Annotated in this window: 193 protein-coding genes, 2 tRNA genes, 1 pseudogene and 1 riboswitch (2 of these 197 running past the window's edge); of the genes and pseudogenes, 89 read left to right on the forward strand and 107 right to left on the reverse strand. The window is 70.9% G+C overall.

Features of this window, described 5'->3' with window-relative positions; translation table 11 throughout:
- A protein-coding gene (locus tag ACIBH1_RS14325; protein WP_397314148.1) for a PIG-L deacetylase family protein crosses the window boundary here: on the forward strand, positions 1-200 show its final stretch. The gene continues 652 nt to the left of window position 1, outside the view; 200 of the gene's 852 nt are visible here — the last part of the coding sequence; its start codon lies beyond the left edge, outside the window; its stop codon occupies positions 198-200.
- A 12-nt stretch (positions 201-212) separates the two neighbouring features.
- Here ACIBH1_RS14325 and ACIBH1_RS14330 read toward each other — a convergent pair whose 3' ends face one another.
- From ACIBH1_RS14330 to ACIBH1_RS14365, 8 genes are read right to left on the reverse strand one after another with little or no spacing between them, the layout of a single operon-like run.
- The gene (locus ACIBH1_RS14330) at positions 213-2,246 is read right to left on the reverse strand and encodes an ATP-binding protein (protein WP_397314149.1); all 2,034 of its coding nucleotides are present in this window, start codon (positions 2,244-2,246) and stop codon (positions 213-215) included.
- 45 nt (positions 2,247-2,291) lie between these two features.
- On the reverse strand, positions 2,292-2,579 hold the full coding sequence (locus ACIBH1_RS14335; protein ID WP_397314150.1) for a DUF2218 domain-containing protein: 288 nt from the start codon (positions 2,577-2,579) through the stop codon (positions 2,292-2,294).
- The gene (locus ACIBH1_RS14340; protein ID WP_397314151.1) at positions 2,573-6,322 is read right to left on the reverse strand and encodes an AMP-binding protein; all 3,750 of its coding nucleotides are present in this window, start codon (positions 6,320-6,322) and stop codon (positions 2,573-2,575) included. Before ACIBH1_RS14340 ends, ACIBH1_RS14335 begins: the two co-directional genes overlap by 7 nt.
- A complete protein-coding gene (locus tag ACIBH1_RS14345; protein ID WP_397314152.1) occupies positions 6,315-6,497 on the reverse strand; it encodes a phosphopantetheine-binding protein in 183 nt (60 codons plus the stop codon). Before ACIBH1_RS14345 ends, ACIBH1_RS14340 begins: the two co-directional genes overlap by 8 nt.
- Positions 6,494-7,108 carry an isochorismatase family protein gene (locus ACIBH1_RS14350; protein ID WP_397314153.1) on the reverse strand — a complete coding sequence of 205 codons (615 nt, stop codon included), beginning with the start codon at positions 7,106-7,108 and terminating at the stop codon, positions 6,494-6,496. Before ACIBH1_RS14350 ends, ACIBH1_RS14345 begins: the two co-directional genes overlap by 4 nt.
- A gap of 2 nt (positions 7,109-7,110) precedes the next feature.
- On the reverse strand, positions 7,111-8,643 hold the full coding sequence (locus ACIBH1_RS14355; RefSeq protein ID WP_397314154.1) for a (2,3-dihydroxybenzoyl)adenylate synthase: 1,533 nt from the start codon (positions 8,641-8,643) through the stop codon (positions 7,111-7,113).
- The gene (locus ACIBH1_RS14360) at positions 8,636-9,793 is read right to left on the reverse strand and encodes an isochorismate synthase (protein WP_397314155.1); all 1,158 of its coding nucleotides are present in this window, start codon (positions 9,791-9,793) and stop codon (positions 8,636-8,638) included. The genes ACIBH1_RS14355 and ACIBH1_RS14360 overlap by 8 nt, the downstream gene beginning before the upstream one ends.
- A gap of 16 nt (positions 9,794-9,809) precedes the next feature.
- The gene (locus ACIBH1_RS14365) at positions 9,810-10,502 is read right to left on the reverse strand and encodes an SDR family oxidoreductase (protein ID WP_397314156.1); all 693 of its coding nucleotides are present in this window, start codon (positions 10,500-10,502) and stop codon (positions 9,810-9,812) included.
- Between the two features lie 98 nt (positions 10,503-10,600).
- Between ACIBH1_RS14365 and ACIBH1_RS14370 the strand changes: the two genes are divergently transcribed.
- Both ACIBH1_RS14370 and ACIBH1_RS14375 read left to right on the forward strand, forming a co-directional pair.
- On the forward strand, positions 10,601-11,557 hold the full coding sequence (locus ACIBH1_RS14370; RefSeq protein ID WP_397314157.1) for a FecCD family ABC transporter permease: 957 nt from the start codon (positions 10,601-10,603) through the stop codon (positions 11,555-11,557).
- Positions 11,554-12,579 carry a FecCD family ABC transporter permease gene (locus tag ACIBH1_RS14375; RefSeq protein ID WP_397314158.1) on the forward strand — a complete coding sequence of 342 codons (1,026 nt, stop codon included), beginning with the start codon at positions 11,554-11,556 and terminating at the stop codon, positions 12,577-12,579. The genes ACIBH1_RS14370 and ACIBH1_RS14375 overlap by 4 nt, the downstream gene beginning before the upstream one ends.
- Here the strand turns inward: ACIBH1_RS14375 and fepB are convergent.
- Complete coding sequence (gene fepB / locus ACIBH1_RS14380; RefSeq protein ID WP_397314159.1) at positions 12,533-13,495, reverse strand: Fe2+-enterobactin ABC transporter substrate-binding protein; 963 nt, start codon at positions 13,493-13,495, stop codon at positions 12,533-12,535. The genes ACIBH1_RS14375 and fepB overlap by 47 nt on opposite strands.
- Positions 13,496-13,584: 89 nt before the next feature.
- On the opposite strand from fepB, the gene ACIBH1_RS14385 reads away from it, so the two are divergent.
- Positions 13,585-14,622: a YbhN family protein gene (locus tag ACIBH1_RS14385; protein WP_397314160.1), complete on the forward strand. Its 1,038-nt coding sequence runs from the start codon at positions 13,585-13,587 to the stop codon at positions 14,620-14,622.
- Between the two features lie 81 nt (positions 14,623-14,703).
- Entirely contained in the window at positions 14,704-18,042 is a 3,339-nt protein-coding gene (locus ACIBH1_RS14390) for a BTAD domain-containing putative transcriptional regulator (protein WP_397314161.1), read from the forward strand.
- Here the strand turns inward: ACIBH1_RS14390 and ACIBH1_RS14395 are convergent.
- Together ACIBH1_RS14395 and ACIBH1_RS14400 are read right to left on the reverse strand one after the other, a co-directional pair.
- Positions 18,039-18,989: a CU044_5270 family protein gene (locus ACIBH1_RS14395; RefSeq protein ID WP_397314162.1), complete on the reverse strand. Its 951-nt coding sequence runs from the start codon at positions 18,987-18,989 to the stop codon at positions 18,039-18,041. The genes ACIBH1_RS14390 and ACIBH1_RS14395 overlap by 4 nt on opposite strands.
- On the reverse strand, positions 18,982-19,569 hold the full coding sequence (locus ACIBH1_RS14400; protein WP_397314163.1) for an RNA polymerase sigma factor: 588 nt from the start codon (positions 19,567-19,569) through the stop codon (positions 18,982-18,984). The genes ACIBH1_RS14395 and ACIBH1_RS14400 overlap by 8 nt, the downstream gene beginning before the upstream one ends.
- Positions 19,570-19,653: 84 nt before the next feature.
- Between ACIBH1_RS14400 and ACIBH1_RS14405 the strand changes: the two genes are divergently transcribed.
- A complete protein-coding gene (locus tag ACIBH1_RS14405) occupies positions 19,654-20,157 on the forward strand; it encodes a GNAT family N-acetyltransferase (protein ID WP_397314164.1) in 504 nt (167 codons plus the stop codon).
- Between the two features lie 201 nt (positions 20,158-20,358).
- Positions 20,359-22,494 carry an RNA polymerase recycling motor ATPase HelR gene (helR, locus tag ACIBH1_RS14410; protein ID WP_397314165.1) on the forward strand — a complete coding sequence of 712 codons (2,136 nt, stop codon included), beginning with the start codon at positions 20,359-20,361 and terminating at the stop codon, positions 22,492-22,494.
- A gap of 21 nt (positions 22,495-22,515) precedes the next feature.
- Here the strand turns inward: helR and ACIBH1_RS14415 are convergent, their stop codons facing one another.
- Positions 22,516-23,028: a hypothetical protein gene (locus ACIBH1_RS14415; protein WP_397314166.1), complete on the reverse strand. Its 513-nt coding sequence runs from the start codon at positions 23,026-23,028 to the stop codon at positions 22,516-22,518.
- A gap of 166 nt (positions 23,029-23,194) precedes the next feature.
- Between ACIBH1_RS14415 and ACIBH1_RS14420 the strand changes: the two genes are divergently transcribed.
- Entirely contained in the window at positions 23,195-23,701 is a 507-nt protein-coding gene (locus ACIBH1_RS14420) for a DedA family protein (protein ID WP_397314168.1), read from the forward strand.
- A gap of 22 nt (positions 23,702-23,723) precedes the next feature.
- On the opposite strand, the gene ACIBH1_RS14425 is transcribed toward ACIBH1_RS14420, so the two are convergent.
- Complete coding sequence (locus ACIBH1_RS14425) at positions 23,724-23,915, reverse strand: YegP family protein (protein WP_397314169.1); 192 nt, start codon at positions 23,913-23,915, stop codon at positions 23,724-23,726.
- Positions 23,916-24,000: 85 nt separating this feature from the next.
- Here ACIBH1_RS14425 and ACIBH1_RS14430 point away from each other — a divergent pair, with 85 nt between their 5' ends.
- Entirely contained in the window at positions 24,001-24,819 is an 819-nt protein-coding gene (locus ACIBH1_RS14430) for a D-alanyl-D-alanine carboxypeptidase family protein (protein ID WP_397314170.1), read from the forward strand.
- Between the two features lie 87 nt (positions 24,820-24,906).
- On the opposite strand, the gene ACIBH1_RS14435 is transcribed toward ACIBH1_RS14430, so the two are convergent.
- Complete coding sequence (locus ACIBH1_RS14435; protein WP_397314171.1) at positions 24,907-25,716, reverse strand: TrmH family RNA methyltransferase; 810 nt, start codon at positions 25,714-25,716, stop codon at positions 24,907-24,909.
- Positions 25,709-26,467, reverse strand: a complete 759-nt coding sequence (locus ACIBH1_RS14440; protein ID WP_397314173.1) for a DUF4184 family protein — start codon at positions 26,465-26,467, stop codon at positions 25,709-25,711. Before ACIBH1_RS14440 ends, ACIBH1_RS14435 begins: the two co-directional genes overlap by 8 nt.
- Before the next feature lie 69 nt (positions 26,468-26,536).
- Here ACIBH1_RS14440 and ACIBH1_RS14445 point away from each other — a divergent pair, with 69 nt between their 5' ends.
- The 10 genes from ACIBH1_RS14445 (at position 26,537) to ACIBH1_RS14490 (ending at position 40,025) form a co-directional block, all read left to right on the forward strand.
- A complete protein-coding gene (locus ACIBH1_RS14445) occupies positions 26,537-27,157 on the forward strand; it encodes a cation transporter (RefSeq protein WP_397314174.1) in 621 nt (206 codons plus the stop codon).
- Positions 27,158-27,376: 219 nt separating this feature from the next.
- Positions 27,377-29,062 (forward strand): ABC transporter substrate-binding protein, encoded by a 1,686-nt coding sequence (locus ACIBH1_RS14450; protein WP_397314175.1) that lies wholly within the window; start codon positions 27,377-27,379, stop codon positions 29,060-29,062.
- Positions 29,063-29,147: 85 nt separating this feature from the next.
- Positions 29,148-31,229 carry a sigma factor-like helix-turn-helix DNA-binding protein gene (locus ACIBH1_RS14455; protein ID WP_397314176.1) on the forward strand — a complete coding sequence of 694 codons (2,082 nt, stop codon included), beginning with the start codon at positions 29,148-29,150 and terminating at the stop codon, positions 31,227-31,229.
- A 307-nt stretch (positions 31,230-31,536) separates the two neighbouring features.
- On the forward strand, positions 31,537-31,950 hold the full coding sequence (locus tag ACIBH1_RS14460) for a hypothetical protein (protein ID WP_397314177.1): 414 nt from the start codon (positions 31,537-31,539) through the stop codon (positions 31,948-31,950).
- 8 nt (positions 31,951-31,958) lie between these two features.
- On the forward strand, positions 31,959-33,059 hold the full coding sequence (locus ACIBH1_RS14465) for a GNAT family N-acetyltransferase (protein ID WP_397314178.1): 1,101 nt from the start codon (positions 31,959-31,961) through the stop codon (positions 33,057-33,059).
- 131 nt (positions 33,060-33,190) lie between these two features.
- Positions 33,191-34,024: a glycosyltransferase family 2 protein gene (locus tag ACIBH1_RS14470; protein ID WP_397314179.1), complete on the forward strand. Its 834-nt coding sequence runs from the start codon at positions 33,191-33,193 to the stop codon at positions 34,022-34,024.
- Between the two features lie 16 nt (positions 34,025-34,040).
- Positions 34,041-34,973 (forward strand): glycosyltransferase family 2 protein, encoded by a 933-nt coding sequence (locus tag ACIBH1_RS14475; RefSeq protein WP_397314180.1) that lies wholly within the window; start codon positions 34,041-34,043, stop codon positions 34,971-34,973.
- Complete coding sequence (locus ACIBH1_RS14480) at positions 34,970-35,764, forward strand: polysaccharide deacetylase family protein (RefSeq protein WP_397314181.1); 795 nt, start codon at positions 34,970-34,972, stop codon at positions 35,762-35,764. Before ACIBH1_RS14475 ends, ACIBH1_RS14480 begins: the two co-directional genes overlap by 4 nt.
- A gap of 10 nt (positions 35,765-35,774) precedes the next feature.
- Positions 35,775-37,061, forward strand: a complete 1,287-nt coding sequence (locus ACIBH1_RS14485) for a lipopolysaccharide biosynthesis protein (RefSeq protein ID WP_397314182.1) — start codon at positions 35,775-35,777, stop codon at positions 37,059-37,061.
- 45 nt (positions 37,062-37,106) lie between these two features.
- Complete coding sequence (locus ACIBH1_RS14490) at positions 37,107-40,025, forward strand: hypothetical protein (RefSeq protein WP_397314183.1); 2,919 nt, start codon at positions 37,107-37,109, stop codon at positions 40,023-40,025.
- 7 nt (positions 40,026-40,032) lie between these two features.
- Here ACIBH1_RS14490 and ACIBH1_RS14495 read toward each other — a convergent pair whose 3' ends face one another.
- Positions 40,033-40,491, reverse strand: a complete 459-nt coding sequence (locus tag ACIBH1_RS14495) for a pyridoxamine 5'-phosphate oxidase family protein (RefSeq protein WP_397314185.1) — start codon at positions 40,489-40,491, stop codon at positions 40,033-40,035.
- 93 nt (positions 40,492-40,584) lie between these two features.
- Here ACIBH1_RS14495 and ACIBH1_RS14500 point away from each other — a divergent pair, with 93 nt between their 5' ends.
- Positions 40,585-41,643, forward strand: a complete 1,059-nt coding sequence (locus ACIBH1_RS14500) for an NAD(P)-dependent alcohol dehydrogenase (RefSeq protein WP_397314186.1) — start codon at positions 40,585-40,587, stop codon at positions 41,641-41,643.
- Here the strand turns inward: ACIBH1_RS14500 and ACIBH1_RS14505 are convergent.
- The 4 genes from ACIBH1_RS14505 to ACIBH1_RS14520 form a co-directional block, all read right to left on the reverse strand.
- A complete protein-coding gene (locus ACIBH1_RS14505; protein WP_397314187.1) occupies positions 41,621-42,388 on the reverse strand; it encodes a pentapeptide repeat-containing protein in 768 nt (255 codons plus the stop codon). The genes ACIBH1_RS14500 and ACIBH1_RS14505 overlap by 23 nt on opposite strands.
- 142 nt (positions 42,389-42,530) lie before the next feature.
- A complete protein-coding gene (locus ACIBH1_RS14510) occupies positions 42,531-43,904 on the reverse strand; it encodes a xylan 1,4-beta-xylosidase (protein WP_397314188.1) in 1,374 nt (457 codons plus the stop codon).
- 66 nt (positions 43,905-43,970) lie between these two features.
- A complete protein-coding gene (locus tag ACIBH1_RS14515; protein WP_397314189.1) occupies positions 43,971-44,723 on the reverse strand; it encodes an SDR family oxidoreductase in 753 nt (250 codons plus the stop codon).
- A 1-nt stretch (position 44,724) separates the two neighbouring features.
- Positions 44,725-45,744, reverse strand: a complete 1,020-nt coding sequence (locus tag ACIBH1_RS14520; RefSeq protein ID WP_397314190.1) for a phosphotransferase family protein — start codon at positions 45,742-45,744, stop codon at positions 44,725-44,727.
- Positions 45,745-45,828: 84 nt separating this feature from the next.
- On the opposite strand from ACIBH1_RS14520, the gene ACIBH1_RS14525 reads away from it, so the two are divergent.
- Positions 45,829-46,896, forward strand: coding sequence for a GNAT family N-acetyltransferase (locus tag ACIBH1_RS14525; RefSeq protein ID WP_397314191.1), 1,068 nt, complete (start codon positions 45,829-45,831; stop codon positions 46,894-46,896).
- Positions 46,893-48,056, forward strand: a complete 1,164-nt coding sequence (locus ACIBH1_RS14530; RefSeq protein ID WP_397314192.1) for a DegT/DnrJ/EryC1/StrS family aminotransferase — start codon at positions 46,893-46,895, stop codon at positions 48,054-48,056. Before ACIBH1_RS14525 ends, ACIBH1_RS14530 begins: the two co-directional genes overlap by 4 nt.
- On the opposite strand, the gene ACIBH1_RS14535 is transcribed toward ACIBH1_RS14530, so the two are convergent.
- Entirely contained in the window at positions 47,983-49,422 is a 1,440-nt protein-coding gene (locus ACIBH1_RS14535) for a PLP-dependent aminotransferase family protein (protein ID WP_397314193.1), read from the reverse strand. The two genes, ACIBH1_RS14530 and ACIBH1_RS14535, sit on opposite strands and share 74 nt — an antisense overlap.
- Positions 49,423-49,490: 68 nt before the next feature.
- Between ACIBH1_RS14535 and ACIBH1_RS14540 the strand changes: the two genes are divergently transcribed.
- From ACIBH1_RS14540 to ACIBH1_RS14580, 9 genes are all read left to right on the forward strand, one after another.
- Entirely contained in the window at positions 49,491-50,129 is a 639-nt protein-coding gene (locus ACIBH1_RS14540; protein ID WP_397314194.1) for a pyridoxamine 5'-phosphate oxidase family protein, read from the forward strand.
- A 60-nt stretch (positions 50,130-50,189) separates the two neighbouring features.
- A complete protein-coding gene (locus ACIBH1_RS14545; protein ID WP_397314195.1) occupies positions 50,190-52,448 on the forward strand; it encodes a serine/threonine-protein kinase in 2,259 nt (752 codons plus the stop codon).
- 137 nt (positions 52,449-52,585) lie between these two features.
- On the forward strand, positions 52,586-53,143 hold the full coding sequence (locus ACIBH1_RS14550; RefSeq protein WP_397314196.1) for a hypothetical protein: 558 nt from the start codon (positions 52,586-52,588) through the stop codon (positions 53,141-53,143).
- 111 nt (positions 53,144-53,254) lie between these two features.
- Positions 53,255-54,949, forward strand: coding sequence for a protein kinase (locus ACIBH1_RS14555; RefSeq protein ID WP_397314198.1), 1,695 nt, complete (start codon positions 53,255-53,257; stop codon positions 54,947-54,949).
- A 19-nt stretch (positions 54,950-54,968) separates the two neighbouring features.
- Positions 54,969-56,291, forward strand: a complete 1,323-nt coding sequence (locus ACIBH1_RS14560) for a hypothetical protein (RefSeq protein WP_397314199.1) — start codon at positions 54,969-54,971, stop codon at positions 56,289-56,291.
- A gap of 59 nt (positions 56,292-56,350) precedes the next feature.
- Positions 56,351-57,457: an APA family fibronectin-binding glycoprotein gene (locus tag ACIBH1_RS14565; protein WP_397314201.1), complete on the forward strand. Its 1,107-nt coding sequence runs from the start codon at positions 56,351-56,353 to the stop codon at positions 57,455-57,457.
- A 62-nt stretch (positions 57,458-57,519) separates the two neighbouring features.
- Entirely contained in the window at positions 57,520-58,137 is a 618-nt protein-coding gene (gene orn / locus ACIBH1_RS14570) for an oligoribonuclease (RefSeq protein WP_397314202.1), read from the forward strand.
- A 67-nt stretch (positions 58,138-58,204) separates the two neighbouring features.
- A tRNA-His gene (locus tag ACIBH1_RS14575) sits at positions 58,205-58,277 on the forward strand.
- Between the two features lie 161 nt (positions 58,278-58,438).
- Complete coding sequence (locus tag ACIBH1_RS14580; protein WP_181612437.1) at positions 58,439-58,669, forward strand: LuxR C-terminal-related transcriptional regulator; 231 nt, start codon at positions 58,439-58,441, stop codon at positions 58,667-58,669.
- On the opposite strand, the gene lat (ACIBH1_RS14585) is transcribed toward ACIBH1_RS14580, so the two are convergent.
- From lat (ACIBH1_RS14585) to ACIBH1_RS14595, 3 genes are read right to left on the reverse strand one after another with little or no spacing between them, the layout of a single operon-like run.
- Positions 58,666-59,928: an L-lysine 6-transaminase gene (gene lat, locus ACIBH1_RS14585; protein WP_397314203.1), complete on the reverse strand. Its 1,263-nt coding sequence runs from the start codon at positions 59,926-59,928 to the stop codon at positions 58,666-58,668. The two genes, ACIBH1_RS14580 and lat (ACIBH1_RS14585), sit on opposite strands and share 4 nt — an antisense overlap.
- Before the next feature lie 60 nt (positions 59,929-59,988).
- Positions 59,989-60,516, reverse strand: coding sequence for an HdeD family acid-resistance protein (locus ACIBH1_RS14590; RefSeq protein WP_397314204.1), 528 nt, complete (start codon positions 60,514-60,516; stop codon positions 59,989-59,991).
- 35 nt (positions 60,517-60,551) lie between these two features.
- The gene (locus tag ACIBH1_RS14595) at positions 60,552-62,096 is read right to left on the reverse strand and encodes a penicillin-binding transpeptidase domain-containing protein (RefSeq protein WP_397314205.1); all 1,545 of its coding nucleotides are present in this window, start codon (positions 62,094-62,096) and stop codon (positions 60,552-60,554) included.
- A gap of 35 nt (positions 62,097-62,131) precedes the next feature.
- Here ACIBH1_RS14595 and ACIBH1_RS14600 point away from each other — a divergent pair, with 35 nt between their 5' ends.
- The gene (locus ACIBH1_RS14600) at positions 62,132-62,953 is read left to right on the forward strand and encodes a spermidine synthase (RefSeq protein ID WP_397314669.1); all 822 of its coding nucleotides are present in this window, start codon (positions 62,132-62,134) and stop codon (positions 62,951-62,953) included.
- An 8-nt stretch (positions 62,954-62,961) separates the two neighbouring features.
- Here ACIBH1_RS14600 and ACIBH1_RS14605 read toward each other — a convergent pair whose 3' ends face one another.
- From ACIBH1_RS14605 to ACIBH1_RS14660, 12 genes are all read right to left on the reverse strand, one after another.
- Entirely contained in the window at positions 62,962-63,402 is a 441-nt protein-coding gene (locus ACIBH1_RS14605) for a hypothetical protein (RefSeq protein ID WP_397314206.1), read from the reverse strand.
- Between the two features lie 39 nt (positions 63,403-63,441).
- Entirely contained in the window at positions 63,442-64,320 is an 879-nt protein-coding gene (locus ACIBH1_RS14610; protein WP_397314207.1) for a hypothetical protein, read from the reverse strand.
- A gap of 62 nt (positions 64,321-64,382) precedes the next feature.
- Positions 64,383-65,636 carry a proprotein convertase P-domain-containing protein gene (locus ACIBH1_RS14615; protein ID WP_397314208.1) on the reverse strand — a complete coding sequence of 418 codons (1,254 nt, stop codon included), beginning with the start codon at positions 65,634-65,636 and terminating at the stop codon, positions 64,383-64,385.
- 136 nt (positions 65,637-65,772) lie between these two features.
- Complete coding sequence (locus ACIBH1_RS14620; protein WP_397314209.1) at positions 65,773-67,260, reverse strand: amylo-alpha-1,6-glucosidase; 1,488 nt, start codon at positions 67,258-67,260, stop codon at positions 65,773-65,775.
- Positions 67,260-68,081 carry a carbohydrate ABC transporter permease gene (locus ACIBH1_RS14625; RefSeq protein WP_397314210.1) on the reverse strand — a complete coding sequence of 274 codons (822 nt, stop codon included), beginning with the start codon at positions 68,079-68,081 and terminating at the stop codon, positions 67,260-67,262. The genes ACIBH1_RS14620 and ACIBH1_RS14625 overlap by 1 nt, the downstream gene beginning before the upstream one ends.
- Positions 68,071-69,000, reverse strand: a complete 930-nt coding sequence (locus tag ACIBH1_RS14630; RefSeq protein ID WP_397314211.1) for a carbohydrate ABC transporter permease — start codon at positions 68,998-69,000, stop codon at positions 68,071-68,073. The genes ACIBH1_RS14625 and ACIBH1_RS14630 overlap by 11 nt, the downstream gene beginning before the upstream one ends.
- Before the next feature lie 2 nt (positions 69,001-69,002).
- Positions 69,003-70,277: an ABC transporter substrate-binding protein gene (locus ACIBH1_RS14635; protein ID WP_397314212.1), complete on the reverse strand. Its 1,275-nt coding sequence runs from the start codon at positions 70,275-70,277 to the stop codon at positions 69,003-69,005.
- A gap of 15 nt (positions 70,278-70,292) precedes the next feature.
- Complete coding sequence (locus ACIBH1_RS14640) at positions 70,293-71,024, reverse strand: SDR family NAD(P)-dependent oxidoreductase (RefSeq protein ID WP_397314213.1); 732 nt, start codon at positions 71,022-71,024, stop codon at positions 70,293-70,295.
- Entirely contained in the window at positions 71,021-72,100 is a 1,080-nt protein-coding gene (locus ACIBH1_RS14645; protein WP_397314214.1) for an ATP-NAD kinase family protein, read from the reverse strand. The genes ACIBH1_RS14640 and ACIBH1_RS14645 overlap by 4 nt, the downstream gene beginning before the upstream one ends.
- Positions 72,097-73,638: an aminomethyl-transferring glycine dehydrogenase subunit GcvPB gene (gcvPB, locus tag ACIBH1_RS14650; RefSeq protein ID WP_397314215.1), complete on the reverse strand. Its 1,542-nt coding sequence runs from the start codon at positions 73,636-73,638 to the stop codon at positions 72,097-72,099. The genes ACIBH1_RS14645 and gcvPB overlap by 4 nt, the downstream gene beginning before the upstream one ends.
- Positions 73,635-74,945 carry an aminomethyl-transferring glycine dehydrogenase subunit GcvPA gene (gene gcvPA / locus ACIBH1_RS14655; RefSeq protein ID WP_397314217.1) on the reverse strand — a complete coding sequence of 437 codons (1,311 nt, stop codon included), beginning with the start codon at positions 74,943-74,945 and terminating at the stop codon, positions 73,635-73,637. The genes gcvPB and gcvPA overlap by 4 nt, the downstream gene beginning before the upstream one ends.
- Positions 74,942-76,873: a beta-galactosidase gene (locus ACIBH1_RS14660; RefSeq protein WP_397314218.1), complete on the reverse strand. Its 1,932-nt coding sequence runs from the start codon at positions 76,871-76,873 to the stop codon at positions 74,942-74,944. The genes gcvPA and ACIBH1_RS14660 overlap by 4 nt, the downstream gene beginning before the upstream one ends.
- A gap of 82 nt (positions 76,874-76,955) precedes the next feature.
- Here ACIBH1_RS14660 and ACIBH1_RS14665 point away from each other — a divergent pair, with 82 nt between their 5' ends.
- Both ACIBH1_RS14665 and ACIBH1_RS14670 read left to right on the forward strand, forming a co-directional pair.
- Positions 76,956-77,597: a GntR family transcriptional regulator gene (locus tag ACIBH1_RS14665; RefSeq protein WP_397314219.1), complete on the forward strand. Its 642-nt coding sequence runs from the start codon at positions 76,956-76,958 to the stop codon at positions 77,595-77,597.
- 45 nt (positions 77,598-77,642) lie between these two features.
- The gene (locus tag ACIBH1_RS14670) at positions 77,643-78,605 is read left to right on the forward strand and encodes a pirin family protein (RefSeq protein WP_397314220.1); all 963 of its coding nucleotides are present in this window, start codon (positions 77,643-77,645) and stop codon (positions 78,603-78,605) included.
- Between the two features lie 25 nt (positions 78,606-78,630).
- Here ACIBH1_RS14670 and ACIBH1_RS14675 read toward each other — a convergent pair whose 3' ends face one another.
- Positions 78,631-79,389, reverse strand: a complete 759-nt coding sequence (locus ACIBH1_RS14675) for a TetR/AcrR family transcriptional regulator (RefSeq protein ID WP_397314221.1) — start codon at positions 79,387-79,389, stop codon at positions 78,631-78,633.
- 69 nt (positions 79,390-79,458) lie between these two features.
- Here ACIBH1_RS14675 and ACIBH1_RS14680 point away from each other — a divergent pair, with 69 nt between their 5' ends.
- Complete coding sequence (locus tag ACIBH1_RS14680) at positions 79,459-80,388, forward strand: ATP-binding cassette domain-containing protein (RefSeq protein WP_397314222.1); 930 nt, start codon at positions 79,459-79,461, stop codon at positions 80,386-80,388.
- Complete coding sequence (locus ACIBH1_RS14685) at positions 80,385-81,176, forward strand: ABC transporter permease (protein WP_397314224.1); 792 nt, start codon at positions 80,385-80,387, stop codon at positions 81,174-81,176. The genes ACIBH1_RS14680 and ACIBH1_RS14685 overlap by 4 nt, the downstream gene beginning before the upstream one ends.
- Here the strand turns inward: ACIBH1_RS14685 and ACIBH1_RS14690 are convergent.
- The 9 genes from ACIBH1_RS14690 to ACIBH1_RS14730 form a co-directional block, all read right to left on the reverse strand.
- A complete protein-coding gene (locus ACIBH1_RS14690) occupies positions 81,165-81,485 on the reverse strand; it encodes a nuclear transport factor 2 family protein (RefSeq protein WP_397314225.1) in 321 nt (106 codons plus the stop codon). The genes ACIBH1_RS14685 and ACIBH1_RS14690 overlap by 12 nt on opposite strands.
- The gene (locus tag ACIBH1_RS14695; RefSeq protein WP_397314226.1) at positions 81,482-82,408 is read right to left on the reverse strand and encodes a low temperature requirement protein A; all 927 of its coding nucleotides are present in this window, start codon (positions 82,406-82,408) and stop codon (positions 81,482-81,484) included. The genes ACIBH1_RS14690 and ACIBH1_RS14695 overlap by 4 nt, the downstream gene beginning before the upstream one ends.
- 29 nt (positions 82,409-82,437) lie before the next feature.
- Positions 82,438-82,950 (reverse strand): hypothetical protein, encoded by a 513-nt coding sequence (locus tag ACIBH1_RS14700; RefSeq protein WP_397314227.1) that lies wholly within the window; start codon positions 82,948-82,950, stop codon positions 82,438-82,440.
- 17 nt (positions 82,951-82,967) lie between these two features.
- Entirely contained in the window at positions 82,968-83,210 is a 243-nt protein-coding gene (locus ACIBH1_RS14705) for a 4a-hydroxytetrahydrobiopterin dehydratase (RefSeq protein WP_397314229.1), read from the reverse strand.
- Positions 83,211-83,215: 5 nt separating this feature from the next.
- The gene (locus ACIBH1_RS14710; RefSeq protein WP_397314230.1) at positions 83,216-84,049 is read right to left on the reverse strand and encodes a carbohydrate ABC transporter permease; all 834 of its coding nucleotides are present in this window, start codon (positions 84,047-84,049) and stop codon (positions 83,216-83,218) included.
- Between the two features lies 1 nt (position 84,050).
- Complete coding sequence (locus ACIBH1_RS14715) at positions 84,051-84,965, reverse strand: carbohydrate ABC transporter permease (protein WP_181612460.1); 915 nt, start codon at positions 84,963-84,965, stop codon at positions 84,051-84,053.
- 6 nt (positions 84,966-84,971) lie between these two features.
- The gene (ngcE, locus tag ACIBH1_RS14720) at positions 84,972-86,423 is read right to left on the reverse strand and encodes an N-acetylglucosamine/diacetylchitobiose ABC transporter substrate-binding protein (RefSeq protein WP_397314232.1); all 1,452 of its coding nucleotides are present in this window, start codon (positions 86,421-86,423) and stop codon (positions 84,972-84,974) included.
- Between the two features lie 188 nt (positions 86,424-86,611).
- The gene (locus ACIBH1_RS14725; RefSeq protein WP_397314233.1) at positions 86,612-87,826 is read right to left on the reverse strand and encodes an aminotransferase class III-fold pyridoxal phosphate-dependent enzyme; all 1,215 of its coding nucleotides are present in this window, start codon (positions 87,824-87,826) and stop codon (positions 86,612-86,614) included.
- Positions 87,823-88,698, reverse strand: a complete 876-nt coding sequence (locus tag ACIBH1_RS14730; protein ID WP_397314234.1) for a carbohydrate kinase family protein — start codon at positions 88,696-88,698, stop codon at positions 87,823-87,825. Before ACIBH1_RS14730 ends, ACIBH1_RS14725 begins: the two co-directional genes overlap by 4 nt.
- A 49-nt stretch (positions 88,699-88,747) precedes the next feature.
- On the opposite strand from ACIBH1_RS14730, the gene ACIBH1_RS14735 reads away from it, so the two are divergent.
- Genes ACIBH1_RS14735 through ACIBH1_RS14745 form a run of 3 tightly spaced genes read left to right on the forward strand, consistent with a single transcriptional unit; the run spans position 88,748 to position 90,905 of the window.
- On the forward strand, positions 88,748-89,338 hold the full coding sequence (locus ACIBH1_RS14735; protein ID WP_397314235.1) for a TetR/AcrR family transcriptional regulator: 591 nt from the start codon (positions 88,748-88,750) through the stop codon (positions 89,336-89,338).
- Entirely contained in the window at positions 89,335-89,964 is a 630-nt protein-coding gene (locus ACIBH1_RS14740; protein ID WP_397314236.1) for a class II aldolase/adducin family protein, read from the forward strand. The genes ACIBH1_RS14735 and ACIBH1_RS14740 overlap by 4 nt, the downstream gene beginning before the upstream one ends.
- A gap of 26 nt (positions 89,965-89,990) precedes the next feature.
- Positions 89,991-90,905 (forward strand): aminoglycoside phosphotransferase family protein, encoded by a 915-nt coding sequence (locus tag ACIBH1_RS14745; RefSeq protein ID WP_397314237.1) that lies wholly within the window; start codon positions 89,991-89,993, stop codon positions 90,903-90,905.
- Positions 90,906-91,376: 471 nt separating this feature from the next.
- On the opposite strand, the gene ACIBH1_RS14750 is transcribed toward ACIBH1_RS14745, so the two are convergent.
- Entirely contained in the window at positions 91,377-92,945 is a 1,569-nt protein-coding gene (locus ACIBH1_RS14750) for a DUF885 domain-containing protein (RefSeq protein WP_397314238.1), read from the reverse strand.
- A 22-nt stretch (positions 92,946-92,967) separates the two neighbouring features.
- Between ACIBH1_RS14750 and ACIBH1_RS14755 the strand changes: the two genes are divergently transcribed.
- The 5 genes from ACIBH1_RS14755 to ACIBH1_RS14775 all read left to right on the forward strand — a co-directional run bounded on the left by ACIBH1_RS14755 (position 92,968) and on the right by ACIBH1_RS14775 (position 96,187).
- Positions 92,968-94,164, forward strand: coding sequence for a DUF4032 domain-containing protein (locus ACIBH1_RS14755; RefSeq protein ID WP_397314239.1), 1,197 nt, complete (start codon positions 92,968-92,970; stop codon positions 94,162-94,164).
- 111 nt (positions 94,165-94,275) lie between these two features.
- On the forward strand, positions 94,276-94,647 hold the full coding sequence (locus ACIBH1_RS14760; RefSeq protein ID WP_397314240.1) for a roadblock/LC7 domain-containing protein: 372 nt from the start codon (positions 94,276-94,278) through the stop codon (positions 94,645-94,647).
- A gap of 3 nt (positions 94,648-94,650) precedes the next feature.
- Positions 94,651-95,406 (forward strand): hypothetical protein, encoded by a 756-nt coding sequence (locus tag ACIBH1_RS14765; protein ID WP_397314241.1) that lies wholly within the window; start codon positions 94,651-94,653, stop codon positions 95,404-95,406.
- Positions 95,407-95,435: 29 nt separating this feature from the next.
- On the forward strand, positions 95,436-95,816 hold the full coding sequence (locus ACIBH1_RS14770) for a roadblock/LC7 domain-containing protein (protein WP_181612471.1): 381 nt from the start codon (positions 95,436-95,438) through the stop codon (positions 95,814-95,816).
- Complete coding sequence (locus tag ACIBH1_RS14775) at positions 95,816-96,187, forward strand: hypothetical protein (protein WP_397314242.1); 372 nt, start codon at positions 95,816-95,818, stop codon at positions 96,185-96,187. Before ACIBH1_RS14770 ends, ACIBH1_RS14775 begins: the two co-directional genes overlap by 1 nt.
- A gap of 1 nt (position 96,188) precedes the next feature.
- Here ACIBH1_RS14775 and ACIBH1_RS14780 read toward each other — a convergent pair whose 3' ends face one another.
- Complete coding sequence (locus ACIBH1_RS14780) at positions 96,189-97,043, reverse strand: alpha/beta fold hydrolase (RefSeq protein ID WP_397314670.1); 855 nt, start codon at positions 97,041-97,043, stop codon at positions 96,189-96,191.
- 98 nt (positions 97,044-97,141) lie between these two features.
- Positions 97,142-97,996, reverse strand: a complete 855-nt coding sequence (locus ACIBH1_RS14785; RefSeq protein ID WP_397314243.1) for a hypothetical protein — start codon at positions 97,994-97,996, stop codon at positions 97,142-97,144.
- Positions 97,997-98,157: 161 nt separating this feature from the next.
- Positions 98,158-98,294: riboswitch (cyclic di-AMP (ydaO/yuaA leader) on the reverse strand.
- A gap of 141 nt (positions 98,295-98,435) precedes the next feature.
- Between ACIBH1_RS14785 and ACIBH1_RS14790 the strand changes: the two genes are divergently transcribed.
- A complete protein-coding gene (locus ACIBH1_RS14790) occupies positions 98,436-99,380 on the forward strand; it encodes an NADP-dependent oxidoreductase (protein WP_397314244.1) in 945 nt (314 codons plus the stop codon).
- A gap of 5 nt (positions 99,381-99,385) precedes the next feature.
- On the opposite strand, the gene sigJ is transcribed toward ACIBH1_RS14790, so the two are convergent.
- From sigJ to ACIBH1_RS14840, 10 genes are all read right to left on the reverse strand, one after another.
- Positions 99,386-100,318, reverse strand: coding sequence for an RNA polymerase sigma factor SigJ (sigJ, locus tag ACIBH1_RS14795; protein ID WP_397314245.1), 933 nt, complete (start codon positions 100,316-100,318; stop codon positions 99,386-99,388).
- Entirely contained in the window at positions 100,311-100,694 is a 384-nt protein-coding gene (locus tag ACIBH1_RS14800; RefSeq protein ID WP_397314246.1) for a hypothetical protein, read from the reverse strand. Before ACIBH1_RS14800 ends, sigJ begins: the two co-directional genes overlap by 8 nt.
- Positions 100,695-100,784: 90 nt before the next feature.
- Positions 100,785-102,581, reverse strand: a complete 1,797-nt coding sequence (locus ACIBH1_RS14805; protein ID WP_397314247.1) for an FtsX-like permease family protein — start codon at positions 102,579-102,581, stop codon at positions 100,785-100,787.
- Between the two features lie 4 nt (positions 102,582-102,585).
- Complete coding sequence (locus ACIBH1_RS14810; protein WP_397314671.1) at positions 102,586-103,314, reverse strand: ABC transporter ATP-binding protein; 729 nt, start codon at positions 103,312-103,314, stop codon at positions 102,586-102,588.
- Positions 103,315-103,325: 11 nt separating this feature from the next.
- Positions 103,326-103,862, reverse strand: a complete 537-nt coding sequence (locus tag ACIBH1_RS14815) for a PadR family transcriptional regulator (RefSeq protein ID WP_397314248.1) — start codon at positions 103,860-103,862, stop codon at positions 103,326-103,328.
- A 125-nt stretch (positions 103,863-103,987) separates the two neighbouring features.
- Positions 103,988-104,137 (reverse strand): DUF5302 domain-containing protein, encoded by a 150-nt coding sequence (locus ACIBH1_RS14820; protein ID WP_246379164.1) that lies wholly within the window; start codon positions 104,135-104,137, stop codon positions 103,988-103,990.
- 126 nt (positions 104,138-104,263) lie between these two features.
- Entirely contained in the window at positions 104,264-104,962 is a 699-nt protein-coding gene (locus ACIBH1_RS14825; RefSeq protein ID WP_397314249.1) for a class I SAM-dependent methyltransferase, read from the reverse strand.
- A complete protein-coding gene (locus ACIBH1_RS14830; RefSeq protein ID WP_397314673.1) occupies positions 104,955-105,902 on the reverse strand; it encodes an NUDIX domain-containing protein in 948 nt (315 codons plus the stop codon). The genes ACIBH1_RS14825 and ACIBH1_RS14830 overlap by 8 nt, the downstream gene beginning before the upstream one ends.
- Position 105,903: 1 nt before the next feature.
- Positions 105,904-107,049: a lactate 2-monooxygenase gene (locus tag ACIBH1_RS14835; protein ID WP_397314250.1), complete on the reverse strand. Its 1,146-nt coding sequence runs from the start codon at positions 107,047-107,049 to the stop codon at positions 105,904-105,906.
- Positions 107,046-107,366 (reverse strand): nucleotide pyrophosphohydrolase, encoded by a 321-nt coding sequence (locus tag ACIBH1_RS14840; protein WP_397314674.1) that lies wholly within the window; start codon positions 107,364-107,366, stop codon positions 107,046-107,048. The genes ACIBH1_RS14835 and ACIBH1_RS14840 overlap by 4 nt, the downstream gene beginning before the upstream one ends.
- Before the next feature lie 92 nt (positions 107,367-107,458).
- Here ACIBH1_RS14840 and ACIBH1_RS14845 point away from each other — a divergent pair, with 92 nt between their 5' ends.
- Both ACIBH1_RS14845 and ACIBH1_RS14850 read left to right on the forward strand, forming a co-directional pair.
- On the forward strand, positions 107,459-108,829 hold the full coding sequence (locus ACIBH1_RS14845; protein ID WP_397314252.1) for an MFS transporter: 1,371 nt from the start codon (positions 107,459-107,461) through the stop codon (positions 108,827-108,829).
- On the forward strand, positions 108,829-109,422 hold the full coding sequence (locus ACIBH1_RS14850; protein ID WP_397314253.1) for a TetR/AcrR family transcriptional regulator: 594 nt from the start codon (positions 108,829-108,831) through the stop codon (positions 109,420-109,422). Before ACIBH1_RS14845 ends, ACIBH1_RS14850 begins: the two co-directional genes overlap by 1 nt.
- Here ACIBH1_RS14850 and ACIBH1_RS14855 read toward each other — a convergent pair.
- A complete protein-coding gene (locus tag ACIBH1_RS14855; protein WP_397314254.1) occupies positions 109,413-111,221 on the reverse strand; it encodes an ABC transporter ATP-binding protein in 1,809 nt (602 codons plus the stop codon). The genes ACIBH1_RS14850 and ACIBH1_RS14855 overlap by 10 nt on opposite strands.
- A gap of 99 nt (positions 111,222-111,320) precedes the next feature.
- Between ACIBH1_RS14855 and ACIBH1_RS14860 the strand changes: the two genes are divergently transcribed.
- The 7 genes from ACIBH1_RS14860 to ACIBH1_RS14890 are packed head-to-tail and all read left to right on the forward strand — an operon-like array spanning position 111,321 to position 117,295.
- Positions 111,321-112,559 (forward strand): rod shape-determining protein, encoded by a 1,239-nt coding sequence (locus tag ACIBH1_RS14860; RefSeq protein ID WP_397314255.1) that lies wholly within the window; start codon positions 111,321-111,323, stop codon positions 112,557-112,559.
- Positions 112,556-113,278, forward strand: a complete 723-nt coding sequence (mreC, locus tag ACIBH1_RS14865; RefSeq protein ID WP_397314256.1) for a rod shape-determining protein MreC — start codon at positions 112,556-112,558, stop codon at positions 113,276-113,278. Before ACIBH1_RS14860 ends, mreC begins: the two co-directional genes overlap by 4 nt.
- Positions 113,275-113,745 (forward strand): hypothetical protein, encoded by a 471-nt coding sequence (locus ACIBH1_RS14870; protein ID WP_397314258.1) that lies wholly within the window; start codon positions 113,275-113,277, stop codon positions 113,743-113,745. Before mreC ends, ACIBH1_RS14870 begins: the two co-directional genes overlap by 4 nt.
- 10 nt (positions 113,746-113,755) lie before the next feature.
- Positions 113,756-115,555 (forward strand): penicillin-binding transpeptidase domain-containing protein, encoded by a 1,800-nt coding sequence (locus ACIBH1_RS14875; RefSeq protein WP_397314260.1) that lies wholly within the window; start codon positions 113,756-113,758, stop codon positions 115,553-115,555.
- Entirely contained in the window at positions 115,552-116,643 is a 1,092-nt protein-coding gene (gene rodA / locus ACIBH1_RS14880) for a rod shape-determining protein RodA (protein ID WP_397314261.1), read from the forward strand. The genes ACIBH1_RS14875 and rodA overlap by 4 nt, the downstream gene beginning before the upstream one ends.
- Positions 116,622-116,945, forward strand: a complete 324-nt coding sequence (locus ACIBH1_RS14885) for a fluoride efflux transporter FluC (protein WP_397314262.1) — start codon at positions 116,622-116,624, stop codon at positions 116,943-116,945. The genes rodA and ACIBH1_RS14885 overlap by 22 nt, the downstream gene beginning before the upstream one ends.
- Positions 116,942-117,295 (forward strand): fluoride efflux transporter FluC, encoded by a 354-nt coding sequence (locus ACIBH1_RS14890; RefSeq protein ID WP_397314263.1) that lies wholly within the window; start codon positions 116,942-116,944, stop codon positions 117,293-117,295. Before ACIBH1_RS14885 ends, ACIBH1_RS14890 begins: the two co-directional genes overlap by 4 nt.
- Here ACIBH1_RS14890 and ACIBH1_RS14895 read toward each other — a convergent pair.
- The 6 genes from ACIBH1_RS14895 to ACIBH1_RS14920 form a co-directional block, all read right to left on the reverse strand.
- Positions 117,277-118,617 carry a sulfatase-like hydrolase/transferase gene (locus ACIBH1_RS14895; RefSeq protein ID WP_397314264.1) on the reverse strand — a complete coding sequence of 447 codons (1,341 nt, stop codon included), beginning with the start codon at positions 118,615-118,617 and terminating at the stop codon, positions 117,277-117,279. The genes ACIBH1_RS14890 and ACIBH1_RS14895 overlap by 19 nt on opposite strands.
- A gap of 8 nt (positions 118,618-118,625) precedes the next feature.
- Positions 118,626-119,432 carry a carbohydrate ABC transporter permease gene (locus tag ACIBH1_RS14900; protein ID WP_397314265.1) on the reverse strand — a complete coding sequence of 269 codons (807 nt, stop codon included), beginning with the start codon at positions 119,430-119,432 and terminating at the stop codon, positions 118,626-118,628.
- Positions 119,432-120,289, reverse strand: coding sequence for a carbohydrate ABC transporter permease (locus ACIBH1_RS14905; RefSeq protein ID WP_397314266.1), 858 nt, complete (start codon positions 120,287-120,289; stop codon positions 119,432-119,434). Before ACIBH1_RS14905 ends, ACIBH1_RS14900 begins: the two co-directional genes overlap by 1 nt.
- 10 nt (positions 120,290-120,299) lie before the next feature.
- Positions 120,300-121,556 carry an ABC transporter substrate-binding protein gene (locus ACIBH1_RS14910; RefSeq protein WP_397314267.1) on the reverse strand — a complete coding sequence of 419 codons (1,257 nt, stop codon included), beginning with the start codon at positions 121,554-121,556 and terminating at the stop codon, positions 120,300-120,302.
- 208 nt (positions 121,557-121,764) lie between these two features.
- Positions 121,765-122,745 (reverse strand): LacI family DNA-binding transcriptional regulator, encoded by a 981-nt coding sequence (locus ACIBH1_RS14915; protein ID WP_397314268.1) that lies wholly within the window; start codon positions 122,743-122,745, stop codon positions 121,765-121,767.
- Positions 122,746-123,041: 296 nt separating this feature from the next.
- A complete protein-coding gene (locus ACIBH1_RS14920) occupies positions 123,042-126,497 on the reverse strand; it encodes a BTAD domain-containing putative transcriptional regulator (protein WP_397314270.1) in 3,456 nt (1,151 codons plus the stop codon).
- A gap of 95 nt (positions 126,498-126,592) precedes the next feature.
- On the opposite strand from ACIBH1_RS14920, the gene ACIBH1_RS14925 reads away from it, so the two are divergent.
- Together ACIBH1_RS14925 and ACIBH1_RS14930 are read left to right on the forward strand one after the other, a co-directional pair.
- Entirely contained in the window at positions 126,593-127,501 is a 909-nt protein-coding gene (locus ACIBH1_RS14925) for a M23 family metallopeptidase (protein WP_397314271.1), read from the forward strand.
- 11 nt (positions 127,502-127,512) lie between these two features.
- Positions 127,513-128,553 (forward strand): hypothetical protein, encoded by a 1,041-nt coding sequence (locus ACIBH1_RS14930; protein WP_397314272.1) that lies wholly within the window; start codon positions 127,513-127,515, stop codon positions 128,551-128,553.
- Here ACIBH1_RS14930 and ACIBH1_RS14935 read toward each other — a convergent pair.
- The gene (locus ACIBH1_RS14935) at positions 128,489-129,031 is read right to left on the reverse strand and encodes an RNA 2'-phosphotransferase (protein ID WP_397314273.1); all 543 of its coding nucleotides are present in this window, start codon (positions 129,029-129,031) and stop codon (positions 128,489-128,491) included. The two genes, ACIBH1_RS14930 and ACIBH1_RS14935, sit on opposite strands and share 65 nt — an antisense overlap.
- 167 nt (positions 129,032-129,198) lie before the next feature.
- On the opposite strand from ACIBH1_RS14935, the gene ACIBH1_RS14940 reads away from it, so the two are divergent.
- Entirely contained in the window at positions 129,199-129,663 is a 465-nt protein-coding gene (locus ACIBH1_RS14940) for a winged helix-turn-helix transcriptional regulator (protein ID WP_397314274.1), read from the forward strand.
- A gap of 106 nt (positions 129,664-129,769) precedes the next feature.
- On the opposite strand, the gene ACIBH1_RS14945 is transcribed toward ACIBH1_RS14940, so the two are convergent.
- Positions 129,770-131,230 (reverse strand): hypothetical protein, encoded by a 1,461-nt coding sequence (locus ACIBH1_RS14945; protein ID WP_397314275.1) that lies wholly within the window; start codon positions 131,228-131,230, stop codon positions 129,770-129,772.
- A gap of 105 nt (positions 131,231-131,335) precedes the next feature.
- Here ACIBH1_RS14945 and ACIBH1_RS14950 point away from each other — a divergent pair, with 105 nt between their 5' ends.
- Complete coding sequence (locus ACIBH1_RS14950; protein ID WP_397314276.1) at positions 131,336-133,201, forward strand: primary-amine oxidase; 1,866 nt, start codon at positions 131,336-131,338, stop codon at positions 133,199-133,201.
- A 7-nt stretch (positions 133,202-133,208) separates the two neighbouring features.
- Here the strand turns inward: ACIBH1_RS14950 and ACIBH1_RS14955 are convergent, their stop codons facing one another.
- The 5 genes from ACIBH1_RS14955 to ACIBH1_RS14975 form a co-directional block, all read right to left on the reverse strand.
- Positions 133,209-133,601 carry a hypothetical protein gene (locus tag ACIBH1_RS14955; protein WP_397314277.1) on the reverse strand — a complete coding sequence of 131 codons (393 nt, stop codon included), beginning with the start codon at positions 133,599-133,601 and terminating at the stop codon, positions 133,209-133,211.
- 94 nt (positions 133,602-133,695) lie between these two features.
- Complete coding sequence (locus tag ACIBH1_RS14960; protein WP_397314278.1) at positions 133,696-134,634, reverse strand: hypothetical protein; 939 nt, start codon at positions 134,632-134,634, stop codon at positions 133,696-133,698.
- Complete coding sequence (locus tag ACIBH1_RS14965; RefSeq protein WP_397314279.1) at positions 134,631-137,849, reverse strand: AAA family ATPase; 3,219 nt, start codon at positions 137,847-137,849, stop codon at positions 134,631-134,633. The genes ACIBH1_RS14960 and ACIBH1_RS14965 overlap by 4 nt, the downstream gene beginning before the upstream one ends.
- Entirely contained in the window at positions 137,846-138,976 is a 1,131-nt protein-coding gene (locus tag ACIBH1_RS14970) for an exonuclease SbcCD subunit D (RefSeq protein WP_397314280.1), read from the reverse strand. Before ACIBH1_RS14970 ends, ACIBH1_RS14965 begins: the two co-directional genes overlap by 4 nt.
- A 17-nt stretch (positions 138,977-138,993) precedes the next feature.
- A complete protein-coding gene (locus ACIBH1_RS14975; RefSeq protein ID WP_397314282.1) occupies positions 138,994-140,739 on the reverse strand; it encodes an ATP-binding protein in 1,746 nt (581 codons plus the stop codon).
- Between the two features lie 158 nt (positions 140,740-140,897).
- On the opposite strand from ACIBH1_RS14975, the gene ACIBH1_RS14980 reads away from it, so the two are divergent.
- The 5 genes from ACIBH1_RS14980 to ACIBH1_RS15000 all read left to right on the forward strand — a co-directional run bounded on the left by ACIBH1_RS14980 (position 140,898) and on the right by ACIBH1_RS15000 (position 147,912).
- Positions 140,898-142,970, forward strand: coding sequence for a prolyl oligopeptidase family serine peptidase (locus ACIBH1_RS14980; protein ID WP_397314283.1), 2,073 nt, complete (start codon positions 140,898-140,900; stop codon positions 142,968-142,970).
- Positions 142,971-143,030: 60 nt separating this feature from the next.
- A complete protein-coding gene (locus ACIBH1_RS14985; protein WP_397314284.1) occupies positions 143,031-144,113 on the forward strand; it encodes a hypothetical protein in 1,083 nt (360 codons plus the stop codon).
- Positions 144,114-144,174: 61 nt separating this feature from the next.
- Positions 144,175-144,903, forward strand: a complete 729-nt coding sequence (locus ACIBH1_RS14990) for a peptidylprolyl isomerase (RefSeq protein ID WP_397314285.1) — start codon at positions 144,175-144,177, stop codon at positions 144,901-144,903.
- 136 nt (positions 144,904-145,039) lie between these two features.
- Positions 145,040-146,218 carry a cytochrome P450 gene (locus tag ACIBH1_RS14995; protein WP_397314286.1) on the forward strand — a complete coding sequence of 393 codons (1,179 nt, stop codon included), beginning with the start codon at positions 145,040-145,042 and terminating at the stop codon, positions 146,216-146,218.
- The gene (locus ACIBH1_RS15000) at positions 146,215-147,912 is read left to right on the forward strand and encodes an IlvD/Edd family dehydratase (RefSeq protein ID WP_397314287.1); all 1,698 of its coding nucleotides are present in this window, start codon (positions 146,215-146,217) and stop codon (positions 147,910-147,912) included. Before ACIBH1_RS14995 ends, ACIBH1_RS15000 begins: the two co-directional genes overlap by 4 nt.
- Here ACIBH1_RS15000 and ACIBH1_RS15005 read toward each other — a convergent pair.
- On the reverse strand, positions 147,909-148,871 hold the full coding sequence (locus tag ACIBH1_RS15005) for a nucleoside hydrolase (RefSeq protein ID WP_397314288.1): 963 nt from the start codon (positions 148,869-148,871) through the stop codon (positions 147,909-147,911). The two genes, ACIBH1_RS15000 and ACIBH1_RS15005, sit on opposite strands and share 4 nt — an antisense overlap.
- Before the next feature lie 47 nt (positions 148,872-148,918).
- Here ACIBH1_RS15005 and ACIBH1_RS15010 point away from each other — a divergent pair, with 47 nt between their 5' ends.
- The 4 genes and pseudogenes from ACIBH1_RS15010 to ACIBH1_RS15025 all read left to right on the forward strand — a co-directional run bounded on the left by ACIBH1_RS15010 (position 148,919) and on the right by ACIBH1_RS15025 (position 151,228).
- A complete protein-coding gene (locus ACIBH1_RS15010) occupies positions 148,919-149,824 on the forward strand; it encodes a ribokinase (protein WP_397314289.1) in 906 nt (301 codons plus the stop codon).
- A complete protein-coding gene (deoC, locus tag ACIBH1_RS15015; protein WP_397314290.1) occupies positions 149,821-150,480 on the forward strand; it encodes a deoxyribose-phosphate aldolase in 660 nt (219 codons plus the stop codon). The genes ACIBH1_RS15010 and deoC overlap by 4 nt, the downstream gene beginning before the upstream one ends.
- 58 nt (positions 150,481-150,538) lie before the next feature.
- Positions 150,539-150,706: pseudogene (locus ACIBH1_RS15020) on the forward strand (GntR family transcriptional regulator); the annotation flags it as partial.
- Positions 150,707-150,727: 21 nt separating this feature from the next.
- Positions 150,728-151,228, forward strand: coding sequence for a GntR family transcriptional regulator (locus ACIBH1_RS15025; RefSeq protein ID WP_397314291.1), 501 nt, complete (start codon positions 150,728-150,730; stop codon positions 151,226-151,228).
- Here ACIBH1_RS15025 and ACIBH1_RS15030 read toward each other — a convergent pair.
- Genes ACIBH1_RS15030 through ACIBH1_RS15050 form a run of 5 tightly spaced genes read right to left on the reverse strand, consistent with a single transcriptional unit; the run spans position 151,206 to position 157,933 of the window.
- Positions 151,206-153,116 (reverse strand): Ig domain-containing protein, encoded by a 1,911-nt coding sequence (locus ACIBH1_RS15030; protein ID WP_397314292.1) that lies wholly within the window; start codon positions 153,114-153,116, stop codon positions 151,206-151,208. The two genes, ACIBH1_RS15025 and ACIBH1_RS15030, sit on opposite strands and share 23 nt — an antisense overlap.
- A gap of 6 nt (positions 153,117-153,122) precedes the next feature.
- Entirely contained in the window at positions 153,123-153,941 is an 819-nt protein-coding gene (locus tag ACIBH1_RS15035; RefSeq protein WP_397314293.1) for a carbohydrate ABC transporter permease, read from the reverse strand.
- Positions 153,938-154,822 (reverse strand): carbohydrate ABC transporter permease, encoded by an 885-nt coding sequence (locus ACIBH1_RS15040; protein WP_397314294.1) that lies wholly within the window; start codon positions 154,820-154,822, stop codon positions 153,938-153,940. The genes ACIBH1_RS15035 and ACIBH1_RS15040 overlap by 4 nt, the downstream gene beginning before the upstream one ends.
- Positions 154,823-156,175 (reverse strand): ABC transporter substrate-binding protein, encoded by a 1,353-nt coding sequence (locus tag ACIBH1_RS15045; RefSeq protein WP_397314295.1) that lies wholly within the window; start codon positions 156,173-156,175, stop codon positions 154,823-154,825. It abuts the gene before it with no gap.
- Between the two features lie 12 nt (positions 156,176-156,187).
- Complete coding sequence (locus ACIBH1_RS15050) at positions 156,188-157,933, reverse strand: glycoside hydrolase family 127 protein (protein WP_397314296.1); 1,746 nt, start codon at positions 157,931-157,933, stop codon at positions 156,188-156,190.
- Positions 157,934-158,075: 142 nt separating this feature from the next.
- Between ACIBH1_RS15050 and ACIBH1_RS15055 the strand changes: the two genes are divergently transcribed.
- Positions 158,076-159,068 carry a LacI family DNA-binding transcriptional regulator gene (locus ACIBH1_RS15055; RefSeq protein ID WP_397314297.1) on the forward strand — a complete coding sequence of 331 codons (993 nt, stop codon included), beginning with the start codon at positions 158,076-158,078 and terminating at the stop codon, positions 159,066-159,068.
- Here the strand turns inward: ACIBH1_RS15055 and ACIBH1_RS15060 are convergent.
- Both ACIBH1_RS15060 and ACIBH1_RS15065 read right to left on the reverse strand, forming a co-directional pair.
- The gene (locus ACIBH1_RS15060) at positions 159,056-162,280 is read right to left on the reverse strand and encodes a discoidin domain-containing protein (RefSeq protein WP_397314298.1); all 3,225 of its coding nucleotides are present in this window, start codon (positions 162,278-162,280) and stop codon (positions 159,056-159,058) included. The genes ACIBH1_RS15055 and ACIBH1_RS15060 overlap by 13 nt on opposite strands.
- Positions 162,277-163,656: a glycoside hydrolase family 43 protein gene (locus ACIBH1_RS15065; protein ID WP_397314300.1), complete on the reverse strand. Its 1,380-nt coding sequence runs from the start codon at positions 163,654-163,656 to the stop codon at positions 162,277-162,279. The genes ACIBH1_RS15060 and ACIBH1_RS15065 overlap by 4 nt, the downstream gene beginning before the upstream one ends.
- 221 nt (positions 163,657-163,877) lie before the next feature.
- Here ACIBH1_RS15065 and ACIBH1_RS15070 point away from each other — a divergent pair, with 221 nt between their 5' ends.
- The gene (locus tag ACIBH1_RS15070; protein WP_397314301.1) at positions 163,878-165,890 is read left to right on the forward strand and encodes a cellulose binding domain-containing protein; all 2,013 of its coding nucleotides are present in this window, start codon (positions 163,878-163,880) and stop codon (positions 165,888-165,890) included.
- Here ACIBH1_RS15070 and ACIBH1_RS15075 read toward each other — a convergent pair.
- Genes ACIBH1_RS15075 through ACIBH1_RS15090 form a run of 4 tightly spaced genes read right to left on the reverse strand, consistent with a single transcriptional unit; the run spans position 165,771 to position 170,396 of the window.
- The gene (locus ACIBH1_RS15075; RefSeq protein WP_397314302.1) at positions 165,771-167,126 is read right to left on the reverse strand and encodes an MFS transporter; all 1,356 of its coding nucleotides are present in this window, start codon (positions 167,124-167,126) and stop codon (positions 165,771-165,773) included. The two genes, ACIBH1_RS15070 and ACIBH1_RS15075, sit on opposite strands and share 120 nt — an antisense overlap.
- Positions 167,123-167,977, reverse strand: a complete 855-nt coding sequence (locus tag ACIBH1_RS15080) for a polysaccharide deacetylase family protein (protein WP_397314303.1) — start codon at positions 167,975-167,977, stop codon at positions 167,123-167,125. The genes ACIBH1_RS15075 and ACIBH1_RS15080 overlap by 4 nt, the downstream gene beginning before the upstream one ends.
- A 10-nt stretch (positions 167,978-167,987) precedes the next feature.
- A complete protein-coding gene (locus tag ACIBH1_RS15085; RefSeq protein WP_397314304.1) occupies positions 167,988-169,088 on the reverse strand; it encodes an ROK family protein in 1,101 nt (366 codons plus the stop codon).
- Between the two features lie 51 nt (positions 169,089-169,139).
- On the reverse strand, positions 169,140-170,396 hold the full coding sequence (locus ACIBH1_RS15090; protein WP_397314305.1) for an MFS transporter: 1,257 nt from the start codon (positions 170,394-170,396) through the stop codon (positions 169,140-169,142).
- 87 nt (positions 170,397-170,483) lie between these two features.
- Here ACIBH1_RS15090 and ACIBH1_RS15095 point away from each other — a divergent pair, with 87 nt between their 5' ends.
- Positions 170,484-171,362: a LysR family transcriptional regulator gene (locus ACIBH1_RS15095; protein ID WP_397314306.1), complete on the forward strand. Its 879-nt coding sequence runs from the start codon at positions 170,484-170,486 to the stop codon at positions 171,360-171,362.
- 4 nt (positions 171,363-171,366) lie between these two features.
- Here ACIBH1_RS15095 and ACIBH1_RS15100 read toward each other — a convergent pair whose 3' ends face one another.
- The 4 genes from ACIBH1_RS15100 to ACIBH1_RS15115 form a co-directional block, all read right to left on the reverse strand.
- Positions 171,367-173,346 (reverse strand): hypothetical protein, encoded by a 1,980-nt coding sequence (locus tag ACIBH1_RS15100; protein ID WP_397314307.1) that lies wholly within the window; start codon positions 173,344-173,346, stop codon positions 171,367-171,369.
- The gene (locus ACIBH1_RS15105; protein ID WP_397314308.1) at positions 173,343-174,503 is read right to left on the reverse strand and encodes a 5'-methylthioadenosine/S-adenosylhomocysteine nucleosidase; all 1,161 of its coding nucleotides are present in this window, start codon (positions 174,501-174,503) and stop codon (positions 173,343-173,345) included. Before ACIBH1_RS15105 ends, ACIBH1_RS15100 begins: the two co-directional genes overlap by 4 nt.
- Positions 174,504-174,523: 20 nt before the next feature.
- The gene (locus tag ACIBH1_RS15110; protein ID WP_397314309.1) at positions 174,524-175,231 is read right to left on the reverse strand and encodes an NUDIX domain-containing protein; all 708 of its coding nucleotides are present in this window, start codon (positions 175,229-175,231) and stop codon (positions 174,524-174,526) included.
- A 71-nt stretch (positions 175,232-175,302) separates the two neighbouring features.
- On the reverse strand, positions 175,303-175,614 hold the full coding sequence (locus tag ACIBH1_RS15115) for a hypothetical protein (protein ID WP_397314310.1): 312 nt from the start codon (positions 175,612-175,614) through the stop codon (positions 175,303-175,305).
- A gap of 42 nt (positions 175,615-175,656) precedes the next feature.
- On the opposite strand from ACIBH1_RS15115, the gene ACIBH1_RS15120 reads away from it, so the two are divergent.
- Entirely contained in the window at positions 175,657-176,040 is a 384-nt protein-coding gene (locus ACIBH1_RS15120; protein WP_397314311.1) for an acyl carrier protein, read from the forward strand.
- Here ACIBH1_RS15120 and ACIBH1_RS15125 read toward each other — a convergent pair.
- Positions 176,030-177,526 carry a M28 family peptidase gene (locus ACIBH1_RS15125; protein WP_397314312.1) on the reverse strand — a complete coding sequence of 499 codons (1,497 nt, stop codon included), beginning with the start codon at positions 177,524-177,526 and terminating at the stop codon, positions 176,030-176,032. The two genes, ACIBH1_RS15120 and ACIBH1_RS15125, sit on opposite strands and share 11 nt — an antisense overlap.
- Positions 177,527-177,713: 187 nt before the next feature.
- Between ACIBH1_RS15125 and ACIBH1_RS15130 the strand changes: the two genes are divergently transcribed.
- Together ACIBH1_RS15130 and ACIBH1_RS15135 are read left to right on the forward strand one after the other, a co-directional pair.
- Positions 177,714-178,715, forward strand: coding sequence for an ATP-binding cassette domain-containing protein (locus ACIBH1_RS15130; RefSeq protein ID WP_397314313.1), 1,002 nt, complete (start codon positions 177,714-177,716; stop codon positions 178,713-178,715).
- Entirely contained in the window at positions 178,712-179,542 is an 831-nt protein-coding gene (locus tag ACIBH1_RS15135; protein ID WP_397314314.1) for an ABC transporter permease, read from the forward strand. The genes ACIBH1_RS15130 and ACIBH1_RS15135 overlap by 4 nt, the downstream gene beginning before the upstream one ends.
- On the opposite strand, the gene ACIBH1_RS15140 is transcribed toward ACIBH1_RS15135, so the two are convergent.
- Entirely contained in the window at positions 179,521-182,685 is a 3,165-nt protein-coding gene (locus tag ACIBH1_RS15140) for an ATP-binding protein (protein WP_397314315.1), read from the reverse strand. The genes ACIBH1_RS15135 and ACIBH1_RS15140 overlap by 22 nt on opposite strands.
- Before the next feature lie 119 nt (positions 182,686-182,804).
- Here ACIBH1_RS15140 and ACIBH1_RS15145 point away from each other — a divergent pair, with 119 nt between their 5' ends.
- Complete coding sequence (locus ACIBH1_RS15145; protein WP_397314316.1) at positions 182,805-185,108, forward strand: polysaccharide lyase 8 family protein; 2,304 nt, start codon at positions 182,805-182,807, stop codon at positions 185,106-185,108.
- Here the strand turns inward: ACIBH1_RS15145 and ACIBH1_RS15150 are convergent.
- The gene (locus ACIBH1_RS15150) at positions 185,081-185,314 is read right to left on the reverse strand and encodes a hypothetical protein (RefSeq protein WP_397314317.1); all 234 of its coding nucleotides are present in this window, start codon (positions 185,312-185,314) and stop codon (positions 185,081-185,083) included. The genes ACIBH1_RS15145 and ACIBH1_RS15150 overlap by 28 nt on opposite strands.
- A 48-nt stretch (positions 185,315-185,362) precedes the next feature.
- Here ACIBH1_RS15150 and ACIBH1_RS15155 point away from each other — a divergent pair, with 48 nt between their 5' ends.
- The 3 genes from ACIBH1_RS15155 to ACIBH1_RS15165 are packed head-to-tail and all read left to right on the forward strand — an operon-like array spanning position 185,363 to position 187,777.
- Positions 185,363-185,530 (forward strand): hypothetical protein, encoded by a 168-nt coding sequence (locus tag ACIBH1_RS15155; protein WP_397314318.1) that lies wholly within the window; start codon positions 185,363-185,365, stop codon positions 185,528-185,530.
- A 35-nt stretch (positions 185,531-185,565) separates the two neighbouring features.
- Positions 185,566-187,311, forward strand: a complete 1,746-nt coding sequence (locus ACIBH1_RS15160; RefSeq protein ID WP_397314319.1) for an alpha/beta hydrolase — start codon at positions 185,566-185,568, stop codon at positions 187,309-187,311.
- Between the two features lie 4 nt (positions 187,312-187,315).
- The gene (locus ACIBH1_RS15165; RefSeq protein WP_397314320.1) at positions 187,316-187,777 is read left to right on the forward strand and encodes a hypothetical protein; all 462 of its coding nucleotides are present in this window, start codon (positions 187,316-187,318) and stop codon (positions 187,775-187,777) included.
- Here the strand turns inward: ACIBH1_RS15165 and rnhA are convergent.
- Positions 187,774-188,226, reverse strand: a complete 453-nt coding sequence (rnhA, locus tag ACIBH1_RS15170) for a ribonuclease HI (RefSeq protein WP_397314675.1) — start codon at positions 188,224-188,226, stop codon at positions 187,774-187,776. The genes ACIBH1_RS15165 and rnhA overlap by 4 nt on opposite strands.
- An 82-nt stretch (positions 188,227-188,308) precedes the next feature.
- Between rnhA and ACIBH1_RS15175 the strand changes: the two genes are divergently transcribed.
- Positions 188,309-190,519 (forward strand): hypothetical protein, encoded by a 2,211-nt coding sequence (locus ACIBH1_RS15175; protein WP_397314321.1) that lies wholly within the window; start codon positions 188,309-188,311, stop codon positions 190,517-190,519.
- Positions 190,520-190,530: 11 nt separating this feature from the next.
- Positions 190,531-190,872 (forward strand): hypothetical protein, encoded by a 342-nt coding sequence (locus ACIBH1_RS15180; RefSeq protein ID WP_397314322.1) that lies wholly within the window; start codon positions 190,531-190,533, stop codon positions 190,870-190,872.
- On the opposite strand, the gene ACIBH1_RS15185 is transcribed toward ACIBH1_RS15180, so the two are convergent.
- Positions 190,856-191,806: a GlxA family transcriptional regulator gene (locus ACIBH1_RS15185; RefSeq protein WP_397314323.1), complete on the reverse strand. Its 951-nt coding sequence runs from the start codon at positions 191,804-191,806 to the stop codon at positions 190,856-190,858. The two genes, ACIBH1_RS15180 and ACIBH1_RS15185, sit on opposite strands and share 17 nt — an antisense overlap.
- A gap of 91 nt (positions 191,807-191,897) precedes the next feature.
- Between ACIBH1_RS15185 and ACIBH1_RS15190 the strand changes: the two genes are divergently transcribed.
- Complete coding sequence (locus ACIBH1_RS15190) at positions 191,898-192,533, forward strand: DJ-1/PfpI family protein (RefSeq protein ID WP_397314324.1); 636 nt, start codon at positions 191,898-191,900, stop codon at positions 192,531-192,533.
- Between the two features lie 24 nt (positions 192,534-192,557).
- Complete coding sequence (locus ACIBH1_RS15195) at positions 192,558-192,929, forward strand: hypothetical protein (RefSeq protein WP_397314325.1); 372 nt, start codon at positions 192,558-192,560, stop codon at positions 192,927-192,929.
- A 15-nt stretch (positions 192,930-192,944) separates the two neighbouring features.
- Here ACIBH1_RS15195 and ACIBH1_RS15200 read toward each other — a convergent pair whose 3' ends face one another.
- Positions 192,945-194,012: a PP2C family protein-serine/threonine phosphatase gene (locus tag ACIBH1_RS15200; RefSeq protein ID WP_397314326.1), complete on the reverse strand. Its 1,068-nt coding sequence runs from the start codon at positions 194,010-194,012 to the stop codon at positions 192,945-192,947.
- Between the two features lie 140 nt (positions 194,013-194,152).
- On the opposite strand from ACIBH1_RS15200, the gene ACIBH1_RS15205 reads away from it, so the two are divergent.
- Positions 194,153-196,207 (forward strand): ATP-binding protein, encoded by a 2,055-nt coding sequence (locus ACIBH1_RS15205; RefSeq protein ID WP_397314327.1) that lies wholly within the window; start codon positions 194,153-194,155, stop codon positions 196,205-196,207.
- A gap of 337 nt (positions 196,208-196,544) precedes the next feature.
- Here the strand turns inward: ACIBH1_RS15205 and ACIBH1_RS15210 are convergent, their stop codons facing one another.
- The 4 genes from ACIBH1_RS15210 to ACIBH1_RS15225 form a co-directional block, all read right to left on the reverse strand.
- The gene (locus ACIBH1_RS15210) at positions 196,545-196,778 is read right to left on the reverse strand and encodes a lipoyl domain-containing protein (RefSeq protein WP_397314328.1); all 234 of its coding nucleotides are present in this window, start codon (positions 196,776-196,778) and stop codon (positions 196,545-196,547) included.
- Positions 196,771-196,938: a hypothetical protein gene (locus ACIBH1_RS15215; RefSeq protein ID WP_397314329.1), complete on the reverse strand. Its 168-nt coding sequence runs from the start codon at positions 196,936-196,938 to the stop codon at positions 196,771-196,773. Before ACIBH1_RS15215 ends, ACIBH1_RS15210 begins: the two co-directional genes overlap by 8 nt.
- 1,322 nt (positions 196,939-198,260) lie before the next feature.
- Positions 198,261-199,175, reverse strand: coding sequence for a sporulation-delaying protein SdpB family protein (locus ACIBH1_RS15220; protein ID WP_397314330.1), 915 nt, complete (start codon positions 199,173-199,175; stop codon positions 198,261-198,263).
- Entirely contained in the window at positions 199,172-199,720 is a 549-nt protein-coding gene (locus ACIBH1_RS15225; protein ID WP_397314332.1) for a hypothetical protein, read from the reverse strand. Before ACIBH1_RS15225 ends, ACIBH1_RS15220 begins: the two co-directional genes overlap by 4 nt.
- Before the next feature lie 396 nt (positions 199,721-200,116).
- Here ACIBH1_RS15225 and ACIBH1_RS15230 point away from each other — a divergent pair, with 396 nt between their 5' ends.
- Positions 200,117-203,161 (forward strand): BTAD domain-containing putative transcriptional regulator, encoded by a 3,045-nt coding sequence (locus ACIBH1_RS15230; protein ID WP_397314333.1) that lies wholly within the window; start codon positions 200,117-200,119, stop codon positions 203,159-203,161.
- Positions 203,162-204,008: 847 nt separating this feature from the next.
- Positions 204,009-205,835, forward strand: coding sequence for a BTAD domain-containing putative transcriptional regulator (locus tag ACIBH1_RS15235; RefSeq protein WP_397314334.1), 1,827 nt, complete (start codon positions 204,009-204,011; stop codon positions 205,833-205,835).
- 207 nt (positions 205,836-206,042) lie between these two features.
- On the opposite strand, the gene ACIBH1_RS15240 is transcribed toward ACIBH1_RS15235, so the two are convergent.
- On the reverse strand, positions 206,043-207,482 hold the full coding sequence (locus tag ACIBH1_RS15240; protein ID WP_397314335.1) for an amino acid adenylation domain-containing protein: 1,440 nt from the start codon (positions 207,480-207,482) through the stop codon (positions 206,043-206,045).
- Between the two features lie 200 nt (positions 207,483-207,682).
- On the opposite strand from ACIBH1_RS15240, the gene ACIBH1_RS15245 reads away from it, so the two are divergent.
- Positions 207,683-209,056: an FAD-binding oxidoreductase gene (locus ACIBH1_RS15245; RefSeq protein WP_397314336.1), complete on the forward strand. Its 1,374-nt coding sequence runs from the start codon at positions 207,683-207,685 to the stop codon at positions 209,054-209,056.
- Positions 209,057-209,316: 260 nt separating this feature from the next.
- Here the strand turns inward: ACIBH1_RS15245 and ACIBH1_RS15250 are convergent, their stop codons facing one another.
- The 5 genes from ACIBH1_RS15250 to ACIBH1_RS15270 are packed head-to-tail and all read right to left on the reverse strand — an operon-like array spanning position 209,317 to position 221,511.
- Positions 209,317-210,789: a condensation domain-containing protein gene (locus tag ACIBH1_RS15250; RefSeq protein ID WP_397314337.1), complete on the reverse strand. Its 1,473-nt coding sequence runs from the start codon at positions 210,787-210,789 to the stop codon at positions 209,317-209,319.
- Positions 210,786-210,983 (reverse strand): MbtH family protein, encoded by a 198-nt coding sequence (locus ACIBH1_RS15255; RefSeq protein ID WP_397314338.1) that lies wholly within the window; start codon positions 210,981-210,983, stop codon positions 210,786-210,788. The genes ACIBH1_RS15250 and ACIBH1_RS15255 overlap by 4 nt, the downstream gene beginning before the upstream one ends.
- Entirely contained in the window at positions 210,980-215,080 is a 4,101-nt protein-coding gene (locus ACIBH1_RS15260; RefSeq protein WP_397314339.1) for an amino acid adenylation domain-containing protein, read from the reverse strand. The genes ACIBH1_RS15255 and ACIBH1_RS15260 overlap by 4 nt, the downstream gene beginning before the upstream one ends.
- Complete coding sequence (locus ACIBH1_RS15265) at positions 215,064-218,375, reverse strand: amino acid adenylation domain-containing protein (protein ID WP_397314341.1); 3,312 nt, start codon at positions 218,373-218,375, stop codon at positions 215,064-215,066. The genes ACIBH1_RS15260 and ACIBH1_RS15265 overlap by 17 nt, the downstream gene beginning before the upstream one ends.
- Positions 218,359-221,511: an amino acid adenylation domain-containing protein gene (locus ACIBH1_RS15270; RefSeq protein ID WP_397314343.1), complete on the reverse strand. Its 3,153-nt coding sequence runs from the start codon at positions 221,509-221,511 to the stop codon at positions 218,359-218,361. Before ACIBH1_RS15270 ends, ACIBH1_RS15265 begins: the two co-directional genes overlap by 17 nt.
- Positions 221,512-221,735: 224 nt before the next feature.
- Between ACIBH1_RS15270 and ACIBH1_RS15275 the strand changes: the two genes are divergently transcribed.
- From ACIBH1_RS15275 to lat (ACIBH1_RS15290), 4 genes are all read left to right on the forward strand, one after another.
- A complete protein-coding gene (locus ACIBH1_RS15275) occupies positions 221,736-225,059 on the forward strand; it encodes an amino acid adenylation domain-containing protein (RefSeq protein ID WP_397314344.1) in 3,324 nt (1,107 codons plus the stop codon).
- The gene (locus ACIBH1_RS15280; RefSeq protein WP_397314345.1) at positions 225,056-226,297 is read left to right on the forward strand and encodes an MFS transporter; all 1,242 of its coding nucleotides are present in this window, start codon (positions 225,056-225,058) and stop codon (positions 226,295-226,297) included. The genes ACIBH1_RS15275 and ACIBH1_RS15280 overlap by 4 nt, the downstream gene beginning before the upstream one ends.
- Positions 226,298-226,393: 96 nt before the next feature.
- On the forward strand, positions 226,394-227,056 hold the full coding sequence (locus ACIBH1_RS15285) for a LuxR C-terminal-related transcriptional regulator (protein ID WP_397314346.1): 663 nt from the start codon (positions 226,394-226,396) through the stop codon (positions 227,054-227,056).
- Complete coding sequence (lat, locus tag ACIBH1_RS15290) at positions 227,053-228,384, forward strand: L-lysine 6-transaminase (RefSeq protein WP_397314347.1); 1,332 nt, start codon at positions 227,053-227,055, stop codon at positions 228,382-228,384. Before ACIBH1_RS15285 ends, lat (ACIBH1_RS15290) begins: the two co-directional genes overlap by 4 nt.
- Positions 228,385-229,157: 773 nt before the next feature.
- On the opposite strand, the gene ACIBH1_RS15295 is transcribed toward lat (ACIBH1_RS15290), so the two are convergent.
- Together ACIBH1_RS15295 and ACIBH1_RS15300 are read right to left on the reverse strand one after the other, a co-directional pair.
- A tRNA-Lys gene (locus tag ACIBH1_RS15295) sits at positions 229,158-229,231 on the reverse strand.
- A 71-nt stretch (positions 229,232-229,302) separates the two neighbouring features.
- A protein-coding gene (locus tag ACIBH1_RS15300) for an acetyl/propionyl/methylcrotonyl-CoA carboxylase subunit alpha (RefSeq protein ID WP_397314676.1) crosses the window boundary here: on the reverse strand, positions 229,303-229,585 show its end. The gene runs 1,469 nt beyond the window's last position; only the last 283 of its 1,752 coding nucleotides appear in the window; its start codon lies off the right edge, out of view — the gene reads right to left on this strand; the stop codon is at positions 229,303-229,305.

A 229,585-nucleotide genomic window follows, 5' to 3' on the forward strand; every position in this document is an offset into this window, starting at 1 on the left:
TGCGGCGGTACACGAAGCAGAAGCGTGCTTCGATGGCCGCTCACGCGTCGCAGGCTTCGGGGGGAGACAGCGACCGGACGCTGGCGGTGATGCTCAAGGTGCCCGGGCCGTTGTATCGGCAGGTGTTCGGCACGGAGTGGTTCGTACGGCGGGGCCTGCCGCCTGGCACGCGCCTCAAGCACCCTTTCGATGAGCCGTAAGACGGCGCCGGATCACTTCCCGACCAGCAAGGCTCCGATCGCCTCGCCCAAGTCCAGCCCCCTCCCCTCTCCGTAGAGCGCCTCGAAGCCGTCGTCCCCCACCAGCTCCCGTGCCGCGCTCACGCACTGCTCCCGTGGCGATGACAGCTGCGCCGACCCCATCCCGACCGCCTCGACCCCGTGATCGCTCCACACCTGCTCCGACAGCCCGAGCAGCCGCGCCGCCGAGCTCCCGTCTCCCCGCGCCACGGCGATGCGGGCCAGCAGGTCGAGCACCAGCGCCGTGCCGACCGTGTCGTGCAGCCGCCACTTGGTCTCCAGGCAGCGCAGCGCCAACTCCTCGGCCCCGTCGAGGTCGCCCTGCGCGAGCCGTACGCCGCTGAGGTGGTGGTCGGCGTAGGAGCGCGCCCATCGCCCGCCGAAGGTGTCGGAGATCTCCCACATCTCCTCCACGATCCCGGTCGCCGTGGCCAGGTCGCGGCCTTCGAGCATGAGGGAGAGCGCGTGCACCGACAGCGACAGCAGCACGCCGAAGCCGGTGTCGCCTAACCCGCGGTGGATGTCGGCGGCGTCGGTGGCCAGGAGGACGGCGTCGTCGAGGGCGCCGCGCAGCATCGCGAGCATCGCGCGCATGGTGAGGACGTAGGCGCCGGCGAGGGCGTCGTCCTGCCATTCGGCGGCGACGCCGGCCTCGTCGAGCATCTGCTGGGCGGCGTCGTGGTCGCCCTGGGTCATGGCGACGAACGCGCACGCCCACAGCGCGGCCGTGCGCTCGTAGGACGGTTGCGGGCAGCGGGCGAGCGCCCGGTCGAGCTGGTGGCGGCCCTCGCGGACGTGCCCGCAGGCGACCCAGAAGTAGACGAGCGAGGCGGCCAGGTCGAGGCCGGTGGGGAAGTCGTCGGGATGCGACCAGCAGTAGTCGAAGGCGATGCGGAGGTTGGCCAGTTCGCCGGCCATGCGGTCGGCCCATTCGAACTGCTCGGGGCCGCGCCAGTCGGCGTTGAACCATCGGGCCAGGCCCAGGTAGTAGTCGCGGTGCCTGCGCCGTAGCTGCTGCTCGTCGCCCAGGTGGCCGAGCCATTCGCGGCCGTAGGCGCGGATCGTGTCGAGCATCCGGTAGCGGCCACCGGGCAGGCGCTGCACGATCGACTTGTCGACGAGCCCGCGCAGGGTCTGCAGGGCGCTTTCCGGCGTGAGCGGCCGATGCGAGCAGACGGTGATCACGCCGTCCTGGGCGAAGCTGCCGACGAACACCGACAGCCGTGCCCACAGCAGCCGTTCCAGCGGCTCGCACAGCTCGTGGCTCCATCCGACGGTCGTGCGCATGCTCTGGTGGCGCTGCACGCCGGTGCGGGCGGGGTTGTCGAGGCGCCGCGACTCGAGCTCCGAGAGGATCTCCTCCACCGACAGCGACCCGGTCTGGGCGGCGGCCAGCTCGATGGCCAGCGGCAGCCCCTGGAGCCGGTCGCACAGCTCCAGCACCGGTCCGGTGACGTCGGCACCGGCGTGTACGGCACGCGCCCGCTCGGTGAACAGCCGCACCGCCTCCTCCTCGATGTGCAGCGGCTCCACGGGCAGGACGTGCTCGCCGGGCAACCCGAGTGGCTGCCTGCTGGTGGCGAGGATGCGCAGCCTGGGCGCCGAGCGCAGGAGGTAGGCCGACAGGGCGGCGCAGTGGTCGACGAGGTGCTCGCAGGTGTCGAGCAGCAGCAGGACCCGCTTGTCGGCCAGGTAGTCGGCCAGCACCTGGACCTGCTGCCTGGCCGACTGGTCGCGCACGCCGAGCACGCCGCAGACCTCGTGGGCCAGGAGTTCCGGGTCCTGCAGCTCGGACAGTTCGACCAGCCAGACCCCGTCGGAGAAGCGCCCTGCCGTACGTTTGGCAGCCCGCAGCGCGAGGCGGGTCTTGCCCACTCCGCCCGTCCCGGTGAGGGTGACCAGACGGGCCGAGCGCAGCAGTTTGATCACTCCGCCCTGCTCGGCGATCCGGCCGACGAAGCTGGTCATGTCCGCGGGGAGGTTTCCGCGGCTCCGGACAACGGCCATCACCCGCATGGTAAGGCGGGTGACGGCCGTTGGAGAAGGTCGTGGCTACATGCGGGGGCTCCACGTCACGACCAGGCTGTCGCGCGAGCCGAAGCGCTCCAGATGGTCGGTGACCACGTAGCGCACCCGTCCCAGGCTCTCCTCGTCGGGCGCGCTCACCTCCAGGTGGAGTGCGCCTCCGGAGGCTCGCATGACGCAGGTGCCCCAGTCGAAGCGGGCCGTGCCCTCCTCGTCGGTCCACTCGGCGGGCACCTTGTGCGCGAAGTGTTTGCACAGCTGCACCAGGTAGCGCGCGGCGCGCTCGGTCTCCACGGTGGACGTGATCGTCAGCACAGGATCTCCTTGTAGATGATCGGCGGGCACTCGAAGGCCGAGGCCCGCTCGCAACGCACCTCGCCGAGCGCCTCGGGTGCGCCCGCGGCCAGGTCGAAGAAGAGCGCGAGCGCGGGGTCCAGCGCCCTGATCCGCTCCACCCAGGCGGGCAGGGGGATCTCCGGCACGCCGAGGAGCTCGGCCAGGACCTCGCCGAGCCGTACGGGCGGGCGGGGCGCGAGGTTGAACACGCCGGTCGCGCCGGTCGCGGCCAGGCCCACGATCGCCTGGGCGGCGTAGCCGACCGGCGTCCACGGCTCGGCCACCTCCAGCTCGGGGCGAGCGCCGGTCTGTTCGGAGGCGCGCATGATGCGCCAGAACAGGTCCTGCGGGTTGGGCTCGCCGACGACCCTGCCGAGGCGGTGGACGGTGGCGGGCAGGCCGCGTTCGAGCGCCTGCCGTACGAGCTCCTCGGCGGCCCACTTGCTGCGCTGGTAGCCGTCGCGCAGGCCGTCGTGGGCCGGGACGAAGTCTTCGGGGATCGGGCGGCCGGACGGGGCGACGGCGAGGGTCGACACGTGGTGCACGGGGACGCCCAGGCGAAGGACGTCGATGGTGGCGCCGACGTTCACGGGGCTCAGGCTGGCGTAGCCGCGGGTCACGCTGACGACGGCGGCGTTGTGGTAGACCGCGTCGACGCGCGGCAGGCCGGCGGTCCAGCCGGGGGTGGTCAGGTCAGTGGGTACGGCGAGCACGCGCGGATGGGCGGGCAGGCGGCTCGGGTCGCGCACGGGGCACACGACGCGGGCGTCGGTGGAGGCGAGCAGTTCGGCCAGCAGGTGCCTGCCCACGAAGCCGGTCGCGCCGGTGAGCAGGACGGCTCCGGCACGCGGCGTACGGCGGGGCCGGACGTCGTCGGGGAGGCACGCGTCCCGCTCCCAGGGCGCGTCGGCGGTCTGGGCGCCCTGCAGGGCCGCGGCCAGGGTGGTGGGGGTGGGGTGGCGGAAGACGAGGGTGCCGGGGATCTGGCGGCCGAGGAGGACGGAGAGGCGGTTGACGACCTGGATGGTCTGGAGCGAGGTGCCGCCGAGGAGGAAGAAGTCGGCTTCGGGGGATATTTCGGGAATGCCGAGCACCTCACGCCAGACGTCGAGGACCGCCGCGAAAACGGGCGAGGCAGCGGACACAGAGGCAGCGGACACAGCGCCAGACGACGCGCCGGGCACGGAGACGGCCGCGAGGGCCTCGTCCGGCGCCGGGGTCGGGTCGTCGAGCGAGTCGCGAAGGGCCGCGCGGTCGATCTTGCCCGACCCCGTCCGCGGCAACCGCCCCACGTACGCGATGTGCCCAGGAATCAGCGCGGCCGGCAACACCGCCCGCAAGTGCCCCCGCAGGTCGGCGGCGTCCCCCACTACGAAGGCCGCCAGGTGCCGCACCCCGCCGCCCCCGACGCGCCCCACCACCGCCGCCTCCCTCACCGAGGGATGCGCGAGCAGCGCCGCCTCCACCTCCCCGGGATCCACCCGATGCCCGCTGATCTTGAACTCGTCGTCCACCCTCCCCAGGTGGACGAGCTGCCCGTCCCTCCTGACCCGCACCCGGTCCCCCGTCCGGTACACGCGGCCGAACCCGTCACCGCCCACGTACCCCCGGGCCACCCCGTCCCCCTTGATCACCAGCTCCCCTCGCGAGACGGCCAGCCGTACCCCCGGCAGCGGCCGCCCGATGGGCGCCTCGGGGTCGCCCGGCACGAGGTCGGCCGCGGTGGCGACCACGGTGGCCTCGGTGGGCCCGTAGGTGTTGATCAACCGCACGCCCGCCCCCACGGCGGCGTGCCAGTCGGCCACGCGCGCGGGCTGGGCCGCCTCTCCCCCGATGATGACCGTGCGCACCCCGGCGGGCAGCGTGCACAGCCCGGCGGCCAGGGCGTGGGCGACCTCGTGCCAGTAGGCGGTCGGCAGGTCGAGCACGGTGATGCCGAGGTCGGCGCACGCCTGCAGCAGCCGGGGCACCGACGCGATCATGTCGTCGGTGCGCAGCACCAGGCATCCGCCCGCGCACAGCGTGAGGAAGATCTCCTCCACGGACGCGTCGAAGTGCAGCGGCGCGAACTGCAGCACCCGGTCCTCGGCGGTGATCCCGTAGCGGGCGCTCGCCCCGGACACGAACTGCGCGAGCGCCTCGTGGCCGACCGCCACCCCCTTGGGCCGTCCGGTGGAGCCCGAGGTGTACATGACGTAGGCCAGGTCGCAGGGCGAGCCGGTGGAGAGCCGTTCCACCCCCGACGGGGTCACGAGCACGTCGGGCCGGGCGTCGGCGAGCACCGCGTCCAGCCGCGCCTTCGGCCAGGCAGGGTCGAGGGGCAGGTAGGCGGCGCCGGCCAGGACGCAGCCGACGACGGCGACGATCGCCTCGACGCCGCGCGGCAGCAGGACGCCGACGAGCCCGGCGCCGTCGACCTGTTCGCCGAAAGCCTGCGCCGCCTTCATCAGCTCCCGGTACGTCAGCCGCCGACCGCCCAGCTCCACGGCCCCCTCGAAGGGACGTTCCGCCGCCCGTGCCCGCAGCAGGCAGGCGACCGGCACGGCGGGGGCGGGAAGCGGCCCGCCGTCGAGCGGGCTGCCGTGCCGTACGGGACGGCCGGACAGGAGCTTGCCGAAGTGCTCCAGCCAGCTCTCCAGATGCCCCTCGACCTCCTCGGCCGAGTAGGCGGCCGCGTTGGCCTCCAGGACGACACGGTCGGAGACGGTCACCGACAGGTCCTCGACGGGCCCGGCCGACAGGGTGCGCACCGTGCCGGTCGCCTCCCCGAAGGCCAGCGGCCGGCGGAAGGGCAGCAGGTTGACGACGGGCCCGAACAGCCGCCGCTCCCCGCCCACCAGCCGCAGGTCGCGGCGCAGCCATTCGTAGCGGTAGCCGTGGTGCGGCCTGCTGTCGCGGACCGCGCGGGCGACCTCGCCGCACAGGGCGTCGAAGGCCCCGCCGTACGGCACGCGCACGCGCAACGGCACGATGTTCATCGCCATGCACGGCACCCGCAGCAGGCCGGTGCCGAGCCTGCCCATCACGGGCAGGCCGAGCACGACCTCGTCCGCGCCGGTCCAGGCGGCCAGGTGGCTCGCGGTGGCGGCGATCACCCGCTCGGCCAGGTCGGCCCCCCGGTACGGCAGTGCGCCGGTCGAGCGCACGACGCCGCCGGGCGGTGCGGGCGCGGCGAGCGAGACGGGTTCCGGCGCGCCGTCGAGGTGGCCGAGCCAGTACGCCCGGTCCCGTTCGTCCCCGGTGGCGGTGGCGGGCACGAAGGGCGCGAGTCCGGCCGGGGCGCCGTTGTAGACGGCGGCGACCTGCCCGGCCAGCAGCGAGAAGGCGTAGCCGTCGGCGGCGATGTGGTGGATCTGCTGGTACCACAGGTGGTGCCGCTCACCCAGGACGAAGAGCGCCTGGGTGAACAGCGGCCCGGCGGCCAGGTCCACGGGTCGCTCCAGCGAGGCCCGCATCCAGCCGAGCGCCTCGTCGAGCCCGGCGGGGGCGGCCACGTGCAGCGACCACGGCTCCCGGCGGAGGACCTGCACGCCCGCGTCGAACCTGGTGTGCAGGGCGTCGGCCGCGTCGATGACGGACCGCAGCGCCGCCGAGAACCGCTCCACGTCGAGCGGCCCGACGATCTCGACGTACTCGCCAGCGTTGTAGATCGGCGACAGCGGGTCGAGTGCCTGCCCGGTCCGGATGCCCTCCTGCGCGGGCGTCAGCGGTAGCTCATTCACCCGCGAGCTCCGCCCAGGCGCGCAGGGTGGGCCGCTCGGCCAGGTCGGCGAAGTCGACCTCGAGCCGCTCGGCGACGATCATCAGCCGGACGGAGTCGAGCCCGTGGTCGAACAGGTTCTCGTCGTCGCCCGGCACGACGCCGTCGAGCAGCGAGGCCACGTATTCGCGCATCATCGCGGCACCACCGACAGCTCCTTGGCCGAGACGACCTGGGCGCAACGTTGCGCCACGTACTCCAGCGCGCCCACGTGGTGCTCCAGCGAGAAGTCGGCGACCGCGTCGCCGACCACGAAGGGCTGGATGTCGCGCATGAACGCGTCGAGTGCGGTGGCCTGCACCCCGATGTGGGCGTAGATGCCGGTGATCAGCAGCTGGTCGCGGCTGCCCAGCCGGTCGGCCAGGTCGGTGCGGACGAACGCGCTGTAGCGCCACTTGGTGAGGACGCGGGCGGGGTCGTCCGGCCGCAGCGCGTCGACGATCGCCGCGCCGTACGGGTCGCCGAGTCCGCGGCCCCAGAAGTCGGTCAGCAGCCCGCGCTGGCGGGGTGTCTGCGAGTCGGGCTGGGCGGAGTAGAAGACGGGGATGCCGGCCGCCTCGCACATCTCGCGCAGACCGAGGATGTTGTCGATCACCGTCGGGATGGGCTCCGACTCGAAGGGCGCCAGGAAGTGGTTCTGCATGTCGTGGATCAGCAGCGCGGCGCGCGCGGGCTCGAGCCGCCAGCCGACCCGGTTGTCCGGCAGGGCGGCGGGCAGCTCGTAGGCGGGGATCGCGGGTAGTGCCATGGTCAGACCTCTCCTCGCAGGCCGGCGCGCAACGCGGCGCGCAGTTCCTTCTTGCTGGTCTTGCCGACCCCGGTGGTGGGGAAGGCGGTGACGAACTCCACCCGGTCGGGCACCTTGTAGGCGGCCAGGCCCTGGTCGCGGACGAACGCCCGGATCTCGGCGGCGGTCGGTGGCGTCCCGCCGGGCAGGACGAACGCGCAGCTGCGCTCGCCGAGGTAGGGGTCGGGCAGCGAGACGACGGCCGCGTCCAGGACGGCGGGGTGGGCGAGCAGGCAGGCCTCGACCTCCTCGGGCGAGACCTTCTCGCCGCCGCGGTTGATCAGGTCCTTGGCGCGGCCCTCGACGACGAGGTGGCCGGTGGGCGTGCGCCGCACCAGGTCTCCGGTCCGGTAGTGGCCGTCGTCGGTGAAGGCCGACGGGTCGGCGTCGCGGTAGTAGCCGCGGATCGTGTAGGGGCCGCGGGTGAGCAGCTCGCCCACCTGGCCGGGGGCGACCGGCCGGCCGTCGGGGGCGACGATCAGCACCTCGTCGTGGGGCGAGATCGGCCGTCCCTGCGTGGTGTGCACGATGTCGTCGGGGTCGTCGGCGCGGGTGTAGTTGACCAGGCCTTCCGCCATGCCGAAGACCTGCTGGAGCCGGCAGCCCAGCTCCCTGCCGACGCGCCGCGCGGCCTCGGGCGGGAAGGTGGCGCCGCCCACCTGGAGCACCCGCAGGCTGGACAGGTCGTGCTTCCTGCGCGCGGCCATCCACACCAGCGCCAGCGGCGGCACCAGGGCGGTCATCGTCACCCGCTCCTTCTCGATCAGGGGGAAGGCGACGTCGGGGGTGGGCGCGGGCGCCATCACCACCCGGCCGCCCGCGTGCAGCACGCCGAGCACGCCGGGCGAGCTGAGCGGGAAGTTGTGCGCCACCGGCAGCGCGCACAGGTAGACGCTCTCCTCGGACAGCTCGCAGATCTGTGCGCTGGCGCGCACGCTGTAGAGGTAGTCGTCGTGGGTGCGCGGGATCAGCTTGGGCAGGCCGGTGCTGCCGCCCGACAGCTGCAGGAAGGCGACGTCGGAGGCGGCGGGCCCGTCCAGCTCCCGGGGTTCGGCGTACGGCAGGGCGTCGGCGTGGAGCGTGGGCACCGGGGAGTCGACGGCCAGGTCACGCGTCGTCACGTAGGCGGTGGCGCCGCTCTGCCCGGCCAGGTGGGCGATCTCGCCGCGGCGGTGCGCGGGCAGCGCGAAGACCGGCAGCGCCCCGAGGCGGAACAGGGCGAAGACCACCTCGAAGAAGGCGGCGCCGTTCGGCAGGTGCACCACCACCCGCTCTCCCCTGCGCAGGCCGTGGCCGGCGAGCCCTGAGGCCAGCCGGTCGGCGGCCAGGTCGAGCGCGGTGTAGGTCAGGCGCACGTCGCCGGCGACGACGGCCTCGCGCGGTCCGTGACGTCGGGCCAGTTCGCGCAGCCACTGGCCGAAGCTCTGGCCGCGCCAGTAGCCCAGGGCCCGGTATTCGGAGGCGACCTCCTCCGGCCACGGGGTGAAGTCAGGCATCGGCGTGCTCCTGCGCCAGGCCCATCGCGCGCAGGGCGGTGGCGAACTTGGCGCTCGTCTCGGCCAGCTCCGCCTCGGGGTCGGAGCCGGAGACGATGCCCGCGCCGGCGAAGAGGGTGATCGTGGCGCCGTCGGCCACGGCGCAGCGGAGCGTCACCGCCCACTCGCCGTCGCCCGAGGCGTCCTCCCAGCCGACCATCCCGGCGTAGAAGCCGCGGTCGAAGGGTTCCAGCTCGCCGATGACGCGCAGGGCGTCGGCGGTCGGCACGCCGCCGACGGCGGGCGTCGGGTGCAGGGCGGCGGCCAGGGTGAGCGAGGTGGTCCCGGGGTCGGCCAGCTCGCCGGTGACGGTGGTGGCCAGGTGCCACATGGTCGCGGTGGCGGTCAGGCTCGGCTCGGCGGGCACCGTCAGCGAGCGGCAGTGGGGCCGCAGCGCCTCGGCGACTGCCGCGACGACGAGGGCGTGCTCGTGGCGGTCCTTCCTGGAGCCGAGCAGCGGGGCGGGGTCGCAGGAGCGGGGCAGCGAGCCGGCCATCGGGGTGGCCACCACGCGGGTGCCGGTGCGGGAGACGAGCAGTTCTGGACTGGCGCCGAGCAGGGTGCGGCCGCCGGGCAGGGGCACGGAGTAGGCGTAGCCGGAGGGGTCGTGGGCGGCCAGGGCCGACAGCACGGCGGCCAGGTCGCCGTGGAAGGGCAGGCGCAGGGTGCGGGCGAGCACGACCTTTTCCAGGCGGCCGGCGCGCAGGCCGGCGACCGCGTCGGCGACGGCCCGCCGGTAGCCGTCGGGGGTGGGGAAGGGCTCGGCTTGAGGGAGCTGGCCAGGGGGCGGTGCCGCCTGCCGTGCCGCCCCGGAGGGCGCGGGCGCCTGCCGTACGGAGACCGGGACGGCCAGGCACGCGGCCGCGTCGGGCGCGAACGGGACGGCGCCCACCACGATGGGACGCTCGTGCCCGGCCGCCAGCGCGACCCGCAGCGAGCCGCTGACCCGCGCGGGCAGGTCGGCCAGCCCGGCGGGCCGCACCGAGTGCGGCACCGCGAAGTAGACGCCCTCGGCCAGCAGCGTGCCGCGCGAGGTGGAGAAGACGAAGGTGGAGTCGGGCCGGTAGGCGGACAGCATGCCGCCGGCCGGGGCGAGCCCGGGTGAAGACATTCAGGGGGTCCAATCGTCAGAGAGAAGCGCCGCCGTCGACGTAGAGCTCGTGCATGGTGATGTGCCTGGCGCGGTCTGAGGCCAGGAAGAGCACGGCTTCCGCGACGTCGGCGGGCTGGGCGACGCGGCCCAGCGGGATGCCGATGCGGAAGCGCCCGGGCGAGCCGTTCACGGGGTCGCCCGGCAGCGCGCGCAGCATCTCGGTGTCGGTCGAGCCGGGTGCCACGACGTTGCAGCGGATGCCGAGCGGAGCCAGCTCCAGCCCCAGGCACTTGGTGAACATGGTGGCCGCGGCCTTGGCGGCGGCGTAGGCGGAAAGATGCGCGCGCGGCACTCCCGCGGCGTTGGAGGAGACGGTGATGATGGCGCCGCTCCGCCGCGGGATCATGTGCCGGGCCACGGCCCGGCAGGTGTGGAAGACGCCGTCGGCGTTGACGGCGAAGGCGCGGCGCCATTCGGCGTCGGTGAGCGCGGTCACCGGTCCGTGGCACAGGGCGCCGGCGACGTTCACGAGGATGTCGATCGGGCCCGTCGCCTGCTCGGCGGCTTCGACGGCTCGATCCACCTGGGCGGAGTCGGTGACGTCGACCGAGGTGTCGAGGTCGAGCACGGTGACCCTGCTGCCGGCCGCGCGCAGGGCGGTGTCGACTGCCTTGCCGATGCCGCCCGCGCCGCCGGTGACTAAGGCATGCCTGCCTTGGAGATCCAATCCAGCTCCCCGAGTCATTAGGTAAGGCTTGCCTAAGTTAGATCGACCATGACGGCTTGGTCAAGCTAAGGTAAGCCTTACCTAAAAGAGAGGACGTTATGCGCTGGACGGGTCTCGGCCTCTGCCTCGCCGTGCTGGCGCTGGTCGCGGGGCTCAGCATCGCCGTCGGGGCCCAGTCGCTCGATCCGGCGACCGTCTGGCAGGTGCTCTGGCACCCCGACGCGGGCCAGGCCTCCTCGATCGTCCACGACCTGCGCATCCCCCGCACGCTGCTGGGCCTGTGCGTCGGCGCCGCCCTGGGGCTGTCGGGGGCGATCATGCAGGCGCTCACCCGCAACCCCCTCGCCGACCCCGGACTGCTCGGCGTGAACATGGGCGCCTCGCTCGCGGTGGTCTGCGCGATCATGTTCTTCGGGGTCGAGGACCTGACCGTCTGGGTCTGGTTCTCCATGGCGGGCGCCCTGCTGGCCGCCGTCGCGGTGCACCTGATCGGCGCCGACCACCTCGTGCTCGCCGGCGCCGCCATCAGCGCCTGCCTGCTGGGCGCCGTCAACGCGGCGCTCTCGCTCGACGCCGGCGTCTTCGACCAGTGGCGCTACTGGGACGTGGGGGCGCTCAACGGCCGCTCGATGGAGATCGTGGTCCAGGTCGCCCCCTTCGTGGCCGCCGGGACACTGCTCGCCCTAGCCCTGGGAGGCGGGCTGAACGCCCTGTCGCTCGGCGAGGACGTGGGCAGGAGCCTCGGGCTCCGGCTGAGCCGTACGAAGATCCTGGCCGCGCTGGCGGTGACGCTGCTGTGCGGCGCCGCGACGGCCGCCGCGGGACCGATCGGCTTCATCGGCCTCATGGCCCCGCACGCCGTGCGCGCCTTCACCGGCGCCGACCACCGCTGGGTGCTCGCCTTCTCCGCCGTCGTCGCGCCCGCGCTGCTGCTGGCCGCCGACGTGCTGGGCCGCGTGATCGTACGGCCCGCGGAGCTGGAGAGCGGCATCGTCACCGCCTTCGTGGGCGCCCCGATCTTCATCTACCTGCTGCGGCGCAGGAGGTTCGCGTGAGAACCCTGCGCCTGGCGGCCTGGTCGCTGCGCGTCCACGTGCGAGGGGCGAGCGTCGTGGCGGTCCTGCTCCTGCTGCTCGCCGTCGTGTCGATCCTGGCGATGTCGACCGGGTCGGCCCTGAGCCCCGGCCGGGCCCTGGCCTCGCTGCTCGGGTACGGCGACGCCACCGCCGACCTGGTGGTGCACCGCTTCCGCGCTCCCCGGGTGCTGCTGGGCCTGCTCGTGGGGACGGCGCTCGGCGCGAGCGGGGCCATCGTGCAGAGCCTGACCCGCAACCCGCTCGGCACCCCCGACCTCATCGGGGTCAACGCGGGAGCGGCGGCGGGAGCGGTCTTCATGATCCTCGTCGGCGGCGCCGTGCTGCCCGGCGCCCTGGGCTGCGGGCTGCTGGCCGGGGCGCTGGTCTACGCGCTCGCGTTCAAGCGCGGCGTCGGCGGGACGAGGCTGGTGCTGGTCGGCATCGGGGTCAACGCGATGCTGCACTCGGCCATCGCCTACCTGCTCACCCGCGCCGACCTCTACGACGCCCAGAACGCCAAGATGTGGCTGATCGGCAGCCTCGCGGGAGCGGGCTGGGACCGGGTCTGGCCGCTGGCCCTCACCCTGGTCGCGGCGTTGCCGGCGGCGCTGCTGCTGAGCCGGTCGTTGTCGATGCTGGAGCTGGGCGAGGAGGTCGCGAGCGGGCTGGGCCTGCGCGTGGAGCGGCTGCGGCTGGCCCTGCTGGTCGTGGCGGTGGCGCTGTCGGGCGTGGCCGTCTCGGTCTCCGGCCCGATCACCTTCGTCGCCCTGGCCGCGCCCCAGCTGGCCAGGCGCCTGACCAGGGCGCCCGGTCCCGGCGTCGCCGCCTCGGCCGTCACCGGGGCGCTCCTGCTCACCACAGCCGACCTGCTGGCCCAGCGCCTGCCCACCGCCGGCCAGCTGCCCGTGGGCGTGCTGACCGGCGTGCTGGGCGGCCTTTACCTGGCCTGGCTGCTCAGGCGAGCTGCTGCTGGATCCGGTCGAGGATGGCGCTCGCGCTGAAGTAGTCGATGCGGAAGGCCTCCAGCCCCAGGTCGTAGACACGCTTGTCGGCGACAGCCGGCAGGTCCTTCCACAGCGGCTTGGCCTGGGTGGCGGAGATCTGCTCGGCGCTGTGCCCGGCGAAGAACACCGAGCTGTCGCCGAAGGCCTTCACGACGTTCTCCTGGGCGACGTTGACGATGTCCTTGCGGTTGCCGCCCTCCTTGCTGGAGGCGGCGGCCAGCGAAGGGTCGATGGCGTGCAGGGTGAAGCCGAGCGAGGTCAGCAGGGCGCCCTGGGCCGACTCGGCGGTGAAGACGGGGATGTCGGTGTTGTTGTCGCGCACCACGACGGCGTCCTTGCCGCCGGTCTGCACGGCGCTCTTGACCTGGGCCACCTTCTGGTCGTAGGCGGCGATCGCCTTGCTCGCGTTCGCCTCCAGCCCGAGGGCCTGGCCGAGCTTGCTGGTCAGGTCCTGCCAGGTGGTGTTGTCGTAGCGGTAGAGCACGGTCGGCGCGATGGCCTTGAGCTGGTCGAAGATCTTGGCGCTGCTGTCCTGGCCGGAGGCGGAGCCGACGATCAGGTCGGGCTTGAACTCCACCACCTTCTCCAGGTTCGCTTCGAAGCCCTGGTAGAGCACCTGCACTCCGCGCTGGGAGGCCACCTGGCCCCACTGCTTGAAGAAGCCGCCGGCGTCGGTCATCGGGCTGGGCGGGGTGGCCTGCGAGGCCACGACGGGGGCCTCGACGGCCAGCAGGTGACCGGTCATCGTCACGCTCATCGAGACGATGCGCTTGGGCGAGACGGGCACCTGGGTGGTGCCCGCGTCGTGCTGTACGGCGCGGGTCTCACCCGACGCGCCCGCGGTTTCCTGGGCCGATCCGCAGGCCGTCAGCACGGCCGCGGCGACCAGTGCCGCGAGTACGGCACGCAACATGGAGCTCTCCTTTAGGTAAGGCTTACCTTAATTAGGGCAGGCTTACCTTATAACGAGCTATGGGACGGAACCAGGCACACTAGACCCCGATGAAGAAGACCTGGCTCCAGATCACGCTCTCGGTGCTGTCGCTCGCGCTGGCGACGACGCTCGTGGTGTTCCTGCCGCAGATCATCGGCTGGCTCACCGGCAGGCCCGTCTCCTGGGCCCAGATCGGCGCGCAGTTCGCCGGACTCGGATTCGGCACGATCGCCCTCATGACCGCGACCTGGCTGGCCAGCCTGATCGCCTACACCTTCGTGCTGACCAACTCGATGCCCGGCCTCAACCACACCCAGGCGCTGACGCTCAACGCGGCGGGCAGCGCGGTGAGCAACGTGCTGCCCTTCGGCGGCGCGGCGGGTGTGGCGCTGACGTTCGCGATGGCCAAGGGGTGGGGGTTCGCCAACCGGCCGATCGTGACCATGACGCTGGTCAGCGGCGTGTGGAACACCCTGTTCAGGTTCATCCTGCCCGCGGTCGGCATCATCGCCCTGCTCAGCGCCGGGCAGGTGCCCAACCCCGCCGTCGCCAAGGCGGGCTGGACCGGAGCGCTGTCCATCCTGGGGATCGTGGTGGTGCTGGCCGCCGCCCTCTACTGGGACCGCGCGGCCCTCCTGCTCGGCAGGGCGCTCGACAAGATCACACCGGCGCGGTGGAACGCCTCCCAGGCTCTCGACAACCTCCGGCGCGACATCGCCGGGCTGGTGCGGACCAGGGGCGTCGGACTCTCCCTCGGAATGATCGCCTTCCTGGGCCTCCAATGGCTCATCATGGTCGAGTGCATGAAGGCGACGGGAGCTTATCCGGGCCTGGCCCAGTCGATCGCGGTCTTCGCGCTGTCGAGGGTGCTGACCAGTGCCGTGATCACCCCCAGCGGGGCGGGATTCATGGAGGCCGGCATCGCCGGAGCCATGGTCTATTTCGGCGTCGACAACGCCTCTGCGGCGGCCACCGCGCTGCTGTTCGGCTTCTGGACCTACACTATCGAGATCCCCTTCGGAGGGCTGGCACTCGGAGCCTGGGCGCTGCTGCGCAGGCGCGAAGGCCGGACCTCCACGAGCGAACCGGTGAAGGCCGAGCAGTGACGCGTTATCCGAACAGAACAAAGACCTTGTGCGCTCTTCGGATGCGCGCATAGCGTGGCGGCTGACATGGTGACTGGTTCAGTGGCGTTCCGGGTTCTGGGGCCGGTCGAGGCCTACAACGACAACGGCGACGAACTCGACCTCGGCGGGTTGCGGCAACGGGCCGTCCTCGCCCGATTGCTCGTGGCCAGGGGCCAGGTCGTCCCGGTCGACACCCTGCTCTACGACCTGTGGTCCGACGACACCGCCAAGGGCGCGCAGTCGGGACTCCAGGTCTACATCTCACGGCTGCGCCGCGTGCTGGAGCCCGGCCGTCCCCGCGGCGGGCCCAACCGGCTGCTCATCACCGTCGCCAGCGGCTACGCGCTGCGGGTCGCCGCCGAGCAGGTCGACGCGCTCCGCTTCGAGCAGCTGGTCCGCGCGGCGGGCGAGCACCTCGACCAGGACGACCCGTCGAGCGCCCGCGCCCGCCTGGAGAAGGCCCTGGGCCTGTGGCGCGGCACGCCCTACTCCGACTTCGCCGACCAGCCGTGGGCGGAGGCCGAGGTCAACCGCCTCACCGAGCTGCGGCTGGTCGCCCGCGAGCGCCACGCCGACACCGGGCTGCGCCTGGGCATGCACGCCGAGACCGTGCCCGACCTCGAGGCGATGACGACCGATAACCCCCTGCGCGAGGAGGGGTGGCGGCTGCTGGGCCTGGGCCTGTACCGCTGCGGGCGCCAGGGCGACTCGCTGGCCGCGCTGCGCCGCGCCCGCACCATCCTCGCCGACGAGCTGGGCATCGACCCCGGGCCCGCCCTGCGCAAGCTCGAGTCCGACATCCTCGCCCAGTCGCCCGAGCTGGAGCTGGTGCTGCCGCAGCGCCAGGCCGCCAAGCCGCCGGTCACCGACACCTGGCCGCCGCGCCCGGCCACGCCCGTGGAGCCGCCGCCGCTGGAGCCGGAGCCGTTCGTGGGCCGCGACGCGGAGCTGACCAGGCTCACCACCGCCGCCGCCCGCACCGGCCGCTTCGAGGTGGCCATCGTCACCGGCGACGCGGGCGCGGGCAAGACCACCCTGGTGCGCCAGGTCGAGACCCGGCTCACGCGCGACGGCTGGCGCACCGCCAACGGCGCCTGCCCCGACTCCAGCGCCACCCCGCCCGGATGGGGCTGGGTGCAGATCCTTCGCAAGCTGATCGACCAGACGGGACCCGGCGAGTACGGCACGCTGCTGGCGCCCATGCTCGCCGACGCCGACCCCGATCCCGACGACGACGAGGTCTCCGGCGGTTTCCGCATGCACCGCGCGGTGGGCGGCTACCTGGCCGGGGTGGCGCGCAGCGCTCCCGTGCTGCTGACCCTCGAAGACCTCCACTGGGCCGACGACCAGACCCTGGCCCTGCTGCGCGCGCTGCCCAGCCTGCTGGCCACCAGCCGGGTCTTCCTCGTGGTGACCTGCCGCGACAGCGAGCTCGACGACCGCCAGGCCGACGTGCTGGCCGCGCTGGCCAGGCTGAGCCCGGTGCGGGTCGCGCTGAGCGGGCTCGACCCGAAGGCCGCCGCCGAGCTGGTCCGCGCCACCTGCGTGCGCGAGATCGACAGCCAGGCGATCGAGTCGATCGTCGAGCGCACCGGCGGCAACCCGTTCTTCGTGCGCGAGACCGTGCGCCTTCTCGACGCCGAGCGCGCCGACGCCGCCGAGGTGCTCTCCGCGGTGCCCTCCGGCGTGCGCGACGTGCTGCGCCGGCGCATCTCCCGCCTGCCGCAGGGCGCGCAGCAGATCCTGCTGCAGGCCGCGGTGATCGGGCGTGACGTCGACGTCGACGTGCTGGTCGACGTCGCGGGCGGCGACGAGGACGCCGTCGTGGAGGCGGTCGAGGCCGCCCTGCTGGCGGGCCTGGTCACCGAGCCCGGTCCCGGCATGCTGCGCTTCGACCACGACCTGGTGCGCGACACGATCTACTCCGACGCCTCCCGGCTGCGCCGCACGCGGTTGCACGCCGCCGTCGCCTCGGTGATCGAGCGCCGCAACCGGAACGACGTGCCGGCGCTGGCCCACCACTACTTCGCGGCCGACGCCACCGACCAGGCGGTCACCTACGCCAAGCTCGCGGCCGAGCAGGCTGAGCGCCGCTGGGCCTACCGCGAGGCGGCCCAGCTGTGGGAGCAGGCGCTGACGGCCTTCGACCGGTCGGGCAGCGGCGACACCCGCGAGCGCCTGCTGATCATGCTGCGCCAGATCCTGGCGCTGGCCCTGTGCGGCGACATGACCGCGGCCCGCCAGCTGCGCCGCCAGGCGATGGACCTGGCGCTGCCGCTGAAGGACCTGGAGATCACCGCCCGCGTCGCGGCGTCGCTGGCCGTCCCCCACAAGGGCATGGCGCGCGACTTCACCCGCACCGCGTGGGACGTCGTCGACGTCACCGAGAAGGCGCTCATCGAGCTGCCGGCCGGCGAGCAGACCCTGCGCGCCAGCCTGCTCACCACGCTCGCCCTGGAGCTGGAGGGCTCCTCCTCGCCCGAGCGCGGCCGCCAGGCCTCGCTGGAGGCGCTGGAGCTGGCCCGCCAGAGCGGCGACCCCGCCCTGCTGGCGGCGGCGCTGAGCGGGCGCCTGCGGCAGTCCTACGACATCCCCGCCGTCGACATGCGCGAGACCATCGGGCGCGAGCTGCTGGAGGTCGCGCGCAGCTCAGGCCAGATGGCCGTGCAGGCGCTGGCCCACTTGGTGCTGCTGGAGTGCGCGGCGGCCCGCGGCCAGTTCGCCGAGTCCGACCGGCACGCCCGCGCGGCCGAGCAGCTGGCCAAGCAGTACGACCTGTCCGCGCCCGCCGCCGTCGTCGCCTGGTACGCCGGGCAGAAGCTCATGATCGCCGGCGACTACCCCGCCGCCGAGAAGGCCTACCGCGAGGCGGCCCGCATGACCGCCCGCGCCGGCATGCTCGAAGGCCGCCAGGACCTGCCGCTGATCACGACGTTCTGCCTGCACCTGGTCGAGGGACGCGCCGCCGACATGGTCGACGTGCTCGCCGAGGCCCACCAGCGCGGCGCCAAGTGGACCCTCGACGCCTACGCGCTGGCCCTGGCCTCCGCCGGTCACGAGAAGGACGCCCGCGCCGTCGCGGCCACCAGGCCGCCGGTCAGGCCCGACTACCTCTACGAGCTCGCCATGACCTGGCGGGCGCTGGCCGGCATGCTGCTCGACGACCGCGAGCGCATGGTCGACTGCTACGACAAGCTGGTGCCCTTCTCCGACCGCATCGCCGGAGCGGGCACCGGGGTGGTCGCCCTGTGGCCGGTGGCGCTGACCCTCGGCGACCTGGCTGTCCGGCTCGGCCAGCCCGACGAGGCGCGCCGCCACTACGACAAGGCGCTGGAGGTGGCCGAGCGAGTCGGCGTGGCCCGCTGGGTCGAGGCAGCCCGCCAGGCCAGGGCGCGTTAGGGCACGTCGCCTGGGTTGTCGACGATGCCGGAGCCGAGGACCGTGACGGAGAAGACCGAGCCCTTCCTGAAGGCGACCTCGCCCCGGATCAGGTAGTCCTGCAGGTAGATCGTCTGGTCGGCGAGCACCCGGTAGGTGGTCGGGTCGAAGATGCGGTAGCGGCGCGAGACCGTGGGGTCGTAACCCAGCTCGGGTCGATACATGCCCAGCCCCACCCGTCCCGCGGCGTCCGTGACGCCCTGCTCGATGGTCACGCCGGGGATCTTGGCCAGCGCGCGGAAGATGGCCGCCTCCAGCTTGGGCGGCATGACCGCCTGCTGGCCGAGGTAGACCCCGAGCACCCGGTAGGCGCGCGAGGCGGGATCCTCGCCGCCCTCGGCCGAGCCCTCGCCCTTGGGCAGGTCGATCCAGTGACGGTCGCCCGTCACGTGACGCAGCAGCTCGTCGGGATCGGTGGGCAGCTCGGCCAGCTTGCGCGCGTAGCCCTGGGGCGGCAGGTCGTCGTCGCCGGGGTCGGGCGCCACGTCGACCACACGTATGGTCCCGTCCGGCCGTCGGGAGGCGGTCTGCTTGCCGTCGTAGCGGATCCACTGCTCCTGTTCGGTCCGCTCGCCCGTCGCCGGCTGCACGCCGAGGGTCCTGGTGTACTGCCACTGGTCGGGTCGCGGCCTGGAGGGCGCCGCCCGCTTCTCCGCCGCCCTGGCCGCCTGCTCCAGCGCGGTCTCCGCGTTCAGCAGCACCGTCGCGGGTACGGCCTGCGTGACCTGCGGCCGCTCGGCCGTCGCCACCACGACGGCCGCCGCCGCCACCGCCACGACGAGGACCGACGGCATCACCGGCAACCTCCGCCGGCGCCTGAGCGCCCGCTTGCGCAGCTCGCGCAGCATGTCGGCGTCGGGCTCCGGCGCGTCGGCCCGCAGCTCCCGCAGGAGCTTCAGGTCATCCATGGTCCTCCTCCTGCTCCGCGGTCGGGTCAACGCCGCCCAGCGCCTCGCGCGTCTTCCTCCTGGCCCGGTGCAGCCGCGAGCGGACCGTGCCGACGGGGATGCCCAGGGCCGCGGCGGTCTCCTCGTAGCTCAGGTCCGCCCAGGCGATGAGCAGCAGCACCTCACGGTCCTCCGGTGACAGCACCGCCAGCGCCCCCGCCAGATCGCGCTGTGCCGCCGAGGCTGTGACCCGTGCCTCCACCCTGTCGGCGTAGCTCTCCGCCACCTCGTCGACTCCGGTCCTGGCCAGCGCCAGGTAGAACCGGACCTCGGTACGGCGGTGCCTGCCGATCAGGTTGGCCGCTATGCCGTACAGCCAGGGTCTGGCGTCCGGGTAGGAGACGTCGTACTTCGCCCTGCGTCGGAAGGCGGCCAGGAACGTCTCCGCCACCACGTCGTCGGCCAGGTGCTCGCCCAGCCGCCTGGTCACGTAGCGGTGCAGGGCGGGAGCGTGCCTGTCGAACAGGGCCGCGAACTGCGCGGGATCTCGCCTGGACCGCTGGATCAGCTCCGCGTCGGCCAGGCTCACATCGACGGTCAAGCCTCGGCTCCGTTCCTCGGGTGTCATCCTCTTTCACCCGGAGGCGGGATTCGAGTTCTCGGTCCGTGCGGTAGAACTGTCCCGGTGACCGACTTGCGGGTTTTCGAGCCGACCGACGCTCCCATCGTGGCCTCCTGGATCGACAGCGAGGAGTCCCTGGTCGTCTGGTCGGGCAAGGCCGCGTTCAGCTGGCCGTTCGATCCTCGCCAGCTCGTCGCCTTCCACGCCGCCGATCCCACCCGCCGGCCGTACGTCGCCGTGGACCGGGGCGGCGCGCCGGTCGGCCACCTGATGCTGCGCTCCACGGGCGGGGCGGTACGGCTCGGCATGGTGCTCGTGTCACCCGCGGCGCGCGGTCGCGGGCACGGCGAGGCCATGATCGTGGCCGGGCTGGCCGAGGCGTTCGCCTCGCCTGACGTCACCAGTGTGGAGCTCGGGGTCTACGCCCACAACGCCGGCGCGATGCGGCTCTACGAGCGGCTGGGATTCCGCGCCGAGCACGTCGACGAGCGGTCGGTGTCGATCGGCGGGCAGTGGTGGGACTCGGTCACCATGAGGCTGACGCGCCAGGAGTGGCAGGAGTCGTGAGGGAGGCGGAAAAGGGGAGCACCACACCTTTCCACTCTCAACGTATAGCGCAGTGGGGGGCTTGCGGCAAGACCCCGGTCATGCCGCACAATCGACCACCGAGCCCACAACCTGCGGAAACGGGGGACGTAGGTGCGGCCGTGCCCGATCGGCACGCGCGCACGCGCCCTCCGCACGCGACTCAGATCGGAGCATCACCTGTTGACCATCAGCGCGTTTGATCTTCCCGCCCGCCTGTCCCAGAAGGCCGACCCGGCCCTCATCGCCGCCGACGAGAAGCACTTCGCGGCCATCGCGCGGAGCCTCGAGGAATCGATCGCCGAGCTGGAGGCCCGACTCGACGCCGAGCGCAGGGCTCCCGGCGGCAAGGGCCGCCAGGCGCTGGACCGCGACCTGGAGATCCACCGGCTGACCGCTCGCCTGCGCGCCCTGCGGCGCTTCGGGCTGGACCTGTGCCTGGGCCGCATCGTCTCCGCCGACGACCCCGAGCCCGTCTACATCGGGCGGCTCGGACTGACCGACACCACCGGCCGCCGGTTGCTGGTCGACTGGCGCTCGCCGGCCGCCGAGCCGTTCTTCGGCGCGACCCACGGCAACCCGATGGGCCTGGCCAGCCGCCGCCGCTACCGGTGGACCCGCGGCCTGATCAGCGACTACTGGGACGAGGTGTTCACCGACGACGGCTTCGAGGGCCACGCCGCGCTCGACGACCAGTCGGCCTTCATCGCCAGCCTGGGCGCCGACCGCTCACCCCGCATGCGTGACGTGCTCGGCACCATCCAGGCCGACCAGGACGCCATCATCCGCGCCGGATCGAGCGGCGCCCTCGTCGTCGACGGCGGTCCCGGCACCGGCAAGACCGTCGTCGCGCTGCACCGCAGCGCCTACCTGCTCTACTCCGAGCCCCGGCTCGGCCACCACGGCGGCGTGCTGTTCGTCGGCCCGCACCAGCCGTACCTGGCCTACGTCGCCGACGTCCTGCCCAGCCTGGGCGAGGACGGCGTGCGCACCTGCACGCTGCGTGACCTGGTCCCCGAGGGCGCGACGGCCGCGCCCGAGTCCGACCCCGAGGTGGCCAGGCTGAAGTCGTCCGCCGACATGGTCGGGGCGATCGAACCGGCCGTGCGGTTCTACGAGAACCCGCCCACCACCGGCATGACGGTCACCACCCACTGGGAGGACGTCTGGCTGAGCGCGGAGGACTGGGCCGAGGCGTTCGACGCGCCGGAGCCGGGCACCCCGCACAACGACGCCCGCGACCAGATCTGGGAGGCGCTCGTCACGATCCTCATGGACAAGCACGGGGGCGAGATCTCGGCCGAGCTGTTCCGCAAGTCGCTGCTGCGCGACCGCGCGCTGGTGACGGCGTTCAACCGGGCCTGGCCGCTGATCGAGGCGACCGACCTCGTCGGCGACCTGTGGACCGTCCCCGCCTACCTGCGGATGTGCGCCCCGTGGCTGAGCGTCGAGGAGATCCGCCGGCTGCGCCGCGCCGACGGCCAGGCGTGGACCGTCTCCGACCTGCCGCTGCTCGACGCGGCCAGGCAACGGCTCGGCGACCCCGAGACCTCGCGGCGCAAGCGCAGGCAGGAAGCCGCGCTGGCGGTCCAGCGCGAGCGCATGGCCCAGGTCGTCGACAACCTCATCGAGGCCGACGACGACGGCGAGGGGCTGGTGACGCAGCTGCGCAGGGCCGACCTGCAGCGGAACCTGGTCGACGAGTCCGAGTTGCCCACCGCCGACCCCGACGTGCTCGCCGGGCCGTTCGCGCACATCGTCGTCGACGAGGCGCAGGAGCTGACCGACGCGCAGTGGCAGATGCTCCTGCTGCGCTGCCCGTCGCGGAGCTTCACCATCGTCGGCGACCGCGCCCAGGCACGCCACGGCTTCACCGAGTCGTGGCAGGAGCGGCTGGAGCGGGTCGGGATCGACCGGATGACTCTGGCCTCGCTGGCTGTCAACTACCGCACGCCCGAGGAGGTCATGGCGCAGGCCGAGCCAGTCATCAGGGCGGCGCTGCCCGACGCCAACGTGCCTGCCTCGATCCGCAGCAGCGGCATCCCCGTCACCCGGGGGACGGTGCCGGAGCTGGCGCCCATCCTCGGCGCCTGGCTCGCCGAGCACGCCGAGGGAGTCGCCTGCGTGATCGGTGATCCTTCGTTCGAGGAGACGCCCCGCGTCAGGTCGCTGACGCCGGAGCTGGCCAAGGGACTCGAGTTCGACCTGGTGGTGCTCGTCGATCCCGATTCGTTCGGCGACGGCATCGAAGGGGCGGTCGACCGTTACGTCGCCATGACCCGGGCGACGCGGCAGCTCGTCATCCTCACGAGCCCCTGATCACGCCCGGAGGGCGGGGCCTCAGCAGGTGACCTGGAAACGGTCGCTCTTGACGGTGGTCCCGCCCTTGACGGTCAGGTCGATCCGGTACCAGCCGGGGTTGTCGACGACGCGGGTCTCCCAGGCGACGGTACGCTTGGAGCCGGAGAAGCCGGCGTGCTCGGCCAGGTGGGCGTGCCACTTCTTGGAGGTGGGGCTCCACCGCATCAGGCGCCAGCCGTACAGCAGCGTCGAGGACGGGTCGGCGTTGACCGCGACGGAGGAGGCGGTCAGGTCGCTGCGGCAGCCGCCGGAGCGCAGCACGCTGACGGCGATGGAGCCGGGGGCGCTGGTCGCGGCGGTGACCGGCGTGGCGACCGGGGTGGCGACCTCGGCGGTCTGCGAGGCCAGGGAGAGGGTCTGGGTGGGCGCGGAGTTGGCGGTGTCGTAGGCCGAGAAGCCGACGTATGCTCCGGTGAAGACCAGAGCGGTGACGAACAGCTTGGCGGTGTGGGCTGTGCCGGTGGCCAGAACCGCTGCGCTTCTCGAAGTCATGATCAACACCCTTTCCCTCTCACATACAGGTGTAAGGGAAGGCGATTGACCCCGGCTTGACCCCAGCTTGCAAGCCACTGAGGCGGGGCGGCCGATGTGGCACCGGCCACGGCGATAAAATAAGGTAAGGCTGACCTAACGCGTGATTAAGGGGTGGGAAAACTCGATGCCGATACGTATCGCCATCCCTGATCCGACCGCGGCCTCCTGGCTCGGCCTCCCGCTGTGGTTGTGGGTGACGCTCGGCGCGATCGCCCTCTTCGGCGCCTTCCAGGCCTACTACTGGATCGGCTACAAGCTGGGCGAGAAGCTCTACGACTCGCGCTTCGGCCGCCGCCTGCCGCGGGCGCAGATCCAGCGGGTCGAGCGGGTGGTGGAGAAGTGGGGAGCCCTGGCCGTCTACGGCTGCTTCTGGGTGCCCGTGCTGCGCCACACCCTCCCCTGGGTGGCGGGCGTGCTGCGGGTCTCCTACCCCTGGTACGTGGTGGCCAGCGCGCTGGGCTGCCTGACGTGGGTGCCGGTCACCTCCTTCGCCCTCTACAGCGTGATCTGGGGCTGGCTGAAGATCGCCGCCAGCTCGCCGCTGACCGCGGGGCTGATCCTGCTGGCGGCCGTGGTCGCGTTCGTCCTGTGGCGCAGGCACCGCAGCACGAAGAAGGCCCTCGCCGCCTGACGAGAGCCTCCCGAGTCCAGAATCAGACGGCCGCGAGCGTCTCGTCGACGATGGTCGCCTCGGCGGCGTGCTTGCGCACCGACTCGACGCCGTTCACGCACGCCGCCTTGGTGGTGTAGGCCTCGCTGACCGCGATGGTCTGCCCGTTGGCCGCGACGAGCTTGAAGCGGAACTCTCCCCGCTTGTCCTTGCTGATGATGAACTTCCCAGCCATGATGATCTCCCCCGTTTTACGGCCGATAACGATCATTTACCCAGGTCACGGCCGCGTTTCCCCGAAATGGGGTCAAGTTCCTGCCATGCTGCTGGTCATGCGCATCGGGGGTGCTTTCGGCTCGGCCGTACTGATCATGACCGTGTTGTCCACGGCGCCGGCGACGGCGGCGACACAACCGGAGGTGGCCGCCAGGGCGGTCTACGTCGTCGACTCCGCCAGGACCGTCCACTACTCCAAGCGGGCCACGAAGCGGGCGCCCGTCGCCAGCCTCGTGAAGATCATGACCGCCTACGTCGTGCTGCGCGAGGCGAGGCTCAGCGACGTCGTCACGATCAAGAAGGTCGACGTACGGCACGCGATCGCCAACGGCGCCACCAGCGCCTCCCTGGTCAAGGGCGAGCGCCGCACGGTCGAGGAACTGCTCCACGGCCTGATGCTGCCCTCGGGCGCCGACGCCTCCAACGCCCTGGCCCGCGCCTACGGCCCCGGCAAGAGCGCCTTCGTCGCCAAGATGAACGCCGCCGCCAAGCGGCTCGGCATGGCCGACACGCTCTACACCAACGCCGACGGCCTGCCGTCGCGCGCCTACTCCACCCCTGCCGACCAGGCCACGCTCACCATGGCCGCCCTCGCGAACCCGACGTTCCGCGCGATCGTGTCGCGGCGCACGTACAAGATCCCCGGGCACACCTGGCGCAACAGCAACCAGCTGCTGGGCTCGGAGGGGGTGATCGGGGTGAAGACCGGGTTCACCACCGCCGCGGGCTTCTGCCTGGCCTTCGCCGCCGACCGGGGCGGGCGGCGCATCGTGGGGGTGCTCCTGGGCGACCAGGACAAGCGCCGCTTCCGGACCGCAGAGCAGCTGCTCGACTACGCCGAGAGCCGGATCGCCGGGTCGTAGCGCCTCCGGCCGCCGCAGGTCACGAGCGCGTGGCCTGTGGCGCCCCTCAGCCGCCGTAGGTCACGAGCGTCTGGCCTGTGGCGCCCCTCAGTCGCCGTAGGTCACGAGCTCGTAGCAGGCGATGGCGGCCGCCGCGACCACGTTGAGCGAGTCGACGCCGCGCGCCAGCGCGCCCGGGTCCATCTTGATGCGCACCGCGTGGTCGGCCTCGTGCAACCACCGCGACGACAACCCGTGCCCCTCCGAGCCCAGCAACAACGCGGCCCGCTCCCCCAGCGACACCTCGCGCAACGGGATCGCGTCGGCGGCCGGCGTCAGCGCCAGCGTCTGGAACCCCGCCGCCCGCAACTGCGCCAGCCCGTCGAACCAGTCGTCGAGCCTGGCGTACGGCACGGCGAACACGGCGCCCATGGAGACCTTGACCGCGCGCCGGTAGAGCGGGTCGGCGCAGCGCGGCGACAACACCACGGCGTCGACCCCGAGCGCGGCGGCGCTGCGGAACAGGGCGCCCACGTTGGTGTGGTCGACGATGTCCTCCAGCACCACGACCCGCCGCGCCTTCTCGATCACCTCGGCCACGCTGGGCAGCTCCAGGCGCTCCATCGAGGCCAGCGCTCCCCTGTGCACCTGGAAGCCGGCGATGCCCGACATCACCTCGTCGGCGACCACGTAGACGGAGGCCTCCTCCGGCACGTCGTCGAGCGTGCGCAGCCAGCGTTCCGTGGTCAGCACCGAGCGCACCGGATGGCCGGCGGCGATCGCCCGCCTGATGACCTTCTCCCCCTCGGCGAGAAACAGCCCGCGCTCGGCCTCCAGGCTCTTGCGCAGCTCCACGTCGCGCAGCCCGGTGTAATCGGTCAGGCGCGGATCGTCGAGGTCGTTCACATACTCAAGCACGCCTTGCAGTCTGCCAGTGCCACAGGGCCACGTAGCCGACCAGGACGAACATCAGCCCGACGAGCGTGCCCGCGCCGACCTTGGTGAGCACGCTGGGCAGGCCCAGCCAGGGCGTGGGCTCGTCGATCATGGGCCAGACGAAGGCGCCCGCGACCATGCCGGCGGCGCTCGAACCCAGGACCGTCCAGCGTGCCCGCCGGCTGAGGACGAGGCGCTCGGGCGTGGCGGCCGTCTCCATGCGGTTGAGCGCCCGCCAGGCCCACCAGGCCACGATCGCCAGGCCCACGACCGACGAGCCGTACTGCAGCAGCCTGAAGACCCTGATCACCCCGAACACCTCGTGGTCGAGCCAGGTCCAGCCCCAGATCTCCAGGCTGTAGGTGTGGGTGAAGGAGTCCCAGAACACGTGGGTGAAGGCGCCCACCATGGCGCCGAAGACCACGGGCAGCGGGCGGAAGCCCGGCCGCAGCGTCGCCGCCCTGCCCGCCAGCGCGGGCGGCAGCAACGAGATCAGCGGTTCCCTGAACACCTCCTGGAACAGGCCCAGTACCAGGATGACCGCGACCACGTCGATGGTCAGCACGCCGTAGAGGCTGTGCCAGTGCCCGTACTCCGGCAGGAAGGGCAGGAAGATCGGCAGGTCCGGGATCATCGCGCCCACGGCCAGGGCCCACGGGTCCAGCCACCGCCTGATGCGGGGTGAGGAGATCAACGGCACCACGGCGGCGATGTGGCTGGGAGTGAATGGCACGTTTCAATCTTGGCCGGTTTTCGACAGGACGCGCCATTGTCGCGTTACGTGACCAGTAACGTACTTAGGGTGCTAGACATCCATGAACGCCCGGCCGCCTGGTTGCGCGACGCGCGGCGGGCGCGCGCCCTGTCCGTGCTCACCCTCGCCTGGTTGTCGGTGGAGGCGATTCTCGGCCTGACCGCGGGCTTTCGGGCGCACTCGGTCGCGCTGATCGGCTGGGGCCTGTCCGCGCTGGTGGAGGCGCTGGCCAGCCTGATCGTGGTGTGGCGCTTCACCGGCGGACGCACCTTCAGCGAGGTGGCCGAGCACCGGGCGCAGCGGGCGGTGGCGGTCAGCTTCTGGCTGCTGGCGCCGTACCTGGTCGTGCACGTCTGGCACGACCTCGACGCCGGGCACCGGGCGGGGCCGACGATGCTCGGGGTCGTGGTGACCGCGATCAGCCTCGTCAGCATGCCCGTGCTGGGGGTGGCCAAGCGGCGGCTGGGCAGGCGGCTGGGCTCGCCGGCGACGGCGGGCGAGGGCACCCAGAATCTCATCTGCGCGGCCTCGGCGGCGGGCGTTCTCGTGGGCCTGGCGGCCGGTTCCAGGGGCTGGTGGTGGGTCGATCCCGCCGTGGCGCTGGCCCTCGCCGCGGTCGCCGTACGCGAGGGTTTTCGCGCCTGGCGCGGTCACGGATGCTGCCACTGATTGACACCCTGGGTAATCGGTGCACCAAAAGGATGGTTTTGCCACGTAAAGCGCAGCGAGTATCGTTCCTCAAGCATTGCGGAGTATCTGCCGCCAGGATCTCCCAAAGGGAACAGCGAAGAGGACACCGTGGGGCGACACCGCACAGACGAGCGAGACGACGGATACCGTGGCTACCAGGCCACTCCGAGCCGGCGGCGCAGCCGTGGCAGGGGCAGGGTGCTGGTGCCACTGGCCGGTGCGGTCGCGCTCGCCGTGCTGCTCGGCGTCGCCGCCTTCGTGATCTTCAACAAGGAGCAGGGCTGCTCCGGCGAGAAGATCGCCCTGCGCGTGGTGGCCACCCCTGACATCCAGCCGGTGATCTCCAAGGCCGCCGACACCTTCTCCAAGGCCGCCCACGACGTCGACGGCCGGTGCATCGCCGTCACCGTGGCCAAGGAGAGCGCCGCCAAGACCGCGGGCGCGCTCCAGGCGGGCAAGCCCCCCGCCGAGGTGTGGGTCGCCGACTCCGGCCTGTGGATCTCCCAGCTGCGCGCCAGCGCCGAGGGCGCCTCCCTGCCCGAGACCACCGCGACCATCGCCAGCTCCCCGATCGTGCTGGCCGCCTCCGCCGCCTCCGCCAAGAAGCTCGAAGGCACCCTCCAGCCGAGTTGGGAGGGCATGATCAGCGCGGCCAACGTCGCCAGCACGGAAGGCGCCGCCAAGAAGATCCGCGTCCTGGCGCTCGACCCCGCCAAGAACTCCGCCGGGCTCACCGCCCTGCTGGCCGCCGCCGGGGCCGCCCAGGCCGCGGGCACCGACCAGAAGGCGCTGCTCGGCGCGATGAAGAAGCTCTCGCGCGAGATGGCCGCCGACCCGAGCGCCCTGCTGGCCAGCCTCACCGTGCGCTCCGGCGCCAAGGTGCCGATCGGTGTGTCCAGCGAGCAGGCCATCTGGGCCCACAACGACAAGAAGCCCGACGCCCCCGTCGTGCCGCTCTACCCCACCGAGGGCACGCTGAGCCTCGACTACCCGTTCGTGGTGCTCTCGCCCGACACCACCATGCGCAAGGCCGCCGAGGCCTTCGCCAAGGAACTCGGCACCGACGCCACCAAGAAGCAGCTGCGCGACCTCGGCTTCCGCACCCCCGACGGCAAGGGCGGCGCGGCCCTGGCCAAGGACAAGGGCTTCAGCTCCGCCGCTCCGCAGGCCCTCGACGCGCCCGACGCCAAGACCGTGGCGAGCATGGCCCAGTCGTGGACCCGCCTGAACCTCGGCACCCGCATGCTCGCCCTGGTCGACGTCTCCGGCACGATGGCGATGCCGGTGCCTGGCACCGGCCTGACCCGCATGCAGGTCATCGCCCAGACCGCGCTCGGCGGCCTCGGCATCTACGACGCCAAGGCCGAGATCGGCGCCTGGTCCTTCTCCACCCACCTCGACGGGCAGGGCACCGACTACAAGGAGCTCGTCTCCGTCGGACCGCTCGGCGAGCCCGTCAACGGCGTGCTCCGCAAGGACCTGCTGGGCGCCACCCTGACCAACATCCAGGCCAAGCCGACCGGCGACACCGGACTCAACGACACCCTCAAGGCCGCCTACGGCAAGATGGTCGAGGAGTACGCCGAGGACAAGATCAACGTCCTGCTGGTGCTGACCGACGGCGCCGGCAACGACGACCCCGACGGCGGCGTGAACAACACCGAGATCCTTCAGTACCTGAAGGAGACCTACGACCCCAAGCGCCCGGTCAACCTGCTGCTGATCGCCTTCGGACCCGACGCCCCTCCCGGCAAGTCGCGCATGGACGCGCTGGCCAAGGCCACCGGCGGCGAGGCGTTCATCGTGAAGAATCCGCTCGACGTGAAGAACGTCTTCCTCGAGGGCATGGCGCGCAGGCTCTGCGCCCCCAACTGCGACGGCTGATACCCACTGGTTATCGGCCGCCATCCGGGCACGGCCAAGCGGCGTCCCCTCAGACGTAGCACACGTTCTGCGGGGAGGAACTTCCGTGCCCGGATGGCCGAAGGTCGACGCCGACGACAGACAGCTCATGGACGCGCTGCGGCGCGGCGACCGTCAGGCCCCCGCCGACCTGTACGACGCCTACGCGGAGCGGCTGCACGACTACGCCTGCTCGCTGCTGGCCGAACGCGAGGCCACGGCGCAGGCCGTACACGACGCGCTGGTCACCGCGCAGGGCTGCGTCTCCCAGCTCAAGGAGAGCACCCGGCTGCGCTCGTGGCTGTACGCGCTGACCCGGTACCAGTGCGCCACCCGCTTCACGGGCAACACCTCCGCGCCGCCACCGGTGCTGGACGACCCCGACGACGCGGAACTGGCCGAACTGGTCCACGAGGCGCTGGGCGAGCTGAGCCGCAACGAGCGTGAGGTGCTCGAACTCTCGCTGCGGCACGGCCTGAGCCCGGCAGAGGTGGGCGCGGTGCTCGGTCTGACCTCTCGTCAGGCCACCACCCGGTTGGGCCGGGCCCGCGACCATCTCGAGAACGGCGCCGCGGCCGTGGTGCTGGCCCGCACCGGGCGCGCGCACTGCCCCGACCTGTCGGCGATGGTGGACTCCTGGGAGGGGCCGCTCACGCCCCTGCTGCGCCGGCGGCTGTCGTCGCACATCGGCGGGTGCGAGGTGTGCACCGAGGGCAAGCACCGCAAGGTGTCGGCGGCGCGGCTGCTCGACATGGTGCCGGTGGCCTTTCCGCCGATCTCGCTTCGGCGGCGCGTCATCGAGACGTCCGTCACGCCGGAGCGGCGGGCCGCGGTGATGGAGGGCGTGGGGGGATTCGACAAGAGCGGGTTCCCGGTGGCGGTGAGCGAGCGTGGTCGCCGGGGACGGAGGGGGACGCGCCGCGATCGTACGGCCCAGCCGTACGCCGCCCCGGTCGCCCCGCCGGCTTCCCCGGCCCCGGGCACCCACCGCGACACGGGCCCGTCCACGGGGGCGATGACGGCGGCGATGGCGGGGCCGGACCCGGACGTGGCGTCGGGCCAGGACACTGGCCTGGACACGGGCCTGATGACGGGCCCCACGGCGGCGACTTCCGCGGCCACGGCAGCCACGGGCCTCCACCACGCGCCGCCCGCCGCGGCCGCCTCCCCCCGCGAGACGTCCGGCCCGCGCCTGGAGGGCCCCGGCACTGCCCGGGAGCGCACGGGCGCATCACACGGCACCGGCCCGACTCGGGAGCGCACGGGCGCGTCGCGAGAAGGCGCGGGCACGTGGCGGGAAGGCACGGGCACGTCGCGGGAAGGCACGAGCACGTCGCAGGACGGTGCCGCGTCCCACCGTGACACCTCCCATCGCGACGGGGAGACGATGGCCTTCGGGCGGCGGGACGACGAGGGGGGCGGCCATGCCAGGCGGCGCCCGCGCAAGCTCGCGCCCGTCCTGATCGCGGCCTCCTGCATCCTGCTGGGCACCGGCGCCGTCGCCTGGCTGGGCAGCGGCGAGGAGAAGCGCCCGACCGCGATGCAGATGGTCCCGACCAGCTCCCCCACCGTGGGGCTCGTCGTGCCCGAGGAGCAGCTCACCACCGAGGAGCCCACCGAGGACCCCTCCGACCTCGCCGACGACCCGGACCCGACCACCACGCCCGACCCGGTGCCGAGCGTGCAGCGGCGCCCGGCCGACCAGGGCCGCCCCAGTTCCAGGCCGGTGTCCAAGCCGACGGCGACGCGCAAGCCCGCCTCGCCCGCCGTACGGCTCACGGTCGGCTGTCCTGGCGCCATCGACGGCGCGGGCGCCGTGCGGCTGAGCGCCAAGGGCGGGACGATCACGTGGACGGCCGCCACGTCCGCCGGGCTCAACATCTCCCCCGCGACGGGTACGCTGCGGGCCGGCGCTTCGGTAACGCTGTCCGTGAGTGTGGACGATCCGACCTCCAGCGGCACGGGCACGGTGGCGGTCAGCTCGAACGGCGGCAGCGGCGGCTGCTCGGTGTCGTGGGACGGCGCGGACCCGCCTCCCACCGACGCTCCCGGCACGCAGGCGCCGACGCCGAGCCCGGGTCCGAGCGAGTCGGTCGAGACGTCCGCGACGGAGGTCCCCGAGACCTCCGATGACGCGGTGGGCCTCTGACGCACCACCCGGTCCTGGGCCCTTCGCGCGCGGCGCGGAGGGCCTGGCCGATCTTCAGGTGCGCTCAGGCTGCCTTCAGCCACCGCTCCGTATTTTCGTCACATAATTATGACAAATCACCCTAAATCGGACTTGGGGTCGATGTGACAGGAGCGCATAGGGCATGCTGGGGTGCTTGGGGCCCTTACCCGGCCACGGGGGATATTTGACAGTGTGGTGAAGGACACACCAAAAATCTTGCTCGCCGGGTAAACCTGGAGCGCTCGCCAAGCGTCGGCATTGACGTGCCCGAGCGAGCATTGGTCCCATGAAAGTGGATCTACTACGTCTTTACCCAGGAGTCGGCCGGCAGATGAGGTTTCAGCGGAGAGCGCTTACGTGGGTGATCGCCCTCGCCTGCATCGCGGGGGCAGTGATCGCGCTCGCCGATCTGCAGACCCCGCTCCGTCCACTTCTGATCTCCGTGTTCCTTCTGGTGGTTCCCGGGGCTGCCGTAGTCGGACTGTTGCGTGATCGTGATCCGCTCGCCGCACTATCGGTCGGCGCTGCGGCAAGTCTCGTTCTTAACGTCCTCCTGGCGGAGGCCATGGTGCTCTTCAACGTGTGGTCTCCGCGCGCGGGAGTGGCCACCGTCGCCGTCCTGGGAGCGTTCATGTGGGTGCTCAGAGTGCTCTACCGGGGCAGGAACACTCCGGCCGAACAGGGGGCGAGGTCGCAGTGAGGATCGAGGTGACTCGCCCGCACGAGCTGGGCGAGAACGAGCGATCACGATGGCGCGCGCTGCAGAAGGCCGACAAGAGCCTCGACAACCCGTTCCTGTCGGTCGAGTTCGCCGTCGCCATGTCCCGGCTACGCGACTATGTCAACGTCGCGGTGGTCCACGACGGTGACAGGATCGTGGGCTTCTTCCCCTTCGAACGGCACGCGTTCGGCATCGGCAAGCCGCTGGGCGGCTTCCTGACCACCTGCCACGGGCTGATCTGCGAGCCCGGCCTCAAGCTCGACGCCAAGGCCCTGCTCAAGGCCTGCCGCCTGACCGTCTACGAGTTCGACCACCTGGTCGCGGGCCAGCCCACCTTCGCCGAGTTCGAGACCGACGTGCGCCCCGCCCACGTGATGGACTTCACCGCCGGCCACGAAGCCTGGCTCGCGCAGGTGAAGGAGAACTCCCCCAAGAACCTCAAGACCGTGCGCTACAAGGAACGCAAGTTCGGCCGCGAGCACGGCGAACTGCGCCTTGAGTACGGCACGCGCGATCCTCGGACCCTCCAGCTGCTCCTGAGCTGGAAGTCCGACCAATATCGGCGCACCGGCCGGGTCGACCGCTTCGCCCAGCCGTGGATCGTCGAGCTCACCGAGGCCATGCACGCCGAGCAGGGCGACGACTTCGCCGGCGTGCTGACGATGCTCTACGCAGGGGACGTGCCCGTGGCCGGCCATTTCGGTCTGCGCACGGCCACCACGCTCGTCGGCTGGTTCCCCGCCTACGACACCGAGTTCGCCCGCTACTCTCCGGGTCTGATCCACCACTTCCACATGGCCGAGCACGCCGCCAAGTCCGGCGTCCACCAGCTCGACATGGGCAAAGGTGGCAAGGAGTACAAGGACTGGCTGCGCAGCGGCAGCGTCTACGTGAGCGAGGGCAGGGTCTCCCGCCCCTCCGCCGCGGCGGCCGTTCACTGGGCCGGGCGAACTCCTTTCAACAAGGCACGAACAATCGTCCTCGATCGACCGTCTCTCTATAAGGCGGCGGATCGAGTACTCAAAGGATTCGGTCGGCTACGCGGCCATACGCAGCCCGAACGAGAAGAACCCTCGGGGGCGCGCTGAGCGCGTCCCCGCAGCACCTCCCTCAACACCGCACCACCAGTCCCCTGCACAGAGCAAACACCCTCATCCCACTGGATCCGCCGCCGTCTCCGGCCCAGACGGCAACGGGTCCCGGAAGGACTTTCGCAACCATGAGTCCCGAACTCTCCAAGTACAACGGCAAGGTGCAGGTCGCGCCCCTGCGCTCGATGCCGCCGCTTGAGCGATTCACGCCCATCACGCCACACCTGGCCATCGCGCCGACGGTCAGTGTGGTCGTCCCGGCCATGAACGAGGCCGAGAACCTGCCGCACGTCTTCGCGACGCTGCCGCAGTGGATCGACGAGATCGTCCTCGTCGACGGCAACTCGGTGGACGACACGGTCGCCGTGGCCAGGCGACTGCGGCCGAACGTGAAGATCGTCACGCAGACCGGCAGGGGCAAGGGCGATGCCCTGGCCGCCGGGTTCGCCGCCGCCACGGGCGACATCATCGTCATGATCGACGCCGATGGCTCCACCGACGGGCACGAGATCATCACCTTCGTGGGCGCGCTCGTGACCGGCGCCGACTTCGTGAAGGGCTCGCGGTACGCGTCGGGCGGCAACAGCGACGACCTGACTTTCAGCCGTCGTTTTGGCAACCTGATTCTGACAAAGATGGTCAATGTCCTGTATCGGACGCAGTACACCGATCTGTGCTATGGCTACAACGCCTTCTGGTCCCGCCACCTGAACGTGCTCGACCTCGACTGCGACGGCTTCGAGGTGGAGACGCTGATGAACGTGCGCGCCGCCAAGGCCGGGCTGAAGGTCGTCGAGGTGCCCAGCCACGAGCGTTGCCGCATCCACGGCGAGAGCAACCTGCGCGCGATCCGCGACGGTCTGCGGGTGCTGCGCACGATCCTGCGCGAGTGGCGCCGCGAGGTCGCCGCTCCGCTCCCCGAGCCCGCCACCACGCCGGCCGCCGACCGGGGTGTCGCGTAGATCAGGAAGTTCTGAAGTGCGTACGTCAGTCGTGATCTGCGTCTATACGGAAGAGCGCTGGGAGGACATCAGGCAGGCCGTCGAGTCGGTCGGCGCCCAGACGCACCAGCCGTACGAGCTGATCCTCTCGGTCGATTACAACCCCGGCCTGCAGGAGAAGCTCGCGCGCGCCTACCCTCAGGCGATCGTCGTGGCCAACGCCCACGACAAGGGCCTGTCGGGCGGCAAGAACACCGGGGCCGATGTGGCCACCGGTGACGTCGTGGCCTACCTCGACGACGACGCCGTGGCCGACCCGGGGTGGCTGGAGGCACTGGAGGAGGGCTTCCAGGACCCGCGGGTGATCGGCGTCGGCGGGCGCACCGATCCGATCTGGGCCTCGGGACGGCGTCCGCGCTGGTTCCCGTACGAGTTCGACTGGACCGTGGGATGCACCTACCGGGGCATCCCACCCGTCAAGGCGCCCATCCGCAACGTCATGGGCGGCAACGCCGCCTTCGTGCGGACGGCCGTCGCCGAGGTCGGCGGCTTCCGCAGCGGCATCGGGCGCAGTGTGCAGGGACGCAAGAGCAGGCCGCTGGGCTGCGAGGAGACCGAGTTCTGCATCCGGCTCAGCCAGCGCAAGCCCGGCGCGGTGATGTTGTACCAGCCGGCCGCGGTCATCGGGCACAAGGTCTCGCACCAGCGCGAGAGCTTCCGCTACTTCCGCTCCCGCTGCTTCGCGGAAGGCCTGTCGAAGGCGCTGGTGACGCAGTTCGTCGGCACCCAGGACGGGCTGGCCAGCGAGCGGGCGCACGCGTTCAAGACCCTGCCGCTCGGCGTGCTGAGAGGCGTGGGCCAGACGCTGCGCGGAGACGTCGGCGGGCTGGGCAAGGCCGCCGCCATCGTCATCGGGCTGGCCTGGACCACCTGGGGATACGTGCTGGGCCGCTGGAGGATCAAACGATGATCAGAGTGCCGATCCTGATGTACCACTCGGTCACCGACCGGCCCAACCCCGAGACCGCGCCGCTGGCCGTACGGATCGGGGACTTCACCGACCAGCTGAGTTATCTCAAGGAGACCGGGTTCACCCCGATGACCGCCTCCGACCTGGTGGCGGCCTTCAACAAGAACCAGGTGCCGGCCAAGCCCGTCGTGGTCACCTTCGACGACGGATACGCCGACTTCCACAGCAACGCCCTGCCGGTGCTCGACCGCCTCAGCTTCCCCGCCACCGTCTTCCTGACCAGCGGCTGGGTCTCCGACGCGGGCAAGGACGCCGCGGGCGAGCCCCTCGACGAGATGCTCACCTGGAGCCAGGCGCGCGAGGCGGCGGCCACCGGCATCGAGATCGGCGGGCACAGCCACAGCCACCCCCAGCTCGACCAGCTCCCCGACGCCGAACTCCGGCAGGAGCTGCGCAAGAACAAGGCGCTCCTCGAGGACAACATCGGCCGCCCGGTCGCCACCATGGCCTACCCGTACGGCTACAGCAGCGCCCGCGTGCGCCGCGAGGTCTACAAGGCCGGCTACTTCGCCGGCTACGCGGTCGCCAACGCGATCGCCGCCGACAAGCACGACATGCTCGCCATCCCCCGCCTGACCGTGGCCAGGCACACCAGCATGAGCATGTTCACCCGCGCCGTGGAGGGTAACGCCGTCCCCCTGATCTACCTGCGCGAACGCATCCTCACCAAGGGCTATGCGATCGTCAGGCGGACGAGGTACGGCATGCGACGGGCCATGCGCAATGTCTAGCCTCCGGCGGATGATCCTCAGGGATCTCCGCAACCCGCTGCTGCGCAACGGCTACGCGCTCATGGCCAACACCGGCATCACCGCCGTGCTGGGCATGGGCTACTGGCTGCTCGCCGAGCACCTGTACACCCCCGAGGAGTTCGGCCGCGGCCAGGCGCTGATCACCGTCATGCGGCTGTTCTCGTCGCTGACCGCGCTGAGCATGGCCGGGGCGCTGGCCAAGTTCATCCCGATCGCGGGCAAGCGCATCCCCGAGCTGATCCTTCGCGGGTACGGCCTGGCAGGCGCCGTCGGAGTCACCGCCGCGGTGGGCTTCCTGCTCACCCTGCCGCTGTGGGGCGAGACCTACTCGTGGCTGGGCGGGCTCGGGCCCGACCTGTTCTTCCTGGGCGCCGTGCTGGTCTGGACGGTCTTCACACTGCAGGACGTGGTCCTCACCGGACTGCGCCAGGCGGTCTGGGTGCCCGCCAACAGCCTGGTGTTCGGCCTGGTCAAGATGGGGCTGCTGGTCGCACTGGCCGGGGCGCTGCCGAGCGGCGGCATCTTCGTGTCATGGGTGATCCCGACGGCACTGGCGCTCATCCCGATCAACTGGTTCATCTTCGGCTACGTCGTGCCGCGCCACCAGCGCAACAACCCGACCACCGCCCGCCCGCCCAGGCTCAGGGAGATCGGGCGCTTCCTGGCGGGCGACTACCCCGGGGCGCTGTCCATCCTGGCGATCATCTACCTGGTGCCCACCCTGGTCTCGACCCAGGTGGGCCCCGCCGTGTTCGGGCGCTTCTCGATGGCGCACACGCTCGGCTGCCTGATCGAAGGGCTCGCGCTGAACATGGCGGTGTCGCTCACCGTCGAGGGCTCCTTCAAACCGGCCCAGCTGGCCGACAACTGCCGCAGAGCGTTGCGGCGGGCTTACACGATCCTCGTCCCGGTCATCGCGGTCACGCTGCTGGCGGCGCCGCTGATCCTGATGATCTTCGGGCAGGAGTTCGCCGACGAGGGCACCACGCTCCTGCGGCTGATGGCGCTGGCGGTGCTGCCACGGGTGCTGATCGAGGTCTACCTGAGCGCCCTGAGAGCCCAGGGGCAGGCCCGGCGGCTGGCATTCGTGCAGATCGGACTGGCCGTGCTGATCCTCAGCTCGATCCTGGTGCTCTTCCCGATCGCGGGGGTGGAGGCCGTCGGGTGGGGGTTGCTGGTGAGTGAGCTTCTGGTGGCGGCGTTGATATACGGAGAGCTACGTAAAATCCTCAGAATTGGTCAATCCGAACAGCCGATTGTCACGCAGAGGTCTTGAGAGACCGCATGATGGGTCAGTGTGCAGCAACGGCGAGGCGATGAGATGACAGCGGGCACCACCGGCTCCTCCGACGTGGAGAAGTTCGACCCCGACGCCACCGGCGAGATCCCCAGGGTCGACGCCGAGCTCGCCACGCCCGCCGAGGAGATCGAGGAGGCCGAGGAGGCCGCCGACGACGAGCCCGACGCGTCGGAGACGACGGCGGTGATCGACCTCCGTGCGCTGAACGAGGCGATGAAGGAGGCCGATCGCGCCGAGCTGCACAACGAGGCCGCGGACGGCGCAGACTCCGAGGACGCCGCAGGCTCCGAGGACGCTGGGGATGCCGAGGACGCCGCAGGCTCCGAGGACGCCTCCCGTACAGCCGAGGCCGACGACGAGGACACCACGCCGCGAGCGATGGTCGCTCCCGCCGCCGAGGCCGCTGACTCCGGTGAGAGCGACGGCGACGGCGACGAGGAGGACACTGAGCTGACTCGGCCCGGCAGGCTGCCGTCGGCGGCGGTCGTGGTGGAGGACGAGGAGCCCGACACCGGCGCCACCGTGACCCACCGGATCCGGCCCTCCGCCAGCGTGCACATCGGGCAGCCGCCCACCGTCGAGGGGGCCAGCGACACCGCCACCTTCCGGGCGCCCCACGCCATCCCCGGCCTGCCCGCCGTACCGGATGAGGACGGCGCCCCGACGACCACTGCCACTGCCACCACGACCGCAGCGCCCACGACCCCAGCGCCCGAGACCGCAGCTCCCAAGGCCGAAGCCAAAGCGGCCGCGCCCAAGAAGACCGCCGTCCAGCAGGTCGCGCCGCGGCCGGGCCGGATGGCGGCGATCATGCAGGCGGCGCCGAGCTGGCTGCCCGCGGTGCTGATGATCGAGGGCCTGGTGATGTACGTCCTGGCCCTCAAGCTCGACCCCGGCCCCCTGCGCGGCGTGCGCCCGCAGGACATCGACGGCCTGGGCCTGATCTCGGCCCTGCCCCTGAGCGCCTTCGCCGCGATCCTCATCCTGATCGTCTCGTTCTTCATCACGGTCAACCAGAGCGTCGACCGCAAGTTCCTGCTGCTGTTCCAGATCGCCGCGATCACGTTCGCCCTGCACGGCGCGGGTTCGCTGGTGGCCGACGAGCCGCGGTTCCCGACGGCCTACGTGCACGCGGGTTTCGTCGACTTCATCAACAGGACCGGCGAGTCGTCCATCAACATCGACGCCCGCATGGGCTGGCCGGGTTTCTTCGTCCTGTTCGCCTTCGTGGCCAGGACGGCGGGCATCACGGACCTGACGACGATCCTGCAGTGGACGCCGCTGGTCATGAACCTGCTCTACCTGCTGCCGTTCGTGCTGATCCTGCGCCAGGTGGTGGCCACGACGAGGGCCCGCTGGTACGCCGCGCTGCTCTTCGTGATCGTGCAGTGGATCGCCCAGGACTACTTCTCGCCGCAGGGTTTCACGTTCGCGATCTACCTGGTGTTCGTGGCGGTCCTGCTGCGCTGGTTCGGCAAGGTGGAGCCGAGGGTGCGGCCGCTGCCGAAGAGCAGGGGCCTGCGCAGGCTGCTGGCCAAGCTCGACGCGATGACGCCGGGCGAGCTGGCCAACACCGGCACCTACCGTGCCGACCGGCTGCTGATGCTGCTGATGCTCATCGCGCTGTTCGTGGCGGCGGTCGCCTCGCACCAGATCACCCCGTTCATGATGCTCGGCGTGCTGACGGCGTTCCTGCTGTTCAAGCGGACGAAGCTGAGCTGGGCGCTGCCGTTCTTCTTCGGCCTGATGGTGCTGGGCTGGATCAGCTACCAGACGGTCGGCTTCTGGGCCGCCAACATCGACCAGATCTTCGGCGGACTCGGCCGGATCCTGACGAACCTGCAGCGCAACACCGGTGACCGGATCGCGGGCAGCGATCCGGAGCACGCGCTGGTCCTGCAGGTACGGCTCGGCATCCTGGCCGCCGTGCTGAGCCTGGCGGCGGTGGGCCTGCTGCGGCGGCTGCGGCGCGGGGTGTTCGACCGCGCGGCGCTGATCCTGATGTGCGTGCCGGTGATCGCGCTGGGGCTGCAGAGTTACGGCGGCGAGATCGGCCTGCGCATCTACATGTTCGCGCTGCCGGGCGCCTGCCTGCTGGCCGCGTACGCGTTCTTCCCGAACCTGCCGGCCGACAGCGAGGACGCCCGCGACGAGACGATCCCGATCAAGCGCGGGGCGCCCCGGTTCAACCCGCGCATCACCAGGGCGATCTCGCTGACGCTGGCCCTGGTGGTGGCGATGGGCCTGTCGATGGCCTTCCTCGTGGCCCGTTACGGCAACGAGAAGTTCGAGCGGGTGACCAGCGGCGAGGTCGCCGCGATGCGCTACATCTACGACAACGACAAGCCCAGCGCCCGGGTGATGTACCTGGTGCCCAAGGAGGGCCCGGAGAGCACGCCGATCCTGCCGTGGGCCGAGCGCGACCTGGAGTACATCAACTGGAACCTCCAGGCCGCGGTCAAGCCGGACCCGACCCAGATCGGCGACGTGGTGGCCAAGCTGAAGGCCAGCCCGCGCAACACCTTCCTGGTGGCGAGCTCGGGGCAGTACGCCTATCTGCAGCTCAACGAGGGCTTCCCGGCTGACTGGGGTCCGCGGTTCATCGCGGCGCTCGACGCCTCCAAGGATCTGAAGAAGGTCTACTCCAACCAGGACGCGGCCGTCTACATCTGGGCGAACTTCGTCAAGGGCACCGAGATCCCCGATCCGATCCCGTACGCGGGCCAGTCGGATCCGACGTCGCCGTGGACCCCTGTGGGCCTGGTGGCGCTGGCCGTCACCTGGATCACGCTGTTCGCCTACGAGCTGATCAGGCTGAACGGATCGGAGCGGGCGCAGCGCCGTCGCAGGCTGCTGCTCTGGGTGGCGGTGCCGGCCTTCGTGGTGTCGATCGCGGTGATCGTCGAGCGGTTCGTCTACATCGCCTCCCAGAACGGCTAGGCGGGGGTCACTCGGCCCACCGGCCGCCCCTCATGATCACGCGGCCCTTCAGCTCGTTCACCTCGCGCCAGGCCATGACGCGGGCGGGCCGGATCCTGAAGTAGACGTAGGGGGTCGTCTGCTCGCGCGGGTCGAAGCCGGTCTTGACGGCGAACGCGTCGCCGGTCGATGCGGGGATGTCGGCCGCCGGGACGGCCTCGGCCGTACCCGTGATCATGATCACGTCGCGGGTGTGGCCCAGGCTGAGGTGGACGGTCCTGCCGCCGGCGAGGTTGCGTGCCGTACGGCTGGCGGCGTCGGTGCCGAGCAGGAGCGTGCCGTCCTCCCAGAGGAAGCTCAGGGGGATGAGGTACGGCTCGGCGCTGCCGGGGTCGGCCGTGGCCACCCAGACGTCGACGTCGTCCGTCAGGCGCTGGAGGGTGTCGTGCTTGCGCTGGTCGAGCGTTCTGGCTTCTGGCAGGGACATCGGTGAGGGACTCCTCTCGGGCGAACGTCCGTCGAGCGTACTGGCACCCCCGGTGAGCTGGATCTTCAAGGGTCTCGCGTAGCCTCGTGAGACATGTTGACCGTCAACGCCTACGGCGCCACCTCGGCCACCGGGCCGCTCGTCCCGATGACCATCGAGCGCCGCGAGCCCGGCCCCACCGACGTGCTCATCGAGATCAAGTACGCCGGCATCTGCCACTCCGACATCCACACGGTCCGCGAGGAGTGGGGCGACATCCCGTTCCCGCTGGTCCCCGGTCACGAGATCGCCGGCGTGGTCGCCGCGGTCGGCGACCAGGTGACCAAGCACCGGGTGGGCGACCGGGTCGGGGTCGGCTGCATGGTCGATTCCTGCCGCGAGTGCGCCAGCTGCCTCAAGGGCCTGGAGCAGTACTGCCTCAGGGGCGCCACGATGACCTACGGCGGCCGTGACAGGGACGGCAACGTCACCCACGGCGGCTACTCCACCCACGTGGTGGTGGACCAGGACTTCGTGGTGGCAATCCCCGAGGGCATCGGGCTCGACGAGGCCGCGCCGCTGCTGTGCGCGGGCATCACGCTCTACTCGCCGTTGCACCACTGGGGCGCGGGGCCGGGCAAGAAGGTGGCGATCGTGGGCCTGGGCGGCCTCGGCCACATGGGCGTCAAGATCGCTCACGCGCTGGGCGCCGAGGTGACCGTGTTGTCGCAGTCGCTCAAGAAGCGCGAGGACGGTCTGCGCCTGGGCGCCGACCACTACTACGCCACCAGCGACCCGGCCACCTTCGAGGAGCTCGCGGGCTCGCTCGACCTGATCGTCAACACCGTCAGCGCGCGCGTGGACCTCAACGCCTACCTGTCGCTGCTGGCGCCCGACGGCGTCATGGTCTGCGTGGGTGCGCCGCCGGAGCCGCTCGACGTGCAGGTGTTCTCCCTGATCTCGTCGCGCAGGTCGGTGGCGGGCTCGAACATCGGCGGCATCGCCGAGACCCAGGAAATGCTCGACTTCTGCGCCGCGCACGGGTTCGGCGCCGACATCGAGACCATCCCCGCCGGCAAGATCAACGAGGCGTACGAGCGGGTGCTGGCGTCGGACGTGCGCTACCGCTTCGTCATCGACGTCTCGACGCTCACCAGTGGGCAGGACGGCTGAGCGAGGCGGGCAGCCGGGTGGCCTGGTCGCCGCGCGCGGAGTCGAGCTGCGACTGGACGAGGAAGACGCTTCCCGTCAGGTCGGCGCCCGTCAGGTCGGCGCCGCGCAGGTCGGCCCCGATGAGGTCGCAGTCACGCAGGTCGGCGCCGCGCAGGTCGGCGCCGATCAGGTAGGCGCCGCGGAAGCTCGCCCCGCGAAGGCGGGCTCCGCGCAGCCGCGCGCCCATGAGCATGGCGCCGCGGTGGTCCTTCTTCTTGCCCGGCACGGCCGCGCGGACCCGCTCTCCGGCGGCCTGCAGGAGCGGGTTGACGCTCGCCCTCAGCTCGGCGACGTCGAGCGCCAGCAGGACCTCGGGAGCCGACGCCGACAGCCCGGCGAGCCGCTCCCGCGCGTCGCGCAACTCGGGCGAGGGGAAGCGCTCCAGCGCCTCGGTGACGTAGTAGAGCAGCTCGTGCACGTCACGCACGACCGGGAAGACCTCCTGCATGGCGGGGACGCGCACCCCGGAGAAGATCACCTGGGAGACCTGCTGACCGGCCCCGAAGCAGTCGTAGACCGTGCAGCCGGGGAACCCGCGCGAGCGCAGCTCGCGGTGGATGCCGCAGCGGTGGTCGTCGCGCAGGTTGGGGCAGGGCGTGCCGGCCGGCTTGTCGATGGCGAAGTCGGACGACGCGGTGAAGGCCGGCACCACGCAGCACAGGGCGAAGCAGCGTGAGCAGTCGGCGTGCAGGGCCGGGGAGCTCATCGGGATTCGGAGCCCCCGCGGGTCAGGGACCGGTAGAGCGGCCGCTTGATCGGGCCCACGAGCCGCTCGGGCGGCGGCGAGGTGACCGGCCGCACGAGTTCGCGCTTCAACGGCCGGTAGAGAGGGCGGTGGCTGGATCGGCTCACGGCTGGCGAGGGCTCCACTGGATCTCGTAGGGCTTCAGGCTGACCTGCTTGCCATCGACAGTAGCCGACAACGGCGCGTCGGTGGTGTTGACCATGACGATCATGCGTTCCTGAGCCAGCACCTTGACCTGGGGATCGGAGACCCCGACGGGCCCCACGGCGGTGCCGTTGGGGAACCACTTGGTGAATCCGCTGATCAGCCCGGCCATGGGCAGCTCGCGTCCGGTGCCGGGCTCCCAGAGGCAGCCGACGCACTCCTCGCCCTCCTTGCGCTGGGGGTTCCAGTACAGGGCGGTGTCGACGCCGCTGGAGGCGAACTCCATCATGGCCGCCGCCTGCACGGCCATGCGCTTGGCGTCGTTCCATCCGGAGTTCTCCGGCTCGACGTACCACTCGGCCCACCACACCGGCAGGCCGCCGCTCTTCTGCTTGAGCCAGGAGGTGATGGCGCCGAACTTGCGCACGGCGCCGAAGTCGTCGGGGGTGGCCTGGTTCTCGATGGAGGTGGACCAGGCGTCGACGACGATGAAGTCGGCGCCCTTCTTCTCGGACAGCCAGTAGGAGATGGCGTCGAGGCCGCGCTGGTCGATGCTGCCCCAGTCGCCCGACAGTTCGGCGTCGGCGGCGCGGCGCGAGGTGCTGCCGAGCGAGACGTAGGGCCCGCCGACCTGGATCTGCGGGTCGTACGCCTTCAGCGCGTCGTAGACCTTGTTGTACATCTCGGTGTAGGCCTCGGCGTCCCAGCGGTTGTTCGCGTCGTCCCAGAATCCCTTGAGCTCGTTCCACACCATGAAGTGCTTGACCGTGGGGTACTGCTTGGCGATCTTCACGGCGAGCTTGGCGTAGTCGTCGAAGTGTTCGCGGTCGGGCCTGACGGTGGCGTTCTTGGCCCAGTCGGTGCGCCCCGGCTGGCCGCCCTTCATCCAGTCGGGCGCGCAGCACAGCGTGATGACCGGGATCGACTTCGACGACGCCATGAACTTCAGGCGGCTGTTGAGCGTGCGCAGGTTGTACTTGCCCGGCGAAGGCTCGGGGTTGTCGGCGCCCCAGCCCATGATGTGCTGGTTCTGGATGAGCGGCTCGCGGCTGAGCAGGTGGCGCGCGGAGTCTTCCGCCTGGCCGTCCTCGTTGTCGGCGGAGTACTGCGTGTGCGTGACGCCCCACCGCGGCCAGTCCTTCACCGCGGGCGGGGCGTCGAGGGAGGGCGGCGGCTCCTGGGAGCTGGGCACCACGGCGGCCTCGCCGCGCGGCTGCTCGCGCTCGCCCGACATCAACAGGATGACCGCGATGAGCACGAGCGCGATGACGCCGGCGCCGGCGGCGATGCCCCAGCTGGGTGACCGGGCATGACGCCCGCTCGATGGCACCACCGCGGCCTCCTGGAACGGTTCTGGAAAGGACCGCCCCAGGTTATAGGCGAATTCTTAAAGGATGCTTTACGACGCCGTGGGAGGGCGCTCTCCCCCGACCGGCCCCGGCACGCCCGCGTAGCGGTAGGGCACCGGCTGGCGTCCCGGCTGCACGACGAGCAGGGAGCCGGGCTCCACGGAGTAGAAGCCGCTCTCGACGGCGGCGGCGACGTCGTCGGCGGTGAGCAGCGGGAAGCCGGCGTCGACGAAGACCTGCTTCATGTCGGCGACCAGCGGGGTGTCGGTGAAGCCCGGGCACACGGCGCTGATGCGGATCTTCTGCGCCGCCAGCGGCTGGGCCAGGGCGCGGACCAGGCCGACGACCGCGTGCTTGGTCATCGTGTAGATGGGGTCGCCGTCGAAGCCGACGAGGCCGGCCAGGGAGGCGGTGACCACGATCGCGCCGCCGCCCGAGCGCCGCAGCAGCGGCACGGCGGCGTTGACGCCGAAGACCACGGCGTCGACGTTGACACCCATCACCTTGCGGTACTGCGCCAGGTCGAAGGCGGCCATGTCGACGCCGCTGGAGATGCCGGCGTTGAGGTGGACCAGGTCGAGCCTGCCGTACTGCTCCTCGGCCAGCGCGACGGCCCGCTCGGAGGCCTCGGGGGTGCTGACGTCGGCGGCCAGGGCCACGCCGCCGACCTCCTTGGCGATGCGCTCGGCGCCCGCCTCGTCGCGGTCGGCCACGACGCAGCGCACGCCGCGTGCGGCCAGGCGCCGTACGACGGACGCGCCGATGCCGCTGGCCGCGCCGGTGATCAGGGCAACTGTGCTCACGTTAGACCTCCTGGTCGAGCATGCGGTGGGCGCGGGCGATGAGGGTCGGTACGGCGGAGCCGATGCGGTCGAATCCCTCACCCACGGTCTTACCTTGGCGGAAGCGGGCGGCGATACCCTCCACGATGACCGCCAGCTTGAAGTTGCCGAAGGCGATGTAGAAGGGCAGGTCGGTGATGTCGCGCCCGGAGGCCTTGGCGTAGTGGGCGGCGAACTCGGCGGTGTTGAGGAAGCCCGGCGCGAGGGTGACGTCGCCGGCGACCGGGATGCCGGCGCGCTCGTCGTCGCCGGGGTCGTGCCAGTAGGTCAGGGTGAGGCCCAGGTCGGCCATGGGGTCGCCGAGGGTCGACATCTCCCAGTCGACGACCGCCCGGATCTCGCCCTGCCGTACCAGGGTGTTGTCGAGCCGGTAGTCGCCGTGCACCAGGGTGGCGGCGGAGTGGGCGGGCATGCGGTCGCGCAGGCGCCCGACGAGCCTGGCGAACTCGGGCACCTCGCGGTCGGCCGAGCGCTCCCACTGCTGGCACCAGCGGTCGAGCTGCCTGGCCAGGTAGCCGTCGGGCCGCCCGAAGTCCTCGAGCCCGACGGCGCGGTAGTCGACGGCGTGGATGGCCGCGAGGATCTCGGCCAGCCGTTCCGACAGCTGCCTGGTCTCCTCCGGGCCGGTCTCCAGCTCGTCGCGTGAGCGTACGGCGGCGCCGTCGACCAGGCCCATCAGGTAGAAGGGCGCTCCGATGACCTCCTCGTCGGGGCAGAAGCCGATCGGGTCGGGCACCGGCACCGGGGTGTCCGCCAGGGCCGAGATGACCCGCCATTCGCGCCGCATGTCGTGCGCGGTGGGCAGCACGTGACCCAGGGGCGGACGGCGCAGGACCACGTCGCGCTCGCGGGCCTCGACGCGGTAGGTCAGGTTCGACCTGCCGCCGGAGATCAGCGATGCGGACAGCGGTTCGCCAACGTCGGGCACGTGCGTGGTCATCCAGGCGACCAGGCGGGGCCAATCAATGCCGGGTACGGTCATGGAACCACATTAGAACGTCGTTCTGGAGAAAACGCCAGGCAATGTTCAGGTCGCGGACATCGACGATCACCTAGCGTGAGCGATATGCGCCTGACGGTAGTGCACCCACGTGAGCTGGGCGAGACGGAGATCGCCCGGTGGCGCGCCCTGCAGCAGGCCGATCCGGCGCTCGACAACCCGTTCCTGTCGCCCGAGTTCACCGTCACCGTCGGTGAGCTCCGCGACCGGGTCAGGGTGTCGGTGGTCGAGGACGGCGGGAAGATCACCGCGTTCTTCCCGTTCGAGCACCACCCGCTGGGCATCGGCCGCCCGGTCGCCGCGGGCCTGACCGACGCGCAGGGCATGGTCGGCGAGATCGACGCCGACGCCCGCGCGCTGCTGAAGCTCAGCGGCCTGGGCGTCTACGAGTACGACCATCTCGTCGCGGGCCAGCCGTTCCTGCAGGGGCGGCACGAGCTGTTCCCGTCACCGGTCATCGACCTGCGCGCCGGATACGACGCCTTCACCCGGCAGGTCGGCGGAAAGACGTACAAGTCGACCCTGGCCAAGGCCCGCAAGCTCGAACGCGACTTCGGCCAGGTGCGCCACGACTACGCGGTGCACGACCCGGGGCCGCTGCGCACCCTGCTGGGGTGGAAGACCGCGCAGTACCGCCGCACCGGACGCAGCGACCGCTTCTCCCACCCGTGGATCGTGGAGCTGGTCCACCGGCTGGCCGCCATCGAGAGCGACAGCTTCGCGGGCGTGCTCGACATGGTCTACGTCGACGGCGTGCCGATGGCCGGCCACTTCGGCCTGCGCACCGCGACCACGCTGGCCGGCTGGTTCCCCGCCTACGACCCGGCCTTCGCCAAGTACTCCCCCGGCCTGGTGCACCACCTGGCCATGGCCGAGCAGGCGGCCGCGCACGGCATCGAGGTGATCGACCTGGGCCGCGGCGAGAAGGAGTACAAGGACAAGCTGAAGAACGGCGAGCTGCGGGTGGCGGAGGGCAGGGTCGCGAGGCCCGGCCTGGCCGCCGCCGCGCACTGGGTGACGCGCGTGCCGCTGCGCGCGGTGCGCAACACGGTCCTGGCCAACCCGTTCCTGACGCGCGTGGCCGACAGGGCGCTGAAAACCCTGGGACGGGTGCGCACTACGGTTCATCCGTGAGTCCAGAGGAGCTGATCGCCCGCCGCACCGGCCGCCGCTGCCTGCCGCTGCCCTCCAACCGGCTCGGCCTCTACCTCGCGCTGCGCCACTGGACCAGCCCCGGCCAGCGGCTGCTCATGTCGCCGATCTCCGCCGACGAGATCCTCTTCCTGGTGCTCGCCGCCGGCCTGGTGCCGGTGATCGCGCCGTTGTCGCGGCGCGACGGCAACCTCGACCTGTCCAGGACCGACCTGTCGTCCGTCGACGCGGTGCTCACCACCAACCTGTACGGCCTGCCCGACCCGGTCGCCGGGCTGGCGGGCAAGGTGGTGATCGAGGACGTCGCGCACGCCCTGGAGACGACGGTCGGCGGCCGCCCGCTGGGCACCTTCGGCCAAGCCGGGGTGTTCAGCCTCTCCAAGCACGCGGGCGCCGGGTCGGGCGGGGTGGTGGCGGTGGAGTCGGCGCAGGACCTGAGGGCGCTGGAGCGGGCCCGCGACAGGCTCCTGCTGCCCGGCGCGTTCGCCGCCGAGCTGCTGGCCGTGGGGACCTCGATCGCGCGCCAGGCCGTGACCACGCTGGAGCTGGTCCGGCCGGCCCTGCGGCTGGTGCGGGCGCTCGGGCTGGTGGAGCCGCGCCAGGGATACCGCATCCCGCTGCGCGAGCAGGAGCTGAAGGCGGCGCTGGCGAGCGCGTCCCTCGGCTGGGGATCACGGGGCACCGCCGCCGATCCGCTTGCCGGCCTGGATTCGTGGATCCGCGCCGACCTGCACCACTACCGGTCGCGGCACGGCCGCCTGGCCCGCCTCTACCAGGCGCGCAGGCTCGGCCGCGTTCCCGGGGAGCGGGCGGCCAGGCTGGCGGGGATCGCGACGCTGGCCGAGCTGCCGAGCGTGGCGCCCGCCGTGCTGGACAACCTCGACCAGCCGCTCTTCCGTGTCCCGCTCCTGGTGAACGATCGTGACCTGGCCGTCGCCGAGCTGGAGCGGCACGGCGTGGTGACCGGCTACCTCTACGACCCGCCCTTCGACGACTACGCCGCCGCCTTCACCGTGGCCTCGCCGTACCCCGGCGACGCCCGCTGGTGGGCGCGGCACGTGCTGCCGGTCAACCCGCTGCGCGCCCACCGGGCGTGGGAGGTGCTGAAGGGGCTGAGTCCCGCCCCGTCGCCAGCTCGGTGATCAGCTCGGCCACGATCCTGCAGCCGCGCCGTACGTCGGCCAGCGACGCCGAGCCGTACCCGATCACCAGGCCGTGCACCCGCGCGGGCCCGAGGTGGTAGCGCTCGCGGCCGACCGCGTCGAGGCTCACGCCGCGCTCGGCGGCGGCCTCCACCACGCGCGGCACCAGGCGGGCGGGCAGCTCGGCGAGCACGTGCAGCCCGGCCGTGTCGCCGCGCAGGGAGCAGACGGGGCCGAGCAGCTCGACGACGGCCGCCCGCCGCCGCGCGTACTCCAGCCGCATGCGCCGCAGGTGACGCTCCAGGTCGCCGCGCTCCAGCAGGTTGACCACGGCCTGCTGGACCGGCCCGCTGGTGCGGTCGGAGACCTGCTCGCGCTTCACGGCGATGGCGTCGACGAGCTCCTCTGAACCGACCAGCCAGCCGACGCCGATGTCGGGGGCGAGCGTCTTGGAGAGCGTGCCGAGCAGCACCACGCGGGAGGGGTCGAGGCCGTACAGGGCGGGCAGCGGCGCGACGTCGTAGCGGAACTCGGCGTCGTAGTCGTCCTCGACGATCATCGCTCCGGTCCTGCGCGCCCAGGCCAGCAGCCGCTCCCTGCGCGGGATCGGCAGCCTGCCGCCCAGGGGGTACTGGTGGGCGGGCGTGGTGTAGAGCACGTCGAGGTCGTCGGGCAGCGCCTCGACGATCACCCCGTCCTCGTCGACCGGGCAGGGCACCACCTCGGCGCCGCGCGCCTTGAAGACGTTGCGCGCCACCCGGTAGCCCGGCTCCTCCACGCCCGCGCGGGTGCCGTGGCCCAGCAGGGCCAGCGCCACCAGGTCGAGCCCGTTGCCGGTGCCGCGGGTGACCAGGATGTTCTCGGGTCCCGCAGGAACCGCGCGGGCGCGGCGCAGGTGCGCGGCGAGCAGGTCCCTGAGGTACGGCAGGCCGTGCGGGTCGGGGTCGTTGCCCGGCGGCAGGTCTGCCGCCTTGCGCCAGGCGCGCTTCCAGGCCGCGATGTCGTAGTCGTGCACCCAGGGCTCGCCGGGGGTGAGGTTGATCCTGGGCTTCTCCTGCGGCCTGGCGGCGACCTGCCCGGGAACGGGCCGGGCGGGCTCGGGCGGCGCCTCCAGATCGGCCACGAACGTGCCGGAGCCGTGGCGCCCGTCGAGCCAGCCCTCCGCGTACAGCTGCTGGTAGGCCTCGGTCACGACCGTACGGCTGACGCCGAGCTGGTCGGCCAGCCCCCGGCTCGACGGCAGCCGCTCGCCCGCCGCCAGCGTGCCGTTGAGCATGGCCGAGCGCAGCCAGTCGCTCAGCTGCGTGGTGAGCGGGACCTCCGACTCCCTGGTCAGCGAGACGGGAAGATCGACGATGGCGCGCAAGTGGCTCCTAGGAATGCCGTGTTAGTGGCCATGTTCTACCAGTCCACTATCTCACTAGGGTCCAGAACATGCTCAGCGCCACCCCTCGAACCCGGCTCGGCCGCTCCAAGGAGCGCGCCTCCCACGACCGCGACGACCTCCACGAGATCCTCGACAGCGGCCTCATCTGCCACCTGGGCGTGGTGCGCGACGGCTACCCGATGGTCATCCCCACCGGATACGGCCGCATCGGCGACACCCTCTACCTGCACGGCTCCAGCGGCGCCCGCTCCCTGCGGCTGGGCGACGGCAGCCAGGTCTGCGTCACCGTCACCCACCTCGACGCCATCGTCTACTCCCGCTCGGTCTTCGACCACTCCGTCAACTACCGCTCGGCGATGATCTACGGTGTCGCCCGGCTGGTGACCGACGAGGACGAGCGCCTGGCCGGGCTGAAGGCGCTCACCGAGCAGCTGGCTCCCGGGCAGTGGGACTACGCCAGGCCGCCCAGCCGCAAGGAGATGGCGGCGACCGCCGTCCTGGCGCTGTCGCTGGAGGAGTCGTCGGTCAAGATCCGCACCGGGATGCCGAAGGACGAGGAGGAGGACTATGCCCTTCCGGTATGGGCCGGGGTGCTTCCGCTGGTGACGTCGTGGGGGCGGCCCACCACCGATCCGCTCGTTCTGGACGGGGTAGACATACCCATTCACATCGCCTCAAGAAAGTGAAAACCTGAGCGGGAGATCACGCGTCTCATCGGGTGGGCCATTCCTGATGAGGAGAGCGCCATGGACTGGACGGCGCCTGGTTATACGGAGATCAAACCGCTCGGCGCGGGCGGTAGCGGCAGGGTGGTCCTCGCCGTGCACAACGAGACCGGCGTACGCGTCGCGATCAAGTATCTCTCCGACGAGTTGCGGCGCGACCCGGTGGCGGTGGGGCGTTTCCAGTCGGAGGCCCGCCTCCTGACCACGCTGCAGGACCAGCACATCGCCCGGCTGTGGGAGTACGTGCAGGACTCCGGCGGCGCCGCCATCGTGATGGAGCTGGTCAACGGGGTGTCGCTGCGCGCCCTGTTACGCGAGCACGGCGCCACCACGCCCGAATCCGCCCTGGTCGTCCTCAAGGGATCGCTGCTGGGCCTGTCGCGGGCCCACCAGTCCGGCGTCGTGCACCGCGACTACAAGCCGGAGAACGTCATCGTCCGCGACGACGGCGTGAGCAAGCTCGTCGACTTCGGCATCGCCGTACGGCAGGGCACCACCATGCGGGCCGAGGGCACCCCGCCCTACATGGCGCCCGAGATGTGGTCGGGAGAGACCGCCTCGCCCGCCACCGACGTCTACGCGGCCACCGCGGTGTTCTTCGAGTGCCTCACCGGGCACCGGCCCTACCGCTCCACCGAGCCCAGCGTCCTGGGCTACCAGCACCTGCACGCGCCCATCCCCCTGCAGGACCTGCCCGCCGGACTGCACGCCCTGGTCAGGCGGGGCATGGCCAAGGACCCGGCCGACCGGCCGCCCGGCGCGCTGACCTTCGTCCGCGAACTGGAGGCCGCGGCCCTGGCCGCCTACGGCGAGGAGTGGGAGGAGCGGGGACGCCGGCGCCTGGCCGCGCTCGTCGCGCTCCTGCCGCTGCTGCTTCCGCAGCCGCCCGCCGCCGTCACCCCGGTGCAGACGGGCACCACGCTCTTCCGCACGGTGCTGCGCGGCATGCGGCACAACGCCGTCAAGCTCGCGGCCGGGGTCACCACCGTGCTCGTGGCGGGCGGGGTCGCCTGGGTCGCGCTCGCCTCCCGCGACCAGCCGCCGGTCAAGCCGGTGGACGTCGTGGTGGCAGGACCCACCTCGCCCTCGCCCGTCCAGCAGGCGGGCACGCCCTCGCAGATCGACCCGCCCGAGGTGACCACCACGCCGGTGGAGGAGCTCTCGCCCGACCCCACCCCGACCGTCTCGGCCGCCGTGACGCCCGAGGTGCAGGTCACGCCGACGGTGAAGACGACGCCCACCGTGAAGCCGCCGACCACGAAGCCCACGGTGAAACCGACCGCCACCACCAAGCCCACGGCGAAACCGACGGTGGAGCCCACCGTGAAGCCGACCGTCAAGCCCACCGTCACCCCCACTCCCACTCCCACTCCCACGGTGACCGTCACGCCGAAGACCGAGGTCGCCGCGCTGACCGTCGCCGGGCTGCGCGTCGGCGAGAACGGCACCGCCACCGCCACCGTCCGGCTCAGGACCACCGGCCTCGCCCAGATCCCCGTCACCGCCCGCTTCGCCGTCGCCGGCGAGGTCGTCCAGACCCAGACCGTACGGCTGCGCGGCGCCACCGCCTACAGCCGCTCCCTCTCCCGCGACCTGGGCGAATACCCCTGCGGCAAGCGCGTCACCGTGACCGTCGCCGCCCCTGGCTTCACCCGCAGCGCCAGCGTCGACGTGCCCAAGTGCCCGACCAGGGTCACGGGCCTGCGCGCCGCCGTCCAGATCAGCCCGAGCGGCTCGGTCATCGGCCGGGTCGACGTGCAGGCCACGGGCACCGATGCCGTCGAGCTGGACGCCGAGATCCTGCTCGGCGGCGAGCGGGTCAACGGCGGCACCACCACGCTGAGCGGCCAGACGGCCTACCAGCGCACGGTACGGCACGCCTTCCGCCAGCGGCCCTGCGGATCCACCGTCACCCTCGTCGCCCGCGCCGGAGGACGGCGCGCCACCGACTCCGTCGAGGTGAGCTGTCCGGCGGCCGTGCGGAGCATCGCCCTGAGCAACGCCGACCTCAACGCCGACGGCCTGTTCAGCGCCGCCGTCACCGTCGTGACGGCCAACTCCCAGCCGGTGACCCTCACGGTCGCCTACCGGGTCGGCGAGTCGACGGTCGGCACCGAGACCTTCGAACTGTCGGGCGACACGACCTACACCCGCAAGCTGGGCTTCGTGCAGCGCGACGTCAAGTGCGGGACCACCTGGTCCATCGTCGCCTCGACCCGCCCCGCCTCGGCCGACGGCCCCGCGAGCGCCTCGGGCAGGACGGGCGGGTGCATCGACTGACCTGCGTGAATGACAGGTGTCACACGCACAGGTGACTTCGCCACGCCTCTACCTGCGGTTTCGGCCCTACTGACGCTCTTTCGCGTGCGTGAAGGTGGATCCATCGATACCCCCTCCTCGTACCGAAGGAGCTCGACATGACGAAGACCCGTACACCCTGGACCTGGCTGAGGGACCGCTGGCCGACCGCCCTGGCCCTCGGCATGGAGGCCCTGACCTTCGGCGGCGGCGCGAGCGACGGCGGCGTGAAGACCTTCGCCCACATCCTGCCCCTGCTCCCGCTGCTCTACCTGGTGATGGCCAAGGTCAAGCGCCGCTCGCTGACCTGGCCCGGCCTGGTCGTCGGCTTCGCCCTCGTGATCGGCCTGCGCTCCCTCGACGTGATCCCGCCGTCCGCCGTGTTCGCGGCGATGGCCCTGATCGTGTTCGTCTGGTCGGGCATCGACGGGCAGCTTCGCCGCGACGGCACCTTCCAGACGCAGGCGGTCGGCATGCTCGTGTTCGGCGCGCTGGCCCTGGCCGGGCTGATCGTCGACCCCGACCTGGGCCGCTACCTGGTGGCCGCGGGCTGGTTCTTCCACGGGGTCTGGGACTTCGTGCACCTGAAGCTCGACAAGGTCGTGGCCCGCTCGTTCGCCGAGTGGTGCGGCGTCGTGGACATCCTGATCGCGGTCCAGCTGGTCTTCATGCTGTAACCGCGATTTGCGTCACAGGTAGGCAGATTGGACGACATATGGCCGCGCGATGCACTACCGTACGGTCCGTCTGTTGTGGGTGGGGGCCCAGGTGACCTTGAGGAGACCGTGATGTACGGCATTCCCGACGGGCAGTGGGAGGTCCCCGGCTACACCACAGTCAGGGAGCTGGGTGCCGGCGCCTCGGGGCGGGTGGTGCTGGCCACGGCCGACCATGACGGGTCGGAAGTGGCGATCAAGTACCTGTCCGAGGAACTGCGGGCGGACGTCGGGTTCGTCGCCCGCTTCCGCCATGAGGCGAGGCTGCTGACCACGGTCAGGAGCCCGTACAACGCCAGGTTCATCGACTACGTCGAGAGCGGCCACGGCGCGGCGATCGTGATGGAGCTCGTCGACGGCGTCCCGCTGCGCGACATCCTGAGCTCCGAGGGGCCCACCGGGCCCGAGGCGGCGCTGGCCGTGCTGAAGGGCTCGTTGCAGGGCCTCGCGGCGGCGCACGCCGTCGGGGTCGTGCACCGCGACTACAAGCCCGAGAACGTCGTCGTCCAGGCCGACGGCGCGAGCAAGCTGGTCGACTTCGGCATCGCCGTACGGGCCGGCGCGGGCGCGAGCGCGGCGGGCACGCCGTCGTACATGGCGCCCGAGCAGTGGACGGGATCGGCCGCCGCGCCCGCCACCGACGTGTACGCGGCGACCGCGGTGTTCTTCGAGTGCCTCACCGGCACCCGCCCGTATCGGGCCGCGAACATCGCCGCGCTCGCGCACATGCACCACAGCGCCCCGCCGCCCATCGAGCACGTGCCCGAGGCCCTGCAGGGCCTGGTCGAGCGGGGTCTGGCCAAGAACTCCACCGACCGGCCGCCGTCGGCCGAGGCCTTCCTGACCGAGCTCGAGGCCGTGGCCGCCGGAGCGTACGGCGAGCGCTGGGAGGAGCGCGGCAGGCGGCGCCTGGCGGGCCTGGCCGGGCTGCTGCCGCTGCTGTTCCCGAGCGGCGTCCAGGAAGCCCCCATCGAGACGGGCACGTCGCTGGCGCACTCCCGGGTGGGCGAGTCGGCGTCCAAGCGCGCGATGTCGGAGAGCCGCTCGCTGATCGGCAAGATGGGCGTGAAGGTGGCCGCCGGCGTGGTGGCCACCGGGGTCGTGGTGGGCGCGATCGCGATCGTGCTGACCGGGCAGGAGGACCCGCCGAAGATCCAGACGCAGGCGGCGCAGGGCGGCTCGCCCTCGCCGCTGACGCCTGCCTCGATCGAGCCGACCGAGGAACCGACGGAGGAACCCACCGAGGAGCCGACGGAGGAGCCCTCGGAGACGGCCGAGCCCAGCCAGGAGCCCTCCCAGCAGCCGAGCCAGCAGCCGACCGTGGCGCCGCCGTCGGCGACGCCGAGCGCCTCGCCCACGGTCAAGCCGCCGAAGCCGAGCAAGAGCCCGACCGCCAAGCCGAGCGCCGGCGCGAGTGACGACCCGCCCGGCAAGCAGCCGGAGTATTCGGGAGGCACCAAGGCGCCCACTCCGAAGCCGTCGGTGCCGACCGCCGACCCGCAGCCGACGCGCACCACCGCTCGCCCGACGTCTCGGCCGACGACGCCGCCCACCACGCCGACGCCGACCGAGACCGGCGAACCGGAGCCGACCAGGACGTCCACCGACGAGCCGACCATCGACTCGTCGGGGACCACGCCCACGGGAGAGCCGACTCCACCACGCAAGGAGGGATTGGCCGGGGCTTTGCTGGGTCTGGGTCTGGTGACGTCAGGGACCATGTCCGTCACACTTGCCGTGAAGGGCCGGCACCGGAGAAAGCGCTAGATCTTTGGGGGAATCGGCGATGAACGCCAGGAGTGGAATCGCCGGCTTCCAGCTCACCGAGCGGACCCGGGTGACCGAGTTGGGCACCTGGGTGGACGCCGTGGGACCGGATGGCCATCGGGGCGGGGCGCTGCGGTTCGATCCCGCGGTGATGGGCCTGCCCGGCGTGCGCGACCGGGTGGTGGCGACGGTGCTCGCCGACCGGCAGCTGGCGCAGGCGGGCATCGAGGGGCTGGTGCCGGTGGACGACGTGGTCGCGGCGGGTGAGGAGGTCTGGTTGCTGACGCGCCAGCCCACCACGCCCTCGCTGGCCGATCTGATCAGCAGGCACGGGCTGGATCCCGCTTCGGCGGCGGCGGTGCTCGTGGAGACGGCGCAGATCCTGCTGGGCCTGCACGCGTCGGGGCTGGCGCACGGGTCGGTGCACCCGGGCACCGTCGTGATCGCTGCCGACGGCGGGGCGCTGTTGTCGGAGCGCGGGCTGGCCGACGCGGTGCGCGGGCAGTACCCGTCCCCGCAGCGTGACGTGACCGCTTGGGCGTCGCTGGCCAGGGGGCTGGCGGCGATGTGGGGCGGCTCGCATCCGCGGGCGACGGAGTTGTTCGAGCGCGCCGCGGCGACGGCGACCACGCACGGGCTGGCCGCGGCGCGTGACGCGTTGCTGGCCGGGCGCGACGCGCTGGGCCAGATCACCCGTGACCGGTTGTCGGAGGCCGCCCGCACCTGGGCGGCGCCTCCGGTGGCGGCGGTGGCCCACGCGGGCGCGCAGGACGAGGGCGAGATCGTCACGCTGCTGCACGTGCCGGGCGCGGCCCAGCAGTTCGGGCCGGGCGTGCCCACCGAGCACGCCGGGCAGCGCAGCACGGTGGAGCAGATCTGGCAGGACGGCAGGAGCAGGCAGCCGCCTCCGCGCAAGAAGAAGCGGCCGGTCAGAACCATCGTCGCGGCGGTCCTGTTCGCGGTGATCGTCGGTGGCGCGATCCTCGCCTGGACGATGGGCGGCAGATTCGTCGGCTCCTCGACGCCGATCGCGGTCAGCAAGGTGGACGTGATCGTCCCCAAGAAGGCGCAGCGTTGCAAGGAGCCGGTGAAGGTGCAGGGCAAGCTGTCCACCAACGGCAAGGCCGGCACGGTCGTCTACGAGTGGGAGCAGAGCGACTCGGGCCAGCGCATCCGCAAGGAGCAGGCGATCTCCGAGGGCGCCACGTCGTGGACGGTCACCTTGTTGTGGACCATCGACGGCAGCGGCAAGGGCAAGCTCACGGCGACGCTGAGGATCATCTCGCCGGTTCCGGAGGGCAAGCGGGTGGAGGACAAGGCGACCTTCTCCTTCAACTGCTAAGCCGTAAATCGGGCAGAAGCAACTCGCGCGAAAAAACGCCCACTTATACGCTGACCTCCATGACGTCGCAAACCCCCGCAGGTTGGTACCCCGACCCCTACGGATCTCCCCTACTCCGCTGGTGGGACGGCAACCAGTGGACCGACGCCACGCACCCGCTGGAACAGCCCGCGGCGGGTGCCGCGCAGCAGCCCTCCGGCCCGCAGCAGCCGCAGCACCAGCCCCAGCAGCAGGCGCAGCAGCAGCCGCAGTCCGGCGGGCCGTACGAGAGCGTCAACCCGGCCAACCCCACCCAGCAGTACGGCCAGCCGATGTACGGGCAGAACCAGTACGGCCCGTACGGCCAGGGCGGCAGCCAGCCGAACTGGGGCACCGCCCAGCTGCCCCAGCCGTCCTTCGGCGGTCAGCCGCCCAAGCGCAGCGTGCTGCCCTGGGTCCTGGGCGGCGTCGCGGCCCTGCTGCTCGTGGGCCTGATCGCCACGGTGGCGATCTTCCTGGTGAACAGGGAGGAGCCGAGCCAGGCGCTTCCGGAGCCGCAGCGCACCGAAGAGCAGCAGCCCCAGCCCACCGAGGAGCCGTCGCCGCAGCCGACCGATCCCCCGCAGCAGGGCGCCGTGGAGCTCCCGCAGCCGTCCGAGGGCCGCATCACCGACACCCAGACGGGCCTGTCGTACGAGGTGCCGGAGGGCTGGGAGGTGCCCGCGGCCGACGAGGTCAACGGCAGCGACCCGCGCATGCAGAGCTGGACGAGCGCGGTCCAGGCCATCTCGCAGGAGAAGTACGACGGCGAGAGCGACTGGGTGGGCAACATCTACACCGGGACGCTCAACCAGCTCTACCCCTACTCGGGGGTCGACAGCCTGAAGGGCACCGCCGCCACGGTCTTCGTGGACTTCTCGCGCTTCTACACCAGCGTGAAGAACACCCACAAGATCCTCAAGAACGAGTCGATGAAGGTCGGCGACCGTGAGGCGTGGCTGGTGGAGTTCGAGTTCGACTTCACCGAGGAGTCGGAGGCCAAGGGCTACAAGTGGAAGAAGGAGCACGGCGCGCTGGTCCTCGTCGACAAGCCCGGCGCCGAGCCCAGCCTGATCTACATCTCCGTCCCCGACAATCTGGGCACCGACGTGGTCGCCAAGGTTCTGAGTTCACTCAAGACCTCCTAAGCGCGTAGGGGGTGCGCTGCGTTACCGACCCCCTACGCTTGTCCTTAAAGCAAGGAGAACCAATGAGTGACTTCCTGGTCTGGATCGACTGCGAGATGACCGGGCTGGATCTCGGCCGCGACGCCCTCATCGAGGTGGCCTGCGTCGTCACCGACAGCGAGCTCAACCAGCTCGACGCCGGCGTCGATGTGATCATCAAGCCCCCGGCCGAGTCCCTTGAGCAGATGTCGCAGGTGGTGCGCGAGATGCACACGGCCTCCGGCCTGCTGCCCGAGCTGGGAGAGGGCGTGACGCTGGCGGAGGCGGAGTCGCTCGTGCTCGACTACATCCGCAGCCACGTGGGCGAGCCGAAGAAGGCGCCGCTGTGCGGCAACTCGATCGGCACCGACCGCACCTTCCTGGCGCGTGACATGCCGGCGGTCGACGCGTTCCTGCACTACCGCATGATCGACGTCTCCTCCATCAAGGAGCTGGTGCGCCGCTGGTACCCCCGCGTGTACTTCGCCGCGCCGGAGAAGCAGGGTGGTCACCGCGCCCTGGCCGACATCACCGAGAGCGTGCGCGAGCTGCGTTACTACCGGGCCGCGGTCTTCGTGGACCAGCCGGGGCCCGACTCGGCGACCGCTCGTGCGCTGGCCGAGAGGGTCACGGACGGGTCCGGTACGGCAGGCGCGCGGTAGTCGGGTGGCGTAAAGACTCCCGAACCCCGCTACACTTTTCCTGTGCCGCCAATGCGCGGCGCACATGGTGGGCGTAGCTCAGTTGGCAGAGCGCCAGGTTGTGGTCCTGGATGCCGGGGGTTCAAGTCCCCTCGCTCACCCTCTCGGGGGCCCGGTCGCTTCGGCGGCCGGGCCCTTTCGCGTCTGCCCCCTACGTTTTCTCCGTAACGTCCCAAAATCATGACAATGCGAGTTATGCTCGCTTAGGCCGGAAGAAGCGGGGGCATCGGCATAGAACCGCCATCGCCGCCCCGGAGGCCGGATGAGAGTCGACGACGCAGCGTACGAGCACGTGACCCTGTCCTTAAGCAAGCGCGAGGCCGAGGTCATGGAGCTGATCGCCCTCGGGCAGTCCAACGGTCAGATCGCCGAAAGGTTGTTTCTGAGCGAGAAGACTGTCAAGAACCACGTCAACCGCATCTACTCCAAACTCGGCGTCGACTCCCGGATCACGGCCATAGATCTGTGGAAGCGCCGGGTGGGAGACCGCTAGGACAACACCCGCTCGAAGGCCGCCAGGCCCGCCTCCAGATCCTCTTCCGAGATGTTGAGCGCGGGCCGCAGGCGGACCGAGCGTTCGCCGCAGGGCAGGACCACCACTCCCTCGTCCTCGCGCAGCCGGGCGACCACGCCGTCGCGCGTTGAGGGGTCGGGCAGGTCGAAGGCGCACATGAGGCCGCGTCCCCTGGCGTTGGAGACCGTCGTGGGATGGTCGGCCTGGAGCTTGGCCAGGCGTTCCAGGACCCGGTGGCCGAGGGTCATGGCCCGCGGGATCAGCCCGTCGCGTTCGACGATCTCCAGGAGCGCCTGCGAGCGCACCATGTCGACCAGGCCGCCGCCCCAGGTGGAGTTGATGCGGCCGCTGACGGTGAAGACGTTGTCGGGCACCAGGTCGACCCGGCGTCCGGCCATGATGCCGCCGACCTGGACCTTCTTGGCGAAGGCCACGATGTCGGGCGCCAGGCCGAGCTGCTGGTAGGCCCAGGGGGTGCCGGTCGCGCCGCCGCCGGTCTGCACCTCGTCGAGGACGAAGAGCGCGTCGAACTCGTGGCACAGCGCCTGCATGGCCTGCAGGAACTGCGGGCGCATGTGGTTGTCGCCGCCCTCGCCCTGGATGGGCTCGGCGATGAAGCAGGCGATGTCGTGCGGGTGGCGCTCGAAGGCGGCCCTGGCCTGCGCCAGCGCCTCGGCCTCGCGGCGTTCGACGTCGCCGAGGTGGGTGGCGGGCACCGGGATGCGGGGCCAGTCGAACTTCGGGAAGCGGTCGGTCTTGCCGGGGTCGGTGTTGGTCAGCGACATGGTGTAGCCGCTGCGGCCGTGGAAGGCGCGGGTCAGGTGCATGACGCGCGTGCCCAGGGCGGGCGAGCGGCCGGCCGCCTCGTTGCGGCGGCTCTTCCAGTCGAAGGCGGTCTTGAGGGCGTTCTCGACCGCCAGGGCCCCGCCCTCGACGAAGAACAGGTGGGGCAGGTCGGGGTCGCCCAGCACGCGGGTGAAGGTGTCGACGAAGTCGGCCAGCTGCACCGTGTACATGTCGGGGTTGGCCGGCTTGTTGGCCGCGACCCCGGCCAGGCGGCCGGGGTCGATGGGAGGGTTCACGCCCAGCGGAGCAGAGGCGAAGAACGTGTAGAAGTCCAGGTATCTCCGGCCTGTTCGGGCGTCAACGAGCCAGGAGCCCTGGCTGCGTTCGAGATCGAGGACGAGTCGATAACCATCGACGAGCAGGTGCCGGGAGAGCCTCTCCAGTACGTCCATGCCCGCGTACATTCCCCGTCAAGACGCATATCTACCCGAAAACTTTGCGCTATCTACGGGCTACTGCACGAGGTTCTTCACCTTGAAGGAGAGAATGACCAGAACGATGCCGTAGATCAGCGAGAGCAGGCCGAGCAACCACACCAGCGAGAGCGCGCCGGACAGCGGCCAGATCACCAGCAGGATGCCGAACAGCAGCGTGAGCGCGCCGCTGACGATGAACATCCACTCGTTCGTGATGACCTTGCGCATCCTGATCCCGGCCACGATGCCGGTGATGCCGGCGAAGATGGCCCAGAAGGCGATGATGTACAGCAGCGTCAGCCCCGCCAGGCCGGGCCTGACGAAGGCGATGATTCCGGCGATGATGCCGACGATGCCGATGAAGATCAGCCACCCTCGGTTGTCGGTATGGCCGCGGAAGCCCCGATACAGGTCGAAGACGCCTTCGACGAGGGCGTAGGCGCCGAAGACGAAGATCAGGACGAGGAGGGCATCCCCCGTCCAAATTAGGGCGATAAGTCCGAAAATGATGCCAAAGATGCCCCTAATGAGCACCAGCCACCAGACGCTCGACAATTGCTCCATAGCGGCTGATTGCCCCGCCGCGCCTCTCGGCAAGGTCAAGACCTGGCGATGGTTGACTCCAGTCCGCGCAGGAACCGGTCGGCGATGGGAACCGCGACCTTGGCGCCGGAGCCGCCGTTCCGTACGAACACGCAGAAGGCCACGTCGTTGCGGTAACCGATGAACCAGGCGTGGTCGCCGCCGTCGTAGTTCTCGGCGGTGCCGGTCTTGCCCGCCGTACCCTCCGGCAGCCCGCCCTCGCTGGCGGTCCCGCCGACGACGACGGTCAGCATCATCTCCTGCAGCTGCGCCACGATGCCCGGGTCCAGCTCGACGGGCTCGGGCACCCGGCCGTCGATGCGCTCCACCTCCTTGACCGGCAGCAGCCGCGGCGGCCGCCAGGTGCCGCTCTCCACGGCCGCGGCGACGGCGGCCATGCACAGCGGGGTGGCCTCGACCGAGCCCTGGCCGATGAGGGCCAGCATGAGCTGGTCGGGATTGGCCGGCTCGTTCATGCGCCCGCACGCGCCGCCGTTGCCGGTGGGCAGGCTGTTGCCGGTGAAACCCCACTCCTGGGCGGTGGTGAGCAGCTCGGTCTCGTGCAGTCGAGTGGTGCCGAGCTGGACGAAGGTGGTGTTGCACGAGTGGGCGAAGGCCTGGCCGAACGTGAGCGCCCCCCTGTCGACGTCGCCGGCGTTGCGGACCTGGCTGTGGAAGGGGATCTGGTAGGTGGCCGGGCAGTCGACCGCGGTGTCGGCGGTGAGACCCGCCTTGAGCAGGGCCACCGCGCTGATGACCTTGAACGTCGAGCCGGGCGGGAAGTAGTCGCGAAAGGCGTTGGCCTCCTCCAGCCGGTCGGCGACCGCCAGCACCGCTCCGGTGCTGGACCGCACGGCCACGATCGCCGCGTCGTTCACGCCGTCGAGGGCGCGCGCCGCGGCGGCCTGCACCTGCCGCGAGATGGTCGTGGTCACCTTGGGCTGCTTGGGCGGGATCTCCTTGATCTTCTCGCCGTTGGCCATCAGCACCCAGCCCTGGCTGTGGCCCTCGAAGTTGCTCCTGAGCCCGTCCAGGTAGGTGTCGTTGTAGCCTCTGCGCGGCATCGTCTTGCCCTCCGCGGTGACGAGTTCCACCCCCTCGACCTCGATCGGGCTCACCTCCAGGGTGCCGCCGTCCTTGAGCAGCGGGTGGAGGGTCTCGGGCGCCCACACCACCTTCCACTGCCGGTCGCGTACGGCCAGGCGCAGGATGCTCTCGTAGGGCCAGTCCCCGAACTCCTTCAGCCGCATCGTGACGGCGAACGGCGCCTCGGCCGTCTCCGGACCGGTGGAGCGCGGCAGGGAGGGGTCGAGCGTGATCTCCTCCAGGTGCAGCGATTCCGCCAGGGTCAGGTGCCTGAGCGTGAAATCCTGCGGCGGATGATCGACCAGTCGCTTCATGGCCGTCAGGTCGCGCTCGGCCCACGCGCGGAAGTAGGCCGTCGCGGTCTTCTCGGCGCTGCCGAGCACGCCCGCGCTGCCCGCCATGGCGATCGCGAAGGCGCTGGCGCAGACGACCGCCAGGATCGCGATCCCGAGCGCGATCAACCTGCGGCGTCGCATACGGTTTCTCCATGAAGAGGGGACTTCGTGAACCGATGCCGGGTACGTACCAGACGACCTTCGGCGAGGTCGAGCTGCTGCGGGACCTGGATCGGCAGGACGGGTGGGTGTTGTCCAAGGAAGGCGTACCCCAGTCCTATATAGACCTTCAAGACCCCACATATCTGGATTTTGAGTATGTGCGGCTTATGGCCGATGTCATCGACCTCCTGGACGAAGGTCCCCTCAACTGCGTGCACGTCGGCGGCGGTGCCTGCACGATCCCCCGCTACGTCGCCGCGACCCGGCCGGGCTCGCGCCACATCGTGATCGAACCCGACGGCCTGCTCGTCAACCTCATCCGCGAGCAGCTGGACCTGAAGGCGGTGCCGAAGCTCAAGGTGCGCATCGCCGGAGGCAGGGAGGGCACGCAGGGGCTCTGGGACGACTCGGCCGACCTGTTCGTGCTCGACGCCTTCACCGGCGCCACCATGCCCGTGGAGCTGGCCACCGCGGAGTACATGGCCGACATCGCCCGGGTGCTCAAGCCCACCGGCACCCTGCTGATCAACCTCGCCGACGGCAAGGGCCTGGCCTTCGCCCGGCGGCTGACCGCGACCGTGCGCGAACGTTTCGGGCACGTCGCCCTGATGGCCGAGCCCGGCATCCTGCGCGGGCGCCGCTTCGGCAACCTGATCCTGGCCGCCTCGCCGTACCGGTTGCCGGTCGACCTGCTGACGCGGGCGGCGGCCGGCGGCCTCACGCAGGCCAGGTGCATGCACGGCGAGACGCTGACGAAGTTCGTGGCCGGCGCCCCGCCGATCAAGGACGGCGACCCGGTCCTGGCCCCGGTGCCGCCACCCGCCGTGTTCGGCTGAGCCCCGGCTCAGCCTCCCTGGGTGTAGATGGTCTTCCAGCGCGAGCACGAGCCGGTCGGCCGCGTCGCGGTGCCGCGGCAGACCTGCACCCTGATCTGCAGCACGGCGCCGTAGTCCTTGCGGAAGGTGCCGACGCCGGGCTTGCAGTAGTAGAAACCGTGCGACTTCCACTTGCCGTTGGTCGCGCTCTGGGCCTTCAGCACCGCCCAGGCGCAGCCCTTGCCGCGGGTGTCGGCGAGGTTGCCGTAGACGACGAAGCCGTGCTGGCTGATGGCGACCTCGCCCCAGGCGCTGGCCTTGGCGTCGGCCGAGTGGAGCTTGCGCCACTTCCAGACGGCCGGATCGGCGTGGGCGGGGGCCGCCGCGAGCAGCGGCAGGGCGACGGCGGCGGCGAGCGCGAACATGCGCATGAGGAACACTCCGGTGAAGGGTCGATCGGGACCCTTCATGGATAACGATCCGCTCTTGTGGACGGCTTGGAACCGTCTCTAGCTCCACTCCCAGCGCATGCCGTGCACGCCCGGCTCGACGGCCACGCCGGCGATGTGGGCGGTGTTCCAGCCGCCCAGCCGCAGCTCGCTCACCTCGTCGGGGGCGCGGCGCACGTTGGCCTGCCGTACCCTCGTCACCCTGGCGGGCGGCGCGGCGCGATCGAACTGCACGGTCAGCAGGTAGGAGTGCGCCGGGAAGCGGAACCAGCGCTCGTAGTAGTGCGCCGGCGGCCCCGGCGGGTCGAAGCGCACCTCGTACTCCACCACGTACGTCTCCCCGGCCGACAGCGGGCGGTCGAAGAGCAGCTCGACCACGGCGATGCCCTCGTCGGCGTCGGTGCGCGTGCGCCCGGCGCGGCAGCAGGACGCGGTGATCTCGTCGGGCAGCCGCCCGCGCTCGTTGTGGTAGACCGCCACGTGCCGGTCCACGCCGTCTGACCTGGCCTGGAAGACCGCCCGCGTGCGCACCGAGCGCTCGTCGCGGTCGGGGCCGAGCGTGACGTGGTCGTGGTAGCTGAGGGTGTCGAGCTGGCCGTCGCGCTCGTGCCTGACCTCGGCGAGCAGGCGCTGGATGCTGCCTCCCACCAGGCACAGGTCCTGGTACGGCAGGGCGCCGCCGAGCCGTCGCCCGCGCGGCCTGGGCGGGCCGAGGCTGGCCACGAGGCTGTCGCCCGGCAGCGCGAGGATCTCCTCCAGCGCGTGCACCGCCCGCAGCGAGTGGGAACGTTCGGGACGGCATTTGCCGCGCTGCCAGTTCGACAGGCTGGCCAGGCTGACGTCGATCCCGCGTTGCCTGAGCCGGGCGTGAAGGCGCTCCAGGCTCAGGCCGCGGGCGTCGATGGCGGCTTTCAACAGCTGGTCGAAGGTCTGCTGCATCGCGGGGCTCCTGGGCCACAGGAGTGAACTGCCCCGAATTTACAACGGCCTTGACAGGGCGTCTAGAAGGTCATTCTCCAGGCGTCGATGTAGCCGGAGTGGTTGCCGTCGACGTCGGTGGCGCGCAGCTTCCATACCCCGTTGGCCGGGGAGGCGCTCGCGTCCCTGACGTAGGTCTCGTGGATGATCGTGCCGTCGTCGGAGGGCGCCGGGGAGCGCAGCAGGTGGACGCGGCCGTCCGGCGCGATCAGGTCCAGGCGCAGGTCGCCGCGCCAGCCGTGGTGCACGTCCGCGTAGATCTCCAGCGTCGCCGGGGCGTTGCCCGAGACGCCGCTCACCGTGATGGGCGACTCGGCGCTGCCCAGGTCGGCGATGGTGTGGTCGGCGTCGTTGGCGAACTGCCTGCCGTTCTCCGGACCGTGGTTGGGGAACCAGCCGCCCACGTAGCGGCAGTCCGTGCCACGGCACCCGCCCCCGTCGTAGGCCTGGCTGCCCTCGAACCAGCGCCAGCCGCCGATGACCTTGTCCTGCACCGGCGTCCACGAGCTGCCGCTCTTGAGCGCGAAGTGCACGTGGTTGCTGCCCGCCGAGCCGCCGCACGGGATCCTGGTGCTGGTGCGGCCGAGGTAGGCGCCCATCGCGACGCGCTCGCCGTCGGGGCGGATCTCGTCGAGCAGGTGGTAGTACTCCGTGGTCCAGCCGTTGTCGTGGATGACGCGGATGTGGCCGCCGTTGGAGCACATCCAGTAGGCGCGGCCCGACTGCGCGGCCAGCACGTCGCGGTTGGCGGCGCGGCTGTCGAGGTCCAGCGAGCTCCACGGCCGCGGCTGGCCCGACCAGCCGTGCGGCCCGCCGATCAGCCGCCAGGAGGCCCCGGCCGCGTACGGCAGGGCCAGCCCGGTGTCGACCTGCTGCACGGCGTGCCTGGCGTTGCTGCCGAAGGTCTCCTTCTCGCCCTTGCTCACCACCTGCTCGGGGGCGGCCGCGGCGAGCTCGGCGAACAGCGTGCTGCCGTCGAGCGCCACCTGCCAGGCCCCACCGCCGCCCAGGCGCGCCAGGAACAGCGCCCCCTCGGGGTAGGCGCCCTCCCGTCTGGGCGCCTTGATGACGGTGGAGCCGAAGGCCCACCCGCCGGCCTGGCGCTGCACGTTGACCTCGACCCCCGCGCCGGCGTCGGCCAGCGAGGAGCCCAGGGCGCGGCTCTGCCCGGTCATCGCGGCCGCCACCGCTTCGTGGAGGGTGGGAGCCGCGGTGGTAGCGGCCAGGGAAGCGGCCAGCAGGAGTGCCGCGACGGTCGCGCGTAAGAATCGGTTCATGGCCGGAGGGTGGCCCGGCGGTCGCGGCGCATCAAGCGGCCGTGATCACCGCCGGGACCCAACGCTGAAATTTCCGTTCCGGCCGTCGAACACGGCCCTGGTCTGCGGCTTCGCCGCCGCGACCGGTGCTGAAATTTCAGGGAGTGGCCGCCAGGTCCAGGAAGAGCGCCGCCGACCACCCGAAGCCGGTCGTCGCCCGTTGAGATCCCTGGCCCGTCAGCGGGTTCCAGTACTCATAGAAGCCGTAGCCCACCAGATCCAGCACCTTCTGCGCGAGCTCGGAGGCGACCTCGGGGTAACCGGAGCGCCTCAGCCCGTCGATCAGCAGGTAGTTGATGTTGAGCCACACCGGCCCGCGCCACATCGCCTCGGGGTCGAACAGCGGGTCGTCGTAGGCCACCGAGGGAACCGGCGCCCAGAAACTCTTCGAGGTGAGGTCCGCCACCAGCCGGTCGGCGATCTCGCGCGGCAGCCGGCCGGTGAACAGCGGCATCAGCTCCAGCGGGGTGCGGGTCGGCACCGGCCGGGTCAGGAAACGCTCGCCGTCCCAGCGTTCGGCGATCATGAGGTCGACCAGGGCCTGGGCCTGGTCGCGCCACGAGTGCTCGATGCCGAGGGCGTCGGCGATGTCGGCCAGCCGGTCGTACTGCAGCGCGAGGTAGGAGTTGAGGTCGGGCGGCTCGGCGCGCGGCCCGTGGTCCCAGATGGGCGAGTCGTCCAGCCCCGACGAGTACGGGTGCAGGTATTCGGCCAACCCGTCGCCGTCCGGGTCGGAGTGCTTGAACCACCACTCCTGCGAGGCGACCAGGCGGTCGTAGACCTCGCGCAGGAAACCGAGGTCGGGCTGCGCCTCGTGCAGCTTCCACACCGCCCACGCGGTCAGCGGCGGCTTGGTGACCGGCACCACCTCGCGCGGCGCTCCCCCGCCGACGTGCTGGTCCATGCGGGCGATGTCGGAGCGCGGCAGGTCGGTCGTCTCGGCGAGCACGCCGTGGTCGTGCACGACGTCGGGGATCAGCCCGTCGGGGCGCTGGTTGTCGAGCAGGATGCGGATCTGCTCGCGCGCCAGCTCGATGTCGCCGTGCCGCAGGCCGATGGCGTGGAAGTAGGAGTCCCAGTTCCACAGGCCGACGTAGCCGTACTTGGAGGGGATGACCGAGGTGCGGCCCCGGATGTCGATCTGGTTGATCGCCAGGGTCCACCAGGCCAGCTCGGCCCGCTCGCGCAGGTCGTCCGGCACCGGCGGCATGCGCTCCAGCCAGGCGCGCCACCGCGCCTCGGCGGCGCCGGGCACCAGGGTGCCGGCGCCGGTGAGGGTGACGGGCAGGACGGCGGAGCCGCCCTCCCAGACCGCCTCGCCCTCGCCGGTGAGCACGAGCGTGTCGGCGTCGGCGAACTCCAGGGCCGCCCCGTCGTCGAACTCCACCCGGTACGGCGACGCGTGCCGTACGAGGAGTTCGCGCGGGCCGGAGAAGACTCGCAGGCCGCTCATGATGGTCGTCCTGGTCAGCCGGGTCTCGTATTCGGCGCGGCCGATCCACAACCCGCGGTCGTCGTCCTTGATGACCAGCAGCCGCGAGCCGCGCTCGGTGAAGGGTCGTTCGTTCAGGTCGAGCTCGACCATCAGCGTCCTCCCAGGCCGGACATGGCCATGCTGTTGAGAATGCGGCGCTGGCCGACCAGGAACGCGACGATCATCGGCACGATCGAGATCGCGGTGACGGCCATCGTGAGCCCGTAGTTGATCGCGCCGTGGTCGCCGGCGAAGCGGGCGACCAGGAGCGGTACGGTGGCCAGCTCCTCGGAGTTGAGGAAGATCAGGGGGAAGAAGTAGCTGTTCCAGGAGCCCAGGAAGGCGATGATCGCGTACGCCCCGAGCCCCGGCTTGATGTTGGGCAGCACGATGCGCCAGAAGATCGTCCACCGGTTGGCGCCGTCGAGTTTGGCCGCCTCCTCCAGCTCGATCGGGACGGCCCGGATGAACTGGCGCAGCAGGAAGACGGCGAACGGGTTGACGATGCTCGGCACGATCAGCGACAGGTGCGAGTCGACCCAGCCGAACTCCGACAACATCAGGTAGAGCGGCACGATGGTGACCTGCGACGGCACCATCTGGGTGGCCAGGAACAGCACGAACAGCACGCCGGAGCCGCGGAAGCGGATGCGGGCGAAGGCGTAGGCGGCCATGGCCGAGGTGGCCAGCGTCAGCGCCACGTTGATCACGGCGATGTAGAAGCTGTTCCAGAAGGCCCTGCCGAACGGCATGGCCGACAGCGCGTCGGTGTAGTTCTCGGGACGCCAGGGGGCCGGCAGCCAGTCGAGGGGCGAGTTGAGCATCTGCGGCTCGCCCTTGAAGGAGGTCAGCACCATCCACGCGAACGGGAAGAGCATCAGCAGGCCGCCCACGATGAGCGCGCCGTGCAGGCCGAGCTGCCTAGGAGTCATAGTGCACGAACCTCTTCTGCGCGCCGAACTGCACCAGCGTGACGATCAGCGTCAGCACCAGCAGGATCAGGGCGGCGGCCGAGCTGAGCCCGAACTCGAACTTCTGGAAGCCGAGCTCGTAGACCTGGTAGACGATGGTCCTGGCGCCGTCGTTGTGCTGCGGGTCGACCAGGACGTAGATCTGGTCGAAGGCCTGCAGCGAGCTGATCAGCGAGACGATCAGGGTGAAGAAGATCGTCGGGGAGATCAGCGGCAGGGTGACGCTGCGGAAGATCCTCACCGGACTCGCCCCGTCGATGCGGGCCGCCTCGACCAGCTGCGGCGGGATCGTCTGCAGGCCCGCCAGGAAGATCACGACGTTGAGGCCGAGCGACGACCAGATGGTCACCACGGCGATGGCGACCTGCACCCAGACGGGGTCCTCCAGCCACGCCGGAAGGGTGATGCCCCACTTCAGGAAGGTGTTGTTGAGGATGCCGTAGTCGCCGGAGGCGAGGATGACCTGCCACATCAGCGCCACGGCCACGGAGCTGGTGACCACCGGCAGGAAGTAGAGCACCCGGTAGAAGCCCTTGCCCTTGATGGTGTTGAGCGCCACCGCGATGACCAGGGCCAGGCCCAGGCCGAGGGGGACGGTCATCAGGGCGAGCTTGAGCGTGTTCCAGATGGCGGTGCCGAAGTCCTGGTCCGTCAGCATCGCGGCGAAGTTGTCGAACCCGACCCAGCTCTTGTCGCCGAGCCCGTCCCACTTCATGAAGGCCAGCGCGACGGCGAAGCCCAGCGGGAAGATCAGGAAGACGAAGAGCCCGGCCACCTGGGGCGCGAGGAAGAAGGCTGCCCACCAGCCGTCCCGGTGCCGGATCTTGGAGACCGGCGCCGGGGCGGCGTGACGGGGCCTGCTCTTGGCGAGCACGGCCATGGCTATCCCAGCTTGCTCTCGACGAGCTGCTGCAGCTCGGTCATGCCCGGCTCGAAGGCGACCTTGCCGGTCCAGACCTTCATCAGGTGCTCGTTGATCGAGGCGGTCAGCCCGGGCACCGAGACCTCCTCCGGGTAGTTGGCGAAGCCGGTGTCGCGCACGTCGAGGAAGGTCTGGGCGTGGGCCGGGTAGCCGTCGAGCACGATCTGCTCGGCGCCCTTGACCGACGGCACCGCGCCGCCGCCCTTGAGCCTGACGAGCTGGCCCTCCTTGCTGACGAACTCGGTGAGGAAGGTGAAGGCCTCCTTGGGGGCCTTGCTCTCCTTGTTGATCGACAGGTAGGAGGCGGCGACCGCGCCGGACATGGGCGAGCCGGTCTCCGACGGGAAGGGCACGATGTCGTAGCTCGCCGGGTCGCCGCCCTTCTTCAGCGAGTCGACCAGCCAGCGGCCTCCGGCGTAGAAGCCGACCTTGTGCTTGAGGAACTGGGTGCTCGGGCCGTTGCCGCTGGGCAGCGCGTCGGCGCTCAGGAAGGTCTTGTCGGCGTAGCCCTTGGCCAGGGTCTCCAGCGCCTGGCGGGACTTGGGGTCGGTGGTGGCGACGAACCTGCCGCCGTCCCAGACCTTGCCGCCGAAGCCGTTGATGACGCTGTAGGTGGAGCCGTACCAGTTCCAGAAGATGGAGCCGGCCTTGCCCGCGCCCTTCAGCTTGGCGTTCATGTCGAGATATTTCGCCATGGTCCACTGGCCGGCCGCGTGCAGCGTCGCCGGGTCCTCGGTCACGCCCGCGGCCTGCAGCGCCTTCTTGTCGTACCAGAGCACCTCCGGGTTGACGTCGTTGGGCATGCCGTAGATCTGGCCGTCCTTCTTGGCCCCGCCGTACACGCCCTCGAAGAAGTCGGCGGGCTTGCTCTTGGAGTCGGGCCCGGCGAGCTGGTCGTTGAGCGGCTGGAGCACGCCCGCCGACACGAACTTGCCGATGTTGTCGTCTCCCACGAAGAAGACGTCGGGCGCGGTCTTGCTGGTGAGCTGGGTGAGGAGCTTGGGATGGTAGTCCTCGTACTTCGGCACCGACTCCATCTTCAGCACGATGTTGGGGTGCTTCTTCATGAAGGCGTCGTTGAACTCCTTGTAGAAGGCGACGTCCTCGGCCGAGCCCCAGGTGGCCCAGCGGATGGTGACCTTGCCGTCGGCCTGCTTGACGCCGGAGCCGGCGTTACTGCCGCTGCACGCGGTGACCGCCAGGGCCAGCGCGGCGAGGACTGCGAGTTTCTTCATTGGGGGGCAACCTTCCTAGGCCAGTCCGCCGCCGTCGACGACGAGGGCGGATCCGGTGATGTAGCTGGCGGCGTCACTCGCCAGGAAGAGCACGGCCTGAGCGATCTCGTCAGGCGTGCCGGAGCGGCCCATCGGCCGGTCTGCGGCGTCCTTCTCGAACGCCGCCCAGTCCTCCCGCAGCTGCCGGGCTTCCTCCCGCAGCATCGGGGTGTCGGTGTCGCCGGGGTTCACGGAGTTCACCCGGATCCCGGCCTTCGCGTGGTCGATCGCCAGCGCGCGGGTCATGTTGACGACCGCCGCCTTGGAGGCGCAGTAGGAGATGGCGTTGCCGCCGCCCTTGAGCCCCCAGCCGGAGCCGGTGTTGACGATCGAGCCGCCCTCGGTCATGGCCGGGATGGCGTACTTGCACATCAGGAAGACCGAGCGCACGTTGACCGCCATGACGCGGTCCCACTCCTCGACGTCCAGGTCGAGGACGGTCGTGCGCCGGATGATCCCGGCGTTGTTGAACAGCACGTGGAGCCCCCCGAACCGCTCCACCGCCGTGTCGACGACCCGCTTGCAGTCCTCCGGGCTGGAGACGTCCGCCTGGACGGCGAGCCCGCCGATCTCCTCGGCGACCCTCGCTGCGCCCTCGCCGTCGATGTCCACGACGACGACGTGCGCGCCGTCCTTGGCCAGCAGCCGGGCGGTCGCCTGGCCGATGCCCGAGGCTCCGCCGGTGACGATGGCGACCTTGTTCTTCACGTGCACTCCATCCGGTAGATCACGCTCTCGCGGTATCCGGTGATCACCCGGACGTGGCCGCTGAGCCTGCTGTCTGTCTCCTCCTCGCCGGTGTCCACGAGCAGGGGCCTGCCGTTGAGGGCGGCGAGTTTCTGCTGGGTGGCCAGCACGAGGAGGTCCTTGGTACGGCCCAGCACCCGGGGGGAGATCTGCTGGTTGCCGCGGCCCAGGACGAATCCCTGGCCGCCGATCGCCGACAGCACCACCACGGCGCCCTCGGCGAGGTCGTACAGATCCCGCTCGGTGACGTCGGCCGCGACCAGCGCGCCGTCCTCGACCACGTCCACGCCGAGCAGGGTGGTGGCCAGGCCCAGGTGCCTGCCGACCTGCTGGGTGGTGGCTCCGGGGCCCAGGACGTAGCGGGTGCCGGGCTCCATGCGGGCCACGACCTCGCGGGCGATCGCCTCGGCGGAGCCCGGCGGGGTGCTCGCCTTCCTGCCCGACAGGCGGTGCCTGGCGGCCGGGACCGTGAGCGTGCCGTACAGCCTGGGGCTCACCCTGCCCTGGCGGTACAGCTCTTCGTCGAGGTCGACCACTTCGGCCTCGGCGTACTCGTCGTGGTCCTCGGCCGCCAGGAGTCCGGCGGCGGCGGGGCTGAGGGCGAAGCAGCCGGAGTAGACCTTGACGCCCGCGGGGATGCCGAGCACCGGGGGCGCCTGACCGCCGAGCTCCCTGACCGCGTCGAGCACGTCGCGTGCGGTGCCGTCTCCTCCGGCGAACAGCAGGAGGCCGACGTCGCGCAGCGCGTGGACCGCGGCGCGGGTGTCCGCAGCCGTCGTCACGGCCGTGGTGACGGTCGCGGTGGACGCCTCGCCCACGAGGACGTCCTCCCCCATCGGGCCGGGGGCCGCGACGATCTCGACGTCCGGCCGGGCCGCGCGCAGGGTCCGTACGGCCAGCGCCGCCCGCTCGCCCGCCCGCGGGGTGGCGCCCCTGGCCAGGGCGGCGCGCTGGACCTCCGGCCCGTCGCTGCCCTTGAGCCCCGCCGGGCCGCCGATCCCGGCGACGGGGTTGACCACCAGCCCGACCCTGGTCACGACAGGTGCTTCCGAACGTAGGCGCGCCAGGTGGGCGCCCACTGCTTGGGGTCGTCGAGCGGCGTCATGTCGATCTTGTGGACCGTGGAGTTGTACGGCGCGCCCTTGACGAAGGCCGGGTCCCGGCGGGCCTCGTCGGCCACGTGGGCCAGGATCGCCGCATACTCGTCCAGGTCCTCCTTGGAGTACGACTCGGTCGGCTCCAGCGTGAAGGGCTCGGGCACGACGTACGGGTGGTGCGAGGTCCAGTAGTGCACGCCGAAGTCGGCCGCCCGCACGCCGATCTCCTCGGAGTGCACGCCGGTCTCCTCCGACAGCTCCTGCCAGGAGTAACGCACCTGCTCGACGCGGCGCTTGTCCCACGGCGCCGATGCACCGGGGATTTGCAGGATCTTGTGCATCAGGTAGTTGTTGTTGAGCACCGCGGTCTCGGCGACCGTGCGCAGGCCCTCGGCGCCGAGCGACATGATCCACGCGTAGGCGCGCACGATGTTCGGCGTGACGCCCAGGCCGGGCCGGATCTTGCCGATCGACTTCTCCGGCGTGGTCAGGACGTATCCGGAGCCGTCGAAGTCGACGACCGGCCCCGGCAGGAACGGGATCAGCTTCTCCGACACCCCGCACGCCCCTGCCGCGGGGCCGCCGCAGGCGTGCGGCGTGGAGAAGGTCTTGTGCAGGTTGAAGTGCCCCAGGTCGAACCCGGCGTCGGCGGCGCGGGTGATGCCCAGGATGCCGTTGGCGTTGGCCTGGTCGTAGCAGGCCAGGCCGCCCACCGAGTGCACCAGCTCGACGAACTCCGCGATGCGCGGGTTGAAGATGCCGGTGTCCTCCGGGTTGGTGATCATGAGGGCGGCGGTGCGCGGTCCGACGGCGGCGCGCAGCGCCTCGATGTCCGGGTAGCCCTCGGCGTCGGGCATCAGCGTGATGATCTCGTAGCCCGCCGTCTTGGCGCAGGCCGCGTTCGAAGGGTGCGAGAACATCGTCGTGATCACCTGGTCGCGGTGACCCTCGCCGTTGGCTTCGTGGTAGGCGCGGATCATCGCGATGTTGGCGTAGATCGCCGCCGAGCCGGAACCCGGCTGGAGCGAGACGCGGGCCATGCCCGAGATCTCCGCCAGCATCAGCTCCAGCCGGTGGTAGATCTCCAGCACGCCCTGGGCGCTCTCGACCGGCTGCTCGGGGTGCAGGTCGGCGATGTCGGCCATGAAGGTGTCGTTGACCTTGGGGCTGTACTTCATCGTGCAGGTGCCCTGGCCGACGTCGATGTTGAGGTCGACGCCGAGGTTCTCCTGCGACAGGCGCAGGTAGTGGCGCAGCACGTGCAGCTGGGAGAGCTCCGGCAGGGCTGGCCTGGACGCCCGCCGCACGGTGTCGGGCAGCTCGACCTTCGGCGCGCCCGGCTCGGGCACGGCGATGCCGCGGCGGCCCGGCTGCGACTGCTCGAAGATGATCGGCTCGTCCCAGCGTGCCTGGTGGAAGCGCCTGATCCCGGGCTTCGGCTTGACCGGCAGTTCGGCGAAGGACTCGGCGCTGTTCACAGGATCTCCTTGATGGTGGCGGCGAGCCGGTCGATGTCGGCGATGGAGTGGCGCTCGGTGACGCACACCAGCACCGTGCGCTCGTCCAGCTGGACGCCGCCGAAGATGCCCCGCTCGCGCAGCCCGGCCAGCAGGCCGGCCGCGTCGGGCACCTCGATGGCGAACTCGCGGAAGTGGATCGCGTCGGCGTGCCTGGTGTGGGGCGCCAGCGCGTCCATGGCGTAGCGGGTGCGGGCCAGGATCGTCTCGCCCAGCTCGCGCATGCCCTCGGGGCCCATGAGCGCCAGGTAGACGCCCGCCGTGATGCCCCACAGGGCGGCGGCGGTGCCGACCCACTCCTTGCCCTCTTCGCGGTGGGCGAAGGAGGTGCGGTCGTAGTAGACGTCGCCGAAGCCGTACTCCCCCTCGACGGCCGTGGGGGCGATGCCGAACAGGCGCGAGGGGAACTCGGCGACCAGCGGCTCGTGGTCCTGGGTGGCGATGTAGCCGGCGTGGCCTCCGCCGTACGACTGGTGCATGCCCAGGGGCTGGATGTCGCCGCAGGCGATGTCGGCGCCGTAGGCGGCGGGCGGGGCCAGGACGCCCAGCGAGATCGGGTCGGCGCCGACGACCAGCAGCGCGCCGTGCGCGTGGGCCAGGTCGGCCAGCTCGCGGCCCCTGGTCTCGACGACGCCGTAGAGGTTCGGGGTCTCCAGGTAGATCGCGGCGTAGGAGTCGTCGAGCTCGACGTCGCCGAACTCGCCGTTGTCCTTGACGGGTGCGATCACCAGCTCGGTGTCGTGGCTGAGGAAGTCGCGCAGCTTGCTCAGCTTGTCGCGGGTGATCGCGCCGCTGAGCAGGACCTTGGAACGATTGGTGTAGCGGCAGGCCATCCGGATCGCGGTGCCCGCGGCCTGGTAGCCGTCGTAGGTGGGGACGTTGACGACGTCCATCTCGAGCAGCTCGCCCATCTGGCTGACGTACTCGAACAGCGCCTGGAAGCGGCCGTGGTCCTCGTACGGCTCGCCCGCGTAGGCGGTGAGGAACTCGCTGCGCGTGTTGACCTCGTCGCACACGGCCGGGACGTAGTGCGGGTAGGTCCCGTGGCCCAGGAAGCTGAGCGCCTCGACGTTCTTGGCGAACAGGCCGCGCATGTGGCGGACCAGGTCCTGCTCGGCCGGGAAGGGCTCGGGCAGGTCGAGGGGGCGGGCCAGGCGCAGGGCGGCGGGGATGTCGGCGTAGAACTCCTCCACGCTGTCGACGCCGATCTCGGCGAGCATCCGCGCCCTGACGCCCGGTTCTGCGTTGGGGATGTAGGGGTGTGTCACTGGTTTCCTTCGACTCTGAGCACGACGGCGCCGCGTGGGGGGAGCTCGGCGTGGCCGTGCATGGGGGTCCGGGTGAGGAGGTCGGTGCCTGATGAGGTGAGTGCCAGGCGCTGCGGGATGGCGGTGTGGTTGAGGAGGAACAGGTAGCCGGCGCGCCTGACCGCCTCGACGCCCTGCGGCAGCTCCATCGGCTCGACGCCGGCCCGCACGAGCAGGTCGAGCAGGAGCGGGGTGGTGTCGTCGAGGCGGCAGCCCACGTAGGTCGCCCGGCCCCTGCGGGTGACCGCGGGCCGGCCGTCGAGCTCGCCGCCCTGGTAGAGCGCCACGGGCTCGGCGTCGTGGAGCCTCAGCCACTCCGTCCACGTGCGGGCCGCGCCCAGGCCGGTCTCCTGCCGCACCTCGTCGTGCAGCGGCCAGAACTCCTCGACGGTCACGCCCAGCAGTTCGCGCAGCGGCCCGGGAGCGCCGCCCTGGTGCACCTGGTCGGCGGGGTCGACGACGCCGCTGAACGGGCCGACGACCACCTGGCCCGGTGCGGTGGACAGCCACGTGGCCGTCTCCTGCGTGCACAGGTAGAGGTTGGGCGCGATGACCAGCCGGTAGCCGGTCAGGTCGCGGCCGGGGGGCACGAGGTCGACGCCGATGCCGCGGGCGTGCAGCGGCGCGTACCAGTCGAGCAGGAGCTCCTTGAGCTTGAGCCGGTCCGACGGCATCGACTCCGGCGCCTCCAGGCCCCACCAGCTGTCCCAGTCGAGTACGAGGGCGACCTCGGCCTGCTCGTAGCTGCCCGCGACCTCCGCCAGCGCCGTGAGCGCCTGTCCGAGCTGGAGCGTCTCGCGCCAGGTGCGGGTGTCGGTGCCGCCGTGCGGCAGCAGCGCGGAGTGGAACTTCTCGGGGCCGTAGCGTGCCTGCCGCCACTGGAAGAACATGACGCCGTCGGAGCCGTGCGCCAGCGCCTGGAGGCTGTGCAGGAGCATCATGCCGGGCGGCTTGGGCGCGTTGACCGCGCGCCAGGACACGGCCGAGGGGGCCGACTCCAGCAGCAGCCATGGCTGGCGCTTGAGCGAGCGCATGAGGTCGTAGCTGAGCGCGATGGCCACGTGCGAGGAGGGGTCGGCCGGGTCGGGGTAGGCGTCGTCGGTGACGAGGTCCTCGGCGGCCGACCACTTCCAGTAGTCCAGGCCGTGCAGGATGCTCATGAAGTTGGTGGTCACCGGCAGGCCGGGGGTGACCTCGCGCAGCGCGGCCTTCTCCGCCTCGAACAGCTCCAGCAGGGCGTCGCTGCAGAAGCGGCGCCAGTCGAGCAGCTGGGAGGGGTTGACCGGGCCGGGCGCGGTGCGGGGCGGCTCGACCTGGTCGAAGCCGGTGTAGTGCTGGCCCCAGCAGGAGGTGCCCCAGGCGGCGTTGAGGCCGTCGACCGTGGTGTAGCGGTGCTCCAGCCAGGCGCGGAAGTGCGCGGCGGAGACGTCGCAGAAACATTCGAGGGTGTGGTCGGCGTACTCGTTGCCGATGTGCCACATCTTGAGCGCGGGATGCTCGCGGTAGCGCAGCGCGATCGTGCGCGCCAGCCGTACGGCGTGCGCGCGGTAGACCGGCGAGCTGGGGCAGTACCCCTGGCGGGAGCCGAACTCCAGCCGCACGCCGTCGGCGTTGACCGGCATCATCTCCGGGTGGCGCCGCACCAGCCACGGGGGCGGGGTCGCGGTGGCGGTGGCCAGATCGGCGTCGATGCCGTGCGCGTGCAGCAGGTCCATGACGCGGTCGAGCCAGCCGAAGTCGTGCGCGCCCTCCGCGGGCTCCAGCCGCGACCAGGAGAAGACCGCGATCGTGGCCATGTTGACCCCGGCCTCGGCCATGAGGCGCATGTCCTCGGCCCAGACCTCCTCCGGCCACTGCTCGGGGTTGTAGTCCCCGCCGAACCTGAGCACCGCACCTCCATCGGGTATGCCATGTAATATTTTGTATTCATAGTGCAGAATAATGAATGACGTCAACCAGTAAGGTGAGGGCATGCCGATCGAGCGACGACCGTTGCGCGAGCAGATCCGCGACGAGCTGCTGCGCAAGCTGGACCGGGGCGACTTCGCCGCAGGCACCGACATCAACGAGGTCGCTCTCGCCTCCGAGCTGGGCGTCAGCCGCACTCCCCTGCGCGAGGCCCTCATCACGCTGGCCGGCGAGGGCGTGCTGGAGAGCAACCAGGGCCGCGGCTTCCGCTTCGCGCCGGTCAGCCGCAAGGAGTTCCGCGAGCTGTGCGAGATCGTGGGCGCGCTGGAGTCGCTCGCCCTGCAGCTGTCCGACCCCGACTACCTGCGCAGGCTCGGCCCCAAGCTGCTACGCCTGGCCCGCGACTTCCCCGACCAGGTCGCCGAGCAGCAGGAGATCGAGCGCCACGACGACGAGTGGCACGACCTGCTGCTCAGCGGCTGCCCCAACGAGCGGCTGCTCGATCTCCTCACCAGCGTCAAGGCGGGCATGCGCCGCTACGCGCACCTGCAGGCGGGCGACGACGCGCCTCTGGAACGCGAGGCCGCCGAGCACTGCCGCATCGCCGAGGCACTTGAGCAGGGGGACCTGCCCGCGGCCACGGCGGCCCTGCGCGACAATTGGGTCAACGGGATGGAACGCATGATGTCCCGGCTCACGGAATAGTTGAAATATAAACTTGGTTGTGTCCCCCGGAAGGGAGACCACGAGATGCCCGCCGTAACCGTCGACAACGTCCTGGCCCTGCCGCGCATCCCAGAAGACCTGGGGACCGGCCGCAAGGTGCTCGCCGTCGAGACCGCTCCCAGCGGATTCGAGGGCGAGGGATTCCCCGTGCGCAAGGCACTGGCCACCATCAAGCCGTCCTACCTCGACCCGTTCATCATGATGGACCAGATGGGTGAGGTCGACTACGCGCCTGGCGAGCCCAAGGGCACGCCCTGGCACCCGCACCGCGGCTTCGAGACCGTCACGTACATGATCGACGGGGTCTTCGAGCACTCCGACTCGCACGGCGGCGGCGGCACCATCACCAACGGCGACACCCAGTGGATGACCGCCGGCTCCGGCATCCTCCACATCGAGACGCCGCCCGAGTGGCTCGTCACGCAGGGCGGCCTCTTCCACGGCATCCAGCTCTGGGTGAACCTGCCCGCCAAGGACAAGATGCTCGACCCGAAGTACCAGGACATCGGGCGCGACAACGTCAAGCTGCTCAGCAGCCACGACGGCGGCGCGCTGGTGCGGCTGATCGCGGGCGACGTCGCGGGCTTCAACGGGCCCGGCTCCACGTTCACCCCGATCACGCTCATCCACGCCTCGGTCTCGCCCGGCGCCGAGCTCACGATGCCGTGGCGCAAGGACTTCAACGCGCTGGCCTACGTGCTGTCGGGCAAGGGTACGGCGGGGCGCGACAAGGCCGCGCTGTCCGCGGGACAGCTGGCCGTGTTCGAGGGCTTCGGCAACCGTCCAGGGCTGGCCACCGAGGCGGAGACCATCACGGTCACCGCGTCGGGCAAGCAGGGGCTCGAGGTGATCATCCTCGGCGGACAGCCCATCGGAGAGCCGGTGGCTCACTACGGGCCGTTCGTGATGAACACGCGGGCCGAGCTGGTGCAGGCCTTCGAGGACTACCAGTCGGGCCGCTTCGGCTCGATCCCGGCGGGCCACTGACGACAGACGCGAGCGCGGGGCGGCATCACGCCGTCCCGCGCTTTCTCATGCCCAGTTCGAAGCCGTCGAGCAGCGCCTTCAGGCCCATGCGCATGATCTCGACCGGCGGTGTGGACCAGGCGTCGTCGTCGAGCGTGCCCAGCGTCGGGAAGCGGCCCTCGCCGATCGCCCTGATCATGTAGGGCTCCTGGGCCTTCCAGAACTCCTCGTCGGACACGCCCGTCTGGGCGGCCGACTCCTGGGCCAGGACGGCCTCGCGAGCGCAGCCGCTGACGAACTGGCCGACCGCGGCCAGGATGGCGACCTTCTCGCGGTCCTTCAACCCGAGCCCCTCGAAGGCTCCCAGGATGAGCTCGACGCCCTCCATGGCGCTCGGCCCGAGCAGCGGGCGTGACTGGTTGACCTGCAGCAGCCAGGGATGTTCCGTGGCGAGCAGCCAGGTGCCCTCGGCCAGGTCCTCCATCGCGGCCCGCCATTCCCCCCGCTGCCACCCGGAGAAGTTGCCCGGAGAGTTGAGCTTGTCGACCATGAGGTCGACCAGCTCGCCCTTGCCGGGCACGTAGCGGTAGAGCGACATGGTGCCCACGCCGAGCTCGTCGGCGACGGCGCGCATGGTCAGCCCGGGAAGGCCCTCGCGGTCGGCGACCGCGATTCCGGCGACGATGACGTCGTCCAGCGTGAACTTGGGCCGAGGTCCCGGCTTGACCTCGTCTTCGCCGGCGCGCCACAGCAGCCGAAGGATCTTCGCGGGGTCTGCCCCACCGCCCACGTGTTCGGTCGTCACAGTTGCCCATTCTATCTGAGTACGAAGTACGCTATTATCTGGGTACAACGTACACAGATAAGGATGCCCATGGATTACTCGATCTACGCCGAAGGACTGCGCAAGCGCTACGGCGACAAGGTGGCCCTCGACGGCCTCGACCTCGCGGTGGCCCCGGGCAGCGTCCTCGGGCTGCTCGGCCCCAACGGCGCCGGCAAGACCACGAGCGTGCGCATTCTGGCCACCTTGCTGCACTTCGACTCGGGAACGGCCAGGGTGGCCGGGCTCGACGTGCGCTCCAACGCCCGCCAGGTACGGCAGCGCATCGGCCTGACCGGCCAGTCGATGGCGATCGACGACGTGCTGACCGCCCGCGAGAACCTGGTGATGTTCGGCAAGCTCTTCCACATCGGCAAGTCCGCCGCCCGCCAGCGGGCCGACGAGTTGCTGGCGCAGTTCGGGCTGGGCGACGTCGCCGGCAAGGCGCCGCAGACCTTCAGCGGCGGCATGCGACGGCGGCTCGACCTGGCGGCCAGCATGATCCTCGCGCCCGACGTGCTCTTCCTCGACGAGCCGACCACCGGCCTGGATCCGCGTGGCCGCATGGAGGTGTGGGACGCCGTCAGGTCGCTGACCGCCCAGGGCACGACCGTCCTGCTGACCACGCACTATTTGGACGAGGCCGACCAGCTCTCCGACCGGATCGTCGTCATCGACCACGGCAGGGCCATCGCCGACGACACCCCCGCCGGGGTCAAGCGGGCCATCGGCGGCGACCGCGTCGAGGTGGTGGCGCTGCGCCCCGACGACGTCGACGCGATCGCATCGGTGGTCGCCCGGGTGGGCGAGCCGGTGGTGGAGGAGCTGCGAGTGCACGCGGCGGTCACCGACCGGGTGGGCTCGCTCACCACGGTCGCCCGCGACCTGCAGGAGAAGGGATTGGACGTGGAGGACATCGGGGTGCGCCGCCCCACCCTGGACGAGGCGTTCCTCAAGCTGACCGAGAAGGTGACCGTATGAGCCAGATTCGCTGGGCGCTGAGCGACTACCAGACCATCGTGCAGCAGGAGCTGACGCACCTGGTCCGCCAGCCCTCCCTGATCGCCTGGCAGCTCGGCTCGCCGATCGTGATGGTGCTGCTGTTCGTTTTCGTCTTCGGCAGCGCGATGGACATCGGAGGAGGCGCCGACTTCACCTCCTTCGCGATGCCCGGCATGTTCGCGATGACCATGGCCTTCGGGTTCATGAACACCGCGATGTCGGTGGCGATCTACAAGGAGAAGGGCTTCATCGACCGGTTCCGCTCGATGCCGATGGCCCCGTCCGCGGTCGTCACGGGACGGGGCGTCTCCGACCTCATCCACGCCGCCCTGGACCTGGTGGTCCTGGCGCTGATCGCGCTGGCGATCGGCTGGCGGTCCGACGGCGGGCTCGCGGCGACGTTGTTCGCCTTCGGCCTGCTGCTGTGGCTGAGGTTCGCGCTGATCTGGATCGGCGTCTGGATCGGGCTGAAGGTGAAGAACCAGGAGGCGGCGGGCAACCTGTTCGCCCTGGCCTTCCCCTTCGGCATGATCTCCAGCGTCTTCACCCCGCCCTCGCTCATGCCCGACTGGCTGGGGGCGATCGCGATGTGGAACCCGGTCTCGTCCACGGCCAACGCGGTCCGCGAGCTGTTCGGCAACCCGGTCCCGCTGGGCGGGTCGTGGATCGAGCAGAACGCGATGCTGATGGCCGTGACGTGGCCGGCGCTGATCACGCTGGTCTTCCTGCCGCTGGCCGTACGGAAGTACCAGTCGCTAGGCCGGTAGGGCGACCGCGGTCTGACGCCAGATGAGGCCGTCGTTCAGCACGAAGGTGCCGAAGGTGGTGAACCTCTGGCCGTCGACCACCATGGTGGCTCGATACAGGAGGGTGTCACCCGCCTCCTGCAGGCCCCCGAGCTCTTCGAGCTTGGGGGCCTTGGCCAGGTAGGCGGCGAACAGGGCGCGGATCTCCTCCCGGCCGCGGGCGACCAGGTCCAGGCGGGTGACCACCGCGTCGGGGTGGTACTGCCGCAGCAGTCCTTCGAGGTCGCCGCCCTCGATGGCGGCGATCTGGCGGGCGAGCAGTTCGTTCACAGCTTCCTCACGGTCCAGAGCAGGGCGGCGGCACCGGCCGCCGAGACGCCGGTCAGCCCGGTCGCCCAGGCGCCGGGGTGCACGATGAGCTGCTCGACCCCGACGCCGAAGGCGACCAGGGCGAGCGAGAGCGGCAGGTGGGCGTAGACCCAGACCTGGCCGGCCAGCCGGGTGCGGCCGACCACCTCCTCGTTGAGGCGGCCGAAGTAGGCCCACCAGAAGGCCGCGGCCACGGCGATCCCGGCCAGGGCGATCGGGAAGTCCTCCGGCTGCTGCTTGAGCCCGGCGACGATGGCGGCGACCACCTCGCCGAGCACGATCACGACGAACAGGCCGAAGCGCTCGGGCAGGTGCTCGTGCTGCGGCGGGATGGCCGCCTGGTACTTGCGGGCCAGGAACGGCGTCGCCAGGTCGACCAGTACGGCCACGGCCCACAGCGGATAGCGCGCCGATTCGGGCACCAGCGGGGAGAGCAGCCACAACGCCGCCGCGGCGGAGAAGCCCGCGACGTAGCGCAGCGCCAGCGGCCTGGCCTGCGGGATGTGCCTGGCCACCCGCAGGTACGCGGCGATCAGCAGGACCCGGGCGGCCACGTAGGCCAGGGCGAACAGGGTGGAGCGGCCGGCCGGATCGCTCAGGCTGGCCGCCATGAGCGCGATGGCGGGGATCTGCGCGAGCCCGATCAGGCGGCTGCTGAGGTCGTCGGTGTCGAACCGGTTGGCGTAGAAGACGTAGCCGGCCCAGGCCCACCAGACGGGGACGAACAATCCGGCGAACACGCCGACCTGGTGGTCGGCGAGGGTGCCCGCGAGCTCGGCGACCGCCACGACGAAGGCGAGGTCGTAGAAGAGCTCCAGCCAGGTGGCGCGACGCTGGCCGGATTCGAGCAGTCGCAGGCGTGGGGGGAGAAGAATGCTTGCCACGTAAGCGTGTAAGCACCCTTATGGCGTGCTTATTCCAGGGTGAGGCAGGCGACTCTGGCCCCTGCCGTACCGTCGGCCTTGGTGGGCTCGGCGTGCACGACCAGCGACCTGGGAGCGTGGCCCGGCGCCAGCGCCCAGCCGTGGCGGGCGCCGGCCCGACCGGCGCCCTCCGCGTCGGTCTTCATGTCGAGCCAGACCTCGCTGTCCTTGGTGACCTGGCCGTGGTCGTGCTGGAAGTGGGGTCCGGCGTCGTCCGGCTCGGCGCCGCAGGCGTTGGTGTGCAGGTGGGCGCCGTAGACGCGGCCGGGCAGGAAGCCCTCGACGTTGAGCGAGGACAGCGTGCCGCCGGCGGCGGAGTCGACGGTGGCGCTGGCCCGGGCCCCGGCGGGGGCGAGCGCGCGGTCGTAGACGACCAGCTCGCCGGCGCCGGAGATGCGCACCCCGCTCTGCGCCGACGGCGAGGGGGTGCTGTGGGCGACCTGCTGCGCGCAACCGGCGGCGAGCAGGACGAGAACCAGGGCGGGCAGGGGCTTGATTGTCACCCTGCCCACACTAGTGATTACGCCCCGTGTTTGGCGGCGATGCCGTCAATGATCTCGGCCAGCTGGTGGTCGAGGTCGGTGAGCCCGCCCGCGTCGTGCGTCGTCAGGACGAGATGGAGCTTGCGCCAGCGGATGTCGATGTCGGGATGGTGGTTGAGGCGTTCGGCCTCGACCGCGATCTCGTCGACGATCCTGATGGCGGTGAGGAAATCCGGCGCCTCGATGGTGCGCCGGATCTCGTTGTCATGCTGGGTCCACATGGACCCTATTTAACCGCTCCCGCTCCCAGGCCCGACTGGATCTGGCGCTGGAAGATGATGTAGACGATCAGCACCGGCAGGATCGCCAGGTTCATCGCGGCGAACAGGGCCGGCCAGTCGGCCTCGTAGCCCGCGATCGTCGAGATGTCGGCGATGCCCTGGGTGATCACGTACTTGTCGCGGTCGGTGATCAGCGCCAGCGGCAGCAGGTACTGGTTCCACTGGCCGAGCACGTTGAAGATCGTGATGCTGACCAGGCCGGGCTTGGCCATCGGCAGCATGACCTGGAAGAACGTGCGGGTGTGCGAAGCACCGTCGATCTTCGCGGCCTCGGCGATCGCCTCCGGCAGCGTGCGGAAGAACGCCGCCAGGAAGAAGACCGTGAACGGCATCGAGTACGCGATGTACACGACGATCAGGCCGAAGAGGGAGTCGTGCAGCCCGACCTGCTTGACCACGAAGAACAGCGGGGTGATCGCCAGGAAGACCGGGAAGGCCATGCCCGAGACGAACAGCAGGTAGATGAGCTTGCTGCCGATGAACTTGTAGCGCGCCAGCACGTAGGCGGCCATGGAGCCGAACAACATCGTGCCCAGGGTGCCGAAGAACACCACGATCACGGTGTTGATCATGTACCGCCCGACCTGGGCCTTCTCCCACGCCCGCACCCAGTTGTCCCAGCGGATCTCGCCGGGCAGCTGGAGCGCGTCACCGAAGATCTCGGTGTTGTTCTTGAAGGCCGCCAGGAACGTCCAGAGCAGCGGCAGGATGATCAGCAGAGCCCAGACGATGAGGGCGAAGTGCGACAGGGCTCCGAAAGGATTGCGATTTCTTCTCATCTCAGAGCTCGATCTTCTCTCGCCGCGTGACGCGGAGGGTCAGCACCGCGAAGGTGATCGTCAGGAAGAACAGGGCGACGCCCATCGCGGAGGCGTACCCCACCTTGCTGTAGGTGAAGGCGGTCTTGAAGATCTCCACCGGCAGCACGGTCGTGACGCCGTCAGGGCCGCCCGCGTCCAGCGTCAGCACGTTCACCAGGGCGAAGCAGTCGAAGGCCGCGATGCCCAGGTAGACCCAGCCGACCTGGAGCGTGTCGCGCAGCAGCGGCAGGGTGATGCGGAAGAACAGCGTGAACCGCCCGGCGCCGTCGAGGGCCGCGGCCTCGAAGTAGTCCTTCGGGATGGCCGACATGCCCGCCGAGAACAGCACCACGTAGAAGCCGACCGCCTGCCAGCACATGACCGCGATCAGCGACCACAGCGCCAGGTCCGGGTCGCTCATCCACCCGATCGGCTCGCCGCCCAGCTTCATGACGACGCCGTTGATCACACCGGCCTCGTCGGGCCGGTAGATCGCCTTCCACAGCACACCGACGATGGCGACGGCGAGCACCTGGGGCGCGAAGAACACGACCTTGTAGAAGGTCGAGCCCGTCACGCCCCGCATGCCCGCCCCGCGCGAGCCTCCTCCCAGGTTGAGCAGGAAGGAGAAGACCAGCGCGAGGGCGAGCACCACGAGCGGCATCACGAGCAGGACGATCCCGTGGGTCCGCAGCGCGTTCCAGAAGACCTCGTCCTTGAAGAGCCTGGTGAAGTTCTCCAGTCCGACGAAGTTCGGCACCGCCTGGTAGCCGTTCCAGCTCGTCAGCGACAGCTGGAAAGCCTGGATGTACGGGCTGATCACGAACACCACGTAGAGGGTCACCGGGACGATGAGGAACCCGATGACGAATCCGTACTTGCGTAGCCGCTCCATTGTCAGTTACGCGTCCCGGGTCTGCTTGGCGATCGAGGAGTCGGCCTTGACGTCGTCGGCCTTCTTCTGGACCTTGTCCAGGTACTCCTCGACGGTCATGCGGCCGCCCATGAGGATGTTCTGCTGCGCCCAGGCGTAGTCGAACAGCTCCTTGTACCAGCCCTCGAAGCGGGCGCTGGTGATGACGTTCGGGCCGGCGGTGTCGGTCGCCTTGGCCGCGGAGGCCAGGCCCGGGGGCAGCTCGACGCCGTCCGCGGAGCCGTTGACGATGGTGAGGCTGCCGGTCTTCTCGACGAAGCCCTTCGCGCCCTCCTTGGAGAGCATGATGCGCAGGTACTCCAGCGCGCCCTGCGGGTTCTGGCCCTTGGCGGTGGCGAAGAAGACCTCGCCGGAGCCGACCTGGATCGCGCCGTACGGCATGGCGTCGCTGGCGGTGACGCTGGGGAAGGGGGCGATGGCGTACTCGAAGGTCTCCGGCTTGTCCTTGGCCATCTCGCCCTCCAGCCAGGAGCCGGTCGGGTAGAACAGGAACTTGTTCTGCAGGTGCTTGACCTGGGTCTGGGTGTGGTCGAGGCCCAGGTAGGACTTGTCGCTGTACTTGGTGAAGATCTCGTGCCACGCGGTGACGGAGGCCTTCATCGCGTCGGACTTCCAGGCGTTGTCGACCAGGTTGTCGATGTCGATGATCGCCTTGTTGCCGCCGATCTTCGCCGCGGTGTACAGCATGTTCCACAGCATGTAGTACGGGCCCTTCTGGCCCGGGTAGGCGAACAGGTGGATGCCCTCGGCCTTGGCCTTGTCGCCCAGCGCCTTGAACTCCTCCATGGTCTGCGGGAGGGTCCAGCCCTTCTCCTCGAAGAGCTTGGCGTTGTACCAGAGGGCGCGCTGCGACACGACGTAGTTGAGCGTCATGTCCTTGCCGTTGAGCTTGCCCTCCTCGAGCGCGGCCGGGGTGACCATGTCGCGGACCTTCTTGCTCGGGTCGTCGAAGGAGGGAGCGTCCCACAGGGCCGTGAGCTCGGCGACGTGACCCTCGGCGGCCAGAGCGGCCACGTCCATGGCCTCGGGGCCGGAGTTGTTGACGACGTCGGGAACCTCACCGGACAGGAAGCGCGGGCGCAGCATGGTGCCGACGTTCTGGGTGCCGGTGTGCTTGATCGTCGCACCCGCGTGGGCCTTGGTGTACATGGGCTGGTGCAGGCCCGTGGCGTAGTCGTCCTTGAAGCCGCCGGTGAAGATGACGACCTCGAGGCCCTTCTTCGCGTCGACGGCGAAGGGGTTCTTCGGGTCGAAGGCGGCGCTGGTGGCGGGCGCGGGGGCGGAAGCGGAGGGTGATGCGGCAGTGCCGCCGCCGGTGGCGCAGGCGGACAGCAGGCCCGCGCCGGGGCCGACGACGACAGCGGTCAGGCCGATCCGGCGCAGCAGATCGCGCCGAGTGATCTCTCCCGGGTGGGACATGCGGGCTCCCGTAGATCTGGATCAAATAGGAAAGTTTCCTAATCGTTTGCCCGCAACGTACGGAGGGACCCCGAGCAGCGTCAAGAGGCCGCAATAGAGACGTGACCTACCGGTGCCCTCTTGTGATCCGGACGACAGCGAGCCCGCCGGTTCCTGACAGAACCGGCGGGCTCACGTGAGCGCCGATGTCAGCCGAAATGGGCGCGCGTCTCGGCGAAGGCGCGGTCGGTGCCCTCCAGCGCCTCGTCCACGTCGGCCTCGGTGTGGGCGGCCGAAAGGAACCAGTTGTGCCACGGATGGATGTAGACGCCGTTGCGCAGGCAGGCGTCGCTCCAGTACAGCGCTCTCGACAGATCGGCGTCGCCCTCGAAGCTCAGCCACGGGATGGTCACCGGGCCCGTCTGGTTCACGGTGAAGCCGTGCGCGAGCGCCTGGCGGGCCAGGCCGTCCCTCAGGCGGGTTCCGGCCAGCTCCATCTGCTTGATGCCGTTCTCGTCGCGCAGGGTCTCGATGGTGGCCTTGGCCGCGGCCATCGCGACGGCCGAGAACCAGAAGGAGCCGGTCGAGTAGAGCGTCTGGGCGGCGTTCCTGAGCGCGTCCGTGCCGGTGACCGCGGCGATCGGGTAGCCGTTCGCCATCGCCTTGGACCAGGCCGTCAGGTCGGGGCGCACGCCGTACGGCTCCCACGAGCCGCGCAGGTCGATGCGGAAGCCCGCCCGCACGTCGTCGATGACCAGCGCCGCCCCGATCCGGTCGGCCAGGGCGCGGGCGCCGCGGGCGAACTCCGGCTCGACGAGCTCCTGGTCCTCGAAGGAGTCGTGTTTGAAGGGAGTCACGATGATCGCGGCCACCTCGCCGTCGTGCTCGGCGGCGACGGCCTCCAGCGACTCCAGCGAGTTGTAGGCGAACTCGATCATGTCGGCCCGCTGGTTCGGGGTGACGCCCATCATCGACGGCGTGCACCACGGGTCGGCCCCGTGGTAGGCGCCGTGTGCCATGAGCACCTTGTGGCGCCCGGTGGCCGCGCGGGCGACCATGAGCGCCTGGGTGGTGGCGTCGGTGCCGTTCTTGGAGAACATCGCCCAGTCGGCGCTCGGCACCGTGTCGACCAGCAGCTCGGCCAGCTCCACCATGATCGGCCCCGGGCCGTTGAGCGTGTCGCCCTTGGCGAGCTGCCGCTGGGCCGCCTCCTCGACCTTGGGGTGGCGGTGGCCCAGCACGATCGGGCCCCAGGAGCACATGAAGTCGATGTACTCCTTGCCGTTGACGTCGGTCTGCCGGCACCCGCTGCCGCTCTCGAAGAACTGCGGGTAGCCGGGGGCGAAGATGGCCGCGTTCAGGTGCCCGTACATGCCGCCGGGGACGACCCTGGCCGCTCGCTCGCGCAGTTCGTTGTCTCTCACTTCAGTCCCTCCAGATCGCCGGCGTCCGAGCCGAGCCCCGTCGCCACCTGCGCGGCGGCGGCGGTGCCCAGGCGGGCCGCCTCGAGAACGTCGTCGCCGCGCAGCAGGCCGGTGATGAACCCGGCGCAGTAGGCGTCGCCGCAGCCGGTCGTGTCGCTCACCTCGACCGGCAGGGCCGGGACGATCTCGCCGTTCACCAGGCTGCCCCGGCCGCCGAGCGTGACGATCACGTTCGGTCCCAGCAGGGCGGCGGCCTGCTCGGCGTCGTCGACGCCGGCCATGATCTTGGCCTGCTCCTCGTTGGGCAGGACGTAGTCGACGTGCGGCAGGAAGGCCTTGGCCATCTGCAGCAGGTCGGGCATCTCCGACAGCAGGTCCATGGTCACGATCGTGCCGCCGGCCCTGACCTCGTCGAGCAGGGCGAAGAAGGCCGGGTCGCCCAGGCCGAAGGTGACGTCCATGCCGCCCAGGTGGACGGCCTTCGCCGATCGGATCACCTCGGGGTCCAGGTCGGCGAAGGTGACGCTCAGGTTGGCGCCGGGCACGTGGAAGCTGGGCCGCCCGCCGTCGGGCCTGATCGGCAGGATCGAGGCGGAGGTCTGCTCCCCCGTACGGCGGCGCAGCCCGGAGACGTCGACGCCGTGCCTGGACATGATCATGAGGAGGAAGTCGCCGAGCTCGTCGTCGCCGATCGCGCCCAGCGAGACGACCTCGTGGCCCAGCCGTACCAGATCGACCGCGGTGCCCGCCGCGGAGCCCGCGGCGGTCAGGCGGATCTGGTCGACCAGGACCGTGTCCTGACCTTCGGGAATGTGCGACACCGGCCTGGTCAGGATGTCCACGATGTGCACGCCAACTGTGACGACGGTCATAAGCGGAATATAGTCGCTCGTCCGACTAAAAAGTCAATACACTGTTCGCATGCCAAAGATCGTGGACCACGACGAACGACGACGCGACGTCGTCACCGCCGCCACCCGCGTGATCCTCCGCGACGGCATCGACGCCGCGACCTCCCGCGCCATCGCCCGCGAAGCGGGGCTGTCCAACGGCGTCCTGTCGCACTACTTCACCGACAAGGACACCATCCTGCTGTCGGCCCTGCGCCAGTCGCATGCCCGCATCCGCGACCGCATCCTGTCGAAGGTCGCCGGCCTCGAAGGCCTGGCCGCGCTGCGCGAGGTCCTGCTCGACAACCTGCCCCTCGACGCCGAGCGCGACGGCGAGACCCGGCTGGAGGTGAGCTTCTGGAGCCGCAGCCTGGCCTCCCCCGACCTGGCCGCCGTCCAGCGGGCCGAGGCCGACGACCTGCGCTCCGCCGTACGAGCCCTGCTGGCGCGCGCGGCCGACGCCGGAGAGGTCCGGGCGGACGCCGACCTCGACGACACCACCGAGCACCTGCTCGCCCTGGTCGACGGGCTCAGCCTGCACCTGCTGCTCTACCCGACACGGCTGGCGGCCGACGACGCCCGTCGCCTGATGCTCGCCGCTCTTGAGAGGCTTGCCCCATGATGCGTGACGTTCTGGTGGAGTACGGCAGGCGAGCGGTCGAGCTCGGCCTGGTGCTCGGCACCTCGGGAAATCTCAGCGTTCGTTCCGGCGACCTGGTGGCGGTCACCCCGGCCGGGGTCGCCCTCGACCGGCTGGAGCCGGAGATGTGCCCCATCGTGGACATCGACGGACATCTGGTGGAAGGCGAGCTGCAGCCGTCATCCGAGACGCCGATGCACCTGGCGATCTACCGCACCACCTTCGCGCAGGCCGTCTGCCACACCCACTCCACCTTCGCCACCGTGGTCGCCACCACCCACAGCTCGCTGCCGCCCGTGCACTACAACGCGCTGCAGCTGGGCGGCGAGGTCCTGGTCGCCGACTACGCCTGCTACGGCACCGACGAGCTGGCCGCCAACGTGAAGGCCGCGATGGAGGGCAAGAGCGCGGCGCTCATGGCCAACCACGGCGGCGTGACGGTGGGGGCCACGATGGAGCAGGCCTTCGAGTCCAACCGGCTGCTGGAGTGGCTCTGCGAGGTCTACGTGCGCGGGCTGTCCATCGGCAAGCCGACCGTGCTGACCGACGACCAGCTGGCCGCCGTGGTCGAGCGGTCGCTCAACCCGCCCCACTTCCCGCGCCGCTGACCGCGCGGATCGTGCAAGACTCCCGCGTGGATCTTTTCACCCCCTTCGTCCCCGGCATCGTCCAGACCACCCGCCTGCGCGGCGGCAGCAAGAAGGGCGTCTACCGCCTCACGCTCGACTCGGGCACGACGCTGATCGCCTACCGCTGGGACGCCGCCGAGGACTACTGGCCGGCCGCCACTCCCGGCGACGGCCCCTTCGACCACGCCTCCGCCCTCGACCTCTTCCTCGCCGCCCACCACCGCCTCACCACCCTCGGCGTACGGTGCCCGCGCCTGCTCGACGTCTTCCCCGACGCACACGTGGCCCTGGTGGAAGACCTCCCGGGCGGCACCCTCGAAGCCCTCATGGAAACCGACCCCGCCCGGGCCGACCCCGCCCGGGCCGAGCCCGCCCTCGCCCGCCTGCGCGAGACCCTCGCCAAGCTGCACGCCGACCACCGCCCCGAACCCGGCAGACTCACCCGGCCCACCGCCCTGACCTGCCCCGAAACCGTCCTCACCCGCGCCCTCGACGACCTCACCGAAGCCGCCGCCCGCGACCCCCGGATGCGCGCCGCCCACGACTCGCTGCGGACACGCCTCCACACCCTCACCACCGCCGTCCGGCCCCGCACCGACCACCGGCTCATCCACGGGGAACTGGGACCCGACCACGTGCTGCTGGACTCGCAAGGCGAGCCGGCGCTGATCGACATCGAGGGGCTCATGTACTTCGACGTCGAGTGGGAGCACGTGTTCCTCCGCCTGCGCTTCGGCGACCGGTACGGCTCGCTGGAGGTGGAGGGGCTGGACGGGGGGCGGATGGAGCTGTACACGCTGGCGATGCGGCTGTCACTGGTGGCGGGACCGCTGCGGCTGCTGGACGGGGACTTCCCGGACCGGGAGACGATGAGGGGAATCGCCGAACACAACCTGCGCGAGGCACTGCGGTGGGCTTGACGGGGTTCGGCAGATCGCAGGCGGATCTTCCGGCAGATCGCAGGTGTGATCTTCGGCAGCCGGCCTGGTCCGCGAGCGCGAACCGCACCACCAGGGCCGTCACCGACCCCGCGCCGGCGGCACACCTCACGGTCGGCGCGCTGATCGAGACCTCCGTCCTCGGCGAACTGGCCAGACAGCTCTCGGGGGACCCCTACGCCCGCTACCGCGATGGCGGCCAATGCAAGGCCGACGCGCCCCGGGAGAACGACGCGGGAGATCGTCCGCTCAGACCGTGCGAGACGACGGCCTTCGCGGGTTCCGCCACCGCAAACGGCTGGGCCTGGGCGAGGGCTTCGCCTGCCTGCTCTTTCGGCCCTGTGGACGTCGCGTTCCGAAGGACGTTGAGGCCCCGCGCGAACGGACGGGCACTGCCGGAGGCCCCCGGCCCGAGCGGGACCGGGGGCGGGAGGGTGGGGGAAGAAAGGCCGCTTAGGCGAGCGCCGCCTGTTCGGCGAGGCCGAGGGGGAGGCCGCCGGAGCCGGCGATGCGGTCGTGGAACTCCTTGAGCGAGCCGTTGAACGCGCCGCGGATGCGCTCGATCTCCAGTGCCCCCGTGAGGTACGACGGCGCCTGGGTGGGCCACGCGCAGTACCGGTTGACCTCGCCCTTGGCCGTCTCCTCGGTCAGCCCGGAGTGGGCGAGCATGTACGACTCGGCCTCCTCGACGGACATGTCCTCGCAGTGCAGCGCGGTGTCGACGACGATGCGGGCGGCGCGGAAGATGCGGGCGTCGAGGTAGCCGAGTTCGGTGGCCGCGGTGTCGAAGTAGCCGTGCTCGTGCGCCATCTTCTCGACGTACAGGGCCCAGCCCTCGGTGAAGTACGGCGTGCGGAAGACCTTGCGCACGGTGCGCGGGTTGCCTGCCATGTACGACAGGTGCCAGTGGTGGCCGGGGTAGGCCTCGTGGACGGCGACGGAGGGCATCATGGCCCTGGCGTTGGTGCGCAGGCGCTGCCGTACCTGCTCGGGTGTGAAGCCGTCGGGTGTGTAGGGCACGAAGAAGTACCCGGTGCGTGAGCTGGTGAGCGGCGGCGGCGAGACGTAGTGGGCGACGGCGAGGATGGGCCGGTTGTATTCGGCCGAGGGGAGCACGTGGCACTCCTCCCCTTCGGCGAAGGTGACGAGGTCGTTGGCGCGCACCCATGCGCGGGCGCGCTGGGTTTCGGCGTCGTATTCGGCCCGCATGGCCTCGAGGGTGGGCGGGTGGTCGTCGGCGAGGGCGTTGAGTGCGGCGTGCCAGTCGGGTGAGCCGTTGTAGCGCTGGGAGACCTCGCGCATCTCGCCGTCGAGGAGGGCGACCTGTTCGCGGCCCTTGGCGTGCAGTTCGGCGGCGCCGTACCCGAGCATCTCCTTCTCCAGGAGGAGCGTGGAGTAGAGCTTCTCGCCCATGCGCCATGTTCCGCGCGCTTCGAAGCCTTCGAGGAAGGCGACGAAGGAGTCGAAGGCGTCGGCGGCGGGTTCTGCGGCCTTGAGGAAGCGGGCGCGCTGGTCGTCGGAGGTGATCATCGCGGGGATGGTCGAGGTGACGAGGCCGCGGCCGGTGCGTGCCTGGCCGAGGGCGCGCTTGATGTACAGGTCGGCGGCCAGCTCGGGATCGAGGTTGGTACGGCAGGCGGCCAGCACGGCGGGGATCTCGGCGAGCTGGGCGACGGCTGCGTCGACGAGGACGGCCTGGGGCTGCAGCGCTCGCTGGAAGGGCACGAAGAGCGAGGAGAAGATCCCACCGAGGTAGGCCGTGGGGTCGCGGCGCCACCAGGGCCAGCTCGACAGGGCGAGGTCGCCACGCAGGTGCGACATGACGAGGCCGCGGTCGATCCGGTCGTCGAGGGTGCCGCCTTCGACGGCCGTCAGGCGCTCCAGCCAGCCAGCCTGCTCGCGCTCGTAGGCGGTCAGGCCTTCGGCGGAGTAGTCACCCAGGGTGTGGGAGTGACCTTCGGCGCCCAGCAGGGTTGCGGAGATGGGGTTGCGAGAGAAGTACCAGGTGAGAAACTCGTCCACTTTTGCACAATATCCTGATGTAATGGCCCTCCAGATCACCGGCGCGCTGGGTGAACCCGACCTGATCCGCCTGCCGTGGCACCTGCCCTTGGCCGAATGGCCCGACCACCATCTCGTGGATCTGCCGCGCGGCATCTCGCGGCACGTCGTGCGGTTCGCCAGGGTGGGCGGCACGGTGTACGCGATCAAGGAGATCAGCGAACGTTTCGCCAAGCGGGAGTACGGCCTGCTGTGGGATCTGGCCAGGCTCGACGCCCCCGCCGTGGAGCCGGTCGCGTACGTGACGGGACGCGACGAGGGCCTCGATGCCGCCCTGATCACCAGGCACCTGCAGTTCAGCCTGCCGTACCGCGCGGTCATGTCGGGCACGCTGCGCCCCGACACCCTCACCAGGCTGCTCGACGCGCTGGCCGTCCTGCTGGTCCGCCTGCACCTGGTGGGCTTCTACTGGGGCGACTGCTCGCTGTCGAACACGCTGTTCCGCCGGGACGCGGGCGCCTTCGCGGCCTACCTGGTCGACGCCGAGACCGGCGAGGAACACCCGATGATCAGCGAGGGCCAGCGCCTGCACGACATCGAGATCGCCCACATGAACATCTTCGGCGAGATGCTCGATCTGGAGGCGGGCGGGTTGCTGCACAAGGAGATCGATCCCGAGCAGACCGCCGACGACATCGTCAACCGCTACCACCGGCTGTGGGGCGAGCTGACGAACGACGAGATCATCGAAGAGGTCGACTGGCACAAGGTGGAGCAGCGGATCCGCCGACTGAACCTGCTCGGCTTCGACGTGGCGGAGATGATGGTGCGCCGCAAGGTCGGCACCGGGCGGCTGATCGTGCGGCCCAAGGTCGTCGACGCCGGGCACCACCAGCGCCGCCTGCTGCGCCTGACGGGCCTCGACACCGAGGAGAACCAGGCCAGGCGGCTGCTCAACGACCTGGACGGCTTCCGCGTGGCCCAGGGTCTGCGGCACGAGGACGAGGCCGTGGTGGCGCACCGCTGGCTGGCGGAGGTGTTCCAGCCGACGATCACCGCGATACCGGCGGAACTGCGCAGGAAGCTCGATTCCGCCCAGCTCTTCCACGAGGTGCTCGATCACCGCTGGTACCTGTCGGAGGCGAACGGCGGCGACGTCGGCCTGGATGAAGCGGTCAAGTCCTATGTGGACAACGTGCTGGTCCACAAGCCGGACGAGAAGGCCCTTATTCAGGAATAGCTTCCACGCGGTGGATATTTCCTTCTATCCGGGGAGAAGTACCTTATCCATCGCGTAGCTTCTGTCCCCACGGCCCAGAAGGATCACACCGGTCACTCCTACGCTGACCCGGTGCTTGGACTTGATGACTGCCTCACCGAGGTGATGGCGATCCCCGGCGCCATAGACGCGCTCGTCTTGGACCACAACAGCGGCATGGCCGTGGCCGCCGGTGGTTCTGGCACCGATCCCGAGTACTCCGCGGCCGCGTTGAGCGAGACCTTACGTGTCATGACCGACGGCATCGCCCAATCATCGGCGGGCGGCACCGTACGCATAGAAGACATGATCGTCGTCAGCGACCAGGGCTATCACCTGTTCCGGCCGCTGGAGACCCGATTCGACGGCCCCCTGGTCATCTACCTCCATCTGGACCTGGAGCGATCCAACCTGGCCCTGGCCAGGCACCTCCTGCACGCGATCTCCTCGCGGCTGGACCTGTAATCGATGCCCGCCCTCGACAGCCTGCTGACCGGTCTGGCCATGGAAGGTGCCTCCGGCGTGCTCCGGGTCGGCCGCCAGGGCGCGGTCTACCTGGCCGGGGGCCGGGTGACCTTCATGGAGTGCGCGAGCGCGATCCGGTTCGAGGAGATCCTGACCGCCGGCGGGCGCGTCAGCGAGGTCGAGCTGCGCAGCGCGCAGAAGGACGGCGGGCAGCGCCTGGTCGACGACGGCGTGCTGAGCAAGGCCGAGCTGCAGTACTGCGCGTTGACGGCGACGCTCGACGCCGCCTTCTTCCTGTTACCCGTCAAGAGCCCGCGGCCCAAGTTCGTGCCCGACGCCGAGCACTGGCTGGGACCGCAGTGGTTCTTCGAGGTGTCCACGCTGATCAGAGAGTCCGGCAGGAGGCGAGCGGAGTTGGAGCGGGCCTGGTCTTCGGCGGAGCTCGACGCCGCACCGGTCGTCCCGGTACGGCGGCTGCCTGGCGACAGGGTGATGATCACCTCCCTCCAGTGGGAGGTGCTCCTGAACGCCGACGGCGAGGCGACACCGCTGACGCTGGCCAGGCAGCTGGGGCGCCCGGCGGCCAAGGTGCTGCTCGCCGTACGGCAACTGGCGGCGGCCGGGCTGCTGGTGCACGAGGTCCAGCGGGCCGCGTCCCTGCCCAGGCGGGTGCGGACGGATCTGCCCGCCGAGCCCCACGTCCCGACCGACCTGGATGTGCTGCTACGGCTCAGGAAGGCGTTGGAGGAGCTGGCGTGAGGTTCCTCCCCTTCAGAAGGAGACCATCGATGGAGCTGCGCGAAGAGGTGCTGAAGGAGCTCATCCTCCTGCGCGAGCGCACTCCTGGCATAGGCAGCGGCATCGCCTGCTCGGTCGACGGCCTGGTGCTGGCCTGCGAGTCGGGCTTCCAGAGCGCCGAGCAGACCGCCGCGCTCTCCTCGGCCCTGCTCGCGCTCAGCAGGCGCATGCTCAGCCTCATCGGAAAGGGCGCTCTCGAGGAGACGGTGGTCTCCGGGAGCGCAGGCTTCGCCGCGTTCTACGCGGCGGGCCCCACGATCGTCCTCGCAGTCGTCGCCGAGCCCGGGGCCAATCTCGGGCTGCTGCGGCTGGAGGGCAGGAAGACGGCGGCGAAGCTGGCCGCCATCGCATCCGAATCTGGAGGAAAGTGATGGCAAGCATGGACGTCTCCCTCAAGGAGATGATGGCCATCGACGGCGCACTGGGAGCGTGCGTGGTCGACTACGGCAGCGGCATGGCTCTCGGCGTGCTGGGCGGCTCGAAGGAGCTGGACCTGCAGGTCGCGGCCGCCGGCAACACCGAGGTCGTCAAGGCCAAGATGCGAACGATGGACACCCTCGGCCTCAAGGACGCCATCGAGGACATCCTCATCACGCTGTCGACGCACTACCACATCATCCGGCCGATGACCGGCCGCGGGGGCAAGGGCCTGTTCCTCTACCTGGCCCTCGACCGCGGCCGTGCCAACCTGGCCCTCGCCCGTCACCAGCTGAAGGTGATCGAGGAGAAGCTCGAGGTCTGACCTATCCGCGGGTCAGCCGGGTGATCTCCGTGACGAACCGCTCCCAGAGCGGGCGCGGCAGGTCATGGCCCATGCCGGGGAAGGTGATCAGCCGCGCTCCCGGGACGGCGGCGGCGGTGGCCTTGCCGCCGTCCACCTGGATCAGCGGATCGGCCTCGCCGTGGAGGACGAGGGTGGGCTTGTCCACCTCGGCGAGGCGCTCGGTCCTGTCGCCGGAGGCCAGGATGGCCACGAGCTGGCGGGTGGTGCCGGCCGGGTCGTAGGCGCGGTCGTAGGCGAGGCCGGATAGCTTGACGATGCGTTCGCGGTCCGGCTCGTAGCCGGGCGATCCGATCACCGACCAGACGGCGAGCGCGCGGTCGACGGCGGTGGCGCGGTCGGGGGCCGGCGGGGAGAACAGCGCGGCGCTCGCCTCGGGGGTGGGCGGTCCCGCCTTGCCGGGCGTGGACATGATCGAGGTGAGGGAGAGCACGCGGTCGGGGTGGTTGATCGTGAGCTCCTGGGCGATCATGCCGCCCATCGAGACGCCCACCACGTGGGCGGCGGGCCAGCCCAGCGCGTCGAGCAGGCCGACGGTGTCGAGCGCCATGTCGGCGAGCAGGTACGGCGACTGCGCGTTGCCCGAGAGCGCGGCGCCCAGATCGGGGACGCCCGCTTCGTGCAGGTGGGTCGACAGGCCCACGTCGCGGTTGTCGAAGCGCACCACGTGGTGGCCCTGCTCGGCCAGCAGCTCGCAGAAGGCCTCGTCCCACATGATCATCTGGGAGCCGAGTCCCATGATGAGCAGGAGCGGGCGGTCGCCGGGGGTGCCGAAGCTGTCGTAGGCCAGTTCCAGGCCATTGGCTTTCGCGCTCATGGTCACGCGAACAGAATGTCATTCTGTTCGCACGAGGTAAAGGGGACGGCCCGCTGAAAGGGGGATTCAGCGGGACGTCCCCTTTGGTCCGTGCAGGCTCAGCGCTTGGCGAGCTTCTTGATGCGGTCGCGGCCCAGGAAGAGGCCGCCGCCCAGCACCGCCAGCCCGCCCACCAGCACGAGGCCGGCGGCGTTGGTGTCGGAGGAGCCGTCGATGTTCTCCTTGGCGGCCATGTTCGACACCGGGGGCGCCTCGGCCGAAGCCGCGGCGACGGTGGTGTCCTCGTCGGACTTCTCGGCCGGCTTGGGCGCGGCGGCCTTGGCGGCGTCGGCCTTCTTGCCCGCCTCGGCGGCGGCCTTGGCGGCGGTCTGCGCGGCGCTCAGCGGCAGCGGCTTGGCCGGGTTGCCGTCCTTGCGGCCGTAGGCGCCGGTGGAGAAGGCCACGGGGTGGTTCTTCTTGCCGGAACCGTTGCCCCACTTGGTGATGACGTACTCCACCTTCGCGTGGCCCTGGCCGCCGACACCGCTGACGGTCAGGCTGCTGGTGTTGAAGCTGCCGCCCATCAGGTAGGCGAAGGTCTTGGCGTCCAGGTCGAGCATGATGCCGCGGTTGGAGGGGGTGCCGGGGCCGCGGTCGCCGACGAAGAACGGCGCCTTCTTGCCCTTGTAGATCACGTAGCCCTCGGTCATGAGCGGCCAGCTGGGGCTCGCGGCGAGGCCCTTCTGCATGGGGTGGCCACTGGCGGGCAGGCCCGTGTCGCCGTTGCGGCCGGAGCCGTCGTCCCAGTAGTACGAGGCGGTGGTGGAGCCCTTGAGCAGCATCTGCTTCTGCTCCTGCTTGGCCACCGGAGTCATCTCGACGTCGGCGTGAGCGGGGACCGAGAGGGTCATGAGACCGGCCAGGACGCCGGAGGTGAGCAGGGTGAACGTACGCATGCCAATGCGGGGTGCCATGAAAAGCTGAATCCTTTTGTGCGGGGATGGGGAAAGGCGCCTGATCAGATGGGCGTAGCCGGGCTCTGTGCCGGACGGTCGCTACGCGAGGCGCAAAAGATCGTTAAAAGGCGGGACTCAGTTCCCGGATACCGCTGCGACTGAAAGGTGATGCACGGGCGTGTTCCTCTCCATCTCGCCTACCGGGTTAGCTGACGGGTTCGGGCGTGGAGATGCCCTACCGACTCGCTGGTCGGATTCACCCCAGATAAGTGGGTCCCCGGCTCCCGCTCGGTGCGGGACTCGGCGTCTGCCTGACTCCATGGACAGTAGGCCAAGAAACGGTCAATTGCCAAACTAATCCCATAAATCGGGCAAAAGATCTACCTCTAATGGTGATGAAATGCCAGGTCCAACCCGGCTTTCCGGCCGCTGGATCCCCTTTGTTTTCATGGGATGCATGAAAGCTGTCGCCGTGTCCCGCTTCGGGGCGAGCCCAGAACTGATGGAAGTGCCGAAGCCCGCCCCTGGCCCCGGTCAGGTCCTCGTACGGCTCAGCGGCGCCGGGCTCAACCCGTTCGACTGGAAGGTCGCCGACGGGATGCTCAAGGACTCCGCGCCCCACCACTTCCCGCTGATCATGGGCGTCGACGGCTCAGGAGTGGTCGAGGCCGTGGGCGAAGGGGTGGATGTCGTACGGCCGGGCGACGCCGTCTACGGCCAGTTCATGGACCTGGCCTCGGGCGGCGGCTCCTATGCCGAGTACGCCGTCACCAAGGCGGGCTCCGTCGCGCTCGCGCCCCGCTCCCTGCCGCTGCCGAACGCCGCCGCCGTCCCGATCGCCTCCATGACCGCCTACAACCTGGTGGACAGCGCCCGCGTCACCGCGGGCCAGAAGGTCCTGATCATCGGCGCCACCGGCGGGGTCGGCCAGGGAATCACGCAGTTCGCCTCGACCCTCGGCGCCCACGTGATCGTCACCGCGGGGGCCGACATGGCGCCCCTCATGCGGGAGTACGGCGCGGCCGAGACCGTCGACCACCTCGCGGGCCCCGTGGTCGCCTCCGTGCGCGCCCTGCACCCGGAGGGCGTCGACATCCTCTTCGACCTCGTCCAGGACGCGTCGGGCTTCGCGGCCGCCGCCGACCTCGTCAGGCCGGGAGGCGCCGCGCTGACCACCCAGGGGGTCGCGGACGTGGGCTCCCTGACGGAGCGCTCCGTCAGGGCGGTCAACTTCACCAACACCTCCAGCGCCTCGCTCCTGGAGACGCTCGCCTCGCTCATCGACGCGGGGCTGTACGGCGTGCGGATCGACGCCGAGGTGTCGCTGGAGCAGGCCCCCGCCGCCGTCACCCGCAACCGCGCGGGCGGCGCCAGGGGCAAGACGATCGTCAAGATCGCCTGAACGCCCTACTCCGGCCGCCTGGCTCCCCGGGTCCACGCGCGGAGCTTGTCGGGGTTGCGGACGGCCCACATGCGGGTCACCTGGTCGTCCGTGATCTCGAAGGCGATCACCGCCACCGTGACCCCGTCGTTCTGCGCCACCAGTCCGGGCTGCCCGTTGACCGTACTCTCCACCAGGGTCAGGCCCGGTGCGCGGCCGGCCAGCCCGAGCGCGAAACGCACCACCTGCTCGCGCCCCTCGATCGGATGGAGCGCCGCGCTGACCAGGCCGCCGCCGTCGGCGACCACGGTCGCGTCGGGGTCGAGCAGGCCGACGAGCGCCTCGATGTTCTTGGCCTCCCATGCCTGCTTGAAGTCCCTGACGACGGCGGCGCGCCGGGCCGTGGGGGCGGAGGAGGCGACCTGGGCGTCGCGCAGCCGCCGCCGCGCCGAAGTGGCCAGCTGGCGGCAGGCGGCGTCGCTGCGCCCGACGATGTCGGCGACCTCGGCGAAGGAGTAGCGGAAGACGTCGTGGAGGATGAAGGCGACCCGTTCCGCCGGGGTCATCGAGTCGAGCACGACGAGCAGGGCCATGTTGATCGACTCGTCGAGGGTGATGCGGTCGGCCGGGTCGGCGACGGTCTCGCCGGACGGCGCCCCTGTCCACTCCGCGGGCGCGGGCACCGGTTCCGGGATCCACTCCCCCACGTAGCGTTCGCGCCTGGCGCGGGCCGAGCCGAGCATGTCGAGGCAGATCCGCCCCGCGACCTTCATCAGCCAGGCGCCCGGAGTCCCGATGGCCTCGCGTTTGTCCTCGGGCAGGGCGTACCAGCGGATGTAGGTCTCCTGGACGACGTCCTCCGCGTCGGCCAGCGAGCCGAGCAGCCGGTAGGCGAGGTTGGTGAGCTGGCGCCGCTCGGCGATGATCGGGTCGTACGGGGTGTTCGTCGGCTCAGCCACGCGACGCCGCCGGGGTGCGCACGTCGGCGGCGGGAGCCGCGGCGGACTGCTCACGCCTCGGCCACAGCCGGCTGGCCTGCACGAGGCTGACGCCGAACAGCAGCACGCCCAGGGGGACGTGGACGGCCGTCGCGCCCGCGAGACCCAGCGCCACCTGCGCCGACACGATCAGCAGGAAGCCGGTCGCGTGCATGATCGGCTTGGGCGAGCCGCCACCGGGACGCCATGCCAGGACCGCGGCGACGACGTGCACGACGGCCACGACGAACACCGTGTACGACGACATGCTGTGCAGGGTGTGCCCGTGGGGGGTGGTGAGCAGCAGGCCCGCGGTGATCGGCGCGGCGAAGAGGGCCAGGGTCTGCAGAACGATCACGATTCGCAACATCACAGGTGACTCCGTATCCGGGTGTGGACCGTCATCCATACGACGACGCTGCCGCCCGGAATGTGAGGTGTGATCCGTTCAGCCGCGCAGGGATTCTGCCACGGGACGCCGCGATCCGAGGAGAGCGGGGACGCTGGTGAGCAGCGCCACCGCGAGCACGGCCGCCGCCACCAGCGCGAACAGCACGGGGATCGAGGGCAGCGTGACCCTGGCGCCGTCGCCTCCGGTGATCAGATTGATCATGCCGAAGAGGGCGAACCCTCCGGGGAAGACCCCCAGCGCCGCCCCCACGAGAGCCGGGAGCACCTGCGCCGCCGCCATCGCCGTACTGACGTCGCGCGGAGTCGCGCCCAGCGCGCGGGCCAGGGCCGAGGAGCGGCGGTTGTCGAGGACGGTCGCCCAGGTGATGACGAGCGCGTTGACGGCCGCCAGGCCGAGCAGGACGACCGTCCACACCAGCAGCACCTCGCGCAGCACCTCCACCTGCGCCTGGCCGTACGCCGGCGTGCCGGACCGCGAGGAAAGGAAGGCGTTGAGCACCAGCAGGACGAACAGGCCGCTGACGGTGACCGCGATGCTGACCGCGCCGAGGACGACCCGCCGGGGACGGCGGGCGGCGACGCGGACGGCCAGCAGCAACGAGGCGGGCAGCCGCGCCGAGACGGCGATCAGCCAGCCGACGCGGCGCGGCGCGCGCGGCGCGTCGGCCAGCGCCCCGACCGTGCTGGACCGGGCGGCGCGCAGCGCCGGAACCCCGGTGGCGACCACGGCGACTCCGAGCGCGGCCGCGATCACCCAGGCCGCCGTCGCCAGGGTCGGCGCCGGCGCTGACGCCTGGCCGAGCAGCCCGGCACCCGGCCCGGTGAGCAGGGGCGCGGCCAGAGTCCCCAGCGCCAGCCCGCCCGCCGCCGCGACCAGGGCCACCAGGAGGTACTCGGCGAGCATCACGGCGGCCACCAGCCCCGGCGTGCCGCCGACCGCCTTCAGCAGCCCGACCCGCCTGGTCTGGTCGGCGATCCGCCCGCCGACCAGCACCGCCAGGCCCGCCACCGCGAGCAGCCCGAGCAGCCAGGCGCCGATCAGCAGCAGGATCTGGGAGTCACGCGCCAGCTCGGTGGCCTCCTCCTGGACGGTCTGCCACGTATGCGTGATCACGGACGGATGGGCGTCGGCGAAGCTCCAGGCCTGGGCCGGGTCCGACAACCTCAGGTTCAGCACGTAGGACACGTCGTCGCTCAGGGCGCGCGTGTCGGCCTCGGTGAGCCAGACCAGCCCGGGGTCGCGCAGCAGGTCGGCGGGCAGGTTCGTGCCCGCGGGCACCTCGCCGCTGGCGCAGCCGACCGCGACGTAGCAGGAGCCGCCTGGATAGGGCGCCGTGGCGGCGGTGACCGCGAGGCCGGCCACCACGAACGAGCGCCCGCCGAGGGTGACCTGATCGCCGACGTCGACGCCCAGCGCGCGGGCGAAGGCCGCTTCGAGCACCGCCCCGCCGTCGCCGGCCCACCGGCCCTCGACCACCGCGGGCCGGTCGACCGCCGCCGACGCGGTGTCGCGCCCGACGACCTGCACGTCGGAGGTGCGTCCCGCCGCCTGGAGCTCGGACGGCACGACGGGGTAGGGCCCGCTGTGCCCGGAGACGCCGCTCGCCGTCGCCAGCTTCTCGAGCGTGGCGAGTTCCGCGGTGGCGACCACGTCGGGCCCGGCGGTCGCCTCCCTGGTGCTCTGGTACGGCCCTGCGGCGGCGTCACGCAGGACCAGCCCGAGCGTCAGCGTGGTGGTCGCCGCCAGGATGGCCAGCAGCAGGAGCACGGTCTCGACACGCCGCCGCCGCAGGTCGCGTACGGCCAGGCGGGCCACGAGCACGAAGCGGCCCATCGCCTCAGTCCTCCAGCCCGGCGAAGGCGCCGAGCCTGCCCGTGGTGCCGCCGGTCAGCCTGGTCTCGTCGACGAACACCCCGTCGCGCATCGTGATCAGGCGGTCGGCGGTCGCGGCGATCCGCGCGTCGTGCGTGACGATGACCATCGTGTGCCCCGCCCCGTGCAGGCTGTCGAACAGCTGGAGCACCTCCAGGGTGGCGGCGCTGTCCAGGTTGCCCGTCGGCTCGTCGGCGAGCACCAGCGACGGCTCGTTGACCAGGGCGCGCGCGACCGCGACCCGCTGCCGCTGGCCGCCGGAGAGCGCGGAGGGCAGGAAACGCGCCCGGTCGGCCAGCCCGACCTGCTCCAGCAGGCGCTCGGCCCGGCGCCTGGCCGCCCGGGGCGAGCGCCCCGCCAGCAGCGCGGGCAATTCGACGTTCTCGACGGCGGTGAGCTCCTCCATGAGGTGGAAGGCCTGGAAGACGAAGCCGATGTCGGTCCTGCGCAGGCGGGCCAGCGACTTCTCGCCGATGCCGTCGACGCGGCCCCCGTTGAGCCACACCTCGCCGCCCGAGGGCCGGTCGAGCCCGCCCAGCAGGTGGAGCAGCGTCGACTTGCCGCAACCGCTCGGCCCCATGACCGCCACGGTCTCCCCCGCGGCCACGTCGAGGTCGACGTCGTCGACGGCGCGCACCAGTCCCTCGCCCGTTCCGTACTCGCGCCTCAGTCCGCGAGCGCGGAGCAGGGGCATGTCGACGTCGTTCACGAGCCACTCCTTCTGCTGGTCCAGTTCGTCTCGCAGGCCTCGAGCCAGCGCAGGTCCGCCTGCAGGCGGAGCACGATGCCCTCGAGCAGCAGGGCCGCGTCGGAGCCCGGCGGCTCCGCCATCGCGGCACGCTGGGCGTCGCGCAACCGGCGCAGCAGTTCGCGGCGCTGGGTGTCGACGATGGTGATCGGGTCGGCCAGGCGGGCGGCCGCCGCGGCGACGAGCTTGAGGTGGAATTCGGCCAGGTCGGGCCGGGGCCAGCTCACCTCGGCGATCCAGTCGGCGACCCGCTGCTGGCCCTCGGGGGTCAGGGAGTACACCTTGCGGTCGGAGCGGTCGGAGCGGTCGGCGGTGTCGGCCAGCCGCTCGACCGCCACCAGGCCGGCCTTCTCCAGGCGGGTGAGCGTGACGTAGATGTGCCCGGCGTTCATCGCGTCGCCGAGCGGGCCGAGGGCGTCGCGCAGCCGCGCACGCAGCTGGTAGCCGTGTGCCGGCTCCTTGGCCAGCATCGCGAGCACCACTTCTTGCTGCAACGCGCCCTCCTATATAACCGTTAGCCCCACTCTCTAACGGTTATACCTCGCGAAGGCCGGGCGCGCGCAGAACGCAGAAGAGGGGGCGCGGTCAAGGAAACCGCACCCCCTCTTGCCGTCTGGCGTCAGCCGCTCTTGCGCCGGAACGAGCGCTTGTTGGCGGCAGGCCCGTGAGCCCCGTGGATCTTCGACGGGTCCTTGCCCCTGCCACCGGCCTCCGCGCTGGCGTGCTGGCTGCGCTTGGCCTCCAGCGCCTCGCGGAACTTGCGCTTCATCTCATCCTCTGGCTCTTCCTGAGTCTTCTCGGGCTCCGCCGGTGAATCAGTCACGAGGACCTCCTGGTGTAGGGGACACCCAAAGTTTCCCACGAGTGCCCATGCGGTGCGACATCGGGACAGGGCTCATCCGCGCAGGGCGAACGCCAGAATTCTGTAGACCGGATCGGAGCGCGGGACGTCCTGGCCTGGCAGATCGGCGATGGCGGAGTAGAGCGAAGCGGGCGGAGTGAAACGCCAGCCGCCCTTGCGCAGGCTCGCCGCCAGCCCGGCGGGCGAGCGCGCCTGACCGTGGCCGACGAAGCCGGCCTCGCCGCACGGCGTCAGGCCGTGGCGGGCCGCCTCGGCGGTGACGAGCGCGACGTCGTCGGCGGCCGTGGGCTCGCGGAAGGGAGCGAGCAGCGGCTCCAGGTCGTCGTCGAAGCAGCGGGCCTTGTCGACGGTGGTGAGGAAGACGCCGCCGGGACGCAGCACGCGGGCGCATTCGGCGATGACGGGGCGGGCGTCGGCCAGGAGGTGCAGCAGCCAGATGACGCTGACGGCGTCGACCGACGCGTCGGGCAGGGGCAGCCGGGCGGCGTCGCCGACCGCGACGGGGATGCGCCCGCGCGCCACGCCGGCCATGCCGGGCGAGGCGTCCACGCCCAGCACGCGCAGGCCGTGACGGGCCAGCTCGGCGCCGACCAGCCCGGTGCCGCACGCCACGTCGAGCAGCACCGCACCTGGGGCGACCAGCGACCGCACGGCGTCGGCCGCGGCCACGGCGCGGGGCAACCCGCCACGGCTCGCGTCGTAGCCCGCCGCCTCACGGTCGTAGTCAAGCATCGCCGGGAACCCCAGAAGCAGGAGCAGGGGCGGGAACGGGGGCAGAGGCCGGAGCAGGGGCTCGGTCGGAGGCGGAGGGCAGGGCGGAGGGCAGGGCGGAGGGCAGGGCGGAGGGCGAGGCGGAGGGCGAGGCGGAGGGCGAGGCGGAGGGCGAGGCGGAGGCCGGGGCCGAGGCGGAGCTCGAAGCGGGGGTGGGCCAGCCGAAGGTGCTGAAGGTCCGGTGTTCCGTGGCCTGCCGTACGGCTGACGCCGCGTAGGGCACCGTGTCGGGCGGCAGGGCGGACAGCTCCCACCACCCGAGCTCCGAGCACTTGTCGGGCTCGCCCACCACGGGCTCGCCCTCCCACCGCTCGGCGAAGAAGAACAGGTGGACCCAGTCGTCGGCCATGTGCATGACGTGCGCGAACCGCAGATCGGCCGCGGCCACCTCCACCGCCAGTTCCTCGCGGATCTCGCGCACCAGCGCCGCGACGGCGTCCTCGCCGGCCTCGACGTGGCCGGAGGGCAGGTGCCACAGGCCGTCGGCGAAGCCCGTGCCGGCGCGGCGCCCCAGGAGCACGCGGTCGCCGTCGAGCAGCAGGGCGTGGACCGAGACCCGAGCCCGGTGGCGGGCGGGTGCGGCGTCGTGGCCCGTGCGCCGGTCGAGCAGTTGCACCCACTTCACCGCGACCGCGGCGACCTGGACGAGCTCGGCGCGCAGCGAGGCGGGCGAGGTCTCCGCGAAGGCCTCCAGCACCTCCTCGTAGAGGATGTGGCGCCGGGTCAGCAGTCCGGCGGAGGCCGCCTCGGTGACCAGCGCCTTCGCCTCCTCGGCCAGCGGCTCCCACGAGGGTCCTGTGCCGTCGGGCAGCTCCTCCTGGGGGCCGAACAGGGCGTCCTGCGCGGCGCGTTCGGCCCTGACGTCGTCGAGAACCCTGGCCAGCGAGCCAGGCACACCCATGTCAGTCACGGAGCCCAACGGTAGAGGACGCCACCGACACAAGTCCGCGCAGATCATGGGCGTCGGAGTGGCCGGACAGCGCCAGCGTGATGTCGAGCTCGCCGAGCAGGCATCGCAGCACGTGGTCGACGCCGGCCTGGCCGCCCAGGGCCAGGCCGTACAGGACGGGCCGCCCGATGAGGACGGCGCGGGCGCCGAGGGCCAGGGCCTTGACCGCGTCGGCGCCGGTGCGCACGCCCGAGTCGAAGAGCACGGTGAGCCGGTCGCCGACGAGGTCGGCGATGCCGGGCAGGGCGTCGAGCGCGGCGATGCCGCCGTCGACCTGGCGGCCGCCGTGGTTGGAGACGATGACGCCGTCCATGCCGTACTCCGCCGCCAGGACGGCGTCTTCGCGCGAGACGATGCCCTTGAGCACGATGGGCCCGTCCCAGTGGCGGCGAAGGAACGGCAGGTCGTCCCAGCTCAGCCCGGGGTTGGGGAACATCTGCGCCCAGTGCAGCACCGGGTTGTCGACGCCCTCGAAGGCCGGGTCGGTGAGGTAGTTGGCCAGTCCCACGCCGTTCAGGAACGGCAGGAAGGCGCGGTCGAGGTCGGCGGGCCGCCAGCCGAGCAGGCCGGTGTCGAGGGTGAGCACGAGCACGGAGAAGCCGGCGGCCTTGGCGCGGGCCAGGAAGCTGAGGCAGACCTGCTCGGAGGTGGGCCAGTAGAGCTGGTACCAGCGCGGCGCGTCACCGCCGGCCTCGGCGACCTGCTCGAAGGAGTGGGTGGCGGCGGTCGAGTGCACGTACGGCACGCCGAGGGCCGCGGCGGCGCGGACGGTGGCCAGCTCGCCTTCGGGGTGGGCGAGTTTCTGCACGCCCATGGGCGCGACCATGAGCGGGGCGGGCATGCGGGTGCCGAGGATCTCGCACGACAGGTCGCGCTCGCGGGCGACGCCGCGCAGCATGCGGGGCACGATGCGGTAGCGGTCGAAGGCGGCCCGGTTGGCGCGGGCGGTGGCGCCGCTGCCGGCGCTGGGCACGATGTAGCCGAGCGCCTCGGGCGAGAGCGCCTGGCGGGCGTGCTCCTCCAGCCCGGCCAGGTCGGTGGTGATCTCGGGAGCCTTGCCGCCCAGGTAGATGCCGAGCTGGTGGTCGCTGAAGTTCATCGCACGCTCCGCGGAAACCGAAGTTCGTTCTGGTCGAGCTTAGCGTGGGAGGTCTCGACGAGGTCCACCCCCAGCACGTCGGCGAGCCGTACCAGGTAGATCGTGACGTCGGCGAGCTCGCCGCGGATGCGGTCGGCGGCCTCCTGGTCCTCCATCACGGCCTCCGCCTCCTCGGGCGTGAGCCACTGCAACTCGGCCAGCAGCTCGCCGACCTCGCCCGCCAGGGCCATCGCGAGGTTCTTGGGGGTGTGGTAGACGCCCCAGTCACGGGCGTCGGCGAAGGCTCGGATGCGAGAGGTCAGCTCATTCACAGAAATCGAACCTAGTGCGACGGGTGTGATCTATGGCACTCTCTGAAAACTAGAACCAAATTTTAGAACTAGGTTCTGGTCGCACAAGGGAGTAGAGCATGGCTGTCACCATGGGGGCACCGCCGAGCCGGGGGATCAGCGCGAAAGACCTGGCGCCCTACGGATGGGCTCCCCTCGTAGTCCTGTTCATCGTCGGTCTCGTCGACCGGGTGGAAGCCTCGCTGATGACCGGCATGCTGCCGCTCATCCAGGAGGAGTTCGGCCTCAGCGACACCGCAGCCGGAGCCATCCCGACAGCGGCGGCGATCGCCGCGGCGCTGGTGGCGTTGCCCGCCGGATGGCTGGCCGACCGCTACAACCGTACGAGAATCATCGCGATCGTCGTCTTCCTCTGGGGCCTGACGACGCTCGGATCCGGCCTGGCCACCGGCTTCGGGATCTTCTTCCTCATGCGGGTGCTGCTCGCCACGGCCGAGAACATCGACAACCCGGCCTCCGGCAGCCTGCTGGCCGACTACTACCCGCCCGCCAACCGCCCGAAGGCCTACGGATTCGTCCGCATCACCACCTACCTGGGCGGACTGGGCACCGCACTCGGCGGCGTCATGGCCTCCTTCATCGGCTGGCGCGAGACGTTCATGGTCATGGCCATCCCCGGCGTGCTCACCGCGCTGCTGGTGTGGTGGCTGAAGGAGCCGGCACGAGGCTTCCTCGACAAGGTCGTCGCCCAGGGCGGCGACGAGCCGATGCCGGTGCCCGTCACCTCCGAGCCACGGCAGGTCGAAGGCATCGGCGAGCGGCTCAGCAGCAAGGTCAAGTTCGGCAAGCAGTTCGGCGCCATGCTGCGCATCCCCACCCTCAGCGTGGTCAGCCTCGGCCTCGGCCTGCTCACCCTGGGCCTGTCCGGCATCCACTTCTGGCTGCCGTCGCTGATGTACCGCACCTTCCAGGTCGAGCTGAAGACCGCCTCGTCGCTGGCCGGACTGCTCAGCATCGTGGGCGTCGTGGTCGGCACCCTCGTCGGAGCGTGGCTGGGCAAGCGCATGCACGGCCGGATGAAGGGCGCCCGCCTGCTCATCGGCGGCATCGGCATCACCCTCGGCTCGATCGTGCAGGGCCTGGCGTTCATGGTCGGCAGCTACGGCGCCTTCATCGGCCTGCTCCTGCTGGCGATGACGCTGTCGGCGCTGGCCATCCCGAACATGACCGCCTCCCTGGCCGACGTCGTCGGCTCCTCCTCGCGGGGCCTGGCCTTCGCCGTGCTGCAGCTCTTCCTGGCGGCGGGGTCGGCCTTCGGCCCGCTGGCGGTCGGGGCGATCTCCGACGCGACCAGCAGCCTGCACACCGGCATGTACCTGCTGATCATCCCGATGGTCCTGGGCGGCCTGCTGTGCCTGATGGCCCGAGGGTTCTTCGACCGTGACCACAACCGCGTCCTCGATGAGGCCCGCGAGGCTACGATTCACTAATGCCCCGCACTGGCTCCTGGGAGTGGAGCCGCTCCGCACGGACACGCCAGAGCATGCTGGTCGCCGCCCGCGAGGTGTTCACGGCGTACGGCTTCGCCGACGCCGGCATCGCGGAGGTGGTCTCGCGCGCCGGGTGCAGTGTGGGCAGCCTCTACCACCATTTCGGCAACAAGGCCGAGCTCTTCCTGGCGCTCTGGGAGGAACACCAGAGCGCCTACGAGGAGGGTTCGGCCTCCGCCGTCTCCGCCGCCAAGGCCGAGGGTGTGAGCGAGCCGCTCGACCTGTTCGCCGTCGGCACCCGCGCCTACCTCCTGGGCTGCTGGGAGCGGCGCGACCTGATCAGGCTCTTCACCGACGGCGGCGGCCCGGCCGGTTTCGAGCAGCTGCGGCGCACCCGCGGGCGCGACTGGCTGCGGCGCAACTCGCTGCTCCTGCGGGCCGGCGACAGCGCCGTCGACCGGCTCAAGGTGGCCATGCTCACCAGCGCCATCGGCGAGGCGGGGCGCGAGGTGGCCCTGTGCGAGACGCGGGAGCAGGCCGAGGAGGTCATCGAGGCGGCGCTCCTGCTGATCCGCCGCCTCGGTCAGGTGTAGCTGGCGGCCTGCAGGGTGAACAGCTCGGCGTAGCGGCCCTGCTGGGTCATCAGGTCGTCGTGGTCGCCGTGCTCGACGATCTCGCCCTGGTGCAGCACGTAGATGTGGTCGGCCGAGCGCACCGTGGAGAAGCGGTGCGAGATGAGCAGGACGGTCCTGCCGCGGAACAGCTCGCGGATGCGCTGGAACAGCTCGTGCTCGGCACGGGCGTCCAGCGCGGCCGTCGGCTCGTCGAGCACGATGAAGGGGGCCTGGCGGAAGAAGGCCCTGGCCAGGGCGACGCGCTGCCACTGGCCGATCGACAGGTCGGTGCCGCCGAGGAACTCCTTGCCCAGGATCGTCTCGTAGCCGTCCTCCAGGCCGGACAGGAAGGTGTCGGCGTCGGCTTCGCGGGCCGCCTGCCGTACGGCGTCGAGGTCGTCGGCTCGGCTGAGGCCGATGTTCTCGCGGGCGGTGAGCTGATACTGCATGAAGTCCTGGAAGATCAGGGTGATCTGCTCGTGCTGGGGGCTCTGCGCCGTGTCGGCGCCGTCCCAGGTGATCTTGCCGTCGGTCGGCCGGTAGAGGTGGGCCAGCAGCTTGGCCAGCGTGGTCTTGCCCGAGCCGTTCTCCCCCACCAGCGCGACGACCTCGCCCGCCCTGAGCGTGAGGTCCACCCCCTTCAGAGCGGGTACGGCGGAGCCGGGATAGGCGAAGGTGACGCCCTCGACCTTGACCTCCTTGAACGGCGGGAGCGACCGGCCGTCGTCGCGGACCTGGTGCCCCTCCCCGAGCTTGAGGAAGTCGTCGTAGTCACGCACGAACAGCGCGGCGCCGTACAACTGAGCCACCCCCATGCCGAGCGAGCCGACCGTCGCGGTGAGCTGCAGCAGCGCCGCCGCGGCGATGCCCGCCGAGGCCAGGTCGAGCCGCCCTGACAGAAACATCCACGCCAGCGCCCCGAAGGTGGCCACCGCGAGCACCGCCGAGACCGCCGAGCCCGCCATCGAGCGCTTCATCATCGTCCTGGTGGTCTTGCGCAGTTCCTCGATGCGCCGCTCGCCGAGCTCCTCGTAGCGGGCGCGAAGGTAGGGCGCCAGGGTGAAGGCCCGCACCTCCTTGGCCGAGTCGCGCTCGGTGAACAGGCCCACGATGTAGTCGCGGGCGCGGTCGAGCGGGGTCGCGCCGACGAAGAACCTGAAGCTCGCCCGGCTGTTGCGCTTGGTCACCAGCCACAGCGGGAGCGCGGTGAGCGCCAGCATCGGCAGGAGCAGCGGCTGCAGGAGGATCAGCACGATCAGCGAGCCGATGGCCGCGGCCGAGGACCTGGCCAGCACGACGATCCCCTGGACGAGCTGCATGGTCCGCATGCCGGAGCCCATGGTGGCGCGCCTGAGCCGGTTGAAGAACTCGGCCGACTCGAACTCCTCCAGCGCGAGGCGGGCGGTGACGTCGATGATCCTGGCCTGGGCGTGTTGCTGGACCAGTTCCCTGAGGATGGTGCTCTGCTCCTGCTCGGCGAAGGCGGCGAACCGCATCAGCGTGGCGAGGCCCAGGACCGCCGCCACCCACGGCGCCAGGCTCGCCAGCGTGGCGCCCTCGGCGAACAGTGCCGTCAGCAGTTCCCTGCCGATGAGCAGCTGGCCCGCCATCGCCGCGCCGCTGAAGATCTGCAGGACGGTGGTGAGGACGAACTCCCGCCGCGCCGCCCGCAACACCAGAGCGAAGGAGGCCCTCATGAGCCTGGGGAACTGGCGCCAGTCCTTCGGCCCGTCATCGGCCCTGATGAGATCCTCGATGGTTAACGGCTTTTCCCCCATGCCTGAGAGGGTGGTACAAGTTCGTCACCAAAGCTACGAGTTTCATGGGAAATGTGACGGGCACACCCGCCGCCGACACCGTCGAAAGGCTGGTCGGCGATGGGATTCGGGTTACTCGGCCGCGATCTGGCGGTCGATCTGGGCACAGCGAACACACTGGTCTACATACGGCGCAAGGGCATCGTCCTGAACGAGCCCTCGGTGGTCGCGATAGACCTCCGGATAGACAAGATCGTCGCGGTCGGCAAGGCCGCCAAGAAGATGGAGGGCAGGACCCCTCCCCACATCTCGGTCATCCGCCCCCTCAAGGACGGCGTCATCGCCGACCTCGACGCGGCCGAGCGCATGCTGCGCTACTTCATCCAGAAGACCCACAGGAACAGGTACCTGGCCAAGCCCCGCGTGGTGGTCGCGGTGCCGAGCGGCACCACCGGCATCGAGCAGCGGGCGGTCAAGGAGGCCGCCTACGACGCGGGCGCCAGGCGGGTGCACCTGATCGAGGAGCCGATGGCCGCGGCCATCGGCGCCGGCCTTCGCATCGGCGAGCCCACCGGCAACATGGTCGTCGACATCGGCGGCGGCACCACCGAGGTCGCGATCGTCTCGATGAGCGGCTCGGTCGTGGCCAAGTCGGTGCGGGTGGGCGGCGACGAGCTCGACGAGGCGATCATCACCTACGCCAAGAAAGAGCACGCGATGCTGCTCGGCGAGCGTACGGCGGAGCGGGTGAAGATCGTGCTCGGCTCGGTCTGGCCGAGCAAGGCCGAAGCGCGCGACCACCTGCGGCGCAAGGAGGGCGGCCGCACCGAGCTGGAGCTGGAGCCGCGCGGACGGCACCGGGTGAGCGAGGCGGTGGAGGCCCCGGCCGACGACGAGGTGGCCGGCGAGCCCCAGGTTCACGAGAAGGGCGGCCTCTGGGCCAGGCTGCGTCCGCGTCAACCCGAGCCCTCGCAGCAGGAACGGCAGGAGCCGCCGCCTCCCGAGGAACTCGAGGTGCGCGGGCGCGACCTGGTGAGCGGGCTGCCCAAGACGGTCATGCTGACCGCCGCGAACATCAGGGAGGCGGTCGAGGAGCCGGTCCAGTCGATCATCGATGCGGTGCAGACGACGCTGGACCAGTGCCCGGCCGAGCTGGCGGGCGACCTGATCGACAACGGCATCACGCTGACCGGCGGCGGGGCCCTGCTCAGGGGCCTGGCCGGGCGGATGCGGCTGGAGACGGGCATGCCGGTGCACCTGGTCGACAAGCCGCTGTACTCCGTCGCTCTCGGAGCGGGGCGCTGCATCGAGCGCTTCGCCGCGATGCAGGGTGTCCTGCTGCCAGAAGCACGGCGGTGAGGCGGCCGGTGGTCCTCGTGGCCGGGCTGGTCCTGGCCGCGGGGGCGGTCGCCGTGCTCGACCGCGTGACGCCGCTGCGCGAGGCGGTGTCGGCGGTGTACGGCACGGCGCAGAGCCTCGTGCGCGTGCCCGGCGACCTGCGGCCGGTGGAGGAGGAGAACGCCAGGCTGCGCGCCGAGGTGCTGGCCCTGCGCCAGGCGGTCCCCGGGAACGGGAGCGACAAGTCCGCCAGGACCGGGGTCGCCGCGCATGTCGTCGGGTTCGGCGACGACGGCAGGACGGTCACCATCGACGCGGGCGGCCTGCCGACCGACGTGACCGTGGTCGACCGCCACGGCCTGTTCGGCCGCGTCACCTGGTCGGGTCCGGTGACCTCCACCGTGACCCTGCTGACGGACGACGCCACCTCCTTCGGCGTGCGCATGACCGGCTCGCGCGAGATCGGCGTGGTCTCGGGTGTGGTCTCCGGCGTGCCAGGACGGCGGCTGCTCCGCATGCGGCTGCTCAACGCCGGCGCGCCCCTCCGCGCGGGAGACCTGGTGGAGACGCTCGGCTCGGCCGGTCGCCGCCCCTGGGAGCCCGGCGTGCCGGTGGGCAGGGTGCTGAGCGTCGAGGAGACCCCCGGCGCCCCGACCAGGACCGCGCTGGTCGAACCGCTGGCCGGCCTGACCGCGCCTGGCCTGCTGACGGTGATCACTCCGGCGGGCGGCCGCCCATGAGATACGCCCTCCTCGTGATCGTCGTCCCCCTCCTGCAGGTCACGGTGGTCAACCGGTTCAGCGGGCCCGACCTTGCGGTGCTGGTCACCGCGTGGCTGGCCATCGGGCTGAGCCCGCCCAAGGCGGCCGTGTTCGGGTTCGCCGCGGGGCTGCTGGCCGACCTGGTGCCGCCCGCGGCCGAGGTAGTCGGGCCGACGGCGGCGATCCTGTGCCTGACCGGATACCTGTGCGCCCGCCTGTCGATGTCCAGGGAGCCGCGTCCGGGGCGCAAGGTGATCGTGGTGGCGGTGGTCGTGCCCGCGGCGCTGCTCGCCCGCGAGCTGGTCGCGCTGGCCTGGCGGCAACCGGCCGACTGGGTCTCCCCCGGGCTGGCCGCGCTGGCGTTGAGCCTGGCCTGGACGCTGCCGCCCGCCCTGCTGCTGTCGCTCACCAGGCGACCGCTGCAGTCACGGACCCGTCGTGGCTAGGCTCCGGGTGTTGCGACTGCTGATCGCCGCGCTCATGGTCACCCTCCTGGGCAGGCTCTGGCTGCTGCAGGTGGTCGAGGGCGGCGCCTACACCAAGGCCGCCGCCGACACCCGCACCAGGACGGTCCCGGTGCCCGCCACCCGTGGCCAGATCCTCGACGTGCACCTGCAGCCCCTGGTGGCCAACCGCAGCCGGCCCGTGGTCACGGTCGACCACGTCACGCTCGGGCTGCAGCCCGACGGCGGGCGAGCCGTGCTGACCAGGCTCGCCGGGCTGTTGCGCGTGCCGTACGGGGAGCTGGAGGCCAAGACGCGGCTGTGCGGTCCGGAGGTGGCCCAGCCGTGCTGGCCGGGCTCGCCGTACTCTCCCATTCCCGTCGCCGAGCAGGTCGAGGTGGAGCGGGCCCTGCGCATCGCCGAGCACCCGGGGGACTTTCCCGGCGTGAGCGTCGAGCTGCGCCCGGTGCGCTGGTACCCGCTCGGCTCCGGGGCCGCGCACACGCTCGGCTACCTGCAGGGCGAGCACGGCCAAGCCGGGCTGGAGTCCGCCTACGACCAGGAGCTGGCCGGACGTCCCGGGTCGCGCGACGTCGCCGTCGACAACACCGGCAAGGTCGTGCGCACGATCCAGGAACGGGCACCCGCGCCCGGCGACACCCTGGTCACCAGCATCGACGCGCGCATCCAGCGGATCGCCGAGCGGGCGCTGGCCAAGGCGGTGCCACGGCCGGGCGGCAAGGGCGCGGCCGTGGTGCTGGAGTCGGCGACCGGCCGGGTGGTGGCGCTGGCCTCGCAGCCCACCTACGACCCCGGCGTGTGGACCGACGGCGTGAGCGCCGCCGAGTATCGCGCTCTGCCGCTGCACTCCAGCGCCCTGCAGGGCCAGTGGGCGCCCGGCTCGACGTGGAAGGTCGTCTCGGTGGCGGGAGCGGCTTCGGCGGGGTACCCGCTGGGGGCCGCCTACGACTGCCCGAGCTCCTACACCGTCGGCGACCGGGCCTTCCGCAACTTCGCCTCCGCCGACCTGGGCGAGCTGACGATGCACGGCGCGCTGGTGAAGTCGTGCGACACGATCTTCTACCGGCTCGCCGACGAGTTGTGGCGCAAGGGCGACCAGGCGCTGGAGCGGGCGGCGAAGGGCTTCGCGTTCGGCACGCCCACCGGCGTCGACCTGCCGGGCGAGGGAGCCGGTCTGGTCCCCGACCGCCGCTGGAAGGCAGCCACCGGCGCCGCCAGCTGCAAGCGCGCCGAGAGCGGCTACCCCGAGGAGAAGGACGCCGCCCGCGCCGCCTACCTCACGCGGCTGGCGAAGGACAACTGCCGTTCGGGCGGCGCCTGGCAGGCGGGCGACGCGGCCAACCTCTCGATCGGCCAGGGCGACGTGCTGGTGACCCCGCTCCAGCTGGCCAGGGCCTACGCGGCCGTGGCCAACGGCGGCACGGTCTTCAGCCCGCGCGTCGGCCTCAGGGTGCTGCGCCCGGACGGCGAGGTGGCACGGACCATCACCCCGCCGGTGACCGGCAGGCTGCCCGCCTCCGCGTCGACGCTCGCCTTCGTCCGCGCCGCCCTGGCCGACGTCCCGCGCACCGGCACCGCCTCGGGAGCCTTCGCGGGCTTCCCGTTCGACCGGGCCGCCGTGGCGGGCAAGACCGGCACGGCCGAGGCGTACGGCAGGCAGGACACCTCGTGGTTCGCCTCCTTCGCCCCCGATCCCGGCTACACCGTCGTGGTCGTCGTCTCGGAGGGCGGCAGGGGCGCCGAGGTGGCGGCGCCCGCGGCCAGGGAGATCTGGGAGGGCATCCTGTCATGATCGTTCCCGGGCTCGCGGTGGCCCTGTCAGGCACCGGCCTGCTGCTGGTCTGGTCGGCCACCCGCACCCAGCCCGACCAGTCGCTGCTGGTCAGGCAGGCGGTCGCGGTCGGGCTCGGCCTGGTGCTGATGTGGCTGGTCTCCCGGCTGGACCTGCGGGTGCTGCGCGCCTACGTGCCGCTCGTCTACGCGATCGCCGTCGGCTCGCTGGTCGGCGTGCTCACCCCGCTCGGCGTGCGGGTCAACGGCCAGCACTCGTGGATCGTGCTCGCGCCCGGCGTGCAGTTCCAGCCCGCCGAGTTCGCCAAGCTCGCCCTGGTGCTGGCGCTGGCGATGCCCCTGGGCGAACTACGCGAGGGCGAACGCCGCCCCGGCCTCGGCGCGGTGCTGACCGCGCTGGTGCTGGCGGCGATCCCCATGGCGCTGATCGTGCTGCAGCCCGACCCTGGCACGCTCATCGTCTTCTGCGCGATCCTGGCCGGGGTCATCCTGGTCTCCGGCGCACGGCTGCGCTGGCTGGCCGTCCTGGCCTTCGGCGCCGCCGCGACGGTCGTGGCCGCCTGGCAGGCCGGGCTGGTCAGGCCGCACCACGTGGAGCGGCTGATGGTGCTGGTCGACCCGGCCTCCTACGCCTCCGGCATCGGCTACAACGCCGCCCAGGCCCGCATCGCGATCGGCTCCGGAGGGCTGGCGGGCAAGGGGCTGTTCAACGGCGAGCAGACGGCCGGGCACTTCGTGCCCGAGCAGCACACCGACTTCATCTTCACCGTGGCGGGCGAGGAGCTCGGCTTCGCCGGGGGCGCGGCGATCGTGGTCCTGCTCGGCGTGCTGCTGTGGCGAGGCGTGGGCATCGCCGCGCGCAGCGGCTCGCCGTACGGGAAGGTCGTGGCGGGCGGAGTGGTGTGCTGGCTGGCGGCGCAGAGCTTCGTCAACGTCGGCATGACGCTGGGGCTGCTGCCGATCATCGGGGTGCCGCTGCCGCTCGTCTCCTACGGCGGCTCCTCGACCGTCGCGTGCCTCGTCGCGGTGGGTCTGCTGGAGGCGGTCCGCCGTGGTAGAGCTTCCGCATGGGCAAGAGACTTGGAGTGATCTGCGCGGGCGGCGTGATCGGCGCGCTCGGCCGCTACGGCCTGGGGTCGCTGATGCCTGGCATCTGGACCACCTTCGTGGTCAACGTCGTGGGCTGCTTCCTCATCGGGGTCGTCATGGCGCGAACGCCGCGCGAGCTGCCCCGGCTGTTCCTGACCACGGGGGTGCTCGGAGGGTTCACCACGTTCTCGGCCTACTCCGTCGACGTGCTGCGCAGCGGGCAGTGGCTGTACCTGGCGGGCACGCTGGTGTGCGCGCTGCTGGCCGTACAGGGCGGTCTGGCGCTGGGAGAGCGGCGGTGAACGTGCTGCTCGTGATCATGGGGGCCGCGGTCGGGGCGCCGCTGCGCTACCTGGCCGACCAGGCGGTCAAGGCCCGCTACTCGGGCTCGTTCCCCTTCGGGACACTGGTGGTCAACGTGGCGGGTTCCGGGTTGCTGGGGTTCCTGGTCGGGCTGCCCGCGCCGACGCCGGTCATGGCGGCGCTGGGCAGCGGGTTGTGCGGGGCGCTGACCACCTACTCGACGTTCGGCCACGAGACCGTACGGCTGGCGCTGGGCAGGGAGCGCGGCCGGGCGACGCTGTACGCACTGGGCAGCGTCGCCCTCGGCCTGGCGGCCGCGTGGGGCGGTCTTCAGCTCGGGCGCTGGTGACCGAATCGTTTGGGGGTCAAGGGTGTCGCCCTCGCCGTCGTGTCACTCGACTGGCGGCCCTGCGCCCACGGGGCGGCGAGGATCCGCGGCTCCGCCTCCCCCGCCTGGACCATCCGGCGCAGCAGCCTGCCCCGCAGCTCGGCCGCCACGGCGGCGTGCGACGCCATCCCGGCCAGGTTGACCAGCTCGTGCGGGTCGCTGTCGAGGTCGTAGAGCGCCTGCTCGCGATAGCTGCCGGCCGACGGGTCGTCCCAGCCGTCGGCGTCGTCGGCGACCACGTAGTACTTCCACCGCGACGTGCGGATGCCCCGCCCCACCTCTGACTCGCTGACCTGGAAGAACACCTCGTCCGGCGCCTGCGGGGAGCGCAGCGGCGAACCCTGCATCTCCTGCGGCACCTCCAGCCCGGCCGCCTGGAGCAGGGTGGGCGGCAGGTCGATGGTGCTGACCGGCCGGGTGATCGCGCCCCCGCCGTCGAAACCGGGACCACGCAGCACCAGCGGCACCCTGAGCGAGGCGTCATGGCACGACCGTTTGTACTCGCCGTTGCGGGTCTTGAAATGGCTGCCGTGGTCGGCGGTGTAGGCGACGATCGTGTCGTCGAGCAGGTCCATGCTCCTCAGCGCGTCGAGCAGCCTGCCCAGCCCCTCGTCGAGGCGCTTGATCTGGCCCAGGTAGCCGCCCAGGTGCTGGGCCGCCGTGCCGCCGAGCGCGGCCAGGTCGGGTGGCAGCCAGCGGCCCTGGTACCTCTCCTCGTAGCCGTCGGGCGCCGGGTAGTTGTCGACCTCGTTCTGGTGGTGCGGCTCCAGGAAGGAGACGAACAGGAAGAACGGCTCGTCGTGATGGTCGGCGATGAACCGCACGGCCGCATCGACCAGCGCGTCGGAACGGTAGCCGGGCAGCATGACCGGCTCGCCCGCATCGTCGAACACGACCGTGCGGTAGGCGTCGGAGGTGAACTCCAGCAGGTTGGCGGCCAGCCACGACTGGTAGCCACCCCGCTCCTCCGGCGGCACCGGATCCTGCGAGGCCAGGTGCCACTTGCCGATGTATCCGGTCGCGTAGCCCGCGCGGTCGAAGTGGTGGGCCAGGGTGCGCTCCGACTCGGGGAGCACGCGGTCGTTGCGGTAGACCCCGGTCGTCGTGGGGTAACGGCCCGTCTGCAACGCCGCCCTGGCCGGGGCGCAGACCGGCTGCGGGGTGAGCGCGACCGTGGCCTGCGTGCCGTACCTCGCCATGCGGTCGAGCGTGGGGGTGAACTCCGGGCCGACGGTGTCCCACCGTTGCTGGTCGGTGAGCAGCACGATGACATTGGGTGACAAACGTTCTCCTAGCGAAGGCCGGTCAGGGTGATGCCGCGCACGAAGTAGCGCTGGCTGACCAGGAACAGGATGGCAGTCGGGACGAAAAGGATCACCGAGCCGGCGGCGGTGAGGTGCCAGAGGGTGAAGTACTCCTGGTTGAACAGGGTCAGGCCGACCGGGATGGTGCGCATCTCCGGCGTGGTGGTCGCCACCAGCGGCCACAGGAACTCGTTCCACTGGAAGACGAACGTGAACAGGCCCAGGACGGCCAGCGCGGGCTTGGTCTGCGGCAGGATGATCTTCCGGTAGATCCTGAACTCCGACGCGCCGTCCACCCGCGCCGCGCTGATCAGGTCGTCGGGGATGGGCTGGATGAACTGGCGCATCAGGAAGATGCCGAAGGCGTCCATCAGGAACGGGGTGATCAGCCCCTGGAAGGTGTTGAGCCAGCCGAGCTGGGCCATCAGCACGTAGAGCGGGATCATCCGCACGAAGAACGGCACCATCAGCGTGGCCAGCAGCGCCACGAACAGCGTGTTGCGCAGCGGGAAGCGGAACTTGGCGAACACGTAGCCGACCAGCGGGTCGAACAGCAGATGCGCCAGGGTGATCCCGCCCGCCACGACGAAGCTGTTGACGATGAAGTTGCCGAAGGGCGCCTTGACGAACAGCTCCGCGTAGTTGGCCCACTGAGGGTTCTCCGGCCAGAGCACCGCCTGCGCCGACAGGGTCTCGGCCTCCGTCTGCAGCGATAGCGACACCATGTAGACCAGCGGCGCGACCATGACCACCGACATCACGCTCAGCAGCGTGTAGAGGGCGACGCGCACCATCAGTAGGTCACCTCCCCGCGCTTGCCCGCCCGCAACTGCACCAGCGTGAACAGCACGATCACGACCAGGAGCAGCACCGACTGCGCCGAGGAGTAGCCGAAGTCGCGCGTCTTGAAGGCGGTGGCGTAGATGTGGAACACCGACAGGTCGGTGGCGTCGCCGGGGCCCCCGTTGGTGATGATGTAGGCCTGCCCGAAAGCCTGCAGGCCCGAGATCACCGCCATCACGCTGACGAACAACGTCGTCGGCGCCAGCAGCGGCAGCGTGATCCGCCAGAACCGCTGCCACGCGTTCGCGCCGTCGATCCTGGCCGCCTCCTGGTAGGTCTCCGGGATGCCCTGCAGTCCCGCCAGGAACAGCACCATCGTGTAGCCGACCGTCTGCCACAGGGTGACGCCGACGATCGTGGCCAGCGGGTGCTCGTTGAGCCACTGCTGGTCCAGGCCGAGCCGGTTGAGGACCCCGAGCTGCGGGTCGAGGATGTTGCGCCACAGCAGGCCGACGATGGCGACCGAGGTCAGGTACGGCACCAGCAGCATGGCGCGGAAGCTGACGCGGCCCTTCAGAGGCTGGTCCAGCGCCAGCGCCAGGAGCAGGCCGAACACCAGAGACCCGGCCACCACGCCGCCCGAGAAGCCGAGCGTCACCAGGAAGGAGTGGCGCACGGACGGATCGGCCAGGGCGTCCGCGTAGTTCGACAGGCCCGCGAACACGTCGGCCTGCGGGCCGGTGTGCAGGCTGGTGGCGATGACGTTCGCGATCGGGACGTAGAAGAACGCGGTGAAGAAGACGAGCGCCGGCAGGAGGAAGAGGTAGGCCGTGCGCGCGTACCTCGCCGACAGGCTGACGGATCTCATGGCCGCACGCTCACTTCAGGAACCCGGCGGCCGTTTGACGGAGCTTGGTGACGGCCAGGTCGGCGGGCTCGTTCTGGATGACCACCGACTGGTACATCACCTTCAGCGCCTCGTCGTACTTGCCGCTCTGCCCCGTCAGCCGGATCTCCTCGGTGGAGTCCCGCGCCACCGCCAGCGCCTCGCTGAACGCCTTGGTGATCGGGTCGTTCTGCACCTCGGGCAGCTCGGCCCAGGACTTGCGCGGCATCAGCATGCCCACCTCCTTCGTGGCGGCCTGCTCGACCTCCAGGGCGGTGACGCGCTTGATGAAGTCCCACGACAACTCGGGCCTGGCGGCCTTCGACGGCACGAAGAGGCTGACGCCCGCAGCGTTGGTGGCCTGCTCCTTGCCGGTCAGCGGCGCGGCGACGCCGATCTCGATGTCGGGGCTCGTCTGCCGGATCGGGCCCAGGTCCCACGGACCCGTGATGATCATCGCGGCGCGCTTGGCGGAGAAGAGCTTCTGCGGCCCCGAGTAGTCGGTGCTGGAGACCGGGACGGGAGCGACCTTGTGCTTGTGCACGAGCTCGGCCTGGAACCGCATCGCCTCGACGGCCTGGTCGACCGGGGTGAGCACCTCTTTGGTGGCCGGGTCGTAGATGCGCACGCCGTTCTGCATCAGCCAGGGGTTCACGTAGCCGTGGTCCTGGTTGAGCGCGGTGCCGTACACGCCGTCCTTGGTCAGCTTCCTGGCCGCGTCGAGGAACTCCTGCCAGGTGGTGGGCGGCTCGACGCCCGCCTCGGCGAGCATCTGCTTGTTGTAGACGAGGAGGGTGGCCGTGAAGTGCAGCTGCACGCCGTACACCTGGCCGTTGAAGGAGTTGCGGCTGACCGTGGCCTCGCGCCAATCGGCGGGGAAGCCCATCGCGGCGCCGTCCTTGTCGACGAAGTCCTGCAACGAGCGGGCGTTGCCGCTGATCGCGAACTCCTGCACCCAGCCGCCCGGCTCCTCCACCAGGTCGGGCACGGTGCCGGAGGCGAAGTCGGCCAGCAGGCGGGTGCGCAGGTCGGGCCACTGGTACTTCTGGAAGTTGACCTTGACCTTGTGCGCGGCCTCGAACTCGGCGATCACCTTGCGGTAGGCCTGGTAGTCGTGGCCGGCGTTCCAGTAGACGGTGAAGGTGCCTGGGCTCTGGCCCTGCGAGGCGGCGGGGGGCGCCCCCGCGCAGGCGGTCAGGACGGCCGAGGCTCCGAGGAGCTGCAGCATTTCACGGCGGGAGAGGGTCATGGTGGGGGCTCCTTGACATCGTGGGGAGAACCGCGCTCGATGGAGGTCGTCCATGGGACGAGCCGCGCTCGGTGCGGGCCGTCTTGGGACGAGCCGCTCTTCGCGCGGGCCGCCGTGAGACGAGCCGCTCGATGACGGGCCGCCTCAGGCCGAACCGCGCTCGATGACGGGCCGCCTCAGGCCGAACCGCGCTCGATGACGGGCCGCCTCAGGCCGAACCGCGCTGGATGAAGGTCCAGGAACGCACGATCTGCCGGGGAGGCGGTGGCCGCTCGGCCAGCAGCCGGTCGAACAGCAGCCGCGCCACGTCGCTGTAGTCGTGGCGCAGCGGGCCGACGGTGCTGAGCTGCGGCTTGGAGATGAGACCCTCGTCGATGTTGCCGACGCCGATGACCGCCACGTCGTACGGCACGCGCAGGCCCGCGTCCCTGACCGCCCAGATCGCGCTGACGGCCGCCCGGTCGGAGGCCGCGAAGATCGCGTCGGGCCGGTCGGGACCCGACAGCAGTTCCGCGGTGGCCTGGTAGGCCGCCACGCGGTCCTCGGCCCCGGCGACCACGGTGGGTTCGCGGCCGGCCAGCGCCTTGAGATAGCCCGCCATGCGGCCGGTGGGCTGCTCCCGGTACAGCTCGTAGCGGTGCGACAGGTAGACGATCTTGCTGCGGCCCTGGGCCACGAGGTGCCTGACGGCCTGCTCGCACGGCTCCTCCTCGGGCGTGCGCACCACGTCGCACCCCTCAGGCACGTCGCCGTCACGCATCACGACCATCGGCAGGCGAATCCCGGCCAGCATCTCGCCGGTCAGATGCTCGCCGCCGTTGACCAGGACTCCGTCGGCGATGCCGCTGCGCAGCAGCTCGACCGCCGCCTCGGCGCGCTCGCGCGAGTAGACGGCCAGGGTGAGCACCGAGTAGCCGTGGCTGTCGGCCATCTCGTGCAGATCCCTGGCCAGCCGGTCCTCGGTCGGCACCCCGCCCGCGGTGGGCTGGAGCAGGCAGACCCGCTGGGTGCGCTGCTTGCGCAAGCTCCTGGCGGCCTGGTTCGGGGTATAGCCCAGCTCCTTGGCCGCCTCGAGGACCCGCTTGCGAGTCTCGGCGGCCACCGGGCGATCCCGGCCGCTCAGCACATACGACACCGTGGCGACCGAGACACCGGCGCGCTCCGCGACATGCTTGGCGGTTGGTCTCATGCTATACGAATAACATACTTAAACCCACCTGGAAAGTTGGGAATCATTTCGCCTCCTAGCTGGAGCAGAATGCTCGCACCCTCGCCTCGGCAGTCGTAAAGCTCGACGCCTGATTTAATCGTTTAACATCGCTGGCCGCTTGTCCAGACCCACCCGCTACCTCGCTCAGCCGCTACCTCGCTCAGCCGCTACCTCGCTCAGCCGCTGCCGGGTTCGGGCGCTGCCGGGTTCGGGCGCTGCCGGGCTCAGCCGCTGCCGGGCTCAGCCGCCGCCGTCCGGCCCGGCCGCTGCCGGGTTCAGGCGCGCGGTAGCCGGCCCAGGAGCTCCGTCGAAGCCGCCGCGCCACTCCGATCGCCCAGTTCCTTGAAGATCGCCCGAGCCCGCTCCAGCCGCGCCGATGCCACCGCCCACTCGCCGCGCGCGGCATGCAGCCCGGCCAGCCCCTGCAGGGCGTACGCGCCGCAATGCCGGTCCCCCAGCCCATCGAACAGGTCCAGGGCGCGCGACTGCAACGCCATCGCCTGATCCGGCTCGGCACGCAACTCGTGCAGGCGGCCCGCCTGGATCGACACGCAGCCCTCCCGATGCGGGTCCCCCAGCTCTCGCGCCAGGCGCATGGCCTGCCCTAGCCAGGTCGACGCCTGATCGAGGTCACCGGAACCGAGCCAGACCCGCCCGATCGCCTGTCGCGCGTAAGCCTCCGCGCCCAGGTCGCCGAGCGACAGGAACATCCCCAGGGCGCTGCCGAAATGCCCCAGCGCGAGCGCCGGGCGCCCCCGGAACTGGCTCACCGCGCCCAGACCGCAGATGGAGATGGCCTCGGCCCGCCGGTCCCCCATCTCCTGGAAGATCCGGCGCGCCTCGGCGAACTGGCCCTCCGCCTCGCCGTACCTGTCCTGGTAGAGGCTCACCTGGCCGAGCCCGCGCAACATCGCCGCCTCGCCGTACAGATCACCGGCCGCCCGCGCCGCATCCAGCGCCACCGCGTGGCTGTCATGCCAGCAGCGCAGCTGGCATCGCAGGTCGTAGTACGGCACCAGCGCGGCGGCCAGCGCCCACGCCGAACCCGGCGGCCCCACCTCGGCCGCCAGCCGCACCGTCTCCGCCAACGTCTCGCGCTCCGCCTCGAACCACGCCACCGGATCAGCGGTCAACCTGCCCAGCGTCGCCTCGGGCAGCCGCCAGGCGGGGGTGGTGGTGGCAGGGGTGAGGGTGAAGACCGTCGTGGGGAGGCGAGCGGTGGCACTTTGCGTGGCGACCGTCCAGCCAGAGATCACGCGAGCCAGGGTGAGACGGTCGGGCGGCAGCGTGGCGGCGTGACGTCGCACCAGATCGGGCAGGCGGTAACGGGGTTGCCCGAGCGGGTCGGCACCGGCGGGGTCCAGGAGCCCGGCGTCCACAAGGAGATCGGCCAGGTGCTCGGCCCGGGGGGCGGCCAGGTACTCGGCACGGGGGACGGAGAGGGGGCCGGACCTGGGGTCGGCACGGGGGTCGGCCCAGGGCTCGGTCGCGGCCGAGGCCGCCCATCGCTCGCCCCAGTGCTCGGTGTCGGATGAGCCCAGCCATCGCTCGCCCCAGTGCTCAGTGTCGGACGAGGCCCACCGCTCACCCCCGCGAGTGTCGGCCCGGCGTCCGCCCATCCACGACACTGCGCTCTCGGGCCACGGAACGCCGGCCAGCTGGGGACCGGCCTCGTGGAGCAGGGTGGCGAGCAGCCAGCCGGGCAGTGGGCGGTCGCCGAGCAGGCTCAGGGTGGCGAAGGGCCGGGCGAGGTCCTCGGGGAGGCGGCGGAAGGTCTGGCCCAGGACCGCACGGACCTGCCTGAGCTCGGTCAGGGGGTGCTCGTCGAGGCGCTGGGCGAGCATCTCCAGCGTCCACCCGGGACGGGCGAGCAGACGGGCACCGGCGTCGCGGATCGCCAGTGGTAATCGCCCACACGCCGCAACGACCGCCCGCGCGGCCGCCTCAGCCCGCGTCGCCACCTCACCCGCCGTCACCTCAGCCCGTGTCACCGCCTCACGCGGCGACGTCTCGGCCCGCGTCGCCATTGGCCCCGTCGCTCCAAGTCGCGGCACCGCTTGCTGCACCGCGTCGTCCGGCGCCTCCCCCAGCCGCGCCCCAGCCCGCTTCGCCACCCCACGCGCCGTCACCTCAGCCCGCGCAGCCACCTCAGCCCACGCAGCCGCCTCACGCGGCGACGTCTCGGCCCGCGCCACCATCGGCCCCGTCGCCCCATGTCGCGGCACCGCTCGCTGCACCGCGTCGTCCAGTGCCTCCCCCACCCGCGCCCCAGCCCGTACACCCTGCGCGTCTGGCGAGGTGGTGCTCGGGTGCAGGTGCTCGGCGCCGATGATGCGGCCCAGGAGTTCCACCGCGTCCGCCTCCGGCAGCGGTCCCAGGTGGTGGAGGCGGGCGCCTGGGAGGGTGGTGATCCTCTGGCGGCTGGTGACGATCACGACCGAGCCGTTGCCGGGCAGCAGTGGCTCGATCTGGGTGGCGTCCCGGGCGTCGTCGAGGAGCAGGAGCACGGGCCGCTCGGCGAGTTGCGACCGTAGCAGGGCGGCGCGCTCGTGAAGGTTTCCTGCCGGGATGAGGCCCAGCGCCCTGAGTGCCTGGCCGAGCAGGTCCTCGGGCTCCCTTTCGCCCAGCGTAAGGTGCAGCTGGCCGGTGGGGAAGGTGTGCTTGAGGCGGTGGGCCAGCCGTACGGCCAGGGCCGACTTGCCGACGCCGGGCGGGCCGGAGATGACGGTCAGGGGGTGGGTCGGAGTGAGCGTGTCGAGCTCGGCGGCGCGCCCGACGAAGTCGGCGATGTCGGGGGGAAGCTGGCGGGGCGTGGGCCAGGCGGGGTCGGGGAGGGGGAGGCGGGCTCGCTCGCGGGCGGAGGGGAGGGCGGGATCGGCCTGCTCAAGGGCGGCGGGACGCTGATCGAGGACGGCCGGATCGAGGGCGGCCGGACGCGCGAGACCAGTTGGATCGAGGGCCGCCGGATGCGCGAGACCAGCCTGAGCGAGGGCGGCCGGACGCGCGAGGCCGGCCTGAGCGAGGGCGGCAGAGGGAGCGGGAGGCGGCGGTTCCTCCCCCAGGATCGTCTGGTGGCAGCGTCGCAGTTCCGCCCCGGGCTCGACGCCCAGCTCCCCCACCAACTGCTCGCGCACCTCGTGGAAGGCCCGCAGTGCCTCCGCCTTCCTGCCCGCCGCGTGCAGGGCGATCATGAGCCGCTGCCACAGGTCCTCCCGGTACGGGTGCTCCCCGATGAGCACCCGTACCTCCGCCGCCGCCTCGCCGTACCGGCCCGCCGCCATGAAGCGGGCGATCACCTCGTCCGCGACGCGGAGCCGTACGGCCTGGATGTGGTCGAGGCGGCGCGTCCAGACGGCGCATTCGGGCAGGTCGGCGAGGGGGGTGCCGCGCCAGAGGGACAGGGCGGCCTCGGGTTCGCCGAGGGCGGCGAGGTCCTCGAAGACCTGGAGGTCGAGGGCGCCGTCGGGGACGTCGACGGCGTAGCCGCTGCCCTCGGCGCGGATGGCGCCGATGACGGGGCGCAGGGAGCTGACGTAGGTGCGGATGTTGGCGTGGGCGGAGCGGGGCGGGCGGTCGGGCCAGAGCGCCTCGACGAGGCGGTCGGCGGGGACGACGTGGCCTGCGTCGAGGAGCAGGGAGGCCAGCAGCATGCGTGGTTTGCGGCCCGAGATGCGGACCGGGCGGCCGCCGGATCGTACTTCCAGCGGGCCGAGCACGTGGAAGGTGAGCATCTGTGCCCCCTTGGAGGACCTGACAGCCCTTTGTATCGGTTCTGGACGATCCGTGTGCGGCTTCTGGTGATCCTGATTTCCAGAAAGGAGCACCCATGAAACTCAGAGTCGTCGCTCTCGCCGTCTTCCTTGCTCTGGGTACGGCCACGTCCGCGGCCGCCGACCCGGAACCCGCGGCGCCGGAGGAGGAGGTCTCCATCCTGGCCACCAACTTCCAGCTCCCCTTCCCCTGCGGCCAGAGCTGGGCGGGCAACTCCAGCTCCAGCTCCGCCCACCAGTCCTGGGAGATCGACTTCAACCGCGGCAGCTCCCCCGACGCCGACCTCGGTGACCCGGTGGTGGCCGCGGCGTCCGGCACGGTGGTGATCTCGGCTCACCAGGGTTCCACGAACGGCTTCGGCAACCTCGTCAAGATCGACCACGGCAGCGGCTGGGCGACCTACTACGCCCACCTCAACACCCGCTCGGTCAGCGCGGGCCAGGCCGTGTCGCAGGGCCAGCAGATCGGCACGGTCGGCAAGACGAGCAGGCCGGGCAACAACATCAGCGCGCACCTGCACTACGAGGTACGGCAGGGCGACGGCTACCCGGGCAACATCCGCAAGGCCGTCTTCAACGGCGTGACCTTCGGCTACCCCAACCAGACGGTCACCTCGAACAACTGCGGCGGCAGCACCAACCCCTACACCCCGGCCGAGGTGTGCGGCAGCGGCTACAACGTGGTCGACTCGGCGGGTCTGGGCACGGCGGGCACGGTCTACCTGCTGTACAACAACTCCAACGGCTACAACTGCGTGGTCACGCTGAAGCGCACCTCGCTGGGCACCCCGACGGCTGTCACGGCCTATCTGGAGGTGCAGGGCAGTTCGCGGATCACCGACAGCGGCAATTTCGGCTACTACGCGGGGCCGGTGCGCGCGGCGGCTCCCGGCAAGTGCGTGAAGTGGGGCGGCAAGGCGGGCTCGTCCGTCTACGACAGCCCGTTCGAGCACTGTGGTAGCTAATGTAATGATTTGTGAAGATCAGTGAGGCACGGGCGGTGGCCGCGGACTGGGTCCTGGGTCACCGCCACACCATTGCGGACTACGGCGGCGCCTACTTCAGCGGCTCGGCCGTCTGGGCGGGCGACGACGAGGAGTTGCCCGTCTCCTCCGATGTCGACGTCATGGTGCTGACACCCGCAAAGCTGGGCAAGTTCCGCCACCACGGGGTGCTGATCGAGGTCAGCGCGGTGGGTTGGGATCGGCTGGGCTCGGCCGAGCAGGTGCTGGGCTCGTATCACGTGGCCGGGGCCTTCCGCCCCGGCGCGGACACCGTCATCGACGATCCGACAGGGCGGTTGACGGCGTTGCGCCGGGACGTCGCTCCCCTGTACGGCCAGGCGCACTGGGTACGGCGGCGCTGCGCGGACGCGGAGGAGGGTGTGGCGGCCTTCGCGTCCAGGGCGGCCGAGGGTTCCGGGACGTGGCCGCAGCTGGTCACCTCGTGGTTGTTCGGCTGCGGGGTGACGACCCACGTGCTGCTGACGGCGGGCTTGCGCAACCCCACGGTGCGCAAGCGCTACAGCGCGGTCCTGGCACTGCTGCGCGCGCACGGCATGGAGGGCTTCCACACCGACCTGCTGGACCTGCTGGGCTGCGCGGACTGGACCCCGGCGCGAACACTCCACCACCTGGACGCGCTCACGGAGGTCTTCGACCGGACGGCGCTGCTGAAGGAGCGGGACTTCCCCTTCGCCGCCGACCTGACCGCCGAGTCGAGGCCCGTCGCCATCGACGGCAGCCGCGAGCTCATCGAGCGGGGCGAGCACCGGGAGGCCGTCTTCTGGATCGTCGCCACCTACTCCCGATGCCTTCAGGCGCTGGGGCTCGACTCCGACGCCGGGTTCAATGCGCTGCTGGCCGATCTGGGGATCGATCGGGCCGCGCTGCCGGACCGGGCGCGTGCCGTACTGGACTTCCTGCCCCCGCTCAGGGAGCGGGCTGAGGCGATCATCCGGGAAAGCGCAGATACTCCGCCGGGACCCGGTCGGTCAGCCACACCCCGTTCGCGCTGAGGTAGAACGGGTGGCCGGCGGCGTGCATGGCGTCGGCGTCGACGACCAGGACCACCGCGACCCCGCGACGCGAGCCGACACGGACCGCGGTCTCGCGGTCGGGCGACAGGTGGACGTGGTGGCGTGACATGGCGCGCAGGCCCTCGTCGCGGATGGCGGGCAGGCTGCGGCCGACCGTGCCGTGGTAGAGGATCGCGGGCGGGCGGACCGCCTCCAGGCCGAGCTCGACGTCGACGCTGTGGCCCTGGCTGGCCCTGATGCGCTCGTCGGTGATGATGTAGCGGCGTTTGTCGTTGGTGATCACGACGTGGTCGAGCTCGTCGCGGGTGATCGGGAAGCCGTGTGTCCTGGCGGCTTCGAGGAGGGTGTCGACCTTGACCCAGCCGCCTTCGTCGAGGGTGAGGCCGATGCGCTCGGGCTCGTGGCGCAGGTGTTTGGCGAGATATTTCGATATTCGCACCATTCGTTTCTCTTCCATCGCGCCAGCCTAGAGCGGCGACCTGAGGTCGCGAACCCCTGGCGGGTGACGCAGGAAGCCTGGGGAGTGGGAAACTCGTGGGGCGAGGGGTGGTGGACAGTGACGGTGTCCATCACCCCTCCGCTTCGTCAGGGTTGGGTTTCCAAACTCGCCCTACCATGGAGCCCATGACCGCTCCACGCCCCTGCTCGATCGCGGACACCCTCGCCGTCGTGGGTGAGAAGTACTCCCTACTGGTCCTGCGCGAGGTCTTCCTCGGGGTCCGGCGCTTCGACGCGATGGTGCGCGCCATCGGCGCCCCGCGCGACGTGCTGGCCGCCCGGCTGAAGCACCTGGTCGAGGCGGGGGTGCTGGAGAAGGTCGCCTACAGCGAGCGGCCACCGCGCCACGAGTACGTGCCGACGGCGGCCGGGCTGGAGCTGCAGGGAGTGCTGCACCTGCTGCGGCAGTGGGGCGACCGGCACCTGGCCGTCCGGCCCCCGCTGGTGCTCGGCCACGACTGCGGCGCGGAGCTCGACCCGCTGGTGGTGTGCGCGCACTGCCGGCAGCCGGTCACCCCGCAGTCGGTGAGCCTGCCGTCGCCATTGCCGCCGTCGTCATTGCCGCCGTCGTCATTGCCGCCGTCGCCATAGCCGCCGTCGCCATAGCCGCCGTCGCCATAGCCGCCCCGCCAAAGCCCCCCGCCAAAGCCGCCCCGCCGAAGCCGCCTCGCCATCGGCGCCGTCCGCCGCCGGCCGTTCACAATCGCCTGGTGAAGTCGAGCGCCTCGGCGATCTCGGGGTGGGTGTCGTTGATCATGAGCAGGTGCTCGCGCAGCCGCGCCGACTGCTCCGGGTCCAGCCCGCCCAGCGTGCCGTACGCCTCCAGCAGCGCCTGGGCCGCCTCGATGAGGGTCGCGTCGCTCCGCAGGAGCCCGAGACCCAGCCGTTCCAGGGCGACGGCCAGTTCCCGGCGCGAGTGCGGCCGGCCGGCGTTCAGCAGGCCGCGCCGCAGGTCGACGGTCTGGCGCAGCAGGTAGGTCCGGTCGTTGTCCGGCTGCGGTGAGGTCGTCAGCTCCAGCAGCTCGGCGTGGACCATGCGCACGGCGGGGTCGGGCGTGGCCAGGCAGCGCTGCATCAGGTCCATCGACAGCCTGATCGCCTCCAGCCCGTCGCCCCGCTGCTGGGCGAGCCGGATGAGCGCGAGCATGGCCCTGCCGATCTCGGCGACCCTGAGCGGCAGGCGTGGCAGGCTTTCGAGCAGCTCGACCGCCTCCTGGAGGTCGGCGCGCCGGCCGCAGCCGGCGAGGGCCATGGCCAGCGCGTGGGTGCTTCCCGGCAGGCGGCGGAAGAGCGAGACCGCCTCCTGGTGCTCGCCGCGTTCGTGCAGCAGCGCGGCCTGGGCGTAGGCGCGCACGTGGCCTTCGCGTGCCTGCACGGCCGCCCGCGCCCTGATGCGGACCGCCAGCGAGCGTGCCTCGTCCAGCTCGGGGTCGCCGGGCAGCCGGCAGACGGACAGCAGGCTGTCGGCGAGATCGATCATCACCAGCCGGTCGATGGAGTCGTGGGTGGCGGCCGCGGCGGACAGGTACATGGCCAGGGCGTGCTCGCGCGGGCGTGTCGTCTGCGGGCAGGCACGCCTGATCTGGACGGTGCGCAGCTTCACCTCGCCTTTGTCGCCGGTCTCCAGCAGGTTCGCGCACAGGATCAGCCCGGCCTCCACGTAGGCGGGATGGTCGGCCGCCCAGGCGTCCTCGAAGGCGCGCAGGGCGTCCCTGGCGATCTTCACCGAGTGCTCGCGGCGGCCCAGGCGGTGCAGGATCCTGGCATGGGTGGTCATGGCCACCGCCTGGTCGGCACGGCTCAGGCGGGCGGCGGCCCGCAGGGCCAGCACGCGGGCGCGCTCGAGTTCGCCCAGGTCCAGCAGCACCTCAGCGCGGAAGGCGTCGAGCTCGGGCGGGGTGGGCCGGTAGATCGCCTCGAACAGGCTCGCGGCCAGCTCGGCGCTGTCGGCGGCCTCGGCGAGCTCCCCCACGGCACGCTGCAACCGCGCGTGAGCGGTCAGCTGGGCCGATACGGCCACGATCCTGGTCTGGTCGGCGGCTTCCAGGGGGTCGCTGCTGCCGTAGGCGCAGCCCACGGCCCACTTGCTCGCGTGCAGCGCGTCGGCCCAGCGCCCGTCGGCGAGCGCGTCGTCGGCCACCCGCCGTAACTGATCCACCTGCGTGACATAACTCACAACGGCCCCCTTTCTCAGTAGACGAGACAGACCCCCGGTGAAGTTTCCATCTATCTGAATTGGCAGCATTCGTCGTAGTTTGATCCGGTGACGCATCCCCTTGATCGGCTGACCGCCGACGAGTTCACGGCCGCACGGGAGTTACTCACGCGCGAGGGGCTCGTCGGGGAATCCACCCGCCTGCCGTACCTGGGCCTGGAGGAACCGGCCAAGGAGCAGGTGCTCGGCCACAAGGACGGCGACCCGGTGGACCGGCGGGTGCGTGCCGTGCTGCTCGACCTGGACACCGGACGGGCGCGGACCGTGCTGGCGTCGCTGACCCGCTCGGCGGTCGACCACGTCGCCGAGATCTCCTCCGGGCAGCCGCCGGTGCTGCTGGAGGAGTACCCGCTCGTCGAGGAGATCGTCAAGGCCGATCCCCGCTTCGCGCAGGCCATGGCCAGGCGCGGCGTCACGGACCTCGACCTGGTGCGGGTCGCGCCGCTGTCCGCGGGCGACTACGGCATCGAGGGCGAGCGCGGGCGCCGCATGCTGCGCTCGCTCATGTTCCTGCAGCACCGGCCCGACGACCACGCCTGGGCGCACCCCATCGACGGGGTCGTCGCCTACGTCGACCTCATCGGGCGGCGCGTCGCCGAGTTCCACGACCACCAGGTCTTCCCCGTGCCGGTCGAGGAGGGCAACTACGACCGGCACCCGCACACGCGCGACACGCTGAAACCGATCGAGATCACCCAGCCCGACGGGCCCTCCTTCGCCGTCGACGGCGATGTGGTGAGCTGGGAGAACTGGCGCTTCCGCATCGGGTTCGACGCCCGCGAGGGGCTCGTCCTGCACCAGCTCTCCTTCCACGAGCGGCCCATCGTCTACCGCGCCTCGATCGCCGAGATGGTCGTGCCGTACGGCGACCCCAGCCCGACCCGCTTCTGGCAGAACTACTTCGACGCCGGCGAATACCTGCTCGGCGCCGCGGTCAACTCGCTCAAGCTCGGCTGCGACTGCCTCGGCGAGATCCGCTACTTCGACGCCGTGCTCCCCGAAGGCGACGGCACGCCCCGCGTCGTGGAGAACGCCGTCTGCCTGCACGAGGAGGACCACGGCATCCTCTGGAAGCACACCGACCTCTACACCGAGGCCGCCGAGACCCGCCGCCAGCGGCGCCTGGTCATCTCCTTCTTCGTCACCGTCGGCAACTACGACTACGGCTTCTACTGGTACCTCTACCTCGACGGCGCCATCCAGCTGGAGGTCAAGGCCACCGGCGTGCTCTTCACCGCCGCCCAGGTCGAGGACAGCCCGTACGCCACCCCGATCGCCCCAGGACTGGCCGCGCCGTACCACCAGCACCTGTACTGCGCGCGCCTCGACATGATGCTCGACGGCCCCGCCAACACGGTCGTCGAGCAGGAGGTCGAGCGCCTGCCGATCGGGCCCGCCAATCCGTACGGCAACGCCTTCACGCGCAGGCTCACCCCGCTCGCCACGGAATCGCAGGCGCAGCGGGACGCCGACCCCCTGCGCGACCGCGTCTGGCGCATCACCAACCCCGGCTCGCTCAACCGGCTCGGCCAGCCCGTCTCCTACGTGCTGCACCCGCAAGGACGGCCGGTCCTGCTGGCCGCCGACGAGTCGTCGATCAGCGGCCGGGCGGCGTTCGCCACCCACCACCTGTGGGTCACCCGCTACCACCCCGACGAGCGGTACCCCGCGGGCGAGTTCGTCAACCAGAGCTCACCCGGCCAGGGCCTGCCGTCGTACGCCGCCGCCGACCGGCCCCTGGAAGGGGAGGACCTGGTGGTCTGGCACACCTTCGGCAGCACCCACCTGCCCCGGCCGGAGGACTGGCCGATCATGCCGGTCGACACCTGCGGCTTCACGCTCAGGCCGTCGGGATTCTTCGACCGCAACCCGACGCTCGACGTGCCCGCCACGGCCGCGCGCCACTGCCACTGAGCCGGCCCTACGCCTCGTCGATCACGCACTTGCCGCCGCTCCAGCCGGTGAACCACTCCAGATTGGCGGCCGACATCCAGCCCTTGTAGTAGTTGTCGCCGTACCTCGTCCAGCCGTAGTACCACTTGTTGCCGTAGTCGTTGTACATGTAGCAGCTCAGCTCCAGCTTGTCCCCGCCCCACATCAGCACCGAATTCCCGCAATGGGAGTAGGGCGCCTTCTTCAGGTTGAACTTGGAGGTCCACTGGTCGCCCTTGATGACGGCGAAACCGTCGGTGGTGTCCGGGGGCCATTCGGGCGCGCTGCACGCGGGTGCGGCACTGGCGGGGGCGGCGGTCACGCAGAGCCCGGTGAGCGCCACCGCCGCCGCGGCGGAGAGATGGGTGATCGTTCGTTTCATGCGCCACATGGTCCGGCATCGATCTTGAGCCCGCATACAGCGGAAGGTTGATTCCGCCTACCGCGTCGCGGTGGAGTTCGCCGGGACGAGCCGCTCAGCCCCGGGCGGCCGAACGCAGGGCGCGGTACATCAGCTGAGGATCGCCCAGATAGTGGCGCAGCAGCTTCTCCAGCCCGCCGATCGGCACCAGGTTCTGCGGGGCCCGAGGATCCTTGTACGGCACGCCCGCCAGCGGAAGCAGCGCCAGCGTGATCGCGTCGGCGAGCCGTACGACCTGCTCCGAGCTCAGATCGGCCCCCGCCTCGCACCGCGCGATGCCCGCCCACGGCGCCGTCGAGGTGACGGGCAGGCGCAGATACCACGCGTGGCGCCGCCAGCTGGTGCCCATGAGGAAGACCGGGGTGCGCTGGCCCGAGGCGAGCGCGCCCACCACGGCCGACTGGGGCGCGGGCAGGTAGGAGATGTGGTGCGTCTTGATGTAGCCCACCGTGTCGGCCAGGTGGGTGCGGCCGCGCAGGGGGCCGTCGACCAGCAGCAGGTCGCTGCCCTCCCGGCGGTGGCGCACGGAGAGCTCGAGCTCCAGCTGCGTCACCTGGCGCTGCAGGGCCAGCGACAGCGACTCCATGCTCGAATCGGTCGCCTGGGCGGGCTGGAAGGTGGCGTGCCGGGTCTTGACCTCGGGTGTGTCGGGCGCGGCGCTGATCAGCGAGCGGCGCACCTCGATCTCGGCCAGGTCGGCGCCGTCGGGGCCGCAGCGCACGATCCCCGCGGCGTAGGAGGCGGCGATGCCCGGCAGCGGCATCGGCTCGCCGTGCACCCAGACCCGCGCGTCGATGCGGCGCACCCCGTCGGCGACCAGGAGCGTCTCGGGAGCGCCGCCGCGAGGGGTGACCGGCGACCAGTCCTCGGGCGCCGCCTCGACGCCCAGCTCCAGCTCCGCACTGGTGGAGCCGCGCTCGGTCATCGCCTCCACCGACATGGCGGCGGCGTAACCGGGATCCCAGGGATCGATGCTGAACTCGCTCACGCTCACGTGTCAATTCTCCGCAGATGGGAGCCGGTGGTGTCGCGATTGACGGCGAAACGCACCGGCACCCGGTCGGCCAGCGCCTGCACGTGGGTGACCACGCCGACCATGCGTTCCTGACCGGCGGCCAGGCGTTCGAGCGTGGCGGCCACGGTGTCGAGGGTGGCGGGGTCAAGGGTGCCGAAGCCCTCGTCGAGGAAGATCGAGTCGAGGCCTCTGGCGACCGTGCCCGACAGGGCCAGGGCCAGGGCGAGGGCCGCCTGGAAGGTCTCGCCGCCGCTCAGCGTGCGGGCGCTGCGCCGCATGCCCGCCTCGGCGTGGTCGATGACCTCGATCTCGCTCTTGTCGCCCAGCTCCAGTTCGTACTGGCCGTCGGAGAGCTCGCGCAGCGTCTCGGAGGCGGTGGCGACCAGGACGGCGAGGGCCTCGGCGCAGAGCCAGCGTTCGAAGGCGTTGGCGCGCAGGCGCAGGGCCAGCTCGTGGGCCACGCCCGCTTCGCGCTCCTTGTCGGCGATCATGCGGTCGAGCTCGGTGATCTTGGCCAGGTCTTCGCGCAGCCGCTCCAGCAGCCCCTCTGCCCGCGCCAGCGCCGTGGCGACGGCCGCGGCCAGCTGATCGGGGTGCCCGGCCGCGGGGACGGCGTGTTCGTCGAGGCGGGCGCGCAGGTGCTTCACCTGCTGCTCGCGCAGCTCCGCCAGGGCCGACAACGACTGCTCGGTCTCGTCCGCCCTGGCACGGGCGGCGGTGCCGACCCGGTTGCGCCAGGTGATCAGGTCCTGCCAGGCGGCGTGCAGGTCGGCCCGGTCGACCGGCGGCGCCGCCTCGTCGCCCAGGCCGAGCACCATCAGCTTGTCGCGTGCCGTACCGAGCGCCGCCCAGGCCTCCTCCGCGCGCCGCGACACCAGGGCCGCCGCCTTGCGCAGCTCCTCGAGCTCGGCCCGGCACGCGCGCGCCGCCTTCCTGGCCGCGGCGGCCCGCTTGTCGGCCTCGACCACGGCGGTCAGCCGCGACGTCAGGTCGGCGCGGTCGGCGCCGTCGGGCAGCGCCGAACGGTGCTGGGCCAGCTCCGCCTCCAGCCGGGCGACCTGCGCGGCCAGCTCGGAGGCGAGACGGGCCGCCTGGTCGGCCAGGTCCTGCTCGCGGCGGGCGAGCTGGGCGGCCAGCTCCTGCTCGCGACGCGTCAGCTGCTCGGCCACCTCGCGCTCGCGGCGGGCCAGGCGTTGCGCGGTCTCGGTTTCGAGCTTGGCGTGCTGCTGGGTGGTCTCGGCCGTCAACCTGGCGAGCCGGTCGGCCTGCTCGCGCTCCTGCCTGGCGAGGTGTTCGGCAAGCTCGCGGGCGGAGCGGGCGGCCTGCTCGGCCAGTTCGCCCTCCAGGCGGGCGGCGCGGTCCGAGAGCATGGCGGCGGAGGTCTGGGCCTGGGTGAGCGCGCTCCTGGCCCGCTCGTCGTCAGTGCGCGCCTTCTTCAGCGCCCGCTCGGCATCGGCCAGCGCCGCCCGCCCACCGTCCCCGCCGTCCCCGCCCACCTGCCGCCGCCCAGCCCCAGCGACCTTGCCACCCCGCCCCGCCGCGGCATCGGCCTCTCCGGCCCGGCGTGATGTGACATCAGCCGCCCCGATCCGCTCCGACGTGACATCGGCCGGGGTGGCTGGCCGCGACGCCGCGTCAGCGGCCGGGGCGCCTCGCTCCCGCGTGGCATCCACGGCCCGGCCCGGTGTGGCGTCGGCCGGCGTCGGTAGGTCGTGGACCCGCTGGTGGCAGACCGGGCAGGGCTCGCCCGCGACGAGCCGGCCCGCGAGGTCGGCCGCCGCGTGGGCGTGGCGGAGCCGGTCGTGGGCGGCCTGCGCCTCCTCCAGCGCCTGCGCCGCGCCCCGAGCCGCCGCCGTCAGCCGCTCCAGCGAAGCGTCCGCGGCCGCAGCCTGGGTGCGGGAGTCGGCGAGCGACCGCTCCCCCTGGCGGCGCGCCTGCTCGGCGGCGCGTTCCCCGTGGGTGCGGGCCTCCGTCAGGGCCCGTTCCGCCGCGGTGCGCGCGTCGGCCAGGGACCGTTGCCCGTCGGTGCGCGACGACGCCAGCGACCCTTCGGCCTGCGCCTTCTCCTGGGCGAGTGTCTGGGCGGCCCGCGCGCGGGTCTCCTCCAGCGCGGCGGCGGTGTCGCGGCGTGCCTGCTCCAGCGTGGTGCGCGCCGACTCGCGCGCCTGCGCCAGCGACCGCTCCGAAGTGGCGCGCGCCTCGGCGGCGGCGACGGCGAGCCGTTCGACGGTGTCGAGCGAAGCCAGCGCGGCGGTGAGCTCGGCCCGGTCGCCCAGCCCCGCCAGGGCGGCCTCGGCGTCGTGCTCGGCCTCGGTCAGCCCGGCCAGGCGCGTTTCCGCCGTGGCCACGTCGTCGGCGTGTTGTTTGGCGGAGGCGGCCAGGGTGGGCACCTCGGGCGGCATGGTCAGCGCCCGCAGCTCGGCCAGCCGCCCGGTGAGCTCGGTCAGCTCGCGTTTGGTGCGTTCGAGTTCGGCGTCGCGGGCGCGCAGCAGCTCCAGTTCGGCGGCGATGTCGCGTTGCAGGTCGCGCAGCGCGGTGACCTTGGCCGCCGCCTCCTCCTCGGCCTGCGGGGTGGCGGTGAACTCGGCGCGCTGCTCGCGCGCGTGGAGGGCGGCCTGGCGTGAGGAGTCTTCCTCGCGGGTGGCCTTCATGCGGATCTCGTTGTAGACCTCGGCGTCGAGCAGCTGCACCAGCAGGTCCTGGCGCTCGTTGGGCTTGGCGTGCAGGAACTCGGCGAAGCGCCCCTGCGGCAGCACGACGCACTGGGTGAAGAACTTGTATTCGAGCCCGGTCAGCCGCTGCACCTCGGCGGTGACGTTCTCGCCCTCGGCCAGGGAGCGCACGACGTCGTCCCAGTCGTCGCGCAGCTCTTCGAGGCGCGCCTCCCTGGTGCGCACGACTCCCTTGGCGTCGCGGGCCATGGCCCTGACCACGCCGTATCGTCTGCCGCCGCTCTCGAAGATCAGCCCCACCTTGCCGCCGGTCGCCGAGGGGGCGAGCGCGTGGGCGATGGCGTTCTCGCGCCCCCAGCGCGGCACGGTGCCGTAGAGCGCGAAGCAGATCGCGTCGATGACCGTGCTCTTGCCGGCGCCGGTGGGCCCGACGAGGGCGAAGTATTCGACGTCGGAGAAGTCGACGGTCAGCGGCTCGCGGAAGCTGCCGAAGTTTTCGAGGGTCAGCAGGAGGGGCCTCATGCGCCTGTCACCTCGTCGTGCAGCCGGTCGAACAGGGTCGCGACCTGCTCGTCGTAGCGTTTGGTCGCGGTCAGGTAGTCGCGGAACAACTCGCCGGGCGGCTTGGCGGTGGCCCCTGCCTGCCGTACGGCACGCACGGGGCGGAACCGCTCGTCGAGCACCACGTCGATGGTGTTGGGCAGCAGTTCGCGAACCTGGTCGGCCAGCCCGACGCGCGGCTGCTCGGCCACGACCACGCGCAGCCAGTCGTCGCCGGTGTCGAGCGCTTCGAGCTCGGCCAGGCTGCCCTTGACGGTGCGCAGGCGGCGGGCCTGCTCGAAGAGCAGCTCGCTGACCACGGCGGGTCGCCCTGGTTGCACGTCGACCAGCAGCGCGCCGGGCAGGTTGCCCTCTTCGCCGAAGTCGACGGCGATGGGCGAGCCGGAGTACCAGATGGGGCAGGGGCCGGGGATCTGCTGGCGGCGGTGCAGATGGCCGAGCGCGGCGTACTGGGTGGTGGAGGGGAAGACGGTGGGTTCGAAATAGTAGGAGAAGACGGACTGCGCCTCGCGTTCGCCGCCGCCGAACCGGCCGCCGGGCAGGGTGCCGTGGGTGGTGACCAGGTTGACCGTGTCGCCGGCGAATCCGGCGGTGAGCGCGCCGACGAGCTCGCCGATGCGGGCGGCGTAGTCGCGGTTGTGCTCGATGGCGGTGCCGCTGAGCACCTCGGCGGCCCGCACCACGTAGCGGTGGGAGAGGAAGGGCAGGACGGCCAGGCGCACGGGTTCGCCGGTGCGGGCGGTGAACTCGACGGGGGTGCGGCGGAAGGAGCCGACGACGTGCACGCCGAGCGCGCCGAGCAGCGGCCGGTAGACCTCGAACAGCTGCGGGTTGTCGTGGTTGCCCGCCAGGACGACGACGTCGCGCCCGTCTTCGTGGAGCGCCATGAGCGCGGGCAGCACCAGCGACTGGGCCTCGGGCGTGGGCGCGGAGGTGTCGAACAGGTCTCCGGCCACGATGACGGCGTCGACGTCGTGCTCGCGGGCGGCGCCCACCAGCTCGCGCAGCACCGCCCGGTGCTCGTCGGCCCGGGAGCGGCCCTTGAGCACCTTGCCCACGTGCCAGTCGGCGGTGTGCAGGATCTTCACGAACGATGCTCCTGTGGTCAGAAGGGCGGGATGTCGTCCTCTTCGGGCAGCCCGGCGAAGGGATTGCCCGTGAGCTTGGCTGGTTCGGCGGCCTCGGAGGGCCGGGTGGCCCAGGCGGGGAAGGGGAAAGCCACGGCGAGCGGGACGGGGATCTCCGGCTGGGCCACGAACATGGTGCCCGGTTTGGCGATGGTCGCCCGGTCGCGGACGGTGGGCGGCAGCCAGCCGTACTCCGACCTGGCCGCCTCGGCGGGGTCGAGGCGGCCGGCGACGCGGATCGCGCTGTTGGAGACGATGCGCCGCTCGACCTCGGAGGCGGTCTGCTGGGCACCGATGAGGATGACGCCGAGGGAGCGTCCGCGCTCGGCGACGTCGAGGAGGATCTCCTTGATGGGCGAGTCGCCCTCGCGCGGCGCGTACTTGTTGAGCTCGTCGAGCACCACGAACAGCAGCGGCTTGGCGGTGCCGGACGACTCCTTGCGGTGGAACTCGCCGCGCAGCACCACGCCCACGACGAATCGCTGCGCCCGCTCGGGCAGGTTGTGCAGGTCGACGATGGAGACCTGGGCGTCGGAGGTGCGGATGGAGTGGCCGCGGTAGAACGGCAGGTCGCCGCGGACGATCGGCGACAGGGGCCGCACGGCGCTGCGCAGGCGGCGTAGGAAGGCGTTGACGGTGCCGAGCGGGGTGGTGGCGCCGGTCCACTCGCGCCGCTCGTCTTCGTCCGTGAGCTGGTCGGAGATGAGCTCGACGAGGTCGGAGAAGGTGCGGCACGAGGTGCCCCTGACGCGCACGGCGCCGCCGTCGCCGACCGGTTCCGCCCAGCTCTGCAGCCGGGCGGCGACCTGGCCGACGAGCAGGGAGTATCCCGCGCGCTCGTCGTCGGAGTCGGCGAAGACGAAGCGCAGCAGCTCTTCCTGGCAGAACTCCACGAGGGTCCAGTAGAAGGCGCTGACGCCGTGGGTGCGCGCCGAGACGTGGGGCACGCCGTTGGGGTCGTTGGGCCGCGGCGGGGCGAAGACGTGGACGCTGCCGAAGGGCTGGGCGGGCAGGCCGAGCCTGGTGTAGTCGCCCGGGCCGGTCAGCTTGGTGTTGGGGTGGTCGAGGAAGAGCAGGTCTTCGCCCTTGACCGAGAAGATCAGCGCCTTGGTGTTGGCCGACTCCCCGCCGAGCACGCCCGAGTTGAAGATGGAGTAGAGCAGGAAGGTCGCGAAGGAGGTCTTGGTCGCCACGCCCGAGACGCCGGAGATCGAGACGTGGGCGCCGCGGGTGCCGTCCATGAAGTCGAAGTTGAGGTAGAGCGGGCGCCCGTCGCGGCCGGTGCCGATGGGGATGCGGCGGTCCATGACGTCGAAGTAGAGCGCCTGGTCGCGGTCGGTGCTCTCGGCCAGGAACACCTTCTCGCCCGGCAGCGGCGGCACGAACACCTCGGGCTCGACCCGGGTGACGCGCACCTCGGCGACCTCCACGACCGCCGCGGGCAGCGCGCCGTCGGCGATGAGGAAGACGTCGCTGTCGAACGCGGCCCCCTCGTGCCTGGCCTCGACGGTGGTCACCACCCCGGCGACCAGGATGGGGCCGTGGCCGGGCACGTCGCGCCTGGTCACCACCACGTCGTCGAGTTGCACGACCTTGCCCGGCTCCAGGCCGATCCAGAACGACAGGGGCGAGGCGGCCTGGGTGCCGAGCACCCTGCCCACGGCCACCCCGATGGGGGCGCGCCCATCGGCTCCCTCATGTCGCTCGGTCACATCAGCTGTCACAGGTCGCAGCGTAACCGGTGCTCCCGACGATTCCCGTCCGCGCAATGCCAGGCGGGTATGCCCGAAGGGTCCCCAGATCGTTGTCAATTCTGCCTTGACTGGTCGTCGCCACTCTGAGTAAATGACATTTCACTCCATCGAGGATGGAGGGCGCGAAAGTGCAGGACTACCCCTATCCCGACGCTCCCCGGTCCGACGCGGTCGAGCGCCTCCACGGCAAGACGCTCACCGATCCCTACCGGTGGCTGGAAGATCCGCATTCCGCCGAGTCACGCGGCTGGCTGGCGGCGCAGGAGTCGTTGTGGCGCCGCCACGCCGGGACGATCCCCCATGACTCGCCCGTCCTGACAAGGATCGGCCAGGCGGCGGGCGCGGGCCTGGTCACCTCCCCGAGATGGCGCGGCCGTCACCGGTTTCACCTGCGGCGCACGGCGGGACAGGCCCATCCCGTGTTGTTCCGCGACGGCCACCCGCTCCTCGATCCGAACCTGCTCGACCCCGACGGCAGGGTGTCGCTGCTCGCCTGGCATCCCGACGCCGAGGGGCGCAGGGTCGCCTGCCAGTTCGCCCGCTCCACCGCGGCCCAGCCCGCGCTCTACATCGTCGACGCCGACACCGGCCAGGTGATCGACGGGCCCATGCTCGGCTGCGGGCCGTCGCTGGCCTGGCCGCCCGGCGGCGCCTGCTTCTTCTACACGCGGGCGGGCCACGTCCTGCGCCACCGGATCGGCGCGCCCGCGCGCGACGACGTGCGCATCACCGGCGAGCCGGGCGACTACCGCCTGGCGGCCTCCGACGACGGGCGGTGGGTGATCCTCACCAACGTCACCGCCTCGGGCGACGACGTCTGGCTGATCGATCCGCTCGAACCCGACACGCCGTCTACCGGGGTCGATCCGCTCGAACCCGACACGCCATCAGCCAGGGTCGATCCGCTCGAACCCGGCACGCCGTCTGCCAGGGTCGATCCGCTCGGACCCGGCGCGCCGCGTGCCGTACACGTGGGGCTGGACGCCCGCGCCACGGTCTCGGTCGGTCCCGACGGCCGGGTCTACGTCATGACCACGATGGGCGCGGCGCGCGGCAGGCTCTGCGTGGCGGACGCGGCCACGCCCGGCCAGTGGCGCGAGCTGGTCGCCGAGGATCCGCGGGCGACGCTGACCGGGTTCGCGGTGCTCGACGGCCCGGCGCTCGGCCGTCCCGTCCTGCTGGTGAGCCACACCCGCGACGCGATCTCCGAGCTGGCCCTGCACGACCTGCTGACCGGCACCCGCCTGCGGCCCGTCTCCCTGCCCGGCGCCGGCAGCACCGGGCCGCTGGTCACCCGCGCCCGGCCCGCCTACGAGGCGTTCTTCACCTACACCGACCACGTCACGCCGCCCGCCATCCTGCGCTTCGACGCCCGCGACCGTGGCGTCGAGACGTGGATGCAGGCGCCGGGCGCCGTCGGCCACGAGCCCGTGACCGGGCACCGGGTCACCTGCACCTCGCGCGACGGCACGCGGATCCCGCTGACCATCCTGGCCAGGCGCGACCTGCGCGGCCCGCGACCGGCCATCCTGTACGGCTTCGGCGCCTTCGGCATCCCGCTCACCCCGGCCTACTCCAGCCAGGTGCTGCCGTGGCTGGAGGCGGGCGGCGTCTTCGCCCTGGCCGGGGTGCGAGGGGGTGGCGAGGGCGGGCCCGGCTGGCACGAGGCGGCCCGGCGGGGCACGAAGCAGCGCTCGTTCGACGACCTCATCGCCGCCGCCCAGGCCATGGTCGAGCTGGGCTGGACCACGCCCGACCGGCTGGGCCTGTGCGGCGAGTCCCATGGCGGGCTGCTGGTCGGCGCGGTGATCACCCAGCGGCCCGAGTTGTGCGCGGCCGCGGTGCTGGTCGAGCCGGTGCTCGACATGGTCAGGTACGAGCACTCGCCTTGGGCGGCCGAGTGGCGTGAGGAGTACGGCAGCGCCGACGACCCGGTGGAGCTGTCGTGGCTGCTGTCCTACTCCCCCTATCACCACGTCGAACCGGGCGTGGCCTACCCGGCGACGCTCTTCGTCGTCCAGCGCGACGGGTCGCGGGCCGACGCCATGCACGCACGCAAGATGTGCGCGGCGATGCAGGCGGCCACAACGAGCCGCCGGCCGGTCCTGTTGCGGCACGAGCGCGGACGCGGCTCCGACTGCCTCGCCCGCGACCTGCTGTCGTTCATGGGCGCCCACACCGGACTGATCTCCCCGGCGTGAGGGATCCGCCTCCCCCACATGGGGGAGGTCCGGCCGCGGCGCCGCCGCGAGGCTGGGGTCATGACGATCGACAGCACTCCCCGGGTGACGACGAACGAACGGGCTCCGGCCGTGCGGCGGTGGCCCGCGCGGGTCACCTACCTGGCGGCCCTGTGGTCCCTGGCCTACGGCGTGCTCGGCCTCGTGTGGACCTTCGGCGGCGGCGGCTTCCCCTTCGGCGTCGGTGATCGGGAGGCCGAGTTGTCGCTCCTGGCCGGGCTGACCCCGCAGGCGGGCGGCCCGGTCGTCGCGGCGGCCGGCCTGGGCGGCGCGCTCGTGGCGGTGCTGATGGCGCGCGGCCGCGGCCCGCGCCCGCTGCTGCTCGGCTTCGCGGTGGTCATGGCCGTCGGGCTGGCTGTGGTGATCCCCGACTACCGGGTGCTGATGCTGGTGGCCTACGCGCCCATCCTGCTCGTCGCCCTCCCCTTCGGCCTGCTCCCCATCGATCCGGCGCTCGCCCTGGCCTGGCCGCGGATCAACCTGCTGATCGTGACGGCGGGCGGCATCCTGTGGGGCGTGGCCGCCCTGGCCTACCGCCGGCGTACGGCAGGCGCCTGCGTCAGCTGCGGCCGCCGCGACACCCTGGCCCACCACCACTGGACCACGCCGCAGGCCGCCCGCCGCTGGGGCTTCTGGGCCGTGCACGTCGCCGCGCTCGTCCCCGAGATCTACGGCGTCACCCGCTATGCCTGGGCTCTGGGCATCCCCCTCGGCATGGACGCGCAGACGCACGCTGAGGGAGCCGAGAGCGGCCTGTGGCTGGTGGGCGCCTTCCTTGGCGTGCTGGGCACGCTGGGCGCGATCCTCACCATCGGGCTGAACCGCCCGTGGAGCGAGATCTGGCCGCGATGGGTGCCGTGGCTGCGCGGCAGGCGGGTGCCGACCATGTTCCCGGTGATCTTCGCGGGCATCGTCAGCGTCGTGGTCATGTCGGCCGGGCTGATGTTCTGGTGGCAGACCCTGCGCACCGGCTTCGACTGGGCGAACTGGGCCATGGCCGGCCCGCAGTTGTTGTGGCCGCTGTGGGGCTTGGCCCTGGCCGTCGCCGCCTACGGTTACTACTTGCGCACCAGGGGCACCTGCCGTACCTGCGGCCGCTCTTGACGCCCACAGCGAGATCGACTAGATGTCAGAGGGCCCCCGACTCACCCCCTCCGGAGGACTCATGCGACTCGCCTTGGCAGCGTTGACCACAGCTTCGCTGCTCACGGTCGGCGCCCTGCCCGCCTCGGCCACCACCCCGGCCGCCGAGCGACCGCCGAAGACCACCAAGGGCCCCTGCGCCTACACCGAGACCCCCGACGACCCCGCGGTGCGCAAGGTGCACCTGCCGCCGGACCCGCGCCGCACCCCGTCCAAGCCGGTCAAGGTGGTCTTGGAGACCAACCACGGCGACATCACCCTCTCGCTCGACCCGGCCAAGGCGCCCTGCACCGTGCAGAGCTTCGTGCACCTGGTGCGCCACCGCTTCTACGACCGCACCTCCTGCCACCGCCTGACGGCCTACGACCGGCTCAAGGTGCTGCAGTGCGGCGACCCGAGCTTCACCGGCTCCGGCGGTCCCGGTTACCGCTACAAGGACGAGCTGCCGACCGACCTGCCGGCGTGGCCGGGCGACCCGACGGGCGAGCGCCGCACCTACGCCCGGGGCCTGCTGGCCATGGCCAACGCGGGGCCCGACACCAACGGCAGCCAGTTCTTCCTCGTCTACGGCGACTCCGGCCTGCGGCCGGCGTACACCGTGTTCGGCACCGTCGACGCGAAGGGGCTGGCGGTCCTCGACCGCATCGCGGCCGGCGGCATCCAGCCGGTCCCCGACGGGCCCACGCCGCCGGTCGACGGCCTGCCGGTGCTGCCCGCCGACATCCGCGACGCCCGGATCAGCCACCGCTGACGTGCGGGGTGACGCGGGCGGCTGCGGGCCGCCCGCGTCCGGTTCCGGACGGTGACGAAGGCCGGACGGTTACGAATGCGCGGGAAATGCTTAATCTCGATGAGAGATGCCGCATCCGCCCCGCGATGGGAGCATGATGAGCGCCGAGATCGTGCCCGGCCCCCTGGGAACCCCCTGTCCCGACTTCGTCAGGCGCCGGGAGTCGGCGCCCCTGGATCCGGCGCTCCTGCCGAGCGGCGATCTCGTGCCGCTGGCGGTGCGATACGCCGACGTCCGGGCGCTGCTCGGCTCGCCCGTCTCCAGCCGCAACCTGCGCTCACCCGGGCTGCCCCGGCTGGTCAGCGGGCGTTCCATCGACGACGACCCCGACTCCCTGATCAACCAGGATCCGCCCGAGCACACCCGATACCGGCGGATCATGTTCGGCGCGTTCACCCCCCAGCAGGCAGAGCGCTGGCGTCCCCAGGTCGCGGAACTGGCCGAGGAGCTGCTCGACGGCCTCGGCCCGAGGTTCGACCTGATGCGCGACTTCGGCATCCAGCTGACGATCCGGATGATCTGCCGGGTGCTGGGCGTCTCGGAGGAGCACCGCGAGCGCTTCATCGAGTACACCGCCCTGTTCCTGTCGACCTCGACCGCCTCGCAGGAGTCGCGGATGCGCGGCTACCAGGAGTTCATCGCCTTCTGCGCCGAGCTCGTGGCCCGCCATCGCGCGGAGCCCGGCGACGACCTCATCGACCAGCTCATCCAGGCGCGCGACGAGGGCGACAGGCTCACCGAGGGCGAGCTGGTCAACACCGTCCAGGCGCTGATCGCGGCGGGCTACGAGACGACCGCCTCGATGATCTCCAAGGGCATGCTGCGCCTGCTGACCCATCCGGACCAGTGGGCCGAGCTGGTGGCCGACCCGAAGCTCGCGGCGGCCGCGGCCGAGGAGGTGCTGCGCTACGACGGCCCGCCCGCCAGCGCGTTCATGCGGCGCGTGACCGCCGACGTCGAGATCCCCAGCGGGAGGCTGGCCGCAGGCGCGGTGGTGCTGCCGCACATCAACGCCGCCAACCACGACCCCGAGGTCTTCGCCGAGCCCGAGAGGTTCGACATCCACCGTTTCGGCGCCGGCCCACCCCATCACCTGGCCTTCGGGTACGGCGCGCACCGCTGCCTGGCCGCGGCCCTGGCCAGGGTGGAGCTCGTGGAGGCGCTGCGCGCGCTGGCCACCAAGCGCCCGGGGCTGCGCCTGGCCGTCGCGCCCGAGGAGATCCGGTGGACCGACGGCCTGGTCCACGCCCCGCTCACGCTCCCGGTCGACTCGTGAGAAGCGCCCACTGGTACGGCGGCGCCGACCGCAACGGCTACATCCACCGGGCCTGGATGCGCCGCGGCCTGCCCGGTCACGCCTTCGACGGCCGCCCGCACATCGCCATCGCCAACACCGCCTCCGCGTTCACCCCGTGCAACGCCCACCTCGGCGAGGTGGCGGCGAGCGTGGCCAACGGCGTCTACGAGGCCGGCGGCATCCCCCTGGAGCTGCCGGTGCTGTCGCTGGGCGAGACCAATGTGCGCCCGACCGCGATGTTGTGGCGCAACCTGGCCGCGATGGCGGCGGAGGAGATGTTCCGCGCCAACCCGATCGACGGCCTGGTCCTGCTCGGCGGCTGCGACAAGACGATCCCCTCGCTGCTCATGGCGGCCGCCTCGGTCGACCTGCCCGCCGTGGTGGTGCCGGGCGGTCCGATGCTGACCGGCACCTTCCGTGGGGTATTGCTGGGCTGCGGCACGGACGTGTGGCGGCTGAGCGAGGAGGTCCGGGCGGGCACCCTCTCGCAGGCGCAGTTCAGCGCCTCGGAGTCGTCGATGATCCGCAGCAAGGGACACTGCAACACGATGGGCACCGCCTCGACCATGGCCTTCATGGCCGAGGCGCTCGGCATGACCGTGCCGGGCATGGCCGGGACTCCGGCGCCCGACTCGCGGCTGCTGGAGGGCGCCCACGCGAGCGGGCGGCTGGCCGTGGAGCTGGTGGCCCAGGACAGGACACCGAGCCGGATCATGACCCGCGCGTCGTTCCTCAACGCCATCGTCGCGCTGGCGGCGATCGGCGGCTCCACCAACGCGGTCGTGCACCTGCTGGCCGTCGCCGGGCGGCTGGGCGTACGGCTGTCGCTGGACGACTTCGACCGCACGGGTTCGGGTGTGCCCCTCCTGGTGGACCTGCAGCCGGCCGGGCGGCACCTGATGGAGGACCTGCACAGGGCGGGCGGATTCCTCGCGGTGCTGCGCGAGGTGCGCGACCTGCTCGACGCGTCCCCGATCACGGTGACGGGCGGGCCTCTGACGGAGTATCTGGACGAGGCGGCCATCTGGGACCAGGAGGTCATCAGGCCCAGGGACCGGCCGCTGCTCGACGACGCGGGCATCGCCGTCCTCCGAGGCAATCTGGCCCCCGACGGCGCGGTCATCAAGCCCGCGGCGGCCTCCGCGTCGTTGTTGCGTCACCGGGGACGCGCCGTCGTCTTCGACAGCGTCGAGGACGTGCGCGCCCGGCTCAACGATCCCGCGCTCGACGTCGACGAGAGCTCGGTGCTGGTGCTGCGCGGCTGCGGGCCGCGCGGCTATCCGGGCATGCCCGAGGTCGCCAACCTGCCGCTGCCTCCCAAGCTGCTGGCCAAGGGGGTGCGCGACATGGTCCGCGTGTGCGACGGGCGGATGAGCGGCACCGCCTACGGCACGGTCGTGCTGCATGTCGCGCCGGAGGCGGCGGCGGGCGGGCCGCTCGCGCTGGTCCGCGAGGGCGACCCGATCGTCCTCGACGTCGAGGCCCGCCGCATCGACGTGGACGTGCCCGAGGCCGAGCTCCTGGCGCGCAAGCCCGTCCAGCAGGGCTTCGCCTCACCCGTGCGCGGCTGGCAGCGCCTCTACATCGACCACGTCACCCAGGCCGACACCGGCTGCGACCTGGACTTCCTCATCGGCTCCAGCGGCCACGAGGTCGACAGGGAGTCACACTAGAAGGAGATCTTCCTGTTGGGCTTGGTCTCGATGGAGAGCAGGCCCTTCAGGTAGGAGTAGAAGCCCTCGGCGTCGATCTCCTCCACGACGGTGGCGTTGGCGGGCAGGCCGTGCACGCCCCACGACATCGCCGAGTAGCCGCGCGTCAGCTCGCCGCCGGTCTCGACGTCGACGTGGTAGCGCGAGGCCCGCCGTACGAGCTCGGGGTGGAAGAGCACGGCGGAGGTCAGCGAGTCGGGGTGGGTGGTGCCGTCGATGCCGACGCTGCGGTCGAACTCGAGGGTGGCGGCGCACACGCGGGTGAAGAAGTCCGACAGCGGGGTGCCGAGCGCGGCGATCGCGTCGAGGCGCTCCTGGCCGAAGACGGCCTGGCGCAGCGTGAGCGGGTCCCACGGGATGACGGTGACGTCGAAGCCCGCCGCGAAGACGGTCTTGGCCGCCTCGGGGTCGACGTAGAAGTTGAACTCGGCGGCGGCGGTGATGTTGCCGCGGCCGTTGTTGGAGCCGCCCATGACGTAGAGGGTCTTGACGTTCCGCGCGAAGCCGGGGTCCTTGACGACGGCCATGGCGATGTTGGTGAGCGGCCCGATGGCCACGACCGACAACTCGCCGGGCGACTCGGCGGTCAGGCGGATCAGGGCGTCGACGGCGTGCTCGGCCTCCGGCGAGAGGCCGGACACGTCCATGTCGAGACCGCCCGCGCCGTCACCGTGCACGTTCTCGGCGCTCTCCCATTGGCGCACCATCGGCCGGCGGCAACCCAGGTGGATCGGGATCTCGCCCAGGCGGCCCGTCACGTTGAGCGTCAGGTAGGCGTTGCGCACCTGGCGCTCGAAGCCCACGTTCCCGGCGACCATCGTGATCGCGCGCAGGTCGGCCACGGGGTCGAGCAGCGCGGTGATCAACGCGACGCAGTCGTCCTGCGCGGTGTCGGTATCGATGATCAACGGGACAGTCATGTGCGCTCCATTTTCACGATTTGTCTATCTATGTCTACCATATGTCTATGCGACTAGCTGTGGTGGGGAGTTACGGGGCCGGGCTGACCATGCGCGTCCCCCGCATGCCCGAGGCCGGGGAGACACTACCGGGCGGCGTGTTCGCCGCCGGACCCGGCGGCAAGGGCTCCAACCAGGCCATCGGCGCCGCCCGCCTGGGCGCGGAGGTCTCCTTCCTCACCGCACTCGGCCCCGACGCCTTCGCGCAGGAGGCCAGGCGGCTGTGGGAGGCCGAGGGCGTCTCCGCGACCGTGGTCGAGGCCTCGGCCGCCACCATGGTCGGCGTCATCCTGGTCGAGGAGGGCGGCGAGAACCGCATCGTCATCGCCCCCGGCGCCCTCGACGAGCTGCGGCCCGAGCACGTGGCCGCCTTCGCCCCGCGGATCGCCGCCGCCGACCTCGTGCTGGTGTGCAACGAGATCCCGCGGGACGTGGTCTCGGCGACCCTGCGCACCGCCCGCGCCCACGGCGTGCGCACCCTGCTCAACCCCGCCCCGGCGCGCGAGCTGCCCGCGGAGGACCGCCCGCTCGTCGACTTCCTGACCCCGAACCTCGGTGAGGCCCGGGTCCTGACCGGCCAGACCGGCTCCGATCCCGGCGAGCTCCTCGACGCCCTGCGCGCCGCCTTCCCCGCCACCACCATCATCCTGACCTGCGGCTCGGCCGGAGCCTACGTCGACGACGGCGCCGAGAGGTTCCACGTCGGCCCGGTGCCGCCCGCCCGCGTCGTCGACACGACAGGCGCGGGCGACGCCTTCACCGCCGCCCTGGCCGTCTCGATCGACCGCCCGCTGCGCGAGGCCGTGCGTTTCGCGGCCGCGGGCGGCGCCCACGCCGTCTCCCAGCACGAAGCGATCCCCGGACTCGGCCGGATCGCCGACCTCGAAGCCCTTCTGAAAGGCGAAGACTCGTGAACCTCGCTCCCTACATCCAGCACACGGCCATCGAGGCCGGCCTCACCAGGGACGACATCGTCCGCCACTGCGAGGAGGCCGCGCAGTACGGCTTCAACGCCGCGATGATCCCCGCCTCCTGGGTGCCGCTTGCCGCCGAGGTGCTGCGCGGCACCGGGGTCGCGGTCGCCTCCGCGCTGGACTTCCCGATCGTGGGCGTCATGACCTCGGCGGGCAAGGTCGCCGAGGCGCGGGCCATCGCCGAGGCCGGGGCCGACCAGCTCGACATGGGTGTGCAGGTGGGCTGGCTGCGCAGCGGCATGGACAAGGAGTTCCACGACGACATCGCGGGCGTGGTGGCCGCGGGCATCCCGGTGAAGGTCATGCTGGAGCTGCCGCTGCTCACCGAGGCCGAGAAGGAGCGTGCCGTCGAGCTGTCGATGGAGGCGGGCGCCGCCTACCTGAAGAACGCCAGTAGCGGTTCGGTGGAAATCGCCAATACGGGTAGCATCTCCTGGCTGGCCGCCCGCGTGCGCGACGGCGTGCAGGTGAAGGCCTCCGGCGGCATCAAGAGCGCCGAGCAGGCCCGCGAGCTGCTGGCGGCCGGCGCGACCCTGCTGGGCACCAGCGCCGGGATCAGCATCGTCAAGGGCGAGACCGCGGAGGGCTCCTATTAACGACACGGGCCTGGCCACGGAGATCTCCCGGGGGACAGGAGAGCCGCTCCACCTGCAGATCGAGCGGGCCATCCGCGAGCGCATCGTCTCCGGCCGCTGGCCGGCGCGCTTCAAGCTGCCCGCGGAGCCCGCGCTCGCCGCCGAGCTGGGCGTCAACCGCGGCACGGTCCGCAAGGCGCTGGCCGTCCTGACCGAGGACGGCCTGCTCACCCAGACCCGCGGCCGCGGCACGTTCGTGGCGGCGGGCGTGGCCGAGCCGGGCATCGCCCAGCGGCTGCGCTCGCTCACCGAGGACTTCCGCGACCAGGGCTACGTGCTCACCCCCGAGGTGCTCAGCTCGCGGCTGGAGCGCCTGCCGCTCCCGGTCGCGGCCATCCTCGGCGTCCCCGCCAACGCCCCCGCGCTGCGCCTGGTCCGCGTCTTCCACTGCCAGGACGGGCCGCTGGCCTACCTGGTCAACCACGTGCGCGCCGACCTGTGCCCGGGCATCGAGAACGTCGACTTCGGCTCCTCCTCGCTCTTCGACACCCTGGAGAGCGTGTACGGCCTGCGCATAGCCGAGGGCCGGCGCACCTTCAGCGCGGAGCCCGCCCGCGAGGAGGTGGCCGAGTCCCTCGGCCTGACGCCCGGCTTCCCCGTGCTCTACCTGGAGCAGGTGACGTACGCGGCCGACGGCCGGGCGGTGGAGTACTCAGAGGTGTGGATCAACAGCGTCCACGCCAAGATCACGTCCCACCTCGAACGCTGACCTCCAGGAGCCCGACCGAGGAGCTCCCCGTGCTGTTCAGCACGACGCGCAGCCTCGTCGTAGCCACCGGGGAGAACGTGACGGTGTTGTACTGGTTCTTGGCCAGCGGATAGCTGCCGGGGATGTCGACGTAGGCGCTGCCGTTCCAGTACTGCAGCTTCCACGACGCGGGCATGTCGATCCCCTGCTCGTCGTCGAAGAAGTACACGTCGGCACGGTTGACGTTCTGCGCCGACGACCAGGTCAGCTCCGCCCACTGCTGGCCCGACTGCGGCCAGGTGCCCCACCGCGTCCCCTGGTTGGTGCCGGGGATGTTGGAACTGGCGGGGTCGCCTCCGGTGTTGATGGCCGCGCAGCTCTCCCACGCCGAGGTGTAGGAGCAGGTCGGCGTCGCCGACAACGCGAGGTTGGGGCTTCCGCCGCCGAAGGTGAAGGTCCTGGTCACCGGGGTGCTCCTGCGGTCGTAATCGCGCAGCTCCACCGTGAAGGTCCCCGACGTGGCCGTCGGGGTGCCGCTGATGACGCCGGTGAACCGGTCGAGCGTGAGCCCGGCGGGCAGCGCGCCGCTCGTGACGCGCCAGTCGTAGAACGGCACGCCGCCGCGCGCGGCCAGCGTCTGGCTGTACGGCTGGCCGGCGACGGGAGCCGGCAGCGAGGTGGTCACGATCGACGGCGCCAGGAACGGCGTCAGGTTCTTGTTGACCTTCCATCCCGCGTTCTCCGCCACCAGCAGCGCCAGCTTGGTCAGCATCCACCGCCGCGTGGGGAACATGTGCGTCCACCCGCCGCTCTGCCCGCTGAGCCGGTCCCAGGAGGACTGGGTGCCGGGGATGTGGTAGCTGCTGTCGAGCGGCACGGCGGAGCCGTGGTAGTTGATCACTTCCTGGTCGTTGGCCCCGGAGGTGCTGACGTAGTTGCGCATGCCCGCCCAGTCGCTGTGGAAGGCGACCGCGTGGCCGTACTCATGCATGACCAGCCCGTGCACGTCGAGCACGGAACCGGCGATGTCGGTCCGCCACCAGTCCTCGTCGGCGAGCGAGGTGAACAGCTGCTTGCCCGCCTCGTCGTACTCGAAGATCATCGCGGTGGAGCGGTGGATCGGGCCGGGATCCTGCACGCCGTTGTGCCGGTGGTAGGTGCCGTTGTTGGCCGGATACCCCGTGGAGTAGGGCGTCTGGATGCCGCGGAAGAACACGTACATCCCGTTGTAGGCCTGGTTGTTGGTGACGTTGATGGTGTTCTGCCAGTCGTTGCCCGGCAGGTGGTTCGACTCGGCCCCGGCGGCGACGGTGTCGTACGGCGTGAGCTCGAAGAAGCGGAACCAGTCCTTGACGGCCTCCTCCGCGGCGGTGCGGAAGGCGGCGTTGTTGAAGTAGCCGGTGATGGTGTCGTAGCGGTAGTCGAAGACGATCGGGATCGTCGGCTGGATCGCCGTCTTCTCGTCCTGCTGGACCCTGATCGGCATCGACTGGGCGAGGGTGGCGCCGGAGTTGTCGCGGATGTTCAGCCGCAGCGTGTACTGTTCGTCGTTGCCCGGCCCGCGCTTGGAGTGGATGGCCAGCCGGAAGAGCTTGGACTCCGACGCGTTGGCGAAGGTCAGCGTCTTCGTCGCGCCGGTCGCGGTGAGCTGGCTGGGCAGGTCCATCATCAGCCGGGAGGTGCCCTCGGCCTTCAGGTCGACGGTCACGGGGAAGACGGCGTCCTGCGGCGGGCGCACGGTCAGCTCGACGTAGGGGTTGGCCAGGTAGCCCTGCCAGTCGACGAGCTTGACGCCGTAGGAGTTGACGTTGCGGCCGAAGATGTCGACGACCTGGGCGGAGGAGATGGCGTGCGCGGGCCTTACCAGGGTGCATAAGACGAGGAGGAGTGCCATGATCAGGCGTTTCACGTGACCTCAATTCTTGATGCCGGTGAGGGTGACCCCTTCGATGAAGTAGCGCTGCAGGAAGAAGAAGAGCGCGATGATCGGGGCGATGACCGCCGCGGAGGCGGCCATGAGGTAGCCCCACTGGGTGATGTACATGCTCTGGAAGGAGGCCAGGCCGATGGAGAGGGTGTAGCTCTCCTCGTCGGTCAGGTAGAGCAGCGGCCCCAGGAAGTCGTTCCAGGTGCCGATGAAGGTGAAGATCGTGACCACGATCAGCGCCGGCCGCGACAGGGGCATGACGATGGTCCAGAAGACCCGCCACGGACTGGCTCCGTCGATGTAGGCGGCCTCGTCCAGCTCGAAGGGGATGGTCAGGAAGAACTGCCGGAGCAGGAAGACGTTGAGCACGCCTCCCCCCGCTCCGGCGAACCAGCTCGGCACGGTGAGCGGGATGATCGTGTCGAGCGCGCCGAGTTCCTGCCACATGACGAAGGTCGGGATCAGGGTCACGGCGTAGGGCAGCATGATGCTGCTGAGCAGCACCGCGAAGACCGCGTCCCGGCCCCTCCAGCGCAGCCTGGAGAAGCTGAAGGCGGCGATGGAGCAGGTCACCACCGTGCCGAGCACGCTGATCACGGCGATGACCACGGTGTTGACGAAGTAGCGGCCGAAGGGCTGGGCGGTGAGCGCCTCGGTGAAGTTCGACCACTGGAACGGATCGGGGATCCATTCCGGTGGCGCGACGAACATCTGGGCGTCCTGCATGAGGGCGCTGCGGATCAGCCAGACGAAGGGCACCAGGGTGACCGCCGCCCCGAGTCCGAGCGCCACGTAGACCCATCTCATCGGGCGGCCGCCATCTCGTAGTAGACCCAGCGCCTGGCGTTGCGGAACAGCAGGAACGTGACCAGCACGATCACCATGAACAACACCCAGGCCAGCGCGCTGGCGTAGCCCATCTCGCTCTCGCGGAAGGCCTTGCGGAACAGGTAGTAGACGTAGAAGAGGGTGGCGTTGTTGGGTCCTCCCTCGGTCATGACGTAGGCCTGGTTGAAGACCTGGAAGGTGCCGACCACCCCGACGACCAGGTTGTAGAAGATCGTGGGGGTCATCATCGGCAGGGTGACGTGCCAGAACCTGCGCAAGGGCCCGCCGCCGTCGATCGAGACCGCCTCGTAGAGGTGCCTCGGCACCCCCTGGAGCCCGGCCAGGAAGATCACCATGGTGTTGCCGAAGCCCCAGGTGCTCATGATGATCAGCGACGGCACCGCCGTACCCTCGTCGTAGATCCACATCCCGTGCTGGCGCAGCAGCGAGTTGAGCAGCCCGAAGTCGGGGTTGAAGATCCAGATCCAGAGCACCACGTTGGCGATGGACGGCACCAGGGTCGGCAGGTAGAAGATCGTGCGCCAGATCGCCAGACCCCGCACCCGCTGGTTGAGCAGCATCGCGACCGCGAACGCCACGATGAGCGCGACCGGCACCGAGCCGAGCGTGTAGTAGGTGGTGACCGACAACGACTGCCAGAACAGCTCGTCCCGCACCAGGTCCTGGTAGTTCTGGATGCCGACGAACGACGGCGTCCCGCCGATCTGCCAGTCGGTGAGGCTGAAGACCAGCGACGCCACCATCGGCCCGGCGGTGAAGATCAGGAAGCCGAGGATGGCGGGCACCGCCAGGAACCAGCCCCAGCGGCGCTCCAGACGTTTCTGGCCCGACAACACCATCTACAGCTCCTGCGTGTGCTGCCAGCCCTGGAGCAGCCCGGTGACCTTGGGCGCGACCTCCTTGAGCACGTCGGCGGCGGGTCGTTTGCCCGTCTCGATCTCCTGCAGCGCCGGGGTGAGCACGTCGGCGCTGATCGCCGACAGGTTCTTCAGCCGCCCCCGGATGTCGGGCACGCCGTGGTCGCGCGCGTAGTCGACGACCGCGGTGCGGAACTCGGGCGGGTGGCCGTCGTTCTTGGTCCACGAGTCGATCGCCGCCTGGTCCTCGTAGTACTTGCGTTCCTGCGGCATCCACAGGCCCTGCTTGTAGAGGTCGACGTAGCGGGGGTCGATGTGGAAGGCGAACAGCTCGACGGCCTCCTCCGGGTGCTTGGTGCCGGCGAACACCGCGGAGGCTCCCGCGACCTGGCTGGTGGTGAACGGCTCGCCGTACTTGGGCAGCACGCCGATGCCGTAGTCGACCTTGCTCTCGTTCATGTCGAGAAGGCTCCAGTGCCCGTCGACGACCATGGCCACGCGCTTGGTCTTGAGCAGGATGTTGGTGCCCGGCACGTCGTCGCCGGTGGCGGCGAGCTGGCCGGGCCCCGGCATGACGCGGTGCTTGTAGATGAGGTCCTGCAGGTTCTGGAAGACCTGGATCGCCTCGGGCGAGTCGAGCAGGCACCTGGTTCCGGCCTGGTCGGCGAAGTCGGCGCCGTTGCTGCGCAGGAAGCCGTACCAGGCGGCGGCGTAGGTGATGCTGCAGGAGATGCCGAACTGCCTGACCTGCTTGGGGTCGAAGCCTGACTCGTCGGGGTGCTTGCCGTTCTGGTCGACGGTGAGCTTGTAGGCGTTCTGGATCAGGTCGTCCCAGCTCCAGGCGCTCGACGCGACGGCGGGCGGGGTGACTCCGGCCTCGGCGACGGCCGACTTGCTGTACCAGAGCAGCTCGATCTCGTTGGCGGTGGCGACGCCGTGCAGCTTGTCGGCGCCGTACCAGAGGTAGGCGTCGTCCAGGTACCCCGCCAGCTGCGGATACTTCGACAGGTAGGGGAAGAGGTTGACCAGCTTGCCCTGCTCAGCCAGCCGGAACGACATCGCCATCGGCACGTAGCCGACGTCCGGCACCTTCCCGCTGGCGACCAGGGTGTTCAGCTTCACGTCGTACTCATCGGGCGTGAACAACGGCTTGACCGTCACGCCCGGCTTGCTCTGCTCGAAGGCCTTGAGCATCTTGTCCACGGCCTTCTGCTCGAACGTCGAGCCCCAGTACATGAACTGCAGCGGCACGTTCCCGCCCGCCTGCTGGGTGCCGCTGCTGCATGCTCCGGTCAGGGCCAGCGCGCCTAACTTGAGCAGATCACGTCGTCTCATCAGAGTCGTCCTTTACGCGAGGGGGACCCAGACCCGCATCGCGCCGCCGTCCCGGTTGTCCCACTGGAAGTAGGGGACGGCCGTCGCGGTCGTGCCGGTGCTGGTCGCGAGGTGGTGGTGGGGCGAGTACGGCAGGCCTCGTGAGGCCTCGGCGACGCGCAGCGCGCCGGTTTCGATGAGCACGGTCCTGCCGATGCCGGGAAGCTCGGCGGGAACCGTGCGCAGCTGCGCGTCCTCGACCAGGGCCAGGTCCTCGACGTCCTGGTCGGCCTGTTCGAAGCAGTAGACGAGCGGCCCGCGCTCGATCGCCGCGCATCCCCGCAGCGCGTCGATCCGGTGGTGCGGGTAGACCAGCCGGGGCGTCATGTCGAGCTCCAGCTCGACCTGCTCGCCGACCTGCCAGGTGCGCGGGTGCCCGGTGTAGCCCTCACCGGGCACCCGCAGCATGAGCGACCACGGCGTGGCAGGCGCCCTGGTCACGGTGATCACGACGCGCCCGTCCCACGGGTAGTCGGTCTCGACCGACACCGCGAACTCCCCGGCGTCGATGGTCCCCGGCATGTACTGGTGCACGTAGAGGGCGTTCTCGCGGGTGGTGGCCACGTAGTGCCCGAGCGAGGAGAGCAGCCGCATGATGTTGGGCGGGCAGCACGCGCACGCGAACCATCCGCGCCGCCGTCCGAGGTAGGCGTCCTCGACCAGGTCGGCCCGCCGCTGCAGCGGGTTGACGTAGAAGAAGCGCTCGCCGTCGGCCGAGGTCGAGGCGGCGAAGGCGTTGTAGAGCGTGCGCTCGATCAGGTCGGCGTAGCGCACGTCGCCGGTGGCCAGCAGCAGCCGCCAGTTCCAGTGGATGCTCGCGATCGCGGCGCAGCTCTCGTTGTAGGCGCGGTCGGGCGGCAGCTCGTAGCGCTCGCCGAACGCCTCGCCGTCGTGCCGGGATCCCAGCCCGCCGGTTATCGCGGTCTTGGTGGCGACCATGTCCTCCCAGCGCCTGACGGAGCACTCCATCAGCGACTCGTCGCCGGTCTCCAGGGCGACGTCGACGATCCCGGCCTCCAGGTAGAGCTGGCGGACCGCGTGCCCGACGGCGGTGTCGGCCTCGCGTACCGGCAGGTGGTCCTGCGCGTACAGCGGGCCCAGACCGGTCTCGGGGATCAGCCCCTTGCCCCGGTTGTCGATCAGCTTGGCGGCCAGCTCCAGGTAGGGGCGCTCGCCGGTCAGCCGGTAGAGCTCGACCAGCGCGGTCTCCACCTCGGCGTGCCCGTCGATGCCGTCGTTGCCGCCGTCGAGGAAGACTCCCACCATCTGGTCGGCGAACTTCCTGGCGACCTCGACGAGCTGCGGCGCCAGCCCGGCGCGGGCCGCCGCCACGGCCGCCTGGAACAGGTGGCCCGCGCAGTACATCTCGTGGCTCCACTCCAGCTCGGCGTAGATACGATCCGGCTTGACGAGCTGGTAGTGGGAGTTCAGGTAGCCGTCCGGGCGTTGCGCGCGGGCCAGCAGCGCCGCCGCCCGCGCGGCGAAGGTCTCGTACGGCTCGCCCGGCTGCCTGGCGTGCTCCCAAGCGACGGCCTCCAGCTGCTTGTACAGGTCGGAGTCCTGGAAGCGGTATCCCTGGAAGTCGCCGGACTCCTCCCCCGCGGCGATGCGCAGGTTCGACAGCACGCCCGAGCGTTCCATCTGCTCCAGGCCGAGCGGGATGGTCGCCTGCCGGTTGATCTCCTGGCGCAGGCCCCAGAGCCCACCGGTGATCCGCACATCCTGGACGCCGAGCGGCCGATGTGCTGATTTAGTCGGTACGGCAGGCCCGCTCATAGAGCTCCTTCTACGCGATGGGAAAACCTTTGCTCAAACCGTAGGGTGTAATATTTCACGCGTCAACGCATTGAAAGGCAAACGATTGCCCACAACGATCAAGGACGTCGCAGCCGCGGCGGGCGTCTCCGTCGGCACGGCGTCGAAGGCGCTCAACGGCCTGGGCAGGATGCGCGAGGACACCCGCGCCCGGGTGCTGGCCGCCGCCCGGCAACTCGGCTTCCGGCCCAATCCCCTCGCGCAGGGGCTGCTGGCCGGGCGCACCTTCACCGTCGGCCTGGTCAGCAGCGACAGCTTCGGCCGCTTCAGCATCCCGGTGATGCTCGGCGCCGAGGACGCCCTGGGCGCGGGACAGATCTCGGTGTTCATGTGCGACACCCGCGACGACCCCATCCGCGAGCGCCACTACATCGAGCGCCTGCTGGCCAGGCGGGTCGAGGGCATCATCGTCACCGGCCGCCGCACCGAGCCGCGCGCCGGCATCGGCCAGAACCTGCCGGTGCCCGTCGTCTACGCGATGACGCAGTCGGTCGACGAGCGCGACCTGTCGATCATCCCCGACGACCGCGGCGGCGGCGAGCAGGCCGCGCGGCACCTGCTGGCCACCGGGCGCGCCAAGATCGGGCACATCACCGGGCCGGAACGGTTCCAGGCCGCCAGGCTCCGCGCACAGGGGCTGCGCGACGTGGTGGAGCCCGCGGGCGAGGTGCTGTTCGGCGAGTGGAGCGAGGAGTGGGGGCGCCAGGGAGCCGACATCCTCCTGCGTGCCGTACCCGACGTGGAGGCGATCTTCTGCGGGAGCGACCAGATCGCCCGCGGCGTCGCCGAGACCCTGCGGGAACGCGGCCGGCGGGTGCCGGACGACGTGGCCCTGGTCGGGTTCGACAACTGGGAGCCGATGGCGCTGGGCTGCCGGCCGCCGCTGACCACGATCGACATGAGCCTCGGCGACATCGGCAGAGTGGCCGCCGAGCACCTGCTCAACGTGATGGCGGGCCAGCCGGCCGAGAGCGGTGTGCGCACCGTCCCGGCCGGACTGGTGATCCGTGAGTCCACGCGGGTGGCTCAACTGCCGTAGACCTTCACTTCGAGCAGGCCGACGGAGGCGGTGCCGTTGGCGGTCAGCGCCACCCTGAGCCTGGTGGTGTTCACCGCGGCGAAGGTGACGGTGTTGTACTGGTTCTTGTTCAGCGTGTACGTGCCGGGCAGATCGACATAAGCACTGCCGTTCCAGTACTGCAGCTTCCACGACGCCGGCATGTCGATCCCCTGCTCGTCGTCGAAGAAGTACACGTCGGCACGGTTGACGTTCTGCGCCGACGACCAGGCCAGCTCCGCCCACTGCTGGCCGGTCTCCGGCCAGGTGCCCCACCTGGTGCCCTGGTTGGTACCGGGGATGTTGGAACTGGCCGGATCGTCACCCGTCCTGATGGCCGCGCAGCTCTCCCACGCCGAGGTGTAGGAGCACGTCGGGGTGGCCGACAGGGCGAGGTTCGACGGCGGTTGCACGCCTCCCCGGTTGTAGATCTTGATCTCGGTGAGGCCGGTCTTCGCGCTGTTCGTCGCGAGCACCCTGACCCGCTGCGCGGTGACGGCGGGGAAGGTGACCTTGTTGAGGTTGGCGCGCGGGGTTCCGGGCGCCTTGACCTGGCTCGGGACGTTCACCCACGCGGTGCCGTTGTGGTACTGCACCTCGTAGGCCGACGGGGCCCGGTAGGTGGTGCTGGCCGGTCTCGAGTCGCGGAAGTGCAGCCAGACCTCGTTGAAGGTCTGCGCGGAACCGAAGTTGATCTCGTACCAGTCCTGGGCGTTGGGCGAACCTCCCGCGCCCCAGAACGGCTCGTTGGTCGGGAAGCCGTCACGCGCCCCCGCCACGGTGGTGCCGGAGCCGGTGTACGACGCGCTGGCCGTGCCCAGGGTGGCCAGGTTCGTGAGGTTGCCGGTCAGGTCGACGCCCGCCTTGGCCAGCAGGTCGACCATCTGCGCGCCGGTGTGGGCGACCTGCGCGGGAGCCTGGATGCCCGAGGCGGCGCTGTTGTGCAGCACGGTGGCGCTCGTGGTGACCGCGCCGGTGGCCGGGTTGTAGGTCATCGGGGCGAGCTGGTTGATCGTGGCACGCCTGGTGCCGTTGAGGAAGATCGAGTAGCCCTCGGGCACGCCGGGGTAGCGCACCACGCCGTCGGCCGGGTCGTCCCAGACGATGGTCAGGTCGGCGTTGCGGTAGCGCAGGTTGTTGACGGTGAAGTGGCTCCAGCCGATGTTGATCGGGCTCAGCTCGACCTGGGCGTCGTTGCGCGGGCGCAGGCCCGCCACGTCCTCGACGATCGTCCAGTTGCTGCTGCCCAGGATGTTGTGGTGGATCCAGGAGCGGTAGGCGATGCTGCTGCCGTTCCAGTCGGCCCAGAACTCGTTGGCGTCGGGCCACTGGGTGTTGCCGTTGACGTACTGCGCCCAGGCGTTCCAGTAGAGCAGCTTCTTGTACCAGGTGGCGTCGATCCACTCGTTGGGGTAGTTGCGCAGCACCGAGGAGAGCAGGCGGAACTGCACGGTGGAGTTGATCGTGGAGAAGTTGTTGCTGCCGGTGCCGCTGGCCGCCTTGTCGGCCTGGTTGGCGGTGTAGAAGGGGAAGATCGGATACTGCGCCGGGTCGTCGAAGAGGCGCAGCGCCTGCTTGTAGGTCGTGGTGTTGGGGATGGCCCCGACCGCGAACGGGTAGTAGTTGTTGATCTCCTTCCACGGGTTGTACGTCCCGTCGGGGTAGCGGTGCTCGAACAGCTGCCTGCCGGGGTTCCACAACACCGTGGTCAGCGCGTTGCCGATCTCGGTGGCCAGGGTGTTCATCTCGTTGGCCTTGGCGGTGTTGCCGATCGCCGCGTAGGCCTGCGCCGCGGCCCGCGCCCCGCTGTACTGGTAGGCGCCCTCGGCGCGGTCCATCCGGCCGGAGCGGTAGTGGAAGGAGACGGCGTCGGCGTCGTTGCCGGTCAACGCGCCCCAGTCGTACTCGATGATCCGGTTGCTGTTGGTGTCGTAGAAGGACAGCTGGCCCTTGACGTCCTGCTCGGCGTACTTGGCCAGGTTGGCGACGATGCCGGGCTGGCCGCCGTGGATCTGGTAGCTCTTCCAGGCCGCCTCTGAGACGTACTGCGTGTAGCTGTTGGACCAGTTCTCCGGGTCGCCTGGATTGTCTACGAACCTGCCGTTCTTCGAGGTCTGCCCGATCGACAGCCACGGGCCGTAGGACCACGCCGGATTGCGCAGGTACTTCAGGTCGTCGATGTGCATCGGCTGGGTGAGCACGATCGCGTTGTTGTAGCCCAGCACGCCCTCCATCGAGGTGGGGAACTGGAAGGTCTGGCCGGGGATGTCGGCGTCGAGGTGGTTGAAGCGCATCAGCCACCAGCGGTAGTAGATGTTCTTCTTGATCGCCGGTTCCGGCACGTCGATGTAGGGCACGTTCTGCGCCCACCACAGGTTGTAGGCGCGCACGTGGGTGGCGAAGGCGGTGGCCGGGGTGTGGGCGCGGTAGGTGTTGTACTCCGTCAGCGAGTCGGGGATCTCGTTGGCGACGAAGCCCATCTGCACCTTGACCGTTACCGTCTGGCCGGCGTTGACGGTGACGCTCCTGTTGAGACCGCCCGAGCTGACCGTGAAGCTGTCGCCCGACAGTCTCGGGTACAGGGTGGTCAGGCCGTTGTAGGCGTTGACCTGGCCGGTCAGTTCCGTGCCGCTGGCCGTACTGGCGTAGGGGGAGGTCGCGCGGAGGGTCAGCGTCGTGGCCGAACCGCCGTTGTTGGTGATGGCGAGGTTGGTGACCGCCACGTTGTTGTGGGTGATGAACTTGCTGACGTTGGCGGTCAGCGAGCCGCTGGTGTGCACGCTCTTCCAGTGGCTGGGAGCCTGCCAGCGCTGGTTGGGCTGCTCGGTCCAGGTGCCGGGGGTGATGGCGACGGCGTAGGCGTTCTGGTTGTTGATGCTCTCCCAGTAGGCGACCTGGCCGCCGAAGCCGATGACGGAGGGGGTGTGGGTCTTCATGAACAGGGCCCGGCCGCGCGTCATCAGCCAGGTGCCGGCGGGGTCGTTGCCGGGCCTGGCCAGCAGGCGGTCCATCCAGAAGTCGGTGCCGGAGCTCTCGGCGTCGTAGATGGCCTGCATCATGTTGCCGGTCGTGTAGCCGACCGGCGCGTTCGGTACGGCGGGGCCGCTGAAGGAGGGGTAGCCGATCGTCTGGTCGGCCTGGGCGGGCGCGGCCATGGCCACGACGAGGAGGAGGGCGAGGAGGATGCGTTTCATGGCAGGACCCGCCATTCGAGCACGCCGGTGGAGTGGGTGGTCTTGGAGGTGATGGCCAGCCTCAGCCGGGTGGTGCTGACCTGGGAGAAGGTGGAGACGTTGAAAGTGTTAGCGTTAACACCGCACGTCGCCGAAAGCGGCACGTAGGCGCTCCCGTTCCAGTACTGCAGCTGGCAGGAGGCGGGAAGGTCGATGCCCTGGTTGTCGTCGAACCAGTAGACCTCCGACCGGCCGACGGTCTGGGCGGTCGGCCAGCGGTACTCGATCCACTCGGTGCCCCGGTGGTCCCAGTTGCCGTAGGCGCCGTGGCTGCGGTCCTGCGAGTTGGCCGGGGTGAAGCCGTCCTTGATCGCCCCCAGCGTCTCCCAGGGCGAGACGTACGAGGTGTACGGCGTGGCGGACAGGGCCAGGTTGCCCGTGGACGGCCCGGTGGTCTGCACGACCTTCTGCATGGTGCCGTCGGCGTTGAAGAACAGCTTGTCGAGCGTCACCGACCTGCGGAAGTTGCCTCCGCCCGGGGCGCCGGCGTTGTGGTAGACCATGTACCACTGACCCTTGAACTCGATGATCGCCGGATGGTTGGTCGTCGAGGTCACCTGGTCGAGCACGACCCCGCGGTGGGTCCAGGGGCCGAGCGGGTTGCTCGCGGTGGCGTAGCGGATGCAGGCGTAGTTCGGCTGCGAGCAGCCCGAGTCGTTGGCGGCGTAGGCGAGGTAGTAGACGCCGTTGCGCTTGAACATCCAGGGGGCCTCCCAGAAGTTGGAGACGCCCTGCGGGGTGACCACCGAGCCGTTGATCGAGGTCATGGTGCTGTTGAGGCGGGCGGCGCGCAGGCCGTAGTAGGAGCCCCAGTACATGTAGACCTGGCCGTCGTCGTCGCGGAAGACGGTGGGGTCGATGTTGAGCGGTGAGGAGTTCGGCGTGCTGTCGCTCACCAGCGGCCCGCCGATCGCGTCGGTGAAGGGCCCGGTCGGGCTGTCGCCGACGGCGACGCCGATGTTCATCCAGCCGGGTCCGTTGCCGTTGATCGAGACGAACCAGTAGTAGCGGCCGTCGGCGCCCCGCTCGACCTCGGAGGCCCAGGCGTCGGCGCCAGCCCAGGGGAAGGTGCTCAGGGAGAGCCTGGCGCCCTGGCCGGTGAAGGTGGTGGCGTCGGTGGAGGAGAAGACGTGCCAGTCACGCATGACGAAGTTGGTACCGCCCGCGGGCGCCTCGTCGTGCCCGGTGTAGACGTAGAGGGTGTCACCGACGACCAGGGCGGCGGGGTCGGCGGTGTAGATCGCGGTCGTGATGGGCGCCGCCGCGGAGGCGGGGGCAGCCGACACCAGCATCAGGCCGACGGCGGCGACCGCGGCCCAGGCTCGTAATCGGATCATGCTGGAGCTCCTCCTCGAAATTGTCTAAAAGGTTTTCGGAAACGTAAGCGCAACATGAGGGCCTGTCAATGGCCTGTCAGGGCAGGATGCTTTACAAGGGTTTAGAGCAGCCCGTGAAACTTTCATCCCGCATTGACCGCCGACGCCGTGACATCGCATGATCAGGACGTCTTCTGGTCAGGAGGAGGCGCCGAACCGGTACTCCATGACGAGGTGCGTCGATGCGCAAAGCTGTGCTGGCAGCGATCCTGACCCTGACCTCCCTGACCCTCCCCGCGACCGCCCAGGCCTCGGCCGCTCCGGCGGAGGTGGTGGTCAACGCCCGGGCGGCCCTGGCCACCGTGTCCGACACGGCGATCGGGACCAACCATGCGATCTGGGACAGCCAGCTGGGCTCGGACCAGACGGCCGACCTGCTCAAGGCGGCGGGGGTGAAGCTGCTGCGCTACCCCGGCGGCTCCTATTCGGACATCTACCACTGGGCCGACCACACCGCCCCCGGCGGCTACGTCGCGCCCGACACCGATTTCGACACCTTCATGCGGGGCGTGCGGCGCACGGGCGCCCAGCCGATGGTGACCGCCAACTACGGCACCGGCACCCCGGAGGAGGCCGCGGCCTGGGTACGGCACGCCAACGTCACCAAGGGCTACGGCGTCAAGCTGTGGGAGATCGGCAACGAGAACTACGGCAACGGCCACTACGGCGCCGCCTGGGAGGCCGACAACCACGCCGACAAGAGCCCCGCCGAGTACGCGCGCCACGTGGTCGCCTACGCCGACGCCATGAAGGCCGTCGACCCCACCATCAAGATCGGCGCCGTGCTGACCACCCCGGCCAACTGGCCCGACGGGATCGTCGGCGCGGGCGACGCGGGCACCTGGAACCAGGTCGTGCTCTCCACCGCCGGAGCCAAGATCGACTTCGTCATCCTGCACTGGTACCCGGGCGCGCTGGACAAGGCCGGACAGATCCCCGACCTGGTCCAGCTGACCCGCGAGCAGATCGCCAGGCACGCAGGACCGGGATCCGAGCGCATCGGCATCGCGATGACCGAGTTCAACACCGGCTCCAGCAGCGCGGGCACCACCACCCAGCCCGGCGCGCTGGCCGCCGCCGACGCCTACGCCTCGCTGCTGGCCAACGGCGTCTTCACGGTCGACTGGTGGAACGTGCACAACGGCATCGGACCGGTGACCGAGGTCGCCGGGCACACCGACTACGGCGACTTCGGGCTGCTGTCGAGCGCAGGATGCTCCGGCGACGTGTGCGAGCCCGCCTTCAACACCCCGTTCGCGCCCTACTACGCGCTGCAGATGGTCGGCAGGTTCGCCCGCGCCGGTGACCAGTTCGTCCGCGCCTCCAGCACCGGGCCCGCCGCGCACGCCGTACGCAGGAAGGACGGCTCCGTCGCGGTGATGCTGGTCAACGCCTCGTCCGAGCCGGCGTCGGTGACCATCGACTACTCCGGCTTCGAGCCCGCCTCCGGCGCGCCCACCGTGCTGTCGCACACCAACGGCGCCACCTCCATCACCGAGGGCACCGCGGGCAGCGCCACCGCGCAGACCCTGCCGCCGCTGTCGCTCACCACGCTCGTCGTGCGCCCCGCCGCGGTCCCGTCGGGCCTGCCGGGAGCGCCCGGACAGCCCGTCGTCTCCGCCGTGACCGACGGCGCCGCGACCCTCACCTGGCCCGCCGCCGCCCCCGGCGCGCGGCCGATCGCCAAGTACGAGGTGTACCGGCAGAACGGCGCGATCAGCGAGCAGTACGGCGAGACCACCGGCGCCTCGCTGCGGGTGACGAACCTGCGCCCCGGCACCCGCTACACCTTCAACGTGCTCGCCCGCGACACCGGCGGCGGCCAGTCCTGGGGATCGGCCCCGGTGACCTTCACCACCGCCACGCCGGAGTCCGGTTCGTGCACGGTGAAGCTGACCAACCAGACCGACTGGGGCAGCGGCTACGTGGGCGCCCTGGAGATCACCAACACCGGGGCCGCGATGAACGGGTGGACGCTGGTCTTCTCCTGGCCGCGCGCGTGGCAGAGCCTGGGCAGCGGATGGAGCGCCGTCTGGACCCAGACCGGGTCGGAGGTGAAGGCCGTCAACGAGCCGTCAGCCGGATCCCTGGCCACGGGCGCCACCGTCACCGTCGGCTACGTGGGCAACTACAGCGGCCCCAACGTGCTGCCGTCCGTCTTCACCCTGAACGGCAGGGTCTGCACGACCCGGTAGCCGGATCGGGTAGACCACGAAGCAGACGAAGGCCAGCGCCAGGACCACCAGCGGGACGCCGCCGAGCAGCAGGCGCACGCCGGTGACCACGCTCTCCGGCTGCTGGGCGGCACCCGCCCGGTAGCCGGAGGCCGACAACACCACGGCCAGCAGCACCGCCTGGAGCGAGGCCGACCAGCGCACGATGAAGCCGTTCATGCCCATGTACATGCCCTCGCGCCGAAGCCCGGTGCGCCGCTCGTCGTCGTCGATCACCTCGGCGAGCAGGATCTCCAGCAGCACCATCATGCCCGCGATGCCCGCGCCGACGGCGACGCCCGTCGCGATGGCCGGCGGCAGCGAGCCGACCACCAGGAACGGCGCCAGGGCCAGGCCGTAGACCACGATCGCCGCCAGGACGGCCCGGCGCGGGCCGATCCTCGTGGTGACGCGGCTCCACACGTAGACGAGCGGGATGGCCGTGACGAAGACCGCGCCGAGTATGAGCGTGTTGGCGCTGTCAGGCTGGCCGAGCGCGTACTTCGTGAAGAACGGCACCCCCGCCTGCAGCAGCGCGAACGTGACCTGGAGCAGGAAGCCGCCCGCCACGTAGGCGAGGAAGGCCCGGTTGGTCAGCGTGTAGCGCACGGCCGTCAGGAAGCCGATGTGCCCGTCGGTCCTCCTGACCCGCTCCCTCGACCCGGTCAGCGACACCGCGAAGAAAACCAGCGCCACGACGGCGAACGCCGCTCCCATCGCGGGCCAGCCGATCGCCGGATAGAGCATCGGCGCGGCCGCCACCCCGACGATCATGCCGATGATGCCGAAGAGCTGGCGCCACGAGGCCGCCTTCGCCCGCTCGGCGATCGTCACGAACATCTCCGGGAACAACGCGACGTAGTTGAGCACGACCACCACGTGCAACACGTCGTAGACGAGCACGACGGCCAGGAAGTACCAGAAACGCGCCGTCGAGCCGTCCACCAGCGGCACCCAGATGAGGGCGAAGGTCGCCGCCAGCGGCGCCATCCCGACCGTGATGTACGGCACGCGCCTGCCCCACCGGGAGCGCGTCCTGTCGGACAGGTGACCCACCAGCGGGTTCAGCACGGCGTTGGCCGCGCCGTGGATGACCATGGCCAGGCCGATCAGCGCCGGGTCCACGCCCAGGTGGTCGATGTAGTAGAACGTGGCGAAGGTCGCGAACGCCTGGGTGAGGAGGTTGACGGCCAGGTTGCCGGAGCCGTACCTGATCAACGCGACCTCTGCACGTCACGCAGGTCACGCCAGCCGATCAGGGCGATCTCCTCGTCCGCCAGCACCTGCCGCACCTCTGGGTCGGTGAAGACCCGCAGCTCCATGGCGCGCTTCTCGTACTCCGGCATGATGTGGCGCAGCTCGTCGGTGTCCTCGAAGGGGTGGACGTAGATCTCCGTGACCCCCGGCTTCAGCGCGCGCAGCAGCGCGATCATGTCGGTCCTGAAGCTCTCGTACGTCTCGCCCTCGCGCTTGTGGAAGGGGAGGGTCCAGAGCCGGTCCAGGATCACCACGCCCGCGGCGTCCGCGCGTGCCGCCGCCGCCTCGGCGAACGGCTCCAGCTCCGGCGGCAGGCCCATGCCGTCGAGGGTGCGCGGCAGGCGGAACGGCAGGCCGTACTCCGCGCACACCGCCAGCACCTCGTCGAGGAAGTCGCGGCCGGTGACCAGGCCGTAAAGGCTGCCCATGTGGTTGTCGGCGTGCGACGGGTCCAGGCCGAGCTCGACGGCGCGGTCGATCTGCGCCGTGATCTCGGCGCGGATCTCCTCCGGATCCGCCTGCTCCTCGACGGTCCTGGACTCGTGCGGGAAGTAGCCCGCGGCGTCGCGCAGGCTCGCGCCGCCGGTGAGCGGGCTCCAGCGGTAGCCGCTCCACTCGCTGGTCAGCGTCAGGTGCACGCCCACGTCCCAGCCGTGCCGGCTGGCCGTGGCGATCGCGTCGGGCGCCCAGGGGCACGGCGTCATCACCGTGGCCGAACTGATCGCACCCGCTCGCAGCAGGGAGGTGATGCCGGTGTTGGCCGCGCGGCACATGCCGTAGTCGTCGGCGTTGATGATCAGCTGTCTGGTCACGGGGGGCCTCTCAGGTGGTCGCTTCGGTGAAGACGCGCTCGCGGACGTGCTCGTGGGCCACCAGCGCGGCCCCCTGCAGGACGGCGTCGCCGGGCACGCCCGACCCGGTGACGCTCGCGACCAGCTCGGGCGCGTCGGCGGCCAGGTGCCGGCGCACCGGCTCCAGCAGCACCTCGGTGCCCGACCCCCCGACGACGAACAGCTCCGGCTCGATCACCAGGGCGATCGCGCCGATCACGTGCGCCAGCCGCCGCGCGGTCGCCTCCGCCACCGCCAGCGCGGACGCCTCCCCGGCCGCGGCGCGGGCGAACAGCTCGGCCGGGCTGCCCTCGACGCCCTGTTCCCTGGCCACCTGGCCGATCTGCCGCGCGCCCAGCACCTCGCCGCCCAGCGCGGTTGCGGGGTGCGGCAGGAAACCCACCTCGCCGGCGCCGCCGGCGAAACCCCGGTGCAGGCGTCCGCCGATCACCACGCCCGCGCCGAGGCCGGAGCCGACCCGGAGGAGCACGAAGTCGTCGACCCCGCGACCGGCGCCCCTGCGCTGCTCGGCCACGGCCGCCAGGTTGACGTCGTTCTCGAGGAGGACGGGGTACGGCAGGAGCTCGTGGAGTTCGTCGCCCAGGTGGGCGGCACCGGGCAGGCCGCGGGAGGCGCGGATGCCGCGGCGGTCGCGCGCCACGAGGGCGGGAACCCCGACCACCACCTGACCGACCGCCCGAGGACCCGCCACCTCGACGGCCACGCCGGCGACCGCTTGGGCTACACCCTGCTCCGCCCCGATCGTGGGGCGGCAGACTCTGGCGACCTCCGCGCCCGCCAGATCGACCAGCACCGCGGCGACCCGTTCCATGTCCACATCGATCCCGACGGCATAGCCCGAACCCGGATCCGTCCCGTAGAGGGTCGCCGCCGGCCCGCGCCGCTCGGTGTCGAGCCCCGCCTCCCGCACCACCCCGCGAGCCGTCAGCTCCTGCAGCGCCTGCGCCACGGTGGTCTTCGACAACCCCGTCTCCTTAACGAGCTCAGGCCGCCCCGTCGGTCCCAGCGCGTCGACGGCCTCCAGCACGGCCCGCGCGTTGATCGACCACAACAGCGCCTGCGGCCCCGCCATCGCCACCCCACTCAAGATCAGTAGGTCGGAAAGTTTCCTACTGCCGTATTCCTATCCCAACCTGCGCGAACCTGACAAGAGCCTCCTCCGGGGAACCACCAGCGGCACCACCGCCAGCACCACCACCCCCGCCAGCACGAAGGCCCACGCGGGAGGCAGCAGCCCCATCGACGCCACCCCCAGCGCCGCACCCACCTGCCGGGTGGCGTTCAACATGCCACCCGCCTCCCCCGCCCGAGCGGCAGGCACCGCCGACGTGACCGCCGCCACCAGCGGCGGAAACGTGAACGCGATCCCCACCCCCACGACGAACAGCCCGACCGCCGGCAGCCACGGACTCACCGGCCCCGCCGCCGCCGACGCCAGGACCGCCGCGCCCACCACCAGCAACGGCACGCCGATCACCATCGCCCTCCGCACCCGGGTCGTGAAGAGCGGCAACACCATGATCGGCACGGTCAGCGGCAGAAACGCCACCCCCGTCTCCACAGGCGTCAGCATCCGCGTCTCCTGCAACATCAACGCCCCCACGAAGAGCAGCCCGCCGAACAGGAACTGCACCGCCCCGCCCACCACGAACCACCGCACCAGCCCCGCCTCACCCAGGATCGAGAAGGCCTCCCGCTGCGACCCCGCCAGCCAGGCCAGCACCACAACACCCACCCCCAGCGCGATCACCGACCGCCCGGTGATCGCCTCCGCCAGGCACGCCACCAGCACCGCCGCCCCCACCTGCGGCACCCAGCGCACCCTCACCGGCGAAGCGGGCAACCTCACCCCCCGCACGAGCCACCACGTCACCACCCCGATCGGCACGTTGACCAGGAACGTGGCCCGCCACCCCGCCACCTCGACCAGCCCGCCCCCGAGCAACGGCCCCGCGGCGACCGACACCCCCGCCGTCATCGCCCACACGCCCAGCATCCTGACCCGCTCGGGCCCCGCCGGGATCAGCCGCGAGATGATCGCCAGGGACGCGGGCACCATCACCGCTCCCGCCAGGCCCAGCACGGCCCGGCTGGCGACCAGCACCTCCAGCGACGGGGCCGCGGCGCACAACCCCGACACCGCCGCGAAGGCCGCCGTGCCGTACCGGAAGACCCTCCCCGGCCCGAACCGGTCGGCCACCGCCCCGCCCCCGATCAGCGCCGCCGCGAAGGCGACCGTGTACCCGTTGACCACCCACCCCAACGCCGCCGTCCCGCTCCCGAAGTCACGTCTGAGATCAGGAAGCGCCACCCCCAGAATCGTCGTGTCGAGAAGCACCATGAAGTAGCCGAGCGAAATCCCGAAAAATCGCAGTCTCATGGCCAGAAACCCTGCCGACCAGCACCACCCCGCCTCCACAGCCACCACCGAACGCCCCATTCGGATCAACCGAATACCCTGATCCCCATGGACTTGCGGCACCTGCCCACCTTCCTGGCGGTCGCCAGAACGGGCACCGTCGGCCAGGCCGCCCTGGCGCTCGACCTCGCCCCCTCCTCCGTCTCAGAACAGCTCAAAGCACTCGAACGAGCGATCGGCGCCACCCTGTTCGTCCGCACCCCGACCGGCATGCGCCTCACCCCGGCCGGCGACCGCCTCAGACACCTGGCCCCCTCCCTCCTGGAGCACGTCGACCGCGTCCGCACCGAGGTGGCCGCCACCGGCGCCCAGCTCACCGTCGGCACCCTCGAAACCCTGGCCGCCACCCACGTCCCCGCCCTGCTCGCCGCGCTCGGCTCCAGGCGCCCCGACCTGCGCCTCACCGTCAAACTGCTCAACCGCCCCCAACTGCTGGCCGGCGTCGCCGACGGCACCCTCGACGCCGCCCTCCTGCTCGACCACGGCGACGAGCTCGGCTCCCTCGGCTTCGCCCCCGTCCCGGCCGGCCTCACCCACGCGGACGTCGACCAGATCCCCATCGTCCTCGTAGCCTCCCCCGACCACCCCCTCGCCGGCCGCCCCACCGTCGGCAACGCGGACGTGCTCGCCCACAACCTGCTCGTCAGCGAGGGCCAGTGCTCCTACCGCCTGCTCGCCGACCGCATCACCCTGGGCCAGGGCTCACGCACCGAGGTCGGCTCCATCGCGGTCACCAAGGCATGGGCGGCCAACGGCCTGGGCATGGCGCTGCTCCCCGCATTCGCCGTGGAGGAAGGCCTGTCCACCGGCACCCTGGTGGCACTCCCCCTGCGGCCACCACCGCCGTCGTTGCGGCTACGCCTGGTCTGGCGCACCACCCGCGACGACGACCTCGACCTCAGAGCGGTGCTGTACGCGGCCTGCTGAGCGGTCACCCGGCTGCGCGATAGGGCTCGTCACCGCGCATTCCTCGACGGCGGTCGCGCTGAAGCCACTCTCTTCCGTCCGCTGCTACGCCCTCGAGAACATGCAGAGTGTGGAGCAGGCCCGCCGCTTCCAAGGTCATGTTGGCCACGACTCTCGGGTCTTCGTCTTCATGAAGACCGCTGGCATCGGACTCGATCATCTTGAGTTGGAGTTTCTGTCCATCTAGAAGCGCCAACTCGAACGCTCGTTGGCCGTTGTCGTGATGCTCCACCCGTACGGACGCGATGTTCGCGAACCGGTAACTCAGACTGCGGCGATGGTTGAAGGTGCCGTGATCGAAGTCGAGCGTGACGGTCAACTGGCGCACACCTGTGGTTGTGAGAACAAAGGCGATGAGCTCGTACCTCCGATGACGCCAGGGGCCTCCGCGCACGCGCGCCCGCCTGCTGGACCTCGTGGGCGCTTCGATGAAGGCGTGGGAGATGACGTCGTGCATCGTGAGTCGGTAGTACTGCAAGACCTCGTCCAGGAGCAGCTTGCGGTCACAGTCGAGCCATGCCGCCATCTCGCCATCCTTCGGCTTGGCCGCGAGGGTGGTCTTCCAGCGCTCGAAGGCTGCCGTGCTTTCGGCCTCGAGCCGCTCGGCTTCGAGCCGATCAGCGGCGAACCGGCGACGCTCCAGAATCACGCGCAACCCTGCTCGGCCGCCGATCCAGCCGCCCACGGTGACGAGAACGGCCGACAGGATCACGGGCAAGGGCCTGAGGGGCACAGCCGTCCACGACGCCCAGGTCAAGCCAGTTACGAGCAGCGAGAGGCCGAGTACGGCCAACACCCTCGTGCGCCAGGGCGTGGCCAGGTCCTCGCGATAGCTCCACAGCGTGCCCTTCTGCGCTCGGGATCTGGCCTCCTGGGCTCGGTGCCGAATCAGCCAGTTGATCTCTTCCACGACGACCGCCGACTCGCGGTATACCTCCACCACCTCGTCCCGCATGCTCTGGCGGATGCCTGCGGTCTGCGCCAGCCAGCGACTGCTTTCCGTCCCGCGCGGCACGTACTTGGCGAAGTAGTACTCGAACCGCTGATCCACGCGATGGGCGAAGCCACCTTTGGAAGTACTCATGCGTCGCGGCGACAGGTAGAGCTCGTCCTTGGCCCAGCGCCGTTCAGAACGGAAGCGCCATTCAGCACCATCGTGCGCAGTGAGGTAGCCGCCCACGCCGCTGAGCGTCAGGCAGAGGATCAGGGTGAGGACTCGCCCACCCGCGGCGAGCACATAGGCGAGATACACGGCAGCCGCGACCGCCGTGGTGGCCCCCAGCAGCGCCCGCACCCATGTGGACCCGGAGATGGCGACCGGATTCGCCGGCCGCATCCGAGGGAGCCTTGGCTCGGCCTGGAAGAACATCCAGACCCGCCCTTCCCTGTCACCGGCCATCCGGCCGGCCCGGGCCTGCTCCAGGGAACGTTCCCACAATTGCACCCTGAGCTCGCGGTCGAGGGTCATCTCCAGGTGCCGCAGGATCAGGGCGCGCTGGACGGGCCGGAGCTGATCGAACTCCTTCATCAAGATGCGCACGTCACCGAGCGGCTTGGTGTCCAGGCAGAGCAACCGGCGAATGATCCGGACGCCGTCGGCCCAGGAGTCGTCCGCGGTGAGCGGCAGCGAGCGTTCGGAGGTCCGCAACGCGGCCGCCTCCTCATCGGACAGCTCGTGCCGTGTCCTGCCGCTCAGCAACGCCAGGTACCAGTAGAAGCAGACCTTGTTGTTGAGATGCCCGGAGAAGGCCACCTCGCTGATGAGCTGCCAGGCGGGCTCTCGCATCCCTCCGTCGAGCCGCCGCACCCCGATCTCGAACTTCTCCTCCGCGGTCGATTCGGGCGGCACGACGTAGTAGACGTCGCCATGAAGAATCCCCACCTGCACGTCCACACGGGCGGAGTCGGCCGCCGTGTTCGCCACCGCCTCATGGGGCGGCATCATGGCAGCGCCTGTGTGAGCGCGATGATGTTGGCCAGTTCCGACGCCAGCTCGGCCACGTCGCTGACCAGACCGCGGAGCCGCTTCAGGGCCAGCTTCAGCTTGCTCTTGCTCTCGGGGGTCTGCGCCTCCAGCGCCTCGTCGGCGGTGGTGAGCTCCGCCTCGGCCGCCTCGTATTCGTGGTCGTCGAGCCGGCCCTCCTGGTGGGCCCGGCGGAGTTGGGCGCGGAAGGCGGTGAGCGCTTCCGCCAGGTCGAGCGACTGGCTCGGGTCGAGGCCGAGCCTGATGCCGCCGTGTACGACACCGGCCTGCACCCCGACCCGAGCGCTGTCCCTCGCGATGTTGTACGTGACGTGCTGACCTCGCATTTCTTCTCCCCTCGCCGCGGGCTTCGATGGCCCCCATGTGCCGTCGCGATCCTCGGCCGCGATCTCCTGGGCCAGCGCGGCCGCGAACGCCGCGGCGTTCGCGGCGGCCCGTGGCTGCCACTGGGCACGGTCGGTGTCTTCTTTCGTGCCGTCCGCCCGATCGCTGATGCCTCGGACGACGACCACCGGCAGCGCCCCGTTCAGATGACCCGCCTGGGCGACTCCGGCGCCCTCCATCTCGATCGCGGACGCGTCGTTGTAGTTCTGGTCGATCCAGCGGGCGTGACCGGACACCTTGGAGTTCAGGACCACCTCCCCGGCGGCGATCGGCCCGAAATGCACGTGAGGCATCGGGGCGTCGTCGGGCAGGGCCCGGAGCCATGCGCCGGTCCTGCCCAGGTGTCGAGCGATCTGCTCCGCCGCGTGCGAGGTCTCCCAGCTGCGCGGACGGCTCCTGGTTCCACTGTCCTCGCTGGTCGCGCCGTGGTAGGCGTATACGCGGGTGGCCACGACGATGTCGCCGAGGGCGATGTGGGAGTGCAGAGCTCCTGCCACACCGACGAACAGCAGGGCAGGCGGGTGGAATTCGCTGATGGCTCGTTCAGCGAGCACGGCTGCTGCCTGATTGCCCGTGCCGACGTGCGCCAAGGCCACCTCGCAGCGGCCGAGCCCGCCCACCTCGAATCGCGTGCCGTGCTCGTGACGATGCAGTCGCGGCTGATCCAGTAAGGTGCGGATCGCCTGGTACTCCAGATCCAACGCGGTCAGGATCACGATCGGGCGATTGCTCACTCGCGTACTCTCCTTTGCGCTCAGCCTTCGCTGGGGCGGGTCATCGGCGGGTGGAGGATCGTGCTCGTACCGGCTCGAAACAGCCGCGCCGGTCGCCCGGTGGTGGACTTGCGGGCAGCACCTACCGGGACGATGAACCCCTCCGCCTTCTGGACCTTGCGGTAGAAATTGCGCGGATCGAGGGGCATGCCCCAGACCGCCTCGTACACCTCCTGCAGGTCGGTGATGGTGAAGACCTGGCCGCAGAAGGCCGTTGCGAGGGCGGAGTGCTCGAGCTTGACGCGTGCGCGTTCCACTCCGTCGTCGATGATCTGCCGGTGATCGAAGGCGAGCGGCAGCCCGCCTGAAAGCACCTCGTCGACAGGCCGCCATCCGGCACCGGCGGCGTCCGTGCCGGCGGTCGGCTCAGGCAGGCGAGGAGCGATGGCCAGGTGCGCCACCGACACGACTCGCCCACGAGGGTCACGGCCGGGCGTGCCGTACACGCCCAGGTGCTCCAGGCGCAGGTTCCCGGCATCGAGATCGGTCTCCTCCATGAGTTCCCGGCGGGCGGCAGCACCTATGTCCTCTTCGGCGTGCTGCAGGAACCCGCCCGGCAGCGCCAGAGCCCCCTGGTGTGGATCGATCCCGCGCTCGACGAGCAGGACGCAGAGACGCGATCCGCGCAGGGTCAGGATCACCAGGTCGACGGCGAGAAGCACCGCGGGCGGTTCCCAGGAGTCGGACATGTATCCGAGCCTAGGTTTCTGTCAGGTTGACAAAAAGTAGCCGCGGGGTGAGATATGGCGATCCTCGTGTGTCACTCGCGGCGCAGGAGCCGGAACCACGCGCGCCCCTCTTCGACGTGGAGCAGGAAGCTCTCTACCGGCTTGCCCTCCGGGTCGACCAGGTCCAGGTCGCGGTCGAGGCGTGTCCAGAGCTCCTCCCACTGCTCGCCGAGGTCGCCGCCGGCCTCCAGGAGGGCGAGCTCTTGGGCGAAGAGCGGCGCCCAGGGCGGGAATCCGTCGAGGGCGACGAAGGCGCCGTGCAGCCACGGGAAGTCGCTGTCGTCGACGCGGACCTCGCCGATCGACCGGCCTGCCCGCTCGAGGGTCCAGACGTCCGCTGCCATCGACGCTCCTCACGGATCGGGGGGTGTGAGCAGGTTCTGAGGATGGCAGCCGGGACCGACAGAAATCTGGCGGAGCGCGTCCCTAGGGTCGGTGACGTGCTCGATCATGGACCGGCGGCCTCTCGGAGAAGGGCTGCGGATCATCAGCCTCCTGTGCAACGACGCCCGCGCCTGGGACAGACCTACCTCGCGGTCGGCGGCGACTCGCTGACCGCGGTGTTCATCATGAACCGGCTGCGCGACGACTTCGACCTGGACGTTCCGGCCACTCTCTTCCTGGAGGACGTGAGCCTGCGGGAAGTCGCCGCGCGCATCGTTGAGCCCCGAGGACGACCTGCTGGGGTCGCTGATGGACGAGTTGGAGGTCTAGGCATGCGTCCGGTGCCGCCCGGGCGGCACCGGACGCATGACCCGGTCAGCGGGTGATCTTCACGTCGTCCACGCCCGCCTCGACCAGGCTGGCGCCCGAGGCGTCGGCCGCCTCGATCAGGATCGTGACCGTCTGGCCGGCGAAGGACGAGATGTTCGCGGTCGCCGTGGCCCACGCGCCGCCGCGGTCTGACGCGGCGCCGAGCTGCTGGAAGACGGTCGTCCCGTTGACCTTCACGCGGAAGAGGTCCGCGCTGGAGGCGTTGGAGCCGTGCGCCAGGTACCACGACAACGACAGCGTGAGCGTGGCCCCCGACGGCAGGGCGATCGGCGGTGACTGCACGGAGGTGAGGCCCCCGTCGATGTCGTGGTCGCCTGCGGCCGCTCCGGCGAGGCGGCCTGTCACCAGGTCGTTGACGCCGCTGACGGTGGTGCCGAGCTGCTTGGCGCCGCTGGAGGTGGTCGCCGCGGGGTCGCCGCGCTCCCACTGCCCGGTGGTGGCGGTGTCGGTGCCGGACGGGTTGACGGTCCAGCCGCCGGCCGCCTCGAAGTCGTCGGACCAGACGGTCACCGGCGGAGTGGCGGTGCTGATCGTCCAGACGGCGTGGGCGATGGCGTCGGCGTTGCGGTCGAGGGCGGTGTCGTTGATGTTGGCCGTGGTGTCGCAGGCGCGGTGGTAGCAGACGTCGAAGGCCTGCCCTGCCGTACCGCCCCAGAGCTGCGCCTGGGCGCTCGACTTGATGCCCTCGGCGCCGGTGAAGGTGCCGCCTGCGGCGATGCCGCGGGAGATGAACGGGCCGTAGTCGGAGCGGCCGTCGAAGTCGGTGCCGCGCGTGGGCACGCCGATCGAGGTGAAGTAGCCCTGCAGGACCTGCTCCAGCTGGGCCGAGCCGGCCGGTCCCGGTCCGGCGCCGACGCCGTCGGAGTTGTCGCCGTCGTAGAGGAAGTAGCCCGCGTTCGGGGAGCCGACCATGTCGAAGTTCAGGTACGCCTTGATCTTGGCCCGCTCGGTGGCGGCCAGGTTGGTGACGTAGTGCTGCGAACCGCGCAGGCCCAGCTCCTCCGCACCCCACCAGGCGAAGCGCAGGTGCTTGGTCGGCTGGAGCGCCTGGCGCGAGACCTCGAGGGCCGTCTCCAGGATCGCCGCGCTGCCCGAGCCGTTGTCGTTGATGCCCGGCCCGGCGGCCACGCTGTCGAGGTGGGCGCCGACCATGAGGATGTCGTCGGGGTTGCCTCCCGGCCAGTCGGCGAGCACGTTGTAGCCGGTCAGGCCGTTGTAGGTGAACGACTGCAGGACGGTCTGGAAGCCGGCGGCGTCCAGCTGGGCCTTGACGTAGTTGGCCGAGGCCAGGTAGCCGGGGCGGCCGTGCGCCCGGTTGCCGCCGTTGCTGGTGGCGATCGCCTGGAACTGCGTCAGGTGGGCCTTGACGTTGGCCAGCGAGATGTTGGGCGGGGCGAACTGGACGGCGGAGGCCGGGGCGGCGTGGACGAGGGGGGCGGCCAGGGATAAGGCCGCGAGGGCTGCGAGGAGCCTGGCTTTCATGGACCATCCTCCGGTGGGGGTGCTCCGATAGGACACTGAGCGGACGGTAAGCCGCCGTCGCCCGGTTTGGTAGGGCCCCTCTGGCAATCAGCAGAGGCCGGAGGCTCGCCGGCGCAGGCGGGCGGGACGAAACGGCGTGAAACCGCCGCGAGGGCACCGTGAAACCAGGCCCACGCACCCTGGGGCCATGACTACCACAGCGCTCGACCGTCCCGGCGGGCCCTCGCCCGCCGGGACCGACCTGGCCGTCATGGCCGACGGGCTGGTCAAGACCTTCGGTGAGCAACGCGCCGTCGACGGCGTCGACCTGGCCGTACGGCCCGGCGAGATCTTCGGCGTGCTCGGCCCCAACGGCGCCGGCAAGACCACCATGCTGCGCATGCTGGCGACCCTGCTGAAGATCGACGACGGGCACGCGGAGATCTTCGGCGTGGACGTCGCCAGGGAGCCCCACGTGATCAGGCAGCTGGTCGGCGTCACCGGCCAGTACGCCTCGGTCGACGAGATCCTCACCGCCCGCGAGAACCTCTGGCTCTTCGGCCGGCTTCAGGGCATCCCGAGCAAGCGTGCCCGGCAGATCGCCGAGGAGCTGCTGGCGCAGTTCGGCCTGGAGGACGCGGCCGACAAGCCGATCGCGCACTTCTCCGGCGGCATGCGGCGGCGCCTCGACCTGGCCGCCAGCCTGATCACCAGGCCTCCGCTGATCTTCCTCGACGAGCCGACCACCGGCCTCGACCCGCGCACGCGCGGCCAGATGTGGGAGACGATCCGCGGCCTGGTCGCCGACGGCTGCACCGTGCTGCTGACCACGCAGTACCTCGACGAGGCCGACCAGCTCGCCGACCGCATCGCGGTCATCGACCACGGCCGCAAGGTCGCCGAGGGCACGCCCGACGAGCTGAAGACGGCCGTCGGCAACTCGACCCTGCAACTGCTGCTCACCGACCCGGGCGCGGTGCCCGCCGCCGCGGCCGTGGTGCGCAGGATCCTCGGCTCCGACCCGGTGCTCAGCCCCGAGCAGGGCCGCCTGAACGTCGCGCTGGAGCAGGCCGACCTGGCCGCCGACGTGCTGATCGCGCTGCGCGACTCCGGGGTGTCGATCGCCTCGATGAACGTGGCCAAGCCCAGTCTGGACGAGGTCTTCCTGGCTCTGACCGGCCACGGGACCGCGGAGGAGGAGAACCGATGACCACCACCCTCGCACCCACCACGCGCGGGCGTGACCGCGCCGCGACCGCGCGGCGGACCGTCTCGACGAGCGAGACCGTGAGCCAGACGATGACGATGGCGTGGCGGTCGTTGAAGAACATGCGCAGGCAGCCCGAGCAGTTCTTCGACGTGGTCCTGCAGCCGTTGATCTTCACCGCGATGTTCGCCTACATCTTCGGCGGCGCCGTGTCGGGCAGCGTCGAGGACTACCTGCCGTTGATGATCCCCGGCATCGTCGCCCAGACCGTGCTGACCACCTGCATGGTCACGGGCACGAAGTTGCGCGAGGACATGGAGAAGGGCGTCTTCGACCGGTTCAAGTCGTTGCCGATGGCCAGGATCGCCCCGCTCGCCGGTCCGATGGTCGCGGACCTGTCGCGCTACGCCATCGCCTCGGTGCTGACGTTCGCGACGGGCATCCTGATGGGCTACCGGCCGGGTGGCGGCTTCACCGGGGTGACCGCCGCCATCCTGCTGTCGATCTTCACCGGCTGGGCGCTGGCGTGGATCTTCACCTGGATCGGCACGATCGCCAGGAGCGCGCAGGCGGTGCAGGGCATCTCGATGCTGATCCTGTTCCCGCTGACGTTCCTGTCGAATGCGTTCGTCCCGATCGACACCCTTCCCGACTGGCTGGCCGCGTTCGTCCGGGTGAACCCGGTCTCGCACCTGGTCACCGCCGCCCGCGACCTGGCCAACCACGGCACGGTCAGCACGGCCGTCTTCTGGACGCTGCTGGCCGGGGTGGTCGTCATCGCGGTCTTCGCCCCGCTGTCGGTGTCGAGCTACAAGCGCAGGCACGTCTGACAGAGCCGGGCCGCCAGGGCGCGCGCCTCGTCGAGCAGGTCGGGGCCCCGCCGCTCGCCGTACTCCTCGAAGACGGCGGCGAGCGCGCCCGGCGCCACCCGCTCGGCGCACGCCTCGGCTCGCTCCAGCGTCAGGGACGGCAGGCTGCGGTTGTAGCCGAACCGCTCGGCCAGCGCCAGCGCCCTGATCGCGTCGTCGGATGTCATATCGCCACGCAACATCCCCCAGGCGCTGAAGGCGAACAACATCGTGCCCGAGATCGGGTAGTCGATGAACGAGATGCCCTTGTTCAGCACCGCGTCGATCCGCCCGACGGCCACCCGCAGCAGCTCCTGGCCGTACGGCACGTCGGCCGGGGTGCCGTGGTAGGCGAAGGCCACCAGGGCCAGCGCCTCCGCCATCACCAGCCACGGCTCGAACCCCGACTGGGGTACGGCGGGCAGCCGCAGGTCGCGCGCCCGCTGGACTCCCACGCGATACTCCTGCAGCGCCCCCGCGGCGTCTCCGCGCGCGAGGGCGACCTCGGCGGCGCACAGCGGGACGACGGCCAGCGCGCCGAGCACCGGATCGTTCTCGTTGATCCTGCTGATCACCTTGAGCTCGGCCTCGGCCGCCTCCAGGTCGTCGTCGCCCAGCGCGGCCATCAGCAGCACGGCGCGCAGCTGGGTCTCGTCGTCGGTCGCACCCAGCCTGGCCAGCACGGGCAGGGCTGCTCTGGCGTGGCCCACGGCCCGATCCGTGTCGCCGAGCTGCATCGCCAGGTGGGCCAGCACGGTGTGCATGAGCGCCCCCTGCCACGGACCGTCGGCGTCGTCGTCGACCAGCGCCATCGCCTGCTCGGCGGCCTCGACGGCGGCGACCCTGTCGCCGGCGTTCTCCAGGATGTGGGCGCGGGTCTGCGCGGCCATGTGCGCCAGGTGGTGGTTGGGGTCGTGGCTGAGCTCCTCGAGCCCGCTCAGCCCGGCCGAGGCGTCGGCGGGGTCGAAGGCGAGCATGACCGTGCTGATGGCGGCGGCGCGGGGGTGCGTGGCGTCGCTGATCGGCAGGCTGCGCAGCAGCTCGCGCAGCGGCTCGTCACCGGCGTCAGCGATGATCATCGTATTCATGAGCGTGACCACCACGGCGACCCTGGTGGCCTCGACGAGCTCGGGCGTCGGACGCCAGCCGTCGAGCACCCGCACCACCGCGTCCCTGAGCACGAGCACGCGCGGGTGGTCACCCCGCATGGACCACAGTCCCCCGAGCCCGGCCAGGAGCTGCACCGCCGTCGGGATGTCGGGCTCGCTCAGCGTCTGGCGCAGCAGCTCGGCGAGGTTGCCCTCCTCGGCGCGCAGCGAGTCGACCGCCTCGAACTGGCCGGGGCCGTTGAGCCTGTCGGCATGGTGGATCGCGAACTTCACGGCCCAGGCGCGGTAGGCGGCCCTGGCCTGGTCCTGCTCGCCGGCCTCGGCCAGGCGCATCCTGCCGAACTCCCTGACCGTCTCCAGCATCCGGTAGCGCACGCCCGCGTCGCTCTCGCCGACGGTCAGCAGCGACTGGTCGGCCAGCGCCCGCACGGACTGCAGCGCGTCGGGCCCCAGCAGGTGCTCGGCCGCCTCCAGCGTGAAGCCGTCGCCGAACTGCGACAACCAGTGCAGGGCGCGGCGTTCGTGCTCGTCGAGCAGGTTCCACGACCAGTCGATCACCGCCAGCAGGGTCCTGTGCCGGTCGGGCGCGCTACGGTCGCCGCCGGTCAGCAGGACGAACCGGTTGGCCAGCCGCCTGCCGATCTCCTCGACCGACATCACCCGCACCTTGGCCGCGGCCAGCTCGATCGCCAGCGGCAGCCCGTCGAGCCGGGTGACGACGTCGAGGACGGCGGGCTCGTCGAGGCGGGCGTCGGGACGGGCGGCCCTGGCACGCTGGCGGAACAGCTCCACGGCGTCGCCGGCGTCGAGCTCGCCGAGAGGGTAGACCTGCTCGGCGGCGATCGACAGGGGCGCGCGCGAGGTGGTCAGCACGCGCAGGTCGCGGGTGGCCGCCACCAGGAAGGCCACCAGGTCGGCCACGGCGTCGACCACGTGCTCGCAGTTGTCGAGGATGAGCAGCGCGGGCGCCTGGCCGAGGTGCTGGGCGATCCTGGAGCGCAGGTCGGCACGCTGGCTGGGAGCCAGGGCCCGCCGGGCGCCGACCGAGTCGCGCACGCCGAGCGCGGAACCGAGCTCGCTCACGACGTCGTCGGGCGAGCCGACGCTGACGAGCTCGACGAAGTGCACGATCGGCTGCTCGGCGACCCTGCCGACGACGTGCGCGAGCCGCGTCTTGCCCAGCCCGCCGGGTCCGAGGATGGAGACCACGCGGCTGCCGGCCAGCAGGGCGCGCACCGCTCGCAGGTCGTCGTCCCTGCCGAGCAGCGACGAGCCGTCGAACAGGACGCCCTCGCGCACCGGATGGTCGGCCGCCAGCAGCTCGGCGTGCACGCGGGCGAGCTCGGGCCCAGGGTCGGCGCCGAGGTGTTCGGCCAGGCCGGCCCGGTGGCGGTCGTAACGTTCGAGCGCCGCGGCCGCGCCGCGCACCGCCGCCTCGCTGCGCAGCAGGCCGGCGATCAGCTCCTGGTCGTACGGCTGGGCGGCGGCGGCCTCCTCCAGCAGCGGCAGCGCCTCCTCGTGGGCGCCGCTCCTGCTGCGGGCCAGGGCCAGCACCCGGCGCGAGTCGGCCAGGTGCCCGGCGGCGCGCTCGCGCAGGTCCTCCAGCGCCCCCGTGGAGCCTTCCACGCCGTTGCCCGCCAGGTCGAGCGCCTCGCGGGCCCGCTCCGTCGCGGTGGTGACGTCGCCCTCGGCCAGCGATTCGCGCGCCCTGCCCGCCAGCACCGCCACGAGCAGCGCGTCGACGTCGACGTCGCGCAGCCCCAGCCGGTATCCGTGCGGGGTGCGCACCACGGCCTCGGGCGAGGTCGCCGCCCGCACCCGGGAGACGACGACCTGCAGCGCCTTGGTCGGGTTGGCCGGGGGCTCGGCGCCCCACAGCTCCTCGACCAGGCGCTCGTCGCTCACGCCTGCTCTGCCGTACAGCACCAGGACGGCCAGGAGCGTGCGGGCACGGTCGCCGACCACGCGCGTGCCCTTCCAGGCGACGCCGTCGAGCATGGTCAGAACCGGTGCCATGTCCCCAGCTTACGGAGATGCGCGAAGCCGTGGATCTCCCACCCAAATTGACCTGATGATCCCCGCATGGCACGTTTTGTCATTGTGGTGTCGGCACCCCGCGAGCGAGGCCCTCTTTCATGACCTTCCCCCTCTCCCGGCGATCAGCCCTGCTGGGGGCCGCGGCCGTCACCGGCCTCGCCCTGGCGGGCAGGCCCGCCGAAGCCGGCGCGAGTGCCTTCAGTACGGCACGGCGCCGCTGGGTGGAGATGATGCTGGCCGACCCGGCCCGGCTGGAGGGCTCGGCGAGCGCGGTCCTGCGCAAGCTCGACTTCGACCCGCGCCGCCCCAGCCTCTGGGACGACCTGCCGATGAGCCATCCGGCCAACGGCAACTTCAACCGTTCCTACAACCGCATGCGCGCCCTGGCGCTGGGCTGGGCGACGCCCGGCACCCGCATGCACCGCGACCGCGACGTCGCCAAGATCGCGATCAAGGCGCTGGACTTCCTGCACCGGCACGCCTACAACGAGCAGCTCGACCGGCGCGGCAGCAACTGGTACTGGTGGGAGATCGGCGTGCCCCGCTCGCTGACCGACACCTGCGCCCTGCTCTACGAGGCCATCCCCGACAACCGGCTCGAACGCTGGCTGCGCCCGCTGCACCGCTGGTGCCCCGACGCCGACCACCGCGCGGGCACCTCGGTCCCCGAGACCGGGGCGAACCGGGCGGGCAAGGCCATGGCCGTGGCCGTACACGGCGTGCTCACCCACGACTCGCGGCTGATCAAGCGGGCCAGGTCCGCGATCTCCGACAAGCGCGGCGGCGGGCGCTGGAGCCTGCTGCGGCTGACCAGGGGCCCGGGCGACGGCTTCTACCGCGACGGCTCCTTCATCCAGCACGACCTGTTCCCCTACACCGGCAGCTACGGCGTCGACTACCTCGACGGCATCGCCAGGCTCGTCACCCTGCTGTCGGGCTCGCCGTGGGCCATCACCGACCCCGACCTCGACAACGTCTTCGACATCGTGGAGCGCTCCTTCGTCCCGGTCGTCTTCGACGGCCTGATGATGGACGGCCTGCGCGGGCGCCAGATCAGCGTCCAGGGCCACCGCGACGTGACCTCGGGGCAGAAGGCCATGGAGGCCATACTCAACCTGCTGCCCGCCGCACCCGACAAGCACGCCGAACGCTGGCGCCCGCTGGTCAAGGGCTGGCTCACCCGCAACCCCGCCCTCACCACGCCGCCCGCGGCGCGGGCGCTCATGGCCGACGCCGCGATCGCCCCGGGCGAGCGCACCGTCGGCACGTACGTCTTCGCCGACATGGACCGGGTCGTGCACCGGCGTCCCACCTGGGCCTACACGATCTCCATGTCGTCGTCGCGCATCGCCGCGGTCGAGGGCATGAACCGGGAGAACCTGCACGGCTGGTACACCGCCGACGGCATGACCTACCTCTACACCGAGGACCTGACCCACTGGAACGACGAGCTGTGGCCGACCATCGACCCCTACCGGCTGCCCGGCACCACCGTCGACCGGCGCAAACGCGCCAACGTGCCGCACGGCGCCCGCTACCGGCCGCCCACCCGCTGGGCCGGCGGCGCCGCCCTCGGCAACCTCGGCGTGGCGGCCATGCAGCTCGACGCCCAGAACTCCTCCCTGCGCGCCAAGAAGGCATGGTTCCTGCTCGACGACGCCGTGATCGCCCTGGGCGCGGGCGTCACCGCCTCCGACGGCCGCCGCGTCGAGACCGTCGTCGAGAACCGCAACACCGGACGCGGCCACCCCGACCTGTCACGCGGCGACTCATGGGTCCACCTTCCTGACGTGGCCGGATACGTCATGCTCGGCGAGGCCGAGATGAAGGTCGTCAGGGACAGGCGCACCGGCCGCTGGCGCGACATCGACCGCGGCGCCACCACCGGGGGCGACGGCGAGCGCCACACCAGGCACTACACGACCATCGTGCTCGACCACGGCGTCGACCCCGAGCGCGGGCGGTACGCCTATGCCGTCCTGCCCGGCGCCACCGCCGAGGCCACCGCCGCCTTCGCCGCCGAGCCGTACGTCGAGGTAGCCGCCAACAGCTCGCGCGTGCAGGCCGTACGGTCGGGCGACGTGCTGGCCGCCGCCTTCTGGCGGGCGGGCTCCGTCGACGGCGTCGAGGTCGACGGGCCCTGCGCGCTGGTGATCAGCAGGTCGGGCTCCGAACTGCGGGTCGCCGTCTCCGACCCGACGCGCACCCTCGACGAGCTCCGCGTCCGCCTGCCCTGGCCGGTGCGCTCGCTGGAAGGCGGCAGCCGCTCGGTCAGGCTGCGCAAGCGCACGCTCATCGTCGAGGTCGGCGGCAGCAGGGGCCGCACCCACACCGCGACGCTCACCCTGCCGTCCGAGCCGCCGCCCATCCACGTCTACCCGGACCTGAAGCTGCTCACCTGAACGGCGGGCATGACCACCTGATCGACGATGTCCTCGATGTCCCTTCCCGAGAGCTCGAGTCCCTGGATCAGGTAGGTGTAGATGATCAGCGCGGGTCCCGACGCGGCCACGAACGGCGTCACCGCGCCAGGACGCACCTCGCCCCTGTCGACGCCGACCGCCTCGACGGCGGCCGGAGCGACAACCCGCACCTCGCCTTCGGCCACGGCATCCACCACTGCATCGGCGCGCCCCTCGCCCGCCTGGAGGCCAAGGTGGCCCTCGCCACCCTGCTTCGCCGCTTCCCCACCATCACCCTCGCCTGCGCCCCCGAAGACCTGACCTGGCGGCCCGGCGGCCCCTCGATCATCCGCGGCCTGGAGGCCCTCCCCATCCGCACCTCCCAGACCACCACGAACCCGGGTAACCCGCCGACCTGCTGATACGGGCCTGCCCCGCCTGCCATCCTGAGCCGGTCATGGCGGAGTATGCAGCGGCCCTCGAAGCCTTCAAACGCGCGACGGCCCTCGCCGCCGACCACCACGCCGCGCTCGACACGGCCGCCCGCCTCATGGCCGCCCACACCTGGGTCGGCGGCGGCGCCACCGCCTTCACCACCACCCTCGCCGACAGCCGCACCCGCCTCCAGACGGCCCTGTCGTCGGCCCTCCAGTCGCTGGCCACCCAGGTCGTACGGCAAGGCGGACCCCCACCCTTCGTCCCCCAGGTCACCACCACCCCCGTCACCCTCAGCCCCACCCCCAGCGCCTTCCAGGGCATCGACCCGCGTGCCATGACCGCCCTCGCGGCCTCCCTCGACCAGGCCGCCCACACCCTCACCGCCGCCGGCGCCCGCCTGGCCACCGAACTGTCCACCCACGGCCTGCCCTCCCAGCCAGGACACACGGTCGGCCAGATCGCGAGCTGGGCCGCCACCCAGAGCACCGACCTGCGCCGCCGCCTGACCCTCATCCAGCACACCGTCCCCACCGGCCCACTCCCGTCAGGCCTGACAGCTCACCACCTGTTCGGCGCCCACGCCCCCGACCCCCACGCCACCGGCACCCTCCTCAACCGCCTCGCCACGGGCGACAGGGCGGCGCTGAAGCGGCTGCTGGAGCTGCAGGGACGCGACGCGGACCTCGCTGCCCGGGTCAACGCGTGGTGGCGCGGGCTCGCGGAGGCGGTCCAGTCGACCCTGGTCGGGGTGGGCGGGTTCGGACTGCTCAACGGGGTGCCGTCCAAGGTGCGGGACACGGCCAACCGGGGGTGGCTCGCTCGCGAGAAGGCCCGGCTGACGGCCGAGCTGGATCGGGCCACGACCACGTTCGGACACCCACTCGACCTCGGCGGCTGGGAACGGATCGCCAACCAGCTGCGCAGGATCGAGTACATCGAGAAGAAGATCATCCCCGTCTCCGGCTACCCGCCGCCCCTCCTCCTGGCGTTCGACGTGACCGGGCAGGGACGCCTCGTCGTCTCATGGGGCGACCCCGACACCGCCGACATCACGGTCACCAACGTCTCAGGGCTGACCTCCGGCCTCGACGTCGCCCACGGCGACCTCGAACGCGCCCGCGCCCTGTGGCGCCAGGCCGACGCCACCAGCGGCGGCCGGACCATCGCGTCGATCACCTGGCTCGGCTACGACGCGCCACAACTCGACCCCGGCCTCATCGATCCGGGCAGAACCGTCGCCCTCGGCAACGCCGCCGCCGCCGGGGGCCGCGCCTTGGCCGCCTTCACCGACGGCCTCCGCGCCAGCCACGAACCGTCGGCGACGGCACGACAGGTGGTCGTGGGGCACAGCTACGGCTCCCTGACCACCGGCCACGCCGCCAGACTGCGTCCGGGGCGGCTGGCGGACGAGCTCATCTTCGTTGGGAGTCCGGGGGTGGGGGTGGATCATGCGGGTGAGCTTGGGATGGATCCCAGGCGGGTGTGGGTGGGGGAGGCCGGAGGGGATCCGGTGGCAGCGTTGGGGAGGTTCGGGGCGGATCCGGGGAACGCGTCGTTCGGGGCGCGTCATTTTCCAGTGGGACGGGAGGTCTACACCGCTGCCCACAGCAGCTATTGGGACGCCGACTCAGCCTCGCTGCGCAACATCGGCCGCCTCATCAACGGCCAACACGACAAGCTGACCGCTCCCCCGCCGCTCAACGACAAGCCCCAGCTCCTCATGCCCGAGCTTGACCCCGACCTGGCCCTCAAGCTGAACAGGTGACGACGTGCGCCACACCCTCCTTGCCTTCCTCTTCCTGCTGACGGGATGCACTGTGAACGAGCCCACTCTCACCCAGCCCCAAGCTCTCAGCATCATCGACAAGTTGATCGACCAGACGACGCGCACCATCACCCCGCCACCGAGACTCGAAGCGCTTCCGTCCTTCAGCGCACCGAGTGGCTGCCAGAGTGAGGGGACATCCGAGAATCAGGTCATCGTGAGCCGCGCCTACTGGCTGCGCGAGATCCCGAAAGATCAAAACATGGCCGTCTCTCAGCAGATCCGCGCGTTCTGGGAGTCACAAGGTCATCGAATCGTCGCCGTGGGAGACAGCGGCAACCCGGATCTGAGCGGCGAATCACAGCCCGAGGGCTTCAAGCTCTCCCTTACCTGGGCGGAGGGCGACAACCTCTATCTCAGCGCCTCTTCGACCTGCATCTGGCCCCACGGCACCCCCTCTCCCTAGCCGACCCCCGCCCCCTCACACCCCAGTCGCGCCAGTTCGTCCGCGCGCTCGTTCCCCGGGTCCCCGTTGTGGCCCTTCACCCACAACCATTCCACCCGGTGCCTGCCCGCCGCCTGCTCCAGTCTCTGCCACAGGTCGGCATTCTTCACCGGCTCCCGCCCCGCCGTCTTCCACCCGTTGCGTTTCCATCCCGCGATCCACGACGTGATCCCGCTCCTCACATAGGTGCTGTCTGTGTACAGCCGCACCTCGCAGGGGCGTTTGAGTGCTTCCAGCGCCTGGATGGCGGCCATCAGTTCCATCCGGTTGTTCGTCGTGGCGGGTTCGCCGCCCTTCAGTTCGCGCTGGTGTCCGCCGTACTGCAGCAGGCATCCCCACCCGCCGGGCCCGGGGTTGCCTCGGCAGGCGCCGTCGGTGTAGATCACGACCACGTCCGTCACCCCACCCACCCTAGGTGCGTCCAGCACCGTGGCCCGAAGTTGTGGGTAATTGTGCGTGTACGCGCTGCCGTAGTGGCGAGACAATCCGCGCATGGCTGTGGCATGGGGCCCGGTGCGCGGGCGCGTGGTCTTCGACAGCACCTGGCAGCAGGGGGTGCGTGAGCAGCAGTCGACCGGCTTCTCGTGGACGGGGACGCGGTCGTTGCTGGTGACCGACTGGCCGGCGGTGTACGTGCACGACAGTGGCGGGATGGGGCTGGGGCGGGCGCCGGCGGTGGTGGCGCTCGATCCGGCGCGTGATCCTGAGGCGTCGATCGAGCTGGCCGACAACAGCACCCGGCTGGTGGCCGATCTGCGGTTGCCGCAGGGGCGGTCGATCAGGTTGAGTTCGGGGGTGCTGCCTCCTGCGGCGCTGGCGACGTTGACGGGGTTGCGCGGGCGGTTGTTGCCGGATGCGGCGGCGGCCGATTTCGTGAGCCCGTGCGCCGTCTCGATCACGCCGCATTTCGAGTCGTCCGAGGGGGTGGACGGGGAGGTCACGGCGTACGTGGTGCTGGCCGGTGGGCGGCTGATGGTGCGTGCTCGCGGTGAGGTGCTGGTGGAGTGGCCGGTGAACCGGGCGGCGCTGAGCGCGTACGGTCCCAGCTCGGTGCGGCTTCGCGGTGGTGCGCTTCTGGGCGGGCGGTTCCTGACGGGGGCGACGTTGCATCTGGCGACGGTCCAGGTGCGGCAGGCGTTCATGGCGGCGACGTCGGCGCTGCACGAGGGTTCCGCCACCGTGGCGGTGCCGATGCACCGGCCTTCCTCGGCCGCGGCGCCGGCGGGGTTGTCGGCGCCGGTCACGATCAGGGGGCCGGTCTCGGGCAGCCCGGCGGTGAAAGCCGACTGCATCTTGACGGACGACGCGCTGGAGTTCCAGGCCACCGACACCCAGCGGGTGGTCGCCGCGTTCACGCTGGACGATCCGCAGTTGCGGGTCGCCGGGTCGGCTGAGCGGTTCGTGGTGTTCACGCCGGCGCACGGGCCGCTGGCGGTCACCTGCGACTCGGGCACGTTCGGGCGGCGCCTGCACGAGAACACGAAGTTGCGTGAGGCCGCCGAGCGCACGCTGACGTCGGGCATCCTGCCCGCCGAGCTCGCCGACGGCAGCCCGGTGGCGATCGCGTTCGCGGGGGACGGCATACGGATGAAGGGCCCTGACGTCAACGTCAGGATCGCCTACGACACGATCCGGGGCGTCGACGGCGACCTGACGGGAGCGCGTCCGGCGCTGCGGGTGTCGACCGAGCGCGGCGAGCACGTGATCGTCGCCCAGCCGGAGGTCGTCCAGACGGCCCACATCGAGATCAGGACGTGGAGTTACGCGAGCGCGACGCCCCGGCAGATTCCCGACCTCCTGCGCGCCGCGGTCGGCCTGGAGGAGGACTACCTGCTCTACACGATCTTCGGCCCGTTCTACGAGCTGCACGCCGCCCTCCTGGGCGAGGGCGAGGGCGAGGGCGAGGCCAGGGCGGGGGCCTGGGCCGGGGCCGGGGCGGGGGCCTGGGCCGGGGAGGTGTTTCCCGCGGAGGCGCCGGAGGAGCGTGCGCGCGTTGCGGCCGTGCTGCAGATCGGGCTCGGCGAGCTCCAGCGCCACCTCGACCAGGTCGCCTTCGTGCTGCCCGCGTTCCTGCGCCACCGCGACGCGCTGCTGATCAAGGCGGCGGGCGGCGGGGAGCCGGCCTGGCTGAAGCAGGGCGAGGCGGCGCTGCGTGCCGCGCTGGCGCCGACGCAGCGGATCGCGGCGGAGACGGCGCAGCTCGTCGCCCAGGTCTCCCGCATCGTCGACCTCGATCCCGAAGCCCTGCCCAAGGTGAGCTACGCCGGCGCCGCCGTCTCGCTCGGCGCCGCGGCGCTCATCAACCCGGTCTTCGCCGTCTCCGGCCTGTCGCAGGCCTACTCGGCCCGCACCCAGGGCGAGAAGCGCAAGGCGCACGTGACGGCCCAGTCGGAGCGCGGCTGGGCGACGGTCCTGGAGCGGTGGAACGCGCTGATCGCCACCACCTTGCCGGTCCTCGCCTACGTGATCACCGAGAACGTGTTCGCCCAGCGCTGGGCGGCGGCGCAGCGCATCAGCACCGAGGTCGCCTCGGCGAAGCAGCCGGGCGCCGCCCTCCAGGCGGTCGCGCGCCGCCTGGCCACGCTCGACGTGCTCCGCAAGTACCCCGCCAGCCCCGCCGTACGGCTGCGACGCGGCGAGATCGCCGACCAGCTGCGTGCCCGCCGTGACTCCCTGTCCACCCCGCGTTTCACGGGCTTCTGAGAGGACCCATCATGTTCAGCAGCCAGTTCGACAAGGCCCGCCGCTACTCCGAGGCGTACGCGGGGCCGTCGGGCGAGTCCGGGTTCTGGACCCCGGCGAAGGTGGCCGCGGCGGGGATCGCCGGGGTGGCCGGAGCCGGGCTCGTCGCCGCCGAGCTGGCGGAGGACCCGTTCGCCGAGGACCCGTTCGCCGAGGGCCCGATGGCGGACGGCGCGAGCGCGGAGGGTGCGCCCGCCGACGACGGGGGCGCATGGTCGGTGCACTCCGACTGGACCGACGCCTCCGTGGGCGGCGACGGCGAGGGCTTCATGTACTTCTCCGACGGCGACGTCAGCCTCACCGTCGACGGCTGACCCACGAGTCGCGATAGGCCTGCGGGCTGGTCCCCACGACCCGCTTGAACTGGTCGCGGAAGGCCGTGGGCGAGCCGAACCCGACCTGGACCGCGATGCGCTCGACGGGCTCGTCCCCCGACTCCAGGAGGTGTTGCGCCCGCCGTACGCGTGCCCGGTTGAGCCATTTGAGCGGTGTGGTACCGGTCTGCTCGCGGAAGCGGCGGTTGAGCGTGCGCGTGCTCATGCCCGCCATGGCGGCGATCTCGGCCAGCGTCAGCGGCCGGTCCAGGTGTTCGCCGATCCATCGCAGCACCGGCTCCATGAGCGAGCCGCGCGGCGCGGGCGGCTGGTCGTGCACGATGAACTGCGCCTGGCCGCCCTCGCGTTCGAGCGGCATGACCGACAGCCGGGCCGCGTCGGCGGCGACGGCAGCGCCGTGGTCGCGGCGGATGAGGTGCAGGCACAGGTCGAGCCCGGCGGCGGCGCCCGCCGAGGTGAGGAACTGCCCGGTGTCGACGTAGAGCACGCCGGGGTCCACGGTGATCTCGGGGTGCAGCTCGGCGAGGGTGTGCGCGGCGAGCCAGTGGGTGGTCGCGCGGCGGCCGTCGAGCAGCCCGGTGGCGGCGAGCGTGAAGGCGCCGGAGCAGATGGAGGCGATCCTGGCGCCGCGTGCCGCGGCCGCGCGCAGCGCCGCGATCACCTCGGCGGGCACCGGCGTCAGCGGGTCGGCCCGCCCGGGCAGGATGATCGTCTCGGCCCCGGCCAGCGCCTCCAGCCCCCAGGGGGCCCGCAGCACGAACCCTCCCGCCTCGACCTCAGGCGCGGGCGCGCAGACCCTGACCTCGTACGGCAGGCGCCCTCCGGGCAGCCGGGTGCGCGCGAAGACCTCCAGCGGGGTGGCCAGGTCGAAAGCGACGACCTCGGGCAGGGCCAGGACGGCCACGGTGTGCATGACCGCCACCCTAGGGGGGCTGGCGAGAATCCGTGGACACCCGGCAATCCAGCCACTGCCGCCCCCGCGTGCCCGTCACTAGCGTGGCCGCATGCTCACCCAGTTCGTTCTCTTCGACGGTTTCGACCCTCTGGACGTCATCGGCCCCTATGAGGTGCTGCACGCGGGCGGGACGACCGTCGAGCTCGCCTGCGCCGAAGGCCCGCGCGATGTCGTCAGCGGTCTCGGCCTGTCCCTGCGCGCCGTCGCCCGGCTCGATCCCGGCCGGGCCGATGTGATCGTCGTCCCGGGCGCCGCGGGCCGCCTGCCCGCCGGTGACGACGACGTGGCGCCCGACAGCATCCCCGGCATCCTGCTGGCCACGCTCTCGACCGAGCTGCCCGCCGTACTGAAGAACGCGCTCGGCCTGCCGGACGTCACGGTCGCGACGGTGTGCGGCGGCTCGCTGATCCTGGCCATGGCCGGGCTGATCAGGGATCGTCACGCCACGACCAACCATCTCGGCCTGCACCTGCTGCCCGGCCTCGGCGTGCACGCGGTCGACGCGCGCGTGGTCGACGACGGCGACCTGGTGACGGCGGCGGGCGTCACGTCGGGGGTGGATCTCGGCCTGTACCTCCTGGAACGGCGCCTCGGCGCGGCCAGGACGATCGAGGTGGAGAAGCTCTTCGCACACGAGCGCCGTGGCACGGTCTGGCGCCGTGACCCGCACGTGATCGGGCCGTGATCCGCCCGCGTGGACAATGGCGGCATGGCCGACCTTGACGCCGCCCAGCTGATCGACGCCTACTGCGCGGCCTGGAGCGACCCCGACCCGGGCAGGCGGCGCGAGATCCTCGGCAAGGTGTGGGCCGACGGCGCCACCTACACCGACCCGAACGTGCACACCGTGGGCCTCGACGATTTGCTCGCCCACATCGGGTCCGTCGTGGCGCGCCGCCCCGGCGCCAAGGTCGTGCGCACCAGCGGCGTCGACGTCCACCACGACCTGGCGCGTTTCGCCTGGCAGGTCGTGCAGGGCGACGGCACGGCCCTGCCGGAGGGCCTGGACCTGGCCGAGTTCACCGGCGACGGCCGGATCCGCCGCATCGTCGGCTTCTTCGGGCCGCTCGCGAAGGCCTGACACGCACGCGGAGGGTCAGCGCGCCGGTTCCGTCACCGGGCTGCGCGGCCACGCCTGCGCCGCGCCCGAGTGGTCGTGCTCCGGCTGGCACAACACCAGCGCCAGGTCGTCGTCGAAGTCGCCCCTGGAGTGCTCGAGCACCATGTCGTGCACCCCCTGCAGCGCGTCTTCGAGCTGGGGCCGGGTGAGGCAGGCGCGCACGCGCTCGTCGAGCGCGAACATCTCCCCGCCGGGGTCGCGCGCCTCGACCAGGCCGTCGGTGTAGAACAGCAGCCGCTGGTTGCCGCCGACGATCGCCGTGATCATCGTGGGTTCCGGGTCGAGGCCGAGCGGCGGCGCCGGGTCCGGCGCGCACAGCACGTCGAGGCGGTGCCCGATGCGCACCGGCGGGTGGTGGCCGCAGTTGACCAGCCGCACCAGCCCCGGCGCGAACTCCGCCAGCAGGACGGTGACGAAGTCCTCCTCGCCGAGGTCTCCCCCGAGGCGCCTGTCCATCGCCTTGGCCAGGTCGACCAGGTCCTGGGCGTGGAAGACCGCCTCGCGGAAGCTGCGCAGCACGTCGGCGGCCTGGGAGACGGCCTGCAGACCCTTGCCCTTCACGTCGCCGATGATCAGCCGCACCCCGAACGGCGTGAAGGCGACGTCGAACAGGTCTCCGCCGATCAGGGCCCCGCGCGCGGCCGAGCGGTAGCGGTGGGCGAAGGCCAGCCCTCCGACGCGGGCGGGGATGGGGCGCAGCAGCGCGCGCTGGGCGACCTCGGCGACCTTCGAGAGGTCGGCCAGCTGCGACAGTTCGCCCTCCCTGCGTCCGCGCACGTGCGCGGCGACGGTGGCGAACACGCCGCCGGCCATCACGGTGACGGTGTTCACGAGGTGGTCGGCGGTGACGAGGGTCTGCTCCAGCACGCCTGTGATGGTCGCCAGCCCCAGGGCGAGGATGCCGGCCATCGCGGTGCGCGCGGCGACCGACCGCGCGGAGGCGATCAGCGGCCCGGCGATCAGCAGCCCTGCCAGGTGCACGCCCGGGCCCAGCATCACGTCCGCTGACGCGATGACCAGGCTGGTCAGGAGCGCGAATCCCACCCACGCTCGCTCGATGTGCACGAGAAAATACCGCCTCGCCGGATTGCTTTACCTGTGGCAACTATCTCACCATGCGTCAGCTCTCGCACACGGTCTGCGAAAGAGTAGGCTGTGGTCTTCCCTCACGGGAGGTGGATGCCGTGAACCTGCGGACGGGCAATCTCCCAGCCGAGTCGACGAGTTTCGTCGACCGGGAGCGCGAGCTGGCCGACCTGCGGCGCCTCGTGGGCGAGTCCCGGCTGGTGACGCTGACCGGGGTCGGCGGGGTGGGCAAGTCGCGGCTGGCGCTGCGCCTGGCCTCCGAGCTGGCGCAGGCGTACGCCGACGGCGTCTGGTTCGTGGAGTTGTCGAGCCTGCAGGAGCCCGCGCTGCTGGGACAGACCGTCTCGCTGACACTCGGCGTGCCCGACCAGTCGGCCCGGCCGCCCGGGGAGGTACTGGCCGAGTACCTCGCGGGCAGGCGCATGCTGATCGTCTGGGACACCTGCGAGCACCTGATCGCGGCCTGCGCCGAGCTGGCCGAATCACTTCTGCGCGCCGCTCCGGGGCTGCGCCTGGTGGTCACCAGCCGCGTCAGGCTCGGGCTCGGCGAGGAACGCCTGTTCACCGTCGAACCGCTGGCCGTACCGGCACCCGGCGAGATCGGCCCCGACTACACCACGCAACCCGCGGTGGTCCTGTTCGCCGAACGGGCCCGCGCCGTCGCGCCCTCGTTCACGCTCACCCCGCAGGTCGCCGCCATCTGCCACCGCCTCGACGGGCTGCCGCTGGCGATCGAGCTGGCCGCGGCCCGCCAGCGGGTCATGACGGTGCAGGAGATCACCGACCACCTCGCCGACCGCTTCCAGCTGCTCACCGGCACGCCCCACGGCGATCCGCGCCACCAGACGCTGCGCACCACGATCGGCTGGAGCCACGAGCTGTGCGAGCCGAAGGAACGGCTGCTGTGGGCCCGCCTGTCGGTGTTCGCCGGGCTGTTCGACCTCGACGCCGCCACCACCGTCTGCGCCGACGAGGCGCTCTCGCCCGCCGAGATCACCCACCTGCTGCGCGCCCTGGTCGACAAGTCGATCGTGCAGCGCCTGCCCGAGGGCTACCGCATGCTCGACACCATCCGCGAGTACGGCGCGCAGTGGCTGGCCGAGCTAGGCCAGGACGAGCCGCTCCGGCGCGGTCACCGCGACTACTTCCTCGACCTGGCGCGCCGGTTCTACGCCGACTGGTACGGCCCGCGCCAGATCGAGTGGTACGACCGCCTGCGGAGCCGGCTGCCCGACATCCGCACGGCCCTCGACTACTCCTTCTCCCGCCCCGGCGAGCGGCTGGCCGGGCTCGACCTGGCCGGGCGCCTCATCTACTGCTGGGTCTGCCTCGGCATGGTCCGCGAGGGCCGGCTGCACCTCGACCGCGGCCTGTCCCTGGTCGACGAGCAGGGTCCCGAGCTGGCGCGCGCCCTATGGGCCTCCGGCTGGGTCACCCTCACGCAGGGCGACTACGAGCGGGGCCAGGAGCGGCTCGAAGACGCCCTGCGCGTCGCCGACGAGCTCGGCGACCTGGAAGCCCTTCCCCACGCGGGCGCCATCACCGCGGTCGCGCCCGCGCTCGCCGGCCGCAACCACGACGCGGAACGCCTGTGCGGCGAGGTGCTGGCCCTGGTGGGCTCGCGCCACCACGACTGCCTGTTCGTCGTCCACATCCACCGGCTCATCGCCCGCGCCCAGAGCGGCGACCTCGACGGCGCCATGGAGACCGTCCGCACCATCCACGAGCTGTCCGACCGCCACGGCGAGGTGTGGGCACGCTCCTACGCCGACGCGTTCGGCGCGGGTGTCCAGCTGGGCCTGGGCGACTTCGCCGCGGCCGCCGCCTTCGCCCGAGCGGCCATCCGCGTCAAGTCGTCGCTCGGCGACGCGCTCGGGCTGGCCATCTCCTTCACCAACCTCGCGCTGGCCACCGCGTTCGTCGGCGACGCCGTACGCGGCGCGACGCTGCTGGGCATCGCCACGGCGCAGTGGCGGGTGGCGGGGTCGGTGGTCGCGCAGACCTCGCCGGCGTTCGTGGCCGCGCACGAGCAGTGCGAGGGGCACTGCCGCGCGGCGGTGGGCGACCAGGCGTTCGAGCTTGCCTTCGGCGAGGGCGGGGAGATGGGCCTGCGGGGGGCGCTCGCCTATGCGCTGCACCACCCCGATGACTGAAGTGTGGCGTGTGGCCAGCTCCCAGGCTGATGGGGACTGGGAGCGTGTGAGACCATCGGCGCCCCACTCCAGAGCATGCTTGATCGCCTGGAGGAACAGTGTGGCGTAACGACCGTTGATCACCCGATGGCGCGACAGCCCGACGTGGCGCTCGTCGGACGGCGTGGCCAGGCTCTCCACGTCCTCGCGTCGACCTAACCGTTTACCCGCGCGCAACGCCTCCAGCGAGACGCCGGGTTCCTCAGCGACATGCTGGGCCCTGTTGGTGCCGATGACCTCGTCGGCCGGGCGCGGATCCTGTCCTTCGCAAACCTCGCTGGCACGCTGCCGCTCGTCATCACTCTCGAACAACCAGGCGATCACATGGTCGTGCGCGCACTCGCGTCCGGGCCGTACGAGGTGATGGACGATCGCGGAACGCTCGGCGGCGATTGCCGGAGACCGCCTTGGAGGTCTCCACCTCCACGAGCGGATCTCCCGCCTCGACGTGGTGCCCGTCCTCGACCAGCCACGCCGTCAGCGTGTAGTTCACATCGTTGCTGTTGAGCTTGGGAACGGTGACCTCAAACACCCCGAAGAACCCCCTTGACTGCTCTGTGGATCGTGCTCTCCTGCACGAGCACCTGGCGCTCCAGGTGCGGAACGGCGGGGATCACGCTGCTGGCGCCGCGCACCAGCAGGACCGCGGCCCGCAGCCTGTTCCACAGGCGGGTATGCAGCGCGTGCGCCACCTCCGCTCCCCAGGTTCGTGGTACGGCTCGGCGTCGGGCAAGGGCAGCAGCAGGTCCAGCACGCTCATGGATCGCCAGTGGTTGTAGGGCGCGATCGGCAACGGGTAACCGTGAACCGCCACCCACTCCCACAGCCGCGAGAACCGCAGGCGGAATATCCTGCCTGTCGAGGCCGGGTTACGGGCCAGCCGGACGAGCGCGCGGACGGCATGGTCGACGGGCATCACGTTCAGCGGTCCGTCGCCGTCGGGCGCCGCGCCGGCTTGCACACAAAACCCTTGGTCAGCGGGCACAGGTAGTCGTCGTGCGGTGCGGCGCCGGTCTCCGTGTTGCCGAGCACGGTGCCAGCCGATGCACCGTCGCAGGCATCCCGCCCGCGCGCGCCGCGGTGACGAGCTGTTCGCGGCCCACTTGCCCTCCGCGTAACCGCAGGCGCCCCACCGGGTACGCCCTCCTCTACTGCTGGCCCCGGCGCGAAGACCCCAAGCGTGGAGCCATGGTGCACGACGGGTGCCGCAGCGGACGATGAAATCGAGCATGTCGGCGAGTCCGTCGTAACATTCACGCGGCACGCCGAGGCGCGGCAGTTCCAGGTCGCCCACCTCCGCAACGATCCGAGGCGCGCGCGGTAGCGGCGCAGGGTCGTCGATCCGATGCGTGTGCGTCCTGGCCAGGCACTGCATCATCTCCTGGGTGGGCCTCAGGAGCTCAGCCAAGAGGAAGCGCCCACGTAGCCCGTGGAGCCAGTGAGGAGGATCGCGTCTGGATCGTGAGGCACCTGGAAAGTCCTGCCGGGCCCAATCCATCGGCCAGGTGGACGTCGGCCAACGGCCCCTCGCCCGGCGGTGGCGGCATCTCCCTGTCCATCTACCCGTTGCCGGTGAGCGGCAGGCGCGAGCACAACGTGGTGTGCAGGCAACATGTAGACCGGCAGCATCATGCGGGCTGGGCGGCTTTCCAGTTCGGCCGGTGAGGGCGTCGGCGAGCTGCCGGGGTGTCGCCCGGGCGGTCCTGTCTGACCATCACGGGGCGGCCAAGACGTTCGGGTGGCGCAGTAACGTGGCCACGATCTCGCCCGGCTCGATTCGATCTCCAACAAAGCATGCTGGGCACGCAGCCGATTGCTGGGGTGTTCAGACACAGGTCACATCCTGGTTCAGGAGATCGCGTGGTGACGGCTCCCAAGGAGGCGCGCCCGGTGGAATCCCCGCGCTCCTTCAGCTGTCGTCCGGCTTCCGGCTCAGGCCGGGCCACGCTCCGTGCCGATCATTGACTTCCCCGTTCGTCGTGCTCACCCTGCGCGACTTGATTCGAGAATGCCGTCAGTCGGTATCGGATCGTCCCTGGTCCGTCCTCGGCCCGGTGCCGGCCTGCGAGAGCAGCGATCCACCTGGCAGGGTCACGATGATCAAGAGGCTGATCATCACCAGCTCGAAGCTGCCCAACCCCAGGAAGACGAAGATGGTGCCGTGGAGCACGCCTCCTACCAGCAGCCCGCTCGCCCGGAGACGAGCCCTGCCGAGGACGGCGCAGGCGAGGAAGAGCTCGACCACGATCGTGCCCCAACCCAGCAGGAGCAGCAGTCGGCCTTCGGCCTCTCCGGATTCCACCAGCGCCCGCACCATGTCCGGCGGACCGACAAATGGGTCATTGATGACATATCTCATGGCGGTGCCATCTCGCCATGCGGGCTCCAGAAGCTTGGACAGAGCGGCGTCGACGTAGATGACGACCACCTGGACGCGCATCACCAGGCTGGCGGCGTAGGCGGCTCCGCGCCAGGCCGGTGGGAGTGGCCGAACGGGACGCTGCCAGTGCCATCGCCTTCCGTCCCCGAGGCAGATCGGGACGAGAAGCAGCGCAAGAACACGTGCGACCTGCTCGCCGCCGTTGGGGGAAGGCATGCTGGCACTCAGGCTGAACATGATGTACCAATGCGGGACACAGGTCCATCGCGGACGGTATCCGCTCGCAACGGCCAGGAGGATGACGGCGGCCAGGATCCGGCTCAGGATCGGCCACTGCTCACCGACGCACCAGAGCGAGAGCCCACGCAGCCCGTCACAGCGCGGTCCGGCGGGAAGCTCGGGAATCCGCGGAAAGAGATTGCTGTCCGAGTTGAAGACGACGACCGCGAGTTCGGCGACTGCCAGGAGCGATCGGCCGACGGCCAGCGGCATGTTCCTGGGCTCGAATGCCGCGGCAACGCCAGACCAGCGGCCGATCCACCTGGTCATCGAGGACATGACAGTTTGACCACGGCGATCTGGTGAACGCGTAGACCGTCGCCTGACGGCCGCTTCCGGGCGAACACGGACCGGCCGCACGGCAACGACGACCCTGCGGGAACGAGGAACTCAAATGGCTCAACCGCGGCGACGACCGAACGGCAATACCCAATGTCATCCGCCGTGCATACATACCAATAACGATTGGGAATGGACGCGCCAAGTGCGCGCACCGAGAATTCCGTACCGCTTCGACGAATGCCCCACCAAAGCTCCGCACTTGCCTGCCGATTGACGATCGGCCGAAATCGCCCCCCCTCCAGACTGTAGGCAACAGTGAAGGGCGCGGTGCCCTCACGTGAGAAGAACGACCAGCGCTGCGGCCAGATCAACTCGAATGAAGAACGCGCGCGTTTTAACCATGAAGGAACGACGGACGCATGCGACTGCGCGACAGCCGCACTCGCGGAGATCACCGTCAGCGCGATCAGAGTGGCCGCCAGCCCCCGCCCGGCCTCTACGCGCTCAACACGCGTTACTCCTCGTTGTGTCACGAGACATCAGCGAAGCGGGCTCACAACCCGCCGGTCCCGACCGGAACGAGGGATGCGACGTCACGGACTGTTTTGGACGCCGTGCCCGGATTGGCGAGAGCCAGCAGCCCCACAAGGAAAACGGCAGCCAACAGCCCGATAATGCCTGACCACTTCATACCTTCGACCTCTCCCCGTTAATGACCGCCGACCGACTCCCCTGGCGGCAATTCCTTACAGGCAACACCCCCCGATCAAATCGGGCAACACACTTCATGAGAGAGTTGCGAAAGTGTTGTGAGAGCAGTCAAGGACGACCTCGTGCTAGGGTGCTGACAAAGCTCAACGATCAGCGCACTTCCGCAATGACGAACGGGGACGTGGGGGGCGCAGGTGCAGTATCGGGTCTTGGGTCCGTTGGAGATCCTGCTCGCAGACCATCCCGTGCGCCTGGGTGGTGAGCGGCAGCGGAAACTGCTCGCCATCCTCCTGCTCCATCCGGGCATGGTCATCTCCTTCGACCAACTCATCGACGAACTCTGGGACGATCCACCGCCGACGGCACGGCGCCAGGTGTTCAACGCAGGGTCGGCACTCCGGCGCCTTGTGGCCGAGCAGGGCGGACCCGCCGACATCTTCCAGACCACCACCGCCGGATATCTCATCAGTCCGGCGGAGGGCGAACTCGACGCCGCCCGCTTCCAGGAGGACGTCAAGGCCGCCGACCGGGAGGCCTTGGGCGGCCGGCACGACGAGGCCATCAGACTGTTACAACGGGCGCTCGCGCAATGGCGTGGGCCCACACTCAGCGGCCTGCGCAGCCGACTCATCGACAGCGGTGCGGCCGCCCTGGACGAACAGCGGATCGCGGCTGTGGAACGCCTGTACACGATTCGCCTGGAGTCGGGTGATGGCGCTGCCCTGGTAAGCGAGCTCGTGAGGCTCGTCGCCGATCACCCCTTACGTGAGCGGCTGCGGTGCTCCCTGATGATGGCTCTCGCCCGATCCGGGCGGCAGGCCGACGCCCTCGCCGTCTACGACGAGGGCCGCAGGCACCTCGCCGAAGAGCTTGGGCTCGATCCCAGCGCGGAGATGCGTCACCTGCACGAACGGCTTCTCCGCGGCGAGAGCGAACCGGCGATCGCCGTTACCGCTCCCACGGGGACGGCGCCGTCGTTCCTCCCCAACGACAGCTTGGACTTCACCGGGCGCGCCGCCGAACTCCGCCACCTCGTCGCCGAAGCCGGCCGCGCCTCGGCAGCCCCGGCGATCGTGGTGATCAGCGGTATGGGCGGGGTCGGTAAGACCGCGCTCGCCGTCCATCTCGCGCACCAGGTCGCGGCCGGCTACCCGGACGGCCAGTTCTTCCTCGATCTACGCGGCTTCACTACGGGCGGCACCCCGGTGGCACCAGGCGAGGGGCTGGAGTCGCTGCTCTGCCAGTACGGGCTTCCGGCCGAGCAGATTCCCGCGGACACCGATGCCCGTGCCGCTCAATGGCGGAAGGCGCTGGCCGGCAAGAAGGCGCTCGTCATCCTGGACAATGCCCTGGACGCCACCCAGGTCCGGCCCTTGCTGCCCGGCTCGCCCGGCACACTTGTGCTGGTCACCAGCCGCCAGCAGGTGCTGGCCCTGGAGGACGCGATTCCGTTCTCGCTGGGCTCCCTGGCACCGAACGCGGCCGACGAGCTGTTCCGGCGGATCGCCGGGCCCGCGAGCGCGAACATCGAGCGCGACGCCGTCCGCAGGGTGACTTCGCTGTGCGGGGGGCTCCCACTGGCAGTCAGGATCGCCGCCTCGCGGCTCCGGCAACGTCCCACCTGGACCGTGGCCCATCTGGCGGAGCTCATGCGCGACCGGCGCAAGCGACGCCGAGTGTTGTCGGTAAGCGACCGCGGAGTGGCCGACGTGCTGAGCCTTTCGTACCAGCACCTGACCGACGTGCAGCAACGTGTATTCCGGCTGCTCGGCCTCCATCAAGGCAGCGACTTCGACGCGCGGACCGGTGCGGCCATCGCGGGGATCACGCTCGAGGACGCCGAGGACGCGCTCGAGGAACTGGTCGAGTGCAACCTGCTCATGCAGCGCTCACCGGGCCGCTACCGCTTCCACGACCTGGTCCGCGATTGCGCGCACGAACTGGCGGAGATCACAGAGGAACCATCGCGGCTCAGAGCGGCACGACACCGGATGCTCGACTACTACCTCGCGCTCGCCCATGCGCACTGCCACCCGATTGCGCTCGGCTACGCGCGCTTCGACCCCGACCTGACCTACCCGCCCATGTCCCTCGAAGCCCCTGCCAGCACCACTGAGGCCATAGAGGTGCTGCGCATTGAACACGCGAATCTGCTCGCAGCCATCCACCTCGCGGATCAGCAGGGCTGGGACGTCCACGCCTGGCAACTGCCATGCCTGCTGCTCCCGTACTTCGCCCACATCAATCACCGCGCTGGATCGGCGAATCTGTTCCACATCGCTCTGCGCGCGGCCCGAGCCCAGGGCAGCCTGCGAGGAGAGTCCGCCGCCCTGGCCAACCTCGCCCTCGCCTACCGGGACCGCGGCCGGCGAGCCGAGGTGGAAGAGCTCTTCCAGCAGGCGATTCGGCTCAGCCGCGAGCTCGGCGACACGGCTGCCGAAGCCTGGCAGCATTGCGATCTGGGTGTCAGCCATCTCCAGGCGGGGCGGGTCCGCGACGCGTATAACAGCTTCACCACCGCCAGGACGCTGGCGGTCGCCGCAGGCGACAGGTCAGCCGAGATGACGTCCGTCGGCAACCTGGGGCTGGTGTGCTCCGAACTCGGCCAGTACGACGAGGCATCGGACCACTTCCTCACAGCCTTGGCGGAGCACCGTCGCTCCGGCCGCCAGGATTTCGAAGTGATGATGCTGGTCAACCTCGGGTGGGTGGCCTATCTGCGGAACCGGTTCGAAGAGTCGGTCTCCCACCTCAGCCAGGGACTGGAACTGAGCCGGGAGATCCGGTACGTCCGGGGCGAGGCGATGACACTCGCCTGGCTGTGCACCGCCCAGCGCTGCCTGGGCGCCCTCGATGACGCGATCAAGAGCGGGCAGGAGGCTCTGCCTCTGGCATATGACGCCGATCTGCGCGAGACGGAATGCGACGCGCTCGCCGCCCTCGGGGAGAGCTTCCTGGCCGTTGGAGACGTCCAGGCCGCCGAATCGCTCTTCCGCCGAGCGCTGCGGGTGGCCTGCGACAACGATCTCCCGTTCTCGCAAGCTCGTGCGGAAGAAGGGCTCGCTCATACGGCCGCGCGCCACGGCGATCTGATCCGCGCACGCCGGCATTGGGAGCGCGCGATAGAGATCTTTCCCGACGATGCGGTCGAGGCGACGAACGCTCTACGCCATCTCACCCGACTCGACGCGGATGCGTGGTGCCTTCGCTGTGTGACGAGACCCAGGAATCCACATGAAGAACCCCCAGCGCAAGGGCACTGAACCGGGGGTTCCTGTCAGGTGCGCCGCCAGGGACTCGAACCCCGGCCCCCGCCGATGAGGAGATTGTGGATCATGGTGTTAGCTCGTCTGTGACGGTACTGGGGCGTTACCTGCGGTCCGGTTCGTCCACGCGCTTCCGCTGATTCTCGTGCCTGGCCGGGCGCTCCGGCGCCTCTGGTTCCCGGCATCCGAGCACCCACCGAGCACCCACCGAGCACCCGACTCACGGATACGGGGCCGGCGCCCACTTGATGGACACCCTCGCTCGTGGGCCGAGCTTGGCAAGCGGAGGTACAGCAGGCTCTACAGCGAGGCGGCGTTCAAGACCCCAGATGAAGCGACCGTGTCTCGCGATGTCTCCACGACGCCATCTTCGTCCTGGCTTGTGGAGTTTGAGCTGGTGATGATCAGCCTCTTGATCATTTGGTTCGCGCCGGGTGGACCAGCGGCCCACGCGTCAATGCCGGACCGAGGACGGACCAGGGACGGACTGATACCGCCTGACGTCATTCTCGTATCGAGGCGCACGGGGGTGGGTGCGAGGAACGACGTAGTGACGACTCGGCGGGACCACTGCTCTGAGTGAGCATCCTGAAAGCCTGGGACCAGGTGCCTAGGCGAGCAGAGCCGGGCGAGCGCGCACCAAACGTGTGAAGAAGTGGCGCCTATCGGATAGAGGGCATCTGTTGCGCATCTCGGGCCAGAAAGCCGAGGATTCCACGTCGAAGCCATGTACCCCTCCCTTTTTTGTGGCACTCCGCTGGTTCATTGAGCCCTCCTGGCCTGTGCGAGGGCAGAAATGACAGGGCAACCAGAAGTACGCGTTCTCGGGCCGTTCACGGTTCTGGTGGGCGACACCGAGACGGTGGTGCCGGGGCGGCATGGGCCAGGGCTACTCGCCGGCCTGGCCTTGATGCTGGGAGGTGCGGTCCCGGAAGATCAGCTGATCGAATGGGTCTGGGGTCCGTCGGGAGCAACCGTGGGGGCGCTTCGAACGGGGATCTCGCGGCTACGCTCATGGCTACGCGAGCAGCTCTCGCTGCCCGACGCCATCGAGCTGACCAATCAAGGCTACCGGCTCGACACAGCCAGGATCAGGGTCGACGCGGTCCGTTTCCTGGACTTGGCCGCGCAGGCCACAGAACCGCACCATCCCCAACGCAAGCTCGAACTGCTCAAACTGGCGCTGGCGGAATGGCGAGCGCCGGTGCTGGAAGGCGCCCTGGACGGGCTGCGCGGCAGCTCGCTGGCGCTGCGGCTGGAGATGGAGCATACGAGGTGCATCGTGGATCTGGCCGACACGGCTCTCGACCTCGACCAGCCCGCGCTGGCAGTGGAGCATCTGGAGCACCTGGCCCTGCGGCAGCCCTACGACGAGCACGTCCACGCACGGCTCGTCACCGCGCTCGGGGCGTCGGGGCGTCGCGCCGAAGGGCTCCGCAGATTCGAGGCGATCAAGGTCCAGCTGGCCGAGGACCTTGGCATCGACCCATCGCCGGTGCTGCGCCAAGCGCAGTCGCGGCTGCTGCTCCAGCAGGCGCGAGGCGCGGAGGCCGAAGGGCCGGCGCGGGCGGATCAGGGGAACGTCAACATGTTACCGCTCGAGGTGGCCGACTACACCGCGCGGGAGGAGCACTCGTTGACCCTGACCCGGTATCTGGCCTACCCCCGGGGCAACGCCATGCCGATCGCCGCGATCTCCGGCATGGGCGGCGTGGGCAAGACCGTGCTCGCGCTGCATCTGGCTCACCAGCTCCGCACGGCGTTCCCCGGCGGGCAACTGTACGTTGACCTGCACGGGGCTGCTTCACCCTCCGATCCCGTGGATCCCGCTGAAGTCCTGAGCAGGTTCCTGCGCGTGCTGGGCGTCAGAGCCGACGCAATGCCCACCACGCTGGACGAACGCGCGGAGTTGTTCCGCACATGCACCGCCCACAACCCTGTGCTGGTCATGCTGGACAACGCCGCCGACGAGAAGCAGGTCTTACCGCTGCTGCCGGGCAGCGCCCGATGCGCGGTGCTCGTGACCAGCCGCAAACCGCTGGGCGCGCTGGCCGGAGCCCATCATGTCTCGCTGCCGGAGTTCAGCCTCCAGCAGGCCACCGGCCTGCTGGAGAAGATGGTGAGCCGCGAGCGGCTGGAGTCCGAGCCCTGCGCGGTGCGGGAGCTGCTGTCCCTGTGCGGCGGCCTGCCGCTGGCCCTCCGAATCGTCGGCGCGAAGCTGGCGGCCAAGCCACACTGGAGCGCCTCCCGGCTGGTCGCGCACCTGCGTGACGAGCGACACCGCCTGGACGAGCTGGCTTACGGCTCGCTCCAGGTGCGGGCGAGTATCGCGCTTAGCCACCACGATCTGGACGCGGTGGAACAGCGTGCCTTCCAGCGCTTGGGGCACCTCGAGGCGAGGGATATCACATCGTGGATGGCCGCGGCGCTCTTGGAGCTGTCCGTGCCGGAGGCCGAGCGTATTCTCGAGCGCCTCGTCGACGCCCAACTGCTCCAGGTGATCGCAAGCGACAACCGGAAGCTGACCATCTACCGCTTCCACGACCTCGTCCGCGTCTTCGCCCGGGAGCAGAGCGGTGCGGGCCGCCTCTCCTACGATCACCTGCTCGCGATCGGGGCGGGCCCCGCGGGCGTGTCCGTTGATCACAGTGGCGCCATAGCAGGCTGCTGACCAGGGTGATCACGGCCTGGCCATCCCGGAGCGGCACGCACTTCCCCGCCTATCTCACTGACCCGGTGATCGATAGTGGACAGCCTGCACCGTCGAGCCCAGCCGCGTGATCGTCACAAACCCATCGCGAGACGGGCCAGGTGACACTTGACGCCTCCGGAACGGCAGCGCAGTGCCGCAAGGACGTTTCACACTGGGCCACATCGATCAGCTTCTTTCGAGATCGGCCGACAGGCGAGCGCGATCGATCTTCCCGTTGCCCGTTTGTGGAAGCCTCGCGTGCCAGTGGAGCCGCGACGGCACGAGGTGCGCGGGCAGCCGCTGGGCCAGATACTGCTTCAGCTCCTCTGGGTTCAGCGAAGATCGCCCGGCGTAGTGGGCCACCAATTCCGGCGCCTGCCCGCCACCGCGCACGTCGGCCACGCACTGATGCACATCGGGATGTTCCGCGATGGCCGCCTCCACCTCGCCGAGCTCGATCCGGTGCCCGCGTACCTTCACCTGACGGTCCTGCCGTCCGAGGTAGTGCAGCCCCCCTGAGGCGTCGCGCACTGCCCAGTCGCCGCTCCGGTAACAGCGCCCCAGACCGTCGACGTGGACGAACCTGTCCGCGGTCAGGCCAGGCCGGCCCAGGTACCCGTGGGCCACGCCCGCTCCACCCACCAGCATCTCGCCCGGGACGCCGGAAGGCACCTCCCGGAGCGCCTCGTCGACCACCCTCACTTCCAGGTGCGACAGCGGCCGGCCGATCGGGGTCGAACCCGCCCCGTACGGGACCTGGTCGAGATCGATGACGTGGTGCGTCACGTGGACGGTCGTCTCGGTGATGCCGTACATGTTGATCGGCCGGGCGTTCGGCGCCAGCCCCAGCGCGGTCCAGCGTCGCACATCCGTCAGGTTCACCGCCTCGCCGCCGAAGACAATCCAGCGCAGCCGCTCGAGCTGGATCGGCACGTCTTCCAGTGCGTTGACCAGGTAGCCAAACGCCGTGGGCACCTGGCTGAGCACGGTGACCGATTCCTCGCGCAGGAGCCGGGCCAGCCTCCAGGGATTGGCCGCGTCGGCGGAACTCACCACGACGGCACGTCCGCCGTGCAGCAAAGCCCCCCACAGCTCCCAGACGCTGAAGTCGAAGCCGTAGGAGTGGAAGACGGTCCACACCTCGTCGCCGGTGAAGGCGAAGTGTTCCTGGCACGCGTCGAAGAGGGCCAGGAGGTTCGCGTGGCCGACGAGCGTGCCCTTGGGCGGTCCCGTCGTCCCGGAGGTGTAGATGACGTAGGCCGCATCGGGCGGCACGTCCGTCCGAGGCTCATGCTCAAGGCACGAGGCGACCGGCTCACCCGTCTTCGGGTCCTCTCGGATGAGAGCTGCCGGGCGAGCGTCCTCCAGCACGTAACGCCGCCGCTCGTCCGGATAGCGCGGGTCGATGGGCACGTAGGCGCAACCGAGGCCGGCAACGGCGAGGGTCGCCACGGCTAGGTTGACGTTGCGCCCCACGCACAGCGCCACCAGAGAGCCCGGAGCGACGCCCAGCCTTTCGAGCTGCGACCGGCAGGACCGGGCGCGCTCGTCGAGCTCGGTGTAGGTGAGTGGGCCACCGTCCCCGCTGACCGCGACCGCGTGCGGACGGTCCTCAGCCTGCCTCAAGAATCGCGTGTAAAGCGTCTCCGACCGGTTCATTCCCGAATCATGCGCTCCCGGTGAAGGCGCGGCTTCCGAGTGAACCCGTAGACAACCGTTCGGCTTTCCCGCCGCCACGACTGCGTGCTTATCCCGGATGCCGGGCGATAACGCGCGCCCTAGCGTCCTTGGCAGGGATGCAAGCGCCGGACAATGAGGGGACTCAAATGGACACCAACGAGCTGCGGCGACATTTTCGTGGCGTGCTCATCCGGCCGGAGGACACCGAGTACGACACCGCCCGAAGGGTCTGGAACGGGGATGCCAACCGCTTCCCCGCCCTGATCGCCCGGTGCACGGGTGCCGCCGACGTGCTCGCCGCCCTCCGCTTCGCGCGCGAGAAGGACCTCCTGGTCGCGGTGCGAGGCGGCGGCCACAGCGTGGCCGGCAACTCTGTCTGCGACGACGGCATCGTCATCGACCTATCCCCCATGAAGGGCGCCTTCGTCAACCCTTCCGATCAGGTCGTGCGGGCGCAGGCGGGACTCCTGTGGGGGGAGCTGGACCGGGAGACACAGCTGCACGGCCTGGCCGTTCCCGGAGGCGTCGTCTCACACACCGGGATCGCCGGGCTGACGCTCGGCGGGGGCATCGGCTGGCTCTCGCGCAAGCATGGGGCGACCATCGACAACGTCCGCTCCATCGACCTCGTCACCGCCGCCGGCGAGCTGCTGACCGCCAGCGACGACCAGAACCCTGAGCTGTTCTGGGGCCTGCGCGGCGGCAGCGGAAACTTCGGGATCGCCACGTCGTTCGAGTACCAGGCGCACCCGGTGGGCCCCACCGTGCTGGGCGGCTCGGTCTTCTTCAACCTGGCAGACGGCCAGCAGGTGCTCCGCCGTTATCGTGACTGGATCGCGGACGCGCCGGACGAACTGATGACGATCGTCTCCATCCGGCTGGCCCCGCCGATGGACTACCTGCCCGCCGAGATCCACGGCCGGCCTGTGGTCTACATCAACGCCTGCTACGTCGGCGACCTGGAGAAGGGCGAGCAGGTCCTGAGGCCGCTGCGCTCGTTCGCGCGGCCGGTGGCCGACACCCTCCGGCCCAAGCCCTACGTCGAGCACCAGCAGCTCGTCGACCCGTGGGGCCCCCACGGGTGGCACTATTACTGGCAGTCGTGCGAGCTGCCCCCGTTCACCGACGAGATCATCGACGTCCTGGTCGAGTTCGGCTTCCGCAGCCCGTCGCCGAAGGCCAAATCGAACTTCTACCAGCTCGGCGGCGCGATGGCGCGGGTTCCTGACGAGGCCACCGCCTTCTACAGCAACCGCCGGCCTTCCTACAACGCAAGCTTCAGCGCCGTGTGGACCGACGACGACCCCGACCCGGAGCCGCAGCGCCAGTGGGCCCGGGACTTCCGCGAGGCCCTGTCGGGCTTCCACATGGAGCGCACCTACGTCAACTTCCTGTCGGGTGACGAGCCGGAACCGCTGGCCAAAGCCTGGGGCACCGACAAGTACGAGCGCCTGGTGCGGCTCAAGCGCCAGTATGACCCCGACAACGTCTTCCGCCTCAACGTCAACATCAAGCCGTGAAAGGAGAAGTGGGGGGGGGGGGGGGGGGGGGGGGGGGGGGGGGGGGGGGGGGGGGGGGGGGGGGGGGGGGGGGGGGGGGGGGGGGGGGGGGGCGGCCCCCGCCCCCCCCGCCCCCGCCCCCCCCCCGGCCCCCCACCCCCACCACCCCAACCCCCCCCCACCCCCCCCCCCCCCCCCCCCCCCCCCCCCCCCCCCCCCCCCCCCCCCCCCCCCCCCCCCCCCCCCCCCCCCCCCCCCCACTTCTCTTTCCGGCTCGAGGCTCAGGTGGCGATCTGGCCGGCCGCCGCGAACCTGCCAGCCTCAGCGCGGACGGCCTCCAGCAGCGTCCCCGCCACGTCCTCGGACCCGGCGGGCGTGACGCACTCCACGATGCATTCCACCGACCCGTCAGCGTTCTCCTCGAAGACCACGGTCCGGTCGTACTTGGCCCGCTGGAGCGGCACGCCGCGGCGCACCGCCGCCACTCCCGGCCCGAGCCGGAAGCGGAGCTTCTCGTCGAACCCGATGAAGACCCCGGGGAAGCGAGGCGGCCGCCGCCTCGAACCGCTCAGCAGCTCCCGCACCACGGCGCCGAACGGCACGTCCTCACTCTGACGGGCGACATCCAAGGCGGTACGGCACGCCAGGATCGCAGCCCGGCAGTCCGACTCGCCAGACAGCCCCCGGACGAGCTGCGGGTTGACCATGCAGCCGGCCACGTCCTGCGTCTCCGGACTGGCGCGGCCATCCGCGGTGACCGCCATCAGCAGGTCGTCCACGCCGGTGACCCGGCGCAGCGCCGACTGGGCGACGGCCAGCCAGCCGACCGCCGGGGTGACCCGCAGGCTCCGGGTGAGCGCCCGAATCCTGGCAACCTGCTCGGCTCCGAAACCGGCGTGAGCAGCGTACGGGCGTTGAGCGTCCAGGTCGCCCGTCAACGGAATGGCACCGGCGAGCCCGGCCGCGACCTCCTTGGCACGCACACGCACCTGGGCGTCCGAGAACTCCTCCGCGGCCCTTTCCGCCAGGTCGCAGTAGGTCGGCGGCGCGGGTTCTGGCAGCCGTCTGCCGCCGTAGGCTGCGGCGACCGCGTCCAGGAAGAGCCGAACCGTCCAGGTGTCGGCGATGAGGTGGTGCCAGACCAGGAACAGCAGCCACCGGCGGTGGCTCAGCCGGAACAGCTCGCAGCGCAGCAGCGGATCGGCGGCGAGATCGAACGGCTGGCTCACCACACCGCCGGGCGGCCCGTCATGGACCCTCAGCGTGATTCGGTGAGCACCCAGGACGAGCTGCGGTATCTGCCCCGCCCCGCATTCGACCGCCGCCGAGCAGATGCGGTGCCGCGCCGACGCGGACTCCACAGCTCGCGCCAGGCGCTCCTCGTCGAGCTGGCCGGACAGCTCGAAGCAGAACGGCTCGATGTACCGGGCCGGGTCATCGCCGCCGTCGTCCAGCCAGATACCGAGCTGCGTGGGATGCAGCCGGCTGCGGTCGAGCCCGGCCCAGGAGGGCGCCGCCGTACCGGTGACGGCCCGATCGGTGATCTCGGCAGCGAGTTCGGCGAGCGTCAGCGACCCCAGCAGGTCACCCGCCCGGACCTCGCGGCCCGACCGCACCCGAAGCCGGCGGGCGACGTCCATCGCACCCAGCGACGTGCCGCCCGCCATGACGAAGGTGAGGTCCGGGGCGGGCGGCGCCGGCAGGACCGACGCGCACTCCTCCAGCACCGCCACCCGGATGTCGTCAGAGCTCACGCCGTCCCGCCCTGCCTCATCCGCAGCGAGCGAGGCCGCATGTCCGTCCAATGCTCGTCGATGTAGTCCAGGCACGCCTGGCGGGAAGCCCGCCAGCCCACCGGCCGCCAGCCAGCAGGCATGGGCAGTCCCACCTGCCAGACGGAGTACTGCTCCTCGTCATTGACAACTACGTCAAAGGAGATGTCGCTCATGCCGTTCCCTTCAGGTAGGACTCGAGCCTGGCGGCGATCCGCCGTACGTTCGGCTCCTGCAGCAGCTGGAAGTGGTTCCCGGGGATCTGGTGGAGGTGGAGCGGTCCCTTGGCGAGAGCGGACCAGCCGAGATCCCCTTCGGGGGAGTCGGGCAGGTGGTTGCGCTCGGCCTTGAACAGGACGACCGGCCCGTCGTAAGGCTCGAAGGTGTAGTCCAGCATCGCCTTACGGTGCGCCCGGTAGACCTCGAACATCCGGCGCGCCTCGTCGGTGGTGTCGATGTCGGGGCGCAGTAGCTTGTGCGTGCGCGCCTGCTCCATCACGTACTCCAGTTGGTCGTCCAAGCCCATGGAGTGCATGCGGTCGATGTCCAGCGGCGGGTTCCGGTGGCCGTCCAGTCCGGCGTGATCCTTGGCATCCGGCAGGTAGCCGGCCAGGGCGAACCCCATCAGCGCGGAGTCGTCCTCGACCTCCCAGTCGGGCATCTCCTGCACCGCGCTCAGGCTGATGATGCCCAGCAAGTCGACCTCTTCGCCCGCTCGCTTGAGCTGCTGGGCCATCTCGTAGCAGACGCCGCCGCCCAGGCACCAGCCGGCCAGCGCGTACGGGCCGCGTGGCTGCACCTCGCGGATGAGGCTGATGTAGAAGGCGGCCATGTCCTCCAGGCGGTCGAACGGCTCCTCCCCCTCATCCAGTCCTCGGGCCCGTAGGGCGTAGACCGGACGGTTCGCGTCCAGGTAATGGCTCACCTGGTGGTACACGAACACGTGGCCGCCGTGGGAGTGCACGAAGAACATCGGCCGGAGCTTGCCTGAGGCCCGCAGCGGGACCAGACTGCCGCGGTCCCTGAGCGTGGTCTCGTCCCCGACCGCGACCGCGAGCTCGGCGATGGTGGGCCGCTGCAGCAGCATGCCCACGGGCAGGCTGCGGTGCATCTCCTGCCGGATCCGCATCCCGGTCAGTACCGCCGTCAGCGAGTTGCCGCCCAGGTCGAAGAAGTTGTCGGTCGCGGAGATGCCTTCGACGCCCAGGATCTCCTCCCAGATCGTGGCCAGCGCGCGTTCCACTCTGGTCTGCGGAGGCCGGGAGTCGGCCGCGCTCTCGCCGGCCGGTTCCGGGTCGGGCAGGGCGGCGAGGTCGGCTTTGCCGCTCACGGTCAGCGGGAAGGCGGGCACGAACATCACCGCTCCGGGCACCATGTGCCCGGGCAGGGCCGTGCGCAGGGCCCGGTCCACGGAGTCGCGATCCTGTTCGGCGGAGACGACCCAGGCGACCAGCCACGGCTGGCCGCCCGGACCGCCGCGCAGGTCCACTGCGGCGGCCTCGATCCCGGGCTGCGCCAGCAGCACGGCCTCGATCTCGCCCGGTTCGATACGCATGCCCCGGAGCTTGACCTGACGGTCCATCCGCCCGAGGAACTCCACGTCGCCCGAGGGCAGGTAGCGCACGAGGTCACCGGTCCGGTACAGGCGTCCGCCAGCCGCGCCGAAGGGGTCTGGCACGAACCGTTCGGCCGTCAGCCCGGGGCGGCCGACATATCCGCGGGCCAACTGCACGCCGCCCAGCAGGAGCTCTCCCGGAACGCCCACGGGCACCGGACGGAACTGCCGGTCCACCACATAGATCTGGGTGTTGTCGACCGGGCGGCCGATGGGGACGGCGGTGGCCGCCTGACCGCCCCGGTAGGCGAAGGCCGTGACATCCACGGCCGCCTCGGTGGGGCCGTAGAGGTTGTACAGGTCGGCCGCGAAGCGTCCGGCGAACCTCACCGCCATCTCGGTCTCGAGCTGCTCGCCGCTGCAGATGACGTGCCGCAGCCCGGACAGGCTGCCAGGGTAGCTCTCCTCGGCCAGGAACGCCCGCAACATGGACGGCACGAAGTGCACCGTCGTCACCCGCTCCTCGGCCATGAGGTTGGCGAGATACTGGGGTTCGATGTGGCCGCCCGGCCTGGCCACCACCATGCGCGCTCCGGTGACCGGCGGCAGCAGCAGCTCCCACATCGACACGTCGAAGCTGGTAGGGGTCTTGTGCAGGATGACGTCTGACTCGTCAATGCCGAAGTAGCGCCGCATCCAGGTCAGCCGATTGCAGATGCTCTGATGGGAGACGCCCACACCCTTGGGCCGGCCGGTGGAGCCCGAGGTGTACAGCACGTAGGCCAGGTCGCCACCGCGGCGCGGGGTCTCGGGCAGAGTGTGGGGGTCGCCCGCCGGGGGCAGGTCGCACGGCAGGACCCTGACCTGTGGTCCGAGGGTGGCGGCGAAGGCGGGGTCGAGCTCCCTGTCGGTGAGCACGGCGATGGCGCCGGCGTCCTGGCACATGAAGGCCAGGCGCTCGGCCGGCTGGTCCGGCTCCAGCGGCAGGTAGGCGGCGCCGGCTTTCAGCACGGCCAGCAGGCTCAGGGGCAGTTGGAGGGAACGGGCCACGTGGACGCCGATCACCGTGTCCGGCCCTGCCCCGCTCTGCCGCAGGTGGGCGGCCAGCCGGTCGGTCTCTGCGTCGAGCTCGGAGAAGGTGAGGAAGTCGTCCTCGTACTGCACTGCTACGGCGTGCGGCGTCCGGGCGACCTGCCGGTCGAACAGCTCCTCGACCCGTACACCGTCGCCGTCGGCCTCGGTGGCGTTCCACTCGCCGACCATGACCTCACGGTCGCAGGACGTCAGCAGGTCCAGTTCCCGCAGCGGCCGTCCTGGTTCTGCCGTCACCCGTTGAAGCAGGTGGCGCAGGCCGCGCAACATCTGCTCGACGCGCCACGGGTCGAACAGGGCGGAGGTGTACTGCATCAGCGCCGTCGCGCCACCGTCCGCCTCGGTCCGCAGGGCTAGCGACAGGTCGACCTTGGCGACGCCACGGTCGAACCCCATGGCCTCGACGGCCAGGCCGGGCAGCACGGGCAGGGCGGCGGCGCCGTCTTCCTCGGTGAGCAGCATGACCTGGCAGACGGGCAGGCGGCTGGGGTCGCGCTCGGCACCGACGGCTTCCACGAGGTACTCGAAGGGGACATCGCCATGCGACAGCCCCTCGACCGTGGCCGTTCTGGCCAGCGTGAGCAGGTCGGCGAAGGAGCCGGCCTCGTCGACGTCGAGCCTGAGCGGCAGCGTGTTGAGGAAGAACCCGACCGTGTCACGGAAGCGGGGGTCGTCGCGGCCCGCGCTGGGCGTGCCGATGACGATGTCCCGGCGGTCGGCGTACTGGGACAGCAACAGGCCGAAGGCGGCGAGGTAGACCATGAACGGCGTGGCCGAATGCGCGCCTGCGAGGGATCCCACTTCGGCCACCAGCGACGGGTCCAGCGTGATCCGAGCGGAGGCGCCCGCGGAGTCCCGCACGGCAGGCCGCGGCCGATCGCCCGGCAGGTCGAGCGGGGCGACGCCGGAGAGCTTGCCGCGCCAGTACTCGACGTGCTCCGCAGATCTGCTCCCGTCGAAGCGGCGTCGCTGCGATCTGGCGAACTCCGCGTACGGCACGGGCCGGATCGACGCCACGGTGCCCCCGATCCGCGCGGCGTAGGCCTCGCCGAGGTCGCGGAAGAAGACCCCGCGCGACCACGCGTCGAAGGCGATGTGGTGGACCGTCAGGACCAGCCACCACTCCTCTTCGGCCACCCGCAGCAGCCGGCTGCGCAGTAGCGGGCCTCGGGTCAGGTCGAAGGAGCGGTCGGCGATGTCGTTCACCTGCTGCCAGGCCTCGCTCTGGCGCTCCTCCTCCGGCAGGCTGGACAGGTCGCTGACCGGCAGCAGCCACTCCGCCACCGGGACGGGCTCCTGGAACGCGGCATCACCGACCATGACGATCCTGGTCCGGAGCACGTCGTGCCGCTCGGCCAGGTCGCCCAGGGCCTTCCGCAGCGCGCCCGGGTCGAGGGAGCCGGTCAGCCGCAACACGATCGGCACGAGGTATTCGCGCCCCGTCGGGTCCACGCTGTCCAGGAACCACAGCCGCTGCTGGCCGTAGGACAGCGGAGCCAGGGCGCCGGCCTCGGCGTCGTCGGGGACGGGCGGGTCGGGGGCGGCGCCGCCGAGCATTCGCTGCAGCAGGAGCTCCCGGTCGCCGGGCTGTTCCGTGGTTGATGTGTGCTCAGCAGGACTGCGCATCTCGTCCTCCATTCCTCAGGTGCCGCTCGATCTCGGCAGCGGACATCGTCGCGACGCGGTCGCGGATCAGCGTTTCGACGGCGGCGGCGAGGTCGCGCAGCCTGGGCCGCTCGAACACCAGGCGCAGCGGGCACGGCGTGCCGAAGGCCTCGGTCATCCGGTTCACCAGCTCGACGGCGCGCAGCGAGTGGCCGCCTAAGGTGAAAAAGTCGTCGAGCGGGCCGACCGCCCGCAGTTCCAGTACCTCGCGCCACAGGTCGGCCAAGGCCCGCTCGGTCGGCGTCGCCGGCCGGGGCGCGTCCCATCTGCGGGGCTGCTTGTGGGGCACGCTCGCCAGCGCGACGCGGTCGACCTTGCCGTTGCCAGTGAGCGGGATCTCCTCCACGACCGTCACCGTCGCCGGCATCATCTGCTCCGGCAGCCGCTGGGCCAGCCACGAGGTCAGGTCGTCGCCGTCGAAGGCGGTGCCCGCCACCACGTAAGCGTGCAGGGTGCCGTCGCGGGTGATCACGGCGGCCTCCGAGACGTCCTCGTGCGCGCGCAGCGTGTTCTCCACCTCGCCCGGCTCCACGCGAACGCCGCGAATCTTGAGTTGCTGGTCGGCGCGCCCGGCGAAAACCACCATCCCATCGGGACGCCGCCGCGCCTGATCGCCGGTCCGGTACATCCGGCTGCCCGGTTCGGCCGCGAACGGGTCCGGCACGAACCGGTCGGCGGTGAGCGCGGCCTGACCGTAGTAGCCGCGCGCCACGCCAGTCCCGCCCACGTAGATCTCGCCGAGTACGCCGGGCGGCACCGGCTGCAGCCGTTCGTCCAGCACGTGGACGTCGGCATTCCACAGGGGCGCGCCGATCGGCACGCGGGCCATGGAGCTGAAGGTGGCGGCCACCCCGTGGAAGGTCGTGCACGCCACCGACACCTCGGCCGGGCCGTACTCGTTGATGACGACCTGGTCGGGGACCGATCGCGCCCAGCCGGTGAGGTCGTCGCCCCGCAGTTCCTCACCGGCGAGCACCAGCGCCCGCGCCGCCCCGGGCAGGGACGCCGCCGGGAGTTCGGCCAGCAGGCCACGCAGGTGCGAGGGCGTCACCTTGACGAAGCTGAACCCGCCGTCGGCCATCTCGCGCGCGCCGGCCAGCGCGTCCGGCACGTCCGCCTCCGCGAGCACCAGCGTCCTGCCGGCGACCAGCGGCGCGAACAGGTTCGGCACGGGCAGGTCGTAGCCGACGGAGGTCTGCAGGAGCACGCTGTCCTCGTCGTCCACCCGGAACTCGTCGATGGCCCACAGGATGTGGTTGAGCAGGCCACGATGCTCGACCATCACGCCCTTGGGCGCCCCGGTGGAGCCGGACGTGAAGATCACATAGGCGAGGTCGTCCAGGCCCGCCACCGGGAAGGGCGGCAGGTCGCCCTGCTCCTGCCACGGCTCATCGAGGCAGAGGGCCTGGAGGTCACCGGACGGTCCGAGGCGGTCGCGCAAGCGTGTCGAGGTGACCAGCAGCCGTGCGCCGCACTCCTGGAGGATCCGGCGCTGCCGGTCGGCCGGCCAGCGAGCGTCGAGCGGCACGTAGGCACCACCGCACCGCAGTGTCGCGAGTATCGCGGTCACCAGGTCGAACCCTCGGGGCAGCAGGACCGCGACGGTCTCGCCCACCCGCACCCTCTCGACTCCGGTCATCCGGGCGGCCAGCCGGTCCACCCTGCCGCCCAGCTCCGCGTACGTCACCGACTCGCCCCCCTGGCGCAGCGCCACGGCGTTGCCGCGGGTGACCGTCCGCTCGGCGATGAGCTCGGAGATGGTCCGCTCAGGCAGCGCCCGGCGCGGCCCGCTGCTCCACTGCGCCATCGCGGATCCGGGGCCCGCCTCGCCGGTGAGCGGCACGGTACGCACGTCGGCGTCGGGCTCGGCGGCCACCCGGCGCAGGGCTTCAATGACCTGGTCGAGGACTGCGTGGGCCGTCTCCGGCTCGAAGAGGTCCAGGTCGTACTCCAGGGCCAGGGCCATCCCCGAGGCGTCCGGCGCCGCGTGCAGGGACATGTCGAACTTCGCGCCGCCGGTGGGCACCAGGACCCACTGCACGTCGAGGCCGTCGAACCCGGCTCTGGCCGCCGGGACGCTCTGCATCGCGAAGAGCACCTGGTAGACCGGCGTCCGGCCAGGGTCCGGCCGCAGAGCCAGGTCAGCCACCAGGCGTTCGAAGGGGACGTCCTGGTGGGCGAAGGCGGACACGACCGCCTGCCTGGAGCTCCGCAGCAGGTCCCGGACGGTCTCGACCCGCGTGAAGTCCAGGTGGATGGGCACCGTGCTGGAGAACAGCCCGATGACCGGCTCCCACTCCAGGCGGGTGCGACCGGCCGTCGGCATCCCGACGACCACGCTCGGGTCCCCGGACCACCGGTGCAGCACCAGCGCGAACGCGCTGAGGATCACGGTGGCGAGTGTGCTGCCGCTCGCCGTGGCCTGCTCCTCCAGCGCCGCGCACAGCGTGGGGGGCAGCCTTCGGTGCACCCGCTCGCCGCGATGCTCCCGGCGTGAGGGACGGCGGCGGTCGGTGGGCAGGGAGAGGGCCGCCGGGGCGTCCCGGAGGTGCTCGCGCCAGTAGGCCAGGCTCGCCTCGGCCTCCGGACTCTCCATCCAGCAGCGTTGCCGAAGGGCATACTCCCGGTATCCCGGTGACAGGGCGGGCAATCCGGATTCCGTCGAGGACCGCACCGCGTCGTAGGCCATGGCCAGGTCGGTGTAGAGGACCCCGACCGACCACGCGTCGGCCACAGCATGGTGCATGCAGCACACCAGCAGGTGATCGTCGTCGGCGAGGCGGAACAGCGTGGCCCGGAACAGCGGCCCGGCACCCAGATCGAAGGGCCGTAGGGCTTCCCGCTGGGCCAGCCGTACCACCTCATCCTCGCTCCAGCCGTCGCGAGGAGCGGGAACGTCCACCACCGCGACGTCGTGCGCTTCGGAGAAAGGGCGCACGTCCATCCAGACGGTTCCTTCCTCTGCCCGCAGCACCGAGCGCAGGCTGTCGTGCCGCTGGACGACGTAGCCGATCGCCTCCACCAGCGCGGCGGCGTCCAGGTCGCCCTTGATCCGGAGCACCAAGGGGATCCGGTAGCTACGCCCTGCTGGCTCCAACTGGTCGAGGAAGTGCAGGCGCGCTTGCGCGGAGGTGGCGGGCACCCGGTCCGGGAGCGGCTCCCGGTTCAGCTCCGCGGCTGGAGCGATGAGCGCCATCAGGCGTTCCTCGGCTGCCGCACGCTTCACCCAGTCGAGATCGTCATGAATGTCGGTCATGGTGGCTCCCAGTTGCCGAGTCGGTGAGCCGGCGGAACACGATCGCCGCCAGTTCGGCGACGGTCGGGTGCTCGAACAGCTCGACCAATGAAAGGGTCACGCCGTGCTTGGCCCGCAGCCTGGACAGGAACCGGATCCCCAGCACCGAGTGGCCGCCCAGGTGGAAGAAGTTGTCCTCGGCCGCGACCGTCCCGACCGCCAGCAGCTCGGCCCAAAGGTCGGCGATGGCGATCTCCAGCGGGGAGCGCGGCGGCGTCGAGGTGGCGGTCCGGTCCGCGACGATCCGGTCCGCGACGGCCTCAGGCAGCCGGGCCTTGTCGATCTTCCCGTTGGGGGTGACGGGCAGCCGGTCGACGACCGTGATCTCGGCGGGGATCATCGCCTCCGGCAGCCGTCGGCGCAGGTGCCCGCGTAGGGTGCCCTCCGAGAGCTGCCAGCCGTCCACCGGTTCGGCGTACGCCGCCAGCCTTGGCTCCTCCAGGCCGGCCGTGCGGACCACGATCACGCCCCGGTTCACGCCTTCGTGTTCCTCAAGCGCCCTTTGCACCTCGCGCGGCTCGACACGGAAGCCTCTGATCTGGACCTGCTCGTCACGGCGGCCGACGAGCAGGATCTCGCCGTCGGCGGTGTAGCGGCCCAGATCGCCGGTCCGGTAGATACGGTCGTCCAGGTGGCCCGTGACCGGGTTGCTCCCGAATCCTCCCTGGTCGCCGTCCAGATAGCCGTCGGCGATGCAGGAACTGCGGAAGCACAGCTCGCCCAGCTCGCCGACGCCTGCCAGGCCGCCGTGACCGGCCAGGATCAGGAGCTGGACCCCCGGAATGCCACGGCCCAGGGGCGCGATCTGCCACTCCTCTGCTTCGACGGCCGACACCTCGCGCAGGGCCACGGCCCTTGAGGTCTCCGTCGTGCCGTAGGAGTTGACGCAGCGCGCGTTCGGGAACAACCGTTGGAAGGCGGCGAGCTCACTGCGCCTCAGCGGCTCTCCGGTGAAGAAGGCCAGGCGCAGGTGCTTGATCGGGTCCCGCTCCGCTCCAGCGCCGCCCACGATGACCGCGGCCGTGGCCGGGGTCAGGTGGGTCACCGTGATCTGCTCTCGGTCGTACCAGTCCGCGAGCCAGCCGGGGACGCTCAGCCGCGCCGGGTTGGGGATCACCAGCTGGGCCCCCAGGGCCAGGGGCGTGAAGACGTCCCTGTGCAGCGGGTCATGCCCGAGCCCGGACAGCACGCTGAAGCGGTCCTCTGGCCCGATGCCGAAGTTCTCCGCCGTCCACGGCAGGAACCGGGTCAGGCAGCCGTGGTTTGCGATGACCGCCTTGGGAGACCCTTGGGACCCCGAGGTGAATGCCAGGTAGGCCCGATCATCGGCGCCGAGCTCGGGCCGGTCATGCCTGCCGTACTCCGCACCAGAGCAGTCGACCAGAGGCGGCTCAAGACCTTCCGGTACGGTGACGCCGCCGGTCGCCAGCAGCGCAACGGGCTTCGCGCGCTCCACCTGAGCCCGGTTCCTGGCCGGCGGGTGGGCCGGGTCGAGCACGATGAAGGCGGCGCCGGCGCGCATGGTCCCCATGAGCGCCGCGACCAGGTCGGCGTGCCGCGAGGCCAGGATCGCCACGCTGTCCCCTGGGCCGACGCCGCTGTCGAGCAGGTGGGCGGCCACGCGATCGGCCGCCGAGTCCACCTCCCGATAGGTCAGCTCGCCCTGCTCGCTGCGCACCGCGACGCGATGGGGGGCGGCCGCGGCCCGCTCGCCCATCAGCTGGGGCACCGTGCCGGGCCAGGGCAGCTTCAGCGGTGCTGCGGGGTCGGGCAGTACTTCCCTCGCGGAGGCCGTCACCAGGGACGGCGCGCCGATCGGACGCTCCGGATCCTCGATCAGCTGGCCCAGGTAGGCCACGAGTTCCTCCAGCATGCTCCGCATGGTGTCCTGCCGGTAGAGATCGGCGTCGAACACGGCGGAGAGCTCGGTCCCTCGCGGCGTGGGCTCGTAGTACAGCGACAGGTCATAGTGCGCGCCGCCGGCCGGCGGCGGGAGTTCCACGCACTCCAGGTCGCGCAGGTCCGGCAGGATCGCCGGCACGTTGAGCATGTTGAACGCCACCTGGAAGAATGGCGTGCGGTTCGGGCTGCGCCGCGGCCGCAGCTCCCGCACCAGGTGAGAGAAGGGGGCGCCCTGCTGAGCGAAGGCACCCAGCACCGTCTTGCGCACCCGGCCGACCAGCTCGGGGAAGGTCGGGGAACCTGACAGGTCGCTCCGCATCACCAGGTTGTTGAGGAACATCCCGATCAGCGGCTCGAACTCGGTCCGGGTCCGGGTGACGACCGGTGTGCCAAGGCTCAGATCCGTCTCGCCGCTCCAGCGCGCCAGCACGACGTTGACGGCGGCCAGCACGGTCATGAAAGGGGTGGCGCGCATGCGCCGGGCGAGCTTGCCCAGGGACTCCTCGAACCCGGCAGGCAGCAGTGTGGCCACCGTATCCGCACGGTGCCGGGAAACCGCGGGCCGGGGCCGGTCGGTGGGAATCTCCAGCGCGTGCGCCCCGCTGAGGGTGTCACGCCAGTACGCGACGCCGTTGGCCAGTTCGTCGCCGGACCGGCGCTGCATCGACACGTAGTCGCGGTAGCGCGCGGGCAGCGGCGGCAGCTCCGCGCCGCGGGTGCCGTCCGGCCGGTAGAGCAGGGCCAGCTCCTGGAAAAGCAGGGACAACGACCACCGGTCGAGGACCGCGTGGTGCGCCACGAGCACGAAGACGTGATCGGCGAGACCCACTCTGATCAACATGGCGCGGAACAGTGGCGGCCGGGTCGGGTCGAACGGACGGGCCACCGCTTCCTGCGCCACCTGCCGCCAATCGCCTCCGGCGGGCGGCTCCACCACGGGCAACTCGACTTCGACGTGCGGCAGGATCAGCGCGCTCGGATCGTCCCCGCGGTGGAAGATCGTGCGCAGCGGCTCATGCCTGCGCACGACCACCTGCAGCGCGGCACGCAGAGCCACGACGTTCAGCTCACCGCGAAGCCGCACCGTCATCGGGACGTTCAGAGCCGCACGCCCGGGGTGCAACTGCTCCAGCAGCCACAGGCGCTCCTGCTCGAACGACAGCGCGGTTCTCTCCGCCGCCTCGGTATCAATCATTCCGGCCGACCCCCTCATCACGGCACATCAGGCTTGTGGGCCGCTCCGAGTCTTCAGATCCGGCCTTGCCGTGAAATCGGGGGGAACCCACAGAACGGCCGCGGGTTTTCCCGCACCGCCGCCCGGTGATGACCGCCGCGGGGATCCGCAGGACACCCTGATTCGCCCGCCCGCGACGCGCCTTTAGATGGTTGGAAAGATCTGCCCACCGCCCGGAGGCCTGGATGACAACGAGCGAACTCAACGTCGTAGCAGAGGTGTTCGCGCAAGTGCTTGGCACCGGCCCGCTCGGACCCGACGCCCACTTCTTCCTGCTCGGCGGCGACTCGATGCTCGCCGTCTCGGCGGCCGGCCTCCTGTCGCAACGCACCGGGAGAGACGTCCTCATCCGTACGCTCTTCGAGCGGCCGACAGTGGGCGCGCTGGCCGCGCACCTGGAAGCAGGTTCCGCGCCCGCAGCGTCTCGGCCAAGCGCTCGCCCCCTGTCGGTGCTGGAGCGAGGGGTGTGGGCCCAGGCGCAGCTGATGGAAGGATTGCCCGCCTACCACATCGGCTTCGCCTTCCGGCTCTCCGGACGGCTGGACATCTCCGCCCTGCGCTCCGCGGCCGACGCCCTCGTCGCGCGGCACGAGGCGCTTCGCACGCGGTATCTGGGCACGGAGGCGGTCGCCCTGCCGGCGCGGGCGGCGGACTTCGCGGTCGTGACGGGGGAGGTCACGGGCGAGTCCTGGCGTCCAGTCGCCGAAGCCTGGACCAAGGAGCCCTTTGACCTTGGCGCCGGCTCGCTTTTGCGGGTGCGGGTGCTGCGCGAAGGACCCAACCGTGCGGTGCTCGTGGTAGTAACGCATCACCTGGCCTGCGACGGATGGTCGCTGGACATAGTGCTGCGGGACCTGGCGGCCGCCTACGGGCAGGCGCTCTCGAACGAGTCGCCCGCTCTCGGGCAGGCCGTGCCGTACAGCGCCTACGCAGCCGAGGAGCGCGAGATTCTCGCCAGCCCCGAGGTAGCGGCCGACCTCGCCTACTGGGCGGCGCGCCTGCCCATCGCCGGCGAGGCGGTGACCCTGCCGATGAGCCTCTCGCCCGCGCCCCGCCGCACCGGCGCGGGCGGTAGGCACGAGTTCATGCTCTCTCCGGAGCGCACAGCTGCCCTCCGCGCACTCAGCGCCGACTGCGGGGGAACGGTCTTCATGGCGATGTTCGCGGCTCTGGCCGTCGTGCTGCGGCGCTACGGAGCCGACGACCGCCTGCTGATCGGAGTGCCGCATGCCAACCGCGCCGACGAGCGTTTCCAGGGCGCCGTCGGGCTCTTCATCAACCTGCTCGGTGTCCCGGCCCCGCCGATCAGCGACACGACGACCTTCCGGGAGCTGATGGGCCGGACGCGGGACGCGGTGCTGGACGCTGCTGACCATCATCGTGTCCCGCTCGACCATGTCCACCGCGAGCTCCGGCACGACCGCGTGAAGCTGCCCGCCATCCGGGTGGTTTGCAGCCAGGAGAGCAAGGCGGTCCTGAACGGCATGCCAGGCCTCATCGTCGAGCCCCTCGGCGCGCTTGACCGCGGCGCGGCCGAATACGACCTCGCCTACGCGGTGCTGGACAACGGATCGAGGGTGGGCGCGGCCCTGGAGTACGCGCTGGACCGGATGAGCCCGGCCGACGCCGAGCGGATGGCCGGCCACGTACGGACCTTCATCGAAAACGTCATCGACTCGGCCGATCGGCCCGTCATGGGAGTGCGCTTACTCCCGGCCTCGGAGAGGTCCATGATCGAGACGTGGGCCGAAGGGCCGCCGCCGGCAGAGCACTCCGGTCTCGACCTGTGCGGGATTGTCCGGGGGCACGCGCAGACGCGGCCCGACGCGGTCGCCGTGTGGGCGACAGATGGATACCTCACCTATGGCGAGCTCGACAAGCGCACCGACTTGCTGGCCCGCACACTGCGCGAGCACGGGGCAGGCCCCGGATCCGTGGTGGCCGTGCTGCTGCCGCGCTCGGTCGAGCTGGTCGTCGCGCTCTTCGCTGTCCTGAAGGCGGGCGCTGCGTACGTCCCCTTGGACCCCTCGTACCCGCCCGGCCGCATTGCCATGATGCTGGCGGACTGCGGCGCGAGCATCATGCTCACGGCTGGCAGATGCGTGCCTGACGGGTTCGACGGTCATGTCATCGGCCCCGATCAGCTGCCCGTGGATCCGAAAGCGCCCGCCCCCGGGGGGCCCGCCCTCGACGATATCGCCTACACCATCTACACCTCCGGCTCCACTGGGCGGCCCAAGGGCGCGATGGTGTCCCACCGCTCGCTGCTCAACTACGTCCTCTGGTTCAACGAGGAATTCGGGATCGCGGGCGATGATCGCGTGCTCGCGTCCTCGACCCCGAGCTTCGATGCCTTCGGCATCGAGCTCTACCCGCCGCTGGCCGCCGGCGGCACGGTGGTAATGGCCCCGCAGGGCGCCGAGCTCGCTCCCGCCAAGCTGCTGGCGCTGGCGGCCGAACAGCGCGTGACGGTGCTCGCCACCGTGCCCACTGCCCTGCGCCTGTGGGTGTCACTGGCGGAGTTCGGCCGGTGCCGGGACGTCCGGCAGGTCGTGTGCGGGGGCGAGCAACTGGACGGGCGGGTCGTGCGGCAGATGTTCGAACGACTCGCCGTACCGCTGCGTAACGTCTACGGCCCGACGGAGGCCACGATCGACGTCTCCCATCACACGTGCTACCCGGCTGCCGAGGTGCTCGACGGTCCGATCCCGATAGGTCGCCCGCTGGCCGGTACCCGGCTGTACGTCCGCGCATCGGACAATGATCTCGCGCCCATCGGCGTCTCCGGAGATCTCTACATCGGCGGCGTCCCGCTCGCTCTGGGCTATCTCCACCGCCCGCGGGAGACGGCGGCGGCCTTCCTCCCGGACCCGCTCGGCCCGCCGGGCGCGAGGATGTACGCCACCGGCGACCGTGCGGTCTGGCTGGCCGACGGCGAGCTCCTTTTCCTGGGTCGCGACGACAATCAGGCCAAGCTGCGCGGGTTCCGGATCGAGCTGGACGAGATCGGGTTCGCGCTGCGCAGCGCCGCCGGCGTCACCGACGCGGTTGCGATCATCCGCGAGGAGCGGCTCGTGGGATATGTGTGCGTCAAGGACCCCGACGACAGCACGACCGGACGGGTCCTCGCCGCCGCCCGCGAAACTCTGCCGCGACACATGGTACCGACCAGGCTCGTGCTGCTGGAGGAGCTACCGAAGCTCCCCAACGGCAAGCTGGACGTGAACGTCCTCAGCACCCTCGCCGAGCACACGATGGTCAAGGAGCGCGAGGCCTCCGGGGTGACACACCTGCTCGCGCAGATCTTCCGGGAGGTGCTCGGCGAGGACGTGGGCCCTGACGACAACCTGTTCGAGGTCGGCGGCGACTCCATCAGCGCCATCCGGATCGCCGCCCGCGCCGTCGAACGGAACCTGGACATCTCTGGGGCCGACGTCATGGAGTTGGAGACCATTCGGGCGCTGGCGGCCCGCCTCGACGGGCAGCCGACCGGATCGGCAGTGACGTGACGCACACCGGCGCCGAACAATCGCCGCCCCTCTACCGCAACCGCGACTTCAACCTGATCTGGACGGGGGCGGCCCTGTCCCAGTTCGGTTCGATGCTGTCGCTGACGGCCTACCCTCTGCTGGTCCTCGCGCTTACCGGCTCACCCATCATGGCGGGCGTGGTCGCGGCGGCCCACCAGGCGCCCAACCTCCTGGTCCAGTTGCCCGCCGGCGCCTACGTCGACCGGTGGAACAGGAAGACGTTGATGATCGTCTGTGACGCCGGGCGGGCGATCGTCGTGGCGAGCATCGTCGTGGCCTACATGCTCGGCGTGATCAGCGTGCCACAGCTCGCGGTGGTGGCGTTCCTGGAAGGCACCTTCAGTGTCTTCCACCGGCTCGCCGAGCTGGGAGCGGTGCGCAACGTCGTGGCCGAGGACCAGTACGCGGCCGCCATGTCCGCCACGCAGGTCCGGACCTTCGGAGCGGCGTTCCTCGCCCGGCCCACCGCCGGGGCCCTGTTCGACCTGTCGCGTGCGCTCCCCTTCGCGGGCGACGCGCTCACCTACCTCATCTCCCTGATCACGACCGTGCTCACCCGCGGGCGGTTCCAACAACCGCAGTCCCCCTCTCACGCGCGGCGCAGCTTTGTCGAAGAAGCCACCAGGGGGTTCCGCTGGCTCTGGGCCCACTCCTTCCTTCGCGCGGTGAGCCTGATGGTGCCGGTCACGAACATGATCCTCGTGGCGATGCCGCTGGCGGTGATCGTCATCGCGAGTGAGCAGGGCACGACGGCGACCGGCATCGGCGTCATCCTCCTCGGCTTCTCCATCGGCGGCCTGACCGGGTCCCTTCTGGCTGGGAAGGTCACCCGGCGGCTGTCGCTACGCCTGGTCGTGCTGGGGAGCCCCTGGGTGTGGGGCGCGTGCGCCGCGCTGGCCGCCGTGGCGCCTCACCCCGCCTTCGTCATGATCGGTGCGGCCGGCACCGGTGCCGCCAACGCGATCTGGAACGTCGCGGTCAGCTCCTTCCAGATGACCGTGGTGCCCGACGAGCTCATCGGGCGCGTCAACGCCGCCGGCCGCCTGCTGGGATCGGCGGGCAGCGCCATCGGGCCCATCGCGATCGGAGTGCTCCTTGAGACGGCCGGCGGGCGCGGGGGCATGACCGGCCTCGCCCTCGCGAGCCTCCTGCTGGCCGTCGCTGCCGGGCTGACCCGCGCCCTGCGTTTCAGCGGTCCGATTTCAACCATCGACTGAGAGAGACATTCAAGTGAAATCGGCTGGTGCCATCGTGAGGCAATGCGATCACGACGCAAACCCGCAACCGAGCGGAAGACCAGACAGGGGCCGAGCGTGGGAACCGGCGAGGAGTCCGCGCCCTTCCGCGTGCTGGTCTACTCGGAAGTCTCCGTGATCCGGGCGGGCTTCGCCCACATACTGTCGGGGGAACCGTCCGGGGCGACCGTCAGCCAGGCGGCCACCTGGCAGGAGGTGACCGAGCAGGCCGGGACAGAGCCGGACGCGTTCCTGTTCGACCTCCGGGACCGTTCGGCCTCGGACCTGGCCCCACTGCTGCAGGACCTCGGTACCGGCATCCACCTGAACGTGCTGGTTGTGGACGCCCAGGCGGACGCCAGACGGGTCCGCGAGATCTTTGCGTCCGGCGCCACCGGCTTCATAGATCTCATGGCCCGCGAGGCCGACGTGCGGGCCGCGGTGGCACACGTCTCCTCCGGCGAGCGATACATCCAGCCCTCCGTAGCGGCCCAGATCTTCTGCGACCCTCCGGCCGCCGGTCCCCAAACCCGTCTGTCCGAACGGGAGTCGGACGTGGTTCGGCTGGTGGCGCAGGGACACACCCAGCGGGAGATCGCTGAGAAGCTCTGCATTTCGGTCAGGACCGTCGAACGGCATGTGCTGCACGTCCGCTGCAAGCTCAACGTCCAGAGCCGCGCCGAGCTCGTCCACTATGCGCTGACCACCAACACCCTTCCCTCGCAGGAGGAAAGCAGATGAACATCGCCCCATCCGAGGTTCCCGGCATCCTTTCACGGCACCTGCCGGCCCCAACCTGGGACATCGTCGTCGACCTCACGCTCAGCCGCGGCCCATGGCTGATCGACGAGCGCGACGGGAGACGGTTCCTCGACCTTTTCACCTTCTTCTCCTCCCTGCCGCTGGGCATGAACCATCCCGGCCTCATCGATGATCCGGACTTTGTTCGCCGGCTCGGACGCGCAGCCGTACAGAAGACCAGTAACTGCGACATCGGCACCACGGAATACGCGGCCTTCGTCGACGTCTTCTCCCGCGTGCTGGGAATCGCCGAGCTGCCGCACCTCTTCTTCATCGACGGCGGAGCGCTCGCCGTCGAGAACGCGCTGAAGGTGGCCTTCGATTGGAAGGGAAGGCGGAGCGGTGGCGGGCGCGACATCAACTACCGGGCACTGCACCTTACGCATGCCTTCCACGGGCGCAGCGGCTACACCATGTCCCTCACCAACACCGACCCGAGCAAGACCGCGCTCTTCCCCCGGTGGAACTGGCCCCGGCTGCCGACCCCCGGGGTCCGCTTCCCCATTGAGCATCACCTGCCGCAGATCGTGGGCGCCGAGACGCGCGCTCTCGCGCAGGCCCGCCGCGAGCTCGAGCAGGGCGACGATATCGCGTGCTTCATCGCGGAGCCGATCCTTTGCGAGGGCGGCGACATCCATCTACGGGCGGAGTTCCTGCAGGCCATGCAGGCGCTGTGCCACGAGTACGACATCCTGTTCGTCCTGGACGAAGTCCAGACCGGCTGTGGCGCCACCGGGTCGGTGTGGGCCCATCAGCAGCTCGGCCTCGAACCGGACCTCGTCGCGTTCGGCAAGCGGACCCAGGTCTGCGGCGTGATGGGTGGTCGCCGGGTGGACCTCGTGCCCGACAACGCCTTCGCCCTGCCCGGGAGGATCAGCTCCACCTGGGCGGGCAACCTCACTGACATGGTCCGCGCCACCCGCATCCTCGAGATCATCGAGCGTGAGGGGCTCATTGAGGCGAGCGTCGATCTCGGGGAGCGGTTGAAAAAGTCGTTGATCCTGCTCGAAGGCGAGTTCCCCGGGCTGGTCAGCAACGCTCGCGGCCGAGGTCTGCTCTGCGCCGTCGACCTGCCTTCGCGGGAGCTTCGCGACCAGGTCGCCGAGAGCCTCTATGCCCGGCACAACGTCCTGCTGCTGCCCTGCGGCGAAAGGAGCCTGCGCTTCCGCCCGGCGCTGACCGTGACAGAGGAGGAGCTCGATACCGGCGTGCGCGCCTTGGCACGAGCCCTCCGAGAGCTCTCCACGAGCAAGCTGGAACATCGATGAGCGTGCGCGGCTCTACCGCGTCAGCCGCGCGCCTTGGCACGAGCCCGCTGGATCACACACCAAGGCCAGTGACCGCGCAAGCCTTCTCTGCAGAGCGCACAACCGACAACTCGATCTCTTCGCTCTGTGCCTCGTGGGCATGCCGGCATGGTGAAGAAGATCAACCACCACCTCGGGTTGGGCCTGTAATCGCCACTGCCGAGCCTGGGAGCCGCCCTTCCAGCCCGACGGCACCAGTCTGGTGTCAGGTTCCAGTACCCGTGCGACGGTTTGGTTCCGGCCGGTGCGCGACAGCCGGTAGGGGCGTGCCGACCAGGCACGAATCAGCGGAACGTACAGAATGCGTCACGCTCGCTCGTCCGCCCCGCGCTACCCGCTAACCGCCCAGGCGGGCAAGAAGGAAGGCCAAGAGGGCGAGCGAGGCACCCGGGATCATGCCGACAGCCGCGGCAACGCCGCGGAGACGGGTCGACCGTTGACCCCGCAGCCACCTCACGCCCAGCTCCCGGTCTCTCAACTCCTCCTGGCGGGCGGCGAGGACATGGCGAGCCTCGCCCAGACTGGAGGCAAGGAGCCCGGGAGCAGATCTTCACCCGGGCCGCCATCACCAGCCCATCGGGCAACGACACCGTTCAGGGCGACGTGGAGACGTGGATACGCGCGAGCACGCTACGAGCACGCTGGAGATTACTCAACCCCCCAGACAGGCGAGTACGGCGGGCCTCGAACAAAGAAACCCCAGCTCGGATATACCGAGCTGGGGTTTCTCGCTGTGCGCCGCCAGGGACTCGAACCCCGGACCCGCTGATTAAGAGTCAGCTGCTCTAACCAACTGAGCTAGCGGCGCCCGCGAAAGGAAATATACCGGTGATCCGCATCCTGGTCGAATCGGTTACCTGCGCCGTGGGCCCGACCCGCTCACACGTCGAGGATCTCGCAGATGACAGCGCCGGTGGCGATGGTCTGCCCGGGGCTCACCCCGACGCGGGCGATCATGCCGGGTTTGTGCGCGGTGATCGCCTGCTCCATCTTCATCGCCTCGATGACCGCCACGAGGTCGCCCTTCTCGACCAGGTCGCCGTCGCATCGCGCGACCATCACGACCGTGGCCTGCATCGAGCTGGTCACGGCGGTTCCACGGGCCGCCGGGGTGGCGACGCCGGTGGCGCTCCGGCGCGAGGCCGGGCGCGCGGGTGCCGGT

Origin of the sequence: Nonomuraea sp. NPDC050663, assembly GCF_044456985.1 — a bacterium.
Taxonomy (GTDB): Bacteria; Actinomycetota; Actinomycetes; order Streptosporangiales; family Streptosporangiaceae; genus Nonomuraea.

Excerpts from the sequence above, each read along its gene's own strand:
- ACIBH1_RS14330 (WP_397314149.1), bottom strand. The coding sequence starts at position 2,246 with ATGGCCGTTGTCCGGAGCCGCGGAAACCTCCCCGCGGACATGACCAGC.
- ACIBH1_RS14345 (WP_397314152.1), bottom strand. The coding sequence starts at position 6,497 with ATGATGCGCGAATACGTGGCCTCGCTGCTCGACGGCGTCGTGCCGGGC.
- ACIBH1_RS14350 (WP_397314153.1), bottom strand. The coding sequence starts at position 7,108 with ATGGCACTACCCGCGATCCCCGCCTACGAGCTGCCCGCCGCCCTGCCG.
- ACIBH1_RS14355 (WP_397314154.1), bottom strand. The coding sequence starts at position 8,643 with ATGCCTGACTTCACCCCGTGGCCGGAGGAGGTCGCCTCCGAATACCGG.
- ACIBH1_RS14360 (WP_397314155.1), bottom strand. The coding sequence starts at position 9,793 with ATGTCTTCACCCGGGCTCGCCCCGGCCGGCGGCATGCTGTCCGCCTAC.
- ACIBH1_RS14370 (WP_397314157.1), top strand. The coding sequence starts at position 10,601 with ATGCGCTGGACGGGTCTCGGCCTCTGCCTCGCCGTGCTGGCGCTGGTC.
- fepB (WP_397314159.1), bottom strand. The coding sequence starts at position 13,495 with ATGTTGCGTGCCGTACTCGCGGCACTGGTCGCCGCGGCCGTGCTGACG.
- ACIBH1_RS14385 (WP_397314160.1), top strand. The coding sequence starts at position 13,585 with ATGAAGAAGACCTGGCTCCAGATCACGCTCTCGGTGCTGTCGCTCGCG.
- ACIBH1_RS14395 (WP_397314162.1), bottom strand. The coding sequence starts at position 18,989 with ATGGATGACCTGAAGCTCCTGCGGGAGCTGCGGGCCGACGCGCCGGAG.
- ACIBH1_RS14415 (WP_397314166.1), bottom strand. The coding sequence starts at position 23,028 with ATGACTTCGAGAAGCGCAGCGGTTCTGGCCACCGGCACAGCCCACACC.
- ACIBH1_RS14420 (WP_397314168.1), top strand. The coding sequence starts at position 23,195 with ATGCCGATACGTATCGCCATCCCTGATCCGACCGCGGCCTCCTGGCTC.
- ACIBH1_RS14425 (WP_397314169.1), bottom strand. The coding sequence starts at position 23,915 with ATGGCTGGGAAGTTCATCATCAGCAAGGACAAGCGGGGAGAGTTCCGC.
- ACIBH1_RS14430 (WP_397314170.1), top strand. The coding sequence starts at position 24,001 with ATGCTGCTGGTCATGCGCATCGGGGGTGCTTTCGGCTCGGCCGTACTG.
- ACIBH1_RS14460 (WP_397314177.1), top strand. The coding sequence starts at position 31,537 with ATGAAAGTGGATCTACTACGTCTTTACCCAGGAGTCGGCCGGCAGATG.
- ACIBH1_RS14470 (WP_397314179.1), top strand. The coding sequence starts at position 33,191 with ATGAGTCCCGAACTCTCCAAGTACAACGGCAAGGTGCAGGTCGCGCCC.
- ACIBH1_RS14480 (WP_397314181.1), top strand. The coding sequence starts at position 34,970 with ATGATCAGAGTGCCGATCCTGATGTACCACTCGGTCACCGACCGGCCC.
- ACIBH1_RS14485 (WP_397314182.1), top strand. The coding sequence starts at position 35,775 with ATGATCCTCAGGGATCTCCGCAACCCGCTGCTGCGCAACGGCTACGCG.
- ACIBH1_RS14490 (WP_397314183.1), top strand. The coding sequence starts at position 37,107 with ATGACAGCGGGCACCACCGGCTCCTCCGACGTGGAGAAGTTCGACCCC.
- ACIBH1_RS14495 (WP_397314185.1), bottom strand. The coding sequence starts at position 40,491 with ATGTCCCTGCCAGAAGCCAGAACGCTCGACCAGCGCAAGCACGACACC.
- ACIBH1_RS14500 (WP_397314186.1), top strand. The coding sequence starts at position 40,585 with ATGTTGACCGTCAACGCCTACGGCGCCACCTCGGCCACCGGGCCGCTC.
- ACIBH1_RS14505 (WP_397314187.1), bottom strand. The coding sequence starts at position 42,388 with ATGAGCTCCCCGGCCCTGCACGCCGACTGCTCACGCTGCTTCGCCCTG.
- ACIBH1_RS14520 (WP_397314190.1), bottom strand. The coding sequence starts at position 45,744 with ATGACCGTACCCGGCATTGATTGGCCCCGCCTGGTCGCCTGGATGACC.
- ACIBH1_RS14525 (WP_397314191.1), top strand. The coding sequence starts at position 45,829 with ATGCGCCTGACGGTAGTGCACCCACGTGAGCTGGGCGAGACGGAGATC.
- ACIBH1_RS14540 (WP_397314194.1), top strand. The coding sequence starts at position 49,491 with ATGCTCAGCGCCACCCCTCGAACCCGGCTCGGCCGCTCCAAGGAGCGC.
- ACIBH1_RS14545 (WP_397314195.1), top strand. The coding sequence starts at position 50,190 with ATGGACTGGACGGCGCCTGGTTATACGGAGATCAAACCGCTCGGCGCG.
- ACIBH1_RS14550 (WP_397314196.1), top strand. The coding sequence starts at position 52,586 with ATGACGAAGACCCGTACACCCTGGACCTGGCTGAGGGACCGCTGGCCG.
- ACIBH1_RS14555 (WP_397314198.1), top strand. The coding sequence starts at position 53,255 with ATGTACGGCATTCCCGACGGGCAGTGGGAGGTCCCCGGCTACACCACA.
- ACIBH1_RS14560 (WP_397314199.1), top strand. The coding sequence starts at position 54,969 with ATGAACGCCAGGAGTGGAATCGCCGGCTTCCAGCTCACCGAGCGGACC.
- ACIBH1_RS14565 (WP_397314201.1), top strand. The coding sequence starts at position 56,351 with ATGACGTCGCAAACCCCCGCAGGTTGGTACCCCGACCCCTACGGATCT.
- orn (WP_397314202.1), top strand. The coding sequence starts at position 57,520 with ATGAGTGACTTCCTGGTCTGGATCGACTGCGAGATGACCGGGCTGGAT.
- ACIBH1_RS14580 (WP_181612437.1), top strand. The coding sequence starts at position 58,439 with ATGAGAGTCGACGACGCAGCGTACGAGCACGTGACCCTGTCCTTAAGC.
- lat (WP_397314203.1), bottom strand. The coding sequence starts at position 59,928 with ATGGACGTACTGGAGAGGCTCTCCCGGCACCTGCTCGTCGATGGTTAT.
- ACIBH1_RS14590 (WP_397314204.1), bottom strand. The coding sequence starts at position 60,516 with ATGGAGCAATTGTCGAGCGTCTGGTGGCTGGTGCTCATTAGGGGCATC.
- ACIBH1_RS14595 (WP_397314205.1), bottom strand. The coding sequence starts at position 62,096 with ATGCGACGCCGCAGGTTGATCGCGCTCGGGATCGCGATCCTGGCGGTC.
- ACIBH1_RS14600 (WP_397314669.1), top strand. The coding sequence starts at position 62,132 with ATGCCGGGTACGTACCAGACGACCTTCGGCGAGGTCGAGCTGCTGCGG.
- ACIBH1_RS14605 (WP_397314206.1), bottom strand. The coding sequence starts at position 63,402 with ATGAAGGGTCCCGATCGACCCTTCACCGGAGTGTTCCTCATGCGCATG.
- ACIBH1_RS14610 (WP_397314207.1), bottom strand. The coding sequence starts at position 64,320 with ATGCAGCAGACCTTCGACCAGCTGTTGAAAGCCGCCATCGACGCCCGC.
- ACIBH1_RS14615 (WP_397314208.1), bottom strand. The coding sequence starts at position 65,636 with ATGAACCGATTCTTACGCGCGACCGTCGCGGCACTCCTGCTGGCCGCT.
- ACIBH1_RS14620 (WP_397314209.1), bottom strand. The coding sequence starts at position 67,260 with ATGGTCGAGCTCGACCTGAACGAACGACCCTTCACCGAGCGCGGCTCG.
- ACIBH1_RS14625 (WP_397314210.1), bottom strand. The coding sequence starts at position 68,081 with ATGACTCCTAGGCAGCTCGGCCTGCACGGCGCGCTCATCGTGGGCGGC.
- ACIBH1_RS14630 (WP_397314211.1), bottom strand. The coding sequence starts at position 69,000 with ATGGCCGTGCTCGCCAAGAGCAGGCCCCGTCACGCCGCCCCGGCGCCG.
- ACIBH1_RS14635 (WP_397314212.1), bottom strand. The coding sequence starts at position 70,277 with ATGAAGAAACTCGCAGTCCTCGCCGCGCTGGCCCTGGCGGTCACCGCG.
- ACIBH1_RS14665 (WP_397314219.1), top strand. The coding sequence starts at position 76,956 with ATGCCGATCGAGCGACGACCGTTGCGCGAGCAGATCCGCGACGAGCTG.
- ACIBH1_RS14670 (WP_397314220.1), top strand. The coding sequence starts at position 77,643 with ATGCCCGCCGTAACCGTCGACAACGTCCTGGCCCTGCCGCGCATCCCA.
- ACIBH1_RS14680 (WP_397314222.1), top strand. The coding sequence starts at position 79,459 with ATGGATTACTCGATCTACGCCGAAGGACTGCGCAAGCGCTACGGCGAC.
- ACIBH1_RS14685 (WP_397314224.1), top strand. The coding sequence starts at position 80,385 with ATGAGCCAGATTCGCTGGGCGCTGAGCGACTACCAGACCATCGTGCAG.
- ACIBH1_RS14705 (WP_397314229.1), bottom strand. The coding sequence starts at position 83,210 with ATGTGGACCCAGCATGACAACGAGATCCGGCGCACCATCGAGGCGCCG.
- ACIBH1_RS14710 (WP_397314230.1), bottom strand. The coding sequence starts at position 84,049 with ATGAGAAGAAATCGCAATCCTTTCGGAGCCCTGTCGCACTTCGCCCTC.
- ACIBH1_RS14715 (WP_181612460.1), bottom strand. The coding sequence starts at position 84,965 with ATGGAGCGGCTACGCAAGTACGGATTCGTCATCGGGTTCCTCATCGTC.
- ngcE (WP_397314232.1), bottom strand. The coding sequence starts at position 86,423 with ATGTCCCACCCGGGAGAGATCACTCGGCGCGATCTGCTGCGCCGGATC.
- ACIBH1_RS14730 (WP_397314234.1), bottom strand. The coding sequence starts at position 88,698 with ATGACCGTCGTCACAGTTGGCGTGCACATCGTGGACATCCTGACCAGG.
- ACIBH1_RS14735 (WP_397314235.1), top strand. The coding sequence starts at position 88,748 with ATGCCAAAGATCGTGGACCACGACGAACGACGACGCGACGTCGTCACC.
- ACIBH1_RS14740 (WP_397314236.1), top strand. The coding sequence starts at position 89,335 with ATGATGCGTGACGTTCTGGTGGAGTACGGCAGGCGAGCGGTCGAGCTC.
- ACIBH1_RS14755 (WP_397314239.1), top strand. The coding sequence starts at position 92,968 with ATGGCCCTCCAGATCACCGGCGCGCTGGGTGAACCCGACCTGATCCGC.
- ACIBH1_RS14765 (WP_397314241.1), top strand. The coding sequence starts at position 94,651 with ATGCCCGCCCTCGACAGCCTGCTGACCGGTCTGGCCATGGAAGGTGCC.
- ACIBH1_RS14770 (WP_181612471.1), top strand. The coding sequence starts at position 95,436 with ATGGAGCTGCGCGAAGAGGTGCTGAAGGAGCTCATCCTCCTGCGCGAG.
- ACIBH1_RS14775 (WP_397314242.1), top strand. The coding sequence starts at position 95,816 with ATGGCAAGCATGGACGTCTCCCTCAAGGAGATGATGGCCATCGACGGC.
- ACIBH1_RS14780 (WP_397314670.1), bottom strand. The coding sequence starts at position 97,043 with ATGAGCGCGAAAGCCAATGGCCTGGAACTGGCCTACGACAGCTTCGGC.
- ACIBH1_RS14785 (WP_397314243.1), bottom strand. The coding sequence starts at position 97,996 with ATGGCACCCCGCATTGGCATGCGTACGTTCACCCTGCTCACCTCCGGC.
- ACIBH1_RS14790 (WP_397314244.1), top strand. The coding sequence starts at position 98,436 with ATGAAAGCTGTCGCCGTGTCCCGCTTCGGGGCGAGCCCAGAACTGATG.
- ACIBH1_RS14805 (WP_397314247.1), bottom strand. The coding sequence starts at position 102,581 with ATGGGCCGCTTCGTGCTCGTGGCCCGCCTGGCCGTACGCGACCTGCGG.
- ACIBH1_RS14810 (WP_397314671.1), bottom strand. The coding sequence starts at position 103,314 with ATGCCCCTGCTCCGCGCTCGCGGACTGAGGCGCGAGTACGGAACGGGC.
- ACIBH1_RS14820 (WP_246379164.1), bottom strand. The coding sequence starts at position 104,137 with ATGAAGCGCAAGTTCCGCGAGGCGCTGGAGGCCAAGCGCAGCCAGCAC.
- ACIBH1_RS14825 (WP_397314249.1), bottom strand. The coding sequence starts at position 104,962 with ATGCTTGACTACGACCGTGAGGCGGCGGGCTACGACGCGAGCCGTGGC.
- ACIBH1_RS14830 (WP_397314673.1), bottom strand. The coding sequence starts at position 105,902 with ATGGGTGTGCCTGGCTCGCTGGCCAGGGTTCTCGACGACGTCAGGGCC.
- ACIBH1_RS14835 (WP_397314250.1), bottom strand. The coding sequence starts at position 107,049 with ATGAACTTCAGCGACCACCAGCTCGGCATCTACCTGGGCGGCAAGGCT.
- ACIBH1_RS14845 (WP_397314252.1), top strand. The coding sequence starts at position 107,459 with ATGGCTGTCACCATGGGGGCACCGCCGAGCCGGGGGATCAGCGCGAAA.
- ACIBH1_RS14850 (WP_397314253.1), top strand. The coding sequence starts at position 108,829 with ATGCCCCGCACTGGCTCCTGGGAGTGGAGCCGCTCCGCACGGACACGC.
- ACIBH1_RS14855 (WP_397314254.1), bottom strand. The coding sequence starts at position 111,221 with ATGGGGGAAAAGCCGTTAACCATCGAGGATCTCATCAGGGCCGATGAC.
- ACIBH1_RS14860 (WP_397314255.1), top strand. The coding sequence starts at position 111,321 with ATGGGATTCGGGTTACTCGGCCGCGATCTGGCGGTCGATCTGGGCACA.
- ACIBH1_RS14870 (WP_397314258.1), top strand. The coding sequence starts at position 113,275 with ATGAGATACGCCCTCCTCGTGATCGTCGTCCCCCTCCTGCAGGTCACG.
- rodA (WP_397314261.1), top strand. The coding sequence starts at position 115,552 with ATGATCGTTCCCGGGCTCGCGGTGGCCCTGTCAGGCACCGGCCTGCTG.
- ACIBH1_RS14885 (WP_397314262.1), top strand. The coding sequence starts at position 116,622 with ATGGGCAAGAGACTTGGAGTGATCTGCGCGGGCGGCGTGATCGGCGCG.
- ACIBH1_RS14900 (WP_397314265.1), bottom strand. The coding sequence starts at position 119,432 with ATGGTGCGCGTCGCCCTCTACACGCTGCTGAGCGTGATGTCGGTGGTC.
- ACIBH1_RS14905 (WP_397314266.1), bottom strand. The coding sequence starts at position 120,289 with ATGAGATCCGTCAGCCTGTCGGCGAGGTACGCGCGCACGGCCTACCTC.
- ACIBH1_RS14910 (WP_397314267.1), bottom strand. The coding sequence starts at position 121,556 with ATGACCCTCTCCCGCCGTGAAATGCTGCAGCTCCTCGGAGCCTCGGCC.
- ACIBH1_RS14915 (WP_397314268.1), bottom strand. The coding sequence starts at position 122,745 with ATGAGACCAACCGCCAAGCATGTCGCGGAGCGCGCCGGTGTCTCGGTC.
- ACIBH1_RS14920 (WP_397314270.1), bottom strand. The coding sequence starts at position 126,497 with ATGCTCACCTTCCACGTGCTCGGCCCGCTGGAAGTACGATCCGGCGGC.
- ACIBH1_RS14925 (WP_397314271.1), top strand. The coding sequence starts at position 126,593 with ATGAAACTCAGAGTCGTCGCTCTCGCCGTCTTCCTTGCTCTGGGTACG.
- ACIBH1_RS14935 (WP_397314273.1), bottom strand. The coding sequence starts at position 129,031 with ATGGAAGAGAAACGAATGGTGCGAATATCGAAATATCTCGCCAAACAC.
- ACIBH1_RS14940 (WP_397314274.1), top strand. The coding sequence starts at position 129,199 with ATGACCGCTCCACGCCCCTGCTCGATCGCGGACACCCTCGCCGTCGTG.
- ACIBH1_RS14955 (WP_397314277.1), bottom strand. The coding sequence starts at position 133,601 with ATGAAACGAACGATCACCCATCTCTCCGCCGCGGCGGCGGTGGCGCTC.
- ACIBH1_RS14965 (WP_397314279.1), bottom strand. The coding sequence starts at position 137,849 with ATGAGGCCCCTCCTGCTGACCCTCGAAAACTTCGGCAGCTTCCGCGAG.
- ACIBH1_RS14985 (WP_397314284.1), top strand. The coding sequence starts at position 143,031 with ATGACGATCGACAGCACTCCCCGGGTGACGACGAACGAACGGGCTCCG.
- ACIBH1_RS14990 (WP_397314285.1), top strand. The coding sequence starts at position 144,175 with ATGCGACTCGCCTTGGCAGCGTTGACCACAGCTTCGCTGCTCACGGTC.
- ACIBH1_RS14995 (WP_397314286.1), top strand. The coding sequence starts at position 145,040 with ATGAGCGCCGAGATCGTGCCCGGCCCCCTGGGAACCCCCTGTCCCGAC.
- ACIBH1_RS15005 (WP_397314288.1), bottom strand. The coding sequence starts at position 148,871 with ATGACTGTCCCGTTGATCATCGATACCGACACCGCGCAGGACGACTGC.
- ACIBH1_RS15010 (WP_397314289.1), top strand. The coding sequence starts at position 148,919 with ATGCGACTAGCTGTGGTGGGGAGTTACGGGGCCGGGCTGACCATGCGC.
- ACIBH1_RS15035 (WP_397314293.1), bottom strand. The coding sequence starts at position 153,941 with ATGAGATGGGTCTACGTGGCGCTCGGACTCGGGGCGGCGGTCACCCTG.
- ACIBH1_RS15040 (WP_397314294.1), bottom strand. The coding sequence starts at position 154,822 with ATGGTGTTGTCGGGCCAGAAACGTCTGGAGCGCCGCTGGGGCTGGTTC.
- ACIBH1_RS15045 (WP_397314295.1), bottom strand. The coding sequence starts at position 156,175 with ATGAGACGACGTGATCTGCTCAAGTTAGGCGCGCTGGCCCTGACCGGA.
- ACIBH1_RS15060 (WP_397314298.1), bottom strand. The coding sequence starts at position 162,280 with ATGAAACGCATCCTCCTCGCCCTCCTCCTCGTCGTGGCCATGGCCGCG.
- ACIBH1_RS15065 (WP_397314300.1), bottom strand. The coding sequence starts at position 163,656 with ATGATCCGATTACGAGCCTGGGCCGCGGTCGCCGCCGTCGGCCTGATG.
- ACIBH1_RS15070 (WP_397314301.1), top strand. The coding sequence starts at position 163,878 with ATGCGCAAAGCTGTGCTGGCAGCGATCCTGACCCTGACCTCCCTGACC.
- ACIBH1_RS15085 (WP_397314304.1), bottom strand. The coding sequence starts at position 169,088 with ATGGCGGGGCCGCAGGCGCTGTTGTGGTCGATCAACGCGCGGGCCGTG.
- ACIBH1_RS15090 (WP_397314305.1), bottom strand. The coding sequence starts at position 170,396 with ATGAGACTGCGATTTTTCGGGATTTCGCTCGGCTACTTCATGGTGCTT.
- ACIBH1_RS15095 (WP_397314306.1), top strand. The coding sequence starts at position 170,484 with ATGGACTTGCGGCACCTGCCCACCTTCCTGGCGGTCGCCAGAACGGGC.
- ACIBH1_RS15100 (WP_397314307.1), bottom strand. The coding sequence starts at position 173,346 with ATGATGCCGCCCCATGAGGCGGTGGCGAACACGGCGGCCGACTCCGCC.
- ACIBH1_RS15110 (WP_397314309.1), bottom strand. The coding sequence starts at position 175,231 with ATGTCCGACTCCTGGGAACCGCCCGCGGTGCTTCTCGCCGTCGACCTG.
- ACIBH1_RS15115 (WP_397314310.1), bottom strand. The coding sequence starts at position 175,614 with ATGGCAGCGGACGTCTGGACCCTCGAGCGGGCAGGCCGGTCGATCGGC.
- ACIBH1_RS15120 (WP_397314311.1), top strand. The coding sequence starts at position 175,657 with ATGGCAGCCGGGACCGACAGAAATCTGGCGGAGCGCGTCCCTAGGGTC.
- ACIBH1_RS15125 (WP_397314312.1), bottom strand. The coding sequence starts at position 177,526 with ATGAAAGCCAGGCTCCTCGCAGCCCTCGCGGCCTTATCCCTGGCCGCC.
- ACIBH1_RS15130 (WP_397314313.1), top strand. The coding sequence starts at position 177,714 with ATGACTACCACAGCGCTCGACCGTCCCGGCGGGCCCTCGCCCGCCGGG.
- ACIBH1_RS15135 (WP_397314314.1), top strand. The coding sequence starts at position 178,712 with ATGACCACCACCCTCGCACCCACCACGCGCGGGCGTGACCGCGCCGCG.
- ACIBH1_RS15140 (WP_397314315.1), bottom strand. The coding sequence starts at position 182,685 with ATGGCACCGGTTCTGACCATGCTCGACGGCGTCGCCTGGAAGGGCACG.
- ACIBH1_RS15145 (WP_397314316.1), top strand. The coding sequence starts at position 182,805 with ATGACCTTCCCCCTCTCCCGGCGATCAGCCCTGCTGGGGGCCGCGGCC.
- ACIBH1_RS15160 (WP_397314319.1), top strand. The coding sequence starts at position 185,566 with ATGGCGGAGTATGCAGCGGCCCTCGAAGCCTTCAAACGCGCGACGGCC.
- ACIBH1_RS15175 (WP_397314321.1), top strand. The coding sequence starts at position 188,309 with ATGGCTGTGGCATGGGGCCCGGTGCGCGGGCGCGTGGTCTTCGACAGC.
- ACIBH1_RS15180 (WP_397314322.1), top strand. The coding sequence starts at position 190,531 with ATGTTCAGCAGCCAGTTCGACAAGGCCCGCCGCTACTCCGAGGCGTAC.
- ACIBH1_RS15185 (WP_397314323.1), bottom strand. The coding sequence starts at position 191,806 with ATGCACACCGTGGCCGTCCTGGCCCTGCCCGAGGTCGTCGCTTTCGAC.
- ACIBH1_RS15190 (WP_397314324.1), top strand. The coding sequence starts at position 191,898 with ATGCTCACCCAGTTCGTTCTCTTCGACGGTTTCGACCCTCTGGACGTC.
- ACIBH1_RS15195 (WP_397314325.1), top strand. The coding sequence starts at position 192,558 with ATGGCCGACCTTGACGCCGCCCAGCTGATCGACGCCTACTGCGCGGCC.
- ACIBH1_RS15220 (WP_397314330.1), bottom strand. The coding sequence starts at position 199,175 with ATGACCAGGTGGATCGGCCGCTGGTCTGGCGTTGCCGCGGCATTCGAG.
- ACIBH1_RS15245 (WP_397314336.1), top strand. The coding sequence starts at position 207,683 with ATGGACACCAACGAGCTGCGGCGACATTTTCGTGGCGTGCTCATCCGG.
- ACIBH1_RS15255 (WP_397314338.1), bottom strand. The coding sequence starts at position 210,983 with ATGAGCGACATCTCCTTTGACGTAGTTGTCAATGACGAGGAGCAGTAC.
- ACIBH1_RS15260 (WP_397314339.1), bottom strand. The coding sequence starts at position 215,080 with ATGCGCAGTCCTGCTGAGCACACATCAACCACGGAACAGCCCGGCGAC.
- ACIBH1_RS15265 (WP_397314341.1), bottom strand. The coding sequence starts at position 218,375 with ATGACCGACATTCATGACGATCTCGACTGGGTGAAGCGTGCGGCAGCC.
- ACIBH1_RS15270 (WP_397314343.1), bottom strand. The coding sequence starts at position 221,511 with ATGATTGATACCGAGGCGGCGGAGAGAACCGCGCTGTCGTTCGAGCAG.
- ACIBH1_RS15275 (WP_397314344.1), top strand. The coding sequence starts at position 221,736 with ATGACAACGAGCGAACTCAACGTCGTAGCAGAGGTGTTCGCGCAAGTG.
- lat (WP_397314347.1), top strand. The coding sequence starts at position 227,053 with ATGAACATCGCCCCATCCGAGGTTCCCGGCATCCTTTCACGGCACCTG.